Genomic DNA, 230686 nt, shown 5'->3' with positions numbered 1-230686 from the left:
CCTGCGCGAGGACCGTTTGCGCGCGCAGTGTCAGTTGCGACTGCTCGCTTTCCTGCCAGCCGGGTTCGAGCGCGACGCGCGAAAGCGTCGTCTCGCAATCGGTCAGCACCGCCCACGCCTGCAACTGCCGCTGAGCATGAGGCAACTCATCCACTTGCTCCTCGCCGACCTGCGACGGGCGCACCTGTGCAGCGATCGCGCGCAACAGGGTGGCGAGCTTCTGCCGCAACACGTCGCCCTCGCCCTCGCGCCAGAACGACATCTGCACAAAAGTCGCCACACCGACGCCCAGCAGAATGCCAACCTGCCGGTCGCGTATTTCAGTGAGATTGACGGTTGGGCCAAACTGTTCGAACAAGGCGAGTGAGAAGGTGAAGATCAGCTGTACGCCCGCGTAGCCGATCCGTTCCGAACCCGCCGAGATCCATGCTCCGAACGCGACGACGGGCAGCGTCATCAGCAGCAGACCGACAATGTCGTCGAGATGAGGAACGACGAACACGACCATGAACAGCGCCAGCGCGCTTCCGATGGCAGCACCGGCCACCCGCAGCAACGCGCGCTGCGCCGATGCGCCGAGGCTCGGCAGCGCGACGATCACGCAGGTCAGCATGATCGTGTGGATGCCCTGCCAGTCCACGGCGTTGTAGAACACGTAGCAGACCAGAACGGCGAGCAAGGTCTTCAGCGAAAAGCGCATGTAGGCGGGATTGGTCCATGCGTCCGGCGCAATCATCGGCTCGCTCGCGGGCGGCTTGCCGGATGCCGGGTCGCGCGCAGCCAGGTCGGCGAATGCGCGCAGCGCCCGCTGCGATTCGGCAGCAGCAGGAATCGTGTCGGCGGCGTTGCGCTCTTCAGGTGTCGCCGTGCTCAAGTAGCGATATGGCTCGCCGGTCATGACCGCCTGGTCGAGCGCGTGGCAGTTCGCACGCAACTCGCGCAACATCGCCAGTTGCGCGGCTGACGCGCGCGGCCAACTCGGCGGAAGCTCACTCGCTCCGCGATAAAGCCGCGACACGGTCGCAATGCATGCAAGCTGCGACACCTGATGTTCGCGATAGTGCGCATCACGCATTGTCGTAAACCGCAGCAACTTCTGCAGCGTGAGCGCGCCTTGCTGAACGGCCGCCAGCGTGATCGGCGCGGCGCTCGTGCTGCCGTCGATCAGTTGCGCCAGGCGCGCGTCCAGTGCTGCCAGTTGCCGATGGATTTCCGCCTTGAGCTGCAATTGCGGCTCGACGGGCAGCAAAAGCGTGTTGACCACGAGCGTCAGCGCGATCGGATAGTTGACGGCGACCCATACCCATAACACCGCGCGGATCAGCAGGTCGGCCTGATCGGTCCGGTCGACGAAGCTCTGCACGTAAATCACAATGATGGCGACGATGAAGAACACGATGCCAATCTTGAGCACCCGCAGCAGGTACACGCTGCCCAGGAATAGCAGGCTCGCGATGACGATGCGCAGCAACGGATAGTCGAATGTAAATTTCAGCAGCAGGATCGACAGGCCGATGGCGAGCGTCGATCCGACCACGAACATCACGCCGACCAACCGCGTGACCACCACGTTCGACTGCGTGACATAGAACACCACCAGCAGCGACAGCGCGAGCTCCGGCACCTCGAGCGTATTCGACACGACGATCACAATGGCGCTCGTCAGCATGCAACGCAGCATCACGTTCAGACGCCCGGGGAAAGGCGCAAGCTCGCGCCTCAGGAAAGCGCCTGCGTCGCGCAGCGAAACGGGCAGGTAGTCGGCGGCGGTCATGGGCTCCTCAATGGCGCTCGCCGTCGTTGCCGCGCCCGGGTTCCAGCACGGCCACCGCCGACGTACCGACGCGGAACAGCTCCGGGTTCGGTTTGTCGATGAGGATCTTCACCGGGAAGCGCTGCGATACATGCACCCAATTGAGCGTGCGTTGAATGCGTGGCAATCCGCCCGGCAATGCAAGGCCGGCTTCATCGGGCGCGATGCCGTAGCTGATCGAATCGACGGTGCCCTGGAAACGCTGGCCCGTATCGCTCATCAGGTACACAGTGGCTGGCGTGCCCGGCCTGACGCCCTTGAGTTCGGTTTCGCGAAAGTTCGCGACTACGTACCAGTGGCGCGTGTCGATCAAGGTGAAGACCGGTTTGAGCGCCGTGGCAAACTGCCCGGTCGATGTCTTCAAAGACACGATGCGTCCATCGAACGGTGCGCGCACCGTTGCATACTCGAGGTTCAGTTCGGCAGTCGCGATCTCCGCCATGACGACGGCACGTTGCGCGACCAGCGCATCGACTCCGCTCACGGCCGCAACGGCCTGCTGCGCCTGCAGTTGCGCGGCGCTGAGTTCGGCCTGCGTGGCGCGTTGCGCGGTGCGCGCACGGTCGACATCTTCCGCCGACACATAACCGTGCGACAGCAGCGGCTCCATGCGGTGCAGCGTATCGGACGCCTGGCTCGCGGCGGCTCGCGCGCGCTCGACCGCCGCACGCACCGACTGCGCGTTGTACTGCTGCGCATTGACCGTACGTTGGGTCAACTCGATCTGGCGATCGAGCGCGACGAGCGACGCGTTGCCCCGCGCGAGCGCATCCTGATACGGACGCGGGTCGATACGAAACAACAGATCGCCCTGCTTCACCGCCTGGTTGTCCCGTACGGCCAGTTCGACGATGCGGCCGTTGACCTCCGGCACGACGTCGATCGTGTCCGCGTAGACATAAGCGTCGTCGGTGCGAGGCGTGCGGTCCCACTGCCGGATCACATAGACGAGCAGCAACAGCGTCACCACGACGATCACGATGGCCGGCCATTTTCTTTTCGATGTCTTGCTGGCTGGAGTCGCCATTCATCCACCCGACAAAGATTCAATGTTGGAAGAAGATCAACCAGACAACGAGCGCCAGCAAAGCGACAAGCGTGGGATACACGACGGCGGAAGGTCCCATCAGATGGTCGGCCTGCAGGCGCTTGAGAATCAGATAGATGACGACCGTGAGCACGACGCCCGCGACAATGCAGAACAGCCAGTCGGGAAAGTACGCGCCAAGCACGCCGATGGACGGTGAATTTGTACACCCTGTGATCGGAATCGCGGCAATCGCGGCCGCGCCGATCGCACGCTTTGAATATCTGCCTCTGGCTGGTGGCATGTGTCGTTTCAAAGTCGACTCTGTGGTTGAAATCAATGTCTCACCTTGCAGATACGCCGATGCCTCTCGCCCCGGATTCGGGTGTTGGGCAGCAAGGGAAACGGCTTCGGGCGCACCAAGTCGACACAATAACGCCGAAAAAGGCATCCCGCATTACATGAATATGACATGTTCGCGATCGTTCCGCTTCCTGGTCGAACCCGGATGCACTCCACATTCATGTGGCAGCGGCCGGCGAATCCGCCGACTATCATCCAACGAGAGGCGAGCGTTGGCGCGCGAATCCGGCACGTCACATGGAGTTGCGCCCGGCATCTTTTTTGTCTAATGAGAAGCGAGGAACCACATCATGCATGCCCCCTTTGACGACGACAGAACACGGCAGTCCACGATGGCGCTCGTCTCGAGCGAAGTTGAAATGCAACTGCCTGTCGTGTCCGGACACATCGATCCGATGCGCGGCGAAGGCAAGTTTTCGAAATGCGCAATCCGGGTGCTGGAGCGCAGTGGACAGACCTCGGCAACCATTGCGTGGAGCGACGCGACCTCCTGCTGCTACGGCGAACAGTTGCGGCGGCGTTGCATCGCGAGGAAATCCGGCGTTTGTGCGCTGAGGGGCCAGTCGACTGCAAGAGGCAATGCCGTGTATCGACCGAGGCGCGCGCGACCTGCGCCACGAAATGCCGAAGCGATGATTCTGGCTAGCGTCATGGAAGCGACTCCTGTGGAGAAGGCTGTCTGACGGTTCAGATCCGGTGCTTCATCAACAACAGATAGCGTCATACGCGGCGTGGACATTTCATATTTATGTCAGGCGAAACATGTCCGGGTCTTCTGCCTTTACAAAAAGGCGTCGAGCGCCAACAGCCTGGCCGCCCTGTTTCCAGATTCATGTAATAGCCGTGCTGCGCCGCGCTCATGCTGGACGTGTCTCTTCGGTCTCCTGCGAAAGCATCGCACCTGTAGCAACTCATTCATCTGCGGAGGTGTGAAATGGCTATCATAGTGCCGACTACGTGGTTGGTGCGCGAATCAACGCGATTGGAAAGGAAGTCGTGTGTCGATTTGTAGAACCGTATTCCATATCTGCGAGAAGCCAACGGGTTCGCAAGAGAGGTCCGAGCCTGTCGATTATCATCAATCACGGCAACGGCTCGAACCGGAGGTACGAGCATTTCTTTCCTCTGGATCATGGTGTTCACAAAAATTTGACGTTGGCCCAAGGCATTGAACGTAGTTGTGGCGGGCTTTCGCGTTGCAGTCTGCTTGCCTGCCTGACCGGAGCAGCAAACGATCCACCCGCATTTTTCTCATGACGTGGCCGCGATGCACGATGTATCGGTGATCGATACTATAATCATCGGAATCGTCGTCCCGGAACCGAACCAAACCGCGTCGTGCATTACGTGGCTATGTAATGTCACCACCACGTATGAAGTTGTAGGCTCATCGTTTCGCTTTATCGGCCCTTGACCGGAAGTTATTCCAGCGGCGCGCCCTTTCCAAGCGCGCCAGCATCGTAGGACCTAAGACGGAATCGGTCATTCTAGACACACCATGCTCCACGTCTTGATCGCTGCTCTCATAATATTAGGATAACTATTTATACTTGAACTTTGCTTGCGGGGGAATACTGGACGCTTGTCCAGCTGTTGAAATATTTCACGCCTAATTGTGAGGCGAAGGTTAATCATTCGAAAGCAATTTTCGTATGAATACAAGCGCTATGCATACTTACGTATGGACCGCAGGCGCGCGGCATGGCCGTTTGGGCGGCGTCACGGCTGACTTTTTCGGGCTTGTTGGCATGGTTGACGGCTTACATAAGAAATAATTTGAATTTGATTCACATTCTTATCGTATCGTTCCATCTCATGCGAGTACGGTCCGTGGATCGGTCGGGTCGTTTTGGAGTGTGTGGCAAACAACAGACGCGCGGAGCGAACGTGGCAATAATGGAGATGCACTGCTTTTGTACGGCGCCGGCATGCAGCCGAGCCGGCCGCCGGATGCCGCGTCTCGCTCTGCCAGGCCGGAGGCCTGGCTTTCCGGGCTTCCGGATTGATGGCCCGGTTGAAAACGCGTTTCACTTCAAGGACGATGCCTGTGAACATGTTCCGTTCCACTACCGGACCTTTCGGCGCAGGCGAGGACCACAGGCAACTGTCCTTGCGCGAGTTGCTTGTTCTCATGCGCGACCATGTAGGGGAGCTGGCGGTGGTGACCGGTATTGCGGTCGTGCTCGCCATCGGCTGGCTGTTCATTGCCACGCCGCTTTATTCGGCCGACGTGCTGATGCGCATCGATCCACCGGAGCCAAATGCGCTGGGTATCGCGCTTCAGAATCAGGACGCAGTCGCGCCCGCAATACCCTCCACCGCTGCAGAAATCACGGTGATGCACAGCCGCTCGGTCCTGCAACCCGTGATCGAGCACTATGGGTTCGGCGTCACGGTCACGCCGCGCGCCATTCCGCTGCTGGGTGCGATTGCCGAAAAATTTGCACGACCCGGCAAGCTTTCGCCTCCGTGGCTGGGACTTGACACGTTCGCATGGGGCGGAGAGCAACTCAGGATCGGCTCGATCACGGTGCCGCAGAATCTTGAAGAAGAGACGCTGCAACTCATCGCGCTCGACGGTGGCCGCTACGAACTGCGGGGCCCGTCGGGAGAACACCTTTTGAGTGGTACGGTGGGCAAACCTGTATCGTCGGATGGCATTTCGATGACCGTGGACAGGCTGCTTGCACGCCCGGGAACCCGATTCGAGGTCATCCGCTGGAATTCGCTCGAAGCGATCGCCCGCTTCGCACGTGAAGTCAGAATCGCCGAAAAGGGCAAGGACACGGGCATCATAACCATTTCATACCTGAACGCGAGCCCGGCACTCGCCGCCGAGGTGGCGAACGCACTGGCGCGCCAGTATATTGCAGCGGCGGTCGCGGCCCGCCAGCGCGACGACACGCAGACGCTCCAGTTCATCAACGGGGAATTGCCGCGCCTGCGCACCGAGCTTGCGCGCACCGAAGAAGCGCTCAATGCCTTTCGCAAGTCATCACAGTCGCTTCAGCCGACTTCCGAAGCCCAGACCTATCTGCAGGGCGGCATCGAGTTGCAGCGGCAGATAGCCACGGTTCAGCTACAGCGGACGCAACTGTTGCAGCGTTTTCAGCCCGATAGCGTGTGGGTGCGCAACACGGACATGCAACTGGCCCAGCTGAACGCGGCCAAGGCCACATTCGATGCCCGCTTCAGCAACATGTCGACATCCGAGCGCAGCAATGTGGATCTCGCGCGCGATGCGCGCGTCTCGGAGGCAATCTATCTGGCGATGGTCAACAAGGCCGAGCAGTTGACGGTGCGCCGAGCGAGCACGACCGCCGGCGTGAATATCGTCGATAGCGCGTTCAGGCCGCATCAGCCAGTGAAGCCGGATCGCCTGCTGGTGATATCGGCGGGCGTGGGAATCGGATTGTTTGCTGGCGCGTTCCTTGTGTTCATTCGCCGCCATGTGATGACGGGCGTGACGGATCCACGCTATGTTGAACACACCATGAGAGTGCCCGTGATCGGCGAAGTGCTCTTCAGCGCGCAACAGGCGCGGCTCGACCGGGAGATCTCGGCGGTGGCCCGACGCACAGGGAGCTTGCCGGGCAGCGGGGCGACAAAGTTGTCATCCGGGCAGTCACCGGACCAGGCAGCTGGTCTCATGCGACCGGCACAGGACGCGCCGCGTGTGCTGGCCGCGAGGTTTCCCAAAGATGTCACCGTCGAAGCGCTGCGCGATGTGCGAACCACGCTGAATCTCGGCCTCACGCATGTGCCGGGCAACGTCGTGATGTGCACGGGACCGACGCCGGCTGCCGGCAAGAGCTTCGTGGCAGCGAACCTCGCCGTTCTTCAGGCGGAAATCGGCTCGCGCGTGCTGCTGATCGATGCCGACATGCGGCGCGGCCGTCTTGCGTACTTCTTCGGCCAGCTCAATCGAGGTGGCCTGTCTGACGTCCTTATCGGCGACACGGAGCCGTCCGATGTGATTCGCAGTGTGGGTGTGCCCGGCCTGTCGTTTCTGTCTTGCGGCTCGTATCCGGATAATCCCGCCGAGTTGTTGATGAAGCGCCGCTTCAAGGACATGCTTACCCGTCTCGGTGAGGAGTACGACCTCGTGATCATCGACACCCCGCCGCTTCTCTCGGTGACGGACGCTTCCATCGTAGCCAGTGAGGCTGGGGCAACGGTTCTCGTGCTGCGCTCCGGGCAGCAGACGGAGTATGAAATCAGCGAAACGCTCAAGAAGCTGGAGCGCGCCGAGGCACGCCTGTTCGGTGCGATCTTCAACGCCATGCCGGTGCGCGCCGGCAATCGCGCCTACCACTATGCGATGGGCTACAAAACGCTGGAGCTCGTCGAGGAGGCCGGCGAAGCGCACACGGCCTGACCCCTCGTCGGAAGGGCAAGCACGACGCGCGTTGCCGTGTCGATTCGGACTGGTGCGCGCCTTGATGCTCGGTGCGCGGACCGAAAGCTCTTGCATCTCTCGTCCATATAAGCTCAAGCGGTCATCACCTTCCCTCTTCGTTGTTCACTCAAGGGACGCCCAATGGCAAATGAACGACGCCCCGCGAAGGATCGCCGCCGGACATTATTGGCGCTCGCGGCACTCATTGGCACGACCATTCCGGGGATCTTCGCTGAGGCCGCGCCGGTACCGATCCACGTGCCCTGTAACCGGCGGCTCTCGCAACTGATCGGCTCGAATGGATGGCCGCTGTCCGCGGATGAAGTGCGCATGTGGCAGAACATGGGCCTTACGTGGGGACGGGATTCCGTCGGACCAGGCTTCGTGACGCCAACCAGCAGTAGCGCGCAAATCGACAAGACCTGCCCAAGCTTTGATATTGATTTGCGCCCCGTCATTCTGCGCAACAACCATAGCCGCATCAATTCGCTGCTGATGCTCGGCTATACGCCGCCGTGGAACGCCTCTGTCGCGGGCGATGACAAGTCGGCCCCAAAAGATGTCCGTTATTGGGAGCGCTATGTGGAGGAAGTCGTTCGCACCTACTCGGCGCCTCCTTTCAACCTCAAGTATTTTCAGGTCTGGAATGAGGCGTCAGGCGCGCTTTCGGGCGGTGCCCCACAAGGCACGTTCTGGCATGGCCCGAACTACGACGACGACCCGCGCAAGGCGAAGCAGTACGATAACGCGATGCGCGATTACGTCGACCGCATCCATATTCCTGCCGCGCGGATCATACGCAAGTATCAAGCGCATGTGGTGTATGGTGGATGGCCCGATCAGGGCGGACTGGACACTTACTGCAAATGGCTCGAATACAGGAGTGCGGTACACAACTCGCAAATGCTTGATTGGGTCGACTATCTCGACATTCACTACCTTGGGATCGATGACGTAGAAATGCTGTACCAGCGCTATGTTAGCAAAGGTCGGGCGCGCGGAATATGGCAAACGGAGATCGGCGACCGCTATATGGCGGACCCGCACTTTCTGCCAACTTACCTTTTCGAACTCGCGGTATGGGCGCTCGACAGAAACTGGGACGACCCAGACAAGTACGTAGCGATGGTTTTTCATTGGGACGGGTATGAGTCGTTTCGGCTCACACATCGCGGAACGCCACGGACGTACAACGCATCAGGCAGATCGCTGATCGCACTGCATAAGACGGTCGCAGGCGCGCTTGCACCGTTTGCGCGCGCGCTCAAGTTCGACCCTGAGTCGCGCGGCAAGGCGCTTTATTCCGGGCGGAGCATCGTGTTGCAAGTCAGTGCGCGTCCGGGGTGGCGCGCAGTGGACATCGGCGGCTTGGCGGCGCCGGCCTCGGGGCGGTTCGGCCTTGCATTCATCGACGCGATAAGCGGCGCAAAGGACTCCGGGACTAACGTCGCGGCCACGTGGGAGGCGGACACTTTATCGATACGCTTTCAGGTTCCTCGTTCGACCAATGGCCCAACCGATGAAGCACCACGCCATCTTGCGTACATCAAGGTGACTCCGCTCGCGTGATGCATGCGACGTTGCGATCGACACGGTGCACCCGACTGTTCGCCAAGTCATGACGCCGGCTTTTGACCATGCATTTCGGCCTTCGGTAGCGTCGTGGCCCTCGTGGGTAAAACTGAGCTCGATGCCCGGCATTGGGCCGGTGCCGCAATCGCCGATCATCCAACTTCGTCATGCATTCGTGCATGGAAACCGGTTTCTACGGGCGGACCAGCACAGGCCGGTTGCGCTACGCCTTGTCTAGGCGCCTCACAGGACTGGGCTCTGGTACGACCGAGCGGCTCGTGCGCGCAGGAGCCAGATTGTGAACGCGCGAAGCAAGCAGCAGGGAGCCGACCAACGTCATAATGAGCACGTTCGACGGCGTCGTCAGCCGATGCTCCGAATACGACATGGCGAGCAGACACATCGACGATAGTTCGATGAACACGAAGGCGATATAGTTCCGGCCGCCCTCCTTCGACGCGTTAGCGGAGCCGCTTGCGGCCCAGCCAATGAGTTGCCAGTAGAAGCGCAGCAGGAAGGCGAGTCCGACGATGCCAAGCTCGGCGAGGATGTTGAGGTAAGAGTTGTGCGCATGAGAATCCGTGTGAAACACTTCAACGCCGAGCGGCTGAGCAAAGACGGAGAAGTAATCGACCACGTTGGAAATCTGGTCGTCGAACGAGCCGAATCCAAGACCGAATATCGGACTATGACGGAAATAGGTGATCGCGCGCGGCCAGAGCCATTCGTATCGGATGTCGAGATTGGCGGTCTTCGCATCGGGATTATTGATGGTGAACGTGTACCCCATGTAGTCCGTTGACGAATTCAGGTTGTGCAAGCCGACGGCGAAAGAAGCCGCTATCAGTCCGGCGACCGTGACCACAAGTATCCAGCGCTTCCTCCCAAGAAGAAGGTACGGAAGCATGGCCGCAACGCCCAGCATGGAACCGCGGCTATAGGTAGAAAACAGAAAGGCGCCGTTAATCACGAGTAGCGCGAGGATCAGACGGCTACGTTGGTACATATAGCATGCAATCCCGAGACAGAACAGCATGGCAAAAAAACCGCCAGCCGCATTGCGCGCGATGAAATAGCCGCCGAACGTGTCGACCGGATTGGTCAGAAGAGAAAGTAGGCCGTACTGCGAAAGATAGATGGCGTAGGCTGGCAGGTTGGCTAGTATGGCGAACACGAAAAACCACTTCAGCACCTTGTTCAGGTCCCATCGATGAACGTACACGCACCCTGCCAACAGCGGTGCATACGAGACGAAGAAGTTGCCGTCGCGCCTGTAGAACTCAAAGTCGATCAGCGACGCGGGGTCATACATCAACGTGGACAACAGCGCGTACGCCGTGAACACCACTAGCGAAGTGATGAACGGGGGATAGGTCCTGCCGTAGAAGCGCCACGCGCAGAGCAGGATCGGCACGAAGCCGATCGCACTGACCGGTACGAAGTTGGTCAACGTGAGAAACAACGCAACTAGCGATAAATAGGCCAAAGCATCGACTCGTGTTGTAAGGTCTTGTCCGTTCCGGATAGGCCAGTCCACAATGGTGTTTGGCATCCAGATGAAAGCGTCAGTACTGTCCGATGGCACGACTCGCACGGGCTTCCGACGAGGGGTCAGGCCGTGTGCGCTTCGCCGGCCTCCTCGACGAGCTCCAGCGTTTTGTAGCCCATCGCATAGTGGTAGGCGCGATTGCCGGCGCGCACCGGCATGGCGTTGAAGATCGCACCGAACAGGCGTGCCTCGGCGCGCTCCAGCTTCTTGAGCGTTTCGCTGATTTCATACTCCGTCTGCTGCCCGGAGCGCAGCACGAGAACCGTTGCCCCAGCCTCACTGGCTACGATGGAAGCGTCCGTCACCGAGAGAAGCGGCGGGGTGTCGATGATCACGAGGTCGTACTCCTCACCGAGACGGGTAAGCATGTCCTTGAAGCGGCGCTTCATCAACAACTCGGCGGGATTATCCGGATACGAGCCGCAAGACAGAAACGACAGGCCGGGCACACCCACACTGCGAATCACATCGGACGGCTCCGTGTCGCCGATAAGGACGTCAGACAGGCCACCTCGATTGAGCTGGCCGAAGAAGTACGCAAGACGGCCGCGCCGCATGTCGGCATCGATCAGCAGCACGCGCGAGCCGATTTCCGCCTGAAGAACGGCGAGGTTCGCTGCCACGAAGCTCTTGCCGGCAGCCGGCGTCGGTCCCGTGCACATCACGACGTTGCCCGGCACATGCGTGAGGCCGAGATTCAGCGTGGTTCGCACATCGCGCAGCGCTTCGACGGTGACATCTTTGGGAAACCTCGCGGCCAGCACACGCGGCGCGTCCTGTGCCGGTCGCATGAGACCAGCTGCCTGGTCCGGTGACTGCCCGGATGACAACTTTGTCGCCCCGCTGCCCGGCAAGCTCCCTGTGCGTCGGGCCACCGCCGAGATCTCCCGGTCGAGCCGCGCCTGTTGCGCGCTGAAGAGCACTTCGCCGATCACGGGCACTCTCATGGTGTGTTCAACATAGCGTGGATCCGTCACGCCCGTCATCACATGGCGGCGAATGAACACAAGGAACGCGCCAGCAAACAATCCGATTCCCACGCCCGCCGATATCACCAGCAGGCGATCCGGCTTCACTGGCTGATGCGGCCTGAACGCGCTATCGACGATATTCACGCCGGCGGTCGTGCTCGCTCGGCGCACCGTCAACTGCTCGGCCTTGTTGACCATCGCCAGATAGATTGCCTCCGAGACGCGCGCATCGCGCGCGAGATCCACATTGCTGCGCTCGGATGTCGACATGTTGCTGAAGCGGGCATCGAATGTGGCCTTGGCCGCGTTCAGCTGGGCCAGTTGCATGTCCGTGTTGCGCACCCACACGCTATCGGGCTGAAAACGCTGCAACAGTTGCGTCCGCTGTAGCTGAACCGTGGCTATCTGCCGCTGCAACTCGATGCCGCCCTGCAGATAGGTCTGGGCTTCGGAAGTCGGCTGAAGCGACTGTGATGACTTGCGAAAGGCATTGAGCGCTTCTTCGGTGCGCGCAAGCTCGGTGCGCAGGCGCGGCAATTCCCCGTTGATGAACTGGAGCGTCTGCGTGTCGTCGCGCTGGCGGGCCGCGACCGCCGCTGCAATATACTGGCGCGCCAGTGCGTTCGCCACCTCGGCGGCGAGTGCCGGGCTCGCGTTCAGGTATGAAATGGTTATGATGCCCGTGTCCTTGCCCTTTTCGGCGATTCTGACTTCACGTGCGAAGCGGGCGATCGCTTCGAGCGAATTCCAGCGGATGACCTCGAATCGGGTTCCCGGGCGTGCAAGCAGCCTGTCCACGGTCATCGAAATGCCATCCGACGATACAGGTTTGCCCACCGTACCACTCAAAAGGTGTTCTCCCGACGGGCCCCGCAGTTCGTAGCGGCCACCGTCGAGCGCGATGAGTTGCAGCGTCTCTTCTTCAAGATTCTGCGGCACCGTGATCGAGCCGATCCTGAGTTGCTCTCCGCCCCATGCGAACGTGTCAAGTCCCAGCCACGGAGGCGAAAGCTTGCCGGGTCGTGCAAATTTTTCGGCAATCGCACCCAGCAGCGGAATGGCGCGCGGCGTGACCGTGACGCCGAACCCATAGTGCTCGATCACGGGTTGCAGGACCGAGCGGCTGTGCATCACCGTGATTTCTGCAGCGGTGGAGGGTATTGCGGGCGCGACTGCGTCCTGATTCTGAAGCGCGATACCCAGCGCATTTGGCTCCGGTGGATCGATGCGCATCAGCACGTCGGCCGAATAAAGCGGCGTGGCAATGAACAGCCAGCCGATGGCGAGCACGACCGCAATACCGGTCACCACCGCCAGCTCCCCTACATGGTCGCGCATGAGAACAAGCAACTCGCGCAAGGACAGTTGCCTGTGGTCCTCGCCTGCGCCGAAAGGTCCGGTAGTGGAACGGAACATGTTCACAGGCATCGTCCTTGAAGTGAAACGCGTTTTCAACCGGGCCATCAATCCGGAAGCCCGGAAAGCCAGGCCTCCGGCCTGGCAGAGCGAGACGCGGCATCCGGCGGCCGGCTCGGCTGCATGCCGGCGCCGTACAAAAGCAGTGCATCTCCATTATTGCCACGTTCGCTCCGCGCGTCTGTTGTTTGCCACACACTCCAAAACGACCCGACCGATCCACGGCTGTCGTGCCTGGCCGATCCACGTTCAGGATTGCCGTCGCTACGAATTTCGTCTTGGGAATACGCGTTGCGCAGTGGCGCCTCGACGCGCCGAAGCTTTCCAAACCAATTTTCATAATTGATGCTGGCGCGCCGCCCAGCCGCAGCCCGAGTCTAAATGGCTCAAAAAAAGACCCGGGACCTGTCAGTTATCCAACGAACCACAATTGGCGGCTCACCTCGCTTCTGAACGATGAGCGACTGCGATCGCATCGAGCCCTGCCAGCACGAATCGCACAAAATCCTCTGCAAGCGCATCCTTGTCCTTTGCGGCAGCAGGCAATAGCGCAGACTGCATCTGCTTGGGCGCGATCATCATGGCGATGCAGGGCAACACCGTAAACATCACAGCCCGCTGAACCACGGGCGTGGTCGGGTCCAGCCCCAGCACTTCGCCGATCACCTTGAGCAGGAATGCGGCTTTGGGACGCACCGCTTTTTCGATGAGCGCCGGGATCGCTTTCGATGGCGACAGCACTTCGCGCAACATCAGCATGAAGCCCCAAGGCGTGCCCGCGCTCGTTGAAAGACCGACGAAACGGCAAAGGATGGCACGCAACTGATCCCTGGGGTCGTCGAGGCTCGCGGCAAGCGCCGCTAACTCGTCAAGACCCACGACTTGCCGATGCGCCTCGACGAGCGCCGCTTCGTAGAGCGCCTCCCTGCTGCCAAAGTGATAGTTCACCGACGCCATCGGTGTGCCCGCGCGCTGGCAAATTTCCTTGCTGGTGGCATCCGCGAAACCGCGTTCGGCGAACACCTGGCCCGCAGTCGCGAGCAGGTGCTGACGGGTCGCCGCGCCGTCGGGGCGTGAGACCCGCTTAGGCTGCGTCGCGGCTGTTTTTCTCGGACTGGTCGGCATGGTCGAAGGCTTACATTCCTAAAAATACTTTGAATTTGAATTCAAATTCGCATAGTATCCATTCTACTTCATCTGCGTCCGGTCCGCGAACGGACGCGCCGGCATGGAAGGCCGAGTCACCAAGGCAGCCGGATCGCCCTCGCGGGGACCGCAGATCGAACTCATCGCGCGCTTCCTGTCGTGCTGACTCGATCCGCCTGGTGTGCCGAATCGCGGCTCCATAGGATTTTAATTATGTATTACTCACTAAATAAACGCCTCTCAATGGAAGTTCCATCCAACTCCAGGCGAGCGCAACGATTTGCCGGGACCGTACTTTCAGTGCTGCTTCTCGCCCTGCTATCAGCCTGTTCACGGCACGAAACGGCAACTTATCAGGGCTATGTCGAAGGTGAGTTCGTCTATCTCGGCTCAACACAGGCCGGCAAGCTTACGGCGCTATCCGTCTCTCGTGGACAAACAGTCAAGGCGAATGACTCGCTATTTTCCCTTGAGTCTGACGACGAAGCCCACGCACTCGTCCAGGCGCAGCAGCAACTCGCGGCGGCCCGCGCCCAGCTCGCCGACATCCGGACCGGCAAGCGCGTGCCCGAGGTCGACATCAATCGCGCGCAACTGGCCGAGGCCGTCGCCAACGCCCGCAAAGCCGCGCTGCAACTGACGCGCGACGAGGCCCAATACCGCGCAGGTGGCATCGCAAAAGGTCAACTCGACGACTCGCGCGCTAATGCCGACTCGACCGCCGCGCAGGTTCGGGAACTCACCCATCAGGTCGACGTGGCCCGCCTGCCGGCCCGCTCACAACAGATCGTCGGACAGGAGGCACAAGTAGCCGCCGCCGATGCCGCCGTCGCGCAGGCCCAATGGAAACTCGATCAGAAACGCGTCGCCGCCCCATCGGAAGGCCTTGTCTATGACACGCTCTATCGCCAGGGCGAATGGGTGGCCGCCGGCAGTCCGGTCGTCCAGATGCTGCCGCCGCAGAACATCAAGGTGCGATTCTTCGTTCCGGAAACGATCGTCGGGCAACTGGCGCTGAATCGCGGCGTAACGCTCCATTGCGACGGCTGTGCGGCTGACGTGCCCGCGAAGATCACTTATGTGTCGAGTCAGGCCGAATACACGCCGCCCGTCATCTATAGCAACGAGAGCCGCGCCAAGCTCGTGTTCATGGTCGAAGCCCACCCATCGGTTGCGGACGCAACGAAGCTTCATCCGGGCCAACCTGTCTCAGCGGTGCTGCAATGAACGACGACGCCCACCAGTACGTGATCGACGTGCATGACCTGAACAAGCGCTTCGGTAACAAGCACGTTGTCAACAACGTCTCGTTGCAGGTCGGCCGTGGTGAAATCTTCGGTTTTCTTGGGCCGAACGGCAGCGGCAAGACGACCTCCATCCGCCTCATGTGCGGATTGCTCACACCGGATTCGGGCAGCGGCACCTGCCTCGGCTACGACATCGTGCGTGAGAGCGAACAGATCAAACGCAATGTCGGGTACATGACCCAGCGCTTTTCCTACTGGGAAGACCTGACCATCCGCGAGAATCTCGACTTTGTCGCGCGTATCTACCAGATGCGCAACCGGCGAGAAGCAGTGGATCGCTCGCTGGAATCGCTCGGCCTGCAGACACGCGCGAATCAGTTGACCGGTTCGCTATCGGGCGGCTGGAAGCAGCGGCTCGCGCTGGCCGCCTGTATGTTGCACGAGCCAAAAGTGCTGCTGCTCGATGAGCCCACCGCCGGCGTGGATCCCACCGCACGGCGCGACTTCTGGGAAGAATTGCATCGCCTCGCCGCCACCGGCATATCCGTGCTCGTCAGCACCCACTACATGGACGAAGCGGAACGCTGTCACAAGCTCGCTTATATCGCTTACGGGAAGATGCTCGCGCGCGGCACCGCGAGTGAGGTGATTGAATCGCAAGGTCTGTCGACGTGGTCCATTCACGGCGAACACCTGAGCAAACTATCCGAGCAGTTCCGTACCACGCCCGGCGTGGACCAGACCGTCGTGTTCGGTTCCGCGCTGCACGTCAGCGGGCGCGATCACGAGGCGCTCGAAACCGCGGTGCGGCACGCGGTTGCCGGAACCTCGCTGAGCATCGAACCGATCGGCACGGGACTCGAGGACGTATTCATCTATCTGATGAGCCATTCGAAGGACAACTTCGGAGCGCCGTCATGAGCAATCGCACCGTCTTCTCTCTGACACGCTGGTGGAGCATCGTCCTCAAGGAGTTTCTTCAGCTAAGGCGTGACCGCGTCACGTTCGGCATGATTGTCGGACTGCCGATCGTCCAGCTTGCACTGTTCGGCTTCGCGATCAATACGGACCCGAAGCACCTGCCGACAGCCGTTATCCTCCACGACCAGAGCGAGTTTTCCCGCAGCTTCGTTGCGGCGATGACGAACTCGGCCTATTTCGATATCGTCGGAATCTTGCCTGACGAAGAGGCCGGGCGCCGCGCGCTCGCCCAGGGCAAGGTGCAATTCGTGCTGAATGTGCCGGTGGATTTCTCGCGCAAACTGCTGCGTGGCGAGCATCCGTCGCTGCTGGTCGAAGCCGATGCGACCGATCCGACCGCAACGAATACCGCCGTCGGCGCGCTGCCGAAACTCGTCCGACCGGTCGCGGATAAAGATCTCACGGGTCCGCTCACGCATCTGAACGGCACGCAAAACGCCTTCGACGTGCAGGTTCACAACCTCTACAACCCCGAAGGCGTGACGCAATACAACGTGGTGCCCGGGTTGATGGGCGTGATCCTCACCATGACGCTCGTCATGATGACCGGCCTCGCCGTGACTCGCGAACGCGAGCGCGGCACGATGGAAAACCTGCTCGCCACTCCCGTTCTGCCAATCGAAGTGATGACCGGCAAGATCGTGCCCTATGTCGTCATCGGGCTCATTCAGGCGTCGATCATTCTTGCCGCGACACGCTACGTTTTCCACGTCCCATTTGTCGGCAGCGCATTGGCCATCTATCTCTCAGCGCTGCTTTTCATTGCGGCGAATCTGACGGTGGGCATCACGCTTTCTTCGCTCGCACAGAACCAATTGCAGGCGATGCAGCTTACTGTCTTCTACTTTCTGCCCAACATCCTGCTCTCGGGCTTCATGTTCCCTTTCGCGGGCATGCCGGCGTGGGCGCGGTTTATCGGCAACCTCCTGCCGCTGACCTATTTCAACCGGCTGATTCGCGGCATCCTGCTCAAGGGCAATGGTTGGGCCGACCTGTGGCCCTCTGTGTGGCCAATGGCGCTGTTTACCGCGATCGTCATGGCTATTGCATTGCGCTTCTACCGGCGCACGCTCGACTAGGAAAACACGATCATGAAGCCACTTGCTTTCCTCTGTTCACTCGTGCTGTGCGGCTGCGCAGTGGGACCCGACTTTCGCGCGCCCGCGGCACCGGACACGCAAACCTACACGCACAAGGCCGAGCCGGCACGCACAGTATCGACCGACGGCACCGAGGGTTCCGCCCAAACCTTCACGACGGCGGATGCGCCACTGCCGCTATGGTGGCGCCAATTTCATTCGGCCGAACTAGACCGTCTCGTCGATCAGGCGCTGAGTCGAAGCCCCTCTCTGGCGCAAGCTCGCGCAAAGCTGATCGAGGCGCGCGAAAACTACAATGCGCAGTCGGGTGCCACACGATTTCCGAGCGTCGACGCGAAGATTTCCGGAACGCGTCAACAGGTCGATCTCGCGGCGTTCGGCATTCCGCATGTCGAGAACCCGGGGCCGTTTTCGCTATTCAATGCGTCGGTGACGGTGGCGTATACATTCGACGTTTTCGGCGGCAATCGCCGGGCGCTCGAAGCCACGTTGGCGCAGGTCGACTACGAGGCATTCCAACTGGAGGCAGCGCGCTTGTCCATTGCGGGCAATGTCGTATCGACGGCGGTGCAGCGCGCTTCATTGCAGCGGCAGGTCTTGCTGACACAACGCCTCGCCGACGCGCAGGCGCAGCAACTCGGCATCATGGAAGCACGCCTCGCCGCCGGTGGCGTGTCTCAACTCGACGTAAATAGCCAGCGCACGCTGCTTGCGCAAACGCGCGCGTCGCTGCCGCCGCTCGCCACACAGCTCGCGCAGGCGGATCACCAGTTGGCGATCCTGGTGGGCGACGTGCCGTCCAAAGCGGAGTTCGATCGGCTCACGTTGGACTCGCTTCATCTGCCGAAGGAGATACCGGTCACGCTGCCTTCGTCACTCGCGCGGCAACGCCCCGACATTCGCGCCTCTGAGGCGCTGCTGCACCAGGCCAGCGCGAACGTCGGTGTCGCGACAGCGAACCTGTACCCGCAGTTTTCGCTGTCGGCGGGTATCGGCTCTGAACGTACGAGTGTCCAGGACATTGTGAATGGCCTGAATATCTGGAATATCGGCCTGAATCTGACCCAGCCCATTTTTCGTGGTGGCGAGCTGCATGCGAAGAAGCGCGCTGCCCAGGCGGCCTATGACGCTGCGTTCGCGAGCTATCAGCAAACGGTGCTTCAGGCCTTGCAACAGGTTGCAGAGGCGCTGACGGCGTTGCGTAACGACGCGCTCGAACTGCATGCTCGCGACGACGCCGCCCGGCAGGCGCAAGCCAACCTCGACATTGCGCGTGCGCAGTATTCGGCGGGTGGTGTCAGCCAGTTCAGCCTGCTCGACACGCAACGTCAGGCGTTACAGACCGCTCTCGATCAGACGCGCGCGCAGGCGACCCGGTTAAGCGATACGGCCGCGCTATTTCAATCGCTGGGCAGCAACGAATCCGACTTGACCTTAGGAAGCGCGCGGTAACGGCGGAAGAACCCGCGGACCAGGCCGGACCCTCGGCCGCCGCCCGCTTCTGCTGCGGTGCGGCAACCCGCAACGCGGTTTTATATCACAATGAAATATAATCATGATGATGCGTTCTTTCGCTTCCTTGGGATTTGGCCGTAATGTGCGGCCTCCTCTAATCTGACACTGCCTTCCATCTTCCTATTCGAACCTTGTCCCGCTACGCTTTCATCCGCTGGCTCGCCAGCTTAGCCCCCCACCCCATGGCTGTCCGATGGCCAGAACGCCTGAGATCCTGTCTCGGCGCATTGCTTGGGATTGCGTTTACCGGCGGGACCATGCACGTCCTTCTCGGACCGGCGGCAAATATTCCATTGCTCGTCGCGCCAATGGGCGCTTCGGCCGTGCTGCTGTTCGCGGTGCCAGCCAGTCCGCTCGCTCAACCGTGGTCCATTATCGGCGGCAATATCGTCTCCGCTACGGTCGGCGTGGCCTGTGCAAGCTGGATCGGCGATCCGGTGGGCGCGGCCGCTTTGGCCGTCGCGCTCGCGATCTGCGCGATGTTTGCGCTGCGCTGTGTTCACCCGCCGTCAGGCGCGGTTGCGCTGACCGCGGTTCTTGGCGGTCCGGCGGTGCACGCGCTGGGCTATCGCTTTGTGGCCGAGCCGATTGCGATCCAGTCGGTGACGCTGCTGTGCGCCGCCATCGTCTATCACGCCGCAACTGGGCATCGATACCCCCACGTCGCCCAGGCGAGTTCGGTCAAAGGCGCGGGAGCGTCGAGCGAAGGTTTCACGCGGGCGGACCTCGAAGCGGTGCTGAGCCGCCGCGGCGAATTGCTCGATATCGATACGGACGATCTGGAATCCCTGCTGCGTGATGTTCAGCTACAGGCCTACGCGCGCACGTTCAATGAACTGACCTGCGCGGACATCATGTCGCGCTCGCTCGTCGCCGTGTCGGCGAGCACGCGTGCTTCCGCCGCATGGAGTCTGTTGAAACGGCGTCATATCAAGGCACTTCCGGTCACTGACGAGAAGCAGCACGTGATCGGCATCGTGACCCGCGCCGACCTCGTCGGCAAACGGGCGTTCGGCAAAGCGCCCGGCCTGACTTCTCCCATGCAACGCTGGTTCAGGCGCAGTGTCACTCCGGCGGCGCTCGTCGGCGCACTGATGAACGTGGACGTTCAGACAGTCGAAGGAACGACGCCCATCGTCGAACTGGTGCCGGTGTTCGCGAACTACGGGCACCACCATATTCCGGTCCTGGACTCGCAACAGCGGCTAGCCGGCATGATCACGCAGGCCGATCTCATCGCGGGACTGTATCGCCAGGCTTACGCCAGGCAGCGGACCGCAGCATAGCCACTGTCGCCGACACCGGGATCGAGCACGCGCATACATATCACGTCATGATATAATTCGCGCTTTATCTCTTCCTCCACGGCACTTCGATGAAAACACTCACGCGCGGTTTGACCAAGGCGAACTTCGAGCAACTGTCCGAGTTTCGCTATCAGATGCGGCGCTTCGAGCGTTTTTCCGAGCAGGCTGCTCAGGGCGAAGGCATCACGCCGTTGCAGTACCTGCTGCTTCTGCACATCAAAGGTTATCCGGAGCGCGACTGGGCCACCGTCGGCGAACTTGCGGAACGGCTGCAGGCGCAGCATCACGGCGTGGTTGCGCTCGTGTCCCGCTGCGAGGCCCTCGATCTGGTGCGCAGAAAAGTCAGCGAGACGGATCGCCGCCAGGTCGAGGTTCATTTGCTGAAAGCCGGCGAGCAAGTGCTCGCCCGTCTCGCCGAGATGCATCGTGCCGAATTGAAGTCGCTGAAAGGCGCGTTTAGCGTCCCCCAGATCGATATTTGAGTCACCATGAGTCTCGACCACCATAAACGCGATTTTTCCGTCAACGCGAGGCTTCCCGGCATTTCCGCGCTCGCCGCGGGAATCGGCGCGCTCAGCACGCTCGCGGCGTTCGTGCTGCTGAGCCTGATTCATCTGTTCACCAATCTGTTTTTCTTCCAGCAGTTCTCGTTTGCGGACCGCTCACCGGCCGTCAATACATTGGGTGTGTGGGTGGTGGTCATCCCTGTGATCGGCGGCCTGATCGTCGGTCTCATGGCGCGCTACGGCTCGGAGAAAATTCGCGGTCACGGCATTCCCGAAGCGATTGAAGCCATCCTGTTCGGCAAGAGCCGCATGTCGCCGAAGGTGGCGATTCTCAAACCGCTCTCGTCAGGCATCGTGATCGGCAGCGGCGGCCCGTTCGGCGCGGAAGGACCGATCATCATGACAGGCGGCGCACTGGGGTCGCTAATCGCGCAGTGTGTGAAGGTCACGTCCGCGGAGCGCAAGACGCTGCTGGTGGCCGGCGCGGCGGCGGGCATGACGGCGGTCTTCGGCACGCCAGTGGCTGCGGTGCTGCTGGCGGTCGAACTGCTGCTGTTCGAATGGCGCCCGCGCAGTTTTCTGCCGGTCGCGCTCGCATGTGCCGTCGCGGGTTTTGCGCGTGCGGCGTTGTTCGGCACCGGTCCGCTCTTTCCGCTTGAAACGGCGCCGCCCGGCGCGCTATCGCTGCTGTCCTGCGTCATCGCCGGCTTGCTGTCCGGTGCGCTCGCCTCGGGCTTGTCCGCCGCACTTTATAAAGTCGAGGACCTGTTCGGCAAGTTGCCAATCCACTGGATGTGGTGGCCCGCGCTCGGCGGACTTGTCGTCGGCATTGGCGGCTTTTTCGAACCGCGTGCGCTGGGCGTCGGTTACGACGTGATCGGCGATCTGCTGCATCAGCACATTGCCATCCAGATCGCGCTGGCGATCCTCATCGTGAAGGCGGTCATCTGGGTCGTCGCGCTGGGCTCGGGTACCTCGGGCGGCGTCCTTGCTCCGCTGCTCATGCTGGGCGCGGGACTCGGCGTCCTGCTCGGCCACGTGCTGCCGGGCGGCGAACCCGCGCTGTGGCCGCTCGTGTGCATGGCGGCCACGCTCGGCGCCACGTTAGGCGCGCCGTTGACCGCCATCGTGTTCGCATTCGGCCTCACGCACGACAGTAACGCGCTGTTGCCGCTGCTCGCCGCGACACTGATCGCGCATGGGTTCGCAACGGTCGTCATGAAGCGCTCCATCATGACCGAGAAAATTGCCCGGCGCGGTTATCACATTTACCGCGAATACGGCGTCGATCCACTCGAGCGCCACCATGTCGACGAGGTGATGTCGCGCGCGGTCAAGACGATCGATGGCAGCATGTCCGTGGCAGAAGCGCTAGCAACGTACTTCGGTGCGACGCAGACACATCGCGCCTATCCGGTCGTGCATCAGGGCGCGCTGGTGGGCGTCGTCGATCGCGCGATGCTGGAGACGATCCGCGGTGGCGACGCGCACAGTACGCTCGACTCGCAACTCGCCGATGTATTGCGCCACCGTTCGGCCACGTTCGCGCTGCCCGGTGAAACGTGCCGTCTCGTCGCAACACGGCTTGCGGTGCACGGTCTCGAACGTTTGCCCGTGGTTGCGGATTCCACCACGTTGCAATTAATCGGGATTGTGTCGCGCAGCGATCTGATCAAACCGTCTCTCGCGCATTTCGACGAAGAGCACAAGAGAGAGCGCTTCCGGCGTTTGCGGGTGCACACCGGCAAGCGGCACTTCCCGCCGGTTCCGTAAGCCGCGCGATCGGCAAGCGATTCTTCCGTGCCGCTTCCCAGAGGCACATCCGGAGGCGACACGGATGCCACCCTCACCAGCATCCGATAGCAGTACTGCCATTTCCTCATGTCCGACTCCTTGCCATGCACGCAGAAGCGCCCGCGCATTCAACACCGGCACGGCCGCATCGCCTGGGGATACCCCTACGTTTTCCGCCACTTCTCGTCGATCTGTCTTGATTCGACTGCAGGATGGCGGTTTCGCGCGCTATGCAGTGTATTGCGTTGACAATACAGGGTGTTACGCTCACCAAAGCAGCCTTCGCGGTAATGAGCCGCCGTCCAGCGGCAAAATTAGCAGGCATAGAACAGACCGCGAAGCGCCATTGCCTACGAAAGGCGAAACATCGCTGCGGGAGAGACTGCGATGCAAATCAAAACATATACCCTACTGACGCTATTGGCGTTTAGCAGTGCTGCTTTCGCATGGCAGCCGCTCACTTATCCAATCCGAAGTCAAAGCCCTTATCAGCGCAGCGTCGATTCCGCGATGTGCTATGCGACGGCGAACAAACAGACCAAGGTCAACATCGTCCGCGAGCCGCAGATTCCACCGCGCAAGCCGGCTGCCACCAAGACTTCGTCGACCGGCGCGCCGTCGCGGCCGCCGTTGCCGCCCAGCACCTTCTCGTCCGCGCCAATCGGCGAGAGCATGCCGGCCGCCGCCGCGCCGGGCGCGAGTGCGCCCGTAGCGACCACGGCGGCGACAGCGAAGGGAGCTTCGGCCGCCACGGCGGCGAGCGCGACATCGGCGGACACCACGACTACGGCCGCCACGGCGGGATCGGCGACGACCGCGGGCAACAGCGCCTCGGAAACGGCAGCCGCGAGCGCGGCGCAGACGGCTGCGGCGTCCAGCGTGAAGCTGCCGCCTCTGCCGGCGCCCGAGCCGCCTATGACACAGTACTGGGCCGCGTATGGCGCGTGCATGCAAGCGCGGGGTTACGTAGTCGCACAGTAACCCCGCTTGCAAGCCTCGTTACGGTGCCTTGTTTTTTCTGATTGTGGCGCCGGCATTCGACGCCCCTTTGCGACACGGCGATGCTTAGCGACTTTACTTCCGATCAGCACGATCTCTTCCGATGCGGGCACTGCGGTGTCCCGCTAGCCGGTCGCTTCACGCCCTGTCCTTCGTGCCATCGGCGTCCGGCCGATTCGTTCGGCGCGCGTCCGGCGCCGCCTGCCTCGCTGAAAGTCCCACTGAACGGTCAATTGGACGACTCGCAGCCGCTCGTCGACAGCCGTCTGCCGACACGCAAAATCTGGAATCCGTCCTCGCGCGCACTGGTCAATCCCTACGAGTTCGTCGAGAAGCCGGAGGTCGCCGTATCCGCCTATCAGCGGCTGCGCCAGCCCCTCGTGCTGGGTGCGTCGGTGCTGGTGGTGACCTCTGCGGTGTACCTGGGTTTCATCCGTAGCAACGACTCGAATGTCGGCACGCCAATCGCGGTGTCCGGCAAGGTGCGGACACAAAATGTCGCGTCGCTCGTCGTCATTCCGCAGAAGCCGGCGGCCACCGTCGCGCAGCGGCCCACGCCTGCCGCGCAGCAGAAGCCCGCGATTGTCGCCGTTCAGAAGCCTGCCGCCGTCACCGTCCAGAAACCCGCCGCTGCCGTCACCCAGAAGCCGGCCACCGTCGTCGCACAGAAGCCGGCCACGGTCGTCGCACAGACGCCCGCTACCGCGGCTACCGCGCCGCCTGCCGCCGCGCAGAAACCTGCCGTGGCAGTCGTCGCACCGCGCACCACGACTGCCACGACCGTCGCCGCCGTGCGGTCCGCTCCCGTGCGTTCGCCGCCGATTGCGCCGCCGATTGCGCCACCGGCCGCTTCGCCGCCGCTCTCGCGCCGGGTCGCATCCGTGGAACCCGAGGCGAAGCGCAATCCGGGCGGACAGTCAGGCAACCCACCGGAACAACCGCGCGCCGATGTGTCGCGGCATCTCAAAGCCGCACGGGCCAATCTGCAACGGAACAACCTGTCGGCGACCCGGGCGCGCCTTGCGGCGGTCATCGCCGCGCAACCGGACAATCGCGACGCGCTGAACCTGCGCTCCATGCTGAGCACGCGCGAACAGCAGCGCGACGCGCTATTGAGCCTCGCAAGAGGCTGCGGATATATCGCGCGATGGACATGCGTCTCGCACAATGCCGGCACGGCGCTGCAGATCGATTCGAGCAGCAAGGAAGCACAGCGTCTCGTGACACTCGCGCAGCGCGAAACGGAACTCCAGCTTCCGCCGCCCGCGGAGCCCGCACCCGAGCCGGCGCCCGAGACGCGTGACGTGAGCACCCATCATTGATGTCAGCGTCCGCGCGCGGCGGGCAATGAATGCGTGACAACAGGAACAGGCGCGCCATGCGCCGCGCTAGCGGGCCGACACGGCCAGACCCACCTGATGCGCGATCGCGCGATAGCGGTCGGCGGTATCCCTGAGCGTCAGGCCGGCCAGCGAGCGTTGCGCCCGCGCCTGCCCTAGGGCAACGATCACCGCCTCGGCATAGCACTGCACGTTGGCGGTATCGACCAGTTGGACGCCCGGAAATCCGCTCGCGAAAGCGAAAGCCGGAATCTTGCTCGCGACGATCGGCACACCGGATGCGAGCGCCTCGAGAAACGCCACGCTGTGCGCCTCGGATTGCGACGGCATGACGAACACGTTGGACTCCGACAGCACGGTGGCGACATCGGTGCGCGGGCCCGCCACCGCGACACGCTCCGCGATGCCCAACGTCTGCGCCAGCGCGATGACCGCGCGCCAGTAGTCGGTGTCTTCGATCACGCCGTACAACACGAGCCGCGCGTCTTTCTCGCGCTTGAGTACTTCGCTGAATGCACGCACCGTCAGCAGTTGATTCTTCACTGCGGCGTACCGGCCGATCTGCACCACCTGCGGCGCGCGGCCGTCGCGTTCCACGCCGTCGGTGAATGCGAAGCGTGCGAGATCCACGCCGTTCGGCACCACGGTCATCGAAGGATGCGGCCCGATGGCCTGCACGTAATCCGTCACGCCCTGCTCGGACACACCGATCACCATTCGCGCACGTCCCGACAGAACATGTTCGATGCGCCTGAACAGCGGGCGCTCGAAGTCGTTGGTCGCCGAATGCATGACGTAGACCACCGGCACACGCAGCGGCAACGCGCGCGCGTAAAACGACGGAATGGTCGCGTGCGCAAAGATCACATCCGGATGAAAACGCCGCACCGCTCCGAACAAATGGCACAGCTTGATGAACGAACGATGGCGCAGTTCTGGAAAGAAGCACTGCACGCCGTGGCTTTCCAACTCGTTCCGCAGAGGCGCGAAATCGGCATGCGCCGGCAACAGCGAAGCCACGCACACCGCCATGCCCTCGGCGCACTGATCGAGCGCAAGGTCTCTGGCCAGAACTTCTGCTCCGGACAGACGCGGCGCAAGAACCAGGTGAAAGACGCGCATCACGACGTCCTTGCCGTCAACGTCCTGAACAGCATCCACGCGGCGGCGCAGCCAAGGCCGAGCGTCATGGACCACGCAATGCCTGTCACGCCCCAATAGTGCACCGCGGGGGGCGCGCTCAACAGCAGCACCACCACCTGGATCGCCGACGCATGCACGGTCGCCTTCGCGTCGCCCACTGCGCGTAGATAGGCTACGAGCACGGCGATCAACGCGCCGATCGCCATGTTGATCACGAGGATCCTGAAGAGCGGCACCGCCGGCAGCCATGCGGCGCCGAGTATCAGCGAGAAGAGCGGCTCGGCGATCAGCCTCAGCAACGAGACGAAAGCCGCGAGCCCGAGCGCGATCACCAGCAAATAGATTTTGATGATGCGCGAGGCCGACTGCGGACTGTGGCGATGATGCGCCGCGAAGGTCGGAAAGAGGTATTGCGACATGGCGATCGCGGCGTCGGCGAGCAGCATCTGCGCGAGCCGCGACGACATCTGATAGCTGCCCAGTTGCGCCGGCCCGAGCAGTTTGCCGACCACGACCTTGTCGAACTGATTGAGCAGCAGATTGATCACGCTGCTGGCCCAGATCCAGCGGCTGAACCCGACATAGTGGCCGATCCCCGACCACACGGCGCGGATCGGCGGACGCGGTTTCATGGTCGCCCAGGTTAAGGAGCTTTTCAGGCTTTCGCCGGCTACGAGGCCGATCAGTACCGACGACGCGCCAGCGCCGAAATACGCAAGTGCCAGTCCGACCGCGCAATCGACGAATGACGCCGCCACCTCCACGCCCGCGATGTGCTGGAAGCGCCGCTCGCGCTGCACCACGTAATAAGCCGGCGACGCCAGACCGCGCAGCAACGGCAGCAGCGCCGCGAGCTGGATCAGGATCAGCGAGCCGTTCAGGTGGAACTGGCTGCTCAGCAGTGGGGCGAGCGCGACCAGCAGCAGCGAGATGAGCACGCCTCGCGCCGTCAATGTGGTCCACACCGCGCCGAGTTGCGAGCGCGACGGTGGATGTTCGCCTTGAATGACCGCTTGCGCGAGGCCGGTATCGGACAGCGCTTCGGCAATCGCCACCGCGAGCAGAGCCACGCTCACGCTACCGATTGCCGCCGGTCCGAGCATCCGGCCAATCGCAAGAAATTTGATCGCTACAAGTCCACGCACGGCGAACTGCTGGAGCAGGACCCACGTCGCCGCACTCGCGCCGAAGCTGCCCGCCACCGAGAACGCCGGAAGCCTGATCGCCCGCAAGCTATCTCTCCGTCGAATCGGAGCGCCGTTGAATCCGCCGCGCGCAGAGCGATTTCGTGGATCGCCCTGCGAACGCCGCCAGCGCATGATTTGTTAGGTTGCGCCAGCAAGCTGGCGAGTTTTTTCGTCGAATTTCATACACGACCATACCGCGAGAGAATCGCCCACAACCGCCATCAGCTAGGCCGGTTCGGCCTAAGGCGACGGCCCCTAGTACGCTGAACCACAAAGCCGGACAAATTAGTAGTTACACGGATTCCGACGATGCTAACGTTGTTCAGCCAGCGCCATGCGAGAAGCGGCGCTCGGGTACTTATTTCAGCAACGCAAATGGTTACCGACGCAATGGAACAAGACTACGTCCTGATCGTGGAACCGAATCTCACCGGCCACCGCTGGCGATACGCCGAGTGGATCATGCAGGCCTGTGCGGACGCCGGCTATCCGTGCATGCTCGTGACCGAGTGCGCCAACGAAGACCACCGGCTCGCAAGACAGATCACCGCCGCCAACCGCCCGGATCAGCAGATCGCTTTCGTCGATCCGGAGGAGCGGCCCCGCAACCGCCTGCCCGACCCCAACGAATACTGGCGCTTCCACCGCTATTTCAAGCGCGTGCATACGATCATCACCCGCATGCAGTCGATCCGGCTCGTGGTCGTCCCCTACGTCGATTACTTTTTCTATTCGCTGCCTTTTCTCGGCTCGCCTTTCGGCAAGACGCCATGGATCGGCATCACCATGCGCTCCACATTCCATCATCACAAGGTCGGCATCAAGGCGCCCGATCGTCCGGTCGTCAATGCGATCAAGGCGCTGCTCTTCAAGCGCGCGATCCGCACCACCGGCCTGCGCACGCTGCTGACGATCGATCCGACCTTGCCGGAGTGGTCGGCGCGCAGCCCGTCGAAGCACGGCGCGGCGATCGCCTACGTGGCCGACCCGTTTCCCGATGAGCACGCGGAAAACCCTGTGCTGGCTCGCGAGCGTCTGGGGCTCGATCCCGGGCAGCGCTATCTGCTGGTGTACGGCGCGATCACGGAACGCAAGGGCATCTACGAACTGGTGCATGCGCTGACGCGCCTCGAGCATGCGCCCACGCTGATCGTCGCCGGCGAGCAGGATGCGGGTACGCGTCATTTCATGCGCAATCACGTGCGCAGCCTTAATCCCGCGCCGCTGGTACTCGACGCCTTCATTTCCAACGATATGGAGCGCGATCTGTTCTCCGCGTGCGACGCGGTTTGGCTCGGCTATAAGGGGCACTACGGCATGAGTGGCGTGCTGGTCCAGGCCTACCGTTTCGGCAAGCCGGTGATCGCAACTGAAGACGGTTTGATCGGCTGGTTCAGCCGGCGTTGCGAACTGGGGCCGATTCTGAGCGACCTGAGTTCCGCGTCGATCGGCCGTGCGATCACCGAGACCATGACGTCCTGGCCGCACACCGCTCAGGCCATGCCGTCCGCGCGCGAAGACCTGCTGTCACGACATACGCTCGGGCAATTCAAGCAGACCTTGCTGCAACAGATGGCTTGATTGCGCAACGGGTTCTTCAAAAAAACGAGGCGTCCATCAGTGCGATGGACGCCTCGTCACATGTGACGTCGGTTTACGGCCGCATACGCGAGTAAGCGGCCGCATGCTCTTGGATGCTCACGATAACTGCCCACCGGCGGCAGCGGCGGGCACTTCCTCGCGCACCGAGCTGCTGCGCTTTTCGGGGAACAGCGCATTGCGCATCAGCAGGAACGGGTACTCGATGGCGCGTGTGGTCACATAGCCGATTGCGATCGCGATCGCAAACTGCGTCGCGATCGCGACGACCCAGATGAGACTCGGCGTGAGACCCAGCGCGGTCGCTTTCCGGATCAGCATGTCGCCGGGCGCGAGCGCGAGCGAATGCCACAAGTAAATACCGTACGAATAGAGGCCGATCCAGGCTACGCCACGATAAATCCACGACGTACGCAACGATCCCGAGTATTCGAGCACCAGCACGATCAGCGCGGCGAATCCGAGCGCCTGGATCGTGTAGCCGATACTTTCGTCCAGCGCGAGGTTTTTGGTGGCGAATGCGAGCCACGCGCAGAGCAGGACGACGCTAAAAATCAGCAGCCACTTGCGCTTCGCGAGTTGACGATAGACGCCGGGTTTCATCCAGTAGATTGCGGAAAGAATCACGCCCACCAGCAGGCTGTCGATGCGGTATTGCGTGTAAGCAAAGGCGCCGTCGAGATTGCCGCCCGCCACCGCGAAGCAGCGCGCCGTGAGCACCACCGCGCAAATGCCGGTGAGCACGCTGACGATCGTCCACGCGCCGAGACGCCAGCGCGAGAACATCAGCAGAAGCGCCGGCAGCACCAGATAAAAGTGTTCTTCGACGGCGAGGCTCCACGTCTGCGTAATCGACGTGCCGAGGTAGTTCTGCAAGTGCGTCAGGTTCTGGACGAGGAAGGTATTCCACGGGTGGCGTCCGGCCAGCACATGGAAGGCGATCAGCACGTAATACGCGGGCCAGATGCGGAAAATCCGCCGGATGATAAAGCGCCGGGCATCGACATGGCCGGTTTCGGCGTACTGTCGAAGCAGCAGGCCGCCCACCAGAAAGCCGCTCAACGTGAAGAACAGGTTGACGCCTTCGCGGCCGAAACTCTTCAGTGGGTACTCAATAATCTGGATGAGGTAATTGCCGGTATGAACCGCATGAAAGTGAAAGCCCATCACCATGATGATGGCGATGCCGCGGACGAAGTCGAGCTCAATCGCCCGTCCGGCTTTTGCGGGTCCCGCCCCGCCGAATAACTTCATGCTGTTCCCCTCGGTCGTCTCTCTCGCAAGGCACGCGGCCCTTTTTGCATATTCGGTGTCGGCAAGCGTGCGTGCGCGCCAACTTCAAGGCATTCACCGACAACCTGCGCAAGTGTGCGCGCGTCTTGCAGAGCTTACGCTTTCCGCTAACGCCTAAACCCAGGCATTGTTCGACGAATGCGGCCCAGCCAACTAACAGGCGTAGCGATTCCTTCAAAATAACCCGATGCGAGACCGTCCGCTATAGACCGCGGCGAATCTACGGCGACGGGGAGGAATCGTTAATGCGCCATCAGTATGCAACGCCCTGGATATGGTTTTTTCTGCTGCCGCTTGCTTTCGACTATAAGGCGACGGACGCGAATACGGGTCACTTTGCGCAGTTCATCTTCGTGCTGCCGGCGATCGCCGCGGGTATTGCCCTCCTTCTCATCGCGCCGCGTTTTCATGAACGCTCGCGGCTGCGCTCGATCGTCACGTGGAGCGTGATCCTGTGCGTGTTCGGCAGCATCGTCGCGCAGCTGGTTCAGGATAACGACACCGGCAACTATCTGCGCGTGCTGCTGCCGTTCATTCTGTTCATGCTGGGCTATCTCGTGGCGTGCCGCCCGTGGAGCGAGTTTCGCATCGCCCAGTTCGAAAAAGCCCTGTTTGTCGCGAACGTCATCAGCCTGCTGTTCACCCTGGTCTACGGCATGGCGACGGGCGGTGGTCTCGACGACGTGCGCTTCCGTATCCTCTCCGTGACGTTGCTGGGTCTGCAAGGCGTATTGCTGCACGAATTCATCGTGGCAAAGCGTTATTCGCTTTTCACCGTATCGATTTTCGCCCTGAGCGTGATCATCGAATTGCTGAGCGTGACCCGCAGCGTGATGGTCGGCACGGTGCTGCTATTCCTGATCGCGATGGGGCTGAGCGCGCCGTCGATCCGGCATATCTGGCGCGCGATGAGCCGCACTGTGATCATTGGCGCGGTGCTCGCCGGCGTGGCCGGCGCCGCGGCCCTGGCTTTCCCGACCGTCGCCGAGCACTGGGCGCAGCGCATCTTCTTCTCCGAAGAAACCCGCTCCGGCAAGGATCCGACCACGATCACGCGTCTCGCGGAAATGCGCGACCAGTACGATCAGGTGACCGCGGACCCGACGACCTTGCTGTTCGGCGAAGGCTACGGCCACTACTACCGCTACTCGCCGGTCTATCTGCCTGACCTTGCCGGCCAGATCAGCGAGAAAGACTTTTACGCGATCAACGAATGGGCTGCGGGCCACAACTTCTGGGTCTATCAGTTGTTCGCGGGCGGACTCCTGTTCGGCATTGGCATGCCGTTGGCGACGCTCGCCGCGCTGGCGGTGTGCTTCTTCTCATATCGCTACTGGCGCTCGGTCGTGCCCGACGCGCCGATGCTGCCGGTGCTCGGGCGCGCCATCATGCTGTTTGCCGCGTTGCCGGCCACGTCGATCGGCGGCAATCCACTCGGGCCGCGTTTTTCCGGGCTGATTTTCGGCGTCGCGCTTGGCCTGATGATCGCCACGCACGCGCGTTTGCAGCGTGCGCTGCCGGCCCGCGCGCGGCGCTTCCGTAGCCCGCCGTCTGTGCGTCCGGAAGCGATGCCGGAGTTGCCCGGCCGGATCCAGCCGGGCATGGGCCGCGCCGACCTCCCGTCGACGCTCGGCGTATCGCGCACCGCGAGTTCCGCATCCGAAACCGGCCAGTTCGGCGCCCTCGTCCCACATTCGCCGCCCAGGCATCGCTCCAACCGACCGAATATCGCCCGATGAAGATCCTCCACCTGCTAGCAAGCGTCGACCCACGCGCCGGCGGTCCCGTTGAAGGCGTTCGCCGCAGCGGCCTGGCTATGCGCGAAGCCGGCCACGAGATCGAGGTGGCGACTTGCGACGCCCCCCGCGACGCCTTTCTTGCGTCCTTCCCCTTTCCGGTCCATGTCTTCGGCCCGACCAAAGGCCGCTACAGCTTCAGCGAACGCCTCGCGCCGTGGCTCGCCGCCAACGCGAAGCGCTATGACGCGGTGATCGTGCACGGCCTGTGGCAATACCACGGCTTCGCGGCATGGAAGGCGCTGCACAGGAGCGAAGTGCCGTACTACGTGTATGTGCACGGCATGCTGGACCCGTGGTTCAAGGAGGCTTACCCGCTCAAGCATCTGAAGAAATGGCTGTATTGGCCGTGGGCGGAGTATCGCGTACTGCGCGACGCGCGCGCTGTCATCTTCACGACGGAGGAAGAACGCACGCGCGCACGCAAGTCGTTCTGGCTGTACCGCGCGCATGAACGGATCGTGCCGTTCGGCACGACGGTGCCGCAACTCGAAGCGGCGCCGCTGCGCGAAGCGTTCCTGCAAGCCATACCGAGCCTGCGCGGCAAACGCATCGTGCTGTTTCTCGGCCGCGTCCACGCGAAGAAAGGCTGCGATCTGCTGATCGACGCTTTCGCACGCATTGCCCGCCGCGATCCGGCGCTGCACCTCGTGATCGCCGGCCCGGATGAAACCGGCTGGGCCTCGACGCTGCGCACCCAGGCGCAGGCGGCCGGCATCGCGCATCGCGTGAGTCTGCCGGGCATGCTTCAGGGCGAACTCAAATGGGGCGCTTTTCATGCGAGCGACGTGTTCGTACTGCCGTCGCATCAGGAGAATTTCGGCGTGGCGGTGGCCGAGGCGCTGGGCTGCGGATTGCCGGCGCTGATCTCCGATAAAGTCAACGTGTGGCGCGAAATCGAAGCGGACGGCGCGGGGATGGTAGCCGCGGATACTGTCGACGGTACGGAAAAGAATCTCGTGCGCTGGCTCGAACTGGACGACGCGGCTCGCGCGGCGATGCGCGCGCAGGCGGCCGAGACCTTCAACGCGCGATTCCGTGTCGAGACTATGGTGAGCGCACTGACCGCTCTGCTCGAAGCCAGGGGCGGCCACGACGACGCGCGCAGCAACGACAGCACGCTCACCACGCTACGCGAAACGACCCAGCCAACCCACTGACGCGCACCGCCTGTCACCAGGCGGAAGACTCTCGAACCGGCCACCCAAAAGCGAAAATGGCGCGCCTTGTGCGCGCCATTTTCGCCTGTCCTGATCACAGGTTCACTGCTCTTTCATCAAGGGCGTCAACGTCGAGGCCGCGATCGGCAATGTATCGACCTGAGACGGCGTGTGAAGTGACATGGTGGGGCTGTTCGCCGCATCAACTCGCGTACTGCCGACGGCGTCCGGCACATCGAGTTGCCGCATCAGATGGCCGGCGAGACGCAACGACAGCGCGGCAATCGTGATGGTCGGGAAATTGGCGCCGACGGTCGGAAACACCGAGCTGCCGCCAATGTACAGATTGCTGATGCCGTGCACCTTACAGTCGCGATCGACCACACCCTCGCGAGGCGAATCGTGCATGCGCGTGGTGCCCATGTGGTGCCACGTGCCTTCGAGCTTCGCCGGCCACGTCCGGCCTTCGAGCGGTTCATCGAGCGTGACGTCCGCGACGTTCGCCATCTGCAATTCCTTCGCGAGCAACTGGAAGGTCTTGTCGAAAGTGCGCTGCACCTGGTCGCCGAGGCGCCACTCCACCCGCACGCGCGGCATGCCGAAGTGGTCGCGCTTGTCGGCCGACAAGGTCACGCGGCTATCCGGATTGGGCACCGCCTCGACGATAGCCTGCAGCGTGACGTCGGTGATCAACGCGGGCCATTGCAACAGCCGCGTCAAACCAAAGCCGACGGTATGCAGCGGGTGCGCGATCATGGTCTCGATGTCGCGTTTCACGCTGCGGCCCGGCTGGTCCTTGCCCATCAGCGCTTCCTTGAAACGGATCAATGCCTCGGAACCCGCGCTGCCCTCGCCGTACCATTTCGAGTAGAGCCACACACGTGAATTGAGCAGCTTTTCGCGTTCCATCCATTCCTGCTTCGGCGCGAACTGGGACGATATCTTCGTGCCGTGCGCCGAGACAGCCACGTTCTGGTAGTGGTACTTGATGTCGTACAGCTTGTTGCGCGCGATGCCAGGACGGAAGCGCACCTTGCCCGACATCATGCGCGGATGATCCATGAAATAGCGGCCGACCAGATCGTTGGCATTGCCGAGCCCGGCGGCCTGCACGTTGTTCGACGCCAGCAGCAGGCGCGCGTTTTCAATGCCGCCCGTGGCCAGCACGAAAATTTTCGCGGTCACCGTTATCGCGCGGCCGCTGATGGTACCCACCTTCAGTTTCGAAATCGTCGTGCCCTGCGCGTCGGCGTCGATACTGAGCACGTTCGCATGAAGGAACACGCGCACCCGCGTCGAATGCGACAGTTCTTCGCGATACACCTTGCCAAAGCGAACCGGCGGGCTGAACTGCGCAACGGTATCGCGCATGTCGCCGGTGGCGAGCGGCAGACGGCGCACGTCCTGACGCCCGATCTCGCGCTCCCAGTAAGCGGGGTCGAAATTCTGCGGGCCGAGCTTCAGCAGTTCATGCGTGCGTGCATAGTAAGGCGCCAGTTCATCGAGGCCGAACGGCCAGCCGCTGTGCGGAATCCAGTCACGCTTTTCGAAGTCCCAGGGATCGAGCGGGCGGCACCAGCCGCCCCAGCAGTTGCTGCTGCCGCCGAAATAGCGGCTGCGCGAGCCGTCCGCGAACGTATAGGGAAGCCCGACGTTCTCGCCGCGATAGAGGTCGCGAGTCGCGTCGTCAGGTCCAAAACCACCGCTTTCGAGCATGCAGGCGTCGATACCCGCCCTCGACATTTCCAGCGCGAGCGTGATGCCCGCGACGCCTCCGCCGATGATGCAGATCGTCGTCTCGACGACGGTGTTCTGTTCAACAGTACGTGTATCGATGAACATCCGCTACTCCCATCTGCTTCACGCATTTCCTGGGCGCGGTGCGGTTCGCCAGGCTGAGCCGGCAACCAGACCACGCAGACGTCGCGGCCGGAACTTGCAAGGGTGCCGCCGCGAATGCCGTTCATCACGCAGCGCGTCAATCCCATTGCAACGGCCGGCATTCCGGCAAAACGACCTCGGCGTCCTCAGCGTACAAACGCTGTGGCTTTATGTCTGTGGTTCAGGTCACGGAGTCGAACCGTTTCCTGATAAAACGGCAAGGATTGCCGCCGTACACGCCCTCCGCTTCCAGCGAACGATGCACGACCGACAAAGGTGTCACGACCGCCGAACGGCCGATCGTCACGCCCATTTGCACCACGCACTTCGAAGTGATCCACACGCCGTCCTCGATGATGATCGGCGCGACATGCAGATCCATGGCGGTGCTCATATCGTGCGATCCCGCGGTGAGAAACGTGCCCTGAGAAATGCACACGTTCGAGCCGATGCGAATCAGCGTCTGGTTGTAGATCCACACATCGACACCGAACCAGCAGTTGTCGCCCACTTCGAGGTTCCACGGCGCCTTCACCCGCAGCGGATGCACGAATCGGCAACCTGTACCGATCTTCGCGCCGAACAGACGCAGCAACGCGACGCGTACAGCGGAGAACGGCAGTAGTTTGTTGTTGATCACGCAGGCTTCCAGCACGAACCAGACAAGCTCGACCAGCGCGCCGCGCTTAGCCTGATAATTTCCTTTTCCGGCCTGCGACAGATCGATCACGCGGCCGTTCTCTGGCGCGCCCTCGGCCGGCGGCATGCGCCCGACGTGAGGATCGTCGGCTACGTTACCCATCAGCTTTCTCCGAACCACGAACAGTGGTAAACATAGGCAGGCATGCCAGGCAAATCTCTTACATTATGTTGCGGCGCCTGGCCCGGCTTCACGCGGTGGCTGTGCAGGCAAGCGTTTTGGCGGCTACGCGCGTAGTGGTTGGCGCACGATAGCTTTATCCCGACAGCATTTCCTTGGGGAATCAGATGATCACCTCGCTTCGACACACTGCTAGCTGGACGCTTCTCGCGATCGCATCGTGCGCGGTGCCGGCCTTCGCGCAGAACGCCGCACCCAATAACGCGGCGCCTGCCCTCCCGCCCGCCGCGACGGCGGCCAACGGCTACGGTCTCAATGCACAACTCCCCGCCAACCGGCGCGCCGCGCATCGCAATAGCGAGCAGGCGTTGCTCGGCTCCCCGAACCCCTACAGCACCGACGGCGCGCAAGGCGATACGAACGACGCTCAACGCGCGGCGCTGCTCGACACGCAACGCATGACGGTGTTGGGCGGCGACCAGGCCGCGCAGCCAGCGGTCGGCAAAGGCAAAGCCAAGGGCAAGGGCAAGGCGCCGGCTGCGGCCGACGGTCAGGTGCGTGTGGCCGGCCAGCCGGGACGTCCGAACACGGCCGCCGGTCTGACGCCCCAAGGCGCCACGAGAACCACCTACACCGACCCCTACGCCGGAAAGCAGGGCGTCTACCGCTCTCCCTGGTGATATCGTCTTCATGACACCGCCGCGGGCCGGATCAATCCGGCGCGGCTTCCTCCGCAGTAGCCGGTTTTCGCCGGCGCCTCGCCGCAGCACCTGAAGGCCGCGCGCGGAAAGACGGCGTGCCGCCTTTCTCGCGTTTGCCTCCCAACTCACGCAACAGCATCGCGAGCCGTTCCTCGAAGGTGCGAATCGTCGACTCCGGCGAGAGCGTGCGCTCCGCATAAGCGCGCGCCGCTTTGCCGAGTGCCGCGCGTCGTTCCGCGTCGTTCGCCAGCGCCGTGATCGCCGCGGTCAGCGCCTTCAGGTTGTCCGGTGGCACGACCACGCCGCGCGGCGCCACGGCTTCGTAGAGCGCCGTGCCGCGACGCGCCATTGCCACGGTCGCGCGTCCGCTCGCGAACATGCCGGTGAGCTTGGACGGCATGACGAGGTCGGCCGCATCGCCGCGTTGCGGCAGCACGTGAATATCGGCGAGGTTGAGCAGTTCGTTCAGACGGTCCAACGGTTGCAGCGGCAGGAACACGCAATTCGTCAGTCCCGAGCAGCGTTCGCGCAGGCCCTCTTTCGCCGCGCCGCTGCCGCAGAACACGAAGGTGAGATCCGTGCGCGCCGCGAGCGCAACCGCCGCATCGGCGAGCGTTTCGATGCCCTGCTTCGCGCCCATGTTGCCGGAGTACAGAATCACTTTCTGGTCGTCAGGAACCCCCAGCAGGCGCCGGAATTCGCTCGGCCGCGTAAGCGGAAAAATCGTCGACACGTCGACCCAATTGGGCAGACAGACAACCTTTGATGCGTCCACGCCCTTGGTCGTCGCGCGCTCGCTCATCTGCCGCGTGATCGAGGACACGGCGTCGAAGCGCCGCAGCAAAGCGCTTTCCACCCGGCGTGCCATGCGGGCCGCGAATGAGCTTTTCAGCAAGCCCAGATCGAATGCCGCATCGACCTCATAGTCCTGAATATGCAACCAGGCGGGCGCACGCGTGATGCGTGCGAGCATCAACCCGCCCGGCGCGCACATCAAGGTCGGCGCGATCAGCATGACAGCGTGCGGGCGCCACAGCACGTGCCGCACAAGCAGCGGCAGCGAGGTCGCCGCGAAGCTCGCCAGATGCAGCATGCGCTTCAGGCCGCTCGGACGCGCGGGCACCCACAGCGGCGCACGCCAGATCGCCACGCCGTCGCGCGTTTCATGCTGATAGCGCCACGACGCGTAGCCCTCGCCGACACGCCACTCAGGGTAGTACGGCGGCGCGCACACCACGCGCACGTCATGTCCGCGGCTAGCCAGCAGCACGGCCATTTCCGCCGTGTACTTGCCCACTCCCGTCAGCTCAGGCGCATAGTTGATGCCGTAGATCAGTATCTTCATCGTGACTGCCGGAGCGAGTAAGGGCGTTGTGGCGCGACCTGGTTGTGCGGAGCGGCTCAGTCGCTCAACATCAAAGCGCAGCCGCGGGCGATGTTGGCAGCCGCGGAAGGCGGATCGAAACGGCGAATCACATCCATGCAGCGGCGCGCGGTGCCGCCCGCGTCGGCGAACGCCTCCATGGCCTTGAGCATGGTGCGCTGCAGGCCGGCGACGTCGCCCGCTGTAAATGCATAGCCGCTCACTCCGTCGATCACCAGTTCCGGCACGCAGCCGCAACTTTCGCTGACCACGGCGGGGCAGCCATGCGCGAGCGCCTCGTTGACCACGAGTCCCCAAGGTTCGCTGTAACTCGGCAGCACCATGCAGGTGGCGCCGTAATATTCCCGCGTCAGCGGCTCGTCTTGCAGACTGCCGACGAACGTCACCGCGTCGCCGAGTTCGAGCTCGGCCACCTTCGCATGCAACGCGTCGCTCATCGGGCCGGTGCCGACAATGCGCAGCTTCGCCGCCGGAATCCGCCGCCGCAATCCGGCGAACGCGTCGATCAGCGTGCCGATGCCTTTCTCTTCCGACAAACGCCCCACGAACAGAAACACCGGCGGATTACCCGCGCGAGCGGCGACCCGCTCGACCAGCGCACGTTCCGGCGAAAACGAACCGGGCATTGCCGCCGCCTGACACGGCACGAAAATCTTGTCGCGCTTCGCGCCGAGCGACAGCAGATACTCGCGGCTGCGCTCGCCGAAACCGAAATAGCCGTCGCACAGCGCGAAAAACACGCGCTTCGGAATCGACGTCAGCAACTTTTTGGGCCGGTCGCGCGCGGTCGAATCGCAGAACACTGCGCGCCGTTTGCCGGTCACGATGCACGCCGCGAGCATCGCCCAGTATTCCGGGCGGTGGTAGCCCGGCAGCACGATCAGATCCGACTTGGTGCGCAGCACTTCCCATGTGAGCCGCGCGATCAGCTTCAGGGTCGGCACGTCTTCGTAGCAGCCATCGAACAGCTTTTGCATCGGATAGCGGTGAAACGAATAATCGACGTCGGAAAAGCCGACGCGGTCGTGCTCGGTATCGGCGATCTGCACCATCGAATAGCGAATCGCTCCGGAAGCCGAAATGTTATGCAAGGCGGAAAACACGACACCCTTGTGGCGCGACCACACGACGTTGTGGAAGATCGTGACTGACGCTGTCATTTTTATGCCACTCCTAGAAATATCGTCCTGCGTGCATTGCGCATTCTGCGCAGGCACAGCGTCCCCTTTGGTCCGTCAATCCAAAGCCGCGCCGTGGCGGCCGTCCACGCGCCTACGCTTCGATGGCGGCGGCGGGCGTCGAACCAGCGTGTGATTCGACGAAGTCACGATAGGTGGAGGCAATGCCGTCGGCGAGGCCGATCGTGGCCTGCCAGCCCATTTGCGTCAGGCGTGAAACGTCGAGCAGCTTGCGCGGCGTGCCGTCGGGTTTCGAGGCGTCGAACACGAGTTCGCCTTCGAAGCCGATCACCTTGCAGATGCATTCGGCCAGCTCGCGAATCGACAGGTCCTCGCCCACGCCGACGTTGAAGAGCCCTTCCGTCACGTTGTGCTCGAGCACGAACAGCGTGGCTGCGGCAAGGTCGTCGACATGCAGGAACTCGCGCAGCGGCGTGCCCGATCCCCACACCGTCAAGGCGGCGTCGCCGTTCAGCTTCGCTTCGTGCGCCTTGCGCAGCAGCGCCGGCAACACGTGGCTGCTCTTCAGATCGTAGTTGTCGTTCGGGCCGTACAGATTGGTCGGCATCAACGCGACGTACTGCGTGTTGTACTCGCGGTTGTACGCTTCGCACAGCTTTACGCCGGCGATCTTCGCGATTGCATAGGCGTCGTTGGTTGGCTCCAGCGGCGAGGTCAGCAGATACTCCTCGCGGATCGGCTGCGGACATTGCTTCGGATAGATGCACGACGAACCGAAGAACACCAGCCGCTCGACCTTGGCGCGATACGCGGCATGGATCACGTTGGTTTCGATCACCAGGTTTTCATAGATGAACTCACCCGGCTGCGTCGCGTTCGCGAGAATGCCGCCCACGCGCGCGGCCGCGAGCAGCACCACGTCGATCCTTTCGCTTTCGAAGAAGCGGTTCACGGCCGCCTGATCCGTGAGATCGAGCTCCTTGCGCGAGCGGGTAATCACGTTCTGATACCCCTCGGCGGCAAGACGCCTGACCAGCGCGGAGCCGACCATGCCACGGTGGCCCGCGACGAAGATGCGTGCTTGTTTGTTCATCGCCGTTACTCGTGATGTTCCAGCGCCGTGAATCCGGCCAGCGTGACAAGCGCGTCACGTCGCGCGATCTGATAGTCAGAGCGCACCATTTCCTTGACGAGCGAGGCGAACGAGGTGGTCGGCTGCCAGCCGAGCTTCGCATGCGCCTTCGATGGATCGCCGAGCAGTGTCTCGACCTCGGCGGGTCGGAAGTAGCGCGGATCGACCCGCACGATCACGTCGCCCGGCGACATCCTGATCTCGCGCCCTTCCACCTTTTCGACGATGCCGATTTCGTCGACGCCGGTACCTTCGAACCGCACGGTGACGCCCAGTTCAGCGGCGGCGTGCTGCACGAACTGACGCACGCTGTACTGCACGCCGGTGGCGATCACGTAATCCTCCGGCTGCTCCTGTTGCAGCATGCGCCATTGCATCTCCACGTAGTCGCGCGCGTGACCCCAGTCGCGCAGCGCCGACAGATTGCCGAGATACAGGGTCTTCTGCATGCCCACCGCGATACGCGCGACAGCGCGCGTGATCTTGCGCGTCACGAACGTCTCTCCGCGCACCGGCGATTCGTGATTGAACAGAATCCCGTTGCATGCGTAGAGACCGTACGCTTCGCGATAGTTGACGGTGGTCCAGTACGCGAACAGCTTGGCGACGGCATATGGGCTGCGTGGATAGAACGGCGTCGTCTCCGACTGCGGCACCTGCTGCACGAGACCGTATAGCTCCGAGGTCGAGGCCTGGTAGAAGCGCGTTTTCTCCTGCAAGCCGAGAATGCGGATCGCTTCGAGAATCCGCAAGGCGCCGAGGCCGTCCGCGTTGGCGGTGTATTCCGGCTCCTCGAACGACACCGCGACGTGGCTCTGCGCGGCGAGGTTATAAATCTCGTCCGGCTCGACGCGCTGGATCACGCGCAAAATGCTGGTCGAGTCGGTCAGATCCGCGTGGTGCAGAAAGAGGCGCTGATCCGGATCGTGGGGATCGCGGTAAAGATGATCGATCCGGTCTGTATTGAACAAGGATGACCTGCGTTTGATGCCGTGTACGTCGTAATCCTTGGCGAGCAGCAGTTCCGCCAGATACGACCCGTCCTGTCCAGTGATGCCGGTGATCAGCGCGACCTTACGTTTCATGGAGCCTTCTCCTCGTTAACCTGTGCATTCCGAGTGCCGGAAGCCTGGCTGCGCGGCTGTGTTGCGCCGCCGGCCGTCGGCCGCCGCCTCAACCGGCAATGCTGTCGTAGCCGTAGTAACCGCCCTGATAGCCCGAGCCGAGGAACGCACCTTCCTGCGGCACATCGGTCAACAGAACGCCTCTGAGCCCCACGCCGCCATTGCGCAGCCGCTTGGCCGTCTCCATGACTTCGTTGAGCGGATGGCGGCCGTGGCGCACCACCAGCAGTGTCGTGCCCGCATACTTGCCGATCACCGTCGAGTCGGTCACCGCGAGAACCGGCGGCGTGTCGACAATCACGAGGTCGTAGTGCGACTTCAGTTCTTCGAGCATCGTTTCGAAGCGCTTGCTCATCAGCAGTTCGGCCGGATGCGAGGGCAGCGTGCCCTTGGCAAGTACGTCGAGACCCGGCAGCACATCGCGCTGAATCATCGAGCTCAGGTCGCCGCCGCTCAGCACGTCGGACAGACCCGGCTGATGCGCGACACCGAAATGCGAATGCACGTCGCCGCGCCGCATATCGCCGTCGATAATCAGCACGCGCTTGTTCGCCGACGCCACCAGCGCCGCCAGATTCACCGACAGGAACGACTTGCCGGAATCGGGCCGCGAGCCGGTGATCATCACCACGTTGTTCTCGGCGTGATCGAGCGAGAGCTGCAGCGAGGTGCGCAGATTGCGCACGCCTTCCACGGCAATGTCTTCAGGCGCCTGCTGCGCCAGCACATGCAGCCCGCGACGGCGCAGCATGACGTTTTCCTGCAGCTTCAACTGCGTCTGGCTGCGCGGCACCACGGCGAACACCGGCACGCCGAGCATGCCTTCGAGTTCGTCCGGACGTTCCACGCCGCCGTACATCGCGCGCTTGAAGAAGGTCAGCAGAATGCCGAGCACGAGGCCGCCGCCGAGCGCGATCAGGATCGCGATCACGCGCTTCGGCCGCACGGGTTCATCAGGCGCTTCGGCGAAATCGACCACGCGCACGTTGCCCACCTGTCCCGCCTTCGCCACGCGCAGTTGCTGCGCGCTGTTCAGCAGATTGGTGTACAGCTCCGTATCGACGTGCACGTCGCGCAGCAGACGCAAGGCGGTCTGCTCCGTATCCGGCATCACCGCCACGCTGCGGTTCATGTTGGCCGCCGCACCTTGCAATGCGGCGATCTGCGCGTCGAGCGAGGCCACCGCCGGGTGATTCGCCGTGAAGCGTTGCGACATCTCCGCGCGTTGCTGCTGCAGATCCATCAGCTTGGTTTTGTTATCGACGATCTGTTGCAGCAGCAGGCGGCTTTCTTCGCCCAGGTCGACCGTGCCATGCGTGTTGCGGAACTTGTTGTAGCGTTGCTCGGCGTCGTCGAGCTCCTTGCGCAAGCCCGGCAGTTGCTGATCGAGGAAGGCCAGCATATGCTCGGCTTCGGTCGAACGGCTCTCCACATCCTGACGCACGAACTCGCGCGCCATGCTGTTGACGATCGCCGCCGTCAAGCCGGCGTCGCCGCCTTCCAGACTCGCGCGGATCACGCCGGATTGCAGCGTGGTCTCCTGCACCAGCAAAGCCTTTTGTAAACGGTCCACGGTGCTTAAGGTCGAGGCGCGCTGCAATTCGAAACGCGAGCCGGCAGGGCCGACCAGCTTATCGACGCGCAGCGTGATCGGGCCGTCGGCCGTATCCGTTTCCACGGTTTCGCCGACCTTCCCCGACAGAATCGCAATACCGTTCTTGTCCCGCAGTACGTACGACCCGTCACTGCCGGAAATCAGCGTGAAGGTCGTGTCGTACATTTCCTTCGACGTGTCGAACTGCGACACCGAAATGCTCTCGTCACCCCATGCATAGCCGGACAGGTTGATGAACTGCGGCAACTTGAAGCCCCATTGCCCGTTCACCAACCCCGCGATCATTCCGCCGATAACCGGAAAATAGCGCGGCGCAGCCGTGATATCGAGGTGCAGTTTCTTGACGGTCTCTTCCGTGACGAGCCGCGACTTCAGCAACTCGATCTCCGCCGCCGTCGAAGGCTTGGTGTCGAACATGCCGGTGAGCGGCGGCAAGGAATCCTTGCCGTTCGCATTGGCATTCGCCGTCTTGTCCTCTACGTGAAACAGAACATCCGCGCGGTACGTCGGCGGCGCGAGGAAAGCGTACGCGCATCCCAGCGCGAGCGCGATCAGCGTCACCACGACGATCGTGCGCCAACCTCGCACGATCGTGCGCAGATAGTCCGACAGGTGAAGCTCGTCCGGACCGGACACGTCGGTGTAACGGTTTTCAAAGTTGATTGCCATTTTCTTCACCCAACAAGGTCCGGAGGTTCAAGTTCACACTGTGCGGTTACTATTTCGCGAGAACGGCGCCCGTCACAGCCGCATTGATCGCCGGCAGCAGCAGGTTCAACACACGGTTGAAGCGGACCAGCCCGCCTTGACCGACATACACCACGTCTTTCGGCTGCAGTTCGAACTGATTCGCGAGCACCATCGACACCGGCGAGGTCGCGTCGAGGTGGTACACCTCAGGCGTTTCGCTCGTCGAGTTGCGGATCACGAACAGTTGCCGCGCCGCGGCCGTGTTCGAGTCGAAGCTGCCGCTGTCGGAGATTGCCTGCGAAAGCGTCAACGAACCGTTGCGCATCGGCAGGATGGTCGCCGGCTTGTTGACTTCGCCCATCACGTAGACACCGCTGTCTTCACGCGACGCCACCCGCAGCACGTCGCCCGGTTGCAGGTAGATGTCCGACGGATTGCGGCCGCGCTTGATCAGGTCGTCCACGTTCAACTGATACGGCACGCCGTTGCGGAGCAACACCACGCGGCTGCGATCCGCATTGGCGCTGAGGCCGCCGGCCTGGCCGATCGCGTTCGTCAGCGACATCGGAATGTCGGTAACCGACAGCGCGCCAGGCGTGCGCACTTCGCCGTCGACATAAACCTGCTGCGCGCGGAACGAGGCCACCCGCACCGTCACTTCCGGCTTCTGGTACACCTTGCTCAGACGCTTGTAGAGCTCCTTCTGGATCGTCGTGGCGTCCTTGCCGGCCACGTGTACCGTACCGGCATATGGGAACTGCACGTCGCCGTTTTCGTCGATCAGGAAGCCGGCTGCGGCGTCCGACGTTTTCGCGTTCTGCTGCGGCTGGCCGAGCGCGGCCGCGAGTTCCGGGTGATCCCACACGACGATCTGCAGCACGTCGCCGGGGCCGACCTTGTAAGCGGTCGGCTTGCCGAACAGCGCAGTCGTTGCCGGCGGCAGCGTCGACGCCGTTTGCGCCTGGTTCATCTTGCGCAGCAGCGAGAGATTGATATCGGTAATCGGAATCTGCTGTTGCTGCGACGGCTCAGTACTGTAATCACCACCGGTGTCCTGAATGGCGGCCGGTGTGATCATCCGCTGGCCGGGCGCGATTCCGCATCCAGAAAGCAGTGTTGCCGTAGCGAAAACCAGGAGACTTCCCGTGCGTAGACCAAGCGAGCTCATGATGTTCCTCCTTGTGCCACGGCGTTTTTCCTCAAGGGACGAAGCGCGCAGCGTTTTGTTAACAACTAATAAGCGTTTCGATGCACCAGTCCGGCGACTATCGTCGCGCCGATAATCCGCATGTCGAGCGCGAACGACCAATGGCCCAGGTAATACAGGTCATGTTCGACGCGACGTTCCATCTTCTCGATGCGGTCGGTTTCGCCACGAAAACCGTTGATCTGTGCCCACCCCGTGATCCCCGGTTTTATGCGGTAGCGATTGATATAGCCCGCGACCACTTTCTGATAGAGGTCGTCGTGCTCGAGTGCATGGGGACGCGGTCCTACGACCGACATGTCGCCACGCAACACGTTAAAGAATTGAGGCAATTCGTCGAGGCTCGTGCGGCGCAGGAAGGCGCCCACTTTCGTGACTCGCGGATCGTTACGCGTAGCTTGCCTGACGGTGCCTTTTTGCTCCGTGTGCAACCGCATAGAACGGAACTTATAGATCGTGAATACGTGACCGTCGGCGCCTTTGCGTTTCTGTTTGAACAGAACTGGACCGCGCGAGGACAGCTTCACCGCGATCGCGATGACGAGCATGACCGGCGCGAGCGCGATCAAGGCGGTCAAGGCGAACAGGCGGTCGAAGATTTCCTTCTTCAGCATTGAGTTCGCGGACAGCGGCGAAGCCACCAGATTGATCGCCGGCACGCCGAGCAGATCGATCACGCCGCTGCCCTCGAATAGCGCGAGGCTGCGCACGTCCGGCATGAAACGGATGTTCACCAGGTCGTCGCGGAATTCGCTGACCAGCGAACAGATCAGCGGCTCTTCGGAAAGCGACAGCATCAGCCACAGTTCGTGGACGTCGTTGGTCCGCATGTAGCCGGCCAGCGCGTCGACCGTGTCGAACACCGGGATTCCGAGGCTCGCGACCGGCGACACATCCGGCCGCGCGTTGTACACGGCCGTGGCGCGAAAACCGGTGGTCGGCGCGGCGTTGATCCGGCGAATGATCGCGTCGCACTGTGAGCCGCTGCCCACAATCGCGACCTGATGCAGATTCAGTCCCGCGCTGCGTGCCCTCGCCAATACGGCGTGCGTCATCAGGCGGTATGCGATCAGCAGGCCGCCGGTCACCGCCGTCCAGTATGAGAACCACAGCCGTGACACGAAGTCGATACGATGCAGCGAATACATCAGCACCAGCGCGCTGACCTGCACCATCAGCCACGCGAGCGACACCTGGCCGGCCAGCACCAGCTTGGAGCGGCCGCGCCATGATTCGTAGACGCCGAACGCCGGAAAGATAGCCAACGCGAAAGCGGCGGAAAACATCACGAGGGCCCAATAGAATCCGGATTGAGCGAGGTAGTCAAAGCGGATCTGCGACGCCACCGCCGCACCCACCAATACCAATGCAACATCGAAAACTCGCGCGAGCAAATCCTGAAACTTGCGCATTCTGGTCACCTCGTTCTTGCCGTTCTTGTCCGCAGTTGAGTCCGGCGTGCTGTTTAGGAGCAGCGGCCGTAGTTGTCGTTGAACCTCACAATGTCGTCTTCGCCGAGATAAGCGCCTGACTGGATTTCAATGATTTCGAGCGGCACCTTGCCCGGGTTTTCGAGCCGGTGCTTGATGCCGAGCGGGATATAGGTCGATTCGTTTTCGCTCAACAGAAACTGCTCTTCGCCGCGTGTGACGAGCGCCGTGCCGCGCACGACGACCCAGTGTTCCGCGCGGTGGTGATGCAATTGCAACGACAGTTGCGCGCCCGGCGTCACCACGATGCGCTTGACCTGGAAACGCTCGCCATGGTCGATCGAATCGTAGAAACCCCAAGGACGGCGCACCTTGCGGTGCGCGTCGGCCTCCGGCGCGTGCTGCGCCTTGATGCGCGACACCAGCCCCTTCACGTCCTGCACGTGCGAGCGGTCGACCACCAGCACCGCGTCCGCGGTTTCGACCACCACGACATTGGTGGTGCCGACACAGGCAACCAGCCGGCCTTCCGAATGCGCATAGCTCGAGACCGCCCCTTCGAAGGTCACCCGGCCGCGTCCTGCGTTACCGTTGGCGTCCTTCTCCATCGCGGCCCACACGGCGTCCCACGAACCCAGGTCCGACCAGCCTGCATTCAGTCCGATCACGACGCCTGCCGGTGTCGCCGGCGCGCTGTCCGGTGTTTCGGGGCCGGCTGTCTCGGTGAGGCGCTCCATCACCGCGTAGTCGATCGAGTTGGCGGGCGCACTGAGAAATGCATCGACCAGCGGCCGGAAATACGCACCGTCCATGCGGCCGCCCGTGAATGCGCGTTCGCAGGCGGAGTGCATGTCCGGTTGCAGACGCTTCAACGTGTCGAGCCACACGCTGGCTCGGACAATGAAGATGCCGCTGTTCCACCAATACATGCCCGCCGCCACATACTTCGCCGCGAGTTCTTCCGCGGGCTTTTCGACGAAACCGTCGATCGCATGGCCGCCGCCCGCCAGTTCGGCGCCGACGCGGATATAACCAAAGCCGGTGTCGGGGCGCGTGGGCGGCACGCCCAATGTCGCGATCGAACCCTGCTCGGCGTAGCGCGCTGCGAGTTCCAGCGCGGCCTGCAAGGCGGGCACGTCGGCGATCGAATGATCCGCCGGCATGACGACGAGAATCGCGTCGCGGCCCTCCGAGCACGCCAGCGACGCCGCCAGCGTCAATGCGGGCGCCGTATCGCGACGAGCGGGCTCGACAATAAGACGAGCATCGACGCCATTTTCATGAAGTTGTTCTGCGATCACGAAGCGATGTTCTTCGCCGCATACGATGATCGGCGAGGCATCCACGCTCCAGCCGGCCGGAAAGCCGTCCATGCGCCGCGCGGTAGCTTGCAGCAGCGAGTCGGAACCGACGACGTCGATCAGTTGCTTCGGATAGTTTTCCCGCGATACCGGCCACAGGCGCGTGCCGGAGCCGCCCGCCAGAATGACTGGAACAATGCGCGTGGAACCCGCGCCCGCCGTCGCGGCACCCGCAGCATGCGTGCCGGCCGACGCGGCGCCTACAGCTCCCTGAGTCAACATATTCGCATTCCTTATAATTCCCAAAGTCGATGGAAGTACGGACCGGATGCCGTGTTGCCACACGGCTCGCCGGCTGGCCCCGTCGCTATTCGCCGACTAGTCGGCGACTTTGAATTCGAAATTCGGTCGGCGAAATTCTCATCCGCTTACGAAACACTTTCGCGAGTCGATCGCCGTTGCCCATGCCGGTGCGGCGGGCTATCTTGTCGACCGGCAATTCCGATTCGGTCAACAGGCTGCAGGTCACCGCAAGGCGCTCGTGCAACAGAAAACTCGAGGGCGTAATGCCCATTTCCATCTTGAAGCGGCGCAGAAAGTTGCGCTCGCTCATCGCGGCGAACTGCGCCGCGTCGGCAATCGAAATCGCCTGCTGGCAATTCTCTTGCAGCCAGCGAGCTGCCGCGCGCACCTTGTCGCCAGGACTCAGGCCGCCGTCTTCGCCGAGCAGCGGCGCGAGATTCGAGCATGAGTCCGCCAGCAGGCGCTCGGCGACGGTACGCGCGGTGGCGCCGCCGAGATCGCGCTTGATCATGGCGAGCGCGCTTCGCATCGATTCGAGACGATCGCCCGCATCGGCCGTCTGCTCAGGCTGGCGCGCCGGCGTCGGCGCCGACTGCGCATGCGCATCGCCAAGCTCGTGGTTGTCGGGCACGAACGCCGCCTCGAGCAACGCGCGACCTTCCGCGATCGGCCGGATCATGCCGGTATTGCGGCGCACACGGCGCAGCCACGCAATCAGGCGCTCATCGTTCGCGGCAGCCAATGCGCCTTTGCCACCCGCGACATACAGCGCGTCGAAACCGCCGTAATGCCGCGCGTCGAGTCCGTCGGTCCAGACCCGCAGCGCGGACGACGAAGTCACCATGCCGCCGTCGGCCGACAGGAACGAAACGTCGTATAACCAACCGCCCGAGCCGGACGAAGCCATTTCGTTGGCTGCCTGGAACACCTCGGCGACAACCCCTGCTCCCTGCAGCGAGCAGTCGTTGAACATCAGTATCGCGATGCGACGCATACCCTTGCTCGGAGCGTGCACCCAGCGCAGCATTGCGGACTCGAGACTCGCGCAGGTCATAGTCATCCTCTCACCAGAAAACGGATCTACTTTTCACCTTGGAAGGCCGCAGAGAGGCCATCCTCTGTGCAGCGCATCATAGTCACCGCCCTTCAAGCACTTAGCCGCCATGACCGAAAGCGCAGACATGTTGGCGTATGGACAGGGTGACCAACCAGGGATTTTCGGAACAACCCCGCAACCGCCGTCTTTTCAACGAATTAATTGCCGATTCCGCATAGGAATGAATTTGCATTCTGCGAATGTTAATGCAAATAAAAACGCCATTTCGTACGCCACCGCACACACCACGACTACTCGAAAACGGCGCAGTTACAATTCGATCTATCCATCGCGAAGTGGATTTGAAGTGACTTTTTCCCATCATGGCGCCAGAATGAGTGCAACCGGCTTTATAATCCCGACGTCTGCCGCAGCCCGTGCCCACTATGGTTTCTTCTGACGATATATGCGCGGGGATGGCAATAAGTAAAACGAACAACCAATATAAACACTTGAGAGTTCGACAAAATTATTTACTTGGTTGTTATTGGATCGCACGCATATAAACGCGACGATTAATGTTTCAAACCTGAAACACACAAATAAGATACCTTTAGGTCGCACGGCAATAGACGGGCCAATGGCGGAATGTGTCGAGACGGGACCGGACTATTTCCGCCAGCGGTGTGCGGAAATACACTATGCGGTTTCCGCAACACATTGCACGAAGGTGTCATACGAGGCGGCTCTGACCTGGTGAACTAGTAATTGGGCGACGCGTCTGTGGCGCCTGGATGGACAGCGAACGACACGGGGAGCACATGTCGAATGTACGCGAACAGCGCGCGCCGCGAGACCGCGACGGCGCCTTTGCCGGCGGCGGAGTACGGCAGGAAATGGGCCTCGCTATCTCGGCAGTGGCCGCCATTCTGCTTGGCTTCGCGGCCGGCCGATGCGTAGCCGCCGATGCTGCGCCGCAGGCGAATGGTGTGAGCAATGGCCCATTCACCGCGGACGGCAGGAAGTGGACGCCGTGCGCGGCGGAGTACGGCACGTGCCGTTTCAACGGTACGCGCGACGTGCTGTATGGCACGCCGGAGCAACACGTAGTCAAAACGTTCTCAACCAGTGCGGAGTGCAATAACGGCGTATTCGGCGATCCTGCGCCCGGAGTGGAGAAACGTTGCGCGATGGCGCCGGCGGCGGCGAGCAATGCACCCGCGCCTGTCGCGAAGCAGGACGCAGCGCCGAGCGCCGCAATGCAATCTGCCACGCCAATAGACCTGAAGGCGCCGCCCGGACAAGGGCTGCGTTGCTCGTCGCCTTCATCGCAAGTACCTGCTGCCGCGAACGGCGATCTGCTCGAAGCCGATACGCCCAGCGACGGCACGCGCCTGTTCGCGGTGAACAAACCGTTCGCGCTGGTTTTCGCCACGCGGCCGACGCAAGGCGACACGCTCAACTGGCAGATACGCGACACGTGGAATGCCGTGCGCGCCAGCGGACGCTTTCCCGTTGCGGCGGGAGCGACGCTGTCCACGTTGAGTTGCGCGTCCAGCGTGGCGGGCTACTTCGCGGTGTCCGCGTCGCTGGAACGTGCCCATGGTCAGCTCGATGCGCGCGGCACGCGCCCCGCGGGTATCGCGACGTTCGGCGTGCTGCCCGATGCGTCCGCTGCGTTACCCGTCGTGCGTTTTCCGTATGAAGATCTGCACCGCTTCGGCGGACAGGGCGCGGCTTATCTTGCGCCGGGGCAACACTGCTGTGACGGCGACGGTTATCGGCCGGTCTATACCGCGCTCGGCCTCACGTGGGTCAATGACAATCGCAACTGGTATATGGAGGAGCCGAAACAAGCCGGCACGTTCGAGTCCGCCAGCAAACAGCTCACGCCGTTCTTCCGGCGCGGCGACCTGCTGCGGTTGATCCAGCTCGACGGCATTCCGCAGTGGGCGAGTCCCACGAAGACCGAGACGCACAGCTATGCGCCGAAATCGCCCGCGCAGATGAAGGATTACATGGCCAAGGTAGGCGCCGAGTCGAATCGCGTGCGCACGACTTACTTTCCGAAACAGCGCGATAACTACTATCAGGTGACGTGGGAACCGGACGCGGACGGCGGTCTGCCGTGGCGCGACACGGACGCGAATTTCATCGGCATGTATAAGGCCGTCTGGGAAGGCATCCATCAGACGGATCCGCATGCGGTGGTCATGGGTCCGACCTATTCGTCAGTGCAGGGTAATGTCACGTGGATGCGCAAGCTCGGCCCGCAAGGCATCGGCCGCTATATGGATGGCATGACGATTCACGGTTACTACGACATCGGCACCACGCCCTCGCACCCGCCCGAGCGCGTCGCGGATACCGGCAATCAGGGCACCGTGCCGGGCGCTTTGCCCTCCGCGATGCGCGCGCTGCGCCACGAAATGCGTCTGTACCTGAAGCCCGGCGCGCCGCTCTTCGTGACCGAAACGGGCATCAGCTACGACATCGGGCAGTCGTATGGCAAGAATTATCCGGGCGCGAACGTGCTGTATGCACAAGCTGCCGTGACGGCGCGCACGCATCTGATCCTGCTAGGCGAAGGTGCCGACATGACCTACGTGTTCTATCTGGCGGATATGCCGGACGCCGCGCCCGGCTACGGGATTTTCTTCGAGCTCGATCATCCGAAAGGCACCTACGGTCCAGCCCGCATCAGCCCGAAACCCGCGGCGCTCGCGGTAGCGGCGATGACGCGGATCATAGACGGCACCGACACGCTCGGACCGCTCAAGGATCTGCCCAAAGGCGTCTACGCCTACGCGTTCCGCCGGCTCGGCGGCGGCAAGATCGTGACCGCGCTATGGACGCACGACAACGACAAGTGGAACGCCCAAAGCGGCTTCGACGCGAGTCGCAGCGTGGACTACCGTCTGCGAGTCGATGCGCCGGGCACGGCCGGCGAAGTGACGGTGTTCGACATGATGGGCAACGCGACGAGCTTGCCGTACCGCGACGGCGTGGCTAACCTGAAACTCTCGCCCGCGCCGGTCTATGTCGTCTCCGGCAACGCCAACGTCTTCAAGGAGGCTGTCACCACGCCCGAGGGTTACGTGGCGCATTAGCGGCGCGATGTGCCGATACTTCGGCGTGATGGGACAGCCTCTGCGGCGACTGGCGCACATAGTATGCAAGCGGATGCACGTTAGCATGCCTACCAACACGCCGGAGCCGAGACATGAACGGCCTTGCATGGATGACGCTGATACTGGCCGCGTTGATCGGCGCGTTTCTCTTCGCGACGATCGGCGCGATTGTGCTCGCGCTTTTTCTGACGGGCGTCTCGGGCCGGCTCACGCGACACGATGATCACCATCGCGACTATTAGCTGATGACGCGTTCAACCGGCGCGAGAAACGCGGGAGATGACATGCTGCTGACCGAGATCGATTTCCTGGACGTGGTCCGCCTCACGCCTCTGGTCGCGTTCGATCTGATCGTCAGCGATACGCAAGGGCGCGTGCTGGTCGGCCGCCGCCGCAACCGCCCTGCCCGTGGCACCTGGTTCGTTCCCGGCGGCCGCATCCACAAAGACGAAACACTCGACGCCGCGTTTGCCCGCATCGCCGACGCCGAGCTGGGCATCGCGAAACTGGCGCGCTCGACGGCACGCTTCGAAGGCGTGTTCGAGCATCACTACAACGACAATTTCGCGGGCGAGCCGGACGTGTCGACGCATTACATCGTGCTCGCCTATTCGCTCACGCTCCCCGGCACCGCGCCGCTTGGACGGCCCGAGCAGCACAGCGAATATCTGTGGCTTGCACCTTCGGAACTGCTCGCGCGCGCGGACGTCCACGACAACACCAAAGCCTACTTCCTTTAACGCAGCCGCGGGCCGTCGCACGAGGCCGAACCCGCCGGATCGCAATTTGCCAAGGACTGTGAGTTCGGCAACGCGCCGGTCATGGCTGCTACAGTATGATGCGAGCTCACCGTCAGAGCTCGGATTACTATGCGATTATCGGCAAGCCCGCTCGTTCGCGATGCATTCTTTGCTTTTCTCGCGGTGCTCTTCTTCGCCTTCCCGCCGGGCGCGGCGCGCGCGGCTGAGTGCGGCCCCGGCACACTGGTCACGGTAGTCGCGCACCTCGACGACGATCTGCTCTTCGTAGACCCCGCCATCAGCGAGCGTCTCGACGCGGGCTGGTGCATCACCACGGTGCATCTGATCGGCGGTGCCAACGGCGCGGATTTCGCATACGTTCAAACCCGCGAGCGCGCTTCGCGGCTCGCTTACGCGCGCATGGCCGGCGTGCCCGACGAGTGGCTCGAATCAAACGTTACGATTGCCGGCAAGCTCGTGCATCAGATGGTGCTGAAGGCCAGGCCGCAAGTGCGCCTGCTCGAACTTCGCCTGCCCGGCGGCGCCGTGCGCGGCGGCCGCGTACCGCTTGGCCTGTTGTGGGAACAACACGCCACGATCTCCACCTATCCGATGAACGCGGACGGCTCCGTGCGCGTGAAATACGATCGCGATTCCCTGTCGGCTACTTTAAAAGCGATGCTCGCGCCGGCGACGCTGATCTACACGCTCAATCCAGACACCGTGCCGTTTATCGAACATCCGGATCATATCTATTCCGCGCGTATTACTCGCCACGTCGCGCAGACACTCGGCAAGGGCGTGCCGATCGTCTACCACGTCACCTATCCGACCGGCGGCTGGCCCGGTAATCTCCCCGCTGCCGAAGTGCAGCGCAAGCGTGACATCGTCGCGAGCTATTTTTCCATCGACGGCAGCGAGTCGTCCCATGTATTCGGCGAGTTTCAGTGGGACGGCAACTGGATTTCGCGCCGCTATGTGGTTGACGATCGCACCGATCGCCGCGTGCCGGATTTCGTGTCTCATCCGATCCAGCTGTTCAACGCGGCGGCGAGCCGCTGCCTGACTTCCGCGGGACCAGGCCGCGCGCCGGCGCTCGCCGCCTGCACGGACTCGTCCGCGCAGCAATGGCGTTGGGATCCGCTGACCGTGTATCCCGGCAATACGCGCAACGCCGCGCTGGTGAGCGTCGCGACCTCGCAATGTATCGCCGAGCGCGACGGCTACCTGGTCGCGGAGACTTGCGATCAATGGGACGTGGCGCAAAGCTGGACGCCGTGGGACTTCGGCCTCGTCTATACGCCGATGCGGCATTGTCTCGGCGAAAACGACGGCAAGCTCACCATGCGCGGCTGCACCGCGCTCACCACGCGCTACCGCTGGGCCACCACGCAACACACGCAGGCGAACGACCTGAGGCTCGCCGCGGCGATGGTCGGCGACATCGCCGGCTCGGGCGAACAGTCCGTGGTGTACGTACAGCGGCAACACGACGGTCCGGGATTCAACGTGTATGCCGCGTCGCTTACCAAGGCTTCGGCGCCCGCGCTGTGGTACGCGAGCGCCGTCCCCTTCGATCCCCTGGCGAGCGCGCCGAGTTGCGCCGGCGACAAACTGTGCTTCGACAGCGTGCGCTTCCTGCTCGGCGATTTCGACGGCGACGGCAAGGCGGATCTGATGATCGTCGCGGCGCGCCAGGGCGGGACCGCGTTCTGGTTGCTTCGCAGTACCGGCGAATCGTTCGAGACTCCACGCCTCTGGCTGCAAACGAGCAACGCGTTCAGGCCGGAACTGACGCAGCAATATGTGGCGGCGAACTTTACCGGCACCGGACGAGCCAGCGTGCTGATCGCGCAGAAGCGGCCCGACAGCGGGCTCGATCTGTGGATGGCGTCTGCGCAAGGATCGGGCATCTCAACGGGATCGGCGCCGGTGCTCTGGGCGCAGGCCAGAAATCTGCCGCAGAACGTCAATCTGCTGACACGCGAAACGGCCGGCTCGCGCGCCTCACTGGTCGCGGTCGACGGCGCCGCCGACGGACGCCTCGCGATCACGCCGATCGCCAACGACGGCACGCGCATGAGTGTCGGCGAGCGCAACGTGTTGCCGGCGACTTTTGCCCCCGGCTTCGTGAAAGTGACAATGGGCGCCGTGCATGGCCGCGACGGCAACACGCTGATTCTGCTGACGCCGCATCTGGACGAATCGAGCGAAGAAGCCATGATCGACGTCGCCACGCTCGACCTGAGCGGCGCGGCGAGCGCGCCGGCCCAAGCGGCGACATTGCACGGCATGTCGTGGTCGGACGTGTTTCCGGAATTCGTGCGTGACAAACGGGGAGCGGCACTCGTGCTGTTTCGACGGACCGACGCGACCCTCGGCGATTTCTATTTCACCGGTGGCGCGCCGGCAATCACGCGCTATCCATCCGGAAACGGCCTGGCGCTGGGCGAAGCGCAGGAATTCGGCAAACTGCCGGGGCTTTTCTCGGAGACCGTGCGAATCGACCGGCTCGCGCAATAACGTGACGCAAGCCGGCCGGCCCGATCGACGTCAGGCCGAAACCCGGAGCGGGTGAACGAACTTGCGCGCGATCGTCATGTACCGATCCGCGGTGTCGTGCAGCGTGTAGCCGGCCAGTTGCCGGTTCGCGCGCGGCGTGTCGAGTGCGTGCAACAGCGCGCGGCCGTAGGCTTCCGCGTCGGTCGTGTCGACCAGGCTGACGCCGGCAAACGCGCTCGCAAAACCGAACGAGGGAATCCGGCTCGCCACGACTGGAATGCCCGACGCAAGCGCTTCGAGAAAACCAATGCTCTGTGCTTCGAAACGCGACGGCATCGCGAAGACACGCGAGGCACGCAGAATCGCGGCGACGTCGGAACGCGGCCCGCCCACCGTCACCCTGTTTTCCAGGCCGAGCTGACGAACCAACGACAGCACCGCCCGGTGATAGTCGAGATCTTCGACGACGCCGCATAACAGCAGACGCGCCTCCGGCTCCGATTGCAGCACACGCTCGAATGCGCGGATCGTGTCCAGCTGGCTCTTGCCTTCGATATAGCGGCCGAGCTGGACGATCTGCTTCGGGTGCACGCCGATGTCCGCGCGGCGACGTCGTCGCCTTCCGAGAACAATTGCGCATCCACGCCATTCGGAATCACGACCATGGAGGGATGCCGGCCAATCTCCCGAAGGTAGTCGTCGATATTCTGCTGCGACACGCCGATGATGGCTCTCGCCCGCCGTGAGAGCAGGCGTTCGGCCCGCTTGAGCGCGCCGTTCTCGAAATCGTTGACGCCGGAATGCATGACCCACGCAATCGGCGTATGGACCGGCAGAAGGCGCACATACAGCGCGGCAAGCGTGGCATGAGCGACGATGAAATCGGGCCGGAACCGTCGCACCACGCGATACAGGTGCAGCAGCTTTCCCACCCTGCCGTAGCGAACCTCGGGAAACAGACACGTGACGCCGGCTGCCTGAAGTTCTGCATGAATGGCGGCGAAATCGTCCTGCTCCGGAAGCAGCGATGTCATGCAGACCTCATGGCCACCGCGCTGATGATGAATGGCCAATCCCTTTACGAGTACTTCTGCGCCGGACAGACGCGGTGCATGAACCAGTTGAAGAATTCTCACGATTTATCTCTCTGGATAACCGCCCTTTTGCGCAGCGGAGGGATGCCGCCCCCGTTATTGCAGACCCCAAATAACGTCGGCATCCAACATCGTATGGCGCGTTCCTTCTTAACGTCCTCAGCTACGCCAGCGATCACCTCCGAGCTGAATAAATAGGCGTTTCCCTAGCGCCCATTTCTGAGTCGATTAGCCGCGCCAGATAGTTAGGCATCCATTTCAAATAAATAAGACCCCAATTCTTCATGGCGGAAAAATACTGGTTTCGCCTGACGGATATTTTCGTGCGATCAAAGCAATTAGTACTGCATTAATGTTCATACGTAACGACTCGTTACTTCTTTTAAACAGACTAATGCGTATTCTTGCGGTCGATTCTTCCCAAATCGGCTTGTCTTGCTTACAGGGCGGTAAAAAATTCATTGGCCCAGCCGTGAATTCGCGTACTGCGATCTGAATCGCGCTGTTCCTTAACACGCTGGCCGTTTTCGTCGTACCTTCCCCGGTCGTCCGATTCCGCCAACCGCTTCTGTCAGCGGTCCGGTTTCGTATGACAAGAGTTTCTCTGCAGAGAAATGCGTTCGGGGCGGACATCCCGGGAAGACATCACCTTCGCGCAGCCGCAAAGCTGCGCACACAGGACGCCAGTGTCGAAGCCTCGGTCATCGGCTGGCTTGCAAATGAACCCCGATGTTCGCTCCACCTCCCGAACGCCCTTTGCGCCAGGACAGGGCGAATCATCAGCTAACGCATTGCTTACATACAGATTGATGAAATCGCAACTACTCGCACTCTCAACACGCTCCCTGGCACTCGCCGCATGCGGCGGCGGTGACAGCGCCGCCAGCACCGCGGCGGCCCAGTCCAACGGCAACAACAGCAATTCGAACAGCTCGGCCAGCACGTCTGCGGCTAACAACACCAGCACCGGCACCGTGGCGCTGAACGCCACGGGCGGCACCGCGGCCATGAGCTGCGCCTCGCCCACCACGTCGGCAGGCTCAGGCAGCGCGGGCGCCAAGGCGGGTGTGACGCTGCCGGTTGGTTACAGGGGGCAATAAATGAAACGTCGTCAATTTGTCACCGCTATTGCAGCGGCGGCGGGGCTTTCTGTGGCCCAAGCTCGCACAAGGCGTCCCTCCTCCCCGCAGGCGCAGCCGCAGGCGCAGCCCGGAACTTTGCCGTTCTACGGGATCAATATGCATCCGAATTACACGTGGACGCCCCAGCAGATGGCTTCTCATCTTCAGCAAATTGGGGCCAAGGTTATCCGCCTGGATACACAGGACACCAGTCCTGGCGTGCTTAGCCGGATTGCAAGCATCGCGACTGGCATCGCAGCGATCGATCCAACTTTCAAGGTGTTGGCGTGTATCACGCCTGATACCAATTTTAGTCAGTCCGAAGCGCAGAATTATTCGACTGGTTTCGGGCTAGGCGCCGCCGCCGCCAATGCACTTGCGCCGGCTGGCGTAACGGTTTTCGAGTGCGGAAATGAAATGATCTCGCAGCCGGAGATATGCCCTGGCGGCGGCGGGGTGGCGGGCGATCAGCGCGGAGACTACACGCACGGTGCAAAATGGGCCGCGATGCGCGGTCTTATTCGTGGAATGATCGACGGGGTACATTCGGTCAATCCACTGCTCCGTTGTGGTGTGAATTTCACGGAAGTGCAGATAGCAGCGAGCGACATGCTTTGGAACGGCACCGAAAGCGACGGCAGCACCGGGCATGCTCCTGTGCGGTGGGATATCACCACATGGCATAACTACCAATCCTACGGAAGCATGTTCAACATCGGCGGTGATGGCGCCACGAGCTTCGGCAACCTGATTGCATACATTGCCACTGCTTATGGGAAGCCGATCATGATAACCGAATGGAACTCAAACCCCGAGGCTAGCGACGCGGCAGGATCGGCCTACATGCAGCAGTGGATGACCGAGATGTACAACAACCGCGTCCAGTACAACATCGAGCACGTTTCGTTCTATCAAGCGGACGGCGATGCGCCCAATTTTGGATTATTCGTCTTTCCGCAAAAGACCGCGACGTACAAAAACTTTGTCGCGGCTCACCCCGGTTGAGTGAGCGCAACCCGCTTCGCTATTCCGGCGCCCGCCGCGCCCCATGCCTACTTGCTTTTCTCGGAGACAGTGCGAATCGACCGGCTCGCGCAGTAGCGCGGACCGGCCGGTCCGATAGACGTCAGGCCGAAACCTGTAGCGGGTGAACAAACTTGCGCGCGATCGTCATGTAACGATCCGCGGTGTCGTGCAGCGTGTAGCCGGCCAGCTGCCGGTTCGCGCGCGGCGTGTCGAGCGCGTGCAACAACGCGCGGCCGTAGGCTTCGGCGTCGGTCGTATCGACCAGGCTGACGCCGGCGAACGCGCTCGCAAAACCGAACGAGGGAATCCGGCTCGCCACGACTGGAATGCCCGACGCAAGCGCCTCGAGAAAACCAATGCTCTGTGCTTCGAAACGCGACGGCATCGCGAAGACCCGCGAGGCGCGCAGAATCGCGGCGACGTCGGAACGCGGCCCGCCCACCGTCACCCTGTTTTCCAGGCCGAGCTGACGAACCAGCGACAGCACCGCCCGGTGATAGTCGAGATCTTCGACGACGCCGCATAACAGCAGACGCGCCTCCGGCTCCGATTGCAGCACACGCTCGAATGCGCGGATCGTGTCCAGCTGGCTCTTGCCTTCGATATAGCGGCCGAGCTGGACGATCTGCTTCGGGTGCACGCCGATGTCCGCGCGGCGACGTCGTCGCCTTCCGAGAACAATTGCGCATCCACGCCATTCGGAATCACGACCATGGAGGGATGCCGGCCAATCTCCCGAAGGTAGTCGTCGATATTCTGCTGCGACACGCCGATGATGGCTCTCGCCCGCCGTGAGAGCAGGCGTTCGGCCCGCTTGAGCGCGCCGTTCTCGAAATCGTTGACGCCGGAATGCATGACCCACGCAATCGGCGTATGGACCGGCAGAAGGCGCACATACAGCGCGGCAAGCGTGGCATGAGCGACGATGAAATCGGGCCGGAACCGTCGCACCACGCGATACAGGTGCAGCAGCTTTCCCACCCTGCCGTAGCGAACCTCGGGAAACAGACACGTGACGCCGGCTGCCTGAAGTTCTGCATGAATGGCGGCGAAATCGTCCTGCTCCGGAAGCAGCGATGTCATGCAGACCTCATGGCCACCGCGCTGATGATGAATGGCCAATCCCTTTACGAGTACTTCTGCGCCGGACAGACGCGGTGCATGAACCAGTTGAAGAATTCTCACGATTTATCTCTCTGGATAACCGCCCTTTTGCGCAGCGGAGGGATGCCGCCCCCGTTATTGCAGACCCCAAATAACGTCGGCATCCAACATCGTATGGCGCGTTCCTTCTTAACGTCCTCAGCTACGCCAGCGATCACCTCCGAGCTGAATAAATAGGCGTTTCCCTAGCGCCCATTTCTGAGTCGATTAGCCGCGCCAGATAGTTAGGCATCCATTTCAAATAAATAAGACCCCAATTCTTCATGGCGGAAAAATACTGGTTTCGCCTGACGGATATTTTCGTGCGATCAAAGCAATTAGTACTGCATTAATGTTCATACGTAACGACTCGTTACTTCTTTTAAACAGACTAATGCGTATTCTTGCGGTCGATTCTTCCCAAATCGGCTTGTCTTGCTTACAGGGCGGTAAAAAATTCATTGGCCCAGCCGTGAATTCGCGTACTGCGATCTGAATCGCGCTGTTCCTTAACACGCTGGCCGTTTTCGTCGTACCTTCCCCGGTCGTCCGATTCCGCCAACCGCTTCTGTCAGCGGTCCGGTTTCGTATGACAAGAGTTTCTCTGCAGAGAAATGCGTTCGGGGCGGACATCCCGGGAAGACATCACCTTCGCGCAGCCGCAAAGCTGCGCACACAGGACGCCAGTGTCGAAGCCTCGGTCATCGGCTGGCTTGCAAATGAACCCCGATGTTCACCCGACCTCCCAACGCGCTTTGCGCGAGGACGTCGACCCATGATCAGCTAACGCATTGCTTACAGATTGATGAAATCACAACTACTCCTTCTTTCGACACTCTCCCTGGCACTCGCCGGATGCGGCGGTGGCGGCGGCAGTAACGGCGCCGCCAGCACCGCGGCAGCCCAAGCCGGCACCGCCGGCCCAAACAGTTCGGCCAGCACGTCCGCCGCTGGCAACGCCAGCACCGGCACCGCTGCGCTGAACGCCGCAGGCAACACCGCGGCCATGAGCTGCGCCTCGCCCACCACGTCGGGCGGCTCGGGCAGCGCAACGATCTCCGCCGATACGCCAAGCGCCGACAACACGCGCATCTTCGCGTCCGGCAGCACCTTCCAGCTCGTCTTCAACACCAACGCGCCGAGCGCGGACACGCTGAACTGGGCCGTCACGGACACGCTCGGCCGTGTCGCCGCAAGCGGCAGCACCGCCGTGCCGAGCGGCGCGAAGACCATCACGTTCAATTGCACCTCGACGCTCGCCGGCTATTTCGCGGCGACGGGCACGCTCGCGAAGAACGGCGGTCAGTTGCCGCAAGCCGGCACGCGTCCGGTCGGCATCGCGAGCTTCGGTGTGACGGCGAACCTGTCCGGCGCTCTCCACCATGGAACCGAACGGCCCGAACACGTTCAACCCGTCGGCCAATAATCTCGATTCGTTCTACAAGAGCGGCAACGTGATGCGTCTGATCCGCCTCGACGGCATTCCCGCCTGGGCGAGCAGCACCGGCGCGTTCCAGGACGACACGACGCTGCCGACCGATATTTCGTACTGCCAGAGCTATATGAGCCGTGTCGGCACGGAATCGAACGCGATTCGCGCCGCGTACTTCCCGACCCAATCGGCGAACTACTATCAGGTGACGTGGGAACCGGACGCCGACGGCGGTCTGCCATGGCGCGACACCGACGCGAATTTCATCGCCATGTACAAGGCGGAACATGGGACGGCACTCGTGCTGTTTCGCCGGACCGACGCGACCCTCGGCGATTTCTATTTCACCGGCGGCGCGCCGTCAATCACGCGCTATCCATCCGGGAACGGCCTGGCGCTGGGCGAAGCTCAGGAACTCGGCAAACTGCCGGGGCTTTTCTCGGAGACGGTGCGAATCGACCGGCTCGCGCAGTAACGTTACGCAAGACGGCCGGTCCGATCGACCTCAGGCCGAAACCTGCAGCGGGTGAACAAACTTCCGCGCGATCGTCATGTAACAATCCGCGGTGTCGTGCAGCGTGTAGCCGGCCAGCTGCCGGTTCGCGCGCGGCGTGTCGAGCGCGTGCAACAACGCGCGGCCGTAGGCTTCGGCGTCGGTCGTATCGACCAGGCTGACGCCGGCGAACGCGCTCGCAAAACCGAACGAGGGAATCCGGCTCGCCACGACTGGAATGCCCGACGCAAGCGCCTCGAGAAAACCAATGCTCTGTGCTTCGAAACGCGACGGCATCGCGAAGACCCGCGAGGCGCGCAGAATCGCGGCGACGTCGGAACGCGGCCCGCCCACCGTCACCCTGTTTTCCAGGCCGAGCTGACGAACCAGCGACAGCACCGCCCGGTGATAGTCGAGATCTTCGACGACGCCGCACAACAGCAGACGCGCCTCCGGCTCCGATTGCAGCACGCGTTCGAATGCGCGGATCGTGTCCAGCTGGCTCTTGCCTTCGATATAGCGGCCGAGCTGGACGATCTGCTTCGGGTGCATGCCGATGTCCGGCGCGGCGACATCGTTGCCTTCCGAGAACAATTGCGCATCCACGCCATTCGGAATCACGACCATGGAGGGATGCCGGCCAATCTCCCGAAGGTAGTCGTCGATATTCTGCTGCGACACGCCGATGATGGCTCTCGCCCGCCGTGAGAGCAGGCGTTCGGCCCGCTTGAGCGCGCCGTTCTCGAAATCGTTGACGCCGGAATGCATGACCCACGCAATCGGCGTATGGACCGGCAGAAGGCGCACGTACAGCGCGGCAAGCGTGGCATGAGCGACGATGAAATCGGGCCGGAACCGCCGCACCACGCGATACAGGTGCAGCAGCTTTCCCACCCTGCCGTAGCGAACCTCGGGAAACAGACACGTGACGCCGGCTGCCTGAAGTTCTGCATGAATGGCGGCGAAATCCTCCTGCTCCGGGAGCAGCGATGTCATGCAGACCTCATGGCCACCGCGCTGATGATGAATGGCCAATCCCTTTACGAGTACTTCCGCCCCGGACAAACGCGGTGCATGAACCAGTTGAAGAATCCTCACGATCTATCTCTCTGGATAACCGCCTTTTTTGCGCAGCGGAGGGATGCCGCCCCCGTTATTGCAGACGCAAAATAACGCCGGCATCCAACATCGTGGTTGGGGCGTTCCGCTTTTCGGAGCGCATCAATGCTTTCGTAAAACAGCGACAGTTCCGCTGCGAAGTCCATGTCGCGAAGAAACCTTACACCCAAGGTCCAGCACTTTTACGCCAACCCTAAGAGCTTTTCGGCTGACCAATGAGCGCTAACGCCCATTTCTCAGTCGATTGATCTCGCTGGATAGTTAGGCATCCGTTTCAAATTTTTACGACCCTAATTCGATGTGGCGGATAAATACTAGTCTTGCCTGACAGATATGTTCGTACGAACAAAGCAATTAGTACTGCATTAATGTTCATACGTAACGACTCGTTACGTCTTTTAAGCATACTAATGCGTATCGTTGCGGTCGATTCTTCCCAAACTGAGTTGTTCCAGCCTACGGACAGTAAAAAATTCGTCCGCTCGCGCCATGACTTCACGTGCTGCGATTTGAATCGCGCTACTCCTCAATAGGCTGGCCGTTTTCGTCGTACTTTCCCCGGTCGTCCGATTCCGCCAAAACCCGCTCATGTCAGCGGTGCGGTTTCGTATGACAAACGCTTCTTTGCACAGAAGCGCTTCGGAGCCGGTATCCCGGGAAGGCATCACCCTCGCGCAGTCACGACGCTGCGCACTCAGGACGCCAGTGTCGAAGCCTCGGTCATCGGCTGGCTTGCAAATGAACCCCGCTGTTCGCTCGACCTCCCCAACGCGCTTTGCGCGAGGACGTAGACGCCGATCAGCTAACGCATTGCTTACAGATTGATGAAATCACGACTACTCCTACTCTCGACACTCTCTCTCGCACTCGCCGGATGCGGCGGCGGTGGCGGCGGCAGTAACGGCGCCGCCAGCACCGCGGCAGCGCAGTCCGGCGGCACCAGCGGTTCAAGCAGTTCGGCCAGCACCTCTGCCGCCGGCAACGCCAGCACCGGCACCGCTGCATTGAGCGCCACGGGCGCCACCGCGGCGATGAGCTGCGCCTCGCCGACCACGTCGGGCGGCTCGGGCAGCGCAACGATCTCGGCCGATACGCCGAGCGCCGACGGCACGCGCATCTTCGCGTCCGGCAGCACCTTCCAGCTCGTCTTCAACACCAACGCGCCGAGCGCGGACACGCTGAACTGGGCCGTCACCGACACGCTCGGCCGCGTCGCCGCGAGCGGCAGCACCGCCGTGCCGAGCGGCGCGAAAACTATCACGTTCGATTGCACCTCGACACTTGCCGGCTATTTCGCGGCGACGGGCACGCTGGCCAAGAACGGCGGACAGTTGCCGCAAGCCGGCACGCGTCCGGTCGGCATCGCCAGCTTCGGCGTGACGCCGAACCTGTCCGGCGTCGTCCCGGCCGTGACGTATGCGCGCCAGGAGCAGCATCGCTTCGGCATGCAGGGCGCGAACGACAACGGTCCGCTGCTCGCCGCACTGGGCATTTCGTCGACCATCGACGATCGCCAGCTCTCCAGCACGGAACCGAACGGACCGAACACGTTCAACCCGTCGGCGAATAATCTCGACTCGTTCTACAAGAGCGGCAACGTGATGCGCCTGATCCGCCTCGACGGCATTCCCGCGTGGGCGAGCAGCACCGGCGCCTTCCAGGACGACACGAGGCTGCCGACCGACATGTCGTACTACCAGAGCTATATGAGCCGTGTCGGCACGGAATCGAACGCGATTCGCGCCGCGTACTTCCCGACCCAGTCGGCGAACTATTATCAGGTGACGTGGGAACCGAACCAGATGTGGACCGACACCGACGCCAACTTTGTCGCGTTGTACCAGGCGGCCTACCAGGGCATTCATTCGACCGACCCGCACGCGATGGTGATGGGCCCGGCCGATGCCTTTCCGAGCCTGACCACTTCGCACCTGAAGCGCCTCGCGTCGCTCGGCTTCGGCCAATACATCGACGCGGTCGCCACGCATGGTTACTACGACGCGGGCACGTCGCCGTCGCATCCGCCTGAGCGCTACGACAGCGACCCGTCCACCGCCGACGGTTCATTGCGCGGCCAGATGCGCAACCTGCGCGCGGAAATGGCCACCGACTATCGGACCGGCATGCATCTATTCTCGACGGAAGCGGGCATCAGCTACGACCTCGGCACGTCGTACGGTCCGAACTATCCGACCGCGAACGTGTTGTACGCACAAGCGGCGGTCGCGGCGCGCATGCACATCATCACGCTCGGCGAAGGCGCGGATCAGACCTACGTGTTCTACGGCGCGGACTATCCGGATGAAGTCGGCTACGGCACCTTCTTCGACCTGAGCGATGCGCAAGGCGCGTACGGCGCGACCAATATCAGTCCGAAGCCGGTCGCCATGGCGATCAGCGCGATGACGCACACGCTCGATGGCACCACCACCCTCGGTCCGGTGAACGGCACGCCTACCGGCGTCTACGCCTACGCGTTCCAGCAAGTGGGCAACGGCGCGGTCGTCACCGCCTTGTGGGCGCACAACAATAACGTGTGGAGCGCGAGCGCGGGCTTCAGCTCGACCTATAGCGTTGCGTACAGCCTCAACGTCGACGCGCCGGGCACGAGCGGCACCGTGAAGGTGGTCGACATGATGGGCAACGCAACCAATGCGAACTACAGCAATGGTGTGCTGACGCTCAATCTGACCGAATCGCCGGTGTATGTGGTGTCGAACAATGCATCGGTCGCCAAGGCCAACGCGACGACGCCGGTGGGTTACGCCGCTATGTAAGACGCGCGTTTGACAGACCCGGATTCGGGTACTCGGCGGACATGAAAACGTCAGCCGGCTCATGGGCCGGCTGACGTTCTTTTTTTGACCGTTCGAAACAGGCACTGCAAGGTCGGTATCGAACGAGCCACGATGTCGCAGGATCGCACCAATACCTTGAGATTTGTCTTATAGCTAAGCAAGTTTGGGCTGCCTACAATCCACTATTCCTTTAAACGGTCGATAGGCCAGTAATCTCAGCGGGCGAGGTAAGACGTGAGCAACACCTACCAGATGAACTACAGAAATCCGATCGCTGAAAGCTGGAATCACAACATTCCCCTCTCCACACCTGAAGCAGCCGAAGACGTATCGTCGATGCTCGAACGGTTGAAAGCCGAATCGAATTCACTGGAGTCGTATTTCACCGAACTCGAGAGCGAACTCAAGCGCGTCCATCTCAAGCGAAAGATTGTGGGCAAAAAACTGGGCGTGCTCTCGGAACTCGTCAAGGATGTCGACGCGCTGCATGCGGAGCCCGCAGTAGCGGTGCAGACCGTGGCTGCCGTGCCTGAGATCGCGGCCGTTGCCGAAACCGCTTCGCGACGCTCGCGCAAGAAACAGATATTCGCCGTCGCGTCGATTATTCTCGTGGCGCTGGCAATCGCTTTCATCGCACTGGAAAAAACCGGCCAGATTTCTTGCGTAAGTTGCACGCCGGCCAGGCTGCTGGGCCTGATGTAAGTTTCGCTGCGACCCAAGCCAGGCAAGCGTCTGGAAAACAGAAACCCCAACATAAAGTGCTAAAACAGGCGCACACTAGCGTATTGCTCGTATGTAGAGCAAAAACCGCCAATTGGGGAGTCCATCATGGCAAAAGGTCAAATGCGCAGTAACCGCGAAGTCAAGAAACCGAAGCAGGCGAAGAAACCCCAACCCGCCACTTCGCCATCCGGCGCGCCGCCGATCCGCGTAGCACCGAGCGTGTCAGCAACGCAGAAGAAGCACTAAAGCAAGCAAGCCCGCCACACACCGGCGGGCATTCTCGTCAGCGAATTACTTCGAAATATCCTCCAGCGCCACGTCCCGTGTCTTCGGCCCGAGCATTCCAATGGCCAGCATCACCACTGCCATCGCTCCGGAAATAAACACGAACACGCCGTCCACGCCGAAGCGGCTCAAACATCCCGCGATCACGAACGCGGAGAACATCGCCGAAATCCGGCTCCACGAATAAACGAATCCCACGGCCCGCGCCCGGATACTGGTCGGAAACAACTCGGCCTGATACGCGTGATAGCTATACGAAATAATATTTCCCGCTAGCACGAGACACACGCCCAGGCTCACCAGCAAGACCGTCTCGCGCGCCTGGCTGAACGCCAGGCCGCACACTACGTTCACCGCCGCCATGCAGACGATCACCGTCTTACGCTCGAAACGGTCGGCAATCAGCAGTCCCAGCAATGGCCCGAGCGGCGCGGCAATCGCGATGATGCTCGCGTACATCAGACTCGTCGTCACCGTAATGCCCTGTTTGATCAGCAAGGTCGGAATCCAGTTCGCGAAGCCGTAATACCCCATCGTCTGAAATACGTGAAAGACGATCAGCATCAACGTGCGCCTGCGATACGGGGGCACCAGCAGATCGCGAAAGGCCGCCCGTGCGCGCACCGGTTCGGGCAACGCCGGTTCCGGCAGCGGTCGTCCGTATTCACGCTCGACGCGTGCTTCCAGCCGCGTCATGATCGCGTCCGCTTCGTCGATCCTGCCTTTCTGCGCGAGCCAACGCGGGCTCTCCGGCAAACGCAGACGAATCCACCACACCACGATCGCGCCGACCACGCCGGTCAGCACGACCAGACGCCAGCCATCCATACCGAAGTAACGATGCGGCACCAGCAGATACGAGAGAAACGCGACAATCGGCACCGCGCAAAACCCGACTGCCTGCGCACATGCCGACGCCCGGCCGCGCACATGCTTCGGCACGAGTTCGGAGATGTACGTGCCGATCGTGACGATCTCCACGCCAATGCCGATTCCCGCGATGAAACGCCACAGATTGAGCCCAAGCGCCGTATCCTGAAACGCCATGATGATGTTGGCCGCCGTGTACCAGAGCAGCGACCAGGTGAAGATCGCTCGACGTCCGAAACGATCGGCGAGAAACCCGCACGCGGCCGTGCCGATGAACAGACCCGCGAACAACGCCGCAATGAAACTCGCCACACCGCTCGTGCCGAACAATCCGTGCGTCGTCGCGGTGAGAATGCCGCTGCGCACGAGTCCCGGGGCGATATAACCGGAGAACATCAGGTCGTACAGTTCGAAGAAGAGCCCGAGGCTCAGCAGCATCACCAGCTTCCAGATCGAACGCGTGGCCGGCAGGCGGTCGAGCCGCGCGGAAATGCGCGCGCCGTCCCGCGCGATTTCGTCGGCAAGGCCATTCGCGGATGCGCCCGCGCCGGAGGGCAATCCGCCGAGCGCGCCGGCATCGCCGACCGCCGTTGCATACACCGCTTGATTCGACGACTTCATCGTCTGTCTCCTTGGTCCGGTCTCGCGCCGGATGAGATTGATTTCACTAAGTTCGATGCTGGGCACAGCGCTCAGGCAGCGGCTTCACGCGGCATCTGATTCGAGCCGCCGTTCAGCGCCACGATCTGCGCTTCGTCGTAGCCCAGATCGCGTAGCACTTGCGCGGTGTGCTCGCCAATCTTCGCGATCGGTTGACGCGGTTGCAGACGTGCACCGTCGAGTGAAATCGGCAGCAGTGGCATGGCGGTTTCGCTGCCGTCGTCGAGCGTCAGGCGAGCGAGACCGCCGCTCTCGTTCAGATGCGGATCGTCGAACAGCTCTTCCGGCTTCGTGATCGATGCGAACGGAATGTGGTCGCGCTCGAACTGCGGCACCAATGCCGCGCCTTCGAACTGCCGCAGCGTTTCGCCGAGCGTCCGCAGCAGCCATTCGCGCGCCTGCACGCGGTCGTTGTTGGTGGTGAGGCGCGGGTCGGCCAGCAGATCCGCGCGGCCGAGAATCGCACACAGCGCCCGCCACTGACCGTCGCCGGTCGCGGCGATAAACATCTGCTCTTCGTTGGCGAGCGTGAACACGTCGTACACGGCCCATGCGCTGATGCGCTCGGGCATCGGCGCGGCGGGCACGCCGGTCGCGGCGAACTGCTGCATGTGCTGCGCAGAGAGCAGCACGCAGTTCTCGAACAGCGCGCTCTGCACTTCCTTGCCGCGGCCGCTCGCGTGCCGTTCATGCAAGGCGGCGAGCACGCCGATCGCGCCGAACATGCCGCCCATGATGTCGTTGACCGAACTGCCCGCGCGTAGCGGACGGCCCACCGGTCCTGTCATATAGGCGAGGCCGGCCATCATCTGCACGACTTCGTCGAGCGCCAGACGGTGTTCGTATGGACCGTTCAGGAAGCCTTTGTGCGAGACGTAGATGAGCTTCGGATTGCGCTCGCGCAGCGAGGCGTAATCGAGACCGAGGCTCGCCATGCGGCCGGGCTTGAAGTTCTCGACGAACACATCGGCGGTATCGACCAGCTTGTGCAGCGCGGCCAGTCCCGCTTCGCTATCGAGGTCGAGCGCCACGCTTTTCTTGTTGCGATTGAAGGTGCGGAAAAAGCCCGCGCCGGTGCCGAGCAAACGACGCGTGCCGTCGCCTCGCGGCGGTTCGACCTTGATCACTTCGGCGCCGAGGTCGCCGAGAATCATCCCGCAGGTCGGGCCCATCACCATATGCGACAACTCGACCACGCGAATGCCCGCGAGCGGCAGCGCGGCAGACTGCGGCTGCGGCGTCGAAGACAAAGAAGAAGGAGAAGAAAGCGGATTCATTGCAGTACCTGCGAGTCGGAGGATTCGAAACGTTGACGGGCGGCGCTGAACTGTTTGGGCAAGCCGGCGCGCGCCAGATAGCCGTACAGCGGTTCGCCGGGCAAAGCGTCGGCGAGCACGACGCGCGACGCGAGCAGACGGTCGAGGTCAATGCCGGTCTCATAGCCCATGCTGTCGAGCATGAACACGAGGTCTTCGGTGTTGACGTTGCCTGTCGCGCCCGGCGCATGCGGACAGCCACCGAGCCCGGCGAGCGACGCGTCGAATTCGCGAATGCCGTGTTGCAGCGCGACCAGCGTGTTGGCGAGACCGAGACCGCGCGTGTCGTGGAAATGCAGCGAGCGCAGCTTGCCGCCCACGACGTCGCGCACCAGTTCGATGATCTCGCCGACCTGGCGCGGCGTCGCTTCGCCGGTGGTGTCGCCGAGCGCGATCACATCGGCGCCCGCTTGCGCCGCGGCGCGGGCGATCGCGGCGATATCCGCGTACGGCACCGCCCCTTGCAGCGTGCAACCGAACACCGTCGACAAGCCTGCGATCAATTCGACGCGCCGCGCGCCCGCTTTGGACGCGCCGTCGATCAACTCGCGCATCGCCGCGAAGGCCTCGATCATCTCGGCCGGCGTCTTCCGGACGTTCGCGAGGCTATGCGCGGTGCTCACCGAAATCGGCGCGACGATCCGGTGCACGCCGGATTCGAGCGCACGCTGCGCACCTTTCACGTTTGGCACCAGCGCCGTCACGATCAGATCGTCGTAGGCGAGCGCGTGGGCGATGACTTCGTCGGCATCGGCCATCTGCGGCAGCAGCTTCGCCGGCACGAACGAGGCGACTTCCATATGGCGCACGCCGGCGGCATAGGCGGCGTCGATCCAGCGCCGTTTGAACTCGGTGGGCATCGTGCGGGCGATGCTTTGCAGACCGTCTCGCATACCGACTTCGGTCACGACGACGCGCTCCTGGATGTCACTCATGGTCTTGAATCCCGGTCTTGAATGCCGCGGAGAATGCGGGGAGATGAAGCAACTGAGTGACAGCGTGCCCGCGCATCGGCGTGCGCGAAAGTCTGCGTTGGCGACGCACTCCATCGCCGCTCGCGATGGCGGCTCAGGCAGGCGGGACGGGCGTGAGCCGTCGCAAAGGGGAAACCCTTAAGGGCTTTTCAGAGGGCCTTGATGCGCGGACGCCGCTGGGTCCACGGGCTTCGGCTCACACCGCGTTCAACAGATGATCGAGCAGATGCGACGCCGCGAGCGTCAGTGCCTCGCGGTCGCGCATGCAAATCACGAAGCGCCGTTCGGCCCAGGCTTCGCGCAAGGGCACGGCGATGATGCCGTATTCGTCGGCGGCATGGCGGGGCAGCGCTTCGCGCGGCAGGATCGCCACCGCGAGACCGGCCTGGATGAAACGATAGGCGGCGTCGAACGTCGACACGTAGGTGCGATAGTTGAGTTCGTGGCCCTTCTCCACCGCGATGCGCTGCATCAGCGCGTTCACCGATGCATTCGACGAGAGTCCGAGGTGGTCGAACGCCAGCGTCTGCTCGAAGCTGATCGCGGCCTCGCCCGCGAGCGGATGATTGCGCGGCACGATCAGCGCGAGATGATCGGAGCGATAGGGCACGACGTCGAGACTGCCCAGCGGCACCGCGTCGCGGCAAATGCCGAGATCGGCGACGCCCTCCTCCAGCCCTCGCACGATCTCCGCGCTCACGCGCTCTTCGACGTCCACGCGAATTCGCGGGTTCGCTTTCAGAAACGCCGAGAGCGCCTCAGGCAGAAACTCGACCATCGACGACACGTTCGCCAGCACGCGCACATGACCGCGTGCGCCGGCTGCGTATTCGCTGAGTTCGGCCTGCAGGCGTTCGTGGCCGCGCATGATGAGCCGCGCATGCCGCAGCAGCGCCTCACCCGCGGCGGTCGCGCGCACGCCGCGCTGGCTGCGCGACAGCAACGCGACGTCGACCAGCGCCTCGAGATCGGCGAGCCGCTTGCTGACCGCAGACGGCGCGATGAACTCGCGTTCGGCCGCTCGCGCGATCGTGCCTTCCTCGCAGACGGCAATGAACAAGCGCAAGGTCACCTGATCGATCTGCCACATGAGCGGGCGTGCTCCCACGGTTTGAAGTGGGAAAATTATGCCCGACGATGACGGCGGCCGAGGCCATCCCAGGGTATCCACCGCGGGAGTTGCCTGGGGTGCCTGGGTTGCCGGGTTCGCTTAAGTTGCCCGGTTCGCTCAGGATGCCGGGATCGTTTCAGCCGAGCCGGCACATGGGTCACTTGGCCATGCAGCCGCTTAGACCACCCGCGTCGCTTCAACCTGCAATCCCATCCGCACTTGCCCGGCATTTCCGGTCTGGCTATCCTGAGGGCCTTGCCGGCCGCGAACCTTTGCGCAGCGAGCGAATCGCGGCACGAACCAGAACAATCAACCAGAGATAGCCATGTCAACCACCAGTCTCTTCCTCACCGCCGCGGGCGTCGGCCTCGCGATTGCCGCGCCGGTCGGCCCGATGGGTATGCTGTGCATCCGCCGCACGCTGACCGGCGGTCCGCAGGCCGGGCTTGCCATCGGTTTCGGCATCGCAACCGGCGATGCCGCCTATGGTCTGATCGCGGCGCTCGGCCTCGTCAGCATCTCGCAATTCATGCTCGCGTACGACCGGCCCTTGCATCTGCTGGCCGGGTTGTTCCTGTTGTATCTGGGTGTGCGCACGCTGCTGCAAAAAGCGCCCGCCGATGCGTCGAACGGCAACGGCGAAGGCAACGGCAAACTCGCGCAAGTGGGCCGCGCCGGTGCACTGCGCGCGTACGCGAGTTCCTTGCTGCTCACGCTGACCAATCCGCAAACGGTCATCATGTTTGCCGCGCTGTTCACCACGCTCGCCCCACGCGGCGCGTTTTCATCGAGCGTTGCGCTGACCACGGTAGGCGGCGTGTTTTGCGGCTCGATCGCGTGGTGGTGTTTTCTCGTGACCGTGGTGTCGCTCGCGCGCCATGCGATTGGCAGCAAACTGCGCGTGGCCATCGACCGGATTGTCGGGTTCACGCTGGCGGCGTTCGGCGTCGTGGAAATTCGCCGGGCGGTTTGAGCGGCGACAACACATCGCCGTACGCCTGCGCCGAAAGCCACGAGCCGCGAGCCGCGAGCCGGCCCGACGCGCCAACGCTGATCGACCGTACGCGCATCCCTTCATACGCAAACGCAGCGGTTTTGCGACAATAGCGGCTTTCGCCGCGCCGCGGCGGCCCTCCCGCCGCCCTCCATCGACTGTCGAAGGCCGGCGCGCCGGCCTTGCCGCCTATAACCCGTCCAACCCACCCGACCGTCAGCGGTCCGCTCAATGGCACTTCCCCACATCGATCTGCTGTACTCCGTCTCCGGCCTGTTTGTCGGCTTTCTGGTCGGATTGACGGGCGTCGGCGGCGGCTCGCTGATGACGCCGATCCTCGTCCTGCTGTTCAACGTGCATCCGGCCACCGCGGTCGGTACCGACCTGCTGTACGCGGCGGCGACCAAGGCGACCGGCACGCTGGTGCACGGCCTGAAAGGCTCCGTCGACTGGCAGGTCACGCTGCGCCTCGCCGCCGGCAGCGTGCCGGCGGCCACCATCACGCTGATCCTGCTGCATCGTTATGGGATGGACACGCCCGGCGCCAGCCGATTGATCCAGGTCGTGCTTGGCGTGGCATTGCTGGTGACGGCGGTGGCGCTGGTGTTTCGTCCGCAACTCGCGGCACTCGGCGCGCGCAAACTGCGCACGCCAAGTCAGGGACGCACGCTCGCGCTCACCATGCTGACCGGCGCGGTGCTCGGCGTGCTGGTGTCGCTGACTTCGGTCGGGGCGGGCGCGATCGGCGTGACGGTGTTGCTGCTGCTCTATCCGCTGCTGCCCACCACGCGCATCGTCGGCTCGGACATCGCGCACGCGGTGCCGCTCACCCTGCTGGCGGGCGCGGGCCATTGGCTGCTGGGTTCGGTCGACTGGTCGATGCTGCTGTCGTTGCTGGTGGGGTCGCTGCCGGGCATCGCGATCGGCAGCTATCTGTCCTCGCGCGCGCCGGACGCGCTGCTGCGCAACCTGCTCGCCGCCACACTCACGCTGGTGGGCGTGCGCCTGGTACTGGCCTGAAACCGGCTGACGCCGAAACGAGCAAATCGACGCGCGGCAATGCGAAAGTCCCGCGGCTACTTGAAGAACCGGCAGGTCAGATCGGACTCGAACTGCCGGATCCATTGACCGTGACGATCGTGATAGGACTGCGCCCAGCCGCCGCGCCGCACGGTGACGAGACGCTCGTGCGCCACATCGCCCGGATCCGCGCAGGCACTGATGTCGAAATGGGCCGGCGCGAAACCGTGTCGCGCGCACACCAGTTCGAAAGCCGCCCGATCGCCGATGGGTAGATCGGTATAACGCAAAAGCGGGGTTTCCATGGCGTTTGACTCCGGTTCCCAACGCCTCACAGTACGCTCTGAAGTGCGTCGGCAGTGTGTCACAGCGCACAGACGGACCGCGGCCGTGCCGCCGTTCAGTTCGAAACGGCTAAGCCCTATCATCGCCGCTTCAATAATCGCCAGATAAAATAAAAAAAGGCTCCGGTTTTTTTGCCGGAACCCTGGTGCACGCCTGCCTCACACTGGCGCATGACGGCGTGAGCCGTCCGCGCCAGTTGCCGCAGTCTGCTTACTGCTGCACAACGGTCAGCTTGTTCGACACCGACGTCACGCCGGCGACGCCCTTGGCAGCCTGGCCGGCAGCGTCGATCTGGCCTTGGTCAGGCACCGAACCCGTCAGCGTCACCGCGCCGCCACGAGCACGCACGGCGATGTTCGACACGTCGACACCTTGTGTCTTGGCCAGCGCGCTACGCACCTTGCGGCCCAGCTGGCTGTTCGCCTTCTTGGTCGACTTGGCGCTCGCAGCGGGCGCGGCCATCGTGCCGGTTGCCGTTGCGTCGCTTGCCTGAGCGTACACATTGCACGCCACCACCATTGCCACAACCGAACCCAGCGTTTTCAGAAAACCGACCGATTTCATAGCTTTTCTTCTCCTTTGCTTCACATTGGACCGCATCTACAAGCGGCTTCGTTACGACTTCCGGCGGCCATGCCAGGCGCGCGCGACAAGGCGCGGCCGGCAAACGGCCGACTATGGCAGTAACACGATGTGCGAGAGGCGAGAGAGGCCGATTGCCGTTGCCGCCCGCGATGACGGGGCATGCAGTGCGGTACGAAAACCGGCGAGCCGCGAGGTCCGCCGACGCGCCCGGTTCTTGTGTGTCGTGCCGGGTCGCGCCGCGCAAACATCCGTTCGCGGCAGCGATGCACAATTTAATCTAGCCGGGCCAGAAGCGCAAAGGGTTTAGACGGGTTTAGTCATACTCGAGACGCTTAAGATGCGAATCGCGTCAGGCGCGCAGGCTGTCACGCCACGTTCACGATTTGTTACGGGTTTGTCGGCGCTGCCGGCCGCCACGCGTTCCGCCGGGCGGTGAATCTCAGGTACCATCGGCGCGACGCGCGCTGCCGCGCGGCTTGCGCGCCGCCAGAGCGCCGCCCCTGTTCACTTACGACCGTAGCCGTCACGTCATCCGATGAAGCCAGCCACCGGCCGCAAAAGCCCTCCCCGTCTCGTCGCCCGTTTCGTCGCGATCTCCTGGCGCGATCTCGCTGTCTCGTTCGGGCCAATCCTGCTGATCGCCGCCGTCGCGATCTGGGTCGCCGTGCGGCTGATCCAGCCCGCGCCGCCCAGCACACTGACCATCAGCGCCGGCCCCGAAGGCAGCACCTTCTGGACCGCGGCGCAAAAGTACAAAGAGATCCTGGCGCGCAACCGCATCACGCTGAAGGTGCTACCGTCGGAAGGCTCATTGCAGAATCTCAAGCGGCTGTCGGACCCGACGTCGAACGTCGATGTCGCCTTCGTGCAGGACGGCGTCGCGCCCGGCCCGGCGGCTGACGGACTGATGTCGCTCGGCAGCGTGGCCTATGTGCCGCTCGCGATCTTCTATCACGGACCGACCGTCACGCGGCTTTCCGAGTTCAAAGGCGAGCGGCTCGCGGTCGGCGCCGAAGGCAGCGGCACGCGCGAACTGGCGCTCGCGCTGCTCAAGGCCAATGGCATCGTGCCGGGCGGCGCGACCAAACTGCTGCCGCTCTCCGGCGACGACGCCGCCGAGGCACTCGTCTCCGGCAAGGTCGACGCAGCCTTCCTCGCCGGCGATTCGGCGCAACCCGCGGTGATGGGCAAGCTGTACCGCACGCCGAACGTGCAGTTCTACGATTTCTCGCAGGCCGACGCCTACACGCGCCGGTTTCCCTACCTGACGCAACTCGAAATGCCGATGGGCGCGTTCGACCTCGGCAAGAACCTGCCATCCGCGCCGATTCACATGGTGGCGCCGACCGCCGAGCTGGTGGCGCGCGACTCGCTGCATCCCGCGCTTTCCGATCTGCTGATCGAAGCGGCCCGCGAGGTGCACGGCAAGGCGAACATCATGCAGCGCGCCGGCGAATTCCCCGCGCCGCGCGCGCACGATTTCCCGATCAGCGACGACGCCGCCCGCTACTACAAGTCAGGCAAGAGCTTCCTCTACCGCATCCTGCCGTTCTGGCTCGCGAGTCTCGCCGACCGGCTGCTGGTGGTCGTAGTGCCGCTGATCGTGTTGCTGGTGCCGGCCTTGCGCCTCGTGCCCTCGCTCTATGCATGGCGGGTGAAGTCGCGCATTTACCGCTGGTACGGCGCGCTGATCGCGATCGAGCGCAGCGCGCTCAGCGATCATTCGCCGAGCGAGCGTGCCTCGCTGATCGAGCGGCTCGACGCGATCGAGGAATCCGTCAACGGTCTGAAGATGCCGCTTGCCTATGCGGATCAGTTCTACGTGCTGCGCGAGCATATCGGCTTCGTTCGCCAGCGGCTCATGCAAGCTCGTGACGCCCAGCGCGACGACGCCGCCAACGCAGCGGAAAGCACGCAGAATGATTCGGACGAGCGGGGTGCGGAGCCCACGCCGCCCGCCGCGAACGAAGCGGCCGAAATCGGCGAAACGCGCGACGGCAGCGACGAAGGCAACGCCAAACCATATTGACGGGTGCAAGCCGCGGCTGCACCGCGTAAGATCATTACAATTCCGACGGTGCAGCAGACGCGCCGTGCGGAACAGGCAATTCGGGAGACATTTATGACCGTTGGCATCGACGCCAGGCAACCGCTGTGGTTTTACGACTTTGTCTCGCCGTTTACCTACCTGTTGCTGGAGCAACACGACAAATGGCCGGGCTTCGACTTCGTGTTCACGCCGGTGGTCCTGAACGATCTGTATCGTCACTGGGGACAGCGGCCGGCTTATGGGGTGCCCTCGAAACGCACCTTCCTGTACCGGCACGCGCTGTTTCGCGCGGAGCAACTCGGCATTCCGTACAAGATGCCGCCGGCGCATCCCTTCGATTCCATGAAGCCGTTGCTGCTCGCCACCGCGGCGAAGGGCGACGTCAACTTCGTGCGCGAGATCTTTCGTTTCATCTGGCGTGAAGGCCGCGATCCGTCCACCGAAGCAGCCTTTGCCGAGTTGTGCGACCGCGTCGGCATGCCCGACGGTCCGGAGATTATCAAAAGCGCAGCGGTGCTCGAACAATTGCAGCGCAATACGGCGGATGCGATCGGCCTAGGCGTCTACGGCGTGCCGACCTTCTTTCTGAACGATCAATTGTTCTGGGGTGAGGACGCGTTGCCCATGGTGCTGTACTGCGCGCGCACGCCGAACTGGCTCGAATCGAAAGAAGTCAAACGGATCAGTTCGCTGCCGTCGGGGCTCGCGGACATTCAAACGTAGGCGATACGTCAACGTAAAGCGGACAAAACGCGCAAGGCACGGCGCTTATGTGGCTCGCTGATGTGACTCGCTTGCGCGGCTTTGTCTCGACAAAACAGCCCTGCTGATGCCGGCCATACCGTGCCCGCTATGCCGCTACACCGCAAACGGGCCTAAGGTTATGACCTTCGCGCCGTGCGCGTTGGCGCTGCGCGCTTGCGAGGTTCCCGCGGGTGGCTGCGTGCGGCGCCTCACCGGATCCGATTCGTTTGCCCCGCCTTGCTTAAACCATGGACGACACCGCCGCTTCCCTCGATATCTGGCTCGTGCGCGTGCTGCGCACGCTGCTGGTCGAGCGCAGCGTCACGCAGACCGCATTGCGTCTGAATCAGACCCAGCCTGCCATCAGCACCGCGCTGCGCAAACTGCGCGAAACGCTGAACGACCCCATCCTCGTGCGCGGCAAGTCAGGCATGGTGCCGACCGAATATGGCGAATCGCTGCTGGCTTCCGCCCAACGCGTGCTGCGCGAAGTGGACTTCGTCGCGACGCCGCACGGCGACTTCGATCCCGGCCGCTCGCGCCGCACGTTTCGCGTGGCCGCGCCGGACTATCTGAACGACTTCTTCATGCCGACGGTGATCGCGCAGTTTCGCGAGGCGGCGCCGCATGCGCGGCTCGAGATCGGTTCGCTCAGCCCTTTGCTCGATTATTCCGCCGCGCTAGACGCCGGCGAACTCGATCTCGTGATCGGCAACTGGCCGAAGCCCGAGCCGCGTTTCGAGCGCAGCGATCTGTTCTCCGACACCGTGGTGTGCATGATGCGCGCCGATCATCCGTTGACGCGCATGCCGTTGACGCGCGAAGCGTATCTCACCGCGCCGCATCTCGCGCCAACGCCGTATAGCGGCGCGAGCGGCGGCGCCATCGACATCGGCTTCGCACGGGCGCGCGCCGAGCGCCGCATCGTCGCCACGCTGCCCTACTTCGGGCTGGTGCCGCAGACGTTGCTGCAATCCGATCTGATCTTTACGACGACGCGCCGCTTCGCGATGCACTACGCGGATATGTTGCCGCTCGCCGTGGTCGACGTGCCGATTCCGTTTCCGCGCATCAAGTGCTATCAGTTGTGGCATCCGCAGCCGGACCGGCCGAGCGATGTCGGCTGGCTGCGCACGCTCATGTCTCAAGTGTCGGATACGCTGGTCGCGCGGAAGGTGCGGCGTGCGAAGCGGGCGCCCAAAAAAGAAACGTCAGCCGCAACGGGCTGACGTTTTTGAGTTTGCAGTTCGAAGGACGCCGGTCGAGCGCCTCATTCTGATCCGATCTATTGCTCAGACATCAGACACTCGCGCAGAGCCGCCGCGTCGCGGGGTTGCGCCACGACCTGCCGCGTGCGAATCTGCAGCAACTCCGCGCACACCGCCACGGCGATCGCCGAAGGCGCCTTGTCGACGATGCCGGCCACGCCGATCGGACACGTCATCTCCACCAGCCGGTCCAGATCCACGCCACGCTCGAGCAGACGACGCTCGAATTTCACGCGCTTCGTCTTCGAACCGATCATGCCGAAGTAGGTGAAATCGCGCCGCCGCATGATGCGAGCGGCGAGCGAGAAATCGAGCGCGTGGTTATGCGTCATGACGAGAAAGTAGGCGCCCGGCGGCGCGGTATCGACGATCGCGTCCGGCGTGTCGGTCGCTTCGACTTGCACGTTGGCGGGCGTTTCGTCCGGGAACAGTTCGTCACGCTCGTCAACCCACTGGACGACGCACGGCAAGCTGCCGAGCAGCTTGATGAGCGCATGCCCGACGTGCCCCGCGCCGAACAGCACGATATGCATCGGCGCCGGACGCGGCATCTGCACGGCGCTGCGTCGGCCGATCTGAACGGATGAAAAATCGTTCATGGCGATCATTCCAGTGAGTGTGTTGTTCACGTGCTTCTTTCCCGGCTCATTGCTGCGCTACGGCCACGTTCATTGACGCGCCGCTACGGTTGCGGCCCGCACCGCGCCGACCGCCTTGAGAATTTCCTCGCTGGTCGCGGGCGCGTTCAGCGGCGGATTGACCTTATGGCCGCCGACCGCCGACACCGCATCGCGCACGGCGAAGAACACCGAGAACGGCAGCAGCAGCGGCGGCTCGCCAGTCGCCTTCGAACGATGGATGCTGTCCTCCGCATTGCGGTTCTTGAAGAGACGCACACGGAAGTCGGGTGGCGTATCGTTGACGGTCGGAATCTTGTAGGTGGACGGCGCATGCGTCATCAGCTTGCCGCCCGCGTTCCACCACAGTTCTTCGGTCGTGAGCCAGCCCATGCCTTGAATGAACGCGCCTTCCACCTGGCCGACGTCGAGCGCCGGATTCAACGAAGCGCCCACGTCGTGCAATGCGTCCGCGCGCAGCACGCGCATTTCGCCGGTCAGCGTATCGATCACCACTTCAGACACGGCCGCGCCGTACGAGTAGTAGTAGAACGGCCGGCCTTGCAGCTTCGATTGATCCCAGTAGAGCTTCGGCGTCGCGTAGAAACCGTCCGACCAGAGTTGAATACGCGCGATGTAAGCCTTCGCGATCAATTCTTCGAACGGCACGATTGCGTCGCCGACCACCACTCGGTCATGCATGAAACGCACTTCCGACGCGCTCACATTTCCCGCGCCGAAACGCTCGGCGGCAAACGCCGACAGACGCTCGCGCAACTGACGCGCGGCGTCCTGCGCGGCCTTGCCGTTCAGATCGGAACCCGTCGAAGCCGCCGTCGCCGACGTATTGGCGATCTTGCTGGTGTCGGTCGCCGTGACGCGAATGCGGTTGAAGCCGATGCCCAGTTCATGCGCAACCACCTGTGCAACCTTCGTGTTCAAGCCCTGGCCCATTTCGGTGCCGCCGTGATTCACCAACACCGAACCGTCGGTGTAGATGTGCACGAGCGCGCCGGCCTGGTTGAAGTGGGTCACGTTGAACGCGATGCCGAACTTGACCGGCGTCAGCGCCATGCCCTTCTTCAGGATTTCGTTGTTCGCGTTGAACTCGTTGATCGCCGCGCGGCGCGCGCGGTATTCACTGGTCGCTTCGAGTTCGTCGATCAATTCGTGGATCACGTTGTCTTCGACGATCTGGCCGTACGGCGTCTGGTTGCGTTCGGTCTTGCCGTACAGATTGCGACGGCGCACGTCGAGCGAGTCTTCACCCACCGAGCGCGCGACGTTGTCCATGATGTATTCGATCGCGAACGCGCCTTGCGGACCGCCGAAGCCGCGGAACGCCGTATTCGACTGCGTGTTGGTCTTGCCGCAGAAGCCGTCGATCGTCACGTCGGAGAGCCAGTACGCGTTGTCGAAGTGGCACAGCGCGCGCGTCATCACCGGACCGGACAGGTCGGCGGAAAACCCGCAGCGCGAGGTCATGTCGACCGTCACGCCGTCGATCACGCCCTGGTCGTCGTAGCCGACTTCATACGTGTAGTGGAAGTCGTGACGTTTGCCCGTGACCATCATGTCGTCGTCGCGGTCCGGACGCAGTTTCACCGGGCACAGCAGCTTCCATGCGGCGAGCGCGGCGCAGCACGCGAACAGACCCGATTGCGATTCCTTGCCGCCGAAGCCGCCGCCCATGCGGCGGCACTCGATCAACACGTTATGCGACGCCACGCCCAACGCATGCGCGACCATGTGCTGCATTTCGGTCGGGTGCTGCGTCGAACAGTAGACGTGCATGCCGTCGTCGTCCTTGGGCACCGCGTACGAAATCTGGCCTTCCAGATAAAACTGCTCCTGGCCGCCGAGCAGCATTTCGCCAGCTTCGCGACGCGCGGCGCGGGCGATCTTCGTGTCCGCTTCACCGCGCGCGAGTTTCATCGGCGGCAGTACGTGCTGGTTCGCGGCGCGCGCCTGTTGCGCGGTCAGGATCGCGGGCAGTTCCTCGTAGACGATTTCGGCGCGGCGCGCGGCGAGACGCGCGGTGTCATGCGACGTCGCGACCACGATAAAGATCGGCTGGCCGATGTATTGCACGAGGCCGTCGGCCAGAATCGGATCGTCGCCGTGGATGATCGGGCCGACGTCGTTGACGCCCGGGATATCGTCGGCGGTAAAGATCGCGACCACGCCCGGCGTGGCGCGCACCTTGTCGAGCGAGATCGAGACGATCTTCGCGTGCGCTTTCGACGACAAACCGAGCGCGGCGTGCAGCGTGCCGGCGAGCGTCGGAATGTCGTCGGTGTAGGTCGCGCGGCCGCTCACGTGCAGATGCGCGGACTCATGCGGACGCGAGACGTGGACCTGGGTGAAGTCGTCGAGCTCCTTGAGGTCTTTCAGGAACGGTTCGGCTTGCTGATTCATTGTGTGTGTTCTCCGTACCCGTTGGGCTTCGGCTTAGACGCCTGCGGGCGCGCACGCCGCGGCGACCGCGCGCACATCCAGCGCGCTCTTGGGCAGCGGATTGTTCGGCCGCGTTTCGAGCCAGAAGCGGTACAGCGTGTTCTTCGCCGATTCGAGGCGATAGTTGCTGGTCGCGCGCATGTCCGACAGCGGCGCGTAGTCGTTGCCGAGCGCGAGCATCGCGGCTTGTGCCGTGGCTTCGTGCCACTCGGCGTCGCGCAGCACGGCTTCCGCGTGCGTCGCGCGCTTGGACGTGGCGGCCATGCCGCCGAACGCGATGCGCGGCTCGCGGATCAAGTTGCCGTCGGCGATGAACGAGAACGCGGCGCATACGGCCGAGATATCCGAATCGAAACGTTTCGAGAGTTTGTAAGAGCGGAACTGCAGGTTCTGACGCACGCCGGTGCGTGATGGCACTTTCAGACCGACGACGAACTCATGCTCCGCCATGTCCTTCTTCTGATACGCGAGGTACAGGTCTTCGAGCGGCATTTCACGCTCGATCTCGCCGCCCCGCACGATCACGCGCGCGCCGAGGGCGATCAGGCCGGGCATCGAATCGCCGATCGGCGAACCGTTGGCGATATTGCCGCCGAGCGTGCCGGCGTTACGAATCGGCAGCGACGCGAAACGTTGCTGCATTTCGAACAGTTCCGGGTACTGCTTGATGATTTCCGTGTAAGCCTTTTCGACGCTCACGCCGGCGCCGATCTCGATCCATTCGTCGTTGGTTTCGAGCTTTTGCAACTCGGCGATCTGCCCGACGTACACGATGTTGCCGAGATCTCGCATCATCTTGGTAACCCACAGGCCGATGTCCGTGCTGCCGGCGAGAATGCGGGTGGCCGGTGCGGCTTCCTTGATCCTGGCGAGCGCTTCGACCGTGCGCGGCGCGTCGAATTGCTGGCCGGCGTGCTGATAGTGGAAGGTGTCCTTGCGCTCGAGCGTGGCGAGCGTTTTCGACAGCGCTTCGATGTTGACCGGCGCTTTCGGCGCGGGCGCTTCGAACATGCGCACGGCGGCGTCGACGATCGGACGATAGCCCGTGCAGCGGCACAGGTTGCCGGTCAGCGCGTTGCTGATCGTCTCGCGCGACGGCACGGTCTTGTTCGCGCAGCTATGTTCGTGGCCGTGCTTCTCGTACAGCGACCACATCGACATGATGAAGCCTGGCGTGCAGAAACCGCACTGCGAGCCGTGGCACTCCACCATCGCTTCCTGCACCGGATGCAGCGAGCCGTCCGGCTGGCGCAGGTCCTCAACGGTGTAGAGCGCTTTGCCGTCGAGCGTCGGCACGAACTGGATGCAGGCGCTGACCGCCTTGAAATCGACGCCGCCCGCCGCGTTGCGCTCGCCGACCACGACCGTGCACGCGCCGCAATCGCCTTCGGCACAGCCTTCCTTGGTGCCGGTGCAATGCGCGTCTTCGCGCAGATATTGCAGGACGGTGCGGGTGACGGGCGCGTCCTTGATCTCGCGGATCGCGTTGCGGTGGTAGAAGCGAATCGGCTCAGTCATGTCTCGTTACTCTCGAATGTTCTGTGTCCGTGGGGACCTGCAGCAGTGATGGTTCGAAAACTATCACCGTCAATAAATACAACCCATAGCTCGGATCGCATGCGGGACATATCCGCGAAAAGATATCGAGATGGATTTGGGAGGCGGTTGGCTTATGGTGATCATGACGTTTTGCTGTGTTTTCGCATTTTATGCCGCATAACGGACAGTTTCAGCGAGGGCGCATTGGCCAGGTTCGCTCAAAAATTAGGCACTGACGGCGCGGAAACGGACCACTATATGGGTCCCGGAACGGATTTTCGTCGGATGAATTATTAAGCAAGTCCTGCAAGAGAATCGGTTCCATGGGAAAATCACGCCTTCTCGCCGATTTCAAGTCTCGTTTTCCCCATGTCCACCGACTCAGCGACACCTCGCAGCGAATTCGCGACGACCATGCAGATCATCCCGGTCGTCTTTTTCACGTTTCTTTGCTATCTGACGATCGGAATTCCGCTCGCGGTGCTGCCGGGCTATGTCCACGACGATCTCGGTTACAGCGCCGTGCTGGCGGGCGCGGCGATCAGCGTGCAATATCTGGCGACATTGGCGTCGCGGCCGCTGGCCGGCCGTTCTGCCGATACGTTGGGGCCGAAGCGGACTGTGACGATCGGTTTGCTGGGTTGTGGCGCGAGCGGGGTTTTGTTGCTGCTGGCTGTGCTGTGCGGGCGCTGGCCGGTGGTGAGTCTTGGGCTTCTGGTCTGTAGCCGTCTTGTGTTGGGCTTCGGTGAGAGTCTGTGCGGCACGGGTGCGATTCTGTGGGGCATCGGCCGGGTCGGCACCAGCAACAATGCGCGGGTGATCTCGTGGAACGGTATCGCGACATACGGCGCGCTGGCAGTCGGCGCGCCGCTGGGCGTGGCGATCGAGCATACGGTTGGGTTTGCCGCATTGGGGATTCTGGTGGTTCTGCTCGCGGCGCTTGGTTTTTATCTGGCTCGTCCGATCGCGTCGGTGCCGATTGTGCATGGCGAGCGCATGTCGTATCGGAGTGTGTTCACGCGGGTGTTGCCGCACGGGATTGGGTTGGCGCTCGGTTCAGCCGGGTTTGGGTCGATCGCTACTTTTATCACGCTGTTTTATGCGGCCAGGCATTGGCCGAATGCCGCTTTGTCGTTGACGGTGTTCGGGACGCTGTTTATTGGCGCGCGGTTGTTGTTTGCCAATACGATCAAGACCTACGGCGGGTTTCGGGTCGCGATTGCTTCGTTTTCGTTTGAGTGTGCCGGGCTGTTGATGTTGTGGCTGGCGCCCGAGCCTCATATTGCGCTCGCCGGCGCGGCTTTGACCGGATTCGGATTTGCGTTGGTGTTTCCGGCACTCGGGGTCGAGGCTGTGGGGCTCGTGCCGCCGGCTAGCCGGGGAGCGGCTTTGTCGGCTTATTCCGTGTTTCTGGATCTCTCGCTTGGGATTACTGGGCCGCTGGCGGGGTATATCGCAGGGGAGTTTGGGTATGGGTCGGTTTTCCTCTTTGCCGCTGTTGCGGCTGCTGCAGGGGTGGGGTTGTCTACTTTGCTTTATCTTCGGAATGCTAAGGTGACTAATTTGCCTGCGGCGTTGTGAGGGTTTGGGTTCTTTCGGTTTTGGCCTTTCCTTGAATTCTCGGCGGTTTATTAGCGTCGCCCCTGTGCGGGGCAGGCACCTACTTTCTTTGCCGCCGCGCAAAGAAAGTAGGCAAAGAAAGCCGTTTCACACCGCTAGCTCATAAGCGGGCCCCCGCGCCGCCCTCGCTAGTGGTGCATCTGGAATCTGTGCTCTCGCACATTCCGCTCCTGTGGACACAACAGTCATACCTCTCGACTTGCGCTGCGCGGTCGCTTCTGGCGCGGTCTGATATCTTGTTCTCTGGCGTTTACTTCATTAGACGTCTGGACGTCTCCGCTGCGCGTCCTCCGTATGTTCGATGCCTCCGCTTTCGTGCGAGGTCGCACATAACGCTTATATCGTTCCCCCTACAATCGTCCGGCGCAGATGAACGATAAGGATGATGCAATGCGTTTCGTTTACCCCGTCCTGTTGGCAATCGTGTGCTGCGCATGTTCGCAGCAAGGTAATCGTGCGGCCGTCTCCTCAGAAGATCATCGCGTCGACAGCGCAGTGCACGCATGGAGAGACAATTTCGATCCCCTGTGGCGATATAACCGTTCGACCTGCGGAGCCGACGCCGTCGCGCTCGCGGCTGTGAAAAGTCTGTTCCAGCAGCTCTTACATATATCGACGGCCACCGCCTGCGATCGTTTGACCGCGATGCCCGAAACTTACAGCACGCAAGTCGATGGCAACCAGGCAAGCGTGGTCGTGCAAAACGTCGACGGAAGACCGGGTAGTCAGATTCGCTTCACGCTCACATCGTCGGCAAATACCTGGGCAGTGCAGAAGGTGTCGGCCGTAAGCGCGTTGGCTACGACGACTATCTTCGACGCTACGCAGCCCGGCTCTGGCGACGGTCGCATCGAGCCGGCTTACTCGGCATGGATTCCGCATGGCGCTGCGCCGTGGGATATTACCCACGTCATCAGCTACGGTCAGTCGCTCAGTCAGGGCTTCTATAACCGGCCTGTGCTGTCCACCCACCAACGCTATTCTTCGTTGCGCTTCAATGGCGGCGTGCGGGTTCAAGACAGCATTCAAAGCGGAAACGTCGAGGTCGCCTACAAACAGTTCGTCCCGTTAGTCGAGACTCAATGGGGCGACAAGGCCGAGACACCGACCAGCGGCACGCTGAATATGGCCATGCAACTGATCGAACAGGAGAACCTGCAAAATCATGCGGACATCCCCTATCGGTTCGTTGGCTCTGCGCCCGGTGAAGGATCGATGGCTATTGCGACGCTGTCGGAGCCTGGACGCTATTACTCGCAGTTGCTGCGCGACATCGCTCAGGCAAAGCGGCTTGCTGACGCCGAAGGCAAAACATACGGCATCGGCGCCATCACGTGGACGCAAGGGGAAGCTGACGATTCCAGCCAGACCTCCATTCCGACTTACGTGGCGAAGCTGCGGACGCTGCGCGCCGACGTCGACCGGGACGCGAAGGCGATGACCGGACAGAAGCAGGACGTCGAAATGATCACCTATCAGTTGGCCACGCATCGCCGTTTCGACCAGCGCTATCCGCATATCGCGCTCGCTCTGCTGCAAGCCAGCCACGAAGATCCGCACATTCATCTGGCTGTGTCCATGTATCTCTTTCGCTACATCGATGGCGGACACACCGACAATCGCAGCACCGAATGGATGGGCGCTTATTACGGCTTGGTGCTGAAGCGGATTCTGATCGACCGTGCCACATGGAAGCCTCTCGAGCCGCTGAGCTGGCAACGCGACGGCACGACGGCCACGCTGCGCTTCAATGTTCCCGCGCCGCCGCTCAAATGGGATACGACGCAGGTTGCCGGCAATTCGGATTATGGCTTCTCGTTGCGTCTACCTTCCGGCGCTCTACTGCCGATCCGTTCAGTAGCGATCACGGGAGCCGACGAGGTGGAAATCATCGCGCAATCGCCGATCCCCGCGGGTACGCACGTCGAATACGCATTCAATGGTGCGGGCATCGCGGGCAGCCGCTATGGTCCGCGCGGCAATCTGCGCGATTCGCAGGGCGACGCGATCCGCTTCAACGACGGACGTGAATCGATGCGCCTCGACAACTGGTGCGTGATTTTCGATGTATCGCTTTAGCACATCGTGAACGGCCGGCGGCATCAAGCGCAAACATGAACCGGAACGAGGCAATGGTGAAGAACGAGCGCATCAGAGGCTGCCTGGCCATTTCAATCATCGCGATCGTTTGCGCCGAGGTAATTGGCCGGCTCGGCGATGCCGGATTTCTGCAGGACGGGCACGTGTCTAGCGTTCTGAAGATTCTTCGGTACGCCGCAAACGCGTTGGGATACCCGACTGCCTTCTTCCTCCTCGGCATGAGTACGGTAGGGTATTTACAACGCTCGCGCGCGGACCTGCTGAAATACATAGCCGTAGGCGTGCTCTACCCATATCTGCTCTGGTCGATATTGCAGATGGCTTTTGAATGGCTCGTGGCCGACTATAAAGACTACGCCGGCCAGCAGTTTGAGTTGACTCGCTTGGCATTAGTGCCCGGCGGTCAATTCTGGTTCCTATACGCGCTGTTCATCTGCCAGATCGTCGCTTGCATCACGGTATGGCCACGGTCCACGAAGGTCCGATCGGCGTTGACGGTGCCGAACCGCTGCCTGCTTGTCGCGATGTTCATTGTATGCGCCGCAATCGCGACGCGGAGCCGCTGGGGCATCGTCACGATGACATGCTGGGGCCTGGTCTTCTTTCTGCCCGGCGTACTGCTCGGTTCCCGGCCTGACCGGCAAGGCGGCCATGCTGCCGGCGTCCACCTTGCGTGGGTCACGACCATTGCCTTTGCAGTTGTCGCATTCATGGGGCAACGTGCCGGCCACGACCTCGACTTGTATTCGCTGCTGGCGAGTTTTCTCGGTATCGTAGCGGCCATTTCGATCGGAAGGTGCCTGCCGATATGGCGAAGGTCGCGCTGGATCGTCTCGCTTGGCTCAGCGTGGAAGCCGGTGTATCTGCTGCACGTGCTCGCTACCGCTGTGGTCTGGAACGCGTTGCTGGCCTTTCACATCAGCCAGCCCGTGGTTCACTTTGTGCTCGGCAGTGCGACCGGGTTGGCGTTACCGATAGCGATCTGGCTCACGACGAAGCGCCTTGGCATCGCGCATTGGGTCGGCTTCGAGGAACCTATAGAAGTGCGGAACGAAGGCACCGCGTCCGCAAGTGCCGTCGCGCATAGTCCTGAAAAAACCGTCAAGTCAGGTACGTGACTTCGGCCATAGTCACAGTCGTGTCGGCGTCCTACTTACCGCCCGACAACCCTCGCTCCAAAGCCGCAACGCCCGCAGGCAAATCGACCTTCACGCCGAGATCGACCATCGTCCTGCCAAGCGCATGCACCGTGCGAAACAGATTGTGTTCCCGACACTGCTCGCCCATCTGCCCGATACGAACAATTGGCAATCCAAACGAACCGGAAATCTCCACTTGATGCATCCGCGAGATATGCGAACAGACATCCGCGGGACTGAACCCCTCGGGCACCTCGATCCCAACTACGGAATTCAACCGGCAAGCTTTCGGCGTGTACAACCGCAACCCCATCGCAGCGACGCCATCCTGCAGCGCCAGCGAACACTTCAAATGCCGCGTAAACCGCTTCTCCAGCGTCTCAGCACAAACAAGCCTCAAAGCTTCATGCAAAGCCAGAACGCCAGAAACAGGCGCCGTATAGTGATAACCCGCGTTATGCCAAAAATTCTCCGCGAGTGAAGCATCAAGACACCAATGCGCATTCGGCGCCGTGCGCCCTTTCACGCGCTCCCAGGCCGCATCGGAAAACGCGATCAACGACACCCCAGGAATCGACGACAACCCCTTCTGCCCACCCGTAATCACCGCATCGATCCCCCAGGCATCCATCTCCAGCGGCATCGTACTCAATGTACAAACCGCATCGACGATCACCAACGCGCCAGCGGCCTTCGCCAACGCGGCGATCTCCTTCAGGTGATAATTCCACACCGTATTCGACGTCTCGCCCTGCACCACCGTTACGATCTCGGGACGCTCGCGCCGAATCGCCCCGGCAATCTCCTCAAGACTCGCCACCGCGCGATCAGCGACATCGAGCGTACTAACCCGCGCGCCGACGCGCCGCCCCATCTCCGCCATCCGCTCGCTGAAAAAACCATTCTTGATGGAAAGCACCCGCGTACCTTCCCACGCGAGGTTCGAAATCGCCATCTCCATCGCGGCCGACCCTGGTCCGGCCACGCCCAGCACCCATTTCGAGTTCGTCTGGAACACATAGCGCGCCATCGACTTCACCTGCCCGATCACCTTCACCATCGTGCCGCCCAGGTGATTGATCACGATCGCGTTGGCCTTGGCCACCGCCGCGGGAATCGGCACGGGGCCGGCGCCCATCATCAGGAGCGGCTCTTCGGGAAGAATGGCGTCGAGCGACTCGACAACCGGACAGGGCACTGCGGAAGATGCGGATGTGAATGATGAAGTCGGCATGATGATCGGTACGTGAATGTCAGAACGCAAAGGAGCAAACGGCCCCGCCAGCATGGACGCTGACGAGGCCGCCTGTTCGATCATTCACCGATCCGCGCGATTGCGCAAGTTTTTTGACTATGCTTGTTAGCGAGGCAACGCGGCGAGCCGCGCCGTTACTTCACCTTCGTCTTGTCGAGCTTCTTGCCGGTCGCCGCATTGAAACGCTCCACATAGTCTTCCATCAACTTGCGCACGGCGCGGCCAATCTGCCGGTAGTCGGACTCGTTGAGGTTCGCCAGCGACACACGCCCCGACGGATGCTGGGTGCCGAAGCCACGGCCCGGCAACAGCACGACGCGAGCTTCGCGCGCGAGCCGGAACAGCAACTCGGAAGGCTCGGCATTCTTCAGCAACCAGTCGACGAACTCGCGCCCGAACATCCGCTCGCCGAAGAATTCGACGTCGAGAATCGTGTAGTAGTCGACCTGGTTAGGATCGTCGTCCGCGAACGAAATGCCGACCTCTTCGTAAAGCGCCTGCTTGCGCTTGCGGATCAGCCGCTTCAACGCGTTCTTGTATGCGTCGGGCGTGTCCATCAGCGAGAACAGCGAAAATAGCACCATCTGCACCTGCTGCGGCGTCGACAAACCCGCCGTGTGATTCAGCGCGACGGTGCGGCTGTCGGCCACGAGGCGATCGATAAACTTGAGCTTGTCCGGCTCCGTCGTGATCGATTCGTAACGCTCATGCAACTGCTTCTTCGCGTCCTTCGGCAAGTCGGCGATCAGTTTGTCGAGCACGTTGTCGCGGTGCGTCGCAATAGTGCCCAGACGCCAGCCGGTCGCGCCGAAGTACTTCGAGTACGAGTACACGAGAACGGTGTTCTTCGGCGCAAGCGCGAATAGCGATACGAAGTTGTCGGCAAAGGTGCCGTACACGTCGTCGGTGAGCAGGATCAGATCGGGCCGCTCCTTGACGATGTCGGCGATGTATTGAAGGCTTTCGTCATCGATCTTCACCGAAGGCGGATTGCTCGGATTGACGAGGAAGAACGCCTTCACCTTCGGATCGCGCAGCTTGTCGAGTTCCTTCTTCGAATACTGCCAGCCGTTCGCGACGTCGGCTTCGAGATTCACCACGTTGAGCCTGTAGTCGTTCAGTCTCGGAATCTCGATGTACGGCGTGAAAATCGGCATGCCGAGCGCGATCGTGTCGCCCTCCTTGATCAGATGGTTCTCGCGCATCGAGTTGAAGATATACGTCATCGCCGCCGTGCCGCCTTCCACCGCGAACACGTCGAACTCGCCGACAAAAGGATGATCGCCGATCATCTCCTTGCGCAGATACTGCCCGACGATCAGTTCGGACAGCTTGAGCATGCGGTCCGGCACCGGATAGTTCGACGCGAGAATGCCTTCGCACATTTCATACAGGAAGTCGCCCGCCGAGTATCCCAACTGGTCGCGCACGTACGACACGGCGCCGCGCAGGAAGTCGACGCCCGGCACGCCCCTGTTTTCGCGCAAGAACAGATCGAAGCGTTCTTCTAAGCCCTCGCGTCGCGGAAAGCCGCCCACGCCTTCCGGCCTGTAGGCAAACGAGCGCTCCGATTCGCGCATCGCAAAGAGGCCGAGTTGCCAGAAGCCGTGGCGCGGAATCGTCGCCAGAAAATTGGGGTTGCCGCGGCCGGCGTTGAGCATCGCCGCATTGGCGGGCCGCTCCACGGCGCCGCCACCGGCCGCCTTGATCAGTTCGTCCTTCAACTCGAACGGGCTGAGCGCGGCCATGCCTGCTTGTGCCATATCTGCGTGCTTCTTGTCGCCCTTGTCTTTTGCCATGATGCGTTCTCCAATGAGTCAAGTGAAAGACGCCGGCGCGGCGATGATCGCCCGATGAGCGCCGGCGCAAGAGAGATCGATGGATGCCCGCGCTAGACGAGCCCGACCACGAGCGGCCCGAGCAGCGTCAGCGCGACGTTCGCGATGGCGTACGTGATCGCGAACGGCACGGTCGGCACGGCGCTTTCCGCCTTGTCGAGCACGCCGCCGAATGCGGGATTCGCGCTGCGCGAGCCGGCCAGCGCGCCGGCCAGAATGGCTGCGTTGTTGTACTTCAGCACATAGCGGCCGAACAGCATGGTGAGCAACAGCGGAAACAGCGTGACGAACACGCCGAGCAGAAAAATCGTGATGCCGAGTTGCTTGACCGTCACCACGGCCTGCAAGCCGGAGTTGAGCCCCACCACCACCACGAACGCCGCGAGACCGAAATCCTGCAGCAGCCGCGAAGCCGCCGACGGCATCACGCCGTACATGGGATGCTTGCCGCGCATCCAGCCGAACAGCAGGCCGGCCAGCAGACAGCCGCCGCCCGAGCCGAGCGTGAGCGGAATGCCGCCGACGTTGATGACGATCAACCCGATCAGCAAACCGAGCACGAGGCCGACGCCCATGTAGATGAAGTCGGTTTTGATGCTGTAGGGCAACTCGTAGCCGGCGATGTCGACGGCGCGCTTGGTGTCTTTCGGCGACCCGTAGAAGGTGAGGACGTCGCCGTGCTCGAGTTGGGTTTCCGGCAGGATCGGCAGTGGCTGACCGGCGCGCGAAATACCCTGGATGTAGACGCCGTGACGCATATCGCGGTCCAACAATTCTCGCGCGGCGGCGATCGTGGTGTGATTCATGCCCTTGCGCGTGAACACGCCTTGACGTGTCTGCATGACGACGCCGACGTCCTCGACGGTGGCCACCTCGCCGCCGCTCGCGCCAAACGCGACCACGCCCTCGCGGCGGCCCACCACCAGCACTACGTCGTCGGGCTTCAATACGAGGTCGGGCGCCGGGTCGAGTTGATGGCCGTCGCGCTTGATCCGCTCGATCGTCAAAAGGTCCTGGTGCTGGGTTTCGACGTCCTTCACCGTTTTGCCGGCGCTGACATCGATTTTGTACGCGCGGCCGACCATCTCGGGCAACGCCGAGAGCTGCCCCGGCGCGATAGACGGCGCGCCTGACGTCAACTCGCGTTCCGCCTGGATCGAGGCGTCGCGCAAACTTTGGCCCATGAATTTAGGCAGGATATTCACGCACACGATGATCGCGCCCAGCGAGCCGAACACATAGGTCACCGCGTAAGCGATCGCCACGTCCGATTGCAGCGACTTGACCTGATCCGCCGGCAAGCCGAGACGCGCGATCGCGTCGCCCGCCGTGCCGATAATCGCCGATTGGGTCAGCGCGCCGCCCGCGAGCCCGGCGGCGAGTCCCTTGTTCAGGTGGAACAGCTTCGCGCAGATGACCACGGTGGCTAGCGCGCTAACCGCCAGAAACACGGCCATCGCGATCTCGCGCAGCGTCTTGCGGTTCAACGAGTTGAAGAACCCGGGCCCGGAGTCATAGCCGACCGCGTAGATGAAGACGGCGAACATCACCGCCTTCACGCCGTTATCGATCGTCACGCCTGCCTGACTGATCACGACCGCGGCCAGCAGCGACCCGCCCACGCCGCCCAACTGGAATTTGCCGAAGTTGATCTGCCCGATGAAGTAGCCGACTGCGAGCGACAGAAACAGCGCAATCTCGGGTGATTTCTGAAAGATGTGATGTAGCCAGTCCATCGTGCCCTCGCTGGATAGTTTGCGATCCTGAGTACTTTACCGGGTGCTCCTTGCGCACAGGGAGCGCCATCGAGTCGCGCGCCGCACGCCGCCTGCTGCATCGACCGAACGTGGCACGGCGCGCCACGTCCGGCACATCTGCCGCCTAATGGAATTTCCCGGCGAGGCCGACTACGACCGGACCCATCAACGGCAACAGAATGTTCGAGAGTGCATACGTGATCGTGTAGCCGATCACGGGTGTGGAATTTCCCGTCACGCCCACGAGTGCGCTGATCGCGGGCGTGCTGCATTGCTGGCCCGCAATCGCGCCGAGCAGCATGGGCGCCTCGAGCTTGAGGAACATGCGGCCGATCCATAACGACAGCAGTCCCGGCACGAGCACCATCAGAATCCCGGCCACCGGCAACGCGAGACCATATTCACGCACCAGCTTGATGGCGTCCGGTCCCGCCGACAGCCCGACTGCCGCGATGAAAGTGGCGAGACCGAAGTCCTTGAGGATTTGCGCCGCCGCCGAAGGCAGCGAACCGATCAGCGGATACCGCGAACGGATCCAGCCGAACAGCAGCCCCGACAGCAAACAACCGCCACCGGTGCCGAGCGCGACCGAGACGCCGCCCACCCGTCCGCCAAGATGGCCGATCGCCATACCGACCAGCACGCCCAGAGCCAGACAGACGAAGTCGGTCTTCTGCGTCGCGACGAGCATGTAGCCCAGACGCTTCGCACCGCGTTCGACATCGGCCTTGGCGCCCACCAGCGTCAGTACGTCGCCGCGATTCAGTTCGGTGCCGGGCAGCGCCGGCACCGTGGTTTCGAGCCGCGTGACCGCCGCGATGTAGACTCCCCGGCCGTTTTCCGGCGTGGCCTGTTCGCGCACCTGAGCGATGGTCCGGCCATGCAGATCGCGGCGCGTCAGCACCACATCGACCTGTTCGGCGATCACGAGGCCGAAGTCCGCGCCGCCCACTTCGTCGCCGAGACTGGCGGCGGCCGCTACGATCGCTTCACGCCGCCCCGCCAGCAGAATGACGTCGTGGGGCGCGAGGGTCAGTTGCGGTTCGGCCGGCAGGTTCGCGCCGTTGCGCCGCACGCGCTCGACCGTCAGGTTGAAGCCGTACTGCTGTTCGAACGCCCGGATCGTCGCGCCAGCCGCCGCGCCGACGAGAAACGCCCGCCCCACCAGCGCAGGCGCCGCCGCGCGCTGACCCTCGCCGAACGAGCCTTCGCCGCCGAGCTTGCGCCACACGCGCTCGGCTTCGTCGCGCAGATTGACGCGCAGCAGCAGCGGCGCGAACTGGCTCGTAAAAAGCACGATGGTGATCAGGCCGAACAGGTAGCTCACGCTGTACGCGGTCACGATATTGGCCTGCAGGCGGACCGTTTCCGCGTCGCCGAAGCCGAGCTTGGCGATCGCCTCGGACGCCGTGCCGATCACGGCGGATTCCGTCGCGGCGCCGGCCAGCAGGCCGGCCGCAGTGCCGGCATCGAGCCGCATGACGGCCACCGCGATCATGATCAGCGCCAGCACCGACACGATCTCGACCACCGACAGCAACCCATAGCGCCAGCCGCGGCCGATGTTGGCAAAGAACTGCGGGCCACCGGTAAAGCCCAGCGCGAAGATGAACAGCGCGAAAGCGATGTTCTTCAGATCGGGCGCGATGCGCGCGCCTGTCTGGCCTAACAGCAACGCGACGATCAGCGTGCCGCACACGCCGCCGAGCTGAATCGGACCGATGCGGAACGAACCAATGAAATATCCAATTGCAAGACTTGCGAACAGCGCGATCTCCGGTTGAGATCTCAGCAATTCACCGATCATGTAGACTCGCCCATTGACGGGTTTATTAGCAGGAGACTGAATAACCACTTGAAGAACTCGAGTGAATTAATTCGTCGCGATTTGACGCATGCATCACTCAATCAGCATCGCGATTGAGTGAAAATTTAATTTGTGGCAGTGAAATGACGCGCGTCGCGCCCGAGCTGATTTGCCGCACTGCAGCGGCACGAATTGAAACGGTCTTCCGATAGCTCGACAGTCACTCTTTCCTCGCGAAGTTGCCTTGCGCCTTGAAAAAGACATCGTCTGCTGATGGCCAATTTATTACAGCATGAGTGAACATGCATTTTTGGAACCGCTTTTTTAATAAATATTGTAATTTTGTGTGGCTGTCAATATTATTTTTTAACTCGCGTTTCGTTTGACTTCGCAAAAGAATGATTTTTAGCAAACGCGGATGGATTGCAATGCAGTGCGTCCGCATGGCTAACCTATACTGGAGCGCTCGTCCGCCGCGCCCTGAGTCCGTTTCTCTATTAGCGCCGGCACGCATTCTTCGGAGTCCACATGCGCATGATCCTGTTCAGCAGCCGCCAGTACGACCGCGACACGTTCACCGAAGCCAATGCCGCGCATCGCTATGAACTGCACTGCCAGGAGTCGCACCTCGACAGCGAGACGGCCATTCTCGCGCAGGGCTACGACGTGGTGTGTCCGTTCGTCAACGACAACGTCGACGCGACGGTACTGGAGCGGCTTCATGCCGGCGGCACGCGCATGATCGCGCTGCGCTCGGCGGGCTTCAATCACGTCGATCTGGCCGCGGCCGAGCGTCTCGGCGTCCCGGTTGCGCGGGTGCCGGCCTATTCGCCGCACGCAGTGGCCGAACATGCGGTCGGCTTGATTCTGGCGCTGAACCGGCGGCTGCCGCGCGCCGTCGCACGTACGCGCGAAGGCGACTTTTCGCTGCACGGTCTGCTCGGTTTCGACCTGCATGGCAAGACCGTGGGTGTGATCGGCACCGGCATGATCGGCCGCGTATTCGGGCGCATCATGGCGGGCTTCGGCATGCAGGTGCTCGCCTACGATCCCGGCAAGCCGGCCGACGACCTGCTCGCGCTCGGCGCGCGCTACGTGCCGCTCGACACGCTGCTCGCCGAAGCCGACGTGGTCAGCCTGCATTGCCCACTGGTGCCGGACACGTACCATCTCATCGACGGCCCAGCGCTCGCCAAGATGAAGCGCGGCGCGATGCTGATCAATACCGGCCGTGGCGGCCTCGTCGAAAGCAATGCGCTGATCGGCGCCCTGAAAGATGGCCGACTCGGCCATCTCGGGCTCGATGTGTACGAGGAAGAAGGAGGCCTGTTCTTCGAGGATCACTCGAACCTGCCGTTGCAGGACGATGTGCTTGCGCGTCTGTTGATGTTCCCGAACGTGATCGTCACCGCGCATCAGGCGTTCTTCACGCGCGAGGCGATGAACGAGATCGCCCTGACCACGCTAGACAACGTCGCCGCGTGGCAGGCCGGCACGCCGCGCAACGTGGTGCGCGCGCCTGCCTAGACGCCGCCGGTGTTCAGCGGCGTCGCGCGGACCACGGTGCGCGCGTCGTCCGCGGCGCCGCAGAGTTCGCGCAGCAAGGTCGCCTCGCGCTCGTGCACTTCGACCGGAAACCAGCGCGCGCCCGCATCGGCAAGATAGCGCGCACGATGCTGGCCGTTGCGAAACGCCACCACGCCTTCGCGCTCCAGTCCGAACCAGCCCAGCACACCCGGCGCGCGACGCGTCGAGATGGTCACGTACGGCATCTGCGGAATACGCGGATTCTCCGGATCGAGAAACTCGCGAATGCCGCGCACCTTGCCCGAATGCCATTCGGCGACCGGCTTCAGCACGTAATCGGTATTGTCGCGATCGGCGCACGCGAGCAGCTTGCGTACGTCGACGAGTACGACCTGATGCCGCGTGCCGTCCGTGACGAATACGCGTTTCAGGCGCACATGGTCGTACCATGGATGCTCTGGCAGAGGCACGGTCCAGACCGTTTCGGCACAAGCCGGCGCGGCGGCTGACGATGAATTGGACAAGGGCAAAAGCAGGCTCGATAAGCTGGCGAAAAGGCGCCAGCGCGTTAGGAGAGCGCTTACGCTACGAGCCGATTGTGTAAGAAGCATGACAGGCCACGGTATTAATTACTCTGCATGAGCACACTGCTCACAACCCCGCGACAAGCGGGCAAACGCTGATGACTTCTACGGTGACAACGATGATAACCACGCAAAATTTCAATGACCACGTGCGCATCGAAGCTAATCGGGATATCGGCGTGGCCACGATCGTACTTGAGCGTCCGGCGCGTCGAAATGCTGTGGATCGTCCTGTCGCCGAGGCGCTCAGCGCCGCGTTTGCCCGCTTCGAGGCGGAGCCCGCGTGGCGCGCGGCGGTGCTGTTCGGCGCGGGCGGCACCTTTTGCGCGGGCGCGGACCTGACCGCTCTCGCCGACGACACTCGCCGCAACGAGCTGCACGCCGACGGCAGCGGCCCGGGTCCGATGGGACCGACTCGGATGAGCTTCAGCAAGCCGGTGATTGCCGCGATTGCCGGCTATGCGGTCGCGGGCGGACTGGAGCTGGCGGCCCTGTGCGATCTCAGAGTCGTCGAGGACGACGCGGTGCTCGGCGTGTTCTGCCGGCGCGTCGGAATTCCGCTGATCGACGGTGGCACGATCCGTATACCGCGCTTGATCGGACTGTCACGTGCGCTGGACCTGATCCTGACCGGTCGCGCGGTGAACGCGCAGGAAGCGCTCAGCTTCGGCCTCGCCAATCGCGTCGTACCGAAGGGCACGGCACGCGCGGCGGCCGAACGGTTGGCCGCCGAACTGGCCGCATTTCCGCAGGCAGCGTTGCTCGCCGACCGCCGCTCGGTGCTGGAAAACAGCATGCTCGACGATGTCGCCGAAGCATTGCGCCGCGAAGGCGCCGGCGGCTACCCGGCGGTTTTCGACGAAGGCGTGGCGGGCGCGACGCAATTCACCAGCGGCGCCGGCCGTCATAGCGAGACGCGAGGCGGCGGCGGTAGCGGAGACGGCAGCGGCGGCAAACATTAGACACGCGACGAGGTGCCGGCGCACCTATCAGCAAAAAACAACACCAGCATTGACGCTCAGCAAGCCCGTTTTGACTTAGGTAGAATCCCCTACTGTTTTACCCCTGTACGGCGCACGCGTTTTCGCCCCGAAAACGCGCGCCGGCCGCGCGACGCCTCCTGTCGCGCCGATTCGCGCTCCTTCATCATGCCTTTACCCCTGCTCGCCCTTGCCGTTGCCGCGTTTGGAATCGGTACCACCGAATTCGTAATCATGGGGTTGTTGCCCGATGTCGCGCGCGACCTGTCCGTGTCGATCCCGGCGGCCGGCATGCTGGTGTCGGCGTATGCGCTCGGCGTGACCATCGGCGCGCCGATCGTCGCCATCGCGGTCGCCAACATGCCGCGCAAGAAAGCGCTGATGAGCCTGATCGGCGTGTTCATCGTCGGCAATCTGCTGTGCGCGGTGGCGCCGGGCTACGCGGTGCTAATGGCCGCACGCATCGTGACGGCGTTCTGCCATGGCGCGTTCTTCGGCATCGGCTCCGTGGTGGCCGCCGGCCTCGTCGCGCCGAACCGCCGTGCGCAAGCCATCGCGTTGATGTTCACGGGCCTCACGCTTGCCAACGTGCTGGGCGTGCCGCTCGGCACCGCGCTCGGCCAGGCGGTGGGCTGGCGCGCCACGTTCTGGGCGGTGACGGGCATCGGCGTCGTCGCGGCGGCCGCGCTCGCCGTGTGCCTGCCGGCGAAGATCGAAATGCAGAAGGCCAGCCTCGTCCGCGAATTCAGCGTGCTGAAGAACCCGCAGGTGCTGATGGTGCTCGGCATCAGCGTGCTCGCGTCGGCAAGCCTCTTTTCCACCTTCACGTACATCACGCCGATTCTCGAAGACGTGACCGGCTTTACGCCGCACGCGGTCACGCTCGTACTGCTGCTGTTCGGCCTTGGCCTGACGGTGGGCAGCACGCTCGGTGGCAAGCTCGCCGACTGGCGGCTGATGCCTTCGCTGGTGGCGTTCCTGTTGGCGATCGTCGTGATCCTGACCGTCTTCGCCGGCACCATGCATGCGGAGATCCCGGCGATGATCACGATTTTCGTGTGGGGCATTCTGGCCTTCGCGATCGTGCCGCCGCTGCAAATGCTGATCGTCGACCGCGCGAGCCATGCGCCGAATCTTGCTTCGACGTTGAATCAAGGCGCCTTCAACCTCGGCAATGCGACGGGCGCGTGGCTCGGCGGCATGGCGATCGGCGCGGGCGCTCCGCTCACGACACTGCCGTGGGTCGGCGTGGCGACGTCGATTGGCGCGCTGGTGCTGACGCTGTGGTCGGTGTCGATCGACCGGCGCGCACAACGCATGGCGATGGCGAGCTAAGCGCCCTTCTCCGCACTCCTCTCAAGCCGCGCACAGGTGCGGTTGACTCACGGCCGTAGTAGCATCTCGGCCGATGAAAGTCATCTTCACTCGCGATTTCCTCGCTTTGATCCTGAGCGTCGCCGTCGTCGGACTCGGCAGCGGCGCGACGCTTCCCCTCACCGCCCTCGCGCTCACGCAAGCCGGCTACGGCACCGATGTGGTCGGCCTGCTGACCGCCGCGCAAGCGGGCGGTGGGCTCGTCATCGTGCCGCTCGCGGGATGGATCGCGGCGCGTTTCGGCGGCCGCCAGGTGATCGTCGGCGCCGTGCTGGTGGTGGCGTTCGCCACCGCGCTGATGCAACTCACCTCGAACCTGTGGCTGTGGGCCGTGCTGCGCGTGCTGTGCGGCGCCGCGTTGATGCTCCTCTTCACGATCGGCGAAGCCTGGGTCAATCAATTGGCCGACGACGCCACGCGCGGCCGCGTCATCGCCATTTACGCGACCAACTTCACGCTGTTCCAGATGGCCGGTCCGGTGCTGGTGAGTCAGATCGCCGGCTTCACGCAATGGCGCTTCCTGATTTGCGGCGCGATCTTTCTGCTGGCGCTGCCGATGCTCGCCACGATTCGCAAGACCCCGCAAGCGTCCGAGGATGAGCACGCGGCGCACGGCAGTTGGCGTCATGTTTTACCGCTGATGCCGGCGCTCGCGATCGGCACCGGCTTCTTCGCGTTGTTCGACACGATCGCGCTCTCGCTGCTGCCGCTCTTTGCGATGTCGCACGGCATCACGAGCGAAGTGGCCGTGCTGTTCGCGTCGGCACTGCTGCTCGGCGATACGACGATGCAATTCCCGATCGGCTGGCTGGCTGACCGGCTTGGACGCGAACGCGTGCATATCGGTTGCGGTGTGATCGTCGTGGCGCTGCTGCCCTTGCTGCCGTGGGCGATCACCTCCCCGTGGCTATGCTGGCCGCTGCTCTACGTGCTCGGCGCGGCGGCGGGCGCGATTTATACGCTGTCGCTGGTTGCCTGCGGCGAACGCTTTCGCGGTGTCGCGCTGGTGTCCGCGAGTTCGCTGGTGGGCGCGTCGTGGAGCGCGGCGAGTTTCGGTGGGCCGCTGGTGGCTGGTGCGCTGATGAAGGGCGTCGGGAATGACGCGATGGTCGGTGTGCTGCTCGTCGCAGCGTTGGCATTTCTGGTGGCCGTTTGGTGGGAGAGACGGCGGGCGCCGGTGCGGATCGCGGGTTGATCGGCTGCTGATCCTGGTGCTGCGCCGCGGCGCCGGCAGCGATGCGACGGCGGACGTGCTGCTCCCCGCTGATTTGGCGTTTGTCGTCGTGGCTTGGAGAGAGGCGCGAGTGCGGATCGCGCATCGCGGGTCGCGGGTCGCGGATCGATCAACAGACTCTGGCGCCGCGCAAGATGACGCGTGAAAAACAAAACGGGGAAGCCATTGCTCGTGGCTTCCCCGTTTTTGTTATGCACGTTGCGGCGCCTCGCCCGCTATAACAGCCTTACTTCAACGCCGGCAGAATCTCCCCGACACACGCGCCAAAACCCACACGATAACCCTCACCCTGGCACCAACCGGCGAGCATCAACTCATCGCCGTCTTCGATGAAACTGCGCGTGCCGCCTTCCTGCAACTCCAGCGGGTTCTTGCCGTTCCACGTCAACTCCAGCAGGCTGCCGAACGAGTCCTCCGTCGGTCCGCTGATCGTGCCCGAGCCCATCAGATCGCCCACGCGCGTATTGCAGCCCGATACCGTGTGATGCGCGAGCTGCTGCGCCATCGTCCAGTACATGTGCTTGAAGTTGGTTCGCGAGATCGTGCTCGCCTCTTTCGCCTGCTGCGGGCGCAGCGTCACTTCCAGCGTGATATCGAAGGCATGGTCGCCGTCGTGACGCAGATACGCCAGCGGCTGCGGTTCCTGCGCCGGCTGCGCGACGCGGAACGGTTCGAGCGCGTCGAGCGTCACGATCCACGGCGAGATCGTGGTCGCGAAGGTCTTCGAATTGAACGGTCCGAGCGGCACGTATTCCCACTGCTGGATATCGCGCGCACTCCAGTCGTTCAACAGCACCATACCGAAGATATGCGCTTCGGCATCCGCGCACGCCACCGGCTCACCCAAAGCATTGCCCGCGCCGATCACGAAGCCGGTTTCCAGTTCGATATCCAGCTTGCGACACGCGCCGAACACAGGACGATCCTGGTCCGGCAACTTCAACTGCCCATTAGGACGACGCACCGGCGTGCCGCTCACCACTACCGACGACGCGCGTCCGTTGTAACCGATCGGCATCTCCGACCAGTTCGGCAGCAGCGCATTCTTAGGATCGCGGAACATCGAGCCGACGTTCGTCGCGTGCTCCTTCGACGAATAGAAATCGGTGTAGCCTGGAATCTGCACCGGTAGATGCAATTGCGCATCGGCCTGGCGGATCAGCGCGCGACTACGCAATTCGGCGTCGTCGCGCAACGTCGCGTTATCGCGTGACAGCAGCTTGCTCAACTGAATGCGCACGCCGCGCCATGCGTCGCGACCGAGTGCGATGAAATCGTTCAACGCGTCGCGCACGAACACGCTGTCGCCGGCATTCGACGAAGGCACGCTCAACAGACCCGCGCTTTCGAGCGCGGCCAGATCGACGATGCTGCCGCCGATCGCGACGCCTACGCGGCGCGTCGCATTCAGGTCGTCGCTAAAAATACCGAACGGTAGATTCTGAATCGAAAAGTCATTGGCCGAATCGTTGGCCGATTCGACCCAACTCTTGCGCGACGGATCGAGCGTCGCCTGAAGATCGCTCAATGCGTTCATCGTTGCTCCGGGTTGAAATGTTTCGTGAGACCTTGCCAGCACTCGTAGTAATGTGCCTGCAATTGCGCGGTTTCGAGCGCGAAGCGCGTCGGCTTGATCAGCGTGCGGGTTTCGAACATGAAGGCCATCGTGTCGCCGACTTTCTTCGGCGTCGACGTATCGCTGTGCGAGGCTTTCTCGAACGTCTCCGCGTCCGGGCCATGACCCGACATGCAGTTGTGCAGGCTCGCGCCGCCCGGCACGAAGCCTTCGGCCTTGGCGTCGTACACGCCGTGCACGAGTCCCATGAACTCGCTCGCCACGTTGCGATGGAACCATGGCGGGCGGAACGTATCTTCGGCGGCGAGCCAGCGCGGCGGGAAAATCACGAAGTCAATGCTATCGACGCCCGGCGTATCGGTTTGCGATTGCAGCACGAGGAAGATCGACGGATCCGGATGGTCGAAACTGATCGAGCCGATCGTGTTGAAGCGGCGCAGATCGTACTTGTACGGCGCGTAGTTGCCGTGCCACGCGACTACGTCGAGCGGCGAGTGGCCGATGTCCGCGCGCCACAGGTTGCCGTTCATCTTGGCGACGAGTTCGAAGTCGCCCTCACGGTCTTCATAGGCCGCATGCGGCGTGAGGAAATCACGCGGATTGGCAAGGCCGTTCGAGCCGATCGGCCCGAGATCCGGTAGACGCAACAACGCCCCGAAGTTCTCGCAGATGTAGCCGCGCGCCGCGCCATCCGGCAGGCTCACCGCGAAGCGCACGCCGCGCGGAATCACCGCGATTTCGAAGGGCTCGATGTCGAGCTTGCCAAGCTCGGTGGCGATGTGCAGGCGTCCTTCCTGCGGCACGATCAGCAATTCGCCGTCGGCGGTATAGAAGAAGCGGTCCTGCATCGAGCGGTTCGCCGCGTACAGATGAATCGCGCAGCCGCTCATGGATTCCGCCGCGCCGTTGCCCGCCATCGTCACCCAGCCGTCGATAAAGTCGGTCGGCTCGGCCGGCATCGGCAACGCGTCCCAGCGCAACTGGTTGGGCGGCGTCGGCGGCACCTCGGCAAAGTTGGCGACGAGCCGCTCCGAAGGCAGTTGCGTGAACGGCATATGCACCGCCGCCGGACGAATCCGGTACAACCACGAACGGCGATTATGGCCACGCGGCGCGGTGAAGGCCGTGCCCGACAGTTGTTCGGCATATAGCCCATAAGCCGCGCGCTGCGGCGAATTGCGGCCTTGCGGCAACGCACCCGGCAAGGCCTCCGTGGCGAATTCGTTTGCGAAGCCCGACTGATAACCGGGCTCGATTTCGAGCCGCGAGTTGCCTGTGTGCGGCGTACGGGTTTGGGTATCCATGCTAGGTTCTCCGTTGATACTCGATCTCGTCATTTCATGCGGTCCGCGGCTCGGACGGCCGGCCGCGTTCGCGTGTGGCGGCGGCCAGCGCGATCACCAGCAGCGCGGAGCACAGCACCGGCAGGGCCGCCGCATGGAACAGCGCGGCGTTCGACCAGTTCAGTGCGATCAATTGACCGCCGATCAGCGGTCCGATCACCGAGCCGATCCGGCCAATGCCAAGGCTCCAGCCTATGCCTGTCGAGCGCAGGGCGGTCGGATAAAAATGACCGGCCAGCGCGTTGACCGCCGGTTGCCCGCCGACCACGCAGAAGCCGCCCGCGAACACAACCAGCAACAGCCACGGCAACGCATGCGCCACGGTGCCGATCGTGCCGACCGCCAGCGCCGCGCCCGCGAAACACACGAACAGCACGCGCACAAAACCAAACCGTTCGATGAACCAGCCGAGCAGCAAGGTGCCGACCACGCCGCCCGTCTGCAACACGGTTCCGACGATCACCGCCGTGCTCGGCGAATAGCCGGCATCGCGCATCACGGTAGGCAGCCAGTTCGACAGAAAGTACAGATCGATCAGGTTCATGAAGCTGATCGCCCACAAAATCAAGGTGACCGGACCGCGGCCGGCGCGGAACAGTTCGGCGACCGCCGCGCCGCCGTTACCCTTTTCACGCACGACGAGGCGCGTGTTCGCGTCGATCGGCAGCGCCGGGTTGAACTTCGCGAGCCAACGCAATGCACGCTCGCTGCGTCCTTTGAGAACGAGGAATTGCAGCGACTCCGGCAACGCAACAAGCATTGCCAACGCGAGTAACAGCGGCACCGCGCCGCCCACCCAGAACACCGCGCGCCAGCCATAAGCCGGAATCAGCGCTGCGCTGATGAACCCGCCGAGCGCCGCGCCCAGCGTGAAGCCGCACGACACCAGCATCATGCGCTTGACGCGATGCGCGGGGGTCGAGAATTCACCCACCAGCGCCATCGCGTTCGGCATGATGCAGCCGAGCCCGAGACCGGTGATGAAGCGCAGCGCGATCAAAGCGGGAATCGTGGTGACGAAGGGCGTGGCCAGCATCGACAGCGCGAAGAAGAAGGTCGACCCGATCAGCACCGGACGGCGCCCGATGCGGTCCGCTAGCACCGACAGCCCGAGCGCGCCGAGCAGCATGCCGAACAGGCTCGCGCTGAACACCGGACCGAGCGCCGCCTTCGATACGTGCCATTCGCCGATCACGCTCGGCGCGACGTAGCCCATCGCCTGCGCGTCGAAACCGTCGATCACGAGACACAACCCGCATAGCGCGAGCAGCAGCAACTGGAATGCCGGGTGATGCGTTTCGCCGAGCACGTGCTCGACTTCGATCACATTGACGGCGGCCGCGGCCGGGTTCGCGCTCATTGGGTCGTCTCCTGATGCTGACTGGCTAGATTGTTCGTGGGTTGCGAGGGGGTTGAACACCGCCCGCAAGCGTCTGTGATCGGCGCATGAACTGCGCGGACGGCATGACCTATCCGCCATCACAACCGCATTGCAATTTACGTATAGTAAAACTAGTTACGAATAGTGAAATTAACGTAAACCCTGAAACGCCACCTGAAATCCCCGGACCGCGCGTCGGCACAAGCGTTCGGCGGATAACGTTATGAGCAATTTGTTCATGTAAGCACGGTGCGGACTGCTACCATCAATGAATGCGGCAATCGCGTCGCGTTACCCCGCGCCGAGCGCCTCGCTATCGCCATCCATACGTCTACATGATCCCGCCGACCATTCCCAACCTCATTGCCCGCTCCGCCGACCATCCGTTTCTTGGCGAGCATCTGGTGATGGGGCAAGGCTTGCATCACGACGTCGCGCTGGCGCAATTCGACGGGTTCGAACTCGCCAGCGCGTATGAGCCGATCTTCGATATCAGCGTGCATGCGTTGGCGCAGTCGCTTTCGTCGGGGGTCGAGGGCGTGGACCGTTTCGGCGATGAACTCGGCTTCCAGGCCGTCACGCACCAGGTGGACGCGGCGCCGTTCGACGTGTTCGATCCGTTCGACCGCATCGCCGACGATCAGGAGTTGGTCGCACTCGACCGCATGTCGCGTGCGCTGCATGCCATCAATTTCTTTGGCGCCCAGCGGCATGGGCTGCTCTTTCTGCGCGTGCACGAGCGGCTGCTCAAGAGCGTGAAGTACGACCACGGGCGGCATTTTTCGAGCGTGCTGGTGTCGTTCGGATTGAACCCGTCGCGAGTGGTGATCGAGTTGCCCGCAGCGGCGGTCGCGCACAAGACTTTTCTCGGCTATCTGACCAAGAGCTACCAGCACTACGGCTTCAAGGTGGCGGGCAATCTGTCCAACGCGGGGCAGATTCTGTCGGTGTCGGAGACCGCGCGGCTCGACTTTCTCAAGATGGATGCAGGGACCGCTTTGCGCGATGCCACCGTTAAACCGCTAGTGGGTTATGCAGGCCGGTTGCGAATTCCGCTGATCTTCAACCGGGTGGTGGATGAAGCGCAGTTCGAGGCTTTGCAGCAGTACGACGTGCGCTTCGTGCAAGGGCCATTGTTCAATGCGCATTATCACGACCGGGCCGTTTAAGCTGCGGGTTGGCCCGGTGCATTAACCCGCGCGCCGCCCGCTTCAACCGGTATCGCCCAAACGCCGCGCAAGCGCCAAGAGCCGTGGCGCGACGTTGTTGCGAAACACATCCTCTCCCATCGACGAAGCCGGCCCGCTGCAACTCAGCACCAGCCAGCGCCCTTCGCGCGGCTCGCGAAACGGCACTGCCACCGCGTTGACGTCGTCATGCCACGCGCGGAACGAATAGCAACAGCGCTGCTCGGCGAAGGCGGCGATTTCCTGCTCGGCGTCGGCGACCAGCTCGGCGCCTGCCTTGCCGGCCGCCTTTTTCAATTCCGCCAATAACGCGGCGCGCACGTCGAGCGGTTGCACGGCCAGATAGGCGCGGCCCATCGAACTCGTCAGCATAGACAGTTTCGAACCGGATGCCAGCCCAAGCGTCAACGCGGTTTCGCTGCGGATTGTCTCCAGATAAATCATGTCGAGCCCGTCGCGGCAGCCGAGCGAAACTGCCGCGCCTACGTCGCGTGCGAATACGCGCATGTGCGGGCGCGCGAGTTCGAGCGTGTCCGTACCCGAGAGCAGCGCGAAACCGAGCGACAACACGCCGGCGTCGAGCGCGTATTTGCCCAGCGTTTCGTCGAGACGCAGATAACCGAGCACGGTCAGCGTGTAGGCAAGACGGTTGACGGTCGCCTTCGGCAAACCCGTGCGTTCGACGAAATCGCGATTGCCGAGCATCGTTTCGCCCGGCTTGAACGCGCGCAACAAATCCAGCCCGCGAGCCAACGCGACGACAAATTTGCGCTCGTCGAGCGGTTCGGAGAGAGTAGATGTCGGCGTCATGGGGTGATACACTCGGACGTGGTTTGCAAAACATTGTTTCGCATAGCGGAACTCAAGTCAAGCGCAAACACGTTTCCGTCAAGCAAGGAATCAGGAGATAAGCCATGGCCGAGGCCGCGCAGTTTCACTGGGAAGACCCGTTGCTGCTGGATCAGCAGCTCACCGAAGAGGAACGCATGGTGCGCGACGCCGCCGCGGCTTACTCGCAAGACAAGCTGCAGCCGCGCGTGCTCGAAGCGTTCCGTCATGAGAAGACCGACATCGAGATCTTTCGCGAGATGGGCGAACTCGGCCTGCTCGGCCCGACCATTCCTGAGCAATACGGCGGCCCCGGTCTGAACTACGTGGCGTACGGTTTGATCGCGCGTGAAGTGGAACGCGTGGATTCCGGCTATCGGTCGATGATGTCCGTGCAGTCGTCGCTGGTCATGGTGCCGATCTATGAATTCGGCTCGGAAGCGCAGAAGCAGAAATACCTGCCGAAGCTCGCCACCGGCGAATGGATCGGCTGCTTCGGCTTGACCGAGCCGAATCACGGCTCCGATCCGGGCAGCATGGTCACGCGGGCCAAGAAGGTCGACGGCGGCTATTCGTTGTCGGGCTCGAAGATGTGGATCACCAATTCGCCGATCGCCGACGTGTTCGTCGTGTGGGCGAAGCTCGAGGAAAACGGCAAGGACGCGATCCGCGGCTTCATTCTCGAGAAGGGCTGGAAGGGACTGTCGGCGCCCACCATCCACAGCAAGGTGGGTCTGCGCGCGTCGATTACCGGTGAGATCGTGCTCGACGAAGTCTTCGTGCCGGAAGAGAACCGTTTCCCCGAAGTCAGCGGCTTGCGCGGCCCATTCACGTGCCTGAATTCTGCGCGCTATGGCATCGCCTGGGGCGCGCTCGGTGCGGCTGAATCATGCTGGCACACCGCGCGTCAGTACGTGCTGGATCGCAAGCAGTTCGGCCGGCCGCTCGCCGCGAACCAGTTGATCCAGAAGAAGCTCGCTGACATGCAGACCGAAATCACCCTCGGTCTGCAAGGCGTGCTGCGCCTCGGCCGCATGAAGGACGAAGGCACCGCGGCGGTCGAGATCACCTCGATCATGAAGCGCAATTCATGCGGCAAGGCGCTGGACATTGCACGGCTCGCGCGCGACATGCTCGGCGGCAACGGCATCTCGGACGAGTTCGGCATCGCGCGGCATCTGGTGAATCTGGAAGTGGTGAACACCTACGAAGGCACGCACGACATTCATGCGCTGATTCTGGGGCGCGCGCAAACCGGCATTCAGGCTTTTTTCTGAAGGTTTTCTGAAGCGCGAATCGCGCGGATTGCGCCGATTGTCGCGGGTTTGCGCAGCACGACAAAAAAGCCAGTTCACTCGTGAACTGGCTTTTTTTCATTCGACCCGGCGTGCGGCGATTAGCGGCCCGCTTCGTAGCGCATCAACCGCTTACTTGTTCGGCTGCGGCGTCATGCGCAGATACGGACGCAGCGCCTTGTAGCCCTTCGGGAATTTCTGCTTGATAACTTCCTCGTCCTTCAGCGACGGGACGATGACCACGTCATCGCCCTGCTTCCAGTTGCCCGGCGTGGCGACCGAGTGGCTGTCGGTGAGTTGCAGCGAATCGATCACGCGCAGTACTTCGTCGAAGTTGCGGCCAGTGCTCGCCGGATAGGTGATGATCAGGCGCACCTTCTTCTTCGGATCGATCACGAACAGCGAACGCACCGTGAGCGTTTCGTTTGCGTTCGGATGAATCATGTCGTACAGCTCGGCAACCTTGCGATCGCCGTCCGCGAGAATCGGGAAGCCGACGTTGGCGGCTTGAGTCTCGTTAATGTCTTTGATCCACTCTTTGTGCGACTCGGCGCTGTCGACCGACAACGCGATGGTCTTCACATTGCGCTTGTCAAACTCGTCGGCCAGCTTGGCGGTCAAGCCGAGTTCGGTCGTGCAGACCGGTGTGAAGTCGGCCGGATGCGAGAACAACACGCCCCAACTATCGCCCAGCCATTCGTGGAATTTGATCGGGCCGACACTCGACTGCTGCTCAAAATCCGGTGCGATATCGCCAAGACGTAGACTCATTGTGCATCTCCTGTAGGTTTGGACACTGGCGCGCGAGCGTTCACGCGCGGCGCCCCGCAACGATAAAGCATACGAGAGTGACGGTGTATGACGAACCAACATCGCCTCACTACTTTATGCGTTTTTGTAATTTTCACCGATTTGGAGGAAACTTTGCGGGACAGATCAACTCCATCTCAAGCAAACTTCGTCTACACGACGTGTGGCGACGGCGTTGTTTGTGGCTATGCTTCAAGCGGGAACGGTTCGTGCGATCTGGTCAACCAACCGGGCCCTGTGCTCGCCAGCGGCCGTTTCTTTGGTTACGATTCACGCGTGGCGTGAGACGAAGGGGAGCTGTCAATGTCGGAAATCAACAAGGAGAGATTGATGTCGGATATCAAAACCGTCCTCGCGGACGCTGAAGATCTGCTGAAACAGGCCGCGAGCGCCACCGGCGAGCGCGCTTCCGAATTGCGGGAAACGGCGCTGACGCGCCTGAAACAAGCGAGGGAAAAGGCGGCCGACGTTCAGGTCGTGGTGGTCGAAAAAGGCAAGAAGGCGGCCCGCGCCACGGACGACTACGTGCACGAGCATCCGTGGGCATCCATCGGCATTGCCGCCGGCGCCGGCGTGCTGCTTGGGCTATTGATCAACCGCAAGTAACACTGGCGATGCCGCCGGGCGTATTTCGTCCGGCGCACCAGCGAACCGAGTTGACCGGCGCACGCCTTACCGGTCCGCTTCTTCTGGCGCGCGCGCGCGCCGGTCAGACCTTCACGCGCAACGCCCACAGCCATGACGATCGAAACACAATCGCAGCGCGGAGAACATAGTCCGTTGCGCCGCATAATCGGTTCCGTGTTTGCCATTCTGCAGACGCGGCTGGAACTGGTCGGCATCGAGCTCGCCGAAGAAAAGGACCGTTTGCTGGCCATACTGTTCCTCGGCCTTGCCGCGATGATGCTCGCCACCATGGCCTTGATCGCGCTGACTGCGCTGATCGCCATCGCGTTCTGGGACACCTACCGCTGGCAGGCGCTGGCAGGCATCACCGCGGTCTACGCGATCGCGGGATTAGCCTGTGCGCTGAAAGCGCGCAGTGGTTTGCGCAACGCGCCAATGGTGTTCGAGGCGACCCTCGCAGAGTTTGAAAAAGACCGCGACGTGTTCCGCAAACCGTGACCCGGAAGACGCTGCGGCGTGACATCGCGCCTCGCGTCTTTGGTTCTGCGTCTTGCTTAACAGCCTTGCGCGAATTGCAGCGCCGTTCCGTTGCTCCACCTTCACTGCCGTCGACACGCCATGAGCCAGATCCATTCCGATACCGCGTTCCGTAACAAGCGCCACCAGGCCAAAGATCTGAGCGCACCGCATTTGCGCGCACTGCGCAAGGAGTTGCTGCTGGTGCGCGCGGATGTCGAGCGCATGGAACTCGCTCAGGCGACCATCGAGTTGCGACAAGCAGTCACGCACTTTAGTTGGCTCAAATTCATTTTGCCGGGCTTCGGCGGCATGCGCGTCGGTAAAGGCTCGAAGGCGAGCTTTCTTAACGCGGGCAGCGTGGGCGCCCTCCTCAAGCAGTATCCGCTCATCAGCTCGATCGCTTCGATCGTGCTTGCGAAGCCGCTGCGCACAACTGTCGTAGCCGGAGCCAAACCCGTGCTCAAGTGGGGCAGCGTTGGGCTTGCCGCGTGGGAGGCCTATCGGATCTGGCAGCAGATGAAGCGGGATTCGGCGGCGTCATCAGGCGGCAAGGTGGAGTCGGCGGATAGTCGAGACTGAGGGAAACGCCGCGCGGCGTTCCGCCTCAGTTCAGCTCAGCCCGGTTCGGTTTGCTAGCTCGTATTCCAGCAGTCGCCGCTGGCGGCTGTCGAACCGGTTGCCGCGGGTTTGTTGCCACGTAGTCCTGTCGCATCGAGCGTGAAAATGCCGCACGTGTCGTCGTGCATCGGCCCGGCTTCACTCGGCGTTGCCTCGATCGCATAGCCACCGTTTGCATCGTCCGCGGGCAGCACGTGCAGGTGATAGACCGCCGTGCCGAATTGCGGCGCCTGATCGAGGCCCGGGGGCAATGTTGGTGCGCTGTCGTTTGCCGCTCCTTCAATGAATTGAGCCGCGCGATAGAGCGCGGACGCTGCGTCGATTCGATGGGTTCGCGCAACATGGCTGCGATACGAAGGCACGGCAAAGACGGCCAGCGTGGCGGCGATTGCCAGCGTGATCATCAACTCGAGCAGCGTGAATCCGGATGCATGCGACTTCATTAGGCCGCCTCCGTCAAAATGGCCTGGCAGCAACGCGGCGCCAATGACGTTCGATCTTCTCTCCATCGACCACCAGTTCCATTTGCAGCCATACCTGCGATTCGCTGGCGCGGCCGAAACCGCGCGAAGTTAGTAAATACGCCCGCGCATCGGCACGAGTGACGAGACGCCAGGCCTCGATCAGACATTGCGGTGCGCGCAGCGATCCTGGCCATTGCGCCACGGGCGTGACGGCCCCTGCTTCGAATGCCGCTGCGAGTTTCCATTGCGCCGGCACGCCGGATGCGACCGGCATCGGTGCTGCGGACTGCGTGCTTGCAGCCGCGATGACACTGCGGGCGCATAAAGTCAGCGCCGAATCCGCGGCATGAAAGGCCTGCAAGTACTCGCGAACGTTGATGGTGCCGCGCGCAGCCGCCAGCGACGTTTCGAACCAGGCTGCTGAAGTGACCAGCATCATTGATGAAATCAGCAGGACGATCGGCAGCACCACGCCCCGTTGCATGGTGCGCGGCAGGGTGCACCGCGTTCGGCTGAGGCCTGTCAGGTTTGCCAGGTTTGCCAACTGACCGTGACGTCTCATGCACTTCCCCTCGGTCCGGCACGGCTGCTTTTCCCTTCGTGGTTTCGTCACAGCGAATCCTCCACGTGATTGCGTATCGCAACACGCCGCGAGAACGCCTGGCGCGGTCGTGAATCCGCACCGAGAGCACTTACGCCATCGCAATCGACATAGCGCGCACGCTGTTGCCCCTGCGGCGTGCCGCGTACGAGCACGCAAAGATCGACGGCGACGATCTTCGCCCATTGATCGGCCGTCACCGCCGACGCGTCGATTGCGGTCAGTCCGCCAGCTAGCCAATACTTGATCCGCAAGCGCTCGATGCCTTCTACCAGCGGCTGCGCGGACCCCGGCTTGCCGTTGCCCTCGCAATAAAGTTCCGGCTCACCGGTCGAACCGCTGACCCTCGCGAAGTACCGGTTGACGACCGGCACGCCCTGGTCGCCGAGCGCGGCGCTGCTGCCAGCGACGGCCTGACCGAGACAGTCGGTCGTTTGCCCGCTGGTCGATGGCCACGTGGAGACGTTGTCCCCGACATAACGGACCGCGACACCGTCCGAGTGACTGGGCAAGGTCTCGCAGGCGAGGCTATCGTCGGCGCCGACCGGGCGGCCGCCCGAACATCCGAACATTGGCGGCGGGCGGTTGTACCGCGCGATGTCCGCGGGTACGAAGCCGGCCATTTGCAATTGCGGGCCGATCAGCGTCAGCGCAGTCAGACCGGCTTCGCGAATCCGCATCGCATCGCTCGCGCGTTCGAATGCGCTCCGCTGCGTCCGGTAGAGCGAGACGGCACCCGCGGTCACCAGTAGTCCCAACGCCATCGCGATCACGAATTCGATCAAGGTATGGCCGCGGGCAGGGTTCGAACGCCGCGTCATTTCGCAAACGCCAGCACGACGCATGAAGAGCCCACGGGCAGATCCGCTCCGCCGCAAGGCGCGGGCTTGTCGATCACGTCGTCGGAATGTGGCAAGTCGCGCAGCGATGCCCATGTCACGCGTGCAGCGGACACGCCTGCGATGTCACTCACCGAGGCTTCGCCATGCGGCAAAAGTTTCGCTGCCCGCGCGCTCCATTGTCTGATTGCGGAGTCGCCCGAAGTGGGTGCGCACATGGCTTCCGCGACGGAATCGGCTATCCAGGCGGCATGTTCGCGCAGGGACATCGCGCGGGCCTCGCGTGCGGTCCACAACTGGCAGGCGATCAAGCCGAGCGCCGTGACAGCAATCAACGCGACAGCCAGCATGACTTCGATCAATGAACTGCCGACCCACCTGGACTCGCGGCAGCGCGAGTGCGGACTCCGCGAATACCGGCTCATGACGCGGCTCCGCATGCGCCCTCAACGATCCGCGCGCGGCCGCCCGCCGCAATGCGAATGCAGCGACGCCACTTGTCTCCTTGTGTCGCCTTCGACGGCGCACGCGGCGCGATATCGAAACTGCGAAAGGTGCCGATCAATTGGCCCGCCGGGGGCGTGAACGTGAGATTCGTCTGCGTGCCGGCGATGCTCACGGCCGCAAGCAGAGGTTGCGCACGCAATAGCGATAGCGCACCGCCTCGTTCGGCCAGCACGGCCCAACCACACGACCAGTCAGCGACGCCGTTGCCGCACGGTTGCCCCGCGGCAAGACAATGCCGCGCGGCGTCGATGCGGCATACGGTGACTCGTGCGCCCCGGCGTAACGCTTCACTGCGTGCATAAGCGAGCGTCGAGGCAAGCGCCTTCGCGCGGGCGTCGACCTGGTCTCGCACGTGCCACGACACGAATGACGGCGTGGCCATCACCGCGACCACGGCCAGCAGCGCGATAACAGCCAGTGTTTCGACAAGCGTGAAGCCACGATATCGCGGCGGACGGACTAAGTTCCGATTCATCTGCATCCCTGATCGATTCGAAGAATGCAGCCAATCTAGCGATTCGCAAATCGTCCAACAATCGGCCGAACGGCCAGGTGGCACTCAGACGCTAGTCCGCGCAAAAATGCACGCGACGAACCATTACGGCAGCGGGAGATACGGATGCGCGAAACAACGCGGAACAGAACGGGAATTCAAACGCAACGCGCGATGCGACCGCGTTCAGCGCTTGCGGGAAGGCTTGGGAGGAGAAGAGGCGCGGCGAAATTCTTCGATCACGTCTTCGAATTCGGAGACGTCTTCAAAGCGCCGGTAGACGGAAGCAAAACGAACGTAGGCAATGGTATCGAGCGCACGCAATTCATTCATCACGAGTTCGCCGAGGCGCTCGCTGCGCACTTCGCGCTCGCCGCTGCCGAGCAACAGATATTCGATGCGGGCAACCGCGGCGTCGATCGCGTCCGCTGCCACCGGGCGCTTGCGCAGCGCCAGTTGCATGCTCGCGACGATCTTGCGGCGGTCGAATTCAGTACGGCTACCATCCTTCTTGACGACCGACGGCAACGCCAGCTCGACCCGCTCATACGTCGTAAAACGTTTGTCGCAGGCCGGGCAGCGGCGGCGCCGGCGAATCGTCGCGCCGTCTTCGGATACGCGCGAGTCGACGACCTGCGTATCGGCGTGACGGCAGAAGGGGCAATGCATGGCGGCTTAGCGGTAAACGGGGAAGCGCTGCGTCAGCTCAGCGACTTGCCCGCGCACGCGTTCGATCGTGGCGGCGTCTTCCGGATTGTCGAGCACGTCTGCGATCAGGTTACCCACCTGCTCCGCTTCCTTGACGCCGAAACCGCGCGTGGTCATGGCCGGCGAGCCGAGGCGCACACCGCTCGTCACGAACGGTTTTTCCGGATCGTTCGGGATCGCGTTCTTGTTGACCGTGATGTGAGCGGCGCCCAGCGCGGCTTCCGCAGCCTTGCCGGTGATCTTCTTCGCACGCAGATCGACGAGCATGACGTGGCTTTCGGTGCGGCCCGACACGATGCGCAGACCGCGCTTGACCAGCGTCTCAGCGAGCACGCGTGCGTTTTCGACGACTTGCTGCTGGTATGCCTTGAACTCCGGCGACAGGGCTTCCTTGAACGCGACAGCCTTGCCGGCGATCACGTGCATGAGCGGACCGCCTTGAATGCCGGGGAAAATTGCCGAGTTGATCTGTTTTTCAAACTCGGCCTTCATCAGAATCACGCCGCCGCGCGGGCCACGCAGGCTCTTGTGCGTGGTGGTGGTGACAAAATCGGCGTGCGGCACGGGGTTCGGATAAACGCCCGCGGCGATCAGACCGGCGTAATGCGCCATGTCGACCATGAAGTACGCGCCGACCGACTTGGCGATTTTCGACATGCGTTCGAAATCGATACGCAGCGAAAACGCGGACGCCCCCGCCACGATCAGCTTCGGCTTGTGTTCCTGAGCGAGTTTCTCCGCGGCATCGTAGTCGATGTCTTCGGCTTCGTTCAGGCCATAGCTGACCACGTTGAACCACTTGCCCGACATGTTGACCGGCGAACCGTGCGTAAGGTGGCCACCGTGCGCGAGGCTCATGCCCATGATCGTGTCGCCCGGCTTGAGCATGGCGAAAAACACGCCCTGGTTGGCCTGCGAGCCGGAGTTCGGCTGCACGTTCGCGGCTTCGGCGCCGAACAGTTGCTTCACGCGGTCGATCGCGAGCTGCTCGGCGACGTCGACGTACTCGCAGCCGCCGTAATAGCGCTTGCCCGGATACCCTTCAGCGTACTTGTTCGTGAGTTGCGAGCCTTGTGCAGCCATGACAGCCGGGCTCGTGTAGTTTTCCGACGCGATCAGTTCGATATGCTCTTCCTGACGGCGGTTTTCCTGCTCGATGACCTTCCAGAGTTCAGGATCGACGTTGGCGATGGTGCTTTGGGCTCTGTCAAACATACGGATTCCGTTGAATGTGTTCAGGTTGACCGGATCGTGCGCCGAATCTTGCGTAGAGGGTGCGCAGCGCTGCTGGCGGCTGGGCCAGCCCTGACGTGGCGGATGGAGAGTCGCCGCACACGCGAGGCAGGACAGCCACCGTCAGCGCAGATCAATGCGCGCGGATCACGGCTGCCCAGGCGAACGGCAAAACGGCACCCCGCGCTTCACGGTGGGTTGTTCCACCTTGAACCCGGTTGCTTGAACCGGTTCTATCGCCAGTCACGCAGGGATGAGCGCGTTAGTTTATTGGAAGCGGATCGAATAGGCAACCGGGTTCCGGCCACTCCTGCGGGTGCCCGCCGGGCGGGCTCCAGAGCCGTCTCATGCGGCGCGCAAACGTCTGAGGAAAACCCTACGGAAACTCGCGGCGCGTCCTTGCCAAGGCCTCTCGTACGGCTGGTTCATCCTTGCCGCAGCGCCGCAATGGAAGTAGGCTTGGGGCCTTTCTCTCCTACCAGCCTGGGAACCACTGCAATGATCGTGTTCGTCACCGGAGCGTCCGCGGGATTCGGCGCCGCCATCGCTCGCGCCTTCGTCAAAGGCGGCCATCGCGTCGTCGCCACTGCTCGCCGCAAGGACCGCCTGCAAGACCTCGCCGACGAACTCGGCGACGCGCTTTTGCCGTACGAACTCGACGTGCGCGACCGCGCCGCCGTCGAAGCCGTGCCGGCCTCGCTGCCGGCCGATTTCGCCGCCATCGACGTGCTGGTCAACAATGCCGGCCTCGCGCTCGGCATCGAACCGGCTCAGAAAGCGAGTCTCGACGAATGGAACACCATGATCGAGACCAACTGCACAGGGCTCGTTCAAGTCACGCATGCCCTCCTGCCCGGCATGGTGGAGCGCAATCGCGGCCACATTTTCAATCTCGGCTCGGCAGCCGGCAGCTGGCCGTATGCGGGCGGCAACGTCTACGGGGCCACCAAGGCGTTCGTGCATCAGTTCAGCCTCAATCTGCGCGCCGATGTCGCCGGCACCGCACTGCGGGTGACGAACGTCGAGCCGGGCCTGTGCGGCGGCACCGAGTTCTCGAACGTGCGTTTTCGCGGCGACGACGCTAAGGCCGGCAAAATGTACGAAAACGTGCAGCCGCTGACGCCTGAAGACATCGCCGACTCGATCTACTGGATCGCCACGCGCCCGGCGCACGTCAACATCAACACGATCGAACTGATGCCGGTGGCGCAATCGTTCTCCGCTTTGTCCGTCCATCGCGGCTGAAATCCCGGCTGAAGCCCGCCGGACGGGGCGCACATCTTGAAACAGACCTACGGGTGAGCGTTCCGGTAAAATGCGCCGCATGAATATGTCGACCAGCCAGCCCGGCGAGGAAATCGGCTACACGTGGCCAATCCGCGTGTACTACGAAGATACCGACGCCGGCGGCATCGTTTTTTACGCGAATTACCTGAAATTTTTCGAACGTGCGCGCACCGAGTGGCTGCGCGCGTGCGGTGTCGACCAGAATCGGCTCGCGGACGAAGCGGGCGCGATTTTCATCGTCCGCAGCACGGCGGTCGATTATCGGGCGCCGGCCCGGCTAGACGACATAGTCAACGTGGTCAGCCGGATCGAGCGGCTCGGCAGAGCGTCGGTCGATTTCGCGCAGGAAGCGTGGCGGGACGGCACGCTGCTTGCTATCGGTTCCATCCGGGTCGGCTGCGTGGACCGCATTGCGCTGCGGCCGACCGCGATTCCTTCGCCGGTTCTCGCTGCCTTGCGGCGTGGGCCGGGCGCGAGCGAGCCCGGCGTGTCAACGGATAAAGACTGAACCCCGTTGTTATGGGGCCAGTGAACTCGTAACGATCAAGCAACACAAAGCATGGTTCGGCTTGCAATATCGCCGATGCTTCCGTTTTGCTCACGGCAAGCTTCGAGTGGCCTTGCAGCCGGACGCCCCCTTCCGGGACGTTAAAACGAACCTTTATGAACACTACACAAGATCTGTCGATCGTTTCACTCGTACTCAACGCAAGCCTGCTGGCGCAGGCTGTCATGGCTCTGCTGCTGTTGCTGTCGCTGCTGTCGTGGACTTTCATCTTCCGCAAGTGGTTTGCGATCCGCCGGGCGCGGGCGCAAACTGAGCGTTTCGAACGCGATTTCTGGTCGGGCGGCGACCTGCAGGCGCTTTATCAAAGCGCCGCGAACAACCGGCACACCATCGGCGCACTGGAACGGATTTTCGAGTCCGGCATGCGCGAATTCCTGAAGGGCAAGGAAAAGCGCCTGAACGATCCGGGCGCGATTCTCGACGGCGCACGGCGCGCCATGCGTGCCGCGTTCCAGCGTGAAATGGATGTGCTCGAAGCCAATCTCGCGTTTCTCGCGTCGGTCGGTTCGGTCAGCCCGTATATCGGTCTGTTCGGCACGGTGTGGGGGATCATGAATGCGTTCCGCGGCCTCGCCAACGTGCAGCAGGCCACGCTCGCCAACGTCGCGCCGGGCATTGCCGAAGCGCTGACCGCCACCGCGATCGGCCTGTTCGCCGCGATTCCGGCCGTGGTTGCCTACAACCGCTACGCGCACGATATCGACCGCCTGGCAATCCGCTTCGAAACCTTCATCGAAGAGTTCTCGAACATCCTGCAGCGTCAGGCACAGTAAGGAGTCCACGATGGCAGGCTCTCGCTCCTCCAGCATGCGCGGCAGCCGCTCGCGCCGCGCGATGGCCGACATCAACGTCGTGCCGTACATCGACGTGATGCTCGTGCTGCTCGTGATCTTCATGGTGACCGCGCCGCTCGTGGCCCCGTCGATCGTCAATCTGCCGACTGTCGGCGGCGCCGCGCCGCAGCAGCAAACGCCGCCCGTGATCGTGAACATTCGCGCGGACGGCAACATGAGCGTCAAGTACAAGGACGACTCGGGTGCGCAACAGCAGGAGAACATGACGAAAGCCGATCTGAACGGCTTCATCGCCGATCGCGCGCAATCGCATCCTGATCAGCCCGTCGTGATCGCCGCCGACAAGACCGTCAAGTACGAAGTCGTCATGAACGTGATGTCCGAACTGAAAGCTCGCGGCGTCAAGCGCGTTGGATTGCTCGTCAAATCGCAATGATCCGCAAGAATTCCGAATACCCGCTCCAGCCACCGCGTGAACGCGGCACCGGGCGAGCCTTTGCATTCGCGCTGGTGATGCACGCGCTGCTCGGGTTCTTCCTGTACCACGGCATTCAGTGGCAAAACAGTACGCCCGAAGGCGCGGAAGCGGAGCTGTGGACCGAAGTGCCGGATGTGGCGATTCCGCGTCCCGTGCCGCCGCCAGTGCCCGTTCCCGTGGCCCCTGCCCCGCCGGTGCGAGACGAACAGGCCGACATCGCGCTGCAGGAAAAGAAACGTCAGCAGCAGGAAGCGGCTCGCGAGGCGCAGTTGGCTGAACAGCAACGTCAGCAGAAACTGCAGGCGCAGCAGGAAGCCGAGGCGAAGCGTCAGCAACAACTTGCTGCGGAGCAGGCGGCGCAACTCGCCGCGCAGAAAGCTGCGGCAGCCAAACAGAAGCAGCAGCAACAGCAGGCCGACAAGCAGAAGCAACAGCAATTGGCTGAGCAGCAAAAGCAACAGCAGTTGAAAGAACAGCAGTTGAAAGAGCAGCAGCAGGAACAGCAGAAGCAGGCCGAGGCCGAAGCGCAGAAGAAAGCCGACGCGCAGAAAGCCGCGAAGGCCAAAGCGCAAGCCGACGCCGCGGCGCAAGCGAAGAAGCTGGATGCCGAACGTCGCGCACGACTCGCGCAAATGCAAGGCCTCGCGACCGGTGGCACCGGCTCGACCACCAGCGACGGGCTGGGCAAGAGCGGCACGGGCAGCGGCTCGGGTGGCACGGCGGCGTCGCCGGGGTACTCCGACAAGGTGCGGCGTGCCGTGCGCCCGAATATCTCGTGGGGCGGCGAAACGAGCGGTCTGGAGACGGTGGTCTCCGTGCGCTGCTCACCGACGGGTACCTTGCTGGGTGCCACGATTTCGCGCAGCAGTGGCAACGCTGCGTGGGACGACGCCGCGCTACGAGCGGTTCAGCGTACCGATCCGATGCCTCAGGACATCAATGGCAAGACGCCGCCAAGCTTCCTGATTACGTTGCGCCCGGCCGGTTGATTCACAGTAGTTTGACAGTCAGTTGACAGCAGACTCTGCGCCCTGCCCACCGGGGCGCGCTCGGGAACGAATTAGTTCTTTTCGGGTCTGTCTGCTGTCTTGAAGCGTTAGTAAACCGTTTTTGGGGAAACCATACAGCATGAGTTTGATGACCAAGCTAGGCCTGCGGACACTTGTAGCGTCGTGCCTGATCGCCGTTGGCGGCGCCGCCCACGCACAACTCAACGTCCTCGTGACAGGCGTCGGGTCCACCCAGTTTCCAATCGCAACGGCAAACTTCGCCAATGAAGCGAACTCGCCGCAGCAAGTCAGCACGATCGTGCGTCAGGATCTCCAACGCAGCGGCAAATTCACCAACATCGACGCGGGCTCCACGCCGGTCGCCGAAACGGATTCCGTCGACCTCGGCAGCTGGAAGGCCAAGGGTGCCAACGCGTTCGTGTCCGGCAGCGTGAACCGCCTGCCGAACGGCCAGTACGAAGTGCGCTTCAAGCTGTACGACACCGTCAAGGGCGAAAGCCTCGGCGGCCTCGTGCTGGTGAGCCCGGAAAGCGGTCTGCGCATGAGCGCGCACAAGGTCGCGGACTACATCTACGCAAAGCTGATGGGCGGTCGCGGCGTGTTCGCCACGCGCCTGTCGTACGTCATCAAGACGGGCGGCCGTTATCAATTGCAGATCTCCGATTCGGACGGCCAGGACGCGCATATCGCGCTCTCGAGCCCCGAGCCGATCATCTCGCCGGCATGGTCGCCAGATGGCACCAAGGTCGCTTACGTCTCGTTCGAAAAGAAGAAGCCGATCGTCTACATCCACGATCTGCCCACGGGTCGCCGTATCGTCGTGTCGGACCAGAAGGGTAACAATAGTGCACCGGCATGGTCGCCGGACGGACGCACGCTGGCCGTCGCGCTTTCGCGCACCGGCAACACGCAGATTTTCGCCGTCAACGCGGACGGCAGCGGCCTGCGCCGTCTCACGCAAGGCAGCTCGATCGACACCGAACCGTGCTTCTCGCCTGACGGCCAGTCGATCTATTTCACCAGCGACCGTGGCGGCCAGCCGCAGATCTACAAGATGTCGGCGCAAGGTGAAAACGCCGGCGCCGCGCAACGCGTCACGTTCACGGGCAGCTACAACACCAGCCCGCGCGTGAGCCCGGACGGCAAACAGCTCGCTTATATCTCGCGCGTCGGCGGCGGGTTCAAGCTGTATATCCAGGACCTGCAAGGCAACACCGCCACAGGCCTGACGGACACGACACATGACGAATCGCCGAGCTTCGCGGCGAACGGTCAGTACATTCTTTACGCCACACAGGTGAACGGCCGTGGCGTGTTGGCCGCAGTATCGACCGACGGTCGCACTCGGCAGGTCCTGTCCGTTCAGGGTGGCAGCGTACGCGAGCCATCCTGGGGCCCGTTTATGCAATAACGTTGATGCAATAACACAAGGAGAGTACTCAAATGATGTCAAAACTTCGCTTCGCTTTCGCCGTATTGATGGTCGGTGCACTGGCAGCATGTCACTCGGGCGTCAAGCTCGATGAAAACGCTAACAAGGGTGGTACGGTTTCGGCGCAGCCGAACCCGAACGATGTCGCAACGGTCAATGTCGATCCGCTGAACGATCCGAACAGCCCGCTCGCCAAGCGCAGCATCTACTTCGACTTCGACAGCTACTCGGTCAAGGACGACTATCAATCGCTGCTGCAACAACACGCGCAATACCTGAAGAGCCATCCGCAACGCCACGTCCTGATCCAGGGCAACACCGACGAACGCGGCACCAGCGAGTACAACCTGGCACTCGGCCAGAAGCGTGCTGAAGCCGTGCGCCGTTCGCTGTCGCTGATGGGCGTGACGGACTCGCAAATGGAAGCCGTGAGCCTCGGCAAGGAAAAGCCGCAAGCTACGGGTCATGACGAATCGTCGTGGGCACAAAACCGCCGCGCCGACCTCGTGTACCAACAGTAAGTAACGGGTGATGAGCCGAATGACGCATCGTTTCTCCTGGCTGCGCTTTGCCGCAGCGGCCTGCGTCGCGGGCACGGCCTTCGCGGCCGCGCCTGCGCATGCGGGCATCTTCGACGACGATCAGGCCCGTCAGGCTATTCTCGATCTGCGTTCGAAGACCGATAGCCTGTCGAGTCAGTTGTCGGCCGCGCAGCGCACCATCCTCGATCAGTCCAACCGTCTCGACCAGTTGAATCAGCAGGTCGCGACGCTGCGTGGGCAGAACGAGGACATGGCCAACCAGCTCGCCACCGTGCAGAAGCAGCAGAAGGACTACTACACCGATCTGGACACGCGCCTGAAGAAATTCGAGCCGCAGCAGCAGACGGTGGACGGCGTCCAGGGCGAGGTGCAGCCGGGTGAGACCGATTCGTTCAACGCGGCTTCACAGCAATTCCGCAACGGCGACTTCAAGAATGCGGCGGCATCGTTCCGCGCTTTCATCTCCAAGTTCCCGAACAGCCCATATCAGCCGACCGCGCAGTACTGGCTCGGCAACGCGCTGTATGCACTGCGCGACTACAAGGGTTCGACGGCAACCTGGCAGGGTGTGGTGCAGAAATATCCGCAGCATCCGCGGGCGCCGGAAGCGCTGCTGGCAATTGCTAACAATCAGCTCGAGCAAGGTCAGAAGGCGGCGGCCAAGAAGACGCTGGAGCAGATCGTCGCGCAATACGGCGGCTCGGACGTCGCGCAGTCGGCCCAGAGCAAGCTGTCGCAGATCAAGTAATTTGGTGGTATTACTCAAGTAGTTGGCAGTAACGCGCAGTGACCGACGTCATAGCCACGCGCGCCTCTCGCTGAAAAGCCCGGGCGGTCTGCCCGGGCTTTTCACTATTTGAAATGCGGCTCGGTGCGATGGGTTGACAGCGCGCCGAAGCTATCGCTATAATTTCGCTTCTCTTTTGGGTCGTTAGCTCAGCTGGTAGAGCAGCGGACTTTTAATCCGTTGGTCACAGGTTCGAATCCCGTACGGCCTACCAAAAGATTCAAGGGCTTGCACGCATTAGTGTGCGAGCCCTTTTCTTTTTGCGGCTCGGGTTGCGCAATGCAATCCCGCAAGACCGCTCGCGAAATTTATATCATAGCGACATATATTTACCGGTCTAGCTGCGGACTTTTCCCGCAACACTCACCACCATTTCCCACAACACGACCGGCGTTTTCTCTCGCCAACGCTATTGCCACAGACAGGAAACAACGGACTCCGAACTGAACATTTATTGAGACATAAAGACGTGCAATGATCGCCGCCGGTCGAGCGAACCACGCTGCGACTCTGCGTGAGCAGACGCTTTGGCAACGCCGCAGCCCCCTGCGCTTTCATTTCACCCATATGACTAATTTTCTGTTCGATCTGTTCTCGAACCTGGCTCTGCTTGCCTTCGTGCTGGCCGTCTGTCACCTGTGCAACCGCTTCGTCCCAGGCGCGTCGCTCAATGGCTCGCATATATTCGCCGCGCTGGCATCGACTGCATGCCTGCTCGATGCTGCGCTGACCTTTTTAGTGTTCGCCGATTCGCAGAGCCGCTACGGTCAGTTCAGCACATCGACTGCGTTTTTCGAGCGCAGCGGCGCATATCTGCTCGCGATCATCGTGGCTCTCACCTGGCGTCGCGCTGCCCGCCGCGCGAAAGTCAGCGCCGACAAGCCGCTCGTCATCCACACTTCACCGTATTCGAAATCGAATCTGCCGATGTAGGCACGACAAGCGTCATCGCTTCGAACGCGTCCGCCGAAGTGACTGCCTTTCCCGCCTGACACGCCATATGAGCCACTGGAACGGTCCTTGCGGATGCCCGCGCCGTCGCCTATAACGTCCGAAGACCGAGTGTTACCTGAGTTACCGCTTGCGCCCGTCATCGGGCATTCGCCGCTGTATTGCACCACCGCTGTTCAATCAGTCGAAGGCAACTCACCCAACGAGGAACATCTTGGATCTCGAAACCGTACGCGTGTTCATCATGACCCGAGGCATCGACCTCGGCACCAAGGTTGTCGGAGCAATCGTCCTTTGGATCGTCGGCCGGTGGCTCATCGGTCTGATTATCGGACTACTGCGCAAAGTGCTCGGGCGCAACGGCCGGGTCGATCCCACGCTGGCGCATTACCTCGGCTCGATTCTGGGCGCACTGCTGAACCTGCTGCTGATCCTCGCGATCCTGCAGGTGTTCGGTGTCCAGACGACGTCGTTCGCCGCGCTGCTCGCCGGCCTCGGCCTCGCCATCGGCACTGCCTGGGGCGGTCTGCTCGCCCACTTCGCGGCCGGCGTATTCATGCAGGTATTGCGTCCGTTCAAGGTCGGCGATTTCGTCACGGCGGGCGGCGTCACCGGCACGGTTTCGGAGTTGGGTCTATTCGGCACGACCATCGTGACGCCGGATAACGTGACCACTATCGTCGGCAATAACAAGATCTTTTCCGACACCATCTCGAACTACAGCATTCTCCCGGTGCGGCGCGTCGAGTTGACGGCGAAGATCGCCAACGGCGTCGATCCGACGGACGCGATGAACCGGTTGAAGGCGGCGGTCACACAGATTCCGAACGTGGCCGAGAGTCCCGCGCCGGACATCGAAGTATTGACCTTCACGCCGGAAGGCCCCCTGCTTTGTGTGCGGCCCTATACGAACAACGAGCACTATTGGCAGGTCTATTTCGACACCAATCGCGCGATCATCCAGACGTTCAAGGAAGCCGGCTACCCGACGCCGGAAACGCCGCTGGCGCCGCGTGCGGTGACCTGAGCATCGTCGAGCCGCGTGAATGGCTCGTGTCGCCAATTGTTAAATTCACGAGATTCAGAAGCACCAAAGAAAACGGCGTCGCGAAATTCGCGACGCCGTTTTTTATCTGGATACCTCTAGCACGAAAACCTCAACGGTTGCTCGGATTTGACGTGTTCTTGCGCATCATCTTCCACAACGCCCCAAGCAGGACGGGCACGACAGCCGCGCCGATACCCACCAGCACGATCACATTCAGATACTGACGGATAAACGGAATGTTGCCGAAGAAGTAGCCGAGCAACGTCAGCAGCAACACCCAGAAGAATGCACCGGCAAAGTTGAACAACTGGAACCGGCTCACGGTCATTTCCGATGCACCCGCAACGAACGGCGCAAAGGTCCGCACCACCGGAATGAAACGCGCCAGCACGATGGTTTTGCCGCCATGCTTCTCGTAGAAGTTGTGCGTCTTCTGCAGCGCGCTGCGATCGAGAAAGCGTTCGAGAAAAGGAATGTGCGAATTGAACACCCGCGGCCCAATGGCCCGCCCGATCATATAGTTGACGGTATTGCCGGCGATGGCCGCCACGAGCAGCAACACGATCAGCAAACCAATGTTCATCTCGCCGGTCGCGCAAAAAGCGCCGCCGATGAACAGCAGCGAATCACCCGGCAGAAACGGCAGGATCACGAGCCCGGTTTCGCAGAACACGATCAGAAATAGCACCGCGTAGACCCAGGCGCCGTAGACATGAATGAAGTCTCCGAGGAACTTGTCGATGTGCAAGACAAGGTTGACGAAATGTAGCAACGTGTCCAAAGAGAATCCTTTATGAAGCGAATATGACGATGGCAATGAACAGCCGTGTGACCAGGCCTGTTAGCGATGGCGGCCAGCGCTCACTCGCCGCCGGAAATTGACCGCGTCATGATACAGAAAGTGCCCGGCCACAATTAAAAATCTCCCGGATGTCGATGTGCTTGCGCGCGCCGCGGGCTTGCCGCGCTGAATCGCTATAATTTCGCCATGTCCGAATTCTCCGAAACGCCTGCCGGCCTCGACGCCGCGCCCGCGATTGCCGCCGCGGCGCCCGGCCCACGCCCGTTACGCGCGATCCAGCCCCTTCCCGATCAGCTGATCAGCCAGATCGCCGCCGGCGAAGTGGTCGAGCGGCCGGCCTCGGTCGTCAAGGAATTGCTGGAAAATGCACTCGATGCGGGCGCGCAGTCGCTGCGCATCCTGCTCGACGAAGGCGGCGTCAAGCGCATCTCGATCACCGACGACGGCTGCGGCATCCCCGAGAACGAACTCGTGCTCGCGCTGATGCGCCACGCCACCAGCAAAATCCGCTCGCTTGCCGAACTGGAAGCGGTCGCCACGCTGGGGTTTCGCGGCGAGGCGCTGGCCTCGATTGCGTCGGTCGCGCAGATGACCATCACGAGCCGCACGGCCGACGCGGCGCACGCGGTGCGCGTGGATGCGGAAACCGGCGTGCTGAGCCCCGCGGCCGGCACTCAGGGCACCACAATCGAAGTCCGCGAGTTGTACTTCAACACGCCGGCGCGCCGCAAGTTTCTGAAGAGCGAGCAGACCGAACTCGGCCATTGTCTCGAACAGATTCGCCGCGCGGCGCTGGCGCGGCCGGATGTCGCGATTTCGGTGCTGCATAACGGCAAGGCGGTCGAGCACTGGAACGCCAGCGAGCCGCCGGTGCGGGTCGCGAAGATTCTCGGCGAAACGTTCGCAACAGCCCATTTGCCGCTCGACGAATCCGCCGGACCGCTGGCCGTGTACGGTTGCGCGGGTTTGCCGACCGCGAGCCGCGGGCGCGCCGATCAGCAGTATTTCTTCGTCAACGGCCGCTTTGTGCGCGACAAGCTGCTCACGCACGCCGTGCGCGCCGCTTATGAAGATGTCCTGCACGGCGAGCGCTATCCATCCTATGTGCTGTTCCTCGATCTGCCGCCTGAAGCGGTCGATGTGAACGTGCATCCGTCGAAGATCGAAGTGCGATTCCGCGATTCGCGCTCGATCCACCAGTTCGTCTTCCACGCCGTGCAGCGCGCGCTGGCGCGGCATGCGGGCGCATCGCCGGAAACGACGGCGGGCGGGCATGCGGCACATCTCGAGCCTTCCGTCGGCGGACCGGCTTCGTTTGGCGCAACGCCGTTGGGTGGCGCGGGCATCGGCGGCGTCGCTTTCGGTGCGGGCAACCGCGTGGGCGGCCTCGGCGGCGGCTTGGGTGGCGCATCGGGCGGCGGCTTCGGCTCGTCGTCGCAGCAGCCAGGCAACACGTGGACGCGCCAGGCGCGCATGACGCAGGGCACGCTGCCGGTCGCGCAACCGCTCGCGTTTTACGACGCGCTCTTCGGCCGCAAAGACACCAACGCCGGCACGGCTGAAGGCGCCACGCTGTTCGAGGCGCGCGATTCGGCCGCCGAATCGCCATCGCCGTACAACGCGTCCGCGCCTTATCCGGCGCCTACGTTCCATGCCGCCGATGAGCAGCCGCTCGGCTTCGCCCTCGGCCAGATTCATGGCATCTATGTGCTGGCGCAGAACGCGCACGGTCTGGTGATCGTCGACATGCACGCCGCGCACGAACGCATTTTGTACGAGCAGTTCAAGAACGCGCTGGCCGATCGCACGATTGCCGTGCAGCCGCTGCTGATCCCGCAATCGATGCAGGCGGACCCGATCGAAATCGGCACCGTGGAAGAAGAACGCGACACGCTCGATGCGCTCGGTTTCGACCTCGCCGTGCTGTCGCCCACTACGCTCGCGATCCGCGCCGTGCCGGCGCTGCTGAAAGACGCCGATCTGCAGGCGCTGGCGCGCGCGGTTCTCGCCGACCTGCATGCGTTCGGCGGCTCGCGCGTGCTGACCGAACGTCAGCACGAGATGCTCGGCACGCTCGCCTGCCATCACGCGGTGCGCGCGAATCGTCGTTTGACGCTCGATGAAATGAACGCGCTGCTGCGTCAGATGGAAGCCACCGAGCGCGCCGATCAATGCAATCACGGGCGTCCCACGTGGTATCAGTTGACGCTGTCCGATCTCGATCGGCTGTTCATGCGTGGTCAATGACGTGACGCTGCTCCGACGCGCAACCGCTTGCCCATGACCGCGCACATGACGTCGCGCATACCCACGGTCGTGCCATGTCTGCTCGGCCCGACCGCATCCGGCAAAACGGCTGCCGCGCTGGCGCTCGCCGCGCGGCGCCCGGTGGAAATCATCAGTGTCGATTCGGCGCTGGTCTATCGCGAGATGGATATCGGCACGGCCAAGCCGACCGCTGAAGAACGCGCGGTGGCGCCGCATCATCTGATCGATATCATCGACCCCACCGACGCCTATTCCGCCGCGCAATTTCGCGCCGACACTTTACGGCTGACCGGCGAGATTCACGCGCGCGGGCGGCTGCCGTTGCTGGTCGGCGGGACCATGCTGTACTACAAGGCACTCACGCAAGGGCTCAACGATCTGCCCACCGCCGACGCGGATGTGCGCGCCACGCTCGACGCCGAGGCCGCGCGCGAAGGCTGGCCGGCCCTGCATGCACGGCTTGCCGTGGTCGATCCTGAGACGGCCGCGCGGCTGGCGCCGAACGATTCGCAACGGATTCAGCGGGCGCTCGAAATTTTCATGCTGACAGGACAGGCCATGTCCGCTTTACTGGCCGCGCCCGCCCCACAGGACGACGCCGCGGCCGCATGGCGCTTCGTGCCGATTGCACTGGAGCCGTCCGATCGCAGCGTGCTGCATGCGCGCATTGAGAAGCGCTTCGATGCGATGCTGGCCGGCGGTTTCGTCGATGAAGTGGTGAAGTTGCGCGAACGCGGCGACTTATTGCCCGAGATGCCGTCCATGCGTTGCGTGGGCTACCGGCAAGTCTGGGAGTATCTGGACGGCGCCGTCGACTATTCGACCATGCGCGACAAAGGCGTCTTCGCGACGCGCCAGTTGTGCAAGCGACAGCTCACATGGCTGCGAAGCATGCCAGAGCGGGTGGTGGTGGATTGCTGCGATCCGCACGCGACGGCGCGGGCGCTTGAAGAGATTGAAGCGTTGCTTTGAAACTTTGATTCGTGAAAGCTTTGAACCGCGCGGCGCCGGCTAGTCGCGCGCCGCGCGGTCTCGCAAGCCTTTTAGACCACGACGGTCTGAGCTTCACCGGCCGCGCTTTCGCGAATCACGCCGATCTTCCAGACCTGCTCGCCGGCAGCCGACAGCAGACCGATTGCCGCATCGGCATCAGCAGCCGACACAACCACGGCCATACCGATACCGCAGTTGAACACGCGGTGCATTTCCGCATCCGCCACGCCGCCGTGCTTTTGCAGCCACGAGAACAGCGGCGGCAACGGCCAGCCCCGATGATCCAGTTCAGCCGTCAGGCCTTCACGCAACACACGCGGAATGTTCTCGACCAGTCCGCCACCCGTGATGTGCGCCATGCCCTTGACGGCGATCTGCTGCATCAGCGCCAGCAGCGGCTTCACATAAATATGCGTGGGCGCCATCAACGCGTCGGCGAGCGAACGGCCGTCGAAATCCGCGTTCAGATCCGGCTGCGCGCGCTCGATGATCTTGCGCACCAGCGAAAAACCATTCGAATGGATGCCGCTCGACGCCAGGCCCAGAACCACGTCTCCGGGCGCGATGGTGCTGCCGTCGATAATCTTGCTCTTTTCAACCGCGCCGACCGCGAAACCGGCCAGATCGTACTCGCCGTCGGGATACATACCCGGCATTTCCGCCGTCTCGCCGCCGATCAGCGCGCAGCCCGACAGTTCGCAGCCGTGCGCGATACCCTTCACGACCGTTGCCGCCGTGCCGACGTCCAGCTTGCCGCAGGCGAAATAGTCGAGGAAAAACAGCGGCTCGGCACCTTGTACGAGAATGTCGTTCACGCTCATCGCCACCAGATCCTGGCCGACGGTGTCGTGTTTGTTCAGTTGAAACGCGAGACGCAGCTTGGTGCCGACGCCGTCGGTGCCGGACACCAGCACCGGTTCCTTGTATTTCTTCGGCACTTCGAATAGCGCGCCGAACCCGCCGATGCCGCCCAGCACGCCGTCGCGCATCGTCTTTTTGGCAAATGGCTTGATCGCGTCGACCAGGGCGTCGCCCGCGTCGATGTCCACGCCGGCGTCGCGATACGACAGACCTTGGGCCGAATCAGTTGAATTCGGGGCGGATTTCGGTTGATTCATGGGGAAGAGCTCGAAGGTCGGTAAAATGCGATTTTACCCGATGCCGGCCCGGAGTTGGCGCTTCAGCGCTTACTCCGGCCCCATACAGAGTTGCCGGCCGACTGGCTGGAATTTGCATCACCCTCACTGATCCGGTCGCGACGACACCTGGGAAACAAACCTTGCAAGAGAACTCTTCGATACTGACGCCTGTTCAGCGCCGCGCCTTTATCTGGCTGGCTATCGCGCTCGGCGTCGGCATTTTGCTCTGGCTGCTGAGTCCGGTTCTCACGCCATTTCTGCTCGGCGCGATTCTCGCGTACATTCTGCAGCCGGGCGTGGCGTGGATGGTGCGGCGGCGCGTGCCGCGCGGTCTGGCCGCCTTGCTGATGATGCTGCTGTTCACGCTCGTGATGACGCTGCTCGTGCTGCTGGTTCTGGCGGTCATCCAGAAAGAAGCGCCGCAGCTCAAACAACAGGTGCCTGTATTCTTTGCACACGTGAACGCCTGGCTGCAACCCAAGCTGGCCATGCTGGGACTCGCCGATTCGCTCGATTTCGCCAGTCTGCGCGATCTCGTCATGGGGCAACTGGAAGGCAGCGCGCAAACCGTTGCGGTTTACGCGTGGACCTACATCCGCACGAGCAGCAACCTGATGATGACGGTGGTCGGCAACGTGGTGCTGGTGCCGCTCGTGCTGTTCTATCTGCTGTACGACTGGAACCGCATGCTCGCGCGTGCGCAGGTTGTCGTGCCGCGCCGCTGGCTCGACAAGACGCTGCAACTGGCGCGTGACATGGATCAGATGCTGTCGCAATACCTGCGTGGCCAGTTACTCGTGATGGGCGTGCTGGCGGTGTTTTACGCGGTGGCGCTGACCATTGCGCGCTTCGAGATCGCGTTGCCGGTCGGTATTTTTACGGGACTCGCGGTGTTCATCCCGTACATCGGTTTTGCAACCGGCCTTGCACTCGCGCTGCTCGCGGCACTGCTGCAATTCGGCGACTGGTACGGCTTCGGCGCGGTCGCGCTGATTTACGGCGTCGGCCAGATCCTGGAGAGCTTTTTTCTCACGCCGCGGCTGGTGGGCGAACGGATTGGACTGCACCCGCTCGCGGTGATTTTCGCGTTGCTCGCGTTCGGGCAGCTGTTCGGCTTTTTCGGTGTATTGCTGGCGTTACCGGTCAGCGCGATTCTGTCGGTCGCCGTGCGCGAGTTGCGGCAAAGTTATCTGACGAGCACGCTTTATAACAACTGACTGCTCCTTGACTATTTCGGCCCGTCATACGGCCATTTGCGGCCCAAGCCTCCTTTTCGGCATTCACCTACTGTGCTTCGTCAACTGACGCTCGATCTCGGCACCCCGCCGCCATCGACATTCGACAATTTCTTCGCCGGCGCCAACGCCGAGCTGGTCACGCGCCTGCGCGAGCTCGAGAACGCGCTCGCAGCCGGCCCGGTCGCCGATCGCACGTTCTACCTGTGGGGCGAGTCCGGCAGTGGCCGCACGCACCTGCTGCAGGCGCTCGTGCACGAAGCGTCGCCGGGGCACGCGCGTTTCGCCGGTCCGCAAAGCAGCCTCGCCGCGTTCAGCTTCGACCCGCGCGTCGCGCTCTATGCGATCGACGATTGCGACGGCCTTTCGGCCGCGCAGCAGATCGCCGTCTTCAACCTGTTCAACGAAGTGCGCGCGCATCCCACCAGCGCATTGGTCGCCGCGGGCAACGCGCCGCCGATCGGCATGACGGTGCGCGAGGATTTGCGCACGCGCCTCGGCTGGGGCCTCGTGTTCCATCTCGCGCCGCTGCCGGACGAAGGCAAGGCCGCGGTGCTCAAACACGCGGCGCGCGAGCGCGGCATCATGCTGGCCGACGACGTGCCGGCCTACCTGCTCACGCATTTTCGGCGCGACATGCCCAGTCTGATGGCGCTGCTCGACGCGCTCGACCGCTTCTCGCTCGAACAGAAACGCGCGGTCACGCTGCCGCTATTGCGTACCATGCTCGCTTCGCCCGACGTCGAAGAACGGCGCGCCGGGCCGAGCTCGGCGGCCTCATCCGCGTCGTCCGCCGCTTCAAGTAAAATAGGCCCCCATGGCTAACCTCGCACTCTTCGATCTCGACCACACGCTCATCCCCACCGACAGCGACCACGAATGGGGCCGCTTCATGGTGAAACACGGCATGGTCGACGCCGAAAATTTCGCCCGTGAAAACGACCGCTTTTTCGCCGACTACAAAGCCGGCAAGCTCGACATTCACGCCTATCTGATCGCGATGCTCACGCCGCTGTCGAAGTACACGCGCGCGCAACTCGCCGACTTTCACGCGCAGTACATGCACGAAGTCATCAAGCCGGCCATTTTTCCCGTCGCGCTGGAACTGGTGAAGCAGCACCGCGAAGCCGGCGACCTGTGCTGCGTGGTGACCGCCACCAACGAATTCATCACCCGCCCGATCGCTCAGGCATTCGGCGTCGACACGCTGATCGCCTGCGAAGCGGAAACCGTCGACGGCGAGCGGCATTCGCCATACACCGGCCGCCCCACCGGCACGCCCAGCTACAAGGAAGGCAAGATCGTGCGCACCGAAGCGTGGCTCGCCTCGCTCGGCAAGACGTGGAGCGACTTCGAGCACAGCTTTTTCTATAGCGACTCGCACAACGACATTCCGCTGCTCGAAAAAGTCACCGACCCAATCGCTACGAATCCCGACGACACATTGCGCGCCCATGCGCAGGCCAAAGGCTGGCGCATCCTCGAACTCTTCCAACCCTCGTGATCAAAAAATTTATCCGCAAACTATTCGGCCAGGATTCAGCGCCCGCTGACGAGAGCCTGCCCGCCGAAGCCGAAGCAGACGAAACCGGCAGCGCCCCGGCGCGCACAACGTCGAGCGCGAGTAAAGCGCGCCGCAAGCCCGCTCGCTCCGCCGCGCCCGTGAAAACCGTGCGCGATCCGGACGTGCCGGTCATCATTCCGCACGACGTGCACGGCATCGACCAGGCGCTGATCTCGAGGAACGCGATTCGCGTGACCGAAGGTCTGCAACAGGCGGGGCACCGCGCGTTCATCGTCGGTGGCGCGGTGCGCGATCTGCTGCTCGGCATCAAGCCGAAAGACTTCGACGTCGCCACGGACGCCACGCCCGAACAGGTGCAAAAGCTGTTCCGCCGCGCGCGCATCATCGGCCGGCGGTTTCAGATCGTGCACGTGCAGTTCGGCCAGGAAATCATCGAGACTTCGACATTCCGCGCGCTGGTCGATCCGCCCGCGGCCGACGCGCCTCCGGCGCGCCGCCTGAAGCGCGACGAACTCGACCGCCGCACCCACGCGGTGGACGCAAGCGGCCGCGTGCTGCGCGACAACGTGTGGGGCGAGCAGCACGAAGACGCCACGCGCCGCGACTTCACGATCAACGCGATGTATTACGATCCGGCCACGCAAACCGTGCTGGACTATCACAACGGCATGGCCGACATGCGCGCGCGTCTGCTGCGCATGATCGGCGACCCGGCCACGCGTTATCGCGAAGATCCGGTGCGCATGCTGCGCGTGGTGCGTTTTGCCGCGAAGCTCGACTTCGAGATCGAGGACAGCACCCGCGAGCCGATCGCCAACATGGCCGATCTGATCAACAACGTGCCCGCCGCGCGTCTGTTCGACGAGATGCTCAAGCTGATGCTGTCGGGCCATGCGCTCGCGTGCTTGAAACGCCTGCGTCAGGAAGGCCTGCATCACGGCCTGCTGCCCTTGCTCGACGTGGTGCTGGAGCAGCCCATCGGCGAAAAATTCATCACGCTCGCGCTGAACAATACGGATGCCCGCGTGCGCGCCGGCAAGCCGGTTTCGCCGGGCTTCCTGTTCGCTACGCTGTTGTGGCACGACGTACAGCAGCGCTGGCAAAAATTTGAAGCGAACGGCGAATATCCGGTGCCCGCACTGCATCGCGCGATGGACGACGTCCTCGACATGCAAACGGAGAAACTCGCGATCCACAAGCGCTTCTCGTCGGATATGCGCGAGATCTGGGGCCTGCAGCTGCGCCTCGAAAAACGCTCGGGAAGAAGTGCGCTGAAGCTGCTGGAACACCAAAGATTTAGAGCGGGGTATGATTTCCTCCTGTTGCGCTGCGAATCGGGCGAACTCGATGAGTCGGTCGGTGCGTGGTGGACGGAGTTCATAGAAGGAGACATCGCCGCGCGTGAGGCATTGCTCACGCAAGGCGGGAAGGACCGAAGCCCCAGAAAACGACGGCGGCGCAGCAGTAGCGGTAGAAACCGCAAGCCGGGGGACGGATTGGAGGGCGGCACGCCAGCCGAACGCACAGCCGACGACGCAGGCCATGACGGCTCGCACGAAGACTGATATGGCGTTCGCTGTTGCCGTCGAACGATAGTTGCAGGAAGTTATGCCATGACGGTTGCTTATCTCGGCCTCGGCGCGAATCTCGGGGACGCGCGCCAGACCCTGAAAGACGCGGTGGTGTGCCTCGCACAACAGCACACCATCACCGTGCTCGCCAAGTCGAGCCTGTATCGCACTGCCCCGATCGACGCGGGCGGCGACGATTATTTCAACTGCGTCGTGCAGATCGAGACGACGCTCCCCGTGCGGCATCTGCTTGCGCTCTGCCACAAGATCGAGCATCAGTTCGGCCGCGAGCGGCCGTTTCGCAATGCGCCGCGCACGCTCGACCTGGACATCCTGCTGTTCGGCGATCAATCGATTGACGAAGCCGATCTGATCGTGCCGCACCCGCGTTTGATCGAACGCGCATTCGCGCTGGTGCCGCTCGTCGAGATCGATCCCGCACTCGTGATCCCGCAACACGGCCGCGCGGAAGCGCTGCTCAGCCGTGTGAGCGATCAGCGCATCGAGAAAGTGAAAGGACCTTGCCAGTGTCCCATGCTCAATGCATTGGTCGCAGGCAAGAGCACCGCTCCTAAAGGCCGTTGCGAATGAATTCAACGCCGCTCACCGTCACCGCGCCGCAACTGCGGCCTCCGTTCGGCTATCTCGCGATCGAAGGCCCGATCGGCGTCGGCAAGACCTCCCTCGCACGACGCCTCGCGCAACGCTGGTCGATGCAGGAACTGTTCGAACGCCCGCAGGACAATCCCTTTCTCGAACGCTTTTATCGCGACACCGCGCGGTACGCGTTGCCCACGCAATTGCACTTCGCCTTGCAGCGCGCGCAGCAAGCTCAGGACGTGAGCGCGGCGCACGTATCGGGCACGCCGCTGGTCGCCGATTTCATGACGCAGAAGAACGATATCTTCGCGCGTCTGACGCTGCAGGAAGACGAGTGGCAGTTGTATCGCGCGCTCGCTGCGCGGATCGATGTCAGCGCGCCGGCTCCAGACTTCGTGGTCTATCTGCAGGCGAGCCCGGAAGTGCTGTTCGCGCGCATCCAGAAGCGCGCGGTGCCCATGGAACTGCAGATTTCCGACGCGTATCTGCACGCCCTGTGCGACGCTTACAACGAGTTTTTCTATCACTACGACCGCACGCCGGTGCTGACGGTCAACGCCGAACACCTGAATCCGCTCGACTCGGACGCGGACCTTGCGCTACTCGCCGAACGCATCGAAACCATGCGCGGCCGCAAGGAATTCTTTGTCAAAGGCACGTCGCTGTAAGCGGCGCGGCCAACTCTCTTTTCTCAACGGATTGACCCCATGACCTATTTGCAGGAAGCGAGCCGGAACGCCGTCACCGTGCCGAAACTGCAGGCAATGCGCGATGCCGGCGAAAAAATCGCCATGCTCACCTGCTACGACGCGAGCTTCGCCGCGCTGCTGGATCGCGCGGGCGTCGACGTGCTGTTGATCGGCGATTCGCTCGGCAATGTGCTGCAAGGCCAGACCACCACGCTGCCCGTGGCGCTCGCCGACATCGCGTACCACACGGCTAGCGTGGCGCGCGCGCGGCCCGCGGCGCTGATCGTGGCCGACTTGCCGTTCGGCTCCTACGGCACGCGGGAAGACGCGTTTAGAAGCTCGGTGGAGTTGATGCGCGCCGGCGCGCAGATGGTGAAGCTCGAGGGCGGCGAATGGCTCGCGGACACGGTGCGCTTCCTGGTGGAGCGCTCGATTCCCGTGTGCGCGCACGTCGGTCTGACGCCGCAATCCGTGCATGCGTTCGGCGGCTTCAAGGTGCAAGGCAAAACCGAAGCGGGCGCTACGCAGTTGATGCGCGACTCGCTCGCCGTGCAGCAGGCCGGCGCGCAATTGATCGTGATGGAAGCGATTCCGACACTGCTCGCAAGCGATGTCACGAAGCAATTGCGTATTCCGACGATCGGCATCGGCGCGGGCCTGGATTGCTCGGGTCAGGTGCTGGTGCTGCACGACATGCTGGGCATTTTCCCCGGCAAACGGCCGCGCTTCGTGAAGGATTTCATGCAAGGGCAGCCGAGTATTCTGGCGGCTGTGGAAGCCTATGTGGCGGCGGTGAAGGATGGTTCGTTTCCCGGCCCGGAGCACACTTTCTGAATTTCAAGCGATAGAGAATGCGGTAGAACGGGCATCTTCGTGCCCGTTTTGAGACCTCTCCGATATCGCATGCAAAGCCGGTGGTCTATCTTCGTCTTCCTGTTTATGCGGCTTGGCCGCGAGCCGAGGAGAGACCACCATGAGCCCTTTTTGTCTGATCGACGTCGCGGGAATCCGCGACCACGCCACCGTGCCGCATGACGTGCGCGAATCCGCTTGGCACGCGCGGTTGAGCGTCTTGATGTCTCGGTTGTTGCGTGTATTTCATAGTTGAGGCGCGGCCTGCGGCCTACGCCGCGTTTTGTTTGTCGCCGTTAGCGGCTTCGCGCTCTCGCCTCTATCAGTCCACGATTCGCGCCGGAACTGCGCCTCGCAGTGCATTGCACACCATTAGCGCTTCGGCATTTTGCAGATCGGTCCGTGTCAGCACACGTTCGCCCGCCTGTAGCTCCGAAGCGTCATCGAGCAGAACGCCGCGCATCACGCCGGGCAGCACGCCCGACGCAAGCGACGGCGTCCACCAGCGTCCAGCCAGTTTCACAAACACATTCGAGCGGCCACCTTCGGTCAACTCGCCTTGCGCGTTGAAGAAAAGCGTGTCGAATGCGCCCCTTGCTTCGGCTTCGCGCCAGCCGCGATCGTAGTCGGCGCGGCGCGTGGTTTTGTGGAGCAGCAGCGGGTCGGCGGCATCGGTTGCCGGGAATCCGTGATCGGGTCCGAGCAGCACGCCGACGGTCGATCCGGCTAACGGCGTCAACACCGCGGCCGTGATCTGGATCGTGCCGTTTTTGCTCAGCGCAAGCCGCATGCGATGCGGTGTGTGCCCGGGTAGCGAGGCGCACTTCGCCGCGATCTCCGCGCCAATGACGTTTGTGTCGTCGAGTTTGAAGCCGAGCGTCGCGGCGCTCGACGAGAGTCGCGCGAGATGGCGCGACAGATGCCGAACGCCCTCTTCGCGCGTCGCATACATCGTTTCGAATAGCTCGAAGCCCGGCTCGGCGCCGGTCAGAAAGCTGGCCTTCAATTGGCACTCCGCGTATTCGTCGGCGGGGACGCTGTCGAGCACGATGCCCGCGCCGACGCCCATCTTGCCTTTCAGTTGGCTGGTTTGCTTCGACGGGCTCAACGTCAGCGTGCGAATCGCGACGGACAGGCAGAAGTCGCCGCAGTCGGACTGGTTTGCTTGAGACGCGGCTGCGTCAGTTTTGCTGGTAGCCGCTGAAGGCCCGTCCAGCCAACCAATCGCGCCGGTATAGAGCCCGCGCGGCGTGCCCTCGAGTTCATCAATCAACTGCATCGTGCGATGCTTCGGCGCCCCGGTGATCGAGCCGCAAGGGAACAGCGCGCGCAGTATCTGAGCGAACGACGTGGCGGACTTGAGCGTCGCCTCCACCGTCGAGGTCATTTGCCACACCGACGCATACGGCTCGACCGAGAACAGCGCCGGCACCTTTACCGAACCCGTCTGCGCCACCCGCGACAGATCATTGCGCAACAGATCGACGATCATCACGTTTTCGGCGCGATTCTTCGGATCGTTGCCGAGGAATTCCGCAGCGCGCCGGTCCGCCGCGGGATCGTCCGAGCGCGGGGCGGTGCCTTTCATCGGCCGCGCACGCAACATCGCGCCGTGCTTTTCGATGAAGAGTTCCGGTGAGCACGACAGCACCCACCGGTCGTCAGGCAGCGAGATCAGCGCGCCAAACGGCACCGGCTGACGCGCCCTCAACCGCCGATAGAGCGCGGCCGGCGAGCCGAATACATCGAAGCCGAGCCGATACGTGTAGTTGACCTGATAGGAATCGCCGGCGCGCAGGGCCGCGTGAATCGCGTCGATCGCAGCGTTGAACTGCTCGGGGTCGACGCTTGCGCGCACGTTGGCCGTACCCGCCACCGACGGCTCGGCCGCGCCTTCATCGCGCGCCATGAGCCACGCGTCGACCTCTTCACGACTGAGCTTCTCGCAACGTTCGAACAATAAAAAACGCAGCGTGGCATCGCCACGCTGCGTTTTCAGAGACCGGTGTGCTTCCGAGTCGAGAAGATTCCGGCCGAACTCATAGTCGGCGAGCACGACGGCATGCAAACCACGCTGCGTCTCGGCGGCCACGGTTTCGCACACGGCTTCGAGCTGTGCGGCGTTCGCACATACCCGTTCATGCACAAAACCCGTGTACAGACGACTCGAACGGCGCGCCGCCGTGGCGTCGCAATCGTCGAGCAACGCGAAAACCGCGCCGCACTCATCTGCCGTCATACCTACCGCCGACTTCAAACCGCCGTTAATCGAAGAAGCTCTTCACCCGGTCGAACCAGCTCTTGCTTTGCGGGCTATGCCGCGAGCCGCCCTCGACCAGCGCCTTTTCAAATTGCTCGAGTAGATCGCGCTGCGGCTCGGTGAGTTTGACCGGCGTTTCGACTTGCACGTGCACGTACAGATCGCCGGCAATGCTCGAACGCAGCCCCTTGATGCCCTTGCCACGCAGACGGAACGTCTTGCCCGACTGCGTGCCTTCCGGCACGGTAAAGCTGGCGCGGCCCGCCAGCGTCGGCACTTCGATTTCGCCGCCGAGCGCCGCGGTGGTGAACGGAATCGGCATCTGGCAATGCAGATCGTCGCCGTCGCGTTCGAACACCGAGTGCTGCTTGATGTGAATCTCGACGTACAGATCGCCCGACGGACCGCCGTTGATACCCGGCTCGCCGTTGCCGGCGGAGCGGATCCGCATGCCGTCGTCGATCCCTGCCGGGATCTTCACTTCCAGCGTCTTGGTTTCCTTCACCTTGCCCGCGCCGTGGCAGTGCGCGCACGGGTCAGGAATGTAGGTGCCGGTGCCGTGACACTTCGGGCAGGTTTGCTGAATGCTGAAAAAGCCCTGCGACATCCGCACCGAACCCGAACCGCTGCAGGTCGGGCAGGTTTCCGGCTTGGTGCCGGGCTTGGCGCCCGAACCGTGGCAGATTTCGCACGAGACCCAGCTTGGCACGCGAATCTGCGTGTCGTAGCCGTGCGCGGCCTGCTCCAGCGTGATTTCCATGCTGTAGCGCAAGTCGGCGCCGCGATACACCTGCGGACCGGCGCGGCCGCCGCCGCCGCGTGCGGCGCCACCGGCCGCCTGGCCGAAGATGTCGCCAAAAATATCGCCGAATGCGTCGGCAAAACCGCCGAAGCCTTGCGCCCCGGCACCGCCCATGTTCGGATCGACGCCCGCGTGGCCGTACTGATCGTACGCGGCACGCTTTTGCGAGTCCGAGAGCATTTCATAGGCTTCCTTCACCTCTTTGAAATGCCCTTCCGCATCCTTGTTGCCCGGATTGCGGTCGGGGTGGTGCTTCATCGCCAGCTTGCGATAAGCCTTCTTGATTTCGTCGTCGCTCGCGTTCTTTGCGACGCCCAGAACCTCGTAGTAATCCCGTTTCGCCATATCGGTTCAACGCCACTCGCGCAATGCGCACGGTGGCTCCTCTTGAATGCTGGAGTCTCACGACTCGTCCGGCCGCTGTTTCACGCCGCCTGAATGCGGCTCAAAACAACGCCCTCCATAAAACAAATGTGCCCGGAGAGCCTAAAAGGCTCGCCAGGCGAGATAACCGCTCTTGCACGTTTGCTGTCCCGCAGTTAGACAAAGCAGGCGCAGTCTCGGTGCAGCCGGGCCGCACACAAGGCTGTGTGCGGCTTTACGGTCGAAAGACGACCTGGCTTTAGTCTTTCTTGACTTCCTTGAACTCGGCGTCGACCACGTCGTCCTGCTGCTGGCTTGCGCCACCAGCCGTTGCGCCCGCGCCTGCCGCGCCCGCTGCCGCCGCTTCCGCGCCTTGCGCGGCCTGCATGTCGGCGTACATCTTCTCGCCCATCTTCTGCGAGGCGGTGGCAACCACTTCGATCTTGGCTTCGATCGCGGCCTTGTCGCTCGAACCGCTCTTCAGCGTTTCTTCGAGATCCTTCAGCGCGGCTTCGATCTTTTCCTTCTCGGCAGCTTCCAGCTTGTCGCCGTATTCGGTGAGCGCCTTCTTCGTGCTGTGGACCAGCGCGTCGCCCTGGTTGCGGGCATCGGCCAGTTCACGCAGCTTGTGGTCTTCTTCAGCGTTCGCTTCGGCGTCCTTCACCATCTTCTCGATTTCGGCTTCGGACAGACCCGAGTTCGCCTTGATCGTGATGCGGTTTTCCTTGCCGGTCGCCTTGTCTTTCGCGCCGACGTGCAGAATGCCGTTCGCGTCGATGTCGAAGCTCACTTCGATCTGCGGCGTGCCGCGCGGCGCCGGCGGAATGCCTTCCAGATTGAACTCGCCCAGCAGCTTGTTGCCGGCCGCCATTTCGCGTTCGCCCTGGAACACCTTGATCGTCACGGCGCCCTGGTTGTCGTCAGCCGTCGAGTAGACCTGTGCGTGCTTGGTCGGGATCGTGGTGTTCTTGTTGATCATCTTCGTCATCACGCCGCCGAGCGTTTCGATGCCGAGCGACAGCGGGGTCACGTCGAGCAGCAGAACGTCTTTACGGTCGCCCGACAGAACCTGACCTTGAATCGCGGCGCCCACGGCCACGGCTTCGTCCGGGTTCACGTCACGGCGCGGATCCTTGCCGAAGAACTCCTTGACCTTTTCCTGCACCTTCGGCATGCGAGTCATACCGCCGACCAGAATCACGTCATCGATTTCGCCGACCTTCACGCCCGCGTCCTTGATCGCCACGCGGCACGGCTCGATCGTGCGTTCGATCAGTTCTTCAACCAGCGCTTCCAGCTTGGCGCGCGTGATTTTCAGGTTCAAGTGCTTCGGACCCGACGCGTCGGCCGTGATGTACGGCAGGTTGATTTCGGTTTGCTGGCTCGACGACAGTTCGATCTTCGCCTTTTCAGCCGATTCCTTCAGGCGTTGCAGCGCGAGCACGTCTTTCGACAGATCGACGCCTTGTTCCTTCTTGAACTCGGCAATGATGTAATCGATGATGCGCTGGTCGAAGTCTTCGCCGCCCAGGAACGTATCGCCGTTCGTGGAGAGCACTTCGAACTGCATTTCACCGTCGACGTCAGCGATTTCAATGATCGACACGTCGAACGTACCGCCGCCCAAGTCATACACCGCGATCTTGCGGTCGCCCTTTTCGGCCTTGTCCAGACCGAATGCCAGAGCGGCTGCGGTCGGTTCGTTGATGATCCGCTTCACTTCCAGACCGGCGATGCGGCCCGCATCTTTGGTAGCCTGACGCTGGCTGTCGTTGAAGTACGCGGGAACCGTGATCACGGCTTCGGTGACCGGCTCGCCGAGATAATCTTCAGCGGTCTTCTTCATCTTGCGCAGCGTTTCCGCCGAGATTTGCGGCGGCGCGAGCTTCTGGTCGCGCACTTCGATCCATGCGTCGCCGTTATCGGCTTTCATGATCTTGTACGGCATCAGCGCTATGTCTTTCTGAACTTCTTTTTCTTCGAAGCGGCGGCCGATCAGGCGCTTGACCGCGTACAGCGTGTTCTTCGGGTTCGTGACCGACTGACGCTTCGCAGGCGCGCCGACGAGAATCTCGCCGTCTTCCATGTAAGCGATGATCGACGGCGTGGTGCGCGCGCCTTCCGAGTTCTCGATCACCTTGACCGAATTGCCTTCCATGATCGCCACACACGAGTTGGTCGTGCCGAGGTCGATGCCGATGATTTTGCCCATTTTTTCCAATCTCCTAACTTTGATCGCTGCGGGAATCGCCTTGTTTGCCCTGCTTGCGGTAAGGCGATCCGCTCTCAATTCATACCTGCACTCAACATAAGTGCGTCCGCATCGTTTTCAAGACCTCTTTTACGATGCGGTCTTTAATTTTTTTCAATTGGGCGAACTTTTGCCCAAATTTGTTCCATCGGCCTGAGCGACGCTCGTGGCGTCGGCCGTTTTGCCCGCCCGAAACTTCTCTGGTGCGGCCGCGAAACGCGACTACGAATTCCTTGAGCCTCAAGGCCTCGCCAGTCGAGCCGCTTGCTGCGGTAGAAGAACCCCGTTGGCATGCCTTGCACAATGAAGCGCCGACCCGGGTCGGGATGCCCGTCAAACGTTGCTGCGACACCATTGAGGCCGAGCGCGGTAGCATCGACGGGAAGGTCAGCCATGGCGGCCACCTGCCGGACGAAACGGCTTGCCTCGCCCTGTGGCGTTTACTTCGGTGCTGCGACGGTCACGAGCGCCGGACGCAGTACGCGATCGGCAATCACGAAGCCCTTCTGCAGCACGGCCACCACGGTGTTCGGCTCCTGCTCGGCCGGCACCATGGAAATGGCCTGATGACGGTGCGGGTCGAACTTCTCGCCGACCGGATTCAGGGCGACGACGCGGCCCTTCTCGAGCGCGCCGGTGAGCTGACGCAGCGTGAGTTCGACGCCTTCGCGCACCTTCTGCAGATCGTCGGACGAGTGGGCGACCGCTGCCTCGAGACTGTCGATCACCGGCAGCAGATGCTCAGCGAAGCTCTCGATAGCAAACTTGTGCGCCTTGGCGACGTCTTCCTGAGCGCGGCGGCGGACGTTTTCGGTCTCAGCCTTGGCCCGCAGGAAACTCTCCTGCAACTCGGCGATCTTCGCTTCAGCTTCGGCCAGGGCCGTCTGCTCTGCATTGACCGGCGAGTCGGTCGCGGCGTTGGCCGCCGCTTCCTGCTGGGGTGCTGCGGCCTCGGCGGCCTGGCGCGCGGTTTCGTCGGCGGGCGTGGGATTCTGGCTCGTCGGGTTCTCTTGCGTGTTTTCCATGTCGCTGAAAGTCGTTAAATGGGTGAAAGCGAGGTAAAAGCCAGCGGTGGCAGGCAACACATCAAACCTGGCGCGGTTTGTGCGTTGCAAAATCGCGACAGACAACTTCGCGAGTCACCGCAAATCAAAACGGCAGATGAGGCCGGGAACAACCATTTCAAGCGGTTCTCCCGGATCTTTTCGCACCAGGGATGAGTGGCGGAAATGCCCCGTTACAACCATTTTTGCTGCGCAATCAGATTGAGATTGAGTGCGATCGGCAAGTGGCCTATGCTCCATTAAAGCATCGGAAAAGACGCGTTAACCCTAATCTGACGTCAACCTTTCCGATTTATTGCAATTCCCACCTGATTCGCCCGTCTTTATCCTGAACCTTCCTGAGGGGAGTACCGTGAAACTGACCTTTGCAATCTCGGTGGTCGCATTGGTTCTGATTGCGGGCACCACGACCATCTGCATGTCCGGGGCCGTCAACGACCACACTACCGAATACGGCGGCGTGCACGCGACCATGGAACAGCTGTTCAACCCCCACCTGAAAGTTTGTCGATAGTGCGCCTGTCGCGTTTAGTCGGCCGGCCGTGCAAGGCGGCCGCCGGTTCGCGATACGTCTTGCGCCGCTCCTGTTCGACCTGCCGCTTCACCTTGCTCTCCTCGGTTTCCGCATAAAGCGTTTGCGCGACGCTCGCCGGGCCTCGCACGTCGCACACGCCCAGCACTTCCACCTGCCAGACAATCCGCTCGATCTCGATCTCGACCAGGTCGCCGACCCGCACGTCTTTAGCCGGCTTGACGGCGGCACCGCCAATGCGCACGTGTCCTTTTTCGACAGCGTCCGCCGCGAGCGAGCGCGTCTTGAAGAAGCGCGCCGCCCAAAGCCATTTGTCGATGCGCAGCTTCGCGCCCGCGTCAGTTTCAATGCTGTAGTTCATGAGCCTGTTCAAGCTCCTGTCGTATGCGGCACCGGCAACGCCTGCACAGGCCAGCCTTGCAGGTTCTGCGCAACGATTTCGCCGAGCGCGGCAATCCACGCCTGCGAGGCATTCAGGCAAGGAATGCGATGGAAATCCTTGCCGCCTGCATGGAGGAATTCGTCGCGCACTTCCATGCCGATTTCTTCGATCGTTTCAAGGCAATCAGCCGTGAAGCCCGGACAGAACACGTCGGCGCGCCGAACGCCCGCCGCGCCCAGTTCCTTCAACGTGGGCGCCGTGTACGGCTGCAGCCATTCGGCCTTGCCAAAGCGCGACTGGAACGTGATACGGCATTCCACCTGCGTCAGTTCGAGCGCCTGCATCAACAGCGCGCCGGTCTGCTGGCATTGCTCGTGGTACGGGTCGCCGAGATCCAGCGTGCGCTTGGGCACCCCGTGGAAACTCAGCACCAGCTTGTCGCCCGCCGCGAAATCCGGCCGGCCATGCTGATGCCAGTAGTGATGCACCTGGGCGGCAAGCGCCGCAATGTAGGCCGGATGATCGGCGTACTGGCGCACCGTGCGAATTTCCGGCTGATTGCGCATGCGCTTGAGCGCCGAAAAGGCGTCGTCGAACGCGGTGGCGGTGGTCGAGGACGAGTACTGCGGATACATGGGCATCAACAGCACGCGCTCGGCGCCCGCCAGCTTGAGCTGGTTCAGCATGGCCGGGATACCCGGCGTGCCATACCGCATCGCGTAATCGACCAGCACGGTGTAGTCATTCAATTGCAACAGATGGCGCAGGCCTTCCACCTGCTTTTCCGTGTGAACGCGCAGCGGCGAGCCCTCCGGCATCCACACCGCAGCGTATTTCTTGGCGGAGGCGACGCCCCGAATCGGCAAAATCAGCAACCGCAGGATGATCTGCCAGAGCAGCGCCGGAATTTCGACTACGCGCGGATCGGACAGAAACTGCGCGAGATAGCGGCGTACCGCGCGCGGCGTCGGCGCGTCGGGCGTGCCGAGATTGATCAGCAGCACGGCGACACGGTGTGACGTAGCGTTTTGTGAGGGCCGCTCGAGGTCGAAGCGCATAGGCAGCAAAGCACCGGTGTTGGCGGAGAGTCAGTTCAGGTGGGATTCATTATAGCGGCGCGGTTCACGCACCAGTCCGCCGGACACCCCTGGCCATTCGGCCAATTGGCAAGCCGCGCGCCGTCACGCATTATTTGCAGCAGGAGCAGCAGCCAGACGCGGCTGCGGCCAGGAGTCGAAGCCGTCTACTGCTGGCTGAGGGTCAGCGAAAGCAGGCGCGCGGTGATATCCACAATCGGGATCACGCGGTTGTAGGCCATGCGGGTCGGCCCGATCACGCCGAGCGTGCCGACGATCTTGCCGTTCACCTCGTACGGCGCGGTGACTACGCTCATTTCCTCGATCGGTACGAGATTCGACTCGCCGCCGATGAAAATCTGCACGCCCGCCGCGTGACTCGACACGTCGAGCAACTGAAGGAGACTGGTTTTTTGATCGAACACATCGAACAGCTTGCGCAAGCGCGCCATGTCCGACGAAAGGTCGGCCACTTCGAGCAGATTGCGCTCGCCGGAAATCAGCACGGTTTCGCCCGTGTCCGATTCGTCCGTGCTGGCCGTGACGGCGGCGTGCATGAGGGTGGTCATGTCGCCGCGCAGTTCGTCGATTTCTTCGCGCAGACGGCGCCGCACGTCGTCGAACGAAAGGCCCGCGAAGTGTGCGTTGATGTAGTTGGAGGCTTCGACCAGTTGCGAGGGCGAGAAGTCGCGCTGAGTCGCCATGATGCGGTTCTGCACGTCGCCTTCCGGCGTCACGATGATCAGCAGAATGCGCTTGTCCGACAAACGCATGAACTCGATCTGCTTGAACACGTGGCTGCGCCGCGGCGTGAGCACCACCCCGGCGAACTGCGACAGGTTGGACAGCACGCTGGCCGCCGCCGCAACGATTTTCTGCGGCTCGCCTGCCTGCAGCGTAGTCTTGACCGTACGCGTCACGGCTTCTTCGTCCGCGGCGGACTCCACGGTGAGCATGGTGTCCACGAACAGCCGGTAACCGCGCGGTGTGGGAATGCGGCCCGCGGAAGTATGCGGACTGATCACGAGCCCCAGGTCCTCGAGGTCGGACATCACGTTGCGGATCGTCGCGGGACTCAGTTCGAGGCCCGAATAGCGCGACAACGTGCGCGAGCCGACCGGCTGACCTTCGGCGATGTAGCGCTCGATCAGCGTTTTGAGGAGGGTTTGTGCGCGAGGATCTAGCATGAGGGAAAATTTTAGCTCAATGGCACGACTACCGCGAGCGCTAGGGGCGCTCATCCCTGACGAACGCGCCGCCGTTTGCCAAAGCGGCGCTCTGCCTCCGGTCCGGCCTGCGAGCCGGCGTTCCGCCCGGCGCTTTGCCGACCGCCTTGCGAGCCACCTTCTGGGCGGCCCGGCTGCCGGCACCCCGCCGCACTTTAACCGGCGCACGTGTCATCAAGGCTTCACCATTCTAACGACAATCGCGAGATGTGCTGACAGCCCGCGCGCGCCGGCCCGCTACCGGGTCTGTCTGCGGTTCTTTTCAGGCCCTACCTATGGTGTAATGCCGGCATGCAAGTGACCAGCCAGTTCAAGACCGTCGCGCTCGTCGGGCGCAACAACACGCCGGGCATCGCCGAGCCGTTGACCGCGCTCGCCTCGTGCATCGCGAAGCGCGGCTTCGAGATCGTATTCGAAGCCGACACCGCCGCCGAGATCGGCGTGACCGACTATCCGGCGCTGCGTCCCGCCGAGATCGGCGCGCGCGCCGACGTTGCGGTCGTGCTGGGCGGCGACGGCACCATGCTCGGCATCGGCCGCCAGCTGGCGCCGTACCGCACGCCGTTGATCGGCATCAACCACGGGCGGCTCGGCTTCATTACCGACATCCCGATCTCCGACATGCGCGAGATCGTGCCGCAAATGCTGTCGGGCAATTTCGAGCGCGAAGAACGTGTGCTGCTCGAAGCGCGCATCATGCGCGGCGGCAATCCAATCTATCACGCGCTCGCTTTCAACGACGTGGTGGTCAACCGCAGCGGCTTCTCGGGCATGGCGGAGCTGCATGTCTCGGTGGACGGCCGCTTCATGTACAACCAGCGCTCGGACGGCCTGATCGTGGCCACGCCCACCGGTTCGACCGCTTATGCGCTGTCGTCGCAAGGGCCGATTCTGCATCCGCAATTGCAAGGTATCGTGCTGGTGCCGATCGCGCCGCACGCGCTGTCGAACCGGCCGATCGTGCTGCCGGACGACTCGAAGGTGAGCATCCAGATCGTTTCCGGGCGCGAAGTGAACGTCAATTTCGACATGCAGTCGTTCACCTCGCTCGAATTGGGCGACACGATCGAAGTGCGCCGCTCGCGTCATACGGTGCCGATGCTGCATCCGGTCGGCTACAGCTTCTTCACCACGTTGCGCAAGAAGCTGCACTGGAACGAATACCCGTCGCACGAAGAAGATCCCAAGCCCTGAGCGGCAAGAAATCCGGAACGCGAACGCCGCCGCGGCCGAAACCCGAACATCAAGCTCACCAGACGACCTCCATGCTTCGCCACCTCTCGATACGCGACTTCGTCATCGTCGCCGCGCTCGATCTCGAATTCGACAGCGGCTTTACTGTTTTCTCCGGCGAAACCGGCGCCGGCAAGTCGATCCTGATCGACGCGCTGGCGCTCGCGCTCGGCGCGCGCGCCGATGCGAACGTCGTGCGCACCGGCGAAAGCCGCGCCGACATCACCGCGGAATTCGAGACTCATGCGCAGGTCGAGCAATGGCTCGACGAGCAGGCGCTCGGCACGACCGGCGACGACGGCCATCATGGCGGCACGGTCATGCTGCGGCGCGTGGTGGATGCCAACGGCCGCTCGCGAGCCTTTATCAACGGCACCCCGGCGACGCTCGCGCAGTTGCGCGAGGTCGGCGAAATGCTGGTGGATATTCATGGCCAGCACGCGCACCAATTGCTGATGCGTCCCGACGCGCAGCGCGAACTGTTCGACACCCACGCGGGCCTGTCGGACACCGCGGCAAGCGTCACACGGGCATGGCGTGCGTGGCGCGAGAAGATTCAGGCGGTCGAGCACGCGCAAACGCGCGACCGTGAACTGCAACTCGAACGCGAGCGTCTCGCCTGGCAACTCACTGAACTGGACAAGCTCGCGCCGCAACCGGGCGAGTGGGAAGAAGTCAACGCCGAGCACCGGCGGCTGTCGCATTCGGCCAATCTGATCGACGGTGTGCAAGGCGCGCTCGGCGCGCTGTCCGAATCGGACGAGGCGATGATCACGCATCTGGCCTCGATCGTCTCGAAGGTGCGCGATCTGGCGGAGATCGATCCGGCCTTGAACGACGTGCTGGCCGCGCTGGAACCCGCCGAAATCCAGTTGCAGGAAGCGGCTTATTCGCTGAGCCACTACGCGCAAAAGCTCGAACTCGATCCGGACCGGCTCGCGCAAGTCGAAAAGCGTCTGGACGCGTTGCACTCGGCAGCGCGCAAGTTTCGTCTGCAGCCGGAAACGCTGCCTGAGGAACACGAGGCGCGTCGCGCGCAACTGGCCGCGCTCGACGCGGCCGCCGACCTCGACAGCCTGCATGCCGCCGAAGCCAGGGCCAAGGAAGCTTTCCTGACCGAAGCGAAGAAACTTTCGAAGGCGCGCGCCAAGGCCGGCAAGGCGCTGGGCGCGGCGGTCACAACCGGCATGCAGGAACTGTCGATGAAAGGCGGCAGCTTCGAAGTCGCATTGGTGCCGCTGCCCGAAGGCGGCGCGCATGGGCTCGAACAGGTCGAGTTCCGCGTCGCCGGTCATGCCGGCGTGCCGCTGCGGCCGCTCGCGAAAGTCGCCTCAGGCGGGGAACTGGCGCGGATCAGCCTCGCGCTCGCGGTCATTGCCAGTGCCGCCAGCCCGACGCCCACGCTGATCTTCGACGAAGTGGACACGGGCATCGGCGGGGGCGTCGCCGAAGTAGTCGGGCGGCTTCTGCATCAGCTCGGCCAGCAGCGTCAGGTGTTGTGTGTGACGCACTTGCCGCAAGTGGCCGCGCGCGGCGACCATCACTTCCAGGTGGCGAAAGCGGGGAACGGCAAAGGCGGCACGGTCAGCAGCGTGACCTCGCTCGACAAGGCGAGCCGCGTCGAAGAAGTCGCGCGCATGCTCGGCGGTTTGGAGATCACGCCGACCACGCGCAAGCATGCGAAGGAAATGCTGGCGGCGTAGCTGTTCGTTGGCTGGCGGATGTCTCGCCACCCTTCATGCCGTTTCGGAGAGCGAACGCCACGAGTTCGCTCGCACCGCCATCCAAAGCATCGAGCTGCACAATCCGCTCGCACAAACTGCGAACCTGCCATCAACCCTCAGCCAAACACGCGTTTCCACAAGCCCAGCACCGCTTCGCGCTCCTTAGCCACCAGCGCCGGCTCGACCCGCGCCTTCTCCATTCCATCCAGCCGCAGCTGGTGCTGCAACTTGCGGTATGTGCGATACGCCGCGCCGACCGTCTCCGCTTCCGCCTCGCTCATCAGGCCGAAGCGCGACACTTCCCGCAGCAACGCGATGTTGCCGGTATTGCGGATCAATTCGGGATCGCTCGCCGCGTGCAGCAACACCCAGTACTGCACGGTGAATTCGATATCCACCATCCCGCCGCTATCGTGCTTCAGGTCGAACAGCGCCGTGTGGTTCAGATGCCCGGCTTCGACGCGCGCGCGCATCTCGACGATCTCTTTCATGAGCGGCGCCGCTTCGCGCGGCGTGGTCAGTACCTGTTCGCGGATCGCCTCGAACTTGGCGCCGATTTCGGCGTCGCCCGCGCAGTAGCGCGCGCGGCTCAACGCCTGGTGTTCCCAGACCCACGCCGTATTGGCGGCGTCGCCCTCGCGCAACTGGTAGCGGCGGAATGCGTCCAGATCCGTGACGAGCAGACCAGACTCGCCGTTCGGCCGCAAACGCAAGTCGACGTCGAACAATGTGCCGGCGCCGGTCGCGGTTGTCAGCCAGGTGATCAGGCGACGGGTGTAGGTTGAATAGACGTCGGCTGCGGCATCGTCGGGGTCGTCGTAGAGGAAGATGAGGTCGAGGTCGGACGCATAGCCCAGTTCCTTGCCGCCCAGCTTGCCGTACGCGATCACCGCGAAACGCGGCACCTCGCGGTGGCGTTTCGGCAACTGGTTCCAGACGGCCTGGAGCGTGACGTCGAGCACGGCGTCGGCGAGTTCGGACAGCCGGTCGCTCACGTGCTCGACACTCAGCTTGCCGGCCAGATCGATTAACAGAATGCGAAACACCTCGGCCTGGTGGGCATGACGTAGCAGATCCATCTGCTGCTCGACGCCGTCCGCCGCGGCCAGACGCAGGCGCAGCGTGCGTTTGAACTCGGGCCAGTCGAACGGGCTATTGATCGCTTCATCGTCCAGCAATTCATCCAGCAATTGCGGATGGCGGATCAGATAGCCCGCTGCCCAACGCGAAGCGCCAAGCACTGACAGCACACGATGCAGCGCTTGCGGATATTCGGTCAGCAGGGCGAGATACGCGCCGCGCCGGCTCACCGCTTCGAGCAGGTCGAAGAAGCGCGCCACGGTATCGGCCCGGCGCTCCGCGGGCTCCAACGTGCGCGCGGCTTCGAGCGCCCGTTGCGCGACGATGTCGAAGCGTTGCCGGCTGCGCTCGGCAAGCCCCGCGTAACGCGACGACTGCCAGATCGCGCGCAGCCGCGCGAGCAGTTCGCCCGGCTCGGCCACGCCAAGTTCGACGAGGCGTGCCCGCAGGGCTTCGTCGGCGCTGTCGTCGGCGAGCGCGCTGCTCCAGACCCACGCGGCGGCGCCGTCTTCGGGTGCGCCACAGCCATCGCGGCCGTTCACTTTGTCGGCGAAAATCTGGTCGAACTGCTGTTCGACGAATTCGCGATGGGCGTCCAGCTTCGTCATTAGTGAGGCGTAGTCGTCGCAGCCCATCGCGTGGGCGAGCGCCGATCGTTCCTCCGGATCGACCGGCATCGCATGGGTCTGCGCGTCGTTGCGGTATTGCAGCCGGTGCTCGAGTTCGCGCAGGAAACGATAGGCCTGCGAGAGCTTCACGCAGACCGACGTATCGAGCAGCCCATGCGTGGCCGCGTGACGCAGCACCGCCAGTGTTGGCCGCACGCGGAAGCCGGCGTCCTGGCCGCCACGGATCAACTGGAACACCTGCGCGCTGAATTCGATTTCGCGGATGCCGCCCCGCCCGAGCTTGATGTCGTCGGCCTTGTCGGGCCGCATCGACGCGCGCCGCTGCGCCTCCTGGCGAATCTGCAGATGCAGCGCGCGAATCGCGCTGATCACGCCGAAGTCGAGATAGCGGCGGTAGACGAACGGCGTGACGATCGCGTCGAGTTGCTTCTGCAGCCGTTGCGCCGCATCGCTCGCGCCTTCGGACACGAGGCGCCCTTTGATCCAGGCGTAGCGCTCCCACTCTCGGCCTTGCACATAGAAATACTCTTCGAGCATGCCGAGACTGCACACGAGCGGCCCGGAGTCGCCGTTTGGCCGCAGCCGCATATCGACCCGAAATACGTAGCCGTCACCGGTTATTTCGGCGAGGGCGCCGATCAGGCGCTTGCCGAGGCGTGTGAAAAAGTCCTGCGCGGCGATCGGCGAACGCTGGCCGCCCGCGGTCTCGCCGTCCTCTTCATAAATGAAGATCAGGTCGATATCCGACGACACGTTCAGTTCGCGCCCGCCGAGCTTGCCCATGCCCACCACGCCGAGCGAGAGCCGTTCGCCTTGCGGCCCGCGCGGCTCGCCGTATAGCGTTTCGAGTTCCGCCGACAGGACGGCGAGCGCGCGCTGGATCGTCGTCTCCGCGAGGTCGGTCATCGCGCCGGTCACTTCCGCAACATCCGCCTCGCCCGCCAGATCGCGCTCCATCACGGCGCAAAAGACCTCGGTGCGCAATTGGCGCAAGGCCCGTTTGAGTGCATCTTCGTTTAGCGGCGCGTCGGTTGCGCCGGCCGCCTCGGCGCACAAAGCGTCGAAACGGGCGTCGATACGCTCGCGCGTCAGCGGCGCGGACGCAAGCGCCGCGACCCGCGCCACGAGTTGCGGACGGGCGGTCGCAGCGCGCGCCGCGTAGTGTGAATAGTTGGAACTCAGGAGAGTGGCGTCAGTCATCAAAGGTCTGGCTCGCTCGTTGCTTGATCAGCGTGGTTCAGTTCGCAGTAGTACACGGTTGCGGCGGTCGCGGCCGCCTCCCGCAAGTCGCAAGACGGCATGCAGACAGGGTTTGCAGGAGGTCCGCCTACGCTTTCCCGTGTGTTACATTTCGTCGTTAATTCGCAAAACTACCATACGCCCACCCGCCGCAGCATGTCCGAGCGAAACGAATCCGCCGACCCGCACGAAACCGTGCAGGTCCGGCCTGTGAGCGGCAACGACCACGTCGTGCTGCGTCGGATCCTGCACGTGGTTCTCGTGCTCGCGCTCGTCCTGTACTTCATTGCGATGGGTCTGTTGCTCGGCTTGCGCTATGTGGTGCTGCCGCGCGTGGACTCATTCCGGCCGCGCATCGAAGCGACCGTTTCCGAAAAGCTGCGTACGCAATTCACCATCGGCAAGCTCGCGCCCCACTGGAGCGGCTTCCAGCCGGGCCTCGACGTCACCGACCTGGTCATCCGCGATCACGAAGGCAAAGCCGCGCTGACGATCCCGCACGCCACCGCCACGCTCTCGTGGCGCTCGCTCTGGCAGTTTCATCCCGCGCTCTCCAGTCTGATTGTCGATCAGCCGGACGTGCTGGTGTCGCGCAGCAGCGACGGCGTGCTCTCGGTGGCGGGCGTGCCGGTGCCGACGCGTCACAGCGGCAACGACACGTTATCCACCTGGTTGCTGCGTCAGCAGGCGATCGTAGTGCGCGGCGGCGCGCTGCGCTGGCGCGACGCGCAACATGACGCGCCCGAGCTGGCGCTGCGCGACATCCGTATTGCGATCCTCAATGACGGCTACGATCACCGGCTCGCGCTGCAGGCACCTGCCGACGGCCAGGTCCTGCACGGCCCGCTCGATTTCCGCACGCGCTTCAGACACGCGCCACTCTCCGCGATCGGCAAGCCGATCAACTGGACCGGCCAGGTGTACGTCTCGACTGGCCCGGTCGATCTGCCGACGCTCGCGCGCTACGTCAATTTCCCGATCGAGACGTTTGCCGGCCGTATCGACAACGCCATCTGGATCGACTTCGCCGAGGGCCGCATGACGTCGGCGGGCGGCCAACTTGCCGGCACCGACGTCGCCCTGCGAGTGCGGCCGACCCAGCCGAAGCTGCTGGTGCCGGTCGCCAATTTTTCGTGGCGTCTCGAAGCCGACCAGAGCGACTACAAACTGCAACTGACCGATCTGCGTGCCGAACTCGGCCAGCCGCCGCTCGACGACGGCACGCCGCTCACCCGCACGCTCGCGTTCGCCACGCTCAATGGGCGCTACCGGACCGCCTCGCAGCAGCACGGGCAACTCGTCAGCGTGAACGGCGACCGCGTCGACCTGGGCATCCTCGCCGAATTCAGCCGCGCGTTGCCGCTGCCGCGACGCCTGCTGAACAATCTCGTGCGTTTCAGTCCGCGCGGTCTGGTCGCCAATTATGTGATCGAAGTCGAGCGCGGCAAGCCGGAATCCGGCGAAGCAGGCAGCGACCGTTACCCGAGCGGCGCCGAACCGATCGAGCATTATCGTTTCAAGGGCGATCTACAGGGCATCAGCGTCGCCGCTCAGGAACCGCCGCCGGGGCTCACGCTGCGGAACCACCCGCGCGCAGGCATTCCCGGCATCGAGAATCTATGGGGCAAGGTGGATGCCGACGAGACCCGCGGTACCGCTCTGCTCGACACCTCCAATGTCGCCATCACCCTGCCGGGCGTGTTCGACGATCCGCGGCTGAAGCTCGACTATCTGCATGGCCGCGCCGACTGGACCATCACGCCGAAGAAGCCGGGCGAAAACCGCCCGGCCTTCACCGTGAAGCTGGCCGATTTCGGCGTCTCGAACGCCGACGTCGCGGCCACCGCCTCCGCCGACTACAGCAATCCCGGCCACGGACGCGGCTCGCTCGATCTGAAAGCCGACTTCCAGCGCGCACAGGTGGCACGTATCGTCCGCTATCTGCCCACCAGCATTAGCGAGAAGCTGCGCATCTATCTCGGCCACGGCTTGCAGGCCGGTATGTCACACGGCGCGACTATCGAGATTCACGGCGATCTGACCAAGTTCCCCTACTCGCGCGATCCGGACGCCGGGCTGTTCCATATCGTTGCGCCGTTCAAGGGCGGCAAGTTCGATCCGACGCCTTTCCCGCCGCGCAAGATGAGGAATGGCACGCCGAACGTGTGGCCGGCGTTCGACGGCATCGACGGCGTGTTCGAACTCAAGCAGAACGTGCTGCGCTTCGACATCGACCGGGCGCATTACAAGCAGGTCGCGCTGATGGGCGTCAGCGGCAGGATCGACGATCTCGGCACCAGAGCGTCGAGCCTCGTCATCAAGGGCGATGCCCACGGCCCGCTCGCCGACATGCTCGACTATGTGAACGCCAGTTCGCTCGGCATCATGGCGAAGCATGAAACCGAAAAGGTGCGCGCCGAAGGGCCGGCGTCTCTGGCGCTGCAGCTCACGGTGCCGCGCACGCCGAAGCCGCACGTTGCCGTGGAGGGCGCGGTCGGCTTCCAGAACAACCGCTTGAGCGTCGACAATGCGCCGCCGCTGTCGCAACTCAAGGGGAAGGTGCATTTCACCGAGCACACGGCACAGGTGGACCGGCTCTCCGGGCAATTCCTCGGCGGCGACTTGCATGCGAACGGCGGCTTGAAGCAGGACGGCACCTATGCGCTCGACCTGGGCGGCCATATCGCCGTCGACGCGGCGCGCGGCCTCAACCTGCATGGCCCGGCCGCGCAGGTACTGACGCGCATGAGCGGCAGCGCGCCTTACGCGCTCAACGTGCGCGGCGCCAAAGGACGGCTGCCCGAAGTCAGAGCAAACTCCGATCTGACCGGCCTCGCGCTGGACTTCCCCGCGCCGTTCAACAAGCCGGTCGGCACGCCGATGCCGCTGCGTTTCGCCGTCAGCCCGTCCGCCACGCCGGGCGAAGCGGGACTGCAGCGCGCCGATCTCACTTTCGGCCCGGTCGCCGCTACCTATCTGCTGCGTTATCAGCCAAAAACCGCACCGACAGTCGTGCGCGGCGCGGTCGGCGTCAACAAACCGGCCGACTTGCCGTCCGAAGGCGTGATCGCCGCCGTCGATCTGGACACATTCGATGCGGACGCCTGGCGCGCGTTGATCGCACAGATGCGCAGTAAAGAAGCGCCCGCCCCCGCTGCGGCGACGCCGGTCGCGCCGAACCCGACCGTCACACAATTCCTGCCGAGCCGCTTCGCGCTGCACGTCGGCACGTTGACGCTGCTCAAGCGCCACTGGGACAGCGTGATCGTCGGCGCGTCGCATGCGGACCGCACGTGGCAGGCGAACATCGCTTCGAACCAGGTGTCGGGCCACGTGTCGTGGCTGCCGGGCGCGACGAAAGATTCGCCAGGCACGCTGCAGGCGCGCTTCGCCCGCCTGGTGATTCCGTCGGCCACCGACAAGGACCTGCTCGGCCAGGCGATCTCGGCGCCGGCGCAGAACATGCCGTCTATCGATCTGGTGGTCAACGAGTTGATCGTGCGCGACCGCAACATCGGCCGCCTCGAAGTCGACGCGCACAACTTCGACGAAGACGGCGTGCCGGTCTGGCAACTCGACAAGCTCGACATCACGAACTCCGCCGCGACGCTCACCGCCACTGCGAACTGGCGCACTTCGACCGAACTCGGCAACAGCGCCGGTGAAGCCACGCCGCGCCGCACCGTGTTCGATTTCAAGCTCGACATCAAGGACGCCGGCGCGTTGCTCGAGCGCTTCGGTCAACCGCGCACGCTCAAGGCAGGCGCCGGCTCGCTGTCGGGCAAGGTGGTGTGGCAAGGCGGCCCGACCAGGATCGACTATCCGACCTTCAACGGCAATCTGGCCGTCGATCTGCGCCACGGTCAGATTCTCAAGGTCGATCCAGGCGTCGCCAAGCTGCTGGGCGTGCTCAGCCTGCAAAGCCTCGCTCGCTTCGCGACGCTGAATTTCCACGACGTGATCGGCGAAGGCTTGCCGTTCGAACATGTCACCGGCACCGCGCAGATTCGCAACGGCATTGGCCGCACCGAGAACTTCGAGTTGGTGACCGCGCCGGCGCGCGCCGAGATGAAAGGCTCGGTCGATCTCGCTCAGGAGACCCAGGATCTGCGCGTGCATGTCGTACCGACCATCAGCGCCGGCGCCGGCGTGATCGCCGCGGCGGTCATCAATCCGCTGCTCGGACTGGGCGCGCTGGTGGCCGATGTTGCCTTTAGCCAGACCGTCTCGCATGCGTTCGCGCGCGACTACGCCATCACCGGTTCGTGGTCGAAACCGCACGTTGAGCGGGTGAAGAGCGATCGCGGTAAGATGGACGCTCCGGCTTCGACCGTGGAGGCGAACTGAGCCTGTATCCGGCCCTTTGTTTGGTCGGACGGGCGCCGTGGCGCGCCGGCAGCCCTAGCCAGCCTTGAACGACGTATGCGGCGTCAGCGGTTCGCGCCGCCGTCTTGCCGGGAGTTTTTCGAAACGCTCATGAGCGAAACACACGTCTCTTCAACCGTCTCCAGCGGTTCTCTGGAAAGCGCTTTCCGGGTCGCGGCGCTGCAAATGGTGAGCACACCGGATCGCGAGCGCAATCTGGCCAAAGCCGGGCGCCTCATCGCCGAAGCCGCCGCCGACGGTGCGCAACTCGTCCTGCTGCCTGAATACTTCTGCTTCATGGGCTTCAAGGACACGGACAAGCTGGCCGTGCGCGAGCCCTATCAGGACGGTCCCATCCAGCGCTTTCTCGCCGACGCCGCGCGCCGCCACCAGGTCTGGGTGATCGGCGGCACGCTGCCGTTGATGTCGCCCGAAGCCTCGCGCGTGCTGAACACCACGCTGGTGTTCGACCCGCAGGGCAACGAGGCCGCGCGTTACGACAAGATCCATCTGTTCAACTTCGAAAAGGGCGAGGAATCGTTTGACGAGGCGCGCACCATCTGCCCCGGCGGCGAGGTCCGCACCTTCGAGGCGCCGTTCGGCCGCGTCGGTCTGTCGGTCTGCTACGATCTGCGCTTTCCGGAGCTGTACCGGCGCATGGGCGACTGCGCGCTGATCGTGGTGCCGTCGGCGTTCACTTACACCACCGGCCGCGCGCACTGGGAGATGCTGCTGCGCGCCCGCGCGGTCGAAAACCAGTGTTACGTGCTGGCCGCGGCGCAAGGTGGCAAACATGAAAATGGCCGCCGCACGTGGGGTCATAGCATGCTGATCGACCCATGGGGCGAAATCGTCGCGGTGCGCGACGAGGGTGCAGGCGTGGTCGCCGGCAATCTCGAGCGTGCGCGGATCGACGAAGTGCGACAGAGTTTGCCCGCCTGGCGTCATCGCGTGCTCAGTTGATCCAACCTTTCGCGTGACATTGAAACTGCGGCGCCTCCGACTCATATAGTGTGTGAGAGAGGCGCTAACCGAATCCTTCGTATCGAGCAGAACATACTTCGCATGAACATCATCGAACCCGGTATCCGTAATCTCGCCACCGCCAAGGACATCCTCCTGACGCCCTACGGTCTCGACGAAGCCCTGCTCACCCGCACGCTCGCCGAAATCTTCACGCACAAGATCGATTACGCGGACCTGTACTTCCAGTACACGCGCAGCGAAGCGTGGAGTCTCGAAGAAGGCATTGTGAAATCCGGCAGCTTCAGCATCGACCAGGGCGTCGGTGTGCGCGCCGTGTCGGGCGACCGCACGGCTTTCGCCTATTCGGACGACCTGTCGCCCGAAGCGATCCGCCAGGCGGCCATCGCCACGCGCGCGATCGGCAAGGCTGGCGGCGGCAAGCAGAAGATCAAGGTGGCGTCGTCGCTGACCGGCATTGCGGGACGCGATCTGTACCTGCCCGCCGATCCGCTGCATTCGCTCGACGCAACCGCGAAGGTCAAACTGCTCGAGCGCATCGAAAAGATGGCGCGCGGCCGCGATCCGCGCATCCAGCAAGTCATGGCCGGCCTCGCCGGTGAATACGACGTGGTGCTGGTCGCGCGCAGCGACGGCGGCTTCGCGGCCGATATTCGTCCGCTCGTGCGCGTGTCGGTCACCGTGATCGCCGAACAGAACGGCCGCCGCGAAATCGGCAGCGGCGGCGGCGGTGGCCGCTTCGACTACGGCTATTTCACCGACGACATACTGTCGGGCTATGTCGACGACGCAGTCCATGCGGCGCTGGTGAACCTCGACGCTCGGCCGGCTCCGGCCGGCGCGATGACCGTCGTGCTTGGACCGGGCTGGCCCGGCGTGCTGCTGCACGAGGCGATCGGTCACGGTCTGGAAGGCGACTTCAACCGCAAGGGTTCGTCGGCATTCGCGGGGCGCATCGGCGAACAGGTCGCCGCCAAGGGCGTCACCGTGGTGGACGACGGAACGCTGCCGAATCGCCGCGGCTCCCTCAATATCGACGACGAAGGCAATCCGACCCAGTGCACCACGCTGATCGAAGACGGCATTCTGAAGGGCTACATCCAGGACACGCTGAACGCGCGTCTGATGAAGATGCCGGTCACGGGCAATGCTCGGCGTGAATCCTACGCGGCATTGCCGATGCCGCGCATGACCAACACGTACATGCTGAACGGCGACAAGGACCCGCAGGAAATCCTCGCCTCCGTGAAGAACGGTCTGTATGCGGTGAACTTCGGCGGCGGCCAGGTCGACATCACCAACGGCAAGTTCGTGTTCTCGGCCTCCGAGGCGTACATGATCGAAAACGGCAAGGTCACGTACCCGGTGAAGGGCGCGACGCTGATCGGCAGCGGCCCGGAGTCGCTGAAATACGTGACCATGATCGGCAACGACATGAAGCTCGATTCGGGCGTCGGCGTGTGCGGCAAGGAAGGCCAAAGCGTGCCGGTGGGCGTCGGTCAACCTACGTTGCGCATCGAGAAAATGACCGTGGGCGGCACCGCCTGAATTCGCAGCAAACGCATACTTCGTGCATACATCGCGCGAAGTATGCGGATTTTCCGCATTTTTGCACCCTACAGGTTGCAAGCGCCGCCTGCCCGGGTTATAAAGTCACTCACCCTTTTTGACCTGCGACCTCATTCGTCATGTCCGCCAAGTTTTATTTTTACTTTTTTTGGCATCTCAGACCGCTGGCGGATCGAGAGGGGTGTTAGTGCACGCAGGACACCGAGAATTCCCGAAAAACCGCCAGCCAGCCTGGCGGTTTTTTTTCGCCTCATGCCTTAGAAACTTTAATTTGATGATCGTGCGCTCTGGCATTGCTACTTCATCGCAAACCTGATTGCCCGCGCGAACACGCTACGAACCGATTGGAGAACAAGATGCCCCCGCACAACACCGACGATGTCCGCATCCGCGAATTGAAAGAACTCACGCCGCCGGCTCACCTGATCCGTGAATTCGCTTGCGACGAAACGGTGTCCGACGTGATCTACAACTCGCGCACCGCGATGCATCGCATTCTGCATGGCATGGAAGACCGGCTGATCGTGATCATCGGACCGTGCTCGATCCACGACACGAAAGCGGCGATGGAATATGCGGGGCGTCTGATCGAGCAGCGCAAGCGCTTCGCCGGCGAGCTCGAAATCGTGATGCGCGTGTACTTCGAAAAGCCGCGCACTACCGTGGGCTGGAAAGGTCTCATCAACGACCCGCACATGGACAACAGCTTCAAGATCAACGACGGCCTGCGCACCGCGCGCGAGCTGCTGCTGCGCATCAACGAACTCGGCCTGCCGGCCGGCACGGAATACCTCGACATGATCAGCCCGCAGTACATTGCCGATCTGATCTCGTGGGGCGCGATCGGCGCGCGCACCACCGAATCGCAAGTGCATCGCGAACTGGCTTCGGGCCTGTCGTGCCCGGTCGGCTTCAAGAACGGCACGGACGGCAATGTGAAGATCGCCGTCGACGCAATCAAGGCCGCTTCGCAGCCGCACCATTTCCTGTCGGTCACCAAGGGCGGCCACTCGGCGATCGTCTCGACCGCGGGCAATGAGGATTGCCACATCATTCTGCGTGGCGGCAAGACGCCGAACTACGACGCGGACAGCGTCAACGCCGCGTGCGCTGACATCGGCAAGGCAGGCCTTGCCGCGCGTTTGATGATCGACGCGAGCCACGCGAACAGCTCGAAGAAGCACGAGAACCAGATTCCGGTGTGCGCGGATATCGGCCGCCAGATTGCTTCGGGCGACGAACGGATTGTCGGCGTGATGGTGGAATCGCATCTGGTGGCGGGCCGCCAGGATCTGCAGGAAGGCTGCGCGCTGACGTACGGCCAGAGCATCACTGACGCGTGCATCGGCTGGGACGAAAGCGTTGCCGTACTCGAAGGCCTCGCCGACGCGGTCAAGCAACGCCGTGTGGCACGCGGCAGCGGCAACTAAAAGCCCGCGTTGATTGCGGCAGTGGATACACCGGAAAACCCGGCTCGATGGATGAGCCGGGTTTTTTGTTAGCCGAACGGACGAATGGTGCTCCTTTAACCGCCTCTGTACCGTAACAACTCATGGCCGGGTCGAATACGACTTGACCGGGGTGAATGTTACGTATAAGATTTTGTACATGAAAGGTGGCTATGGAGCAGGAAAAAGAAGTTCGCTGGCTAGGCTCCAGCTATCACGATTTACTCGCCTTTCCCGAAGAGATGCGCCGTCAAGCCGGGTTCCAACTCGGCAAGATTCAGGCAGGCCTCGACCCAGACGACTGGAAACCGTTTGACTCGATCGGCCCCGGAACGCGCGAGATTCGCCTCAGGGAAGCAGACGGTATTTTTCGCGTCATGTACGTGACCAAGTTTGTGGAAGCGCTGTATGTGCTGCATTGCTTCCAGAAGAAAACGCAAAAGCTGGGTCCGCACGACAGGAAGATCGCCGAAACGCGGTATCGCGCCATCATTAACGATAGGAAAACTTAACAATGACGATCGACACCAAAATTCGTCACGTCACCAGGCCGGGCGCCAATCTGTTCCTCGAACTCGGCTTTTCCGCTGAAGAGGCCAAGCGTCTGCACGCCGCGTCGCAAAAGCAGATCAACGACACGCGGCTGCTCAAGGAACAGCTCATGACGGAACTGTCCACGTGGATTGAGCAGCATCATCTCAAGCAGGCCGAGGCGGCCGAGATTCTGATGGTGTCGCGCCCGCGCGTGTCCGACGTGGTCAACAAGAAGACGACCAAGTTCACCATCGACACGCTGGTGGAAATGATGAGCCGGATCGGCAAGCCGGTCACGCTGGCGGTCGGCTAACGTGTCGGACTCGTCACGCGCGTGACGCTGCATGCGTCATCGCGCGGTCATACGTGTATTGCCACCGGCAGGTCTTTAGCCAGCGTTACGCTCGTGTTGCCAGAGCACGTCGGTGCCGCCGTCCGCACGATTGAGCACGCGCGCGAGCACGAACAGCAGATCGGAAAGCCGGTTCACATACTGACGCGGCGCGGCGTTGATGGTCTCGTGCTCACCCAGCGCGACAATCGCCCGTTCGGCACGGCGGCATACGGTGCGGCACACGTGCGCGAGCGAGGCCGCGCGCGAGCCGCCGGGCAGAATAAACTCCTTCAGCGGCGGCAGAGCCGCGTTGTAGTCGGCAAGCCAGTCGTCGAGTTGGGCGAGTTGCCGGTCGGTGATCATCGTGTGGCCAGGAATGCACAGTTCGCCGCCAAGGTCGAACAGATCATGCTGGATCGCTAAGAGCGCTGCCCGCACGTTGTCCGGCAAGCTTTCACACAGCAGCACGCCGAGGTTCGAGTTCAGTTCGTCCACGTCGCCGATCGCGGCAATGCGCGCGCTGTCTTTGCGCACACGGCTGCCGTCGCCGAGACCGGTGGTGCCGTCGTCGCCCGTGCGGGTCGCGATCTTGCTCAAACGGTTGCCCATGCTCTCTCCCATGCATTCAGTGACGATGCGCCACGCAATCCGCCATGGCCCGAAGCAGCCTATCGAAGCACCGCGTTTATCCATATTGCGCGCATCATGAAGTCGCCGCCATTATAGAAGCGCGGGCCGGCTGCAACGCCGGCCCGCGGGCGATCGGCGTAAAATGAAACACATGCTGCAAACCAGCACCGCCCCAAATATTAGGAGACATGTGTGAATCATCCCGTGCCGCCGGCCCCGCTGCGCCGACCGTTTCCCGCCGAGCTGCTCAACGCGCTCAAAGCCGTCTTTGCCGATCGCGTGTCCGTATCCGAAGCCGTGCGCACCCATCATGGCCGCGACGAATCGCCGTTCGACCCGCAACTGCCAGACGCCGTCGTCTTCGCGCGTACAACCGAAGACGTGCAAACCGTCGTCAAACTGTGCGGCCAGTACAACGTGCCGATCATCCCTTACGGCAACGGTTCGTCGCTCGAAGGGCATCTGCTCGCCGTGCAAGGCGGCGTCTCGATCGATCTGTCGGAAATGAACCGGGTGTTGTCGATCAACGCCGAAGACCTGACCGTCACGGTCGAGCCCGGCATCTCGCGCAAGCAGTTGAACGAAGCTTTGCGCGACACGGGCCTGTTCTTCCCGATCGACCCGGGCGCAGACGCGAGCATCGGCGGCATGTCGGCCACGCGCGCGTCGGGCACCAACGCCGTGCGTTACGGCACGATGCGCGAGAACGTGCTTGGGCTGACCGTGGTGCTGGCCGACGGCCGCGTGATCAAAACCGGTACGCGCGCGCGCAAATCGTCCGCGGGTTACGACCTCACGCGCATGTTCGTCGGCTCGGAAGGCACGCTCGGCGTGATCACGGAAATCACCGTGCGCCTGTATCCGCAACCCGAAGCGGTGTCGGCGGCGGTGTGCGCGTTCCCGTCCATGGGCGCCGCGGTGCGCGCGGTGATTGAAACGATCCAGATGGGTGTACCGGTTGCGCGCGTCGAGTTCGTCGATTCGCTCGCCATCCGTTCGATCAATCGCCACTCGAATCTGACGCTGCGTGAAGCGCCCACGCTGTTCTTCGAATTCCATGGCACCGAGGCCGGCGTGAAAGAGCAAGCGGAACTGGTCCAGGAAATCGCCGCGCAGAATGCCGGCGAAGGCTTCGAATGGGCGACCCGTCCGGAAGATCGCAGCCGTCTGTGGAACGCGCGCCACAACGCCTATTTCGCCATGCTGCAACTGAAGCCCGGCTGCCGCGCGGTCACCACCGACGTCTGCGTGCCGATCTCGCGCCTCGCGGAATGCGTGGAGGAAACGGAACAGGATCTGAAAGCGTCGCCGCTGCCCTGCCCGATCGTCGGCCACGTGGGCGACGGCAACTTCCACGTCGCGATCCTGATCGATCCCAACAAACCGGAAGAACTCGTCGAAGCCGAACGTCTGAACCATCGTATCGTGCAGCGCGCGCTGCGCATGGACGGCACCTGCACGGGCGAGCATGGCGTCGGCCTGCACAAGATGGGCTTCCTGCTCGAAGAGCACGGTGAAGTCGCGGTCGATACCATGCGCTCCATCAAACACGCACTCGATCCGCGCAATCTGATGAACCCGGGCAAGATCTTCACCTGGGCGGCATGACCCGTATTCAGGCGCGGCGGCGCTAGAAAGCCAGCCGCGTCGGACTTGAAGGGCACGAGGAGACAAGTCACATGAACGCACCCGCTGAACTGACGGCCGAAGTACTCGCCCAGCGCCAGCGCGAAGTCGTGCAGGCGTTGATGGCTGTACTGCCGACCCATTGTTTGCTGTTTCGCGAAGAAGACACCGTCGCCTACGAATGCGACGGCCTCGCTGCTTACCGGCGTCTGCCGCTTGCGGTCGCGTTGCCGGAGACGGAATCGCAGGTGCAGCGCATCGTTCAGATCTGCCACCGTCTCGACGTGCCGATCGTGCCGCGTGGCGCGGGCACCGGGCTGTCCGGCGGCGCCATGCCGATCCGTCACGGCGTGGTGGTATCGCTCGCGCGCTTTCGCAAGATCGTCGAAGTCGATTCATACGCGCGGACCGCCACGGTGCAACCGGGTGTGCGCAATCTGTCTATCTCCGAGGCCGCCGCGCCTTACGGTTTGTATTACGCGCCGGACCCATCGTCGCAGATCGCCTGCACGATCGGCGGCAATGTCTCGGAGAATTCCGGCGGCGTTCACTGCCTCAAATACGGTCTCACGGTGCATAACGTGCTGCGCGTGCGCGCCGTCACCATGGAAGGCGAGATCGTCGAGTTCGGCTCGCTCGGCCCCGATGCGCCCGGTCTCGATCTGCTGGCCGTGCTGATCGGCAGCGAAGGCATGTTTGCGATCGTCACCGAAGTCACGGTCAAGCTGATCCCGAAGCCGCAAACGGCGCAGGTCATCATGGCCAGTTTCGACGACGTCGTGAAAGGCGGCGACGCGGTCGCCGGCATCATTGCGGCGGGCATCATCCCTGCCGGTCTGGAGATGATGGACAAGCCGGCCACGCGCGCCGTCGAGGAATTTGTCCACGCGGGCTACGATCTCGACGCGGCGGCGATCCTGCTGTGCGAATCGGACGGCACGCCCGAAGAAGTCGCGGATGAAATCGTGCGCATGACTGCTGTGCTGCGTGAGCAGGGCGCCACCCGCATCCAGATTTCCCGCTCGGAGAACGAACGGCTGCGCTTCTGGTCGGGGCGCAAGAACGCATTCCCCGCCGCCGGCCGCATTTCACCCGACTATTACTGCATGGACGGCACCGTGCCGCGCCGCAGTATCGGGCCGCTGCTGGCGCGCATCGAGGCGATGGAGAAGACCTACAACCTGCGCTGTATCAACGTCTTCCACGCGGGAGACGGCAACATGCATCCGCTGATCCTGTTCAACGGCAACGACCTGGACGAGTGGCACCGGGCAGAAGCGTTCGGTTCCGACATCCTCGAAGCGTGCGTCGAACTGGGCGGCACGGTGACCGGCGAGCACGGCGTGGGCATCGAGAAGATCAATTCGATGTGCGTGCAGTTTTCGCCGGAAGAGCGGGATACCTTCCACGCGGTCAAGCGAGCCTTCGACGCGCCCGGTCTGCTCAACCCCGACAAAGGTATTCCCACGCGAGCGCGTTGCGCCGAGTACGGCAAGATGCATGTGCGTGGCGGCGTGCTGCCGCATCCTGAGCTGCCGCGGTTCTAACGCAGTACAGGTTCCGCCCACGCATCGCGCATAAGCCGCGTGGGCGCCGCTTTTCCTGCTCTCACCCTGATTACCCGATGCGGGTCCGCTCCTGGTTGCCAGCCAGCCCCTGCCCGGTACAATCAAACGAAACACAACGAAGCAGGACACCATGGAAGAGGACGACATCGTCGCCGTGTGGTCGGAGCGTGTGCGTTCGGCCAGCGCCGAGGGGCGCGCGTTGCGCATCCGTGGCGGCGGCACCAAAGACTGGTACGGTCAGACGCTGGAAGGTGACATCCTCGACACGCGCGCTTATCGCGGCATCATTGCGTACGATCCGGCGGAGCTGGTCATCACCGCGCGCGCGGGCACGCCCCTGCTGGAGATCGAAGCCGCGCTCGCCGAGCATCATCAGATGCTCGCCTTCGAACCGCCGCACTTCGGGGCGCAGGCCACCTTCGGCGGCTGCATCGCGGCGGGCATCGCCGGTCCGCGCCGCCCGTCGGCCGGCGCGGCGCGCGACTTCGTGCTCGGCGCCGTGATCATGAACGGTCAGGGCCAGAAGCTGCATTTCGGCGGTCAGGTGGTGAAGAACGTCGCCGGCTATGACGTCTCGCGGCTGATGGCCGGCTCGCTCGGCACGCTGGGATTGATCCTCGAACTGTCGATCAAGGTGTTGCCGCTGCCGCAGGCGGAAGCCACGCTCAAATTCGACATGAACGGCACCGACGCGGTCCGTAAGCTCAACGAATGGGGCGGCCGGCCGCTGCCGATTACCGCAAGCGCGTGGCGTCATGGCACGCTGGTCTTGCGCCTTGCCGGCGCCGAGGCCGCGGTCAAGTCGGCGAAAATGGCGCTCGGCGGCGAGGTGGTCGATGCCGTCGAAGCCGAACGCTTCTGGGCCGGCCTGCGCGAACAGACCGACTCGTTCTTCGCCGCCATCCCGCCGCGGTCCGCGCTGTGGCGCCTTGCGCTGCCTTCAATTACGGAGCCGCTGCAATTGCCCGGTGCGCAACTCATGGAATGGGGCGGCGGCCAGCGCTGGTGGATCACCGACACCGACGCGCAAACCGTGCGCATCAGCGCCAAACAGGCCGGCGGCCACGCCACGATCTTCCGCACCGGCCACGGCTACGATCGCGGCGCGGGCGTGTTCACCCCTCTTCCCGCGCCGCTGATGAAAATCCATCGCGGCCTGAAAACCGCTTTCGACCCGGCCCGCATCTTCAATCGCGGTCGTCTCTATCCCGACTTCTGAGCGACGCGATGCAAACCAACCTCGCGGACTTCATTCGCAACACGCCCGATGGCGACGAAGCCGACGGCATCCTGCGCAATTGCGTGCATTGCGGTTTCTGCACGGCCACCTGCCCGACCTATCAGATACTCGGCGACGAACTCGACGGCCCACGCGGACGCATCTATCTGATCAAGCAGATGGTCGAAGGCGCGCCGGTCACGCGCAGCACGCAAGTCCATCTCGACCGCTGCCTGACCTGCCGCAATTGCGAATCGACCTGCCCATCCGGCGTGCAATATGGCCGGCTGGTGGAAATCGGCCGCAAGCTCACCGAAGAGAAAGTCACGCGCCCGCTCGGTCAACGGCTGGTGCGCCGGATGCTCGCGAGCTTCGTGCCGAACAGCGCGCTGTTCACGCCGACCATGCGGATCGGCCAGCACTTTCGTCCGTTGCTGCCCAAGAAGTTGCGCGACAAGGTGCCCGCGCGGCAGCGTCCGCTCGAATGGCCGACGGCGAAACATCCGCGCAAGATGCTGATGCTGGCCGGTTGCGTGCAACCGTCGATGATGCCGAACGTGAACATCGCCACCGCGCGCGTATTCGACGCGCTCGGCGTGGAAACGCTGATCGCGCCGGATGCCGGCTGCTGCGGCGCGATCCGTCTGCATCTGGGCTACAACGACGAGGCGCTCGACGACCTGCGCGCCAACATCGACGCATGGTGGCCCTACGTCGAACAGGGCGTGGAAGCGATCGTGATGAACGCGTCCGGCTGCGGCGCGACGGTCAAGGAATACGCGCACCTGTTGCGGCACGATCCGGCGTATGCGGAAAAGGCCCGCCGCGTGGTGGAATTGACGCGCGACGTCGCGGAGATCCTGCCGGAGTTCGAAGAAGCTTTGGTCTCGGTCACGCGCCGCCGCTCGGTTCATACGGTGGCGTTTCATCCGCCCTGCACCTTGCAGCATGGCCAGCAGATTCGCGGCAAGGTCGAGCATCTGCTGACCGCGCTGGGCGTCGAGGTGCGCCTGCCCGCCGACAGTCACCTATGCTGCGGCTCGGCCGGCACCTATTCACTGACGCAGCCCAAGCTCTCGTACGCGCTGCGCGATCAGAAGCTCGATCGGTTACAGGCGCAGGAGCCGCAGGTGATCGTGTCGGCAAACGTAGGCTGCATTGCGCATCTGCAAAGCGGCACGTCGACACCGGTCGCGCATTGGATCGAACTGGTCGAGCACATGCTGTCCGTATAATCGGCTAATCGACTTTCGCTGGACTTCCAGTTCCGACATGCCCGATCTGATTCACAACCTCGAGGCGGTGCAGCAGCGCATCGCCATGGCCGCCCACGTGGCCGGACGCGATACGCGCTCGGTCCATCTGCTCGCGGTCTCCAAGACCTTCCCCGCCGAAGACGTGCGCGCCGCCTACGCGGCGGGCCAGCGTGCCTTCGGTGAAAACTACGTGCAGGAAGCGCTCACCAAGATCGAGACGCTCGCCGATCTGCGCGCCACGCTCGAATGGCATTTTATTGGTCCATTGCAATCGAACAAGACCCGACCGGTCGCCGAGCAGTTCGACTGGGTGCATTCGGTGGATCGGTTGAAGATCGCGCAGCGGCTCTCGGAGCAGCGGCCGGACAATCTGCCGCCGCTCAACGTCTGCCTGCAGGTCAACATCAGCGGCGAGGCGTCGAAGAGCGGTGTGAGCATTCCCGAGGCGGTGGAAGTCGCGCAGGCGATCGCCGCGCTGCCGAAGCTGAATTTGCGCGGCCTGATGGCGATTCCCGAGCCGGCCGGCGGCATCGACGAACAGCGTGTGCCGCATCGGCATTTGCGCGAACTGTTCGAGCGTCTGTGCAACGACGGTCTCGAACTCGACACGCTGTCCATGGGCATGTCGAGCGATCTCGAGGCTGCCGTGCTGGAAGGCGCGACGATCGTGCGCGTCGGGACCGCGATCTTCGGCGCGCGAGATTACTCTAACTGACCTTATCGGGCCTTTCAGGCTCCTTAGGCTCTCCACGTCACTCGGCACTTCATTCGGAACATCATGAAAATTGCTTTTATCGGCGGTGGCAACATGGCCGCCGCGTTGATCGGCGGCCTCATCAAGCGTGGCGTCGCGCCCGCTGACCTCTACGCAATCGACCCCAACGAAGACGCGCGCAAGCGCAATGAGCAGCAATTCGGCATCAAGACCGGCGCCGCCGCGGATGCCACGCTCGCCGCGTACGACGCCGTCGTGCTGGCGGTGAAACCGCAGATCCTGAAGAGCGTCGCCGAGGCAGTGGCGCCGCATCTGCATGCGTCGCAACTGGCCGTGAGCATCGTCGCCGGCATTCGCATGGACGACATGTCGCGCTGGCTGAATGGGCACCACCGTATCGTGCGTGTCATGCCGAATACGCCGGCGCTGATCGGCATGGGCGTGACGGGACTGGTCGCGACCGGCAGCGTCGACGAAGCGGGCCGCGCGCTCGCGTCGCAAGTGCTGGGCGCGGTCGGCGAAACCGTCTGGTTCGACGACGAAGCGAAGATCGACGCCGTCACCGCGATCTCGGGCAGCGGGCCGGCCTACGTGTTCTATTTCATCGAGGCGTTGCAGGAAGCCGCGCGCCAACTCGGCATGGACGAAGCGCAAGGCCGCGCGCTGGCGGTGGCGACCTTCACCGGCGCGGCGCAACTGGCGGCGAATTCCGACGAGCCGCCGAGTGTGTTGCGCGAACGTGTGACGTCCAAAGGCGGGACGACGGCGGCGGCGCTGGCGTCGTTCGACGCGAGCGGCGTTAAGGATGCGATCGTGCGCGGTGCGCTTGCCGCGGATGCCCGCGCGAAGGAAATGGGCGACGAGTTCGGCAAGCAGTGAGGGTGTTCGGCGGCGCCACGATTCGAGTCGGAGGTGGCGCCTGCTGAATAGCAGCGCAGAACAGGCCTCAACGCCACGCGAAAAAACTTAAAACGAGCCCGCCGCGTAATGCGCGGCGATGCCGACAAACAGCGCGCCGCCCAACCAGTTGTTATGCCGGAACGCGGCAAAGCACGCCATCCGTTCGCGATTGCGAATCAGCGTGTAGTGATAGATCGCGCAGCCGGCGGCCGCCGCCCATCCCAGCCAGTACAGCACGCCGAAGCCGAGCAGCACGCCGATCCAGACGTAAATCCCCAGCGTCGCCGCATAGCAGATCATGATCGCGGCCACGTCGAAGCGGCCGAATGTCAGCGCCGACGTGCGGATGCCGATCTTGATGTCGTCGTCACGGTCGACCATCGCGTATTCGGTGTCGTACGCCACCGACCAGAACACATTGGCCAGCAGCATCACCCACGCGAGCAGCGGCACGTGGTCCTGAATCGCGGCGAACGCCATCGGAATGCCGAAGCCGAACGCGATCCCTAAATACGCCTGCGGAATCGCGAAAAACCGCTTGGTGAACGGATACGAACCGGCGACGAAAAGCGCCGCCACGGACAACTCTTTGGTCAGCGTATTGAGCGGCAGTATCAACAGAAACGCCAGCAACGACAGTGCAGCCGCCAGCGCCACCGCTTCCCATGCCTTGATCTTGCCCGACGTAATCGGCCGATTCTCCGTGCGCTTCACGTAGCGATCGAAGTCGCGATCCGCGTAGTCGTTGATCGCGCAACCCGCCGAGCGCATCAGCACCGTGCCCACCGTGAAAATCACCAGCAGCGGCCACGTGGGATGACCGTCGGAAGCAATCCACAGCGCGTTGAGCGTCGGCCACAGCAGCAGCAGGCTGCCGATCGGCTTGTCCATGCGCACGAGGCGCAGATACAGGGGAAGTCGGGCGAACATGGGCGGATTCTGTGAAAGTGCGAAGACGGTGCGGCTATTTTACGGGATGCGGAAGGCGGGCCGCTTTCGGGCTGGCAACGCGGATAAAGCCGACGACGCTGAAAAAAACAAAGCCTCCCGCGCAGGGAGGCCTTGTTGGAGTCGCATTCAACTTTAACTTCAACTTCAACGCCGGCGCCGAAACGAGGCGCCGTACGTGCAGATACTCAAGCCAGCATGGAGCGCAGCATCCACGCGGTCTTTTCGTGCGTTTGCATGCGTTGCGTCAGCAGGTCGGCCGTCGGTTCGTCGTTGGCGGCTTCCGTCGACGGGAAAATTGCGCGCGCGGTACGCACGACAGCTTCCTGACCTTCCACCAGTTGGCGGATCATTTCTTCCGCAGCCGGCACGCCGTCCGCTTCCGGAATCGACGACAGCTTGGCGAATTCCTTGTAGCTGCCCGGTGCATGCACACCCAGCGCGCGAATCCGTTCGGCAATCGAATCGACCGCCAATGCCAGTTCGTTGTATTGCGTTTCGAACATGAGGTGCAGCGTGTTGAACATCGGACCCGTCACGTTCCAGTGGAAGTTATGGGTCTTCAAATACAGCGTGTAGGTGTCGGCGAGCAGGCGCGACAGACCTTCTGCAATCTTCTTGCGATCTTTGTCGCTGATCCCGATATTGACGTGCTGTACGGCTGCTGTGGCTTCTTTTTTGGCCATGATGACTCCTTTGAAGAGTGATACGAACCGGTCGGCAAAGTGACGGTCTGCGGATAGCAAACTCGACAGCTCGAACGCTCGACAGTTTAGCCTGGAAAACTGCTGCGTTCGTATGACGCGCGGCCACTTGCCGCGTCCACGGCGGCGGCTTCGATCAACCGCCGAGCGCGTGTTGCAGAGCCTGCGTGACGATCACGGCCACTCCGCTCGCGAAGATCGCAACGCCCACCGCCCGGCGCGCGACCCATGCATGCCGTTGCGCGCTGTTTGCGGCTGACGTGCCGCCTGACATGCTCGTCATCATCTGCATCATGATCTTGCTCCTTCGGTTCGTATCGGTACTAGCGGAACGCAAGTGCGCCCGCTCTACTGCATGACTTCAACTGCGCGATTGCTGCTTATTGCCCGCTGCGTTCCGCGAGGTCAGCCATGGCGGCGATCACGCCTTGCGCGTAAGCGGGATCGGCACGACGGAAATGCTCGAGCTGACGCGCGACGATTTCCTGCGGCACGCCGTTGATATGGCGTGCGATGTTGCCGAACAGACGCTCGCGCTGAGCCGTATCGAAGAGCGCAAACAACATACCCGGCTGCGTGTAGTAGTCGTCGTCCAGCCGATGCTCGTAGCGATCCACCGTGCCCGCCGCGAGCGGCGGTTCGGCTGCGTTGGCGTCCTGCGCGAAGTCGCCGAAGCGGCTCGGCTCGTAATTCACGTTGCCGCCGAGGTTGCCGTCGGTGCGCATCGCGCCGTCGCGATGGAACGAATGCGGGCTCGGGACGCGCGCTGCATTCACCGGAATCTGATGGTGATTGATGCCGAGTCGATAGCGCTGCGTATCGCCGTATGAGAACAGACGGCCCTGCAACAGACGGTCCGGCGAGAAGCCGATACCCGGCACCACATTGGCGGGCGTGAACGCCGCCTGCTCCACGTCGGCAAAGTAATTCTGTGCGTTGCGATTCAACTCGATCGTGCCGACGTCGATCAACGGATAGTCCTTCTGCGACCACACTTTCGTGATGTCGAACGGGTTGAAGCGATACGTGGCGGCCTCTGCTTCCGGCATCACCTGAATGGCGAAGCGCCACTTCGGGAAATTGCCCGCGTCGATGTTGCCGACCAGATCGCGTTGCGCGCTTTCGCGGTCTTGCGCAACGACTTGTGCCGCTTCGGCATCGGTGAAGTTCTCAATGCCTTGCATCGATTTGAAATGGAACTTCACCCAGAAACGCTCATTGGCGGCGTTGATAAACGAATACGTGTGCGAGCCGAAGCCGTGCATCTGACGATAATTCTGCGGAATGCCGCGGTCGCTCATCAAAATCGTCACCTGATGCAGCGATTCCGGATGACGCGACCAGAAATCCCATGCGGCGACATTGCTGCGCATGTTGGTGTACGGGTCGCGCTTTTGCGTGTGGATGAAGTCCGGAAACTTCAGCGGATCGCGGATAAAGAATACCGGCGTGTTATTGCCGACCACGTCCCAGTTGCCTTCTTCCGTGTAGAACTTGATCGAGAAACCACGTACGTCGCGTTCGGCGTCGGCTGCGCCGCGCTCGCCCGCGACCGTCGAAAAGCGCATGAAGAGCGGCGTTTCCTTGCCGACTTGCGCGAACACCTTGGCCTTCGTGTAGCGCGAGATGTCGTGCGTGACCTTCAACGTGCCGAATGCACCTGAACCTTTGGCGTGAACGCGGCGTTCCGGAATCACTTCACGATCGAAGTGGGCGAGTTTTTCGAGCAGCCAGACATCTTGCAAAACAACCGGGCCGCGCGCGCCTGCGGTCATCGAATTCTGGTTGTCGGCGACGGGTGCGCCGGCGGCACTGGTGAGCTTACGTTCGGACATGCGTGACTCCAGGTTGGCTTTTATCGAAACAGATTGTGGGGGAGCGGCGCGGCACACTGAGGCCAGAGGCTCATGCGCTAGGCGGACAAGGCCCGATCGACCAGCAGGGAAAACATGACAGTGCGCGCGCTGAGCATCGAGGCGGCAAAACGGCGCGGCGCAACGGCCGTCCGAGGGACGAGGACTTGGACTTGTCGCGGCTTGGATTGCGTCATGATTTCCTCCAGGGTCTTTGGGATCGGGCGACCCGTGGAGGAAACTATAACAATACTATCGAAATATCGTGTTTGATTAATTTTATCTATTCGATAGGCCTAACGGCTGTCGGCGCCTTGCATGGGCGCCAAGCCGGCCTCTGCGCTTACGCAGCGAGCCGGCCTTCGTGGGGCATCTGTCTAGTTGACCGCGACCGGCAAATCGAGCTTCTTGACGCCTGCCAGATCACAGGAGTTGATAGCGTCGCAAATGGCCTCGATCGCAGGCATGCGCGTGAAGCTCTTGCGCCAGGCCAGCACGACGCGGCGATCCGGCACGGGCTCGTCGAAAGCGACGTAGCTCAGCAGCCCCGAATCGATGCCGCCGGCGTGCGGCTTGACTTCATGCACCGACATGCGCGGCAGCACGGTAATGCCGACACCGCTCGCCACCATGTGGCGGATGGTTTCCAGCGAGGACCCTTCAAAGGTTTTCTGGATGCCGTCCGCGTTTTGCGAAAAGCGCATCAGTTCCGGGCAGACGCCCAGCACATGGTCGCGGAAGCAGTGACCGCTGCCGAGCAGCAGCATGGTTTCCTGCTTGAGATCGTCGGCATCGATTTTCGGGCGGTTTTCCCAGGCATGCCCGGACGGCAAGGCAACCACGAAAGGCTCGTCGTAGAGCGGGCGCAGCATCAGGCCGGTTTCCGGAAACGGCAGCGCCATGATGGCGACATCGATTTCGCCTTGCTTGAGCAGTTCGATCAGCTTGAGCGTGTAATTTTCCTGCAGCATCAAGGGCATTTGCGGGACGCGCTTGATCATCTGCTTGACGAGCGTGGGCAGCAGGTACGGCCCGATCGTGTAGATGACGCCAAGACGCAGCGGCCCGACCAGCGGGTCTTTGCCCTGTTTCGCGATTTCCTTGATGGCGAGCGTCTGTTCGAGAACGCGTTGCGCTTGCGTGACGATCTGTTCGCCGATCGGCGTGACGCTCACTTCGCTGGTGCCGCGCTCGAAGATCTGCACGTTCAGTTCGTCTTCGAGCTTTTTGATGGCCACCGACAGCGTCGGCTGGCTGACGAAACACGCTTCGGCGGCCCGGCCGAAGTGCCGCTCGCGGGCAACCGCGACGATGTATTTCAATTCGGTGAGCGTCATTAGGGGACCAATCAGTGCGGTGAGTTCGATAGGTTCTAGTTATACACCTATAGGGTCGGTTCGCCAACTGTTTGGGGTTATTTGCGCGGGGCGCTTTGGGGGTTTGGTGGGGTTTTCTTGCTGGTTGGCCTTTCCTTGCCTTGCCAGTGGTCTATTAGCGTTGCCCCTGTGCGGGGCGGCACCTACTTTCTTTGCCGCGGTGTATGGACCGGAGACATGGGTAACAGATGTGCGGAGACATGGGTAACACTCTGGGCGAGCGAATCGCCTGGAGCCGGTTATGCCCTGGAACCCGAGAGACACCATGAATCTGCGTCTGGAATTCGTTCAGCTGGCCTCGCAGGAAGGCGCCAACCGTCGTGAACTGTGCCGGCGCTTTGGCATCAGCCCGAAGACCGGCTACAAGTGGCTCGATCGCCACGCGCAGGGCGGAGGCACCGCGCTGACGGATCATTTGCGACGGCCCCGGCAGAGTCCGGCACGCACGACACCGTCGGTCGAGCGGCGCGTGGTCGAACTGCGGCGGGCGCATCCGGCCTGGGGTGGACGCAAGATCAGCCGACGTCTGTGCGATCTGGGTCACACGGACGTGCCCGCTCCCAGCACTGTGACCGATATCCTGCATCGCCACGGGTTGATCGACCCGGCCGCTTCCGACGCCGCCACGGCCTGGCAGCGCTTCGAGCATGCGCAGCCCAACGATCTCTGGCAGATGGATTTCAAGGGCTGGTTCGACCTGCAGGACGGACGGCACTGTTCACCACTGACCATGCTGGACGATCATTCGCGCTACAACGTGACACTCGATGCCTGCATCTGCACCGACACCCGGATCGTCCAGCATCATCTGGAGCGCACGTTCCGCCGCTACGGGCTGCCGCTGCGCATCAACGCGGACAACGGTTCGCCGTGGGGCAGCCCCAGCCAGCCGGGCCAGTTGACCGAACTGGCCATCTGGCTCATCCGGCTGGGCGTGCGACTGTCGCACAGCCGCGTGGCGCATCCGCAGACCAACGGCAAGGAGGAGCGGTTTCACCGCACGCTGAAGGCCGAGGTGATCGCCGGGCGCCATTTCAGGGACCTGCCCAGCGCCCAGCAGGCGTTCGATGAGTGGCGCCCGGTCTACAACCATCAACGCCCGCATCAGGCGCTGGACATGGCGACCCCGGGCACGCGCTATCGACCGAGTCCACGCGCCTACCCCGAAATCCTGCCGCCGATCGAGTACGGCGCAAACGACCACGTGCAGTGCGTGAAGTGGAACGGTGAACTACGCTTCAGGAACCGGCGATTCAAGGTATCGAACGCATTGCAGAACCTGCCCGTGGCCATCCGCGAGCGCGTCGATGAAGAGAGCTGCTACGACCTGTTTTTTGCGCATCACCGTTTCGGAACCATCAACCTGAACCAGCAGGAATGAGCGGATCATGTGTTACCCATGTCTCCGCACATCTGTTACCCATGTCTCCGGTCCATACACCGCCGCAAAGAAAGTAGGTGCCGCCCCGCACAGGGGCAACGCTAATAGACCACAAAGAAATCAAGGAAAGGCCAACACCAAAAAACCGCCGACCAAGCAAAAACCCCACCTTCAAGCCTTCAAAAACTGCTCCCGCGCGCCAAGCCAGCGCGCCAGATGCTGCAACACGACCTCTGGAAACTTCTCAAGCAAAACCGCCGCAGCCTCCCGCGCAGGCTCAATCAACCATTGATCATTCTGAAGATCAGCAAACCTCAACATCGCCGCGCCCGACTGCCGCGCCCCTAAAAACTCCCCCGGCCCACGAATCTCGAGATCCCGTCTGGCGATCTCAAACCCGTCAGTGGTCTCCCGCATTGTCTGAAGCCGCGCCCGCGCAGTCATCGACAAAGGCCCGGTATAGAGCAACACGCAAACCGAAGCCGCACTCCCGCGCCCCACCCGTCCCCGTAACTGATGCAACTGCGCAAGCCCAAACCGCTCCGCATGCTCGATCACCATCAACGACGCGTTCGGCACATCGACGCCCACTTCGATCACCGTCGTCGCCACCAGCAGCTGCACCTCGTTGCGCGTGAACGCATCCATCACAGCCGCCTTTTCAGCCGGCGCAAGCCGCCCATGCACGAGACCGACATTCAGTTCGGGCAACGCGGCCACCAGCGTCTCATACGTCTCGACCGCGGTCTGCAACTGCAAGGTCTCGCTTTCCTCGATCAACGGGCACACCCAGTACACCTGGCGCCCCGTCAACGCAGCCTCGCGCACGCGTGCGATCACCTCCTCGCGCCGTGCGTCGGACACCAGCTTGGTCAGGATCGGCGTGCGCCCGGGCGGCAATTCGTCAATGGTCGAGACGTCGAGGTCGGCGTAATACGTCATCGCGAGCGTGCGCGGAATCGGCGTCGCCGACATCATCAGTTGATGCGGCTGGAAGTTGCGTGCGCCGTCGGCGGCATTCAGCGCCTTGGCGCGCAGCGCGAGCCGCTGCGCGACACCGAAGCGGTGCTGTTCGTCGACGATCACCAGCCCGAGGCGCGCGAACTCGACCGCGTCCTGAATGATCGCGTGCGTGCCGATCACGAGTTGCGCCGTGCCGAGCGCGGCGGCTTCGATCGCGGCGCGCTTTTCCTTGGCCTTCAGACTGCCGGCCAGCCACGCGACGCTCACGCCGAGCGGCTCCAGCCAGCCGCGCAGTTTGCGCGCGTGCTGTTCGGCGAGGATTTCGGTCGGCGCCATGAGCGCGGCCTGGTAGCCGGCGTCGATGGCCTGGGCGGCGGCCAGCGCGGCGACGATCGTCTTCCCGCTGCCGACGTCCCCCTGCAAAAGCCGCTGCATCGGATGAGGCTGCGTCAAATCAAGCGCGATCTCGCCGCCGACGCGCTCCTGCGCCGCCGTCAGCGAAAACGGCAGCGCCTTCAGCAGACGCGCCACCAGCGCGGATTCGTCGCCCAGCTTGCGGCGCGGCATAGCCGGCGCCGCGCGGGTGCGGCGTTCGTCGTGCGCGCGCTTGAGCGACATCTGCTGCGCAAGCAATTCCTCGAACTTGATGCGCACCCACGCGGGATGCGTGCCGTCGATCAACGCGGTCTCGTCCGACTGAACGCCCGGATGATGCAGCGTGCGCACGGCGTCCATCAGCGACGGCACGCCGAGCGGTTCCATAAACGTCCGCGCGACCGATTCCGGCAGCAGCTCCGGCAGCGACGTGCGCGACAGCGCGTTGTCGATGGATTTGCGCAGATACGCCTGCGTCACGCCCGCGGTGCTCGGATACACGGGCGTCAGCGCCTGCGGCAGCGGCGTGTCTTCGTCGACCAGGCGTACGGCCGGATGCACCATCTCCATGCCGAAGAAACCGCCTCGCACGTCGCCGCGCACCCGCAGCCGCGCGCCGATCGCCATCTGCTTGACCTGCGAGCCGTAGAAATTCAAAAAACGCAGCACGAGTTCGTCGCCGGCGTCGTCGCGCAGTTTCACCAACAACTGACGGCGTGGACGATAGGCGATCTCGTTGTCGAACACCACGCCTTCGGTCTGCGCAATGCCGCCCGGCAGCAGATGCCCGATCGGCGTCAGCGAGGTTTCGTCCTCGTAGCGCATTGGCAGATGCAGCACGAGGTCGATGTCGCGCGTCAGGCCGAGTTTGGCGAGCTTGTCGGCGGTTTTGTCCGCGGGTTTGGCGGGGGATTTCGCGCCGGACTTCGCTGCGGATTTTGCGGCAACCTTGGGGCCGGGCTTGCCGGCGGGCCTGTCGCCGAATATGTCGGCAGGCTTGCCGGCGTGTGTGTCACCGGACGGATCCGCAGGGCCATCGACGCCCTCGCCGCCGGATGGGTCAGCGAGGCTTTTGGCGGACTCGCCGCCAGATGCGTCAGCGGCGCTTTTGGCGGACTCGCCGCCAAGCTCGTCGACAGGCTTGCCATCAGATTCGCTGCCTTGTCGCGCGGCTTTTCCAGCGCTCAGCCCAACGTCCGCGCCGACACCCTGGCCCGCGTCGCTCACTCCCGCCACCGCCTTGCCGCGCGAGACGCGGCGCCTGGGTTCGGCGCTCACTTCATCGGTAACGGAGGGCGATCGGCGGTCGGACAATGGCATGGGCTGCTTCGCAAGTACAATATCGGCTGTCAAAGGGTTCGGCGCCATACAGCGCGCGGGCTCGCGGGCCGCTCTGGCGTCCCGCAATCATAGCCGCCCGGCTCCGGCTTCGGCTCAATTCAGTTCATTTCGCTTCCAGTCGTTCGTATGTTGACGCTTTCCGATTTCGATTTCGATCTGCCTCCCGAGCTGATCGCGCAAGTCGCGCTGCCCGAGCGCAGCGCCAGCCGTCTGCTCGAGGTGGATCACCCGGCCGACGCCACCGGCCCCGCGCGCCTGATCGACCGCCGTTTTGCCGAGTTGCCCGAATGCATCACGGCCGGTGATCTGCTGGTCTTCAACGATACCAAAGTCCTGAAGGCGCGCTTCCTCGGCCAGAAGGCCAGTGGCGGCAAGATCGAAGTGCTGGTAGAGCGCCTCACCGGCGAGCGCACGGCGCTCGCGCAGATCCGCGCGAGCAAGAGCCCGCAGCCGGGCACCACCATCCGGCTGGCGGATGCATTCGACGTCACGGTCGGCGAGCGCGTCGAGCCGTTCTACACGCTGCATTTCCCCGACGATTGTCTGACGCTGATCGAGCAGTTCGGCCGGCTGCCGTTGCCGCCGTACATCGAGCACGATCCCGACTCGACCGATGAAACCCGCTATCAAACGGTGTTCGCGCAGAATCCCGGCGCGGTCGCCGCGCCCACGGCCGGCCTGCATTTCGACAACACGCTGCTGGCCCGCCTCGACGAAAAAGGCGTGGAGCGCGCGACGCTGACGCTGCACGTCGGCGCGGGCACGTTCCAGCCGGTGCGAGTCGAGAATCTCGCCGAGCACAAGATGCACAGCGAGTGGTATCACTTGCCGCAATCGCTCGCTGACAAGATCGCGGCGACGCGCGCGCGCGGCAACCGCGTGATCGCGGTGGGCACGACCTCGATGCGCGCGCTCGAAGCCGCCGCGCGCGACGCCGAAGCCACAGGTCGCCCGTTGGCCGCAGCCAGCACGGAAACCGACATCTTCATCACGCCGGGCTATAAATTCCGCGTGGTCGACCGGCTCGTCACCAATTTCCATTTGCCGAAATCCACGCTGCTGATGCTCGTGTCGGCTTTCGCGGGCGTCGAGACGATTCGCGAAACCTATCGCCATGCGATCGAGCAGCGTTACCGCTTCTTCAGCTACGGCGACGCGATGCTGCTCACGCGGCGCGACGTCTGATCGACGTCCACGAAAATTTTCGCAGTTCCAGGCCGCCGCGAACCTCTCCGCCGGCGCTCAACATTTGCGCCGGACTGTTTTCCGGTAGCACAGGAGTTTTTTCATGACCAACGGTCAATCCGTTAGCACGCGCGCCGACCATGGCGCTTACCTCGGCGATCACGTTCGCCCGGAAAACGGCCTCAATTTCGAACTGCTCGGCGTCGACGGCCTGGCCCGCCGCGGCCGCGTCACGCTGAATCACGGCGTGGTGGAAACGCCGATCTTCATGCCCGTCGGAACCTACGGCACCGTGAAGGCCGTGCAGCCGCGCGAGCTTAAAGAAATGCACGCGCAGATCATCCTCGGCAACACCTTCCACCTGTGGCTGCGCCCGGGCCTCGAAACGATCGAGGCGCACGGCGGTCTGCACGGCTTCATGGGCTGGAAAAAGCCGATCCTCACCGACTCGGGCGGCTTCCAGGTGTTCTCACTAGGCGATCTGCGTAAGATCACCGAAGATGGCGTCACGTTCGCGTCGCCGATCAACGGCGACAAACTGTTTCTGTCGCCTGAAGTGTCGATGCAGATCCAGAAAGTGCTGAACTCCGACATCGTCATGCAGTTCGACGAATGCACGCCGTACGCGACCAATAACGTGCCGACCTCGCACAAGGAAGCGGCCGATTCGATGCGCATGTCGATGCGCTGGGCGCAGCGCTCCATCGACGAATTCAGGCGGCTGGGCAATCCCAACGCGCTGTTCGGCATCGTGCAAGGCGGCATGTTCGAGGACCTGCGCGACGAGTCGCTGGCGGGCCTCGCCGAGAAGGATTTCCACGGTCTCGCGATCGGCGGTCTGTCGGTCGGCGAACCGAAGGAAGACATGATGCGCGTGCTGAACCACATCGGCCCCAAGTTGCCGGCCAACAAGCCGCACTACCTGATGGGCGTGGGCACGCCGGAAGATCTGGTGGCGGGCGTGGCCGCCGGCGTTGACATGTTCGATTGCGTGATGCCGACCCGCAATGCGCGCAACGGCTGGCTGTTCACGCGTTTTGGCGACGTGAAGATCCGCAACGCGGCGCATAAAAATTCGCTGCGCCCGCTCGACGAGCAGTGCGGCTGCTACACCTGCCGAAATTTCACTCGCGGCTATCTGCATCATCTGCATCGAGTAGGGGAAATCCTCGGTGCGCAATTGAATACGATCCACAACCTGCACTACTACCTTGAACTGATGCAGGAAATCCGCGACGCGATCGACGCGAAAATGTTCGAGGCTTTCCGCAAACGCTTTCACGAGAACCGCGCGCGCGGCACCGCCGAGGCGCCGTAACGGCGCGGGAGAACGGATTCAGCCGAAGAATCCGTCCACCTCGCCGGGAAAACCTTACAATTGTCTTTCGATGGCGGCGGTAAAAACGGCAAAGCAGGCTTTAAACGGTTGATCCCAAAGCCGATTCGCCGCGCCGACGCGCGTCGGGCCGGTGGTAGAATAACCGGCTGATTTTTTTGATCGTTTTGACTTATAACGGAGAGACCAACGTGTCGTTCATTTCCAATGCCTTCGCCCAAGGCACAGCAACAGGTGGCATTGAATCGAACCTGATGAGCTTCCTGCCGCTGATCCTGATGTTCGGCGTGCTGTACTTCATCATGATTCGCCCGCAAATGAAGCGCCAGAAGGAACATCGCAACATGCTCGCCGCGATGGCCAAGGGCGATGAAGTGGTGACGAATGGCGGCATCGTCGGCAAGGTGACCAAGGTGGGCGAAGCCTACGTCGGCGTCGAAATCTCGGAAGGCACGGAAATCACCGTGCAAAAAGCGTCGGTCACGACGATTCTCCCGAAGGGCACGATCAAGTCGCTGTAAGGCCGAATCTCTCGCGTCCGGCGCGGCCTCGCCGGCAGTTCACGCAGCACACCGTGAACCGCCCGCGCTCATCGCCGGACGCATCGCTTCCAAGCCAACCTTCCCGTTGGACCACTCATGAATCGTTACCCCCTCTGGAAATACGCCGTGATGCTGGTGGCTCTGGTCATCGGCCTCGTGTACACGCTGCCCAACCTGTTCGGCGAAGCGCCGGCGGTGCAGGTGTCGAGCGGCAAGGCAACGGTCAAGCTCGACTCGACCACGCTGTCGGCTGTCGAAGCCGCGCTCGCCGCGAATCAGATCAAGCCGGACGACGTCACGTTCGACAACTCGGCGACCAACGCGAACATCCGCGTGCGTCTGCCGGACACCGACACGCAACTGCGCGTGAAAGATCTGCTGCAGAAGTCGCTGAACAGCGATCCGACCGACCCGCAGTACATCGTCGCGCTGAATCTGCAAAGCGCGTCGCCGCGCTGGCTGACCGCCTTGCACGCGCTGCCGATGTACCTCGGTCTCGATCTGCGCGGCGGCGTCCACTTCCTGCTGCAGGTCGACATGGCCGGCGCGCTGAACAAAAAGCTCGATTCGGACGCTTCGGACGCGCGCACGCTGCTGCGTGACAAGAACATCCGCGACGGCGGCGTGAACCGCGTGAACCAGTCGGTGGTGATCAATTTCGCCGACCAGGCCACGGCGGACAACGCGTCGAAGCAATTGAGCCGCGGCATCGCCGAACTCCAGTGGGCCTCGCAAGCCGGCCCGGACGGTGGCGTGCAACTGGTCGGCACGTTCACGCCGGCAGTGCAGAAAGCCGTGCAGGACGCCGCGCTCAAGCAGAACATCACCACGCTGCACAACCGCGTGAACGAACTCGGCGTGGCCGAGCCGGTGATCCAGCAGCAAGGCGCCGACCGCATCGTGGTCGAACTGCCGGGCGTGCAGGATACGGCGAAGGCGAAGGACATCATCGGCCGCACGGCAACGCTCGAAGCGCGCCTCGCCGATCCGGTCAACACGCATCCGAATCCGTCCGATCCGGTGCCGCCGGGCGACGAACTGTTCACGCAAGGCAACCAGACGCCGGTGCTGCTGCGCAAGCAGATCATCTTCACGGGCGACCGGATCATCGACGCGTCGGCGGGCTTCGACGAACATCAACGCCCTTCGGTCAACATCCGTCTGGATTCGGCCGGCGGCCGCGCGGTGGCCAGCATCTCGCGCGACAACATCGGCAAGCCGATGGCCATGGTGCTGTTCGAAAAGGGCAAGGGCGAAGTGCTGACGGTGGCAACCATCCAGTCGGAACTGGGCGACCGCTTCCAGATCACCGGCCAGGCCACGCCGCAAGGCGCCGCCGATCTCGCACTGCTGCTGCGCGCCGGTTCGCTGGCCGCGCCGATGGACATCATCGAAGAACGTACGATCGGCCCGAGCCTCGGCGCAGACAACATCAAGAAGGGCTTCCACTCGGTGGTGTGGGGCTTCGCGGCGATCGCCGTCTTCATGATCGCGTACTACATGCTGTTCGGCGTGATCTCCATGATCGGCCTGTCGGTCAACCTGCTGCTGCTGATCGCCGTGCTGTCCATGCTGCAAGCCACGCTCACCTTGCCGGGTATCGCCGCTATCGCGCTCGCGCTCGGTATGGCGATCGACGCCAACGTGCTGATCAACGAACGCGTGCGTGAAGAACTGCGCAACGGCGCGCCGCCGCAACTGGCCATCCAGAACGGCTACGCGCACGCCTGGGCGACGATTCTCGACTCGAACGTCACCACGCTGATTGCCGGTATCGCGCTGCTCGCATTCGGCTCCGGCCCGGTGCGCGGTTTCGCGATCGTGCACTGTATCGGCATTCTGACGTCGATGTTCTCGGCCGTGTTCTTCTCGCGCGGCATCGTCAATCTCTGGTACGGCGGCAAGAAGAAGCTGAAGTCGCTGGCCATCGGTCAGGTGTGGCGTCCGGATACGGCGCCCGCCGGCTCGGCTGCCTACCTCGGCAGCGAAGACGCCGCGACCGACACGGCGCAAGCCGTCGCCGCGGTCGCCGCCAAGCCGTCGAAGGCCAGGGCCGCCGTCGCGCAGGCACGCGCCGGCAAGCCGACCGTGCGCCGCCGCAATGCGCCGGGTTCGTCGCCGGGTTCCTCGAGCACGCCGCAGAAACCGGGTTCGTCCCGCTGAGTCCCGGAGAACAAGACCATGGAATTTTTCCGTTTCCGCAAAGACATTCCGTTCATGCAGCGCGCGTTGATTTTCAACGCGATCTCGCTGCTGACGTTCCTTGCCGCTGTGTTTTTCCTGCTGCATCGCGGGCTGCATCTGTCGGTGGAGTTCACCGGCGGCACCGTCGTCGAAGTGCAGTATCCGGGCGCCGCGCCGCTCGAACCGGTGCGCGCTACGCTGGGCAAGCTCGGTTACGCCGACGCTCAGGTGCAGAACTTCGGCACCTCGCGCGACGTGCTGATCCGCCTGCCGCTCAAACAGGGCTATACGTCCGCGCAACAGAGCGATCAGGTGATGACCGCGCTGAAGGCCGACACACCGCAAGTGCAATTGCAACGCGTCGAGTTCGTCGGCCCGCAGGTCGGCAAGGAACTCGCCACCGACGGCCTGCTCGCGCTCGCCTGTGTGGTGGTCGGCATCGTGATCTACCTGTCGTTCCGCTTCGAATGGAAGTACGCGGTGGCCGGCGTGATCGCGAACTTGCACGACGTGATCATCATTCTCGGCTTCTTCGCGTTCTTCCAGTGGGAGTTCTCGCTGTCGGTGCTGGCCGCGGTGCTCGCGGTGCTCGGCTATTCGGTGAACGAGTCGGTGGTTATCTTCGACCGGATTCGTGAGACCTTCCGCCGCGAGCGCAAGCTCACCGTGATCGAGGTGATCAACCACGCGATCACCAGCACGATGTCGCGAACCATCATCACCCACGGCTGTACGCAGATGATGGTGCTGTCGATGTTCCTGTTCGGCGGCCCGACGCTGCACTACTTCGCCTTGGCGCTGACGGTCGGTATTCTGTTCGGTATCTACTCGTCGGTGTTCGTCGCCGCGGCGCTCGCCATGTGGTTCGGCGTGAAGCGCGAAGATCTGATCAAGGACAGGAAGGATCGCACCGACGCGGACGATCCGAACGCAGGCGCGCAAGTCTGATTCTGGTGTAGTTTCAGACCTCGCAACGCAAAAGGCCGGTTCATTATGAACCGGCCTTTTGCGTTTACCGCCGCCCTTCTTCTTCGCCGTCGCGCCGCCCTACATCAGAGCGAGACGGCACAGCGCCCGCTTCAGCGAAAACCAAGCTTGCGACGCGCCGCCATCAGCGCGACAAGACTCACGAGCGCGGCGAAAATCAGGTAGTAACTCGGCGCGGCCTTCGAGCCCGTCGCGCTGATCAGCCACGCGATGATGAACGGCCCGAAGCCGCCGAAGATCGTCACGGCAATGTTATAAGCCAGCGACATGCCGGTGGTACGCGTCTGCACCGGGAACATCTCCGAAAGCAGGCCTGGCAGCGCCGCGAAGTAACCGGTCATCAGAAAGCCGAACACGATCTGCATGGTGATCAAAGTGCCGAAAGTCGGATGCGCAACCAGGTACACGAAGGCCGGGTAGATGAGCACAAGCAGCAGCAGCGCCGAGATCAGCATGATCGTGGTGCGCCCATGCCGGTCCGACAGATGGCCGATCAGCGGCGAGAACACCATCTGAATCAAGCCGGTCAGCGCAATCGCCGCGAACGCCACCGAAGGCGCCAGTCCCAACTGCTTGACGCCGAACGTCGGCATGAACAGTACAAGATACGTCGACACCGTGCCGAGCACGACCACGCCAATCGCAATCAGCAGGCGCAATTTCTGACCCGTGAAGGTATCGCGCAGCGGCGTCTCGGTGGTTTCGGCCGCGAGAAACTCGGGCGTCTCGTCGAGCTTCGTGCGGATGTACCACGCGACCGGACCGATCAGCAGACCGAAGATGAACGGCACGCGCCAACCCCAGGCACCCATCTGTTCCGGTGACAGTTTGCCGGTGAGCAGTACGCCAAAACCGGCGGCAAGCAGCGTGGTCAGCCCCTGGCTCGCCACCTGCCAGCTCGCAAAAAAGCCGCGCCGGCCCGGCACGTGTTCCGCGAGAAACGCGGTGGCGCTGCCGAATTCGCCGCCCGCCGAGAAACCTTGCATCAGACGCGCCAGCACGAGAATCACCGGCGCCGCGAGGCCGATACTTTGATAGGTTGGCAGAATCGCGATGATCAGCGTGCCGCCCATCATCAGCAGGATCGAGAGCGTAAGCGCCGCCTTGCGGCCGGCGCGGTCGGCATACGCGCCGATCACGACTGCGCCGAGCGGCCGCATGAAGAACGACACGCCGAACGTGCCGAGCGTGAGGAGCAGCGAGACCGTGTCGTTACCGGCCGGGAAAAACAGCTTCGCGATGATCACCGCGAAAAAACCGTACACCACCAGATCGAACCATTCCAGCGCGTTGCCGATCGAGGCCGCGACCACCGCGCGCCACGAATTCTGCCGGCTCCCCGCCAGGCTTGCTGCTGTCGTTGCGTTCATGCAGATCTCCGATTCGCGCGAAATATTATTCATGTTGGCATTACGCCTCAAACGCCCGACTGGATGCGCGCGCAACCAGTACGGTGCCTGCGCTCTATGTACCCGAAAAAATAAACCGGCGCGAGTGCGGAATTGCGCGATGCCGCTGCGTAAGGCATTCAGCGTTTCAAACGGGCAACAAAAAACCGCTTCGTCGCGAAAGCGAACGAAACGGTTTTTTTTGTTGCGACGCAACGGCGACGCGATTGAAGACCTTGAATCAAACGCCCATGAAAGCGCTTATTGCTTGATGCCTTCGGATTGAATATGCAGCTTGGTGTCCATGCTGAAGCCGTACTTGGAGCCGAAATCCATGCCGTAGTCGGCGCGGCTGAAATGCGCGCTCGCTTCCACGCCGCACACTTCGCGCTTGAGCACCGGATGCTGCATGCACTTGAACGACTCGATCTTCAGATTGAGCGGCTTGGTGACGCCGTGCATGGTCAGGCTGCCGACCACTTCGACCGGCTTGTCGCCGTCGAACTTGATATCGGTGCCTTTATAAGTCGCCGACGGATACTTGGCGACGTCGAAGAACTCGTTCGACTTCAAATGCTCGTCGAGCTTGCCGTTGCCCGTATCGATCGACGCAGGATCGACCGTCACGTCTACCGTGCCGGTTTTCGCCGCGCGGTCGAGCGTGACCGTGCCCGAGCTTTTGGTGAATTTGCCGCGCCACACCGACATGCCGCCGAAGTGATCCGCCTCGAAGCTCGGATACGTGTGGGTGGGGTCGAGCTGATAGGTATCGGCGGCCGCGAACGCGCCGAACGAAACAGTCGAAGCCAGCGCGCCGACGGCGATCAACATGGATGTTTTCAATTCACGCTCCTAGGTTCTTGAAGAAAGCTGCCGCGCCCGAACGGGGCGGCGACCATCACTTATGTGCTGCAACGATATGAAATTTGATGACCACTTCGTCGGCGACTACCGAGGTGTCTTTCCATTCCCCGGTGCCGATGTCGAATTGCGAGCGCTTGATCGGCAGTGAACCGTCGAAGGTTTGCACGGCGCCCTGCTGGGTCACCGTCACCGGCACCACCACCGTCTGCGACTTGCCCTTGATGGTCAGCTTGCCCGTCACCTTGAACTGGTTGCCGCCGGCCGGCGCGATCGCGCTCGAGACGAACGTGGCGCTCGGATAGGTCTTCGCGTCGAACCAGTCCTTGCCGCGCACCTGGTCGTTGTAGCTTTCGTCGCCGAGATCGTAGCTGGCCACGTCGATGCTGAGCTGCGCGGTGCCGTCGGCCGGTTTTGCCGGATCGAACTTGATCTGCGCGGTGAACTTGCCGAACTTGCCTTCCACCGGCACGTTCATCTGCTTCGAGGTGGCCGTCACCGAACTCTTCGCAACGTCGACTTGCGCCAGGGCGCTGCCTGCCACCGTCAGCGAGGCCGCGGCGAACGCGGCGAGCATGTAGCGATAAAACGAAACCTTCATGGTTGTCCTTATTTGAGGAAAGGGAGCATGCGTGAGAGCAGACCGTCGCGGTCCAGCCATTGATGCTTGAGCGCGGCCACAACGTGCAACGCGACCAGCACGAGCAAGGTGTAATTCAGCGTGATATGCACGTTCTTCAGCAGTTCCTTGAGATGCGGATCCGGCGCGATCAGGCGCGGCAGCGGAATCAGCCCGAGGTACACCACCGGGATGTTGGCCGCCGAGCTGTACAGATAGCCCGAGGCGGGAATCGCGATCATCAGCGCATACAGCAGCAGGTGCACGAGATGCGCCGCGCCGCGCTGCCAGACCGGCATGCGGCGCGGCATCACGGGAGCCGCATGCGTGGCGCGCCACAGAATGCGCAGGACGGCGAGCACGAACACGGTCACGCCGATCCATTTGTGCCACGAGAAGTACTTCAGCTTGGTGGGCGTGAAGCCGGGAATATCGGTCATCACCCAGCCGAGCGCGAAGCCGCACACGATCAGCAGCGCGATCAGCCAATGCAGGGCGATGGCAGTCCGCGTGTACGACTCGCGGCTGGCGAACGAAGGATTGAGTGCCATGACAGGTCAACGCAAGCTAAGAGAGGTTAACGGCGCAGCCCGCACTGCTATTCCAGCGTTCGATGCACATGGCATCGACGCGTATCACGGGACCATGCCAGTTGCGGCACGCGCCAAGGCGGCCATGCTACCCCAACCGGAAAAAACTGGCTGCGGGCCGCTGGCGCACCGCGGATCGGCAGTTCCTTCGCCCACGTCGCCGGCATTGAACAATTGGGGACGGAGGCTGTCAGAGTTATACCGATTGCATGTAGGATCAACTGTCAGCTGAACAGGCCGCCCCGCCCGCGGTCCGCAGCCCATGCGACGGTCCGTGCGACGTCCGGGCGCGTTTTGGTACTATTGCTCCACCTTTTTATCAGACCTGCCATAGAACGGGCATTGCACGCCTCCCCTCACACCGTCGGCCCCTTGCTCTATGGACCATGACAACCTGATTGCGTGCCATGAATGCGATACGCTGTTCCGCAAGCCGCGGCTTGTCGGGCGCACGGTCGCGCGCTGTCCGCGTTGCGGGGCGACGCTCTACAGCGGCGTGGCCCGCAAGCTCGACGCCATCAGCGCAATGACGCTGGGCGCGCTGATCACTTTCCTGATCGCGCAGGGCTTCCCGATCGTCGAACTCGAAACCAATGGCATCACCTCGCAGACCACGTTGTTCGGCGCGCTCGTCGCGTTGTGGGGCGAAGACATGCAGATCGTCGCGGTCATGGTGTTCTGCTCGACCATTCTGTTTCCGCTGACTGAGCTCCTTGCCCTGCTCTATGTGCTGATCCCGCTGCGCGCGGGTTATGTGCCGCCCGCCTTCAATCAGGTGCTGCGCGCCATTCAGTTCGTGCGCCCGTGGGGCATGATCGAAGTGTTCATGCTCGGCGTTCTGATCACGATCGTGAAGATGGTCAGTCTCGCGCGCGTGATTCCCGAAGCGGCGCTGTTCGCGTTCGGCATGCTCACGCTGATGTTCGCGGTGGTGGTCACATTCGATCCACGCATTCTGTGGGACCTCGCCGACGAACTCGGCGGCCGCAGCCAGCGCCCACTGCCGCGTACCTCCGCCGATAGCGCGGCGGCCGCCGTCAGTTCGATCGCCGGCCCGCCCGCGCCGGCCGAAGTACACACCGCCGCGACACCTGACGTGCGCACTGCACCGTCCGGCTTGCCGCCGGGCACGCCGCCAGTGCCGCCGACGCCACGTCGAGGATGAGCGCGCGATGAAATACGTCACCGCAAGACGCGCCGGCCTGCTTAGTTGCCACGCATGCGGACGCGTCGAACCGCGCATCCGCTCCGTCACGCCGCAGCACTGCGCACGGTGCGGCTCGCGCCTGCACTCGCGCAACCCTGACAGCCTGATGCGCACGTGGGCGCTGCTGATCGCCGCGGCACTCCTGTATATTCCCGCGAATCTGCTGCCGGTGATGCACACCTCGTCGCTGCTCGGTTCCGAAGACGACACCATCATGAGCGGCGTCGTCTATTTCTGGACCTCGGGCGACTGGCCGCTCGCGGTGATCGTGTTCATCGCCAGCATCATGGTGCCGATGCTCAAGCTGAGCGTGCTCGTGCTGTTGACCGTCACGGCGCAGCGCCGGTCGCGCTGGCGGCCCGAGCAGCGCACCACGCTATACCGGATGGTCGAACGGATCGGGCGCTGGTCGATGCTCGACGTGTTCGTCGTCACACTGACTGTCGCGCTGGTGCGCTTCAAATCGCTTGCCGTCATCACGGCCGGCCCCGGCGCGATCGCCTTCGGCTCGGTCGTGATTCTGACCATGATGGCCTCCATGCAATTCGATCCACGGCTCATCTGGGATAGCGTGGAAGGCAGCGTGGAAGGCAGCGCGAAGGGCAGTACCCAAAAACCTCAGGACCTCAAACATGACTAGCCCGCAAGAACCGACGCCCGCCTCCGATGCGCCGCGCAACGATTCGAACGGACCGAAGCTGCCGCCCCAACTCCCGGACCCTGAAATTGAGCCGCGCAGCCGCTGGCTGCCTTCGCTCGTCTGGGTGATTCCGCTGATCGCCGCGCTGATCGGCATCGCGCTCGTGATCAAGTCGGTGACCGAGAAAGGCCCGACCATCACGATCAGCTTCGTGAGCGCCGAAGGTCTCGAACCCGGCAAGACCAAGGTGAAGTACAAGGACGTCGATGTCGGCTCGGTGAAGACCATCACGCTGTCGAAAGATCTGTCCCACGTGCTCGTGCAGGTGCAGTTGACCAAGGAAGGCGAAGACTTCGCGGTCAAGGACTCGCGTTTCTGGGTGGTGCGGCCGCGTATCGGCGCGAGCGGCGTGTCGGGTCTCACCACGCTGCTTTCGGGCGCATACATTGGGGCAGACGCCGGGCACTCGCCGGATAGTGAGAAGAATTTTGTCGGCCTGGAAACGCCGCCGCCCATTACCGGCGGTCAGAAGGGCCACCAGTTCGTGCTGCACGGCGACTCGCTCGGCTCGATCGACATCGGCTCGCCGATCTTTTACCGGCGCGTCCAGGTCGGCCAGGTGGTCGGCTTCTCGCTCGACAAGGACGGCACCGGCGTGACCATGCAGGTGTTCGTGTCGGCGCCGTTCGACCAGTACGTCGGCACCAATTCGCGCTGGTGGCATGCGAGCGGCGTCGATCTGCGGCTCGATTCCAGCGGCTTCAAGCTGAATACGCAATCGCTTGCCACGGTGATCGTGGGCGGCTTGTCGTTCCAGTCGCCGCCGGGTCAGGGCGTGGGCGCGCAGGCGCCGAACAATATGACGTTCCGCCTCGGCTCGGACGAAGCGGATGCGATGCGCGATCCGGACGGCGTGCCGTTGCGTGTGGTGATGAACTTCAACCAGTCGCTGCGTGGCTTGTCGATCGGCGCACCGGTCGATTTCCGCGGCATCGTGCTGGGCCAGGTGACCAACATCGGCATCGACTACGATCCGAAGACGCGCAGCTTCACCATGCCGGTGACGATGAACCTGTACCCCGACCGTCTCGGCAAGCGCTTCCGCGAAACCGCGCCGGCACCGGGCAGCATGGCGGGGCAAACCATGCTGCAAGCGCTTGTCAAACATGGTCTGCGCGGCCAGTTGCGCACGGGCAACCTGATTACAAGCCAGTTGTACGTCGCGGTGGATATCTTCCCGAAGGCGCCGCCGGCAACCGTCGACGTAACAAAGGATCCGCTCGAACTGCCGACGATTCCGAACACGCTCGACGAGTTGCAACTCCAGGTCGCCGACATTGCGAAGAAGCTCGACGCGGTGCCGTTCGATCAGATCGGCAACAACCTGAACAGCGCGCTGAAGAACGCCGATCAACTCTTCACGCGACTCGACAAGGAAGTCGTGCCGCAGGCTCGCGACACGCTCGCGGCGGCCAAGCAAACCTTCGGTTCGGCCGAAGCGACGTTGCAGCAGGACTCGCCGTTGCAGTCCGATGTTCATCAGGCGTTGCAGGAATTGACGCGCACGTTGCAGTCGCTGAATGCGCTGTCGGATTATCTGGAGCGTCATCCCGAGTCGCTGTTGCGCGGTAAAACAGGAGATAAACCATGATGTTTGCCCGGCTCCCCCACCCGCCGCGCGGGCTCGTGCGCCGCGCTGTCATTGCAGGCGCGCTGGCCGGTATGGCAGCGCTCGCCGCGTGCTCGTCGCCGGCAAGCCGCTTCTATACGCTCGGCGCCGACAGTGCCGCCGGATCGGCTGCGCCGGTCAGCGCGCAGACCACCGCGGCGCCGGCATGGCTGATCGAAGTCGCGCCGATCGACGTGCCGCCGCAGGTGACCAAGAATCAACTCGTCGTGCAAACGGGGCCGACGCAGGTTCAGGTGCTCGAGCAGGACCGCTGGGCTTCCTTGCCCGGCGACGAAATCCGTCGCGCGCTGTCGACGAATCTGACGGAGCAATTGGGCACCATCGACGTGTACGGCACGGCTTATCCGGATTCGACGCCGGTGTATCGCGTCAGCATGAATGTGCAGCGCTTCGAGTCATGGCCCGGTTCGCATGCGTTGATCGATGCGGTGTGGAGCGTGCGGGCCGTGCGGAGCACGACGGTGATGACTTGCCGCAGCGTGGTGAGCGAGCCCGTCAGCGGCGGATATGACGCGCTGGTGGACGGGCACCGGAAGGCGTTGCAGGAGATCTCCACGCAAGTGGCTTCGGCGATGCGAGCCATGGCGGCGTCGGCTGCGCAGGCCCGAGGGAAGGCGACGACGAAGAGCGCGGTTGCGTCCGCGCCGCCGTGTCCGTCGAGCGCTGGCAGCGCGGCGACCGGCGCTTGATCGATCGGGCACGGCGCAACGCCTTTGCCTGTTTGCCCGTGACGCGCAAGGCGCGATCACGGGCTTTCACAGGTTCGTAGACGGCGCGCCTTTTGCGGGCTTGCGCGCCCGTCGCGAATGTAGCTCTCCTTCTCCAGCTTTTATCCGCCAGCAACGCCGTGTCCGGCGGCCGCGCGCGCGTCGAGACCGCTTCCGACACGCCTATGCGAGTTGGTTCCGATCCCGTTCACGCGGCGGCTATTCGATGCCGCCACCGGTGACGGATGCCTCAAGTCACATTTTCCGAATCGAGCCGCTGCAAAAAGTGCGTCGATTCTGCTCACCTATAAGCACCAGCCGAGTGCAGTTCGATCATTCATGCCGTCGCCTAGGTACCAATTACTTTTATTACATTTATGAAGCGTACTTTTTACCGATTAAATGGCCACGTTTTGGGGCTTAGCCTAATCTAGGAATATTCAGACGTTTGAAACTATTTCGCTGGAGACGACCATGCGTCACCGCGCACATGCTCTGCCGCCGATGCCTCGCATCGTCGTCTACGGTCTGGCCTTTTCAGACAGTCGAGGTGCCTTGCGATTCTTCTTTGTCAGCGGTCTGCTCCGCACGCCCGGCTTCGGCGTGATCGAGCATATAGCGTGGTTGCGAAGCATGCACCCGGCGTTGTCGCAACATCTCGCGCTGCTGGAGAGTAACGCCGCGTGCGGGGTGCGCGCCGTGATCCTTCGCGAGTGCGATGCTCAGGCGGAATGCGCCGGCCTCCCCTTCAAGGCGCAACTGGATGACAACGTGCGCTTCGAGACCATCCGTCTGACGCGCGGCGGCCATACGCTGCTCAACATGCGCTGCGGAACGGTGGCCGAACGGGCAAGCCTGAATGCCGATGTCGTCGGCGTAGCGGTTCTGTGTGCGGAAGATCTCGCGGTCCGGCGTGAATTACTGAAGAAACGCGCGTCGCACACAGCCCTGCGCACCAGCGCGATCGTGCTGTTGCGCAGGGAATGGGAGCGCGGCCGTCATCACCCGCTCAACACCCGGGCATTGTGTTTCCTGTTCAGCCGTGCGTTTCCGTCCGCGTGGCGCCGGCTCGCGCAACTGCCGGAGATTGAAATGCCGGCGACGAATGCGACGCCGGCCGAGGCGCTGTGCCTGCTCATGAACCAGGCCCGCGCGGCGCGCGTGTCTGTGCCCGCAAACCCGGAGTGCGCAGACCGGCCCTTCCGCAGAAGGGGCATTGCCGCGACGAACCAGATCAAGTCCGTGTCCGGCAACGACTCGTTGCGGATGGAGAGCGATGAGCGGACGCTCCAACACGAAGCAAGGCGAAACGGCACGCGGCGCGACCGCGCTGTGAACCGGCATCTGGTTTTAGTAAAGGCGCGGCCATCCTCGTTAGCGAGCCGACCATGATCGAGGCTCACGCTTGCCGACACGCGATAGCCAGACAACCGCGGCAGCCCGGCACAACTCAATTGGTTAGGCGCCCACGACACGATGACTTTCGTCATCGTCAACAAATCAGACCTTGGCGCGGGATACCCTGCAGATCGGCCGCTATCGTCTGACGCCGCTCGGGTCGGCTGCCTATGGCGCGCCGACCATGTTCTACAACGTCGCCCTGTTCCCCCTGAACAGCCGCTGCTCTCCGGCGATGGAATTTGGCGCATGACGGGCGCCCGCTGCGATGCCCCTGACCTTCGCGCTTTGCATTATGCGCGCCGACCGGCCCGCCGCCGCATGCCACCTAGGACATCGCGCGCATGGCGGCCCACCCCGACCGCGTACAATAGCGCCTTATCCAACGCCTTCCGGCAACCTCATGTCCTTCGATTTCTTCCTCCCTTGCCCACGCGGCCTTGAAGCCTCGCTCGCGGCCGAACTCGCCGAAATAGCTGCGAAACACCTGAACGGCGCGCCGTTCACGGCCGGCACACAAGTGCCGGGCGGCGTGCATTTTCGCGGAGGCTGGGCTGCCGGCATGGCCGCCAACCTGTATTCGCGCCTCGCGAGCCGCGTGCTGCTGAAGATCGCGCACCGCCCGTATCGCAGTGAGCAGGACGTGTATGCGCTTGCGGTCGAGCAGCGTTGGGAACAATGGTTCTCGGCGAATGAAACGCTGCGCGTGGACGTCACCGCGATCAAATCGCCGCTGCGCAGCCTCGAATTCACGACGCTGCGCGTCAAGGATGCGATCTGCGATCGTCTGCGCGAAGTGAGCGGGGCGCGTCCGAACATCGACACCGCCATGCCCGACGTGCGCGTGTTCGCCTTTCTAACGGCCACCGACTGCACGCTGTACCTCGACACCTCGGGCGACCCGCTGTTCAAGCGCGGCTGGCGGCTCGACAAGGGCGCGGCGCCGCTGCGCGAGAATCTGGCCGCGGGCATTCTGCGCCTGACCGGCTGGACCGCGGGCACGCCGCTGTACGACCCGATGTGCGGCAGCGGCACCTTCCTCGCGGAAGCGGCGCAAGTGGCGTTGAATATCGCGCCAGGCGCGGAACGCCGCTTCGGCTTCGAGAAGCTCAAGCAGTTCGAAGCCAGAACCTGGCAAACGCTGAAGGCCGCCGCGCTCGACGCCAAGCACGCCGCGCGCAGTTCGCGCGCCGATCTGCAAATCTTCGGCAGCGATATTTCCGGCGACATGCTCGACAAGGCGCGCGCCAACTTCCAGCGCGCCGGCTTGCCGAACATTCCGCTCAAACAGGTCGACGCGCGCGGCATGACGCCGCCGACCTCCGATGCGGGTATTCTCGTTGCCAATCCGCCGTATGGCGAACGGATCGAAGTGCGCGGGCGCAATGCTCGCGGCGAGCTTCGCGAAGGCCGTGGCAATCGTGAGAACCGCGAAGACGAGGGCTTTCGCCGCGTTCAGGAAGAAGCGCCGGACAGCGAATTTTTCCAGTCGCTCGGTGATGCGCTCAAGCAGCGTTTCACCGGCTGGCACGCGTTCATCCTGACGTCGGATCGCAAGCTGCCGGGTCAGTTGCGTCTGCGCGAATCGACCAAGACGCCGCTCTTTAACGGCGCGCTCGAATGCCGGCTGTTCCGCTTCGATCTGATCGCTGGCAGCGTGCGGCAGCGTCCGCAAAGCGATACGCCTGCGGCTTGAGGCCGGTCACTCGCTCATCGTAAAACCTGGAACGTGGTGGACGCGGGATCGTGGTCGAGCACCGATCGCCGCGCGATCGTGCCGACTCCGCGTCATGATTTTCCGTGTCGTCGAGCAGATTTGGCGCGTTGTTCGGCTCTCGACGCAAGTTCCTTCGTAGCACGCGCCGTCGCAATGGCGAGCACGGCGGCAACCGACGCGACGGCGGCGGCACTGTGACGTTGCCGTGCGCCCATGGCCTTCATGCAGATCTCGATGCATGCTCCGCAGATCGCCACATTTTTCGGTCCGATGATGATCGTCATGGCTTCGCACTCATCCGATCCGCAAAAGTTGCACACCCACTTCCCGTCGCAGGTTTTCATATTCGTTCACCGTATAAGAGGTGCACTCCACCGCCACGCGAGCCTGCAGTGCGGGTTCCGCGAGACGTGAAATCGCACTCGCGCGCTCGACGCTGAAGGACTACGCGGCGCTGCGCTCCGCGATCCGATGATTGCCAATTCGTTCGACTTCGCAGAGCCCGTTGATCACGCAGAGCTGACCAATCAATCCCTTGTAGGTCAGGCCTGCGCCGTGAAGCTGTTCAGCGGTGATACAACCACTCGTACTGCCGATGAACACCCAGTACTGCAATGGCGCATTGCTAAAGCCGATCTCTCCGGCGTCGACGACTACACCGAAATATTTCTGTGCGCGGTAGTGATCGGGGCGAGCGTTCTTGTCGTCATCCGCCTTCCATTCTTCAATGAAGCTGTCGTAACGATTCGCGCATAGGGCGACGAAGCCGTATCGCCAGGCGTTATTGAACATCGTTTCCAGAAGTACCCGCCGTGCGCCTTTATCGCAGTCGAGGAACGCGTGCATGAGGCAATCGATATCGTCGGCGAACAACCATTCGTTCGACTGCGCGAGGGATGCCGCGGTTTCGTCTCCGTCAATACTGATGGCGAATCGCGGACGTCCGATCCGGTCGACGTACTCCTCGAATTGCGCGCCGCTCGTGAGAATCGATCTAAAGACGTGCGCTGGGGTATTCATCATTTTTCGGCACCTCACGCTGTTTCGCGTTTGAAACAATCCGCAAATAGGAAGCTACCGTAATTATCGTATGCAGAAAAGAAGTGATTGTAAATTGAATGGACTGTGCGATAGCGAAGAGCCCACAAGTACGGCGAACGCGATTAGCGGCTGAATGAAAATCGCCGTAAAGAAATGTCCAAAGATCGGTCTGCAAACTGTTTGCGCACTTGATTGCTTTTCGATCAGTCAGTGAGTACTCTGAATTTGGATGAGCCGAAAACCGTGCTCCTCGTAACGCGATCAGGCGCTTCCCCGAGCGCCGTTATCCTTTGGTCGCGAACGAATTGCGCCCGCCGTAGGCGGGCGTTTTTTAAGCAGGCAGCGTCGAACACGCAGCGGCCTGTCGCTGCGCGCAAACGCATCTCCACCGCGAGGCACTGCGGATGATCAGCACTTCTGCATTCTCCGCGCGCAGGCGGTGCGATCGATGCACTACGTGTCGCAGCAGGCAGCGACGCCAACTGCTCTCGCGCAATGCCTGCAACACGATCGAAAGCCGCGCGATCACGAGCCGCTAACGGAGCCGCACTGAAACGGCTCGTCAACTTGAGTGGATCGGTCGGCTCGTTGTTCAGCCGCACCTCGAAATGCAGATGTGGACCGGTCGTCACGCCGGTCTGTCCCACTGCACCCAGTTGCTGCCCTTCACTCACGTGCGAGCCAACTCGCAAACCACTGGAGAAGGCCGAAAGATGCGCATAGTACGTCGTATAACCCTGCGCGTGGCGCAACACCACGTGCTTGCCGTAGCCACTGCCATCGGCGCCGATGAATTGCACCGTCCCCGCACATGCGGCAACGACCGGCGTACCCACGTGCGCGGTCAAGTCCACGCCGGTATGGAACAAATGCTCGCCCGTCACCGGGTGAATGCGATAACCGAAAGGCGAACTGATGCGGACATAGTTCAGCGGCATCGCGAAGGGCTGCGCCGCGAGGCGCGCGCCATCGAACGAAAAATAATCGCCATCCGTGTGCCCTGGCGCCACGAACCAGACCGCGCTGTACGTGTGTCCTGCCAATGTGATTTCGACGGCACTCACACGCTTGCGTTGTGAAGCGGTTCCAGCGCTGCCCGTAGGTCCATAGACGATGCGATAGCCGTCACCCGGTTGAGCGCGAGTCGACTCGTCGAGGCGTCCCGCAAAGATCCGCCGCAGTTGCGCGACCAGATCCGGAGGCAGTCCGGCTGCCATCCACGTATCGTGCAAACTGCCCTTGATCTGGCCGGTGTAGGTGCCGACATCAGCCGGCATCACGAGCGAGCTTGCTGCGGAAAGCGTGCCGCCGCTGACGTCGGCAACGCTCTGAGCGCCCGGCCTCGTCGGCTGCACCACAACCCGCCCTGCCCATCCATGTATGACTGCCGTGGCCGTTGCCACACCAGCCACATGCGGATCGCACATGCCCGGTTTCGCGCGGCAAATCGATACGAGAACGGACTCGCCTGGCGATAACACGAACGCTGGCTTTGCATGCAAATCGGCTTCCATGAGAGGCCGTGTTTGAGTGCCACCGGATTGAACCAGAGCGCCGGCAAGCGGCGCCGGGACCGCGGTGCGGTTCGACAAAAACGGATGCGCGCCCAGCATGTCCCGCTCCACTGAAAAACCTTCCGTACCGGCCGATGCGGCCTGGCGGAGCGTCTTCGCCGCAGCACCCGACGCGACAGGCGCGCCCAACACGACCATGGTGCCGCCGAGCAACACAGCACTCGCGGATGCACCCAGCGGGAATTTGCGTTTGACGTGAGCCGCACGGCTCATGTCAATGGAGTTGACCTGCTCGCGCGCGAGGATGTTACGTAGAAAAAACCACATCACGTAGGAATCTCGCGGTTGAAAACAGAACGCCGCGGGCTTGAACGAAGGTGCGTTGACACCTGGAAATGGTGCGGAACAGATGAGCTTGCAACCAGGGAAGGTTGCGGCATCGGAGAGCACAGCCCGACAACAGAAGCAGTCAGGTTACCGGTAGGCTTTTACAAAAAACATGGCATTCGTCCTAAAAGCGGGCAGCGCGACGAACAACCGCGCTTTGCTGATGTGGCGCGCGCTACTGGGGAGGAAGCCGTTTCTCTATCGGACTAGTCACCGCCGCGTTCGTGGCTCCTGCCATCTCCTACTGACACCACGCTGTCAGTAGCACCCCCGCACACTCCTTCTCACGCCATCCGGCGCTTTGCACGGCTTACCGCCATCCACAGGAGAGTGACATGTCTGCATCATCCAAAGTTGTTGCATGGTTCGAGATTCCGTCCGTCGATTTCGATCGCGCCGTCCGTTTCTATGAAGCGGCGCTCGACGTCAAACTGAATGTGCAGGAAATCGGCGGCCAGCCGATCGCCGTGTTCGGCTACGAGGAACCGGCCACCGGCGGCGCGATCGTCCATAGCCCGTCGATGACGCCCACCGGCGACGGCGTGCTCGTCTATCTGAACGCGCAGCCGACCGTCGACGCCGCCCTCGCGCGCGTCGAGCAAGCCGGCGGCAAGACCGACGGTCCGGTGATCAAGCTGCCGCAAGACATCGGCTTTATCGCGTTCTTCACCGATACGGAAGGCAACCGCCTCGGCCTGCATTCGCGGACCAACGGTTAAACCCAACGCAACGCAACGCTCGCGCGCGGCGGCCGGTGAGGGGTCGCGCGCGAACGCCGACCGGAGCGCGGCATGCGGCGCTATCATCGCGGAACTGTCCCCGTCCTCTTCTACAAGACGCCCACGATGACGCGCCGCGCCGACCGCCTGTTCCAGATCGCCGAACTGCTGCGCGGACGGCGGCTGACCACCGCGCAACAACTTGCCGACTGGCTGCACATCTCGCTGCGCACGGTCTATCGCGACGTGCGCGACCTGCAACTGTCAGGGGTGCCGATCGAAGGCGAGGCCGGCATCGGCTACCGGCTGAGCCGCACGGCAAGCCTGCCGCCGCTCACCTTCACCGCCGACGAACTGGCCGCGCTCGCCGCGGGCGCGCGCATGCTCGAATCGTGGGGCGGCGCCGGCTTTGCGGGCGGCGCGCGCGGGGCGCTCGCCAAGATCGCCTCGGCCATGCCCGCCGACAAGCGCGCGGCACTGGAAAGGCTCGCCGTCTTCGCGCCGTCGTTTCACATCAAAGGGGATTTTTCCGCGCAGCTCGACGCGCTGCACCGCGCGATCGACACGCGGCATGTGGTGAGCTTCGCCTACGTCGATGTGAACGGCGCGGCGACCGAGCGTCGCGTCTGGCCGCTCGCCCTCGCCTATTGGGGCGCGCGCTGGACGCTTGGAGCGTGGTGTGAATTGCGCGGCGATTTCCGCAATTTCGGGCTGGAGAAGATTCAGAATCTTCAGGTGCTCGAACAATATCCAGATCAGGAAGGACGGCGGCTTGCAGACCTGTTGCGGCATGTGAATGCGAAGCCGCGATAGGGCCGCTGTATCGAACCGGTGGAGACAAAACCGCCTTTGAGCACGAGGATTCCAGCAGACAAGCCAGCAATTCGCGGCCGCTTGCGAAGCGGGCCGCGAACTTCGAGCATGCCGTTATTCCACCGCTTTCACCATATCTTCGATCACCTTCTTCGCATCGCCGAACACCATCATCGTCTTGTCCATGTAGAACAGGTCGTTGTCGAGCCCGGCGTAACCCGCCGCCATCGAGCGCTTGTTGACGATCACCGTGCGCGCCTTGTACGCCTCGATGATCGGCATACCCGCGATCGCCGACTTCGGATCGGTCTTCGCCGCCGGGTTCACCACGTCGTTCGCGCCGAGCACCAGCACTACGTCGACCTGACCAAACTCGCCGTTGATGTCGTCCATTTCGTACACCATGTCGTACGGCACTTCGGCTTCGGCGAGCAGCACGTTCATGTGACCCGGCATCCGTCCGGCAACAGGGTGAATCGCGTACTTCACCTCGATGCCCTTCTCGACCAGCTTGTCGGTCAGCTCCTTCAACGCATGCTGCGCGCGCGCGACGGCCAGACCATAACCCGGCACGATCACCACGGTTTCAGCATTGCCGAGCATGAACGACGCATCATCCGCGGAACCGGACTTCACCGGACGCTGCTCCGCCGACCCGCCCGCCGCAGCCGCGCCCGGCTCATTGCCAAAGCCGCCGAGAATCACGTTGAAGAACGAACGGTTCATCGCACGGCACATGATGTACGACAGAATCGCACCGGACGAGCCCACCAGCGAGCCCGCGATGATCAGCATCGGATTGTTCAGCGAGAAGCCGATGCCCGCCGCCGCCCAGCCCGAGTACGAGTTCAGCATCGACACCACCACCGGCATATCCGCGCCGCCGATCGGAATGATGATCAGCACGCCGAGCACGAACGCGATCAGCGTCATGATGATGAACGGCAGCCACGATTGCGTGAGGAAGAAAATCACGCCGAAGCCGAGCATCGCGAGCGCAAGCAGCAGGTTGATCAGATGCTGTCCGGCGTACACGACCGGTGCGCCCTGAAACAGCCGGAACTTGTACTTGCCCGACAGCTTGCCGAACGCAATCACCGAACCGGAGAACGTAATGGCGCCGACGAACGTGCCGATGAACAGTTCGACGCGATTGCCGTAAGGCAGGAAGCCCGGTGCGGTGTTCTCCGGATCAACAAGACCGAACGCGGCCGGCTCCGACACCACCGCATACGCAATACACACAGCGGCAAGACCGATCAGCGAGTGCATGGCCGCGACCAGTTCCGGCATCTTGGTCATCTCGACGCGAGCCGCGACGAACGCGCCGACCGCACCGCCGACCACCAGCGCAACCAGCAGCAGACCCAGCCCCAATCCGAGATTCGAACCGAGCCCATTAGCCTGCCTGACAATCAGCGCGATGGTCGTGAGGATCGCGATCGCCATCCCCGCCATGCCGAAGGTATTGCCGATGCGCGCCGTCTTCGGATTCGACAGCCCCTTGAGCGCCTGAATGAAACAGACCGACGCGACCAGATAAAGCAGCGTGACGACGTTCAGACTCATTACGCGTTCTCCTTGGCCGACTTGTCTGCGATGAGCTTCTTCGGCTCTTTCTTGCGGAACATCTCCAGCATTCGCCGGGTGACGAGAAAGCCGCCGAACACGTTCACTGCCGCGAGCGCGACCGCGAGCGTGCCGAAGAACTTGCCGGGCGTGCCCAAAGTGAGACCCGCGGCGAGCATCGCGCCGACGATCACGATCGCCGAAATCGCATTGGTCACGGCCATCAGCGGCGTGTGCAGCGCGGGCGTGACGTTCCAGACCACGTGGTAGCCGACATAGATCGCCAGCACGAAAATGATCAGATTGATGACGGTGTGGTTGATGACTTCCATGTCCGCACTCTCCTCTTAGGCCTTGCGCGTGACTTCACCGTCACGGGCCAGCAGCGTGGCCGCGACGATATCGTCCGCGAGATCGATGTTCAGGGCGCCTTCCTTGGTGATGATCAGCTTGAGGAAGTCGAGCAGGTTGCGTGCGTAGAGCGACGATGCGTCGGCAGGCACCATTGAGGCCAGATTCGTATAACCGACAATCGTCACGCCGTGCTTGATGACGACCTTGTCCGTTTCGGTGAGCGGACAGTTGCCGCCGCGCTGGCCTTCGTACTCGGCGCCACGGCCTGCGGCAAGGTCGACCAGCACGGAACCGGGTTTCATCGCCTGCACGGTGTCGACCGAGATCAGCGTCGGTGCCGCGCGGCCCGGGATCAGGGCGGTGGAAATCACCACGTCGGCCTGTTTGGCGCGCTCGTGGACCAGCGCGGACTGACGCGTGAGCCAGGAAGGCGGCATCGGCCGTGCATAGCCACCAACGCCTTGCGCGGCTTCGCGTTCCTCGTCGGTTTCGTAGGGCACGTCGAGAAACTTGGCGCCGAGCGATTCGATCTGCTCTTTTACGGCAGGACGCACATCGGAGGCTTCGATCACCGCGCCCAGGCGCTTGGCGGTCGCAATCGCCTGCAAACCGGCCACACCCGCGCCGAGAATCAGCACGCGGGCCGCTTTCACGGTGCCGGCGGCCGTCATCAGCATCGGCATGAAGCGCGGATAAAGCGTGGCGGCCAGTAGAACCGCCTTGTACCCCGCGATATTCGCCTGCGAGCTCAACACATCGAGGCTCTGTGCGCGCGTGGTTCGCGGCGCGGCCTCCAAGGCGAACGCCGTCACGCCCGCCGCTGCCAGCTTTGATGAGTTTTCGGTATTAAACGGATCGAGCATGCCGACCAGCGTCGCGCCGCGTTTAAGCAGCGGCAACTCGGCATCGGTCGGCGACTGGACCTTCAGGACGAGATCGGCGCCGAAAGCGGTCGCCGCGTCGACGATCTCCGCGCCGGCAGCCGTAAAGGCATCGTCTGGAAAGCTGGCGCCGGTGCCGGCGCCGCTCTGGATCGTGACCCGGTGGCCCTGGGTCACATACTTCTTGACCGTTTCGGGCGTCGCGGCGACGCGGGTTTCGTGCGCGCGCGTCTCGGCTGGCACTCCGATGTGCATCTTGTTCCTCCTCGACTTCCTGTTTTACGACAGATCGGCCGACGAGGCACGCCGGCTTGCAGGTGCAACGGCTAACGCCTCACTTTAACCGAAAGAGGGGGGTGCGCAGAAATCGGGGACAATCCGGGGGTGCCCGCGGACGGGGTCGGCCGGACCGCGCGCCGCCCGCTTCCCGGCAGGCGAGGCCCATAACCGGTAAAATGCGCACCCATGAAACCGGAAACCTGGCTGCCGCACGTGACCGTAGCGGCCATCGTCGAGCGCGACGGGCGCTTTCTCGTGGTCGAGGAACATACCGCCGACGGCCTGCGCCTGAACCAGCCCGCCGGCCATCTGGAAGCGGGTGAGACGCTGGTCGAAGCGGTGATCCGCGAAACGATCGAGGAAACCGCACACCCGTTTTCGCCCGAGGCGCTGGTGGGCATGTATATGACACATTTCGAGCGGCCCGGCAGCGAGGGCGTCACCTACCTGCGCTTCACGTATTGCGGCGCGGGCGGTGAAGCTGATCCACAGCGCGCCCTCGACCCCGACATCGTCCGCGCGCTGTGGATGAGCGCCGACGAATTGCGCGCCTGTCCGGAACGGCACCGCACGCCGCTCGTCATGCAATGTCTCGACGATTACCTCGCGGGCCGGCGTTTCCCGCTCGACTTCGTGCACACGCATTCGGTCGGGCCAAAAAGATAGCCGCAACGCGCGGCCAACCCACGATCCATGAAGTCACGCAGCACCCAGTGAGCATCTTATGAGCAAGCAGAAAGTCGTAGTAGGCATGTCGGGCGGCGTCGATTCGTCTGTTACCGCATGGCTGCTGAAGGAACAGGGCTACGACGTGGTCGGCCTGTTCATGAAAAACTGGGAAGACGACGACGACAGCGAATACTGCTCGACGCGGCAGGACTGGATCGACGTGGTTTCGGTGGCGGATCTGATCGGCATCGACGTCGAAGCGGTCAACTTCGCCTCGGAATACAAGGACCGCGTGTTCGCCGAATTCCTGCGCGAATACTCGGCCGGCCGCACGCCGAATCCGGACGTGCTCTGCAACGCCGAAATCAAGTTCAAGGCGTTCCTCGATCACGCCATGTCGCTCGGCGCGGAGACCATCGCGACCGGCCACTATGCGCGAGTGCGTGAGAACAACGGCCGCTTCGAACTGCTGAAGGCGTTCGACCATACGAAAGACCAGTCGTACTTCCTGCATCGGTTGAATCAGGCGCAGTTGTCGAAGACGCTGTTTCCGCTCGGCGAGATTCCGAAAACCAAAGTACGCGAAATCGCCGAGCAGATCGCGTTGCCCAATGCGAAGAAGAAAGACTCGACCGGCATCTGCTTTATCGGCGAACGGCCGTTCCGCGACTTTCTGAACCGCTATCTGCCGACCAAGCCGGGCCCGATGAAAACCACCGACGGCAAAGTGGTCGGCGAACACATCGGCCTCGCGTTCTACACGTTCGGCCAACGCAAGGGCATCGGCCTCGGCGGCAGCAAGGACGGCAGCGGCGAGCCGTGGTTCGTCGCCGGCAAGGACATTCCGTCGAACACGCTGTATGTCGCCCAGGGCCACGATCACTCGTGGCTGCTCAGCCATACGCTGTCCGCGGGCAACACGAGCTGGGTGGCGGGCGAGCCGCCGGCGGACGGTTTCGCGTGCGCCGCGAAGACCCGTTACCGGCAAGCGGATGCGCCGTGCACGTTCAGCAGCGCGGGCAGCGGCGAAGGTCTCTTCGAGCTGAATTTCGACGCGGCGCAATGGGCTGTCACACCGGGGCAATCTGCGGTGCTCTACGATGGCGACGTGTGCCTTGGCGGCGGCATCATCGAACATGCGGTCACCGGACAGCCGGTCGCGCGCGATCCGCAAAAGGCGGCGTTGCTGAACGCCCGTTGAGCCTCGCGTCCAATCGTGCGGCAACACGGGCTGGCGCCGCACCCGCTGCAACTTCACGTTTCGACCTGCGCCGCGCGTGGCATCCACGCGCTTGCTCTTCCCGCCGCAGCTAGCTTCACCATAACAAGCAGTCGTTCGTTTTCCTTCGCGGCGGATTCCGTCTGTGCCGGCAGCGCAGGCGATCCCGCCGTGACGATCCTCACTGCACTGGAGTTCCCATGTTTTCTCGACGTTATCTGGCCATGTGGTGCGCAGCCGTGCTGTTCGCTGTCTGCGCGGCGTTGGCCGACACGCATCACATCTCATGGTTCTGGATCATCGTGCCGCTTGCGCTGGTCGCGCTCGGCCTGTTCGACCTGACGCAGCAGCGCCACGCGATCCTGCGCAACTATCCGCTGTGGGGCCACTTCCGCTTCCTGTTCGAATTCATCCGCCCGGAAATCCGCCAGTATTTCGTCGAAGGCGACACCGACGAAAAACCGTTCTCACGCGCCCAGCGCAGCATCGTCTATCAGCGCGCGAAGAACGACGTCGACAGCCGCCCGTACGGCACCGAACTCGACGTCAAAGCGACCGCGCACGAATGGATCAGCCACTCGCTCGCGCCGACCACGCTCGAGAATCACGACTTCCGCATCGTCGTCGGACCGGATCGCGCGCAGCCTTATTCCATGTCGATCTTCAACGTCTCGGCGATGAGCTTCGGCTCGCTGTCGGCGAACGCGATCATGGCGCTGAACCTCGGCGCGAAGAAAGGCAATTTCGCGCACGACACCGGCGAGGGCTCCATGTCAAAGTATCACCGCGAGCACGGCGGCGACATCATCTGGGAAATCGCTTCGGGCTACTTCGGCTGCCGTAACGACGACGGCAGCTTCAGCGCGGAGAAGTTCGCGAAGCAGGCCGCCGAGCCGCAAGTGAGGATGATCGAGGTGAAGCTCTCCCAAGGCGCGAAGCCGGGTCACGGCGGCGTGCTGCCGGCCGCCAAGATCACCCCGGAAATCGCGGAGACGCGCGGCGTGCCGATGGGCCGCGACTGCATCTCGCCGGCCACGCACTCCGAGTTTTCGACGCCGCGCGGCCTGCTCGAATTCGTCGACCGGCTGCGCACGCTGTCGGGTGGCAAGCCGACCGGCTTCAAGCTGTGTATCGGACATCCGTGGGAGTTCTTCGGCATTGCCAAGGCGATGCTGGAGACGGGCATCCTGCCGGACTTCATCGTCGTGGACGGCGCGGAAGGCGGCACGGGCGCGGCGCCGCTCGAATTCACCGATCACGTCGGCGTGCCGTTGCAAGAGGGCCTGCTGCTGGTGCACAACACGCTGGTCGGCATCGGCTTGCGGCAACGTATTCGCATCGGCGCGAGCGGCAAGATGATCACCGCGTTCGACATCACCAGGACGCTCGCGATCGGCGCGGATTGGGTCAACGCGGCGCGTGGCTTCATGTTCGCGGTCGGCTGCATCCAGGCGCAGACCTGCCACACGGGGCGCTGCCCGACCGGCGTCGCGACGCAAGACCCGGTGCGCCAGCGCGCGCTGGCGGTCCTCGACAAGTCCGACCGCGTGTTCAACTTCCATCACAACACGCTGCACGCGCTGAAGGAGATCATTCAGGCCGCGGGGCTGAAGCATCCGGCGGAACTGCGCGCGCATCACATCGTGCGGCGCGTGTCGTCGCATGAAGTGCGGTTGATGTCGGAACTGCTGAAGTATCTCGAACCGAACGATCTGCTCAACGGCAACCATCGCTACTCGTTATTTGAGAAGTACTGGCCGATGGCGCAGAGCGATTCGTTCTCACCGAAGGTGGAGTTGGCGGCGACCTGAGCCGGCGGCCGACATGGCCTGCAAGATGCACGACCGAAGACGAAGGGCCGCCACGCGCGGCCCTTTGCCGTCTGGAGCACACTTGAACTCCCGTCCGACCCCGCAAAACGGACACCCCCCTCCCTTTCCGTTAAAATCTGCGGTTTAGCACTTCGCTCCACGGCCAGCCCCGCGCGCTTCGGCGCTCACGGCGCGGCCTCATGCCCGAAAGGCACTTCATGCTCACGTTTCAGCAAATCATCCTGACAATGCAGTCCTATTGGGACAAGCAGGGTTGCGCGTTGCTCCAGCCGATCGACATGGAAGTCGGCGCGGGCACGTCCCACGTCCATACGTTCCTGCGCGCGGTCGGCCCCGAGCCGTGGCGCGCGGCGTACGTGCAACCGTCGCGCCGTCCGAAAGACGGCCGCTATGGCGAAAATCCGAACCGTCTGCAGCATTACTACCAGTACCAGGTGGTGCTCAAGCCGGCGCCGGAAAATATCCTCGAACTGTACCTCGGCTCGCTCGAAGCTCTCGGCTTCGACCTGAAGCAGAACGACGTGCGCTTCGTCGAAGACGACTGGGAAAACCCCACGCTCGGCGCCTGGGGTCTGGGTTGGGAAGTGTGGCTGAACGGTATGGAAGTGACTCAGTTCACGTACTTCCAGCAAGTGGGCGGTCTGGATTGCAAGCCGGTGCTCGGCGAAATCACGTACGGGCTGGAACGTCTCGCCATGTATCTGCAGAAGGTCGAAAACGTCTACGACCTCGTCTGGACCGAGTGGGAAGAGCAAGGCCCGAACGGCCCGGAACTGCGTCGCCTGACTTATGGCGACGTGTACCACCAGAACGAAGTCGAACAGTCCACTTATAACTTCGAATACGCGAACGTCGAGCTGCTGTTTTCGATCTTCAACAGCTACGAGGCCGAAGCGAAGCGCATGATCGAAGCGCAGATCGCGTTGCCCGCCTATGAGCTCGTGCTGAAGGCCGGCCACACGTTCAACCTGCTCGATGCGCGCGGCGCCATCTCGGTCACGGAACGCGCGGCATACATCGGCCGCATTCGCGCGCTGTCGAAGCTGGTCGCGCAGGCCTACTACGATTCGCGCGAAAAGCTCGGCTTCCCGATGCTCGGCAATCCGGTGCACGGCGTGCCCGGCCTCACGACCGACGAACAGGACGCCGCGATGCCCGCATGGGCGCCGCCGCTGAAAGTCGAACGCAAGATCGATCCGGACTGACGAGAACATCAAGAAATGACTCAACCCCACCAAGCTACCCTGCTCGTCGAGCTGCTGACCGAAGAACTGCCGCCGAAAGCGCTCGCGCGTCTCGGCGACGCCTTCGCGGAAGGCATTGCGCAGCGCCTCGCGGCGCGCGATCTGGTCGAAGGCGAACTGTCGTTCGAACGTTATGCCACGCCGCGCCGCCTCGCTGTCACGATCAAGAACGTGCGCGCGGTCGCGCCGGAAAAACACGTGCGGGAGAAAGTGCTGCCGGTTTCCGTCGCGCTGGATAAAGACGGCCAGCCCACCGCGCCGCTCGCCAAGAAACTCGCCGCGCTCGGCTTCCCCGATTTTTCGGTGAGCGACCTGGAGCGCGCGCAGGACGGCAAGGCCGAGGCCTTCTTCCTGCGCTATGCCGCACCCGGTGCCACGCTTGCCGACGGCCTGCAAAGCGCGCTCGACGAAACGCTCACCAAGCTGCCGATCCCGAAGTTCATGACGTATCAGCGCCCGGACGGCACCAACGTGCAGTTCGTGCGTCCGGCGCATCGGCTGACCGCGCTGCACGGCGAACAGGTCGTGCCGGTGAGCGCGCTCGGCATCGACGCCGACGACACCACGCTCGGCCATCGTTTCCTCTCCGAAGGCTTCGTGCAGATCCAGCATGCGGACTCGTACGCCGAAACACTGCTGCACAAAGGCCACGTGGTGGCGAATTTCGCCGACCGCAAGGAAACCATCCGCACGCAACTGCTCGCGCAAGCCGATGGCGATCAGGTGGTGATGCCGGAATCGCTGCTGGACGAAGTGACGTCGCTGGTGGAATGGCCGGTGGTGTACGCATGCCGTTTCGAGGACGAATTCCTGCAAGTGCCGCAGGAATGCCTGATCCTCACCATGCAGACCAACCAGAAATATTTCGCGCTGACCGATGCGAACGGCAAGCTGCGCTCGCGCTTCCTGATCGTGTCGAACATCGAGACGTCCACGCCGGGCGATATCGTCGAAGGCAACGAACGCGTGGTGCGTCCACGTCTGGCGGACGCGAAGTTCTTCTTCGAGCAGGACAAGAAGAAGCCGCTCGCGGATCGCGTGCCGCTGCTCGCGAACGTCGTGTATCACAACAAGTTGGGCTCGGCGCTGCAACGCGTGGAGCGAGTCGAAGCGCTGGCCGGCGCGATTGCCGAACTGATCGGCGCGGACGTGGCGCTCGCGAAGCGCGCCGCGCGTCTGGCCAAGGCCGACCTGATCACCGACATGGTGGGCGAATTCCCCGAGTTGCAAGGCACCATGGGCACGTACTACGCCCGCCACGACGGCGAGCCGGAAGAAGTCGCGCTCGCGTGCTCGGAACATTATCAGCCGCGTTTCTCAGGCGATGCCTTGCCCACCACCGCGACCGGCACCGTCGTCGCGCTGGCCGACAAGCTCGAAACGCTGGTCGGCATCTGGGGTATCGGCCTGCAACCCACCGGCGAGAAAGACCCGTTCGCGTTGCGCCGTCACGCGCTCGGCGTGCTGCGCATTCTGGTGGAGAAGCAACTGCCGGTCGATCTCGTCGAACTGCTGCGCACCGCTTATGCGCAATTCGCCGCAGTGCCGAACGTGGCCGATTCGACGCAAGCCATTTACGAATTCAGCATGGACCGTCTGCGCGGCCTGCTGCGTGAACGAGGCTACGCGCCGGGCGAAATCGACGCGGTGCTGGCGCTGAACCCCACGCGTCTCGACGACATCGTCGCGCGGCTGAATGCCGTGCGCGAATTCGCGGCGTTGCCGGAAGCGGCCTCGCTCGCGGCGGCCAACAAGCGCATCTCGAACATCCTGAAGAAGTCGGAAGGCGCGGCGACCGGCGGCGTGCAGGTCACGCTGCTCGTCGAAGCGGCGGAAAAAGCCCTTCATGCGCAACTCGAACAGGTCGCGCCGCGCGTGCAATCGCAACTTGCCGCACGCGACTACACAGGTGCGCTAACCGCGCTCGCCGCATTGCGCGAACCGGTCGACACGTTTTTCAACGACGTGATGGTCAACGCCGAAGATCCGGCGTTGCGCGCCAACCGTTTGGCCTTGCTCGGCGCACTGCATCAGCAGATGAATTGCGTCGCCGACATTTCCCGACTCGCCGCCTGAGCCCCCAGCCATGCCGACAAAAAAAGTGGTGATCCTCGACCGCGACGGCGTGATCAACGTCGACTCCGACGCGTTCATCAAGTCGCCGGACGAATGGGTGGCACTGCCCGGTTCGCTCGAAGCCATCGCGCGTCTGAACCAGGCCGGCTATCGCGTGGCGATCGCCACCAACCAGTCGGGTATCGGCCGCGGCCTGTTCGATATGAACGCGCTCAACGCCATGCATCTGAAAATGCATCGCATGGCGGCGGCGGTCGGCGGGCGCATCGACGCGGTGTTCTTCTGCCCGCATACGTCGGAAGATCACTGCGAGTGCCGCAAGCCGAGGCCCGGCATGCTGAAGATGATCAACGAGCGTTTCGAGGTCGATCCGGAGCACACGCCGGTGGTCGGCGACTCTCTGCGTGATCTGCAAGCAGGCGCGTCGCTCGGCCACCCGCCTCATCTGGTGCTGACCGGCAAGGGCCGCAAAACGCTGGATGCCGGCGGCTTGCCCGACGGTACGATCGTCCACGACGACCTGCGTGCCTTCGCGCTCGACTTCCTCGCCGACGCTCAAGAGTGACGCGCGCCGCGCGCGTCCCCAACCCTCACTGACCACGCCGATGCGCTTCATTCGTTCTTTGCTTCTGCTGATCTATTTCGTTCTGTTCACGGTTCCGTACGCGACTGCATGCTTCATCGCATTCCCGTTCATGCGCGCCGACAACCGCTACTGGATGGCGGCCGGCTGGTGCCGCGCGACGCTGCATACGGTGCGCTGGCTCAACGGTATTCGCTACAACATCGAAGGCTTCGAGAACCTGCCCAACGGTCCCGCCGTGCTGCTCTCCAAGCATCAATCGGCCTGGGAAACGCTGGCGTTTCCGGCGCTGATGCCTCGGCCGCTGTGCTACGTGTTCAAGCGCGAACTGCTGTACGTGCCTTTCTTCGGTTGGGCGCTCGGCATGCTGAAGATGGTTCATATCGATCGCAAGGAAGGCAAGTACGCGTTCGAGTCGGTGATCAGGCAAGGCAATGCGCGCATGGCCGAAGGCGCCTGGGTCATCATGTTTCCGGAAGGCACGCGCACGCCCACCGGCAAGCAAGGCAAGTACAAAACCGGCGGTGCGCGTTTCGCGACGGCCACCGGCGCGCCGGTCGTGCCGATTGCGCACAACGCAGGACGTGTGTGGCCTCGCAACTCGTTTCTCAAATATGCGGGTATAGTCACAGTGTCGATCGGCAAGCCGATCGAGACGACGGGGCTCACGCCCGATGAAGTGAACACGCGCGTCGAACAGTGGATCGAAGCTGAAATGCGTCGCATCGATCCTACTGCGTACCGCGCGGCGGAAAGCAGTTCCGCCGCCGCACCAATCTGACGCGCCCACGCCCTCGAAGGCGTATTTGCGCGAAGCCGAATCCGATGCAGAAGTTTCCTACGCCGCAGCCCGCTGCGGCGCTCGATAACCGGCAACTCGATCTCCCGCTCTTCGCCGAGCCGGGGTCGACGTCGTCGTCCCCGTCACCTTCCGCACCGACGCCGGGCGCTTCGCAGAACTCGCCAGGGGGCCAGCAGCCGGCCGTGCCGCTTGCGCCGGATGGCAGCAAGCTGCGCAGTCTCGCGATCGGCTCACGCACGCTCCACTACGCGCTCAAGCGTTCGGCGCGCCGCTCGATCGGTTTCGCGATCGACAGCACCGGTCTCACGATCACCGCGCCGCGCTGGGTCACGCTCGCCGATATCGAAACTGCGATCACCGAAAAGCAGCGCTGGATTTTCACGAAGCTGATCGAGTGGCAAACGCGTGTCGAACAACGCGCGTTGCCGAAGGTCGATTGGAAAGATGGCGCCGAAGTGCCGTATCTCGGTCAGCCCGTGCGAGTGAAACTCGGCGCGCCGCAAGGCATGCTCGCGTTCAGCGCGCAAGATGCGGCGCTGCAAGTGCCGCTGCCCTTGCAGGCGGATCCGCAGCAGATCAAGGATCGCGTGCAAGGCTGGCTGCAGGGTGAGGCGAAGCGTCTGTTCGGCGAGCGCCTCGCGATTTACGCGGAGAAACTGGGCGTGAACTATCGCGCGTACGCGCTCTCGTCAGCGGCGACGCGTTGGGGCAGTTGTTCGAGCGACGGCAAGATTCGCCTGAACTGGCGGCTGATTCACTTCCCGCTTTCCATCATCGATTACGTCGTCGCGCACGAACTCGCGCATCTGCGCGAAATGAATCACAGCCCGCGCTTCTGGCAAACAGTGGAATCGATTTTTCCGGAGTTTCGCGAAGCGCGGCAGACGCTGAAGTCGCATCCGCCGGAATTGCTGCCGACACTTTAAGCCTTTTCACGCCTTGAAAACCGGCACTTCGATTTCAAACCGAAGCGCCGGTTTGTCACACACATCAGCTCATTCCGAGCACAAAGTTTCCTGCAGATGACGCCACGTCACCTTGCCGTGCGCGTCGAGATCCATCACCGCCGTGGAGCGCCGCACGTTCGCGTTGCCGGAACTGTCGCGCTGATACTCGCGATATTTCACCACCGCCCCTGACGGATACTCGGCGACGATCTCCCTGTCGCGGATCGTGATTTGCGAGCCTGGACGCGCGCCGTGCAGCTTCGAGAAAATCTCGCGCACGCCGGCGTGATCCAGTGCGACGCCCGACGTCATGACCAGCGTGAATTGCGGAGCGAAGCGCGCCATGATTCGCTGCAGCGCGCCTTCATCGGCGGAACCGTCGAACAGGGCCTGAATTTCGACGTGGATCTCGTCGAGTTCCTTGAAGTAGGGATTGATGTTATTCATTCTTTGACCTCGCCCTGCCGCCGGCCTTATTTCTTCTTCTGGATGAACTCGATCTTGTAGCCGTCCGGGTCCGTGACGAAAGCGATCACGGTCGTGCCGTGTTTCATCGGGCCGGCTTCGCGCACGACCGTGCCGCCTTGTGCCTTGATCTTGTCACAGGCGGCGTAGGCGTCTTCCACTTCGACTGCGAGGTGGCCGAAGCCGGTGCCGAGATCATACGAAGGCGTGTCCCAGTTGTGGGTGAGTTCGAGCACGGTGCCGTCGCGTTCATCTTCGTAACCGACGAATGCCAGCGTGAATTTGCCGTCCGGATAGTCTTCGCGGCGCAGCAGTTTCATGCCGAGCAATTCGGTGTAGAAGGCAATCGAACGGTCCAGGTCGCCGACCCGGAGCATGGTGTGAAGCAGGCGCATTGTGCACTCCCTGTTGCGTGGTAACGAGACCGTCAATGTACCCGGAATCACGCGGCGCTGCAGGGCGTGCCACTTTGAATCAGTACTCAGAACTGATGCCGCAAGCCTGCCATCAGGCCGATCTGCGAGCCCTTCTGCGCGAGCCCCACGCCGTTGACGCCCTGCAGCTGCGCGCCGATCAGACCGCCGCGGTACAGCGAATAATCGCCTTCCACGTAGACGTCGGTGCGGCGGGACAGGTTGTAGTCGGCGACCAGTTGATACTGCCAGGCCGAGCCGTCCTGCGCGGCGGACTTGCCGTCCTGCAAGGTGCGCCAGACGTTCGCGGCGAAGTGCCATTTATTGCTGACCTGTTGCGAGATGCCGCCCATGATCATGCGGCGCCGCGCGAAGTCCGTGTACTTGAGCGCCGCCAGCACGGGCGCGGTAAATGGCCCGTTGGCGAAATTCGAAAAGCCCGCGTCGTTCTGATTGACGATGTAGCCGGCGGAAAAACGCGTCAGATTCCACGTGTACGCGCCGCCGAATGTCCATGTCTTCGCGGCCGCGCCGTTGACCGAATCTTTCGACACTTCGTACGCGCCGCCGAGGCTGAACGGACCGCCTACCGGCTTATAAGCCGCGGCCGCGCCGATCTGACTGCCATAAGAATTGCCCGCGTTGCCGCCGAATGCGTAGCCGGCCGCGAATGTGAAGCCGTTATATCTCGCCTGATATTGCACCTGGTTGCTGGTCCAGATGCCGCCCGTCATGGTGATTTCAGGTTGAAAACTGAAGTCGTACGGGATCCACCAATTGCTGCCGTAGCCGGCCACCGTGACCCCTTCGATCACGACGTTGTACTGCCGTCCGAGGATGATCTGGCCGTATGAATCCGATCGCACGCCGACCTGTGCTTCATTGAAGAATGGCAGCGTGGGATCGCTTTGGCCGCTGTTGATGTAGATGCGGTTTTCGAGCTTGAAGAAAGTGGACCAGCCGCCGCCGAGATTCTCGACGCCCTTCAGCCCCCAGCGGCTCTGCGTCATGCCGCCCGTGCCGAGTCCGATCGACGAGTCGCCGGCCTTGTTGACGTGAGTCAGGTAGCGCACGCTTTCGTCGACCACGCCGTACAGCGTCACGCTGGATTGCGCGTGTGCCCACTGACACCCCAACGACGCCAATGCCGCGGGTACCGCGACCGCTGCCCACCTGCCTACGTTCTTCATAGCTTCTCCTCGTACAGGCTCCGCGTCGCGCGGATCGAGTTCGTCTGCTTGGAATTTCCCTGACAAAACGTTAGTGGCAGAACCTTAGCGCGAAACGCGGGCCGTGCGAAATTAGTCTGAGGCAGGTGTTGTTAAGTCGGCAAAAACGCTTGCGGCCTCGCCTGCGGGCTGAAAGAAGCACGCGTAGCCAATGGGGTCATCGGCGGGCGGCGTGGGCAGGTTTGCTATCGTACGAGCTGTTTCCGACTCGACACCGCCCATGAGCACCTCCGCCCTGCCCGCGCGCCGCGCCCCGGATAGCTTCGCCATCCTGTTGATGATCGGCCTGTGCGCGATCTGGGGCCTCCAGCAAGTCGCGATCAAAAGCACCAATGCGACAGTGCCGCCGGTCTTCCAGGCCGGCCTGCGTTCGGCGATTGCGTCGGTGCTGGTGTGGGCCTGGGCGCGCTCACGCGGCACGCCGCTCTTTCGCGACGACGGCACCCTGGGCGCCGGCCTGCTCGCGGGCGTGCTGTTCGCGGGCGAGTTCGTGTGCATTTTTCTCGGCCTGACGCTGACCAGCGCGTCGCGCATGGCGGTCTTTCTGTACACCGCACCGTGTTTCACGGCGCTCGGCCTGCACTGGTTCGTCGACGGCGAGCGCATGCGGCGGATTCAGTGGGCCGGTATCGTCGTGGCGTTCGCGGGCATCTCGCTCGCCTTCGCGGACGGGTTCCTGCACGGCCGCGCCGCCGGCGGTTCGCTGCTTGCGGGTGTCGCGGGCGACGCGCTTGGGGTGCTGGGCGGCATCACGTGGGCCGCGACAACCGTGGTGGTGCGCGCCACGCGGCTCGCTCAATCGAGCGCCAGCAAGACGCTGTTTTATCAACTGATGGTGTCGGCGGTGGTGCTGCTCGCGCTTGCGCTTGGACTCGGCCAGGCACATGTCGAAACCGTCACGCCGCTGACCGTGGTGAGCCTCGCTTATCAGGCGGTGATCGTGGCGTTCGTCAGCTATCTGCTGTGGTTCTGGTTGCTGACGCGCTATATCGCGTCGCGTCTGTCGGTGTTCTCGTTTCTCACGCCGCTGTTCGGCGTGACCTTCGGCGTGCTGCTGCTCGGCGAGTCGTTCAGCCTGCGCTTTCTCATGGCCGCGGTGCTGGTGTTGACCGGCATTGCGCTGGTCAACGCACCGGCGAAGCGGGTGACGGGCTAGAGCATCGCGTCATTCGAGACCGCAGTCTCGCTACTCCGCCAAGGCCTAGGCTTTGGCCGCCACGATCTGCGCCACCCGCACGTATTCGTCGACCGGCACGTCTTCGGCGCGGCGTTGCAGGTCGAACCCAAGCGCCTCGAAATCCACCGAATCACGATACGCGGCGAGCGTGTTGCGCAACATCTTGCGACGCTGCGAGAACGCGGCCGTCACCACTTCGCCGAGCACGCGCTCGTCCACCGGCGCCAACTCATGCAGCTCGTACGGGATCATCCGCACGATCGCCGAATCCACTTTTGGCGGCGGGTTGAATGCTTCGGGCGGCACGTCGAGTTGCTTGTCGATCACGTAGCGGTATTGCAGCATCACCGAGAGACGGCTGAACGCCTTGGTGCCCGGCTCCGCCACCATCCGCTCGACCACTTCGTTCTGCAACATGAAGTGCTGATCGATCACGCGATGCGCGAACGACGTCAGATGAAACAGCAGCGGGCTCGAAATGTTGTACGGCAAATTGCCGACAATGCGCAGCGACGCTTTCTCGCCTGGCGCGGCCAGCGAGCCGAAGTCGAACGCGAGCGCGTCGCCGGCATGCAGTTCGAGCAGGCCGCCGAATTTCGTCTTCAGTCGGCCAATCAGATCGCGGTCGAGTTCGACGGCGTGCAAGGGCGCTTCCGGCGTGGCCAGACGCTCGATCAGCGGCTCGGTGAGCGCGCCGAGTCCCGGCCCGATCTCGACCATACGCTCGCCGCGTTGCGGCCGGATGACATCGACGATCGAATCGATCACGCCCATGTCGACCAGAAAGTTCTGACCGAAACGCTTGCGCGCGATATGACCTTGGTGCCGGCCCTGTTGCTGTCTGCTGGTGGACATCGAAGAAACGCTAAGAAAGAGAACTGCTTAAGAAAAAGAACTGGCTGAGCGGCGCGCACTTGCCGAATGCGCCCGGAGCGCTCGCCAAGCCGCATATGCTGCTGCTAGCGGCCGGATACACGCGAGCAACAGCACGGCAGCGCCGAGTCAGCCCGCGCGGCGGTGCTGCGCCATCGACACCGCCGTCTCGATCGCCGCGATCAGGCTGCCCGCGTCGGCGCGGCCGGTGCCGGCCAGATCGAGCGCGGTGCCGTGATCGACCGAGGTGCGGATGATCGGCAATCCGAGCGTGACATTGATGCCTTCGCCGAACGTGCCGTACTTCAACACCGGCAAGCCCTGATCGTGGAACATGGCCAGCACGCAATCGGCCTCGTCCAGATAACGCGGTTGGAACAGCGTGTCGGCCGGGTATGGACCGCGCGCGTCGATGCCTTGAGCCTCCGCGAGCTTCAGCGCCGGCGTGATGACCTCGATTTCCTCGCGGCCCAGATAACCGTTTTCGCCCGCATGCGGGTTCAGCCCCGTCACGAGGATGCGCGGCGCCGGCAAGCCGAAGTGATGCCGCAAATCGTGATCGATGATGCGCAGCGTCTCGACAATGCCTTCGATGGACAACGCCGCGGACACATCCTTGAGCGGCAGATGCGTGGTCGCCAGTGCGACGCGCAACGGGCGCTTGCCCGTGCCGGCCAGCATCATCACCACGCGCGGCGTATGTGTGCGCTCGGCCAGATATTCGGTGTGACCGGTGAACGGCACACCGGCATCGTTGATGGTGCTCTTTTGCAGCGGCGCGGTGACGATCGCGTCGAACGTGCCCGCTACCGCGCCGTCGATCGCGCTGTCGAGCAGGTCGAGCACGTAGCGGCCGTTGGCCGCGTTGAGCTTGCCCGCAACGGCAGGCGCTCCAAGCGGCCGGTGCTGCAGGCGCACGCGCTTGCCGTCCGCCATCAGCGCGCTCCAGTCCACGCCCACGGCGCGCGCGCGCTCGGCAAGCAGGTCGGCGTCGCCCAGCACGGTGAACTGCGCGTGGGGCCAATGCGCCGCCGCGCCCGCCAGTGCCTGCACCGTCAGTTCGGGACCGACGCCGGCGGGCTCGCCGGTCGTGATCGCGATCTGCAACGGTGGGCGGGCGGACTGGGTGGCGCTTGTCATGACGGTTATTGCGTGCTCGACAGAGTGGGCTTCACTTCCACATACGCGGTGTCGCGCAGTTCGCGCAACCAGTCGGCGTAGGCCTGTTCCGCCTTGCGCTGACCGATGGCCTGGCGCGCCAGATCCATCTGCTGCGAAACCGAACCCTCGGATTCGCGGCGGCCCAGCACCTGAATCAGGTGATAGCCGTATTCGCTGCGGACCGGATCGCTGATCTGGCCGTCCTGCAGGTTGTTCATGGCGCGCTCGAATTCCGGCACCGTCTCGCCCGGGCTGATCCAGCCGAGGTCGCCGCCTTGCGACGACGAACCGTCTTGCGAGTAAGTATGCGCGAATTTCGAGAAGTCGCCGCCTGCAGCGATTTCTTTCTTGATTTCAAGCAGTTTCTGACGCGCTTGCGGTTCCGACATGCCGTCGCCGACGCGCAGCAGAATGTGGCGCACGTGCGTTTGCACGAGCTTCGGCGCGTCCGAGCTGGTGCCCTGACCCGCACGGCGATCGACCAGACGCACGATTTCGAAACCGTCGTTGGTGCGGATCAGATCCGGATTGACTTCGCCGGGACGCATCGTCGAGACAGCCTTGACGACTTCAGCCGGCAGCTTGGACGGCGAAACGAAACCGATATCGCCGCCTTTCGATGCATCCGGCGCCTGCGAATTCGACTTCGCCAGCTTGTCGAAATTGGCGCCGCCCCTGGCTTCGGCGAGCAACGCCTGGGCCTTCTGCTGCGCCGCTTCGATATCCGTCTCCGACGCGTTCAACGGCGCCTTCAGGAAAATGTGCTGCAGATGCAGGTCGCTCGTCGCGCCGGCGTTCGGGCCACGCTGACTGGCGATGTAGTTCGCGACTTCGGCGTCCGACACCGTGACCTTGCTGTCCACTTCCTTCTCGCGCAGGCGCGAGAGCGTGAGTTCGGTGCGCGCGTCGCTGGTGAACGTGCTCCACGGCACCCCTTGCGCCTCGATGCGCGAGCGGTACACGTCGAGCGACAGGTTGTTCGCCGCGGCCAGCCGTTCGAGCGTTTTCTGCACGGTGGCGTCGTCGATGTTGATGTTGTCTTCTTTTGCCTTCTGCAACTGGATGCGCTCCAGCACCATCTGGTTGAGCACCTGCTGACGCAACTGGTCCATTGGCGGGACCGGCGCGTTCTGCTGGTTCAGGCGGCGGGTGATCAGGCTCATGCGTTCGTCGAGTTCGCGCCGCGTGATGACACCGTTGTTGACCACTGCGGCAATGGTGTCGACCGTCTGGCCGCTACTGCCGCCCAGCGCCTGCGCCTGCACCGGCGCGACCGACAGGAAAGACGCCGCGGCGGCAAGACCGGCCGCAAGCGTTGCCAAGCGAAGCTTTTTCATGATTGCCACAGATACTCCAATGATGTCGGGCGCGCCCGGCCCGTCTTTTCGCACTTTATGAATGATCGGGCGAGCGTCATTCGTAATTGGTGAAACGCGATTCCGGCGGCGGCGGCGGCGGCAACGGCGTATAGCCCGCCACGCTGGCGCGGAATGCGCTCATCAGCCCGTTGTCGACGCTCGACAAGCCCTTGAACGTCAACTGCGCGAGAAACCGCGTGCTCGACTGATTCTGCCCCGAGGTGTTCAGACCGTTCGCGTAGCGCTGGATCCCCGCGCCGAGCGTCCAGCAATCGGCGTCGTACTGCAGGCCGACCAGACCGTCGACGATGCGATGACCGCCCAGGTCGTAATTGAAACGGCCCACGCCAAACACCCGATGTGTGAGCGGCCATTGCCCCGAGATCAGCACCTGATTGATCGGCTGGTTGTCCAGCGTGGTGTTCGCGCGGGTGTAACGGTACCCGACGTTGATCACCTTGCCGGTGGCGGGACTGAACCCGAAGCCGATGCTCGTCTTCACCAACTGGTTGTTGTCGGCATTATATTGGAACGCCGTTTCCGAAGCGAAACCGGCGCCGAGCTTGAACGACGCGCCCGCGATCAGGTCCGAATGCGTGGCCTGCGTGCTGGTCTGCGTAGGCTGCAGCGTGACGCGCTGGTCCTGGAAATAGTACTGCTGCGCGATCACGAAACGCGCCCGCTCGTCGCCCGTGGCCGCGTCGATGAAGCGCGTGGTGAGAGCGGCCGTCAGGCGGTTCGCGTCGGCGATCCGGTCATTGCCGACGAAGGTGTTCGGCGTGAAGATTTCCGCCAGGCCGAAGTCGGAGTCCGCAGTGTCGAACAGCGGCGCGGATTCCTGATTGCGATACGGCGTGTACACGTAATACAGACGCGGCTCGAGCGTCTGGATGTAATCCTGGCCGAAGATGCGCACCGAACGGTCGAAGATCAGGCCCGTGTCGAAGGTGAAGGTCGGGATCGATTCGGTGAAGTTCTTCGGCGTGCCGACGGGCACGTCGTCGTGAATATTGCGCAGGTTGTACGACGCAAAGTGCCACTGCACCTTTGGCGTGACGAAGTAACCCGGCCCGACCACGGAATACGCAAGGTACGGGTTGAACATCACCCGCTGACCTTCGGTCTGGTCCGCGGTGGTGATGGTGAAATTCGTGTAGTCGGCTTCCGCGCCGTAGTCGAAGCCGCCGACGTTGTACTTCGCGTACTTCACGTTCAACTGCGGCTCGCGGCCGTACGGCGCCGTTGAAGGCGCCAGCGTCTGCCAGTGCTGTTCACGCGCGAGCACAGACCACGGACCGTTGCTGTAGGTCAACCCGGCTTCCTGTTGATACAGGAGCTGGGTACCGTTCATGAACTGACTGACCGACGACGACAGGTCTTCCGGATACGTGTTGTCCGAAACCTTGTTGTAGTAAATGTAGCCGCCGAACCCGTTGCCGAAGTTCTGGTTGTGCTGGATATACAGCGCGTAGCGGTTGGTCTTGGTCAGATGGTCGTCCGGCAGGAACTCGCCAGTGATCGAGCCGGAATACGTGGGCGACAGATAACGGAACGTGGACTGCAACTGCACGCCGCGCTTGGAGATCACACGCGGCGTCACCGTCAGATCACGATTCGGCGCGATATTGAAGTAATACGGCACCGACAGTTCGAAGCCGTTCGACGAACTCAGCGAGAACGTGGGCGGCAGAACCCCGCTGCGACGCTCGCCCGAAAGCGGAAACGACAGCCACGGTGAGGCGAACACCGGCACGCCCTGGAAGAACAGCACGCCGTTGTGGGCGACGCCTTCGTCCGCGCCGGTATCGAAATCGAACTCGCTGCCCCTGATGTACCAGGCCGGATCGTCCGCGCACGCGCAGGCCGTGTAGGTGCCCTTCGTGAACACCGAGCGCTCGTTGTCGAGCAGGTCGACGCGCTCCGCGCTGCCCGAGCCGCCTGTCACGTTGAAGTGGTACTTCGGCGCGGTCATGAAACCTTCGCTCGAATCCACGCGCATGTGCGCTTCCGGGCCGACGAACGAACTGCCGTTGTTGACCACGTGGACCTGGCCGTACGCATCGGCCATGTCCGTGTCCTGGTCGTAGTGCAGCGCGTCGGCCTTGATCACTACCGTATTGCGGCGCACCTCGGCCGAGCCCTTGGCGGCCATGTCCTGGTCGCTGGTGCCGGTGGTCGCGTCGCCGAGCACGAACGTGGCTGGCTTCTGGCCTGTCTGCAACGGATGGTCTTCGAGCTGCGGGGCGAGTTGCATGCCCCAGGGCGCGTCGATAGGTTGCGGCTGCGCGGCTTCCCCCACCAGCTGGGCGTGCGCAAGCGCGGGCATCAGGCCCGGAACGGCGATCAACGCCGCGACGAGCCGCCTTTTGCGCGGCACAACAGCACAAGAGGGAGTCGTTTGGGAAAGCTGTCTAGGCGGCATGTATCGTTTGGCGAATCGGCTCGTCCGTCAGCATCTGCAGTCACGGTCCACCGCCTGCACATCCCGACCGTGACAGTCGGCTGCACATCAATATTTACAATCTGTTGAACGATGAGGCGGGCGGTAAAGCGGAATACGCGAAAAGCTGGCGTGAGCCGCGTCAAAAAAGTCGTGGGGTATTATATGGCAAGACGTTGCCCCTCTGAATTTGCCGCCGGTTTTCATGACGCTGCCCCCATCCCAAGACCCCACCGATACCCGTCTCGACCTGCTCAAAGCCTGGCTGAAAGGCCACGCGGCGCGCTATTCGCTCGAGCTCGACACACTTGTTCCGGCTTCGTCCGACGCCAGTTTTCGCCGCTATTTCCGGCTGTCCGGTAAGGCGGCGGAAGGCGAAAGCAACGGCACGCTGATCGCCGTCGATGCCCCGCCACCCGAAAAGTGCCGCGAATTCGTGCAGGTCGCGCAGTTGCTCGCGGCCGCCGACGTGCACGTGCCGCGCGTGCTGGAGGTCGATTTCGAGGCCGGCTTCATGCTCGTCACCGATCTGGGCACGGCCTCGTACCTCGGCGCGTTAACCGAAGCGCAGAATGCGGACGACCCGCGCCGCGCCCGCTCGCTGATGCGCGACGCGCTCGACGCGCTGATCCGCTGGCAACTCACCTCGCGCGAAGACGTACTGCCACCGTTCGACGAAGCCTTCCTGCGCCGCGAGATGGAGTTGATGCCGGAGTGGTTCCTCGGCCGCCGTCTGGGCCGCGGGGCGGACGAACAAGCGGACGAAAAAATCCGTGGCGTGCTCGATCGCACCTTTGCGCTGCTGATCGCGAGCGCCCGCGCGCAGCCGCAAGTGTTCATGCTGCGCGACTTCATGCCGCGCAATCTGATGATCGCCGCCGAACCGAATCCCGTGAACCCCGGCGTGCTGGACTTCCAGGACGCGGTGTACGGCCCGATCACCTACGACGTCGCCTCGCTGTTGCGCGACGCGTTCCTGAGCTGGGACGAAGAGTTCGAGCTGGATTGCTTCGTGTACTACTGGGAACGGGCGAAAAAAGCCGGCCTGCCGGTCGATTCCGATTTCGGCGAGTTCTACCGCCAGATCGAATGGATGGGCCTGCAACGGCACATCAAGGTGCTGGGCCTGTTTTGCCGGATCAACTATCGCGACGGTAAACCGCACTACATGAAGGATCTGCCGCGTTTCATCGGCTACGCGCGCAAGGTCGCCGAGCGCTATGCCCCGCTGCGTCCGTTCGCGAAGCTCCTCGACGATCTCGAAGGCCGCGCGAACGAAGTCGGCTACACCTTCTGACCGATGACGATGTCCCTGAAGAAAGCGATGATTTTCGCCGCCGGTCGCGGCGAGCGCATGCGTCCGTTGACCGACACATGCCCCAAGCCTTTGCTCGACGCGGGCGGCAAGCCGCTGATCGTGTGGCAGATCGAACGGCTCGCGCAGGCGGGCTTTCGCACCATTGTGATCAACCACGCATGGCTCGGCGAGCAGATCGAAGCCACCCTCGGCGACGGTTCGCGCTGGCAAATCCAGTTGCGCTATTCGGCGGAACGCGAGGCGCTGGAGACCGCGGGCGGCATCGTGCAGGCGTTGCCGCTGCTCGAAGATGAAGGCGCGAGCGAAGTATTCGTCGCGGTCAGCGGCGACGTGTACGCCGACTTCGATTACGCGACGCTGAATGCGCACGCCGAAAGATTGCAGGCCTTGCCCGAGCCGGGCATGCATCTGGTGATGGTGCCGAACCCGGCGTTTCATCCGAACGGCGACTTTGGTCTGGTGGACGGCGGCGAGCTCTCGCTCGACGCCCAGCCGCGCTTCACCTTTGGCAACATCGGTCTGTACGACACGCGCATGTTCCGCGATCTGCCGAGCGGCACGCGGCGCGCGCTCACGCCGTACTATCGCGACACGATTGCACGCGGTCTCGCCAGCGGCGAGTTGTACGAGGGCTTGTGGGAGAACGTCGGCACGCCGGCGCAGTTGGGTGAACTGGATCAGCGTTTGCGCGTGTCAGACGGCAGGCGCTAGAAGTTCGGCGTTCGGCGCAGCATTGCAGCGAGACAACGCGAAAAATCGCCGCGCAAATTTATCGCCCGCCGCCGGCACCCACCGTTTCCACTGCTTCCGGCGCTTCCGCCGCGCGTTGCTGCTGCAACGCCCACATCTGCGCGAACAGGCCGTTCGCGCGCAGCAGTTCCGCATGCGTGCCACGCTCGACGATCCGCCCTTTGTCCATCACGATGATCTGCTGCGCGTGCACCACTGTCGAAAGCCGGTGCGCGATGATCAACGTCGTGCGCTCGCGGGCGATCTGATCAAGCTCGTGCTGAATGGCGCGCTCGGAACGTGAATCGAGTGCGGAGGTCGCTTCGTCGAACAACAGGATCGGCGGGTTCTTGAGGATGGTCCGTGCAATCGCCACGCGCTGCTTTTCACCGCCGGACAGCTTCAAGCCGCGCTCGCCGACCGGCGTGTCATAGCCCTTCGGCAGCCCTTCGATGAATTCGTGAATATGCGCCGCACGCGCCGCCGCGATCACTTCGTCGCGTGTCGCAGATGGCCGGCCGTAAGCGATGTTGTAGTAGATCGAATCGTTGAACAGCACCGTATCCTGCGGCACGATGCCGATCGACGCGCGCAGTGAATCCTGCGCGACGTCGCGAATATCCTGACCGTCGATGGTGATCGCGCCGCCCGTCGCGCGGTCCAGATCGTAGAAGCGAAACATCAACCGCGCGAGGGTCGATTTGCCCGAACCGCTATGGCCGACCACCGCGGTCGTGGTACCGGCGGGAATCGTAAAGCTCACGTCGTGCAGAATCTGCCGCGCCGGTTCGTACGCGAAGTTCACCCGCTCGAAGCGCACCTGCGCGCCGCTCACGCGCAGCGCGGGAGCGCCCTCGAGATCGGGCACTTCCTGCGCGGCGCCGAGCAGCGTGAACATGCGGTCCATATCGGTGAGGCTCTGCTTCAACTCGCGATACACCACGCCGAGAAAATTCAGCGGAATATAAAGCTGCAGCATGAAGGTGTTGATCAGCACCAGATCGCCGAGCGTGAGACGCCCGGCCATCACGCCTTGCGTGGCGCGCCACAGAATGAACACGAGCCCTGTGCCGATGATCGCCTGCTGCCCGAAGTTCAGCGCCGACAGCGAGCGCTGCGACTTGATCGCCGCCGTGCGATAGCGCTTGAGGTTTTCGTCGTAGCGGCTCGCTTCCCACTCTTCGTTGCCGAAGTACTTGACCGTCTCGTAGTTGAGCAGCGAATCGATCGCGCGTGAATTCGCCTTCGAATCGAGATCGTTCATGGTGCGGCGAAAATGCGTGCGCCACTCCGTGACCTTCACCGTGAAGACGATATACACGGCCAGCGCAATGAACGTGACCACCGCGTAATACGCCTCGTATTTGACGACGAAAAAGCCGAGCACGAGCCCGACTTCGACGAGCGTCGGCAAAATGCTGTACAGCGAATACGAGATCAGTTGCGTGATGCCGCGCGTACCGCGTTCGATATCGCGCGACATGCCGCCCGTCTGCCGTTCGAGGTGAAAGCGCAACGACAGCGCATGCAGATGGCGGAACACTTTCAGCGCGAGTTGCCGCACCGCGCTTTCGGTCACCTTCGAAAACAGAATCTCGCGCAGTTCGGTGAAGAGCGACGTGGACAACCGCACCACTGCATACGCGACCACCAGCAGGCCGATGCCGCCCAGCAACACGATGCCAGGCGAATCGTGCGCGCGGCCGAGCGCGGTGAGATGCTGCACCGAGGCGAGCCCGTCGACGATCCGCTTCATCACGATCGGCACGCCGAGGTTGGCGATCTTCGCGCCGATCAGGCAGCTCAGCGCAAAGCCGACGCGCCATTTATACGTGGCGAGATACGGCAGCAGCGAGAGGATCGTCTGCCAGTCGTTGCGCGGCTGGGTGGAGATCGGGGAAGGTTCGGACGAGGGCGTGCGGCGCATGGGGATCGGCTGGGGAGAGTGTGGAAATGCCGGAGTTCGCAGCGGCGCGCCGACTGCGGCATGCCTGCCCGGCACACTGCTTTTTGTCGCGCGACCTCGCTGGGCGCTTTCCCGTACAATTCCTGATCTTTCTATTGTCGCAGAAGCCGGCTGGCGCCGCTTTTCATGGGTTGGCCCGCCGTGGGCGGCACGTTGGCCGCGCGGTGCGTGCCATACCGTTGTCGTGAAATGCCTCGCGTGCCGGTCGAGGCGACCGAGCCAACACGTTTCCCAAGAGTGCCCCCAATGACCGATATTCTTCAACTCCCGCAAAAGCACTGCGCGCTGCGCGTCGTGCCGCAGCCTTCGGACGCGAACGTCCACGGCGACGTGTTCGGCGGCTGGATCATGGCGCAAGTGGACATTGCCGGCTCGATTCCGGCAAGCCGCCGCGCCAACGGGCGGGTGGCAACCATTGCGGTCAATTCGTTCGTGTTCAAGCAGCCGGTGTTCGTCGGCGATCTGCTGAGTTTCTACGCGGACATCGTCAAGACGGGCAACACGTCCGTCACCGTGGCGGTCGAGGTCTACGCGCAGCGCATGAGCCTGACCGAAGATCTCGTGAAGGTCACCGAAGCCACGCTAACCTACGTCGCCACGGATAGCGACCGGCGTCCGCGCGCGCTGCCGGTGCTGGACTGAGCGCCCTGACCGCCCACAATAAAAACGAGGCGCCGCGGCGCCTCGTTCGTTCTCAACCGTAGTACCGGGTCACTGACTCGCTGCCTGGCCGATTCCCGCCTTCTTCTGCGCTTTCTGAATGTCGTTCGGATAGTTCGGATCGGTGCTCGACGGCTGATAGCCGTTGGCCTCCAACTTCTTCAATTCGGCGTTTTTCTTCGCCCGCGCCTGCTTGCGCTCGGCCTTGCGCTGAGCTTTGGTGGACGGCGCCGCTTTCGATGCGGCCGACGGAACCGCCGCGTCAGAATCGTTCCCCGCCGGACCGCCACCGCCGCCGCTTTGCGCGAACGCCGGCGCGGCGCAAGCCACGCTCAATACAACCGATGCCAGCAACACAGACAGTTTCTTTGCAGGTGACGACGTCATTGTTCACTCCAGTCGGATCAGTCAGATTGGGATAGTCGACGGCGCAATGCCCATGACTCAGTGCAAGCAGCGAAAATCGGGCGCAACGCCACATGAATCGTGCTTCGTGGTTCCCAGCGCGGTCTGAGATGGGAACCACGAATATAGCCGACCCAAACTCCTGCGCAAAACGGTTTATGCGAATGAATACGGGCTAACCCGCACGCATCGCTGCGGCTGGCGCGCCGCTGCTGCGCAGATAGGCGTCGACCTGCCCTTCGATCCACTGCGCAAAATGCGCCTGCGAGGCATTGAGCATTTCGCGTTGCGGCCAGACCAGCCAATAGGGATAACGGTACGGCACGCGGATATCGGTGATCTGCACCAGTTCGCCGCGCGCCAGCGCGTACGCGACCAGGCTGCGCCGTTCGAGCGCAACGCCCTGGCCCTGCAGCACGGCGCCGATCACGATATTCGAGTCGTTCGCCGACAGCACTATGGCTCCCTCGGCCGGCTTCGCCACCTGCGCCGTCTGACACCAGTCGTGCCACGGCGCGTCGGGACTCGAGATCAGCGGACAGGCCAGCACTTCCGCTGCGCTCAAAGGCAAGCGGCCATGCGGCGCTAGCGTGAAATGCGGCGCGGCCACCACGACCATCTCGTCGTCGAACAGCTTCTGTTGCGCGACGTCCGGCCAATGCCCCTGCCCCATGCGGATGCCGATATCGCTCGCGCCCTGGCGGAAATCCTCGACCTGCAAGCTCGTCTGCAGGCGAATCCGGTAGTACGGATGCGCGTCGCGAAAACTGGCGAGACGCGGCACGAGCCAATGCTGCGCGAACGACGGCAAGGTGCTGATCACCAACTCGCTTTCGTGCGGGCGCGCCTGCGCGCGTCGCGTCGCATGGCTGATGTCGCGCAACGCCATGCGGATGTCGAGCGCGTAAAGCCGCCCCTCCTCGGTCAACCGCAGCCCGCGCGCCTCCCGCATGAACAGCGCGACGCCCATCGAATCTTCCAGCACCTTGATCTGCTGACTCACCGCCGAGTGCGTGACATGCAATTCGCGCGCGGCCTGAGTCACGCCGCCCAAACGGGCGACGGCCTCGAAGCAGCGTAGCGCGGTCAAAGGCGGGATCGGTTTCATGTAAGAAATTCTGACGCAAATCGTCGTTAATTGTCGCTTTTTTTGCGCTGCGGAGATGCTTAACCTATCGGTTCGATGTGCCCTGACCCAGGCCCGAAGCGGAGCTGCACGGGCATGAGGAGCTCGGGCGCGCCATGATAGATGTTCTAACGGGAATGAGATGAAACTGATCGGAATGCTGGATTCGCCGTACGTGCGCCGGGTCGCTATCTGCCTCAAATTGTTGAAGCTCGAATTCGAGCACGAGTCGATCTCGGTGTTCAGCACCTACGACCAGTTCGCGAAAATTAATCCCGTTGTCAAGGCGCCCACGCTGATCGCCGACAACGGCCAGACCGTGATGGACTCGACGGTGATTCTCCAGTACCTCGCCACGCTCGCCGGGCCGAATCAGCGGCTTTTCCCGACGCGTCCCGACGCCGCCTTGCGCGCCGCCCGCCTCACCGGCCTTGCGCTCGCCGCGTGCGAGAAGACCGTGCAGATCGTCTACGAACGCAATCTGCGGCCGGCGGAAAAGCAGCATGGGCCCTGGCTGGATCGCGTGAGCACGCAGTTGTTCGCCGCGTATGCAGAACTCGAACGCGAGCTCGCGGCAGCGGCGCTGCCCATCGAAACCAATCAGTTCGACGCCGCCGACGTCACCGTGGCGGTCGCCTGGCACTTCACGCAGATGATGCTGCCGGGGACGGTCAGCAAGACGGCGCATCCGTTCCTGCAGTCGTTCTCCGAACTGGCTGAAGGTCTGCCGGTTTTCCTCAGCACGCCGGCGCAGTGAGCGACGCGGCGCGAACGGCTCAAACCGTCGCCAGCTCGCGCCCCACGCCGCCTTGCAGCAGCTCGGAAATCGCGTCCGTCGATAAGGGCTTCGCGAAGTAGAACCCCTGCATCTCATCGCACGCGCGCTCTTTCAGGAAGTCGAGTTGCGCGGACGTCTCCACGCCTTCGGCGATCACCTGCAACTTCAGCGAATGCGCAAGCGCGATGATCGCCGAGGTGATCGTCTCGTCGTCGGCGGACACGCCGATGTCGGAGACAAACGAGCGGTCGATCTTCAGGCGGTCCACCGGGAAGCGCTTCAGATAGCTGAGGCTCGAATAGCCGGTGCCGAAGTCGTCGATGGCAAGACCGATGCCGAGCGCGTGCAGCTCGTTGAGCATCGACACCGCTTCTTCCGCATTGCGCATGATGGTGCTTTCGGTCAGTTCGAGTTCGAGGTACCGCGGCTCGAGACCGGTCTCGGCCAGCACCTGCATGACCAGCTTGGCGATGTCGCGCTGCTGGAACACGCGCGCCGACAGATTCACCGACACACGCGCCGCCGGCAAGCCTTCGTCCTGCCAGGCCTTGTTCTGGCGGCACGCTTCGCGCAGCACCCATTCCGAAAGCGGCCCGATCAGCCCGCTTTCTTCCGCAACCGGAATGAACGACGACGGCGGCACCAGTCCGACTTCCGGATCGCGCCAGCGCACCAGCGCCTCGGTGCCGACGATCTGGCCACTTTCAATATCCACTTGCGGCTGGTAATGCAACAGGAACTCGTTGTCACGCAACGCGCGGCGCAGACGCCGTTCGAGATTCAGGCGCGCGCCCGCGCTCGCGTTCATCTCCGGCTGATAGAACTGGAACGTGTTGCGACCCATGTCCTTGGCGCGATACATCGCGACGTCGGCCTTCTTCATCAGCGTCTCGGCGTCTTCGCCGTCTTGCGGGAACAGGCTCGCGCCCATGCTGCAACCCACATACAGTTCGGTGCCGTCGAGCCAGACCGCTTCGGAGATCGACGCACGTACGCGCTCCATCCAGGCGATCAGCGACTGTTCGTCGACGGTGTCGGTCATCACGATAACGAACTCGTCGCCGCCGTGCCGCGCCACCGTATCGCTCGTGCGCGTGCAGCGCGCGAGACGCTCGGCGACCACGCTGAGCAGCCGGTCGCCGACGCTGTGGCCGAGACTGTCGTTGACGTTCTTGAAGCCGTCCAGATCCATGAACACGACCGCGACGCCCTTGTGATGCCGTTGCGCGACGATCAGCGCATGCTGCAAGCGGTCGCGCAGCAGGTTGCGGTTCGGCAGCCGCGTGAGGCTGTCGTAGTTGGCCTGATATTCGAGCTGTTCCTGATAGCGCATCAGATCGGTCACGTCGTTGATCACGCCGATGTGATGCGTGATCATGCCGTCCTGATTCGGCACCGGCGCGATGAAGAGCTGATTCCAGAACAGCGCGCCATCCTTGCGATAGTTGCGCACCACCGCGCTGACCTCGCGGTTCGCCGCGAGCGCCTGACGGATCAGCGCGACGCCCTCCTGGTCGCGATCTTCGCGTTGCAGGACGCGGCAATCGTGGCCGATCACCTCGGCCGGGTCGTAGCCGGTAATGCGCATGAACGCCGGATTCACGTATTCGATCAGATTGCCGGTCGGCGACGGCGCGGTGATCAGAATCGCGTTGACGCTGGCATCGAGCGCGCGGCTTTGCAGGCGCAAGGCAAGATCGGCGCGCTTGCGCTCGGTGATGTCCGTATACGAACCGAGCACGCCGATCACGCGGCCGTCGCCGTCGGTGAACGGCAGCTTGCTCGTGACGGTCGTGCGGTGCACGCCGTCGATCACCAGATCGAGCTCGAAGTTCATCTTCGGCACGCCGGTGCTCACGACCTCCTTGTCGTGGTCGCTCAGCAGCGTCGAGAAATCGCGCCACGGCATGTCGGCGTCGCTCTTGCCGACCACCTGCTCCGGATACGCGAGCCCGGCATCGCGCGCGAACGCCATGTTGCAGCCGAGATAGCGCGACTGCATGTCCTTCCAGAAAATGCGCTGCGGAATATTATCGATCACCGCTTCGAGCATCTGGTTCGAACGCTGCGCTTCGGCTTCGGCGTTGATCTGGTCGGTAACGTCGTCGGCGAGCACGAAGAACGCGGCGCGGCCCATGAAGTTCAGCGCGTGATACGAAATGTCAGCGCTGATCGTCGAGCCGTCCTTGCGCCGGTGATGCCAGATGCCCGCCATGGTGCGGCCGTGCTGGCCCGCGTCGCTGCGCTGCATATGCGTTTCGAGGCGCGAGATTTCGCCGCTCGGGCGGATCGCGCGGACGGTCATGCCGAGAAATTCGCTTTCGGTGTAGCCGTATTGCTGGATCGCGGCCGCGTTGACGGCGAGAAAGCGCAGCGTCTCGCGATCGAAGATATACATCGGCACCGGATGGTCGTCGAACAGTCCGCGAAAGCGTTCGTCGTGGCGGCCGAGCGCGCGCACGCTGCGCAGCTTCTCGCGCGCGCTGTTTTCGCGCGCGCCGAACGTGAAGATCAGCAGCACGCTGCCGCCCAGCATGGTCACGATCAGCAGGAACATCGCCCGCTGCGTTTCGCTCGCCGATGCCGCGAGCGACGCCTGCAATGCGCGGTTCTCCGCGCTACGCAGTGCTGCGAGGCCGGCTTCGACGCGATCCAGGCCGAGCCCGAGATGGGTATAGGTCGAGGCCGCCCACGTGCGCG

The 230686-nt window shown here is 63.0% G+C and carries 196 protein-coding genes, 1 tRNA gene, 3 pseudogenes and 1 riboswitch (2 of these 201 only partly in view); of the genes and pseudogenes, 108 read left to right on the top strand and 92 right to left on the bottom strand.

The window, feature by feature from the left end; translation table 11 throughout:
- The 3 genes in view from B0G80_RS19745 to B0G80_RS19735 are tightly spaced (at most 19 nt apart) and all read right to left on the bottom strand, a layout consistent with a single transcriptional unit that may run on beyond the window.
- On the bottom strand, positions 1-1774 hold the 5' portion of the coding sequence (locus tag B0G80_RS19745) for an FUSC family protein (protein WP_116119090.1). The gene continues 335 nt to the left of window position 1, outside the view; only the first 1774 of its 2109 coding nucleotides appear in the window; it begins with the start codon at positions 1772-1774; the stop codon falls past the left edge of the window.
- Positions 1775-1781: 7 nt separating this feature from the next.
- Entirely contained in the window at positions 1782-2840 is a 1059-nt protein-coding gene (gene mdtN, locus B0G80_RS19740; RefSeq protein ID WP_116119089.1) for a multidrug transporter subunit MdtN, read from the bottom strand.
- A 19-nt stretch (positions 2841-2859) separates the two neighbouring features.
- Entirely contained in the window at positions 2860-3144 is a 285-nt protein-coding gene (locus tag B0G80_RS19735; RefSeq protein WP_116119088.1) for a YtcA family lipoprotein, read from the bottom strand.
- 349 nt (positions 3145-3493) lie between these two features.
- Between B0G80_RS19735 and B0G80_RS19730 the strand changes: the two genes are divergently transcribed.
- The gene (locus B0G80_RS19730) at positions 3494-3886 is read left to right on the top strand and encodes a DUF3331 domain-containing protein (protein ID WP_116119087.1); all 393 of its coding nucleotides are present in this window, start codon (positions 3494-3496) and stop codon (positions 3884-3886) included.
- A 1036-nt stretch (positions 3887-4922) separates the two neighbouring features.
- Here the strand turns inward: B0G80_RS19730 and B0G80_RS45310 are convergent.
- A complete protein-coding gene (locus B0G80_RS45310; RefSeq protein ID WP_147309879.1) occupies positions 4923-5258 on the bottom strand; it encodes a hypothetical protein in 336 nt (111 codons plus the stop codon).
- Between B0G80_RS45310 and B0G80_RS19725 the strand changes: the two genes are divergently transcribed.
- Together B0G80_RS19725 and B0G80_RS19720 are read left to right on the top strand one after the other, a co-directional pair.
- Entirely contained in the window at positions 5257-7581 is a 2325-nt protein-coding gene (locus B0G80_RS19725) for a polysaccharide biosynthesis tyrosine autokinase (RefSeq protein ID WP_116119776.1), read from the top strand. The two genes, B0G80_RS45310 and B0G80_RS19725, sit on opposite strands and share 2 nt — an antisense overlap.
- Before the next feature lie 162 nt (positions 7582-7743).
- A complete protein-coding gene (locus tag B0G80_RS19720) occupies positions 7744-9171 on the top strand; it encodes a hypothetical protein (RefSeq protein ID WP_116119086.1) in 1428 nt (475 codons plus the stop codon).
- Positions 9172-9397: 226 nt separating this feature from the next.
- Here the strand turns inward: B0G80_RS19720 and B0G80_RS19715 are convergent, their stop codons facing one another.
- Together B0G80_RS19715 and B0G80_RS19710 are read right to left on the bottom strand one after the other, a co-directional pair.
- Positions 9398-10660 (bottom strand): O-antigen ligase, encoded by a 1263-nt coding sequence (locus B0G80_RS19715; protein ID WP_116119085.1) that lies wholly within the window; start codon positions 10658-10660, stop codon positions 9398-9400.
- A gap of 125 nt (positions 10661-10785) precedes the next feature.
- Positions 10786-13110 (bottom strand): polysaccharide biosynthesis tyrosine autokinase, encoded by a 2325-nt coding sequence (locus tag B0G80_RS19710; RefSeq protein WP_116119776.1) that lies wholly within the window; start codon positions 13108-13110, stop codon positions 10786-10788.
- Between B0G80_RS19710 and B0G80_RS45305 the strand changes: the two genes are divergently transcribed.
- A complete protein-coding gene (locus B0G80_RS45305; protein WP_147309878.1) occupies positions 13109-13456 on the top strand; it encodes a hypothetical protein in 348 nt (115 codons plus the stop codon). The genes B0G80_RS19710 and B0G80_RS45305 overlap by 2 nt on opposite strands.
- Positions 13457-13548: 92 nt before the next feature.
- Here B0G80_RS45305 and B0G80_RS19705 read toward each other — a convergent pair whose 3' ends face one another.
- Positions 13549-14235: a TetR/AcrR family transcriptional regulator gene (locus tag B0G80_RS19705; protein ID WP_116119084.1), complete on the bottom strand. Its 687-nt coding sequence runs from the start codon at positions 14233-14235 to the stop codon at positions 13549-13551.
- Between the two features lie 264 nt (positions 14236-14499).
- Here B0G80_RS19705 and B0G80_RS19700 point away from each other — a divergent pair, with 264 nt between their 5' ends.
- The 9 genes from B0G80_RS19700 (at position 14500) to B0G80_RS19660 (ending at position 25027) form a co-directional block, all read left to right on the top strand.
- On the top strand, positions 14500-15483 hold the full coding sequence (locus B0G80_RS19700; protein WP_116119083.1) for an HlyD family secretion protein: 984 nt from the start codon (positions 14500-14502) through the stop codon (positions 15481-15483).
- Entirely contained in the window at positions 15480-16424 is a 945-nt protein-coding gene (locus tag B0G80_RS19695; RefSeq protein WP_116119082.1) for an ABC transporter ATP-binding protein, read from the top strand. Before B0G80_RS19700 ends, B0G80_RS19695 begins: the two co-directional genes overlap by 4 nt.
- Positions 16421-17563 carry an ABC transporter permease gene (locus B0G80_RS19690; protein ID WP_116119081.1) on the top strand — a complete coding sequence of 381 codons (1143 nt, stop codon included), beginning with the start codon at positions 16421-16423 and terminating at the stop codon, positions 17561-17563. Before B0G80_RS19695 ends, B0G80_RS19690 begins: the two co-directional genes overlap by 4 nt.
- Before the next feature lie 12 nt (positions 17564-17575).
- On the top strand, positions 17576-19036 hold the full coding sequence (locus B0G80_RS19685) for an efflux transporter outer membrane subunit (protein ID WP_116119080.1): 1461 nt from the start codon (positions 17576-17578) through the stop codon (positions 19034-19036).
- Positions 19037-19230: 194 nt separating this feature from the next.
- Positions 19231-20385 (top strand): HPP family protein, encoded by a 1155-nt coding sequence (locus B0G80_RS19680; RefSeq protein WP_181919990.1) that lies wholly within the window; start codon positions 19231-19233, stop codon positions 20383-20385.
- A gap of 89 nt (positions 20386-20474) precedes the next feature.
- Positions 20475-20888: a MarR family winged helix-turn-helix transcriptional regulator gene (locus tag B0G80_RS19675; protein ID WP_106284409.1), complete on the top strand. Its 414-nt coding sequence runs from the start codon at positions 20475-20477 to the stop codon at positions 20886-20888.
- 6 nt (positions 20889-20894) lie between these two features.
- Positions 20895-22685, top strand: coding sequence for a chloride channel protein (locus B0G80_RS19670; protein WP_116119078.1), 1791 nt, complete (start codon positions 20895-20897; stop codon positions 22683-22685).
- A gap of 408 nt (positions 22686-23093) precedes the next feature.
- A complete protein-coding gene (locus B0G80_RS46935; RefSeq protein ID WP_116119077.1) occupies positions 23094-23687 on the top strand; it encodes a hypothetical protein in 594 nt (197 codons plus the stop codon).
- A gap of 251 nt (positions 23688-23938) precedes the next feature.
- The gene (locus B0G80_RS19660; RefSeq protein ID WP_258878914.1) at positions 23939-25027 is read left to right on the top strand and encodes a hypothetical protein; all 1089 of its coding nucleotides are present in this window, start codon (positions 23939-23941) and stop codon (positions 25025-25027) included.
- Positions 25028-25093: 66 nt separating this feature from the next.
- On the opposite strand, the gene B0G80_RS19655 is transcribed toward B0G80_RS19660, so the two are convergent.
- A complete protein-coding gene (locus B0G80_RS19655) occupies positions 25094-26167 on the bottom strand; it encodes a glycosyltransferase (protein WP_116119075.1) in 1074 nt (357 codons plus the stop codon).
- On the bottom strand, positions 26167-27420 hold the full coding sequence (locus B0G80_RS19650; protein ID WP_116119074.1) for an oligosaccharide flippase family protein: 1254 nt from the start codon (positions 27418-27420) through the stop codon (positions 26167-26169). Before B0G80_RS19650 ends, B0G80_RS19655 begins: the two co-directional genes overlap by 1 nt.
- Before the next feature lie 330 nt (positions 27421-27750).
- Here B0G80_RS19650 and B0G80_RS19645 point away from each other — a divergent pair, with 330 nt between their 5' ends.
- The gene (locus B0G80_RS19645; protein ID WP_116119073.1) at positions 27751-28956 is read left to right on the top strand and encodes a glycosyltransferase; all 1206 of its coding nucleotides are present in this window, start codon (positions 27751-27753) and stop codon (positions 28954-28956) included.
- A gap of 117 nt (positions 28957-29073) precedes the next feature.
- Here the strand turns inward: B0G80_RS19645 and B0G80_RS19640 are convergent, their stop codons facing one another.
- A complete protein-coding gene (locus B0G80_RS19640; protein WP_116119072.1) occupies positions 29074-30228 on the bottom strand; it encodes an acyltransferase in 1155 nt (384 codons plus the stop codon).
- Positions 30229-30512: 284 nt separating this feature from the next.
- Between B0G80_RS19640 and B0G80_RS19635 the strand changes: the two genes are divergently transcribed.
- Positions 30513-32006: a hypothetical protein gene (locus B0G80_RS19635; RefSeq protein WP_116119071.1), complete on the top strand. Its 1494-nt coding sequence runs from the start codon at positions 30513-30515 to the stop codon at positions 32004-32006.
- Positions 32003-33223, top strand: coding sequence for a glycosyltransferase (locus tag B0G80_RS19630; RefSeq protein ID WP_116119070.1), 1221 nt, complete (start codon positions 32003-32005; stop codon positions 33221-33223). Before B0G80_RS19635 ends, B0G80_RS19630 begins: the two co-directional genes overlap by 4 nt.
- 102 nt (positions 33224-33325) lie before the next feature.
- On the opposite strand, the gene B0G80_RS19625 is transcribed toward B0G80_RS19630, so the two are convergent.
- On the bottom strand, positions 33326-35065 hold the full coding sequence (locus B0G80_RS19625; protein ID WP_116119069.1) for an FAD-dependent oxidoreductase: 1740 nt from the start codon (positions 35063-35065) through the stop codon (positions 33326-33328).
- A gap of 220 nt (positions 35066-35285) precedes the next feature.
- Positions 35286-35906 carry a DapH/DapD/GlmU-related protein gene (locus B0G80_RS19620; RefSeq protein ID WP_116119068.1) on the bottom strand — a complete coding sequence of 207 codons (621 nt, stop codon included), beginning with the start codon at positions 35904-35906 and terminating at the stop codon, positions 35286-35288.
- 185 nt (positions 35907-36091) lie between these two features.
- Between B0G80_RS19620 and B0G80_RS19615 the strand changes: the two genes are divergently transcribed.
- A complete protein-coding gene (locus B0G80_RS19615) occupies positions 36092-36604 on the top strand; it encodes a hypothetical protein (RefSeq protein ID WP_116119067.1) in 513 nt (170 codons plus the stop codon).
- 31 nt (positions 36605-36635) lie between these two features.
- Here B0G80_RS19615 and B0G80_RS19610 read toward each other — a convergent pair whose 3' ends face one another.
- The 9 genes from B0G80_RS19610 to B0G80_RS19570 form a co-directional block, all read right to left on the bottom strand.
- Positions 36636-37970 carry a glycosyltransferase WbuB gene (locus B0G80_RS19610; RefSeq protein WP_116119066.1) on the bottom strand — a complete coding sequence of 445 codons (1335 nt, stop codon included), beginning with the start codon at positions 37968-37970 and terminating at the stop codon, positions 36636-36638.
- A gap of 56 nt (positions 37971-38026) precedes the next feature.
- The gene (locus B0G80_RS19605) at positions 38027-39169 is read right to left on the bottom strand and encodes a glycosyltransferase family 4 protein (protein WP_106284423.1); all 1143 of its coding nucleotides are present in this window, start codon (positions 39167-39169) and stop codon (positions 38027-38029) included.
- A 112-nt stretch (positions 39170-39281) separates the two neighbouring features.
- Positions 39282-40241, bottom strand: a complete 960-nt coding sequence (locus tag B0G80_RS19600) for a GDP-L-fucose synthase (protein WP_116119065.1) — start codon at positions 40239-40241, stop codon at positions 39282-39284.
- A gap of 5 nt (positions 40242-40246) precedes the next feature.
- Positions 40247-41365 carry a GDP-mannose 4,6-dehydratase gene (gene gmd, locus B0G80_RS19595; RefSeq protein ID WP_106284425.1) on the bottom strand — a complete coding sequence of 373 codons (1119 nt, stop codon included), beginning with the start codon at positions 41363-41365 and terminating at the stop codon, positions 40247-40249.
- An 88-nt stretch (positions 41366-41453) separates the two neighbouring features.
- Positions 41454-43688 carry a polysaccharide biosynthesis tyrosine autokinase gene (locus tag B0G80_RS19590; RefSeq protein ID WP_116119064.1) on the bottom strand — a complete coding sequence of 745 codons (2235 nt, stop codon included), beginning with the start codon at positions 43686-43688 and terminating at the stop codon, positions 41454-41456.
- Positions 43689-43737: 49 nt separating this feature from the next.
- Entirely contained in the window at positions 43738-44877 is a 1140-nt protein-coding gene (locus B0G80_RS19585) for a polysaccharide biosynthesis/export family protein (RefSeq protein WP_116119063.1), read from the bottom strand.
- A 65-nt stretch (positions 44878-44942) separates the two neighbouring features.
- Positions 44943-46328 carry an undecaprenyl-phosphate glucose phosphotransferase gene (locus tag B0G80_RS19580; protein ID WP_116119062.1) on the bottom strand — a complete coding sequence of 462 codons (1386 nt, stop codon included), beginning with the start codon at positions 46326-46328 and terminating at the stop codon, positions 44943-44945.
- Positions 46329-46381: 53 nt separating this feature from the next.
- Entirely contained in the window at positions 46382-47929 is a 1548-nt protein-coding gene (locus B0G80_RS19575; protein ID WP_116119061.1) for a mannose-1-phosphate guanylyltransferase/mannose-6-phosphate isomerase, read from the bottom strand.
- A gap of 85 nt (positions 47930-48014) precedes the next feature.
- Positions 48015-49004 (bottom strand): helix-turn-helix domain-containing protein, encoded by a 990-nt coding sequence (locus B0G80_RS19570; RefSeq protein WP_106284430.1) that lies wholly within the window; start codon positions 49002-49004, stop codon positions 48015-48017.
- An 803-nt stretch (positions 49005-49807) separates the two neighbouring features.
- Here B0G80_RS19570 and B0G80_RS19565 point away from each other — a divergent pair.
- The 4 genes from B0G80_RS19565 to B0G80_RS19555 all read left to right on the top strand — a co-directional run bounded on the left by B0G80_RS19565 (position 49808) and on the right by B0G80_RS19555 (position 55380).
- The gene (locus B0G80_RS19565; RefSeq protein WP_116119060.1) at positions 49808-52096 is read left to right on the top strand and encodes a hypothetical protein; all 2289 of its coding nucleotides are present in this window, start codon (positions 49808-49810) and stop codon (positions 52094-52096) included.
- A gap of 113 nt (positions 52097-52209) precedes the next feature.
- Entirely contained in the window at positions 52210-52359 is a 150-nt protein-coding gene (locus B0G80_RS45930; protein WP_181919988.1) for a hypothetical protein, read from the top strand.
- A 45-nt stretch (positions 52360-52404) separates the two neighbouring features.
- Entirely contained in the window at positions 52405-52857 is a 453-nt protein-coding gene (locus tag B0G80_RS19560; protein ID WP_116119774.1) for a GDP-mannose mannosyl hydrolase, read from the top strand.
- Between the two features lie 129 nt (positions 52858-52986).
- A complete protein-coding gene (locus B0G80_RS19555; RefSeq protein ID WP_116119059.1) occupies positions 52987-55380 on the top strand; it encodes a PIG-L family deacetylase in 2394 nt (797 codons plus the stop codon).
- A 30-nt stretch (positions 55381-55410) separates the two neighbouring features.
- Here B0G80_RS19555 and B0G80_RS19550 read toward each other — a convergent pair.
- Positions 55411-56495 (bottom strand): annotated as a pseudogene (locus tag B0G80_RS19550) (glycosyltransferase family 4 protein).
- Positions 56496-57024: 529 nt separating this feature from the next.
- On the bottom strand, positions 57025-57462 hold the full coding sequence (locus B0G80_RS45925) for a hypothetical protein (protein ID WP_181919986.1): 438 nt from the start codon (positions 57460-57462) through the stop codon (positions 57025-57027).
- Positions 57463-57553: 91 nt separating this feature from the next.
- On the opposite strand from B0G80_RS45925, the gene B0G80_RS19540 reads away from it, so the two are divergent.
- On the top strand, positions 57554-58579 hold the full coding sequence (locus B0G80_RS19540; protein WP_147309877.1) for a hypothetical protein: 1026 nt from the start codon (positions 57554-57556) through the stop codon (positions 58577-58579).
- 121 nt (positions 58580-58700) lie between these two features.
- Here B0G80_RS19540 and B0G80_RS19535 read toward each other — a convergent pair.
- Positions 58701-59785 (bottom strand): annotated as a pseudogene (locus tag B0G80_RS19535) (glycosyltransferase family 4 protein).
- Positions 59786-60538: 753 nt separating this feature from the next.
- Positions 60539-60751: a hypothetical protein gene (locus B0G80_RS46930; protein WP_243856611.1), complete on the bottom strand. Its 213-nt coding sequence runs from the start codon at positions 60749-60751 to the stop codon at positions 60539-60541.
- Here B0G80_RS46930 and B0G80_RS46925 point away from each other — a divergent pair.
- Together B0G80_RS46925 and B0G80_RS48065 are read left to right on the top strand one after the other, a co-directional pair.
- Entirely contained in the window at positions 60750-61169 is a 420-nt protein-coding gene (locus B0G80_RS46925) for a hypothetical protein (protein ID WP_243856609.1), read from the top strand. The genes B0G80_RS46930 and B0G80_RS46925 overlap by 2 nt on opposite strands.
- A 238-nt stretch (positions 61170-61407) precedes the next feature.
- Positions 61408-61650, top strand: a pseudogene (locus B0G80_RS48065) (hypothetical protein); the annotation flags it as partial.
- Between the two features lie 30 nt (positions 61651-61680).
- Here B0G80_RS48065 and B0G80_RS19525 read toward each other — a convergent pair.
- Positions 61681-62751, bottom strand: a complete 1071-nt coding sequence (locus tag B0G80_RS19525; protein ID WP_258878970.1) for a glycosyltransferase family 4 protein — start codon at positions 62749-62751, stop codon at positions 61681-61683.
- Between B0G80_RS19525 and B0G80_RS46915 the strand changes: the two genes are divergently transcribed.
- Positions 62674-62841 carry a hypothetical protein gene (locus B0G80_RS46915; RefSeq protein WP_258878979.1) on the top strand — a complete coding sequence of 56 codons (168 nt, stop codon included), beginning with the start codon at positions 62674-62676 and terminating at the stop codon, positions 62839-62841. The two genes, B0G80_RS19525 and B0G80_RS46915, sit on opposite strands and share 78 nt — an antisense overlap.
- Before the next feature lie 760 nt (positions 62842-63601).
- Here the strand turns inward: B0G80_RS46915 and B0G80_RS46910 are convergent.
- The gene (locus B0G80_RS46910; protein WP_258878912.1) at positions 63602-64048 is read right to left on the bottom strand and encodes a hypothetical protein; all 447 of its coding nucleotides are present in this window, start codon (positions 64046-64048) and stop codon (positions 63602-63604) included.
- On the opposite strand from B0G80_RS46910, the gene B0G80_RS19520 reads away from it, so the two are divergent.
- The 3 genes from B0G80_RS19520 (at position 64023) to B0G80_RS45920 (ending at position 66554) form a co-directional block, all read left to right on the top strand.
- Complete coding sequence (locus tag B0G80_RS19520) at positions 64023-65564, top strand: hypothetical protein (protein WP_258193586.1); 1542 nt, start codon at positions 64023-64025, stop codon at positions 65562-65564. The genes B0G80_RS46910 and B0G80_RS19520 overlap by 26 nt on opposite strands.
- A 255-nt stretch (positions 65565-65819) precedes the next feature.
- Positions 65820-66287 carry a hypothetical protein gene (locus B0G80_RS19515; RefSeq protein WP_116119056.1) on the top strand — a complete coding sequence of 156 codons (468 nt, stop codon included), beginning with the start codon at positions 65820-65822 and terminating at the stop codon, positions 66285-66287.
- Between the two features lie 126 nt (positions 66288-66413).
- Positions 66414-66554 carry a hypothetical protein gene (locus tag B0G80_RS45920; protein WP_166679071.1) on the top strand — a complete coding sequence of 47 codons (141 nt, stop codon included), beginning with the start codon at positions 66414-66416 and terminating at the stop codon, positions 66552-66554.
- Positions 66555-66599: 45 nt separating this feature from the next.
- Here B0G80_RS45920 and B0G80_RS19510 read toward each other — a convergent pair whose 3' ends face one another.
- The 4 genes from B0G80_RS19510 to B0G80_RS19495 all read right to left on the bottom strand — a co-directional run bounded on the left by B0G80_RS19510 (position 66600) and on the right by B0G80_RS19495 (position 71503).
- Positions 66600-68084, bottom strand: coding sequence for an MFS transporter (locus B0G80_RS19510; protein ID WP_106284436.1), 1485 nt, complete (start codon positions 68082-68084; stop codon positions 66600-66602).
- A 71-nt stretch (positions 68085-68155) separates the two neighbouring features.
- Complete coding sequence (locus tag B0G80_RS19505; RefSeq protein WP_116119055.1) at positions 68156-69400, bottom strand: CaiB/BaiF CoA-transferase family protein; 1245 nt, start codon at positions 69398-69400, stop codon at positions 68156-68158.
- Positions 69397-70374, bottom strand: coding sequence for a hydroxymethylglutaryl-CoA lyase (locus B0G80_RS19500; protein ID WP_116119054.1), 978 nt, complete (start codon positions 70372-70374; stop codon positions 69397-69399). The genes B0G80_RS19505 and B0G80_RS19500 overlap by 4 nt, the downstream gene beginning before the upstream one ends.
- Before the next feature lie 235 nt (positions 70375-70609).
- Positions 70610-71503 carry a LysR family transcriptional regulator gene (locus B0G80_RS19495; RefSeq protein ID WP_116119053.1) on the bottom strand — a complete coding sequence of 298 codons (894 nt, stop codon included), beginning with the start codon at positions 71501-71503 and terminating at the stop codon, positions 70610-70612.
- A gap of 346 nt (positions 71504-71849) precedes the next feature.
- On the opposite strand from B0G80_RS19495, the gene B0G80_RS19490 reads away from it, so the two are divergent.
- Positions 71850-72497 (top strand): LysE family translocator, encoded by a 648-nt coding sequence (locus tag B0G80_RS19490; protein ID WP_116119052.1) that lies wholly within the window; start codon positions 71850-71852, stop codon positions 72495-72497.
- 252 nt (positions 72498-72749) lie between these two features.
- Complete coding sequence (locus tag B0G80_RS19485; RefSeq protein WP_116119051.1) at positions 72750-73538, top strand: sulfite exporter TauE/SafE family protein; 789 nt, start codon at positions 72750-72752, stop codon at positions 73536-73538.
- A 56-nt stretch (positions 73539-73594) separates the two neighbouring features.
- On the opposite strand, the gene B0G80_RS19480 is transcribed toward B0G80_RS19485, so the two are convergent.
- Positions 73595-73843, bottom strand: coding sequence for a hypothetical protein (locus tag B0G80_RS19480; protein WP_116119050.1), 249 nt, complete (start codon positions 73841-73843; stop codon positions 73595-73597).
- A gap of 250 nt (positions 73844-74093) precedes the next feature.
- Positions 74094-74447, bottom strand: a complete 354-nt coding sequence (locus tag B0G80_RS19475; protein ID WP_106284445.1) for a BON domain-containing protein — start codon at positions 74445-74447, stop codon at positions 74094-74096.
- A gap of 556 nt (positions 74448-75003) precedes the next feature.
- On the opposite strand from B0G80_RS19475, the gene B0G80_RS19470 reads away from it, so the two are divergent.
- The 3 genes from B0G80_RS19470 (at position 75004) to B0G80_RS19460 (ending at position 78491) form a co-directional block, all read left to right on the top strand.
- Positions 75004-76497, top strand: coding sequence for a TAXI family TRAP transporter solute-binding subunit (locus B0G80_RS19470; protein WP_116119049.1), 1494 nt, complete (start codon positions 75004-75006; stop codon positions 76495-76497).
- 93 nt (positions 76498-76590) lie between these two features.
- Complete coding sequence (locus tag B0G80_RS19465) at positions 76591-77241, top strand: 2-hydroxychromene-2-carboxylate isomerase (protein ID WP_116119772.1); 651 nt, start codon at positions 76591-76593, stop codon at positions 77239-77241.
- A gap of 269 nt (positions 77242-77510) precedes the next feature.
- Complete coding sequence (locus B0G80_RS19460) at positions 77511-78491, top strand: LysR substrate-binding domain-containing protein (RefSeq protein ID WP_116119048.1); 981 nt, start codon at positions 77511-77513, stop codon at positions 78489-78491.
- A 56-nt stretch (positions 78492-78547) separates the two neighbouring features.
- Here the strand turns inward: B0G80_RS19460 and xdhC are convergent, their stop codons facing one another.
- From xdhC to xdhA, 3 genes are all read right to left on the bottom strand, one after another.
- Entirely contained in the window at positions 78548-79129 is a 582-nt protein-coding gene (gene xdhC / locus B0G80_RS19455) for a xanthine dehydrogenase accessory protein XdhC (protein ID WP_258878911.1), read from the bottom strand.
- A gap of 69 nt (positions 79130-79198) precedes the next feature.
- Positions 79199-81565: a xanthine dehydrogenase molybdopterin binding subunit gene (gene xdhB, locus B0G80_RS19450; RefSeq protein ID WP_116119046.1), complete on the bottom strand. Its 2367-nt coding sequence runs from the start codon at positions 81563-81565 to the stop codon at positions 79199-79201.
- A gap of 33 nt (positions 81566-81598) precedes the next feature.
- Positions 81599-83122 (bottom strand): xanthine dehydrogenase small subunit, encoded by a 1524-nt coding sequence (xdhA, locus tag B0G80_RS19445; RefSeq protein WP_116119045.1) that lies wholly within the window; start codon positions 83120-83122, stop codon positions 81599-81601.
- A 390-nt stretch (positions 83123-83512) separates the two neighbouring features.
- Between xdhA and B0G80_RS19440 the strand changes: the two genes are divergently transcribed.
- The 3 genes from B0G80_RS19440 to B0G80_RS19430 all read left to right on the top strand — a co-directional run bounded on the left by B0G80_RS19440 (position 83513) and on the right by B0G80_RS19430 (position 87981).
- Positions 83513-84724: an MFS transporter gene (locus B0G80_RS19440; protein WP_116119044.1), complete on the top strand. Its 1212-nt coding sequence runs from the start codon at positions 83513-83515 to the stop codon at positions 84722-84724.
- 684 nt (positions 84725-85408) lie between these two features.
- Positions 85409-86842, top strand: a complete 1434-nt coding sequence (locus B0G80_RS19435) for a sialate O-acetylesterase (protein ID WP_243856601.1) — start codon at positions 85409-85411, stop codon at positions 86840-86842.
- Positions 86843-86895: 53 nt separating this feature from the next.
- Positions 86896-87981 (top strand): acyltransferase, encoded by a 1086-nt coding sequence (locus B0G80_RS19430; RefSeq protein WP_116119042.1) that lies wholly within the window; start codon positions 86896-86898, stop codon positions 87979-87981.
- A gap of 31 nt (positions 87982-88012) precedes the next feature.
- On the opposite strand, the gene B0G80_RS19425 is transcribed toward B0G80_RS19430, so the two are convergent.
- From B0G80_RS19425 to aspT (B0G80_RS19410), 4 genes are all read right to left on the bottom strand, one after another.
- Complete coding sequence (locus B0G80_RS19425; RefSeq protein WP_116119770.1) at positions 88013-89236, bottom strand: alanine--glyoxylate aminotransferase family protein; 1224 nt, start codon at positions 89234-89236, stop codon at positions 88013-88015.
- 155 nt (positions 89237-89391) lie between these two features.
- Positions 89392-91056: a bifunctional aspartate transaminase/aspartate 4-decarboxylase gene (locus tag B0G80_RS19420; RefSeq protein WP_116119041.1), complete on the bottom strand. Its 1665-nt coding sequence runs from the start codon at positions 91054-91056 to the stop codon at positions 89392-89394.
- A gap of 92 nt (positions 91057-91148) precedes the next feature.
- Positions 91149-92831, bottom strand: coding sequence for an aspartate-alanine antiporter (gene aspT / locus B0G80_RS19415; RefSeq protein WP_106284454.1), 1683 nt, complete (start codon positions 92829-92831; stop codon positions 91149-91151).
- A 145-nt stretch (positions 92832-92976) separates the two neighbouring features.
- Complete coding sequence (gene aspT / locus B0G80_RS19410; protein WP_116119040.1) at positions 92977-94659, bottom strand: aspartate-alanine antiporter; 1683 nt, start codon at positions 94657-94659, stop codon at positions 92977-92979.
- Between the two features lie 528 nt (positions 94660-95187).
- On the opposite strand from aspT (B0G80_RS19410), the gene B0G80_RS19405 reads away from it, so the two are divergent.
- Positions 95188-96186, top strand: coding sequence for a 2-hydroxyacid dehydrogenase (locus B0G80_RS19405; protein ID WP_116119039.1), 999 nt, complete (start codon positions 95188-95190; stop codon positions 96184-96186).
- On the opposite strand, the gene B0G80_RS19400 is transcribed toward B0G80_RS19405, so the two are convergent.
- Entirely contained in the window at positions 96183-96797 is a 615-nt protein-coding gene (locus tag B0G80_RS19400; RefSeq protein ID WP_116119038.1) for a plasmid fertility inhibition factor family protein, read from the bottom strand. The genes B0G80_RS19405 and B0G80_RS19400 overlap by 4 nt on opposite strands.
- 92 nt (positions 96798-96889) lie before the next feature.
- On the opposite strand from B0G80_RS19400, the gene B0G80_RS19395 reads away from it, so the two are divergent.
- The 3 genes from B0G80_RS19395 to B0G80_RS19385 all read left to right on the top strand — a co-directional run bounded on the left by B0G80_RS19395 (position 96890) and on the right by B0G80_RS19385 (position 100319).
- On the top strand, positions 96890-97732 hold the full coding sequence (locus B0G80_RS19395) for a crotonase/enoyl-CoA hydratase family protein (protein WP_116119037.1): 843 nt from the start codon (positions 96890-96892) through the stop codon (positions 97730-97732).
- 186 nt (positions 97733-97918) lie between these two features.
- Positions 97919-99085 carry an MFS transporter gene (locus B0G80_RS19390; RefSeq protein ID WP_116119036.1) on the top strand — a complete coding sequence of 389 codons (1167 nt, stop codon included), beginning with the start codon at positions 97919-97921 and terminating at the stop codon, positions 99083-99085.
- Positions 99086-99158: 73 nt separating this feature from the next.
- Positions 99159-100319: an MFS transporter gene (locus B0G80_RS19385; RefSeq protein ID WP_116119035.1), complete on the top strand. Its 1161-nt coding sequence runs from the start codon at positions 99159-99161 to the stop codon at positions 100317-100319.
- 265 nt (positions 100320-100584) lie between these two features.
- Here B0G80_RS19385 and fahA read toward each other — a convergent pair whose 3' ends face one another.
- The 3 genes from fahA to B0G80_RS19370 are packed head-to-tail and all read right to left on the bottom strand — an operon-like array spanning position 100585 to position 104637.
- Positions 100585-101895: a fumarylacetoacetase gene (fahA, locus tag B0G80_RS19380; RefSeq protein WP_116119034.1), complete on the bottom strand. Its 1311-nt coding sequence runs from the start codon at positions 101893-101895 to the stop codon at positions 100585-100587.
- Positions 101892-103238 carry a homogentisate 1,2-dioxygenase gene (gene hmgA / locus B0G80_RS19375; protein ID WP_116119033.1) on the bottom strand — a complete coding sequence of 449 codons (1347 nt, stop codon included), beginning with the start codon at positions 103236-103238 and terminating at the stop codon, positions 101892-101894. Before hmgA ends, fahA begins: the two co-directional genes overlap by 4 nt.
- Positions 103239-103272: 34 nt before the next feature.
- Positions 103273-104637, bottom strand: a complete 1365-nt coding sequence (locus B0G80_RS19370; RefSeq protein WP_116119032.1) for an MFS transporter — start codon at positions 104635-104637, stop codon at positions 103273-103275.
- Between the two features lie 356 nt (positions 104638-104993).
- On the opposite strand from B0G80_RS19370, the gene B0G80_RS19365 reads away from it, so the two are divergent.
- On the top strand, positions 104994-105827 hold the full coding sequence (locus tag B0G80_RS19365; RefSeq protein WP_106284462.1) for an EAL domain-containing protein: 834 nt from the start codon (positions 104994-104996) through the stop codon (positions 105825-105827).
- Positions 105828-105869: 42 nt separating this feature from the next.
- Here B0G80_RS19365 and B0G80_RS19360 read toward each other — a convergent pair whose 3' ends face one another.
- Entirely contained in the window at positions 105870-106655 is a 786-nt protein-coding gene (locus B0G80_RS19360) for an IclR family transcriptional regulator (RefSeq protein ID WP_116119031.1), read from the bottom strand.
- 104 nt (positions 106656-106759) lie between these two features.
- On the opposite strand from B0G80_RS19360, the gene B0G80_RS19355 reads away from it, so the two are divergent.
- Positions 106760-107950, top strand: a complete 1191-nt coding sequence (locus B0G80_RS19355) for an acyl-CoA dehydrogenase (protein ID WP_116119030.1) — start codon at positions 106760-106762, stop codon at positions 107948-107950.
- Between the two features lie 150 nt (positions 107951-108100).
- Here B0G80_RS19355 and B0G80_RS19350 read toward each other — a convergent pair whose 3' ends face one another.
- Entirely contained in the window at positions 108101-108739 is a 639-nt protein-coding gene (locus B0G80_RS19350; protein ID WP_116119029.1) for a peroxiredoxin, read from the bottom strand.
- A gap of 342 nt (positions 108740-109081) precedes the next feature.
- On the opposite strand from B0G80_RS19350, the gene B0G80_RS19345 reads away from it, so the two are divergent.
- The 3 genes from B0G80_RS19345 (at position 109082) to B0G80_RS19335 (ending at position 110503) form a co-directional block, all read left to right on the top strand.
- Positions 109082-109384, top strand: a complete 303-nt coding sequence (locus B0G80_RS19345; RefSeq protein WP_011486909.1) for a YqjD family protein — start codon at positions 109082-109084, stop codon at positions 109382-109384.
- 132 nt (positions 109385-109516) lie between these two features.
- A complete protein-coding gene (locus B0G80_RS19340; RefSeq protein ID WP_116119028.1) occupies positions 109517-109903 on the top strand; it encodes a phage holin family protein in 387 nt (128 codons plus the stop codon).
- A gap of 120 nt (positions 109904-110023) precedes the next feature.
- Positions 110024-110503 carry a DUF3318 domain-containing protein gene (locus B0G80_RS19335; RefSeq protein ID WP_116119027.1) on the top strand — a complete coding sequence of 160 codons (480 nt, stop codon included), beginning with the start codon at positions 110024-110026 and terminating at the stop codon, positions 110501-110503.
- A gap of 53 nt (positions 110504-110556) precedes the next feature.
- Here the strand turns inward: B0G80_RS19335 and B0G80_RS19330 are convergent, their stop codons facing one another.
- The 7 genes from B0G80_RS19330 to glyA form a co-directional block, all read right to left on the bottom strand.
- A complete protein-coding gene (locus tag B0G80_RS19330) occupies positions 110557-110985 on the bottom strand; it encodes a type IV pilin protein (RefSeq protein WP_116119026.1) in 429 nt (142 codons plus the stop codon).
- A gap of 13 nt (positions 110986-110998) precedes the next feature.
- Positions 110999-111490 (bottom strand): hypothetical protein, encoded by a 492-nt coding sequence (locus B0G80_RS19325; RefSeq protein ID WP_258878910.1) that lies wholly within the window; start codon positions 111488-111490, stop codon positions 110999-111001.
- Between the two features lie 125 nt (positions 111491-111615).
- Positions 111616-112428: a PilW family protein gene (locus B0G80_RS19320; protein ID WP_116119025.1), complete on the bottom strand. Its 813-nt coding sequence runs from the start codon at positions 112426-112428 to the stop codon at positions 111616-111618.
- Positions 112425-112871: a hypothetical protein gene (locus B0G80_RS19315; RefSeq protein WP_116119024.1), complete on the bottom strand. Its 447-nt coding sequence runs from the start codon at positions 112869-112871 to the stop codon at positions 112425-112427. Before B0G80_RS19315 ends, B0G80_RS19320 begins: the two co-directional genes overlap by 4 nt.
- Complete coding sequence (locus tag B0G80_RS19310) at positions 112868-113428, bottom strand: GspH/FimT family pseudopilin (RefSeq protein ID WP_116119766.1); 561 nt, start codon at positions 113426-113428, stop codon at positions 112868-112870. The genes B0G80_RS19315 and B0G80_RS19310 overlap by 4 nt, the downstream gene beginning before the upstream one ends.
- Positions 113429-113632: 204 nt before the next feature.
- The gene (gene nrdR, locus B0G80_RS19305; protein ID WP_012431825.1) at positions 113633-114115 is read right to left on the bottom strand and encodes a transcriptional regulator NrdR; all 483 of its coding nucleotides are present in this window, start codon (positions 114113-114115) and stop codon (positions 113633-113635) included.
- 6 nt (positions 114116-114121) lie between these two features.
- A complete protein-coding gene (glyA, locus tag B0G80_RS19300; RefSeq protein WP_012431824.1) occupies positions 114122-115369 on the bottom strand; it encodes a serine hydroxymethyltransferase in 1248 nt (415 codons plus the stop codon).
- 166 nt (positions 115370-115535) lie between these two features.
- A riboswitch (ZMP/ZTP riboswitch) is annotated at positions 115536-115644 on the bottom strand.
- 241 nt (positions 115645-115885) lie between these two features.
- Here glyA and ydfG point away from each other — a divergent pair.
- The 11 genes from ydfG to B0G80_RS19240 all read left to right on the top strand — a co-directional run bounded on the left by ydfG (position 115886) and on the right by B0G80_RS19240 (position 124263).
- Positions 115886-116632, top strand: a complete 747-nt coding sequence (ydfG, locus tag B0G80_RS19290) for a bifunctional NADP-dependent 3-hydroxy acid dehydrogenase/3-hydroxypropionate dehydrogenase YdfG (RefSeq protein WP_116119023.1) — start codon at positions 115886-115888, stop codon at positions 116630-116632.
- 70 nt (positions 116633-116702) lie between these two features.
- Positions 116703-117182: a tol-pal system-associated acyl-CoA thioesterase gene (ybgC, locus tag B0G80_RS19285; protein WP_116119022.1), complete on the top strand. Its 480-nt coding sequence runs from the start codon at positions 116703-116705 to the stop codon at positions 117180-117182.
- 155 nt (positions 117183-117337) lie between these two features.
- The gene (gene tolQ, locus B0G80_RS19280; RefSeq protein ID WP_007179119.1) at positions 117338-118015 is read left to right on the top strand and encodes a protein TolQ; all 678 of its coding nucleotides are present in this window, start codon (positions 117338-117340) and stop codon (positions 118013-118015) included.
- A 10-nt stretch (positions 118016-118025) separates the two neighbouring features.
- Entirely contained in the window at positions 118026-118472 is a 447-nt protein-coding gene (tolR, locus tag B0G80_RS19275; RefSeq protein WP_012431820.1) for a protein TolR, read from the top strand.
- Complete coding sequence (gene tolA, locus B0G80_RS19270) at positions 118469-119503, top strand: cell envelope integrity protein TolA (protein ID WP_116119021.1); 1035 nt, start codon at positions 118469-118471, stop codon at positions 119501-119503. Before tolR ends, tolA begins: the two co-directional genes overlap by 4 nt.
- Positions 119504-119642: 139 nt before the next feature.
- Entirely contained in the window at positions 119643-120935 is a 1293-nt protein-coding gene (gene tolB / locus B0G80_RS19265; protein ID WP_106284475.1) for a Tol-Pal system beta propeller repeat protein TolB, read from the top strand.
- A 32-nt stretch (positions 120936-120967) separates the two neighbouring features.
- Positions 120968-121477, top strand: coding sequence for a peptidoglycan-associated lipoprotein Pal (pal, locus tag B0G80_RS19260; RefSeq protein WP_012431817.1), 510 nt, complete (start codon positions 120968-120970; stop codon positions 121475-121477).
- A gap of 19 nt (positions 121478-121496) precedes the next feature.
- Positions 121497-122246 (top strand): tol-pal system protein YbgF, encoded by a 750-nt coding sequence (ybgF, locus tag B0G80_RS19255; protein WP_116119020.1) that lies wholly within the window; start codon positions 121497-121499, stop codon positions 122244-122246.
- Between the two features lie 177 nt (positions 122247-122423).
- Positions 122424-122499 (top strand) — tRNA-Lys (locus tag B0G80_RS19250).
- Positions 122500-122852: 353 nt separating this feature from the next.
- Complete coding sequence (locus B0G80_RS19245; protein ID WP_106284519.1) at positions 122853-123218, top strand: hypothetical protein; 366 nt, start codon at positions 122853-122855, stop codon at positions 123216-123218.
- A gap of 232 nt (positions 123219-123450) precedes the next feature.
- On the top strand, positions 123451-124263 hold the full coding sequence (locus B0G80_RS19240) for a mechanosensitive ion channel family protein (RefSeq protein ID WP_116119019.1): 813 nt from the start codon (positions 123451-123453) through the stop codon (positions 124261-124263).
- Between the two features lie 130 nt (positions 124264-124393).
- Here the strand turns inward: B0G80_RS19240 and B0G80_RS19235 are convergent, their stop codons facing one another.
- The gene (locus B0G80_RS19235; protein ID WP_106284478.1) at positions 124394-125065 is read right to left on the bottom strand and encodes a DedA family protein; all 672 of its coding nucleotides are present in this window, start codon (positions 125063-125065) and stop codon (positions 124394-124396) included.
- 207 nt (positions 125066-125272) lie between these two features.
- Between B0G80_RS19235 and mutL the strand changes: the two genes are divergently transcribed.
- Entirely contained in the window at positions 125273-127333 is a 2061-nt protein-coding gene (mutL, locus tag B0G80_RS19230; RefSeq protein WP_106284479.1) for a DNA mismatch repair endonuclease MutL, read from the top strand.
- A gap of 45 nt (positions 127334-127378) precedes the next feature.
- Positions 127379-128326 carry a tRNA (adenosine(37)-N6)-dimethylallyltransferase MiaA gene (gene miaA / locus B0G80_RS19225; protein ID WP_116119764.1) on the top strand — a complete coding sequence of 316 codons (948 nt, stop codon included), beginning with the start codon at positions 127379-127381 and terminating at the stop codon, positions 128324-128326.
- A 71-nt stretch (positions 128327-128397) separates the two neighbouring features.
- On the opposite strand, the gene purM is transcribed toward miaA, so the two are convergent.
- Complete coding sequence (purM, locus tag B0G80_RS19220) at positions 128398-129465, bottom strand: phosphoribosylformylglycinamidine cyclo-ligase (protein ID WP_012431808.1); 1068 nt, start codon at positions 129463-129465, stop codon at positions 128398-128400.
- 161 nt (positions 129466-129626) lie between these two features.
- Between purM and B0G80_RS19215 the strand changes: the two genes are divergently transcribed.
- The 7 genes from B0G80_RS19215 (at position 129627) to panB (ending at position 135940) form a co-directional block, all read left to right on the top strand.
- A complete protein-coding gene (locus B0G80_RS19215) occupies positions 129627-130703 on the top strand; it encodes an AI-2E family transporter (protein WP_106284480.1) in 1077 nt (358 codons plus the stop codon).
- Positions 130704-130775: 72 nt separating this feature from the next.
- A complete protein-coding gene (hda, locus tag B0G80_RS19210; RefSeq protein ID WP_106284481.1) occupies positions 130776-131546 on the top strand; it encodes a DnaA regulatory inactivator Hda in 771 nt (256 codons plus the stop codon).
- The gene (locus B0G80_RS19205; RefSeq protein WP_106284482.1) at positions 131539-132225 is read left to right on the top strand and encodes an HAD family phosphatase; all 687 of its coding nucleotides are present in this window, start codon (positions 131539-131541) and stop codon (positions 132223-132225) included. Before hda ends, B0G80_RS19205 begins: the two co-directional genes overlap by 8 nt.
- The gene (gene pcnB / locus B0G80_RS19200) at positions 132222-133811 is read left to right on the top strand and encodes a polynucleotide adenylyltransferase PcnB (RefSeq protein ID WP_116119018.1); all 1590 of its coding nucleotides are present in this window, start codon (positions 132222-132224) and stop codon (positions 133809-133811) included. The genes B0G80_RS19205 and pcnB overlap by 4 nt, the downstream gene beginning before the upstream one ends.
- A 48-nt stretch (positions 133812-133859) precedes the next feature.
- A complete protein-coding gene (gene folK, locus B0G80_RS19195; RefSeq protein WP_106284484.1) occupies positions 133860-134408 on the top strand; it encodes a 2-amino-4-hydroxy-6-hydroxymethyldihydropteridine diphosphokinase in 549 nt (182 codons plus the stop codon).
- A complete protein-coding gene (locus B0G80_RS19190) occupies positions 134405-135085 on the top strand; it encodes a deoxynucleoside kinase (protein ID WP_116119017.1) in 681 nt (226 codons plus the stop codon). The genes folK and B0G80_RS19190 overlap by 4 nt, the downstream gene beginning before the upstream one ends.
- 39 nt (positions 135086-135124) lie before the next feature.
- Positions 135125-135940, top strand: coding sequence for a 3-methyl-2-oxobutanoate hydroxymethyltransferase (gene panB / locus B0G80_RS19185; protein ID WP_106284486.1), 816 nt, complete (start codon positions 135125-135127; stop codon positions 135938-135940).
- 340 nt (positions 135941-136280) lie between these two features.
- Here the strand turns inward: panB and pabB are convergent, their stop codons facing one another.
- The 5 genes from pabB to grpE all read right to left on the bottom strand — a co-directional run bounded on the left by pabB (position 136281) and on the right by grpE (position 142659).
- Entirely contained in the window at positions 136281-138197 is a 1917-nt protein-coding gene (gene pabB / locus B0G80_RS19180) for an aminodeoxychorismate synthase component I (protein ID WP_116119016.1), read from the bottom strand.
- Positions 138198-138222: 25 nt separating this feature from the next.
- Complete coding sequence (dnaJ, locus tag B0G80_RS19175; protein WP_116119015.1) at positions 138223-139365, bottom strand: molecular chaperone DnaJ; 1143 nt, start codon at positions 139363-139365, stop codon at positions 138223-138225.
- 277 nt (positions 139366-139642) lie between these two features.
- A complete protein-coding gene (dnaK, locus tag B0G80_RS19170) occupies positions 139643-141595 on the bottom strand; it encodes a molecular chaperone DnaK (protein ID WP_106284489.1) in 1953 nt (650 codons plus the stop codon).
- A 143-nt stretch (positions 141596-141738) separates the two neighbouring features.
- Positions 141739-142029, bottom strand: a complete 291-nt coding sequence (locus B0G80_RS45300; RefSeq protein WP_147309876.1) for a hypothetical protein — start codon at positions 142027-142029, stop codon at positions 141739-141741.
- Positions 142030-142074: 45 nt separating this feature from the next.
- Positions 142075-142659 carry a nucleotide exchange factor GrpE gene (gene grpE / locus B0G80_RS19165; RefSeq protein WP_106284490.1) on the bottom strand — a complete coding sequence of 195 codons (585 nt, stop codon included), beginning with the start codon at positions 142657-142659 and terminating at the stop codon, positions 142075-142077.
- A 391-nt stretch (positions 142660-143050) separates the two neighbouring features.
- Between grpE and B0G80_RS45915 the strand changes: the two genes are divergently transcribed.
- On the top strand, positions 143051-143212 hold the full coding sequence (locus B0G80_RS45915; protein ID WP_012431795.1) for a hypothetical protein: 162 nt from the start codon (positions 143051-143053) through the stop codon (positions 143210-143212).
- Here the strand turns inward: B0G80_RS45915 and B0G80_RS19160 are convergent.
- The 3 genes from B0G80_RS19160 to hrcA all read right to left on the bottom strand — a co-directional run bounded on the left by B0G80_RS19160 (position 143184) and on the right by hrcA (position 145875).
- The gene (locus B0G80_RS19160) at positions 143184-143591 is read right to left on the bottom strand and encodes an RNA-binding S4 domain-containing protein (RefSeq protein WP_116119014.1); all 408 of its coding nucleotides are present in this window, start codon (positions 143589-143591) and stop codon (positions 143184-143186) included. The genes B0G80_RS45915 and B0G80_RS19160 overlap by 29 nt on opposite strands.
- An 8-nt stretch (positions 143592-143599) precedes the next feature.
- Complete coding sequence (hemH, locus tag B0G80_RS19155; RefSeq protein WP_116119013.1) at positions 143600-144670, bottom strand: ferrochelatase; 1071 nt, start codon at positions 144668-144670, stop codon at positions 143600-143602.
- A 185-nt stretch (positions 144671-144855) separates the two neighbouring features.
- Positions 144856-145875 (bottom strand): heat-inducible transcriptional repressor HrcA, encoded by a 1020-nt coding sequence (gene hrcA, locus B0G80_RS19150; RefSeq protein WP_106284494.1) that lies wholly within the window; start codon positions 145873-145875, stop codon positions 144856-144858.
- 330 nt (positions 145876-146205) lie between these two features.
- Between hrcA and B0G80_RS19145 the strand changes: the two genes are divergently transcribed.
- Positions 146206-147108, top strand: coding sequence for an NAD kinase (locus B0G80_RS19145; RefSeq protein ID WP_106284495.1), 903 nt, complete (start codon positions 146206-146208; stop codon positions 147106-147108).
- A gap of 71 nt (positions 147109-147179) precedes the next feature.
- Positions 147180-148850 carry a DNA repair protein RecN gene (gene recN / locus B0G80_RS19140; RefSeq protein WP_116119012.1) on the top strand — a complete coding sequence of 557 codons (1671 nt, stop codon included), beginning with the start codon at positions 147180-147182 and terminating at the stop codon, positions 148848-148850.
- A gap of 137 nt (positions 148851-148987) precedes the next feature.
- Here the strand turns inward: recN and glnE are convergent, their stop codons facing one another.
- Positions 148988-151780 carry a bifunctional [glutamate--ammonia ligase]-adenylyl-L-tyrosine phosphorylase/[glutamate--ammonia-ligase] adenylyltransferase gene (glnE, locus tag B0G80_RS19135; protein WP_116119011.1) on the bottom strand — a complete coding sequence of 931 codons (2793 nt, stop codon included), beginning with the start codon at positions 151778-151780 and terminating at the stop codon, positions 148988-148990.
- Between the two features lie 195 nt (positions 151781-151975).
- On the opposite strand from glnE, the gene B0G80_RS19130 reads away from it, so the two are divergent.
- The 6 genes from B0G80_RS19130 (at position 151976) to B0G80_RS19095 (ending at position 161032) form a co-directional block, all read left to right on the top strand.
- On the top strand, positions 151976-156166 hold the full coding sequence (locus B0G80_RS19130) for a YhdP family protein (protein WP_116119762.1): 4191 nt from the start codon (positions 151976-151978) through the stop codon (positions 156164-156166).
- A gap of 129 nt (positions 156167-156295) precedes the next feature.
- Positions 156296-157147, top strand: coding sequence for a carbon-nitrogen hydrolase family protein (locus B0G80_RS19125; protein WP_116119760.1), 852 nt, complete (start codon positions 156296-156298; stop codon positions 157145-157147).
- Positions 157148-157249: 102 nt separating this feature from the next.
- Positions 157250-158716: a metalloprotease TldD gene (gene tldD / locus B0G80_RS19120; RefSeq protein ID WP_106284500.1), complete on the top strand. Its 1467-nt coding sequence runs from the start codon at positions 157250-157252 to the stop codon at positions 158714-158716.
- 377 nt (positions 158717-159093) lie between these two features.
- Complete coding sequence (gene aroG / locus B0G80_RS19105) at positions 159094-160167, top strand: 3-deoxy-7-phosphoheptulonate synthase AroG (protein ID WP_012431785.1); 1074 nt, start codon at positions 159094-159096, stop codon at positions 160165-160167.
- Between the two features lie 191 nt (positions 160168-160358).
- Complete coding sequence (locus B0G80_RS19100) at positions 160359-160697, top strand: type II toxin-antitoxin system RelE/ParE family toxin (protein ID WP_116119010.1); 339 nt, start codon at positions 160359-160361, stop codon at positions 160695-160697.
- Positions 160698-160699: 2 nt separating this feature from the next.
- Positions 160700-161032, top strand: coding sequence for a helix-turn-helix domain-containing protein (locus B0G80_RS19095; RefSeq protein ID WP_091796681.1), 333 nt, complete (start codon positions 160700-160702; stop codon positions 161030-161032).
- Positions 161033-161107: 75 nt separating this feature from the next.
- On the opposite strand, the gene B0G80_RS19090 is transcribed toward B0G80_RS19095, so the two are convergent.
- The gene (locus B0G80_RS19090; RefSeq protein WP_106284502.1) at positions 161108-161662 is read right to left on the bottom strand and encodes a cob(I)yrinic acid a,c-diamide adenosyltransferase; all 555 of its coding nucleotides are present in this window, start codon (positions 161660-161662) and stop codon (positions 161108-161110) included.
- A gap of 213 nt (positions 161663-161875) precedes the next feature.
- Here B0G80_RS19090 and B0G80_RS19085 point away from each other — a divergent pair, with 213 nt between their 5' ends.
- The 6 genes from B0G80_RS19085 (at position 161876) to proC (ending at position 168946) form a co-directional block, all read left to right on the top strand.
- Positions 161876-163291: an FAD-linked oxidase C-terminal domain-containing protein gene (locus B0G80_RS19085; protein ID WP_106284503.1), complete on the top strand. Its 1416-nt coding sequence runs from the start codon at positions 161876-161878 to the stop codon at positions 163289-163291.
- 71 nt (positions 163292-163362) lie between these two features.
- Positions 163363-164856 (top strand): FAD-linked oxidase C-terminal domain-containing protein, encoded by a 1494-nt coding sequence (locus B0G80_RS19080; RefSeq protein WP_116119009.1) that lies wholly within the window; start codon positions 163363-163365, stop codon positions 164854-164856.
- Between the two features lie 151 nt (positions 164857-165007).
- On the top strand, positions 165008-166096 hold the full coding sequence (glcE, locus tag B0G80_RS19075; protein WP_106284505.1) for a glycolate oxidase subunit GlcE: 1089 nt from the start codon (positions 165008-165010) through the stop codon (positions 166094-166096).
- Positions 166097-166104: 8 nt separating this feature from the next.
- On the top strand, positions 166105-167331 hold the full coding sequence (gene glcF / locus B0G80_RS19070; protein ID WP_106284506.1) for a glycolate oxidase subunit GlcF: 1227 nt from the start codon (positions 166105-166107) through the stop codon (positions 167329-167331).
- 37 nt (positions 167332-167368) lie between these two features.
- Positions 167369-168067 (top strand): YggS family pyridoxal phosphate-dependent enzyme, encoded by a 699-nt coding sequence (locus B0G80_RS19065; protein ID WP_106284507.1) that lies wholly within the window; start codon positions 167369-167371, stop codon positions 168065-168067.
- A gap of 63 nt (positions 168068-168130) precedes the next feature.
- Positions 168131-168946, top strand: coding sequence for a pyrroline-5-carboxylate reductase (gene proC / locus B0G80_RS19060; protein ID WP_116119008.1), 816 nt, complete (start codon positions 168131-168133; stop codon positions 168944-168946).
- An 87-nt stretch (positions 168947-169033) separates the two neighbouring features.
- On the opposite strand, the gene ubiA is transcribed toward proC, so the two are convergent.
- The 5 genes from ubiA to B0G80_RS19040 all read right to left on the bottom strand — a co-directional run bounded on the left by ubiA (position 169034) and on the right by B0G80_RS19040 (position 173809).
- Positions 169034-169897, bottom strand: a complete 864-nt coding sequence (gene ubiA / locus B0G80_RS19055) for a 4-hydroxybenzoate octaprenyltransferase (protein ID WP_116119007.1) — start codon at positions 169895-169897, stop codon at positions 169034-169036.
- A 206-nt stretch (positions 169898-170103) separates the two neighbouring features.
- A complete protein-coding gene (locus tag B0G80_RS19050) occupies positions 170104-170601 on the bottom strand; it encodes a Dps family protein (protein WP_106284510.1) in 498 nt (165 codons plus the stop codon).
- Between the two features lie 154 nt (positions 170602-170755).
- Complete coding sequence (locus tag B0G80_RS45910) at positions 170756-170914, bottom strand: hypothetical protein (RefSeq protein ID WP_181919985.1); 159 nt, start codon at positions 170912-170914, stop codon at positions 170756-170758.
- An 85-nt stretch (positions 170915-170999) separates the two neighbouring features.
- Complete coding sequence (locus B0G80_RS19045; protein WP_116119006.1) at positions 171000-172454, bottom strand: catalase; 1455 nt, start codon at positions 172452-172454, stop codon at positions 171000-171002.
- 395 nt (positions 172455-172849) lie between these two features.
- Positions 172850-173809 (bottom strand): LysR substrate-binding domain-containing protein, encoded by a 960-nt coding sequence (locus B0G80_RS19040; protein ID WP_106284513.1) that lies wholly within the window; start codon positions 173807-173809, stop codon positions 172850-172852.
- Between the two features lie 280 nt (positions 173810-174089).
- Here B0G80_RS19040 and B0G80_RS19035 point away from each other — a divergent pair, with 280 nt between their 5' ends.
- Positions 174090-175229: an IS481 family transposase gene (locus B0G80_RS19035; RefSeq protein ID WP_116119005.1), complete on the top strand. Its 1140-nt coding sequence runs from the start codon at positions 174090-174092 to the stop codon at positions 175227-175229.
- 171 nt (positions 175230-175400) lie between these two features.
- On the opposite strand, the gene recG is transcribed toward B0G80_RS19035, so the two are convergent.
- Positions 175401-177887, bottom strand: a complete 2487-nt coding sequence (gene recG, locus B0G80_RS19030; protein WP_258878908.1) for an ATP-dependent DNA helicase RecG — start codon at positions 177885-177887, stop codon at positions 175401-175403.
- Positions 177888-178034: 147 nt separating this feature from the next.
- Between recG and queA the strand changes: the two genes are divergently transcribed.
- The 5 genes from queA (at position 178035) to secF (ending at position 184103) form a co-directional block, all read left to right on the top strand.
- Complete coding sequence (gene queA, locus B0G80_RS19025) at positions 178035-179093, top strand: tRNA preQ1(34) S-adenosylmethionine ribosyltransferase-isomerase QueA (protein WP_116119003.1); 1059 nt, start codon at positions 178035-178037, stop codon at positions 179091-179093.
- A 103-nt stretch (positions 179094-179196) separates the two neighbouring features.
- Positions 179197-180411, top strand: coding sequence for a tRNA guanosine(34) transglycosylase Tgt (gene tgt / locus B0G80_RS19020; protein ID WP_116119002.1), 1215 nt, complete (start codon positions 179197-179199; stop codon positions 180409-180411).
- A 209-nt stretch (positions 180412-180620) separates the two neighbouring features.
- On the top strand, positions 180621-180950 hold the full coding sequence (gene yajC, locus B0G80_RS19015; protein ID WP_007179286.1) for a preprotein translocase subunit YajC: 330 nt from the start codon (positions 180621-180623) through the stop codon (positions 180948-180950).
- Between the two features lie 117 nt (positions 180951-181067).
- Positions 181068-183134: a protein translocase subunit SecD gene (gene secD, locus B0G80_RS19010; protein WP_106281921.1), complete on the top strand. Its 2067-nt coding sequence runs from the start codon at positions 181068-181070 to the stop codon at positions 183132-183134.
- Between the two features lie 18 nt (positions 183135-183152).
- Positions 183153-184103, top strand: a complete 951-nt coding sequence (secF, locus tag B0G80_RS19005; RefSeq protein WP_106281923.1) for a protein translocase subunit SecF — start codon at positions 183153-183155, stop codon at positions 184101-184103.
- Between the two features lie 131 nt (positions 184104-184234).
- Here the strand turns inward: secF and B0G80_RS19000 are convergent, their stop codons facing one another.
- The 4 genes from B0G80_RS19000 to B0G80_RS18985 form a co-directional block, all read right to left on the bottom strand.
- On the bottom strand, positions 184235-185512 hold the full coding sequence (locus tag B0G80_RS19000) for an MFS transporter (RefSeq protein ID WP_116119758.1): 1278 nt from the start codon (positions 185510-185512) through the stop codon (positions 184235-184237).
- Between the two features lie 279 nt (positions 185513-185791).
- A complete protein-coding gene (locus tag B0G80_RS18995) occupies positions 185792-186361 on the bottom strand; it encodes a YceI family protein (protein ID WP_116119001.1) in 570 nt (189 codons plus the stop codon).
- Positions 186362-186428: 67 nt separating this feature from the next.
- Positions 186429-186992 carry a YceI family protein gene (locus tag B0G80_RS18990; RefSeq protein WP_116119000.1) on the bottom strand — a complete coding sequence of 188 codons (564 nt, stop codon included), beginning with the start codon at positions 186990-186992 and terminating at the stop codon, positions 186429-186431.
- A gap of 8 nt (positions 186993-187000) precedes the next feature.
- Positions 187001-187561 carry a cytochrome b gene (locus B0G80_RS18985; protein WP_116118999.1) on the bottom strand — a complete coding sequence of 187 codons (561 nt, stop codon included), beginning with the start codon at positions 187559-187561 and terminating at the stop codon, positions 187001-187003.
- A gap of 418 nt (positions 187562-187979) precedes the next feature.
- On the opposite strand from B0G80_RS18985, the gene B0G80_RS18980 reads away from it, so the two are divergent.
- The 7 genes from B0G80_RS18980 (at position 187980) to B0G80_RS18955 (ending at position 194938) form a co-directional block, all read left to right on the top strand.
- Positions 187980-188765 carry a paraquat-inducible protein A gene (locus tag B0G80_RS18980; protein ID WP_116118998.1) on the top strand — a complete coding sequence of 262 codons (786 nt, stop codon included), beginning with the start codon at positions 187980-187982 and terminating at the stop codon, positions 188763-188765.
- 7 nt (positions 188766-188772) lie between these two features.
- Positions 188773-189447: a paraquat-inducible protein A gene (locus tag B0G80_RS18975; RefSeq protein ID WP_106281932.1), complete on the top strand. Its 675-nt coding sequence runs from the start codon at positions 188773-188775 to the stop codon at positions 189445-189447.
- A complete protein-coding gene (locus B0G80_RS18970; protein WP_116118997.1) occupies positions 189440-191098 on the top strand; it encodes an intermembrane transport protein PqiB in 1659 nt (552 codons plus the stop codon). Before B0G80_RS18975 ends, B0G80_RS18970 begins: the two co-directional genes overlap by 8 nt.
- A complete protein-coding gene (locus tag B0G80_RS18965; RefSeq protein WP_116118996.1) occupies positions 191095-191826 on the top strand; it encodes a PqiC family protein in 732 nt (243 codons plus the stop codon). Before B0G80_RS18970 ends, B0G80_RS18965 begins: the two co-directional genes overlap by 4 nt.
- Positions 191827-192348: 522 nt before the next feature.
- On the top strand, positions 192349-193236 hold the full coding sequence (locus tag B0G80_RS18960) for a hypothetical protein (RefSeq protein WP_147309875.1): 888 nt from the start codon (positions 192349-192351) through the stop codon (positions 193234-193236).
- 115 nt (positions 193237-193351) lie between these two features.
- Entirely contained in the window at positions 193352-193495 is a 144-nt protein-coding gene (locus tag B0G80_RS45905) for a hypothetical protein (protein WP_181919984.1), read from the top strand.
- Between the two features lie 150 nt (positions 193496-193645).
- Positions 193646-194938 carry a class I SAM-dependent RNA methyltransferase gene (locus B0G80_RS18955; RefSeq protein ID WP_106281938.1) on the top strand — a complete coding sequence of 431 codons (1293 nt, stop codon included), beginning with the start codon at positions 193646-193648 and terminating at the stop codon, positions 194936-194938.
- A 92-nt stretch (positions 194939-195030) separates the two neighbouring features.
- Here B0G80_RS18955 and B0G80_RS18950 read toward each other — a convergent pair whose 3' ends face one another.
- The 3 genes from B0G80_RS18950 to B0G80_RS18940 form a co-directional block, all read right to left on the bottom strand.
- Positions 195031-195303 (bottom strand): ClpX C4-type zinc finger protein, encoded by a 273-nt coding sequence (locus B0G80_RS18950; protein ID WP_116118994.1) that lies wholly within the window; start codon positions 195301-195303, stop codon positions 195031-195033.
- A gap of 100 nt (positions 195304-195403) precedes the next feature.
- Entirely contained in the window at positions 195404-195982 is a 579-nt protein-coding gene (locus B0G80_RS18945; protein ID WP_116118993.1) for a hypothetical protein, read from the bottom strand.
- Between the two features lie 221 nt (positions 195983-196203).
- Positions 196204-197841, bottom strand: coding sequence for a M23 family metallopeptidase (locus B0G80_RS18940; protein WP_116118992.1), 1638 nt, complete (start codon positions 197839-197841; stop codon positions 196204-196206).
- A gap of 395 nt (positions 197842-198236) precedes the next feature.
- On the opposite strand from B0G80_RS18940, the gene B0G80_RS18935 reads away from it, so the two are divergent.
- Complete coding sequence (locus tag B0G80_RS18935) at positions 198237-198620, top strand: VOC family protein (RefSeq protein ID WP_116118991.1); 384 nt, start codon at positions 198237-198239, stop codon at positions 198618-198620.
- A 72-nt stretch (positions 198621-198692) separates the two neighbouring features.
- The gene (locus B0G80_RS18930) at positions 198693-199433 is read left to right on the top strand and encodes a YafY family protein (RefSeq protein ID WP_116118990.1); all 741 of its coding nucleotides are present in this window, start codon (positions 198693-198695) and stop codon (positions 199431-199433) included.
- Between the two features lie 114 nt (positions 199434-199547).
- Here the strand turns inward: B0G80_RS18930 and B0G80_RS18925 are convergent, their stop codons facing one another.
- From B0G80_RS18925 to B0G80_RS18915, 3 genes are read right to left on the bottom strand one after another with little or no spacing between them, the layout of a single operon-like run.
- Positions 199548-201002, bottom strand: a complete 1455-nt coding sequence (locus B0G80_RS18925; RefSeq protein ID WP_116118989.1) for an NAD(P)(+) transhydrogenase (Re/Si-specific) subunit beta — start codon at positions 201000-201002, stop codon at positions 199548-199550.
- The gene (locus B0G80_RS18920; RefSeq protein WP_106281949.1) at positions 201002-201334 is read right to left on the bottom strand and encodes an NAD(P) transhydrogenase subunit alpha; all 333 of its coding nucleotides are present in this window, start codon (positions 201332-201334) and stop codon (positions 201002-201004) included. Before B0G80_RS18920 ends, B0G80_RS18925 begins: the two co-directional genes overlap by 1 nt.
- A 15-nt stretch (positions 201335-201349) precedes the next feature.
- Positions 201350-202492 carry a Re/Si-specific NAD(P)(+) transhydrogenase subunit alpha gene (locus tag B0G80_RS18915; protein ID WP_116118988.1) on the bottom strand — a complete coding sequence of 381 codons (1143 nt, stop codon included), beginning with the start codon at positions 202490-202492 and terminating at the stop codon, positions 201350-201352.
- Between the two features lie 210 nt (positions 202493-202702).
- On the opposite strand from B0G80_RS18915, the gene B0G80_RS18910 reads away from it, so the two are divergent.
- The 8 genes from B0G80_RS18910 (at position 202703) to B0G80_RS18875 (ending at position 211867) form a co-directional block, all read left to right on the top strand.
- Positions 202703-203182, top strand: a complete 480-nt coding sequence (locus B0G80_RS18910; protein ID WP_116118987.1) for an NUDIX hydrolase — start codon at positions 202703-202705, stop codon at positions 203180-203182.
- A gap of 58 nt (positions 203183-203240) precedes the next feature.
- A complete protein-coding gene (gene mnmA, locus B0G80_RS18905) occupies positions 203241-204386 on the top strand; it encodes a tRNA 2-thiouridine(34) synthase MnmA (RefSeq protein ID WP_116118986.1) in 1146 nt (381 codons plus the stop codon).
- 218 nt (positions 204387-204604) lie between these two features.
- The gene (locus tag B0G80_RS18900) at positions 204605-206215 is read left to right on the top strand and encodes an FMN-binding glutamate synthase family protein (RefSeq protein ID WP_116118985.1); all 1611 of its coding nucleotides are present in this window, start codon (positions 204605-204607) and stop codon (positions 206213-206215) included.
- Positions 206216-206433: 218 nt separating this feature from the next.
- On the top strand, positions 206434-207441 hold the full coding sequence (gene glyQ, locus B0G80_RS18895) for a glycine--tRNA ligase subunit alpha (RefSeq protein ID WP_106282303.1): 1008 nt from the start codon (positions 206434-206436) through the stop codon (positions 207439-207441).
- Between the two features lie 15 nt (positions 207442-207456).
- A complete protein-coding gene (gene glyS / locus B0G80_RS18890) occupies positions 207457-209556 on the top strand; it encodes a glycine--tRNA ligase subunit beta (RefSeq protein WP_116118984.1) in 2100 nt (699 codons plus the stop codon).
- A 10-nt stretch (positions 209557-209566) separates the two neighbouring features.
- A complete protein-coding gene (gene gmhB, locus B0G80_RS18885) occupies positions 209567-210121 on the top strand; it encodes a D-glycero-beta-D-manno-heptose 1,7-bisphosphate 7-phosphatase (RefSeq protein WP_106282304.1) in 555 nt (184 codons plus the stop codon).
- 40 nt (positions 210122-210161) lie between these two features.
- On the top strand, positions 210162-210920 hold the full coding sequence (locus tag B0G80_RS18880; protein ID WP_116118983.1) for a 1-acyl-sn-glycerol-3-phosphate acyltransferase: 759 nt from the start codon (positions 210162-210164) through the stop codon (positions 210918-210920).
- A gap of 44 nt (positions 210921-210964) precedes the next feature.
- Positions 210965-211867 (top strand): M48 family metallopeptidase, encoded by a 903-nt coding sequence (locus B0G80_RS18875; protein ID WP_116118982.1) that lies wholly within the window; start codon positions 210965-210967, stop codon positions 211865-211867.
- Between the two features lie 69 nt (positions 211868-211936).
- Here B0G80_RS18875 and B0G80_RS18870 read toward each other — a convergent pair whose 3' ends face one another.
- From B0G80_RS18870 to B0G80_RS18860, 3 genes are all read right to left on the bottom strand, one after another.
- A complete protein-coding gene (locus B0G80_RS18870) occupies positions 211937-212335 on the bottom strand; it encodes a hypothetical protein (protein ID WP_116118981.1) in 399 nt (132 codons plus the stop codon).
- 26 nt (positions 212336-212361) lie between these two features.
- Positions 212362-212748 (bottom strand): lactoylglutathione lyase, encoded by a 387-nt coding sequence (gloA, locus tag B0G80_RS18865; protein WP_116118980.1) that lies wholly within the window; start codon positions 212746-212748, stop codon positions 212362-212364.
- Positions 212749-212834: 86 nt separating this feature from the next.
- The gene (locus B0G80_RS18860; protein WP_116118979.1) at positions 212835-213956 is read right to left on the bottom strand and encodes a porin; all 1122 of its coding nucleotides are present in this window, start codon (positions 213954-213956) and stop codon (positions 212835-212837) included.
- 259 nt (positions 213957-214215) lie between these two features.
- Between B0G80_RS18860 and B0G80_RS18855 the strand changes: the two genes are divergently transcribed.
- Complete coding sequence (locus B0G80_RS18855) at positions 214216-215151, top strand: DMT family transporter (RefSeq protein ID WP_116118978.1); 936 nt, start codon at positions 214216-214218, stop codon at positions 215149-215151.
- Between the two features lie 45 nt (positions 215152-215196).
- On the opposite strand, the gene rsmA is transcribed toward B0G80_RS18855, so the two are convergent.
- The 4 genes from rsmA to B0G80_RS18835 form a co-directional block, all read right to left on the bottom strand.
- Positions 215197-216027, bottom strand: coding sequence for a 16S rRNA (adenine(1518)-N(6)/adenine(1519)-N(6))-dimethyltransferase RsmA (gene rsmA, locus B0G80_RS18850; RefSeq protein ID WP_012431739.1), 831 nt, complete (start codon positions 216025-216027; stop codon positions 215197-215199).
- 147 nt (positions 216028-216174) lie between these two features.
- Positions 216175-217185 (bottom strand): 4-hydroxythreonine-4-phosphate dehydrogenase PdxA, encoded by a 1011-nt coding sequence (gene pdxA, locus B0G80_RS18845; RefSeq protein ID WP_116118977.1) that lies wholly within the window; start codon positions 217183-217185, stop codon positions 216175-216177.
- Positions 217186-217190: 5 nt separating this feature from the next.
- Entirely contained in the window at positions 217191-218552 is a 1362-nt protein-coding gene (locus B0G80_RS18840) for a peptidylprolyl isomerase (RefSeq protein WP_106281973.1), read from the bottom strand.
- 67 nt (positions 218553-218619) lie between these two features.
- Complete coding sequence (locus B0G80_RS18835) at positions 218620-220986, bottom strand: LPS-assembly protein LptD (protein ID WP_116118976.1); 2367 nt, start codon at positions 220984-220986, stop codon at positions 218620-218622.
- 223 nt (positions 220987-221209) lie between these two features.
- Between B0G80_RS18835 and B0G80_RS18830 the strand changes: the two genes are divergently transcribed.
- Positions 221210-222301, top strand: a complete 1092-nt coding sequence (locus tag B0G80_RS18830) for an aminoglycoside phosphotransferase family protein (protein WP_116118975.1) — start codon at positions 221210-221212, stop codon at positions 222299-222301.
- Between the two features lie 3 nt (positions 222302-222304).
- A complete protein-coding gene (gene murU, locus B0G80_RS18825) occupies positions 222305-223033 on the top strand; it encodes an N-acetylmuramate alpha-1-phosphate uridylyltransferase MurU (protein ID WP_116118974.1) in 729 nt (242 codons plus the stop codon).
- Positions 223034-223091: 58 nt separating this feature from the next.
- Here murU and B0G80_RS18820 read toward each other — a convergent pair whose 3' ends face one another.
- On the bottom strand, positions 223092-224978 hold the full coding sequence (locus B0G80_RS18820; RefSeq protein WP_116118973.1) for an ABC transporter ATP-binding protein/permease: 1887 nt from the start codon (positions 224976-224978) through the stop codon (positions 223092-223094).
- A 285-nt stretch (positions 224979-225263) separates the two neighbouring features.
- Between B0G80_RS18820 and B0G80_RS18815 the strand changes: the two genes are divergently transcribed.
- Positions 225264-225659 (top strand): acyl-CoA thioesterase, encoded by a 396-nt coding sequence (locus B0G80_RS18815; protein WP_116118972.1) that lies wholly within the window; start codon positions 225264-225266, stop codon positions 225657-225659.
- A gap of 69 nt (positions 225660-225728) precedes the next feature.
- On the opposite strand, the gene B0G80_RS18810 is transcribed toward B0G80_RS18815, so the two are convergent.
- Both B0G80_RS18810 and B0G80_RS18805 read right to left on the bottom strand, forming a co-directional pair.
- Positions 225729-226064, bottom strand: coding sequence for a DUF4148 domain-containing protein (locus tag B0G80_RS18810; protein WP_106281985.1), 336 nt, complete (start codon positions 226062-226064; stop codon positions 225729-225731).
- A gap of 193 nt (positions 226065-226257) precedes the next feature.
- Positions 226258-227190, bottom strand: a complete 933-nt coding sequence (locus B0G80_RS18805; protein ID WP_116118971.1) for a LysR substrate-binding domain-containing protein — start codon at positions 227188-227190, stop codon at positions 226258-226260.
- A gap of 160 nt (positions 227191-227350) precedes the next feature.
- On the opposite strand from B0G80_RS18805, the gene B0G80_RS18800 reads away from it, so the two are divergent.
- Positions 227351-227965, top strand: a complete 615-nt coding sequence (locus B0G80_RS18800; protein WP_116118970.1) for a glutathione S-transferase N-terminal domain-containing protein — start codon at positions 227351-227353, stop codon at positions 227963-227965.
- 19 nt (positions 227966-227984) lie between these two features.
- On the opposite strand, the gene B0G80_RS18795 is transcribed toward B0G80_RS18800, so the two are convergent.
- On the bottom strand, positions 227985-230686 hold the 3' portion of the coding sequence (locus B0G80_RS18795; protein ID WP_116118969.1) for an EAL domain-containing protein. Its footprint extends 418 nt past the window's final position; the window shows 2702 of its 3120 coding nt (coding positions 419-3120); the start codon falls outside the window, past its right edge; the stop codon is at positions 227985-227987.

Source organism: Paraburkholderia sp. BL6669N2 (assembly GCF_003387275.1).
Classification (GTDB): domain Bacteria; phylum Pseudomonadota; class Gammaproteobacteria; order Burkholderiales; family Burkholderiaceae; genus Paraburkholderia.
The sequence above is the reverse complement of the archived record's forward strand: the minus strand, read 5'-3'. Positions and strand labels throughout refer to the sequence as shown.

Coding starts and splice junctions, on each gene's coding strand:
- miaA (WP_116119764.1), top strand. CDS start 127,379: ATGACGTCGCGCATACCCACGGTCGTGCCATGTCTGCTCGGCCCGACC.
- B0G80_RS18960 (WP_147309875.1), top strand. CDS start 192,349: ATGCCTCGCATCGTCGTCTACGGTCTGGCCTTTTCAGACAGTCGAGGT.
- B0G80_RS19585 (WP_116119063.1), bottom strand. CDS start 44,877: ATGAGCTCGCTTGGTCTACGCACGGGAAGTCTCCTGGTTTTCGCTACG.
- B0G80_RS45305 (WP_147309878.1), top strand. CDS start 13,109: ATGTTCACAGGCATCGTCCTTGAAGTGAAACGCGTTTTCAACCGGGCC.
- B0G80_RS19700 (WP_116119083.1), top strand. CDS start 14,500: ATGGAAGTTCCATCCAACTCCAGGCGAGCGCAACGATTTGCCGGGACC.
- B0G80_RS18805 (WP_116118971.1), bottom strand. CDS start 227,190: ATGAAACCGATCCCGCCTTTGACCGCGCTACGCTGCTTCGAGGCCGTC.
- pabB (WP_116119016.1), bottom strand. CDS start 138,197: ATGACGGCAGATGAGTGCGGCGCGGTTTTCGCGTTGCTCGACGATTGC.
- B0G80_RS19315 (WP_116119024.1), bottom strand. CDS start 112,871: ATGAGCCGGTATTCGCGGAGTCCGCACTCGCGCTGCCGCGAGTCCAGG.
- B0G80_RS19480 (WP_116119050.1), bottom strand. CDS start 73,843: ATGGAAACCCCGCTTTTGCGTTATACCGATCTACCCATCGGCGATCGG.
- dnaK (WP_106284489.1), bottom strand. CDS start 141,595: ATGGGCAAAATCATCGGCATCGACCTCGGCACGACCAACTCGTGTGTG.
- glyS (WP_116118984.1), top strand. CDS start 207,457: ATGACTCAACCCCACCAAGCTACCCTGCTCGTCGAGCTGCTGACCGAA.
- B0G80_RS19310 (WP_116119766.1), bottom strand. CDS start 113,428: ATGAATCGGAACTTAGTCCGTCCGCCGCGATATCGTGGCTTCACGCTT.
- B0G80_RS19685 (WP_116119080.1), top strand. CDS start 17,576: ATGAAGCCACTTGCTTTCCTCTGTTCACTCGTGCTGTGCGGCTGCGCA.
- B0G80_RS19465 (WP_116119772.1), top strand. CDS start 76,591: ATGACCGTTGGCATCGACGCCAGGCAACCGCTGTGGTTTTACGACTTT.
- B0G80_RS19730 (WP_116119087.1), top strand. CDS start 3,494: ATGCATGCCCCCTTTGACGACGACAGAACACGGCAGTCCACGATGGCG.
- glyA (WP_012431824.1), bottom strand. CDS start 115,369: ATGTTTGACAGAGCCCAAAGCACCATCGCCAACGTCGATCCTGAACTC.
- B0G80_RS19245 (WP_106284519.1), top strand. CDS start 122,853: ATGACTAATTTTCTGTTCGATCTGTTCTCGAACCTGGCTCTGCTTGCC.
- B0G80_RS19490 (WP_116119052.1), top strand. CDS start 71,850: ATGTCAACCACCAGTCTCTTCCTCACCGCCGCGGGCGTCGGCCTCGCG.
- glcE (WP_106284505.1), top strand. CDS start 165,008: ATGGAAGAGGACGACATCGTCGCCGTGTGGTCGGAGCGTGTGCGTTCG.
- B0G80_RS19675 (WP_106284409.1), top strand. CDS start 20,475: ATGAAAACACTCACGCGCGGTTTGACCAAGGCGAACTTCGAGCAACTG.
- panB (WP_106284486.1), top strand. CDS start 135,125: ATGACCTATTTGCAGGAAGCGAGCCGGAACGCCGTCACCGTGCCGAAA.
- B0G80_RS18985 (WP_116118999.1), bottom strand. CDS start 187,561: ATGGCACTCAATCCTTCGTTCGCCAGCCGCGAGTCGTACACGCGGACT.
- aspT (WP_116119040.1), bottom strand. CDS start 94,659: ATGATCGGTGAATTGCTGAGATCTCAACCGGAGATCGCGCTGTTCGCA.
- B0G80_RS19475 (WP_106284445.1), bottom strand. CDS start 74,447: ATGAAATCGGTCGGTTTTCTGAAAACGCTGGGTTCGGTTGTGGCAATG.
- B0G80_RS19355 (WP_116119030.1), top strand. CDS start 106,760: ATGGCCGAGGCCGCGCAGTTTCACTGGGAAGACCCGTTGCTGCTGGAT.
- B0G80_RS19420 (WP_116119041.1), bottom strand. CDS start 91,056: ATGGCAAAAGACAAGGGCGACAAGAAGCACGCAGATATGGCACAAGCA.
- B0G80_RS18920 (WP_106281949.1), bottom strand. CDS start 201,334: ATGGAAGTCATCAACCACACCGTCATCAATCTGATCATTTTCGTGCTG.
- B0G80_RS18980 (WP_116118998.1), top strand. CDS start 187,980: ATGGACCATGACAACCTGATTGCGTGCCATGAATGCGATACGCTGTTC.
- tolQ (WP_007179119.1), top strand. CDS start 117,338: ATGAACACTACACAAGATCTGTCGATCGTTTCACTCGTACTCAACGCA.
- B0G80_RS19640 (WP_116119072.1), bottom strand. CDS start 30,228: ATGAAGTTATTCGGCGGGGCGGGACCCGCAAAAGCCGGACGGGCGATT.
- B0G80_RS19555 (WP_116119059.1), top strand. CDS start 52,987: ATGCGATTATCGGCAAGCCCGCTCGTTCGCGATGCATTCTTTGCTTTT.
- B0G80_RS19065 (WP_106284507.1), top strand. CDS start 167,369: ATGCCCGATCTGATTCACAACCTCGAGGCGGTGCAGCAGCGCATCGCC.
- B0G80_RS18880 (WP_116118983.1), top strand. CDS start 210,162: ATGCGCTTCATTCGTTCTTTGCTTCTGCTGATCTATTTCGTTCTGTTC.
- dnaJ (WP_116119015.1), bottom strand. CDS start 139,365: ATGGCGAAACGGGATTACTACGAGGTTCTGGGCGTCGCAAAGAACGCG.
- B0G80_RS19095 (WP_091796681.1), top strand. CDS start 160,700: ATGACGATCGACACCAAAATTCGTCACGTCACCAGGCCGGGCGCCAAT.
- B0G80_RS18990 (WP_116119000.1), bottom strand. CDS start 186,992: ATGAAGGTTTCGTTTTATCGCTACATGCTCGCCGCGTTCGCCGCGGCC.
- ydfG (WP_116119023.1), top strand. CDS start 115,886: ATGATCGTGTTCGTCACCGGAGCGTCCGCGGGATTCGGCGCCGCCATC.
- B0G80_RS19125 (WP_116119760.1), top strand. CDS start 156,296: ATGAGCGAAACACACGTCTCTTCAACCGTCTCCAGCGGTTCTCTGGAA.
- B0G80_RS18930 (WP_116118990.1), top strand. CDS start 198,693: ATGCGGCGCTATCATCGCGGAACTGTCCCCGTCCTCTTCTACAAGACG.
- B0G80_RS18970 (WP_116118997.1), top strand. CDS start 189,440: ATGACTAGCCCGCAAGAACCGACGCCCGCCTCCGATGCGCCGCGCAAC.
- B0G80_RS19615 (WP_116119067.1), top strand. CDS start 36,092: ATGATCACCTCGCTTCGACACACTGCTAGCTGGACGCTTCTCGCGATC.
- xdhC (WP_258878911.1), bottom strand. CDS start 79,129: ATGAACGATTTTTCATCCGTTCAGATCGGCCGACGCAGCGCCGTGCAG.
- B0G80_RS18835 (WP_116118976.1), bottom strand. CDS start 220,986: ATGCCGCCTAGACAGCTTTCCCAAACGACTCCCTCTTGTGCTGTTGTG.
- B0G80_RS19080 (WP_116119009.1), top strand. CDS start 163,363: ATGAACGCACCCGCTGAACTGACGGCCGAAGTACTCGCCCAGCGCCAG.
- B0G80_RS19000 (WP_116119758.1), bottom strand. CDS start 185,512: ATGAACGCAACGACAGCAGCAAGCCTGGCGGGGAGCCGGCAGAATTCG.
- B0G80_RS19405 (WP_116119039.1), top strand. CDS start 95,188: ATGCGCATGATCCTGTTCAGCAGCCGCCAGTACGACCGCGACACGTTC.
- B0G80_RS45930 (WP_181919988.1), top strand. CDS start 52,210: ATGAACGGCCTTGCATGGATGACGCTGATACTGGCCGCGTTGATCGGC.
- B0G80_RS19395 (WP_116119037.1), top strand. CDS start 96,890: ATGATAACCACGCAAAATTTCAATGACCACGTGCGCATCGAAGCTAAT.
- B0G80_RS18965 (WP_116118996.1), top strand. CDS start 191,095: ATGATGTTTGCCCGGCTCCCCCACCCGCCGCGCGGGCTCGTGCGCCGC.
- ybgC (WP_116119022.1), top strand. CDS start 116,703: ATGCGCCGCATGAATATGTCGACCAGCCAGCCCGGCGAGGAAATCGGC.
- B0G80_RS19330 (WP_116119026.1), bottom strand. CDS start 110,985: ATGAAGTCGCATGCATCCGGATTCACGCTGCTCGAGTTGATGATCACG.
- B0G80_RS19205 (WP_106284482.1), top strand. CDS start 131,539: ATGGCTAACCTCGCACTCTTCGATCTCGACCACACGCTCATCCCCACC.
- B0G80_RS18820 (WP_116118973.1), bottom strand. CDS start 224,978: ATGCGCCGCACGCCCTCGTCCGAACCTTCCCCGATCTCCACCCAGCCG.
- B0G80_RS19580 (WP_116119062.1), bottom strand. CDS start 46,328: ATGCGCAAGTTTCAGGATTTGCTCGCGCGAGTTTTCGATGTTGCATTG.
- B0G80_RS18945 (WP_116118993.1), bottom strand. CDS start 195,982: ATGATGAATACCCCAGCGCACGTCTTTAGATCGATTCTCACGAGCGGC.
- B0G80_RS19335 (WP_116119027.1), top strand. CDS start 110,024: ATGAGCCAGATCCATTCCGATACCGCGTTCCGTAACAAGCGCCACCAG.
- ybgF (WP_116119020.1), top strand. CDS start 121,497: ATGACGCATCGTTTCTCCTGGCTGCGCTTTGCCGCAGCGGCCTGCGTC.
- xdhB (WP_116119046.1), bottom strand. CDS start 81,565: ATGAATCAGCAAGCCGAACCGTTCCTGAAAGACCTCAAGGAGCTCGAC.
- B0G80_RS18860 (WP_116118979.1), bottom strand. CDS start 213,956: ATGAAGAACGTAGGCAGGTGGGCAGCGGTCGCGGTACCCGCGGCATTG.
- B0G80_RS19160 (WP_116119014.1), bottom strand. CDS start 143,591: ATGAACTACAGCATTGAAACTGACGCGGGCGCGAAGCTGCGCATCGAC.
- B0G80_RS19695 (WP_116119082.1), top strand. CDS start 15,480: ATGAACGACGACGCCCACCAGTACGTGATCGACGTGCATGACCTGAAC.
- B0G80_RS19340 (WP_116119028.1), top strand. CDS start 109,517: ATGACGATCGAAACACAATCGCAGCGCGGAGAACATAGTCCGTTGCGC.
- B0G80_RS19390 (WP_116119036.1), top strand. CDS start 97,919: ATGCCTTTACCCCTGCTCGCCCTTGCCGTTGCCGCGTTTGGAATCGGT.
- folK (WP_106284484.1), top strand. CDS start 133,860: ATGACGGTTGCTTATCTCGGCCTCGGCGCGAATCTCGGGGACGCGCGC.
- B0G80_RS19400 (WP_116119038.1), bottom strand. CDS start 96,797: ATGCTTCTTACACAATCGGCTCGTAGCGTAAGCGCTCTCCTAACGCGC.
- B0G80_RS19485 (WP_116119051.1), top strand. CDS start 72,750: ATGGCACTTCCCCACATCGATCTGCTGTACTCCGTCTCCGGCCTGTTT.
- B0G80_RS46930 (WP_243856611.1), bottom strand. CDS start 60,751: ATGGCCGCGGTGTTGCCTGCGGCGTTCAGCGCAGCGGTGCCGGTGCTG.
- recN (WP_116119012.1), top strand. CDS start 147,180: ATGCTTCGCCACCTCTCGATACGCGACTTCGTCATCGTCGCCGCGCTC.
- recG (WP_258878908.1), bottom strand. CDS start 177,887: ATGCCATTGTCCGACCGCCGATCGCCCTCCGTTACCGATGAAGTGAGC.
- pal (WP_012431817.1), top strand. CDS start 120,968: ATGATGTCAAAACTTCGCTTCGCTTTCGCCGTATTGATGGTCGGTGCA.
- B0G80_RS19370 (WP_116119032.1), bottom strand. CDS start 104,637: ATGAGCGCGAACCCGGCCGCGGCCGCCGTCAATGTGATCGAAGTCGAG.
- B0G80_RS19590 (WP_116119064.1), bottom strand. CDS start 43,688: ATGGCAATCAACTTTGAAAACCGTTACACCGACGTGTCCGGTCCGGAC.
- B0G80_RS19735 (WP_116119088.1), bottom strand. CDS start 3,144: ATGCCACCAGCCAGAGGCAGATATTCAAAGCGTGCGATCGGCGCGGCC.
- B0G80_RS19385 (WP_116119035.1), top strand. CDS start 99,159: ATGAAAGTCATCTTCACTCGCGATTTCCTCGCTTTGATCCTGAGCGTC.
- grpE (WP_106284490.1), bottom strand. CDS start 142,659: ATGGAAAACACGCAAGAGAACCCGACGAGCCAGAATCCCACGCCCGCC.
- B0G80_RS19190 (WP_116119017.1), top strand. CDS start 134,405: ATGAATTCAACGCCGCTCACCGTCACCGCGCCGCAACTGCGGCCTCCG.
- B0G80_RS19460 (WP_116119048.1), top strand. CDS start 77,511: ATGGACGACACCGCCGCTTCCCTCGATATCTGGCTCGTGCGCGTGCTG.
- aspT (WP_106284454.1), bottom strand. CDS start 92,831: ATGGACTGGCTACATCACATCTTTCAGAAATCACCCGAGATTGCGCTG.
- B0G80_RS18815 (WP_116118972.1), top strand. CDS start 225,264: ATGACCGATATTCTTCAACTCCCGCAAAAGCACTGCGCGCTGCGCGTC.
- B0G80_RS18875 (WP_116118982.1), top strand. CDS start 210,965: ATGCAGAAGTTTCCTACGCCGCAGCCCGCTGCGGCGCTCGATAACCGG.
- B0G80_RS19710 (WP_116119776.1), bottom strand. CDS start 13,110: ATGTTCCGTTCCACTACCGGACCTTTCGGCGCAGGCGAGGACCACAGG.
- B0G80_RS18830 (WP_116118975.1), top strand. CDS start 221,210: ATGACGCTGCCCCCATCCCAAGACCCCACCGATACCCGTCTCGACCTG.
- rsmA (WP_012431739.1), bottom strand. CDS start 216,027: ATGTCCACCAGCAGACAGCAACAGGGCCGGCACCAAGGTCATATCGCG.
- B0G80_RS19705 (WP_116119084.1), bottom strand. CDS start 14,235: ATGCCGACCAGTCCGAGAAAAACAGCCGCGACGCAGCCTAAGCGGGTC.
- B0G80_RS19045 (WP_116119006.1), bottom strand. CDS start 172,454: ATGTCCGAACGTAAGCTCACCAGTGCCGCCGGCGCACCCGTCGCCGAC.
- glyQ (WP_106282303.1), top strand. CDS start 206,434: ATGCTCACGTTTCAGCAAATCATCCTGACAATGCAGTCCTATTGGGAC.
- tgt (WP_116119002.1), top strand. CDS start 179,197: ATGACCAACGGTCAATCCGTTAGCACGCGCGCCGACCATGGCGCTTAC.
- tldD (WP_106284500.1), top strand. CDS start 157,250: ATGAACATCATCGAACCCGGTATCCGTAATCTCGCCACCGCCAAGGAC.
- pdxA (WP_116118977.1), bottom strand. CDS start 217,185: ATGACAAGCGCCACCCAGTCCGCCCGCCCACCGTTGCAGATCGCGATC.
- aroG (WP_012431785.1), top strand. CDS start 159,094: ATGCCCCCGCACAACACCGACGATGTCCGCATCCGCGAATTGAAAGAA.
- B0G80_RS19725 (WP_116119776.1), top strand. CDS start 5,257: ATGTTCCGTTCCACTACCGGACCTTTCGGCGCAGGCGAGGACCACAGG.
- mutL (WP_106284479.1), top strand. CDS start 125,273: ATGTCCGAATTCTCCGAAACGCCTGCCGGCCTCGACGCCGCGCCCGCG.
- gloA (WP_116118980.1), bottom strand. CDS start 212,748: ATGCGCCTGCTTCACACCATGCTCCGGGTCGGCGACCTGGACCGTTCG.
- B0G80_RS18855 (WP_116118978.1), top strand. CDS start 214,216: ATGAGCACCTCCGCCCTGCCCGCGCGCCGCGCCCCGGATAGCTTCGCC.
- B0G80_RS19320 (WP_116119025.1), bottom strand. CDS start 112,428: ATGACGCGGCGTTCGAACCCTGCCCGCGGCCATACCTTGATCGAATTC.
- B0G80_RS19600 (WP_116119065.1), bottom strand. CDS start 40,241: ATGAACAAACAAGCACGCATCTTCGTCGCGGGCCACCGTGGCATGGTC.
- queA (WP_116119003.1), top strand. CDS start 178,035: ATGTTGACGCTTTCCGATTTCGATTTCGATCTGCCTCCCGAGCTGATC.
- tolB (WP_106284475.1), top strand. CDS start 119,643: ATGAGTTTGATGACCAAGCTAGGCCTGCGGACACTTGTAGCGTCGTGC.
- purM (WP_012431808.1), bottom strand. CDS start 129,465: ATGAATCAACCGAAATCCGCCCCGAATTCAACTGATTCGGCCCAAGGT.
- B0G80_RS18950 (WP_116118994.1), bottom strand. CDS start 195,303: ATGAAAACCTGCGACGGGAAGTGGGTGTGCAACTTTTGCGGATCGGAT.
- B0G80_RS45910 (WP_181919985.1), bottom strand. CDS start 170,914: ATGATGCAGATGATGACGAGCATGTCAGGCGGCACGTCAGCCGCAAAC.
- B0G80_RS19425 (WP_116119770.1), bottom strand. CDS start 89,236: ATGCCGACTTCATCATTCACATCCGCATCTTCCGCAGTGCCCTGTCCG.
- B0G80_RS18935 (WP_116118991.1), top strand. CDS start 198,237: ATGTCTGCATCATCCAAAGTTGTTGCATGGTTCGAGATTCCGTCCGTC.
- B0G80_RS18900 (WP_116118985.1), top strand. CDS start 204,605: ATGTTTTCTCGACGTTATCTGGCCATGTGGTGCGCAGCCGTGCTGTTC.
- B0G80_RS18955 (WP_106281938.1), top strand. CDS start 193,646: ATGTCCTTCGATTTCTTCCTCCCTTGCCCACGCGGCCTTGAAGCCTCG.
- B0G80_RS19625 (WP_116119069.1), bottom strand. CDS start 35,065: ATGTTCATCGATACACGTACTGTTGAACAGAACACCGTCGTCGAGACG.
- B0G80_RS45920 (WP_166679071.1), top strand. CDS start 66,414: ATGGCAAAAGGTCAAATGCGCAGTAACCGCGAAGTCAAGAAACCGAAG.
- B0G80_RS19690 (WP_116119081.1), top strand. CDS start 16,421: ATGAGCAATCGCACCGTCTTCTCTCTGACACGCTGGTGGAGCATCGTC.
- B0G80_RS19655 (WP_116119075.1), bottom strand. CDS start 26,167: ATGCGCGTCTTTCACCTGGTTCTTGCGCCGCGTCTGTCCGGAGCAGAA.
- gmd (WP_106284425.1), bottom strand. CDS start 41,365: ATGAAACGTAAGGTCGCGCTGATCACCGGCATCACTGGACAGGACGGG.
- glcF (WP_106284506.1), top strand. CDS start 166,105: ATGCAAACCAACCTCGCGGACTTCATTCGCAACACGCCCGATGGCGAC.
- B0G80_RS18800 (WP_116118970.1), top strand. CDS start 227,351: ATGAAACTGATCGGAATGCTGGATTCGCCGTACGTGCGCCGGGTCGCT.
- B0G80_RS19620 (WP_116119068.1), bottom strand. CDS start 35,906: ATGGGTAACGTAGCCGACGATCCTCACGTCGGGCGCATGCCGCCGGCC.
- hmgA (WP_116119033.1), bottom strand. CDS start 103,238: ATGGATACCCAAACCCGTACGCCGCACACAGGCAACTCGCGGCTCGAA.
- gmhB (WP_106282304.1), top strand. CDS start 209,567: ATGCCGACAAAAAAAGTGGTGATCCTCGACCGCGACGGCGTGATCAAC.
- B0G80_RS18910 (WP_116118987.1), top strand. CDS start 202,703: ATGAAACCGGAAACCTGGCTGCCGCACGTGACCGTAGCGGCCATCGTC.
- B0G80_RS19325 (WP_258878910.1), bottom strand. CDS start 111,490: ATGCAACGGGGCGTGGTGCTGCCGATCGTCCTGCTGATTTCATCAATG.
- xdhA (WP_116119045.1), bottom strand. CDS start 83,122: ATGACTGAGCCGATTCGCTTCTACCACCGCAACGCGATCCGCGAGATC.
- proC (WP_116119008.1), top strand. CDS start 168,131: ATGAAAATTGCTTTTATCGGCGGTGGCAACATGGCCGCCGCGTTGATC.
- B0G80_RS19100 (WP_116119010.1), top strand. CDS start 160,359: ATGGAGCAGGAAAAAGAAGTTCGCTGGCTAGGCTCCAGCTATCACGAT.
- B0G80_RS19440 (WP_116119044.1), top strand. CDS start 83,513: ATGTCCACCGACTCAGCGACACCTCGCAGCGAATTCGCGACGACCATG.
- B0G80_RS19505 (WP_116119055.1), bottom strand. CDS start 69,400: ATGAATCCGCTTTCTTCTCCTTCTTCTTTGTCTTCGACGCCGCAGCCG.
- B0G80_RS19470 (WP_116119049.1), top strand. CDS start 75,004: ATGAAGCCAGCCACCGGCCGCAAAAGCCCTCCCCGTCTCGTCGCCCGT.
- B0G80_RS18925 (WP_116118989.1), bottom strand. CDS start 201,002: ATGAGTCTGAACGTCGTCACGCTGCTTTATCTGGTCGCGTCGGTCTGT.
- B0G80_RS19360 (WP_116119031.1), bottom strand. CDS start 106,655: ATGACGCCGACATCTACTCTCTCCGAACCGCTCGACGAGCGCAAATTT.
- B0G80_RS19575 (WP_116119061.1), bottom strand. CDS start 47,929: ATGTTGACTCAGGGAGCTGTAGGCGCCGCGTCGGCCGGCACGCATGCT.
- B0G80_RS19510 (WP_106284436.1), bottom strand. CDS start 68,084: ATGAAGTCGTCGAATCAAGCGGTGTATGCAACGGCGGTCGGCGATGCC.
- B0G80_RS18975 (WP_106281932.1), top strand. CDS start 188,773: ATGAAATACGTCACCGCAAGACGCGCCGGCCTGCTTAGTTGCCACGCA.
- B0G80_RS19670 (WP_116119078.1), top strand. CDS start 20,895: ATGAGTCTCGACCACCATAAACGCGATTTTTCCGTCAACGCGAGGCTT.
- secD (WP_106281921.1), top strand. CDS start 181,068: ATGAATCGTTACCCCCTCTGGAAATACGCCGTGATGCTGGTGGCTCTG.
- B0G80_RS19350 (WP_116119029.1), bottom strand. CDS start 108,739: ATGAGTCTACGTCTTGGCGATATCGCACCGGATTTTGAGCAGCAGTCG.
- mdtN (WP_116119089.1), bottom strand. CDS start 2,840: ATGGCGACTCCAGCCAGCAAGACATCGAAAAGAAAATGGCCGGCCATC.
- B0G80_RS18810 (WP_106281985.1), bottom strand. CDS start 226,064: ATGACGTCGTCACCTGCAAAGAAACTGTCTGTGTTGCTGGCATCGGTT.
- B0G80_RS19720 (WP_116119086.1), top strand. CDS start 7,744: ATGGCAAATGAACGACGCCCCGCGAAGGATCGCCGCCGGACATTATTG.
- B0G80_RS18940 (WP_116118992.1), bottom strand. CDS start 197,841: ATGTGGTTTTTTCTACGTAACATCCTCGCGCGCGAGCAGGTCAACTCC.
- B0G80_RS19610 (WP_116119066.1), bottom strand. CDS start 37,970: ATGAAGATACTGATCTACGGCATCAACTATGCGCCTGAGCTGACGGGA.
- B0G80_RS19345 (WP_011486909.1), top strand. CDS start 109,082: ATGTCGGAAATCAACAAGGAGAGATTGATGTCGGATATCAAAACCGTC.
- B0G80_RS18870 (WP_116118981.1), bottom strand. CDS start 212,335: ATGAATAACATCAATCCCTACTTCAAGGAACTCGACGAGATCCACGTC.
- B0G80_RS46935 (WP_116119077.1), top strand. CDS start 23,094: ATGCAAATCAAAACATATACCCTACTGACGCTATTGGCGTTTAGCAGT.
- B0G80_RS19365 (WP_106284462.1), top strand. CDS start 104,994: ATGATCCCGCCGACCATTCCCAACCTCATTGCCCGCTCCGCCGACCAT.
- B0G80_RS19605 (WP_106284423.1), bottom strand. CDS start 39,169: ATGACAGCGTCAGTCACGATCTTCCACAACGTCGTGTGGTCGCGCCAC.
- ubiA (WP_116119007.1), bottom strand. CDS start 169,897: ATGTTCGCCCGACTTCCCCTGTATCTGCGCCTCGTGCGCATGGACAAG.
- B0G80_RS19130 (WP_116119762.1), top strand. CDS start 151,976: ATGTCCGAGCGAAACGAATCCGCCGACCCGCACGAAACCGTGCAGGTC.
- B0G80_RS18995 (WP_116119001.1), bottom strand. CDS start 186,361: ATGTTGATCGCCGTCGGCGCGCTGGCTTCGACTGTTTCGTTCGGCGCG.
- B0G80_RS19040 (WP_106284513.1), bottom strand. CDS start 173,809: ATGACGCTCACCGAATTGAAATACATCGTCGCGGTTGCCCGCGAGCGG.
- hemH (WP_116119013.1), bottom strand. CDS start 144,670: ATGCGCTTCGACCTCGAGCGGCCCTCACAAAACGCTACGTCACACCGT.
- B0G80_RS19035 (WP_116119005.1), top strand. CDS start 174,090: ATGCCCTGGAACCCGAGAGACACCATGAATCTGCGTCTGGAATTCGTT.
- tolA (WP_116119021.1), top strand. CDS start 118,469: ATGATCCGCAAGAATTCCGAATACCCGCTCCAGCCACCGCGTGAACGC.
- B0G80_RS19430 (WP_116119042.1), top strand. CDS start 86,896: ATGGTGAAGAACGAGCGCATCAGAGGCTGCCTGGCCATTTCAATCATC.
- B0G80_RS19435 (WP_243856601.1), top strand. CDS start 85,409: ATGCCCGAAACTTACAGCACGCAAGTCGATGGCAACCAGGCAAGCGTG.
- fahA (WP_116119034.1), bottom strand. CDS start 101,895: ATGAACGCATTGAGCGATCTTCAGGCGACGCTCGATCCGTCGCGCAAG.
- B0G80_RS46915 (WP_258878979.1), top strand. CDS start 62,674: ATGGCCACCGCGCTGATGATGAATGGCCAATCCCTTTACGAGTACTTC.
- B0G80_RS45925 (WP_181919986.1), bottom strand. CDS start 57,462: ATGGCCGCGGTGCCGCCCGTGGCGTTCAGCGCCACGGTGCCGGTGCTG.
- B0G80_RS19495 (WP_116119053.1), bottom strand. CDS start 71,503: ATGTGGCAGATCGATCAGGTGACCTTGCGCTTGTTCATTGCCGTCTGC.
- B0G80_RS18915 (WP_116118988.1), bottom strand. CDS start 202,492: ATGCACATCGGAGTGCCAGCCGAGACGCGCGCGCACGAAACCCGCGTC.
- B0G80_RS45310 (WP_147309879.1), bottom strand. CDS start 5,258: ATGTTCACAGGCATCGTCCTTGAAGTGAAACGCGTTTTCAACCGGGCC.
- B0G80_RS19570 (WP_106284430.1), bottom strand. CDS start 49,004: ATGACCTGCGCGAGTCTCGAGTCCGCAATGCTGCGCTGGGTGCACGCT.
- mnmA (WP_116118986.1), top strand. CDS start 203,241: ATGAGCAAGCAGAAAGTCGTAGTAGGCATGTCGGGCGGCGTCGATTCG.
- B0G80_RS19565 (WP_116119060.1), top strand. CDS start 49,808: ATGTCGAATGTACGCGAACAGCGCGCGCCGCGAGACCGCGACGGCGCC.
- B0G80_RS19050 (WP_106284510.1), bottom strand. CDS start 170,601: ATGGCCAAAAAAGAAGCCACAGCAGCCGTACAGCACGTCAATATCGGG.
- B0G80_RS19645 (WP_116119073.1), top strand. CDS start 27,751: ATGGTTACCGACGCAATGGAACAAGACTACGTCCTGATCGTGGAACCG.
- B0G80_RS19635 (WP_116119071.1), top strand. CDS start 30,513: ATGCGCCATCAGTATGCAACGCCCTGGATATGGTTTTTTCTGCTGCCG.
- B0G80_RS19500 (WP_116119054.1), bottom strand. CDS start 70,374: ATGAGTGACATCCAGGAGCGCGTCGTCGTGACCGAAGTCGGTATGCGA.
- B0G80_RS46925 (WP_243856609.1), top strand. CDS start 60,750: ATGAGCTGCGCCTCGCCCACCACGTCGGGCGGCTCGGGCAGCGCAACG.
- B0G80_RS19090 (WP_106284502.1), bottom strand. CDS start 161,662: ATGGGCAACCGTTTGAGCAAGATCGCGACCCGCACGGGCGACGACGGC.
- B0G80_RS45300 (WP_147309876.1), bottom strand. CDS start 142,029: ATGGCTGACCTTCCCGTCGATGCTACCGCGCTCGGCCTCAATGGTGTC.
- glnE (WP_116119011.1), bottom strand. CDS start 151,780: ATGACTGACGCCACTCTCCTGAGTTCCAACTATTCACACTACGCGGCG.
- B0G80_RS19540 (WP_147309877.1), top strand. CDS start 57,554: ATGAAACGTCGTCAATTTGTCACCGCTATTGCAGCGGCGGCGGGGCTT.
- nrdR (WP_012431825.1), bottom strand. CDS start 114,115: ATGCATTGCCCCTTCTGCCGTCACGCCGATACGCAGGTCGTCGACTCG.
- B0G80_RS19630 (WP_116119070.1), top strand. CDS start 32,003: ATGAAGATCCTCCACCTGCTAGCAAGCGTCGACCCACGCGCCGGCGGT.
- B0G80_RS19145 (WP_106284495.1), top strand. CDS start 146,206: ATGCAAGTGACCAGCCAGTTCAAGACCGTCGCGCTCGTCGGGCGCAAC.
- hrcA (WP_106284494.1), bottom strand. CDS start 145,875: ATGCTAGATCCTCGCGCACAAACCCTCCTCAAAACGCTGATCGAGCGC.
- tolR (WP_012431820.1), top strand. CDS start 118,026: ATGGCAGGCTCTCGCTCCTCCAGCATGCGCGGCAGCCGCTCGCGCCGC.
- secF (WP_106281923.1), top strand. CDS start 183,153: ATGGAATTTTTCCGTTTCCGCAAAGACATTCCGTTCATGCAGCGCGCG.
- murU (WP_116118974.1), top strand. CDS start 222,305: ATGACGATGTCCCTGAAGAAAGCGATGATTTTCGCCGCCGGTCGCGGC.